We start from the raw sequence: 226,174 nt of genomic DNA, 5'->3' as shown, positions 1-226,174 counted from the left end.
ACCGATTGACGAGCCGGCTCAGTTCAGCTTGATGCCGAAATTCCTGACGATCTCGCCATTGCGCTGGTATTCGGCCTGCAGATCGGTAGACAGCTGCTCCAGCGTGCGCTCCTGCTTGATGGGCTCGAAGCCGGTGGACAAATAACGTGCCTGCACCGCCTGGCTGGCGTTGACCTTTTGCAGCGTGGCATTGATCTTCTCCAGCAACGGCTGCGGCGTCTTTGCCGAGGCAAAGACGCCGGCCCAGTTGCTGAAATCAAGCTCCGGATAGCCGAGCTCGGCCATCGTCGGCACATTGGGAAAATCGGACAAGCGGCTCTTGTAAGCAACGGCCAGCAGCTTGACCTTGCCGCTGGGAACCAGCGGTTTGGTGGTCACGGAGCCGTCGAACATCAGCGGAATCTGATTGCCCATGATTTGTGCCAGTGCCGGTGCAGAACCTGGAAACGGCACATGCTGCATGTCCAGGCCGGCCTTCTGATTCAGGATCGCCCCTGCGTACTGCGATGCCGTCCCCTGGCTGTAGGAGGCAAAGGACAGCTGACCCGGATGGGCCTTGATATAGGCAATAGCCTCCTTGGCATCCTTGGCCGGGAACTGAGGCGAAGCAATGAAGACCATGACGGAGCGTGCCATCTGCGAGACGGGTCTGACATCCTTCATGGCATCAAAGCCCCCCTTGAGCACATGCGGAACCTCGGTCAGGATATTGGTCACCGTCACCAGCAGGGTATTGCCGTCTGAGGGCTGGGACAGCATGTATTTCACCGCCATGGCACCGCCGGCACCGGGGCGGTTTTCCACAATCACAGGCTGTTTGAGCTCATGCGCCAGCTGATCGCTGATGATGCGAGCAAACACATCGATCGTGCCGCCGGGCGGGGCAGGAACAATGAGCTTGACGGGCTTGTCGGTGAAAGCGAAGGCGCTGCCAGTTGGCATAGCTGCAGCCAGAGCAATGGACAGCAGGACTGGAATGCGTTGCATCGTGCGCTCCTTTGACCTCAGGCGACTTTGCGCAGAAAACCCTGCTGAGCACCGTTGCGATTCGGAGCAAAGCCGTTCCTTGCCAGGCTCTCCTCCACCGTGTCGTAGAACACGCCGATCTGGCAGATTTCGCGCGCCTGGGCAGGAGTGGCGATGGGGCGGCTGCATTCCTTGGCAATGCGCACCAACTGCTCGATCTGCTCCACCGTGCCCATTTTTCGGGTTCGAGTCTGATTCCACAGATTGTCTTCGGTGCCGCAGCGCACATGCAGGCCCATGGCAATGCCCATGAGATTGATGGGCAGCACGTTCAGCACCGAGGCTTCTACCGTGAGCACCGCACCGTCGGGCACGGCGCGCACAAAATTGGCCAGGCTGTAAACGCTGGGCTGGTCCATTCCGCCGCCGATGGCCACCCAGTTCAGCACCAGCGGACCTTTGTAGATGCCGCGACGCATCAGCCGCTCCACCGACTCGAAGCTGTTGATGTTGTAGCACTGGAAGGCACTCTGAATGCCGGCCGCACTGAGGCGGCGTATATGTTCTTCGGCCCAGCCCGGCTGCGCTGGCACGGTCATTTCCTTGTAGGCATTGAACACCGCTGGGTCCTCCATCGAAGTGCCCTCGATATCCCGCACATCGAACTGCTCCAGAATGTTCATCTGCGAGGTATTGATGGTCACCGTCACCTGATCGGGCTTGGGGTCCAGCTCGGCCAGCATGTGGCGGGTATCGTCAGACAGCCATTTGGCGGCCGCGCCATCGGTTTCGGGTGCAAAGCTGATCGACCCACCTACCTGGATGATCATGTCCGGGACACGGGCACGCACGCCGGCAATCAGCTCGTTGAACTTGGAAAGCCGCTTGCTGCCGCGGCCGTCGAGCTCGCGTACATGCAAGTGCAGCACCTGGGCGCCGGCGTTGTAGCAGTCCACGGCTTTTTGAATCTGCTCCTCCATCGTGACGGGAATTTCGCCGGGGAAGTCCTCCGGCAGCCACGAAGGTGCATAAGGAGCTGCAGTGATGATGAGAGGCTGCTGATGTTCGGCAACCAGGTGACCGTCGAGGAAATTCATGATGATGTCTCCGTTGTTATATGAATGCCATGCCCGCACTCAGAGCCTTGCGTACAACTGTGCTTCGCACCGCCCGGCCAGGTTCTGCGCCTTGCCACGAACGTCTTTCGATGCTCAGAAAGTCGGTGTGCCGATGATTCCGGCGCGCTCCATCTTTCGATGGCTGGGCGGGTAGTCCATCACCGCGTAATGCTGTGTCGCGCGGTTGTCCCAGATGGCGATGCTGCCGGGCTCCCAGCGCCAGCGGACCTGGTACTCGGGGATCGCGGCCTGGCTGATCAAGAACTGCAGCAGACTGGATGAGCCCTGGGTGAAGTCCTGGCCCACACGCACATTGGCGGGCGTGTGGAAGTTCGTGAAATGAGTGGTGAAGCCGCTGACAAACAGCACTTTTTCACCGGTTTCCGGATGTGTACGAACCACCGGGTGCTCCGCATCCGGAAACTGCGCCTTGAGGGCCAGACGCTTCTGCGCAGGCATGGCGGCGCCAAAGGTGCACTCAATGCTGTGGCGTGCCCGCAGCGGGGCTATCACGTCCTTGATATGCGATGGCAGCATCTCGTAAGCCAGCGCCATATTGGCCCACATGGTGTCGCCGCCGACCGGCGGACATTCGACGCAGCGCAGCACGCAGCCCATGGGCGGCACCTCGCGCCAGGTGGCATCGCAATGCCAGGAGTTTTCATACCGGTCCAGCGGCTTGTCCGGCGTCTTGTAGATCTGCACCAGGCCGGGATGCTCGGGGTCGCTGCCGATCACCGGATGGTCCTCCAGCTCGCCAAAACGCCGGGCAAAACCGACATGCTCGGCGCGACTGATACTCTGGCGGCGCAAGAACAGCACCTTGTGCTTGAGCAAGGCCGTCTTGATCTCTGCGAAAAGCCCATCATCGCGCAGCGCATCCGCCAGTTGCACATCGACCAACTCCGCGCCTATGGCACAGGTCAGAGGGTTTATCTGCATCACTGTCTCCTACACTTTTTTGAACCCAGGCTTGTTGCTAGTCTCTGCCGCCCGGTAAGTCCACTGTAGAAAACCTGTGTCACATAGGTTGTGCATTTCATGCCGCACGCTATGCATCTCATGCCAGAATTTCTCCGAATTTTTGCGTGGAGCAGTCATGGTCACTTTTGTGCGCGCGGCATCTCTGACGAATTTCTCGGAACTCTTCAGCGAACTGGGAGGAGACCCTGATGCGGCATTGCGTCGTGCCGGCCTGCGCCCAGCCGTGGTGCGCGAGCAGGATCAGCTGATCGATGCATTGACGGCCGGACGCCTGCTGGAAGAAGCTGCAAGCATCACGGGTTGCGAAAACTTCGGGCTGCGCATGGCGCAATCACGGCAGGTTTCAAACTTCGGTGTCGTCAGCCTTTTGTTGCTGCACCAGCCCACCTTGCGCAAGGTGCTGAGCACGCTGATCGAGCATGTGCACATGCTCAATGAGTCTCTGGTGATTCATATGGACGACGCCAATGGCGTCGTGGTGCTGCGCGAAGAGTTCACCCTGCCGGATGCATTGCCGCAATCCATGGAACTGGCAATCGGCGTGCTGTTTCGTACCTGCAACCTGCTGCTGCATGAGCAATGGCGCCCGCTGCGGGTCTGCTTCAGCCACCCCGCGCCCGGCGACACCGGCCTGCACAAGCAGATGTTTCGTTGCCGCGTGGAGTTTGATGCGGACTTCAACGGCATTGTGTTTCGCACCGAGGACCTGGATGCTCCCAACCCCTTGGCCGACCCGGTTCTGGTGCGCTATGCCAAGACCATGGTGGACACCACGCAGCAAGGCCGTCAGGCCTCCATCGGCCAGCAGGTGCGCAAGGCCATCTATCTCATGCTGCCCTCGGGCAATGCCACCTGCATCTGCGTGGCCCAGGGTCTGGGGCGCAGCGTACGGACCCTGCAGCGCGAGCTTGATGGTGAAGGCCTGAGCTTTACCGACCTGCTGCAGGAGGTTCGCTCGGATCTTGCCCAGCGCTATGTGCGCAACCCTGACTACCCTGTGGGTCAGATCGCCTCCATGCTGGGCTACAACAGCCACAGTGCCTTCACACGCTGGTTCAGCACGCTCTTTGGCTGCCCGCCCGAGGTCTGGCGTGAAAGAAATCTTCCACCCAGCCCGCAGCGGCGGGGCCAAGCCTTCAGCCGCGCGTAGGCTGGTCCAGCCAGCGCTGGGCCAGCTTGACCCAGAAGGTCGCACCCAGCGGAATCAGCGCATCGTTGAAGTCGTAGCTGGGGTTGTGCAAGGTACAGGGGCCACCGCCATGCCCGAGGGCGCGATGATCACCATCGCCGTTGGCGATAAAGCAGTAGGCACCGGGCTTTTCCAGCAGCATGAAGGCAAAGTCCTCGGCCCCCATGGATGGCTCTTGCGGCACCACACCGGCATCGCCCAGAATCTCGCGCATCACGGCCTGGGCAAATTCGGCCTCGGGGGCCGTGTTGATGGTTGGCGGGTAGTTGCGCACGAACTCGAACGAGCATTGCGTGCCATGCGCCGCACAGACGGCCTCGCTGATCTGCTGCATGCGCTGCTCGATGAGGTCCAGCACCTCCAGCGTAAAGGTACGCACCGTGCCCTGCAGCTCCACGCTGTCCGGCACGACGTTGGTAGCCTCGCCGGCATGGACCATGGTGACCGACACCACGCCCGCCTCAATGGGCTTGACGTTACGGCTGACGATGGTCTGGAAAGCCATGATGAGCTGGGCCGCCACGGGCACCGGGTCCACCACCATATGCGGCATGGCCGCGTGGCCGCCCTTGCCGCGTACCACGATCCTGAATTCGTTGCTGGATGCCATGGCGGGCCCCGCACCCACGGCCATGGTGCCGGCCTTCATGCCCGGCCAGTTGTGCATGCCAAACACAGCCTGCATGGGGAACTGCTCGAACAGTCCGTCGTTGACCATCTCGCGGGCACCGCCACCGCCTTCCTCGGCAGGCTGGAAGATGGTGTAGACCGTGCCCTCGAAGCTGTCGCGATGTGCGGCCAGATATTGCGCCGCCGCCAGCAACATGGCCGTGTGACCGTCGTGACCGCAGGCATGCATCTTGCCCGCATGGCGGCTGGCATGGTCAAAGGTGTTGAACTCCTGCATGGGCAGGGCATCCATATCGGCGCGCAGGCCGATGGCTCGGCCGCTGCTGCCGCCGTCGCGGCCATGGATGACGCCCACCACACCGGTCTTGCCCAGACCGCGATGGATCGCTATGCCCCATTGCTCCAGCTTCGCCGCGACCAGATCCGAGGTCCGTATTTCCTCGAAACACAGCTCGGGGTGGGCGTGGATATCGCGACGCAGCGCGGCAATGTCAGGGGCGCTTGCTTGAAGTTCGGGCAGCAGGGCCATGCGCTCTCTCCTTGGGGTCATCAATGGCAAAGATGCCATGATGGCCCAAAGCGAGAGAGCTTGCGCCCTGCGCGCCTCAAAGCCTCACACCCGGACCTTTCCGTCGCCCGTAAGCATGGACAGCTCGACAAAACGCGGCTTGCCAGCCTGTGGGCGGAAGGCGATGGGAAAGCCCGCAACCTGCTGGCCATTCATGGCCTCCAGTGCCGCCACCAGGCCATCGCGCTGCAGCCGGCCAGCGGCAGCGGCAGATTTCAGCGCTTCGCCCACGACACGGGCAGCCAGATAGCCTTCCATGCTGGAGTAATCGGGCTGCAGCGAAGCACCTCCTTTCTGCAGGGCTGCCTGAAACTCACGCGCCAGGGGGTGCGATGTCTTGAAGGGCGAGGGCACGACCTGGGTGACCACCACCCCCTCGGCCTCCTTGCCAAGGGCCTTTGCCAGTGCCGAAGTGCCCACGAACGACACGTTGTAGAACTGACCGCCATAGCCTGCCTGGCGTGCCGCTCGCACAAAGGCAGCGCTGGCCGCATAGGTGCCGACCTGCACGATGACATCGGCCCCCAGCGGCACCAGAGTCTTGACGGCCTTGGTCACATCCTGGGAGTTGCGCTCCACCGTGGCTGCACCCACGGGTTTGAGGCCATGGCCTTGCAGCGCCTGCATCACCCCCTCGAGACCTGACTGGCCATAGGCATCGTTCTGATGAAACACCGCGATCTTCTTGAGGCTCAAAGAAACCAGTTGCCTAACCATGAGCGCGGTTTCATCGGCATAGGAAGCACGCAGATTGAAGACCGCCTGCGCCAGCTTGGGGTCGCGCAGGCCGGCGCCCCCCGTCAGTGGAGCAATCAGCGGCAGCTTGGCTTTCTGCAGCAAAGGCAGTGCGGCCATGCTGGTGGGCGTGCCCAGATAGCCAAACAAGGCCATCACATCATCGGCAATGAATTTCTGGGTATTGGCCACGCAGCGCTCTGGCTCATAGCCATCGTCCAGCGTGCGCAGCTCCACCTGGCGGCGGCCGATACCGCCCTGGGCATTGAGTTGATCGAAATACAGCTTGGCGCCCTGCACAAACTGCATACCCAGCTGTGCCGAGGGGCCGCTCAGCGCGCAGGACTGCCCAAGCACAATGGGCCCGCTCGAATCCTGGGAATGACTTGCGCCTATCCAGCTCCCGGCTGCCACAGCTGCGCCAGCAGTCATGAATTGACGACGATTCCACTCCACTCGCTTGTACGGCATTGCTCTTGATCTCTCTGTACGGGCTACTCATTGCTACGGGCTGGATCAGCCCGCTCCTGGGGTCTTGCATCTCAGGTTTTTTGACATGGATGCGCGCCGCATAATAGGCCCACAAAACGGTCTTCAGACGCAAACCGATCCAGATTTTCGAGCCCACGACATGCCTCATATCGTTCAAGTACGCGGTGCCTGCCCGCATGACTGCCCGGACACCTGCGCCCTGCTCACCACGGTGGTCGATGGCACGGCCACCAAGGTGCAAGGCAATGCTGAACACGCTCACACGGGCGGCGTGCTCTGCGCCAAGGTCAGCAAGTACACCGAACGCACCTACCACGCCGGGCGAGTGCTGCAGCCTCTCAAACGCAGCGGCCCCAAAGGCAGCGGCCACTTCACCCCCGTGAGCTGGGACGAAGCACTGAGCGATATTGCCCAGCGCCTGCACGGCATCGCCCGGCGCGCGCCCGAAGCCATACTGCCCTACAGCTATGCCGGCACCATGGGACTGGTACAGAGCGAGAGCATGGACCGGCGCTTTTTCCACCAGCTGGGCTCCAGCCTGCTGGATCGCACCATCTGCGCCAGTGCCGGCAGCGAGGCGCTGACCGCCACCTATGGCGGCAAGCTGGGCATGCGTGTGGAGTTCTTTGCCGAAAGCAAGCTGATCCTGATCTGGGGCAGCAACAGCATTGCCAGCAATCTGCATTTCTGGCGCTATGCGCAGGAAGCCAAGCGCCAGGGCGCCAAGCTGATCTGCATAGACCCGCGCAAGAGCGAGACCGCCGACAAATGCCAGGAACACCTGCAACTGCTGCCAGGCACCGATGCGGCACTGGCTCTGGCGCTGATGCACGAGCTGATCGTGCACGACTGGCTGGACCATGACTACATCGCCCAACACACCCAGGGCTGGGACGCACTCAGGGCCAGAGCATTGCAATGGCCACCCGAACGCGCGGCCAGTGTCTGTGGCCTGAGCGTGGAACAGATTCAGTCCCTGGCACGTGATTACGGCACGACCAGACCAGCGGCCATTCGCCTCAATTACGGTATGCAGCGGGCGCGTGGCGGCGGCAATGCCGTGCGCGCCGTGGCCTGTTTGCCGGCTCTTGTCGGCGCCTGGCGCCACCGTGCTGGCGGGCTGCTGCTGTCCGCCTCGGGGGTCTCGCCGTTCAAGCGCGCAGATCTGCAAATGCCCCAGCTGCTGGGTGAGCGTCGCCCACGCACGCTGAACATGAGCCAGATTGGCGATGTGCTGCTGCATGGGGGCGATGCCGGCTTCGGCCCCAAGGTGGAAGCCGTCGTGGTCTATAACAGCAATCCCGTGGCGGTGGCGCCAGAGTCGGCCAAGGTGGCTGCGGGCTTTGCGCGCGAAGATCTGTTCACCGTGGTGCTTGAGCATTTCTTGACCGACACCGCAGACCTTGCCGATTATGTGCTGCCCGCCACCACGCAGCTAGAGCATTGGGACGTCCACGGCAGCTACGGCCATACCGATGTGCTGCTGAATCGCCCCGCGATCGAGCCCCAGGGCCAGGCACGCAGCAACGCGCAGATCTTTCGCGATCTGGCCATGCATATGGCCCGGCTGGACCCCGCTTTTGCTGCGGCATGTTTCTCGGAGTCCGACGAAGCTCTATGCCGTGCAGCAGTTACACATACTGCGATTGATTTCGACGACCTTCTGCAACGGGGCTTTGCCCATATTCCGCTGCCCGATGCGCCATTTGCTGAAGGTGGCTTTGCCACGCCTTCGGGCAAATGCGAATTCGACAACCCAGCCCTGGCGCGGCTGGGCATCAACACCCTGCCCGACTACCTGCCCAATTACGAGCCGCCCACGGCCGCCTACCCGCTGGCCATGATCTCGCCGCCGGCACGCAACTTCCTCAACAGCAGCTTTGCCAATGTGGCCAGTCTGTCCCGCATGGAAGAGCGCCCGCTGCTGGAGATGCACCCCGATGACGCAGCTGCGCGCGGCATTGCCGACGGTGACCGGTTACGCGTCTTCAACCAGCGCGGCGAGCATGTCTGCCACGCCGCCGTCAACGGCCGCGCTCGCGCCGGCGTGGTGGTGGGCCTGGGCATCTGGTGGCGCAAGCAGGGAGCCAACGGAACGAATGTGAACGAGCTGACGCATCAGCAGCTCACCGATATTGGCCGAGCGCCCTGCTTCTACGACTGCGCGGTACAGGTGGAAAAGTTCAAGGAGTTGTCAGCCTGACGCGGCTGCATTGTGGTTGACCATGAGCAGGGCCACGGCGCGAGCAACCATAATGCAGACACTCAATGAATATGCGGCCGGGGTCTGAGCCTGTCAGAGCACACAGGTACAGCGCAGAGCCGCCCTGCTCTCGCGACATCATCTGTGAAGAAATCTCTCCCCTGGCACCGCCGGCTTGCGCCTAACCGGCTTGATTTGCGTCGACTGATCCTGGTCCTGACCATCTGCAGCGCGCTGATCCCGTTTCTCAACACCTTCTATGCCGGCTATCTGGTGCAGCGCCAGCAGCTGATAGACAACACGCTTGAAGGTCACCATGCCTATGCGACCAAGCTGGCGCAGAGCACGGATGATTTTCTGCAGTCCGCCCTGCAGCAGCTGGAATACAGCGCCAATCTGATGGGCGCGCACATGGATGACGTGGACTATCTGGCCAAGGAGGCCACACGTCTGCGCCTGCAAACCAAGAGCTTCAACTCCGTCACCATCATCGACCCAACGGGCTATGTGCTGGCGACATCGCCCGAAACCCTGCAGATCAAGGGCAAGACGCTGCAAAGCGCCGGAGTGACACAGACATTGAGCACTCGCGGGCCCGTCATCAGCCAGCCCTATATGTCCACGGCCGGCAACTACATCGTCTTTGTCTCTCAGCCCATTTTCGACCCTCAGGGCGAATTCCTGGGAGCGGTAGGCGGCAGCATCTACCTCAAGGAAGACAGCATCCTCGACACCCTGCTGGGCTCGCACTTCTACCAGGATGGCACCTATGTCTATGTGGTGGACCAGAACAAGCACATCATCTATCACCCCGACAACCACCGTATCGGCGATCAGGTGATCAACAACGATGTCATCAACGCCGTGATCCGAGGCGAGTCGGGTACGGCGCCAGTCGTCAACAGCAAGGGAGTGGAAATGCTGGCCGGCTATGCCGTCATCCATGCCTCGGGATGGGGCATTGTGGCCCAGCGCCCCAAGGCGGCCACGCTGGCCCCGCTCAACAAGCTGATGCGCTCCGTGCTCTACAAGACCCTGCCCATCGCCCTGCTGATGCTGGTGGTCATCTGGTGGAGCGCGCGCCGCATTGCCAGCCCGCTGCGCCAGCTCGCCAATGGCGCTCACGATATGGACAAGCCCGAGACGGCGCAGAACATCCAGGCCGTCAAGTCCTGGTACTTCGAGTCCTACGAACTCAAGAAAGCCATGCTCAAGGGCCTGGGCCTGCTGCAACGCAATATCACCAAGCTGCGCGAGGACGTGAACACCGATCCGTTGACCGGGCTGGGCAATCGCCGCCATCTGGAGGCAGCCATCAGCGCCTTTCAGACGCAAGCGCTGCCGTTCTCGGTGATTGCCATCGACATCGACCACTTCAAGCATATCAACGACGGTTTTGGCCACGATACAGGCGACGAGGTACTCAGACAGCTCGCACGCACCATGCGCGAGGTCTCGCGTGTCGATGACCTGCCCTGCCGCGTGGGTGGCGAGGAGTTTCTGCTGCTGCTGCCCGGCACGGGGCTGGAGGCCGCCGCCCATGCCGCCGAGCGCCTGCGTCAGCTGGTCGAGAAAATGGAGATACCGCCAGTGGGCCATATCACCATCTCGCTGGGCGTGGCCCACTGGCCCGACAGCGATCCCGATATCAAGGCCGTCTTCCAGCAGGCCGATGCCATGCTCTATGCCGCCAAGCGAGGTGGACGCAATCGTGTCATGGTCAGTAAGGCCTGCGAGCCTCCCAGCGAGCTCTGAGCCCGGCAGCACCGTAGTTCCGCTCCCACACTCAAGGCGTATCCGCTGTCACAGCCGATACGCTTTTTTTGCAGCTTATTGTGTGACTCCGTTGCACCAATTTGGCCATTGACGCTTCAAATTAGTGAGCATGCACCATAAGCGTCAAGAGGATTGAGCGCAAATTGATCTGAATTTCATAACAAGTAACTGATTTCATTGAACTAATGCCTTGAGCCCTCTGACCTGGCACAGCTCTTGCTGAAAACCCTTGCCCCGCAGCCCCGGATGGACAGCGGAATACACAACAGCAAAGGAATTTCAGATGCCAGAGCCAAGCAAGCATGTCAGTCGCAGACAACTGCTCTCGATGATCGGAAAGGTCGCGGGCGGCAGTGCCATGTATCAAGCCATGAGTTCACTGGGCTATGCCGCCGAATCGCATTACAGCGGTCCGGTCAAGCTCGGCAACGCAAAACCCGGCGCATCGGTTCTGGTGCTGGGCGCTGGCCTGGCAGGCATGGTGGCAGCCCACGAGTTGCGTGCGGCCGGCTACAAGGTGCAGTTGCTTGAATACCAGAGCCGCGCCGGAGGCCGATGCTGGACGCTGCGCGGCGGCGATGAGTTCAGCGAACTCGACGGCACGCGCCAGAAAGTGGGCTTTGCCAAGGGCAACTACTTCAACCCCGGCCCCTGGCGCGTGCCCTACCACCACCATGCGATGCTGGACTACTACAGGCGCTTCGGCATCAAGCTCGAAGCCTTCAACCAGGTCAACTACAACGCATATCTGCACAACAGCAAGGCCCTGGCCGGCAAGCCTCAGCGCTTTCGCCATGTGCAGACCGATGTCTACGGCCATGTGGCCGAACTGCTGTCAAAGGCCACCAATCAGGGCGCACTGGACCAGAGCGTCAGCCGGGAAGACAAGGAGCGCCTGCTGGAGAGCCTCAAGGCCTGGGGCGTGCTGGACAAGGAATACCGCTACCGCGCCAGCAATGCGGTCAGCGATTTCCGCGGCTACGACATCGACCCAGGCGGCGGCCTGATGACGCAGGCCAAACCTTCGACGCCCATGGGCCTGCACGAGCTGCTCGAATCCAATTTGTGGCGCCAGATGGGCGTGGGCAATATCTACGAATTCCACAGCGCCATCTTCCAGCCCGAAGGCGGCATGGACATGCTGGCCCAGGCCATGGCGCGCGATCTGGGCTCGGCCATACGCTACAACGCCAAGGTCACCAGGATCGCCCAGAACGACAAGGGCGTGACCGTGGACTATGTGGACGCCCTCAAGCCCGGCGCCACGCTGCAGGCCCGCGCCGACTGGTGCGTGTGCACGATTCCGCTGTCCATCCTGAGCCAGATCGAAGTGCAGGCCGGAAGCGCCATGCAGAACGCGATTGCTGCCGTACCCTACGGCAGCTCCATGAAGGTCGGTCTGGAGTTCAAGCGCCGCTTCTGGGAAGAGGACGAACGCATCTATGGCGGCATCAGCTACACCGATCTACCGATCCAGCAGATCTCCTACCCCTCCACCGGCTATATGGGCAACGGCCCCGCCGTGCTGCTGGGCGCCTATGCCTTCGAGAACTCCAACAGCTACCGCTTCTCCTCGCTCAAGCCGGCCGAGCGCATTCGTCTGGCGCTGGAGTACGGCGCGCAGATCCATCCTCAGTACAAGCAGGAGTTCCTCAACGGTGTGTCAGTAGCCTGGCATCGCATGCCTTGGATCAATGGCTGCTTCGGCAACTGGACAGATGCGCTGCGTGAGCAGCACTACAAGGATCTGGCCCAGATCGATGGCCGCCTGGTGCTGGCGGGCGAGCATGTCTCGTACATCCCCGCCTGGCAGGAAGGTGCCGTGCTGTCTTCGCTGGACGCCATCCAGCGCCTGCACGCCAAGGCCTCCAGCCTCTGATCGCCCATGTCTGCAACAAGGAACTTCACCATGCACACATTGCACCGTCTTTGCTCCGCTTTCGCCCTGGCCCTGGGTCTCTCCGGCGCCGTCCTGGCCCAATCACAGAGCATGAAAGCCCAGGATGTGAAAAACCTGCAAACACTGCAGTCTGCCGCCGTTCTTTCCATCTCGCCCGCCGATACCCAGGCGCTGATGCAGAACTTCTCTGCGGTCCGCCCGCGCTTCAGCCAGAGCGGCGGAGAGACCCTGTACCAGGCCATCTGCCAGGGATGCCACATGGTCAAGGGCGAAGGCGCCAAGGGCGCCGGCTTCTACCCAGCGCTGGCCTCCAACCCCAAGCTGGCAGCCGCTGCCTACCCGGCCTCGGTCGTCATGAACGGCCTGCACGGCATGCCGTCCTTTGCCAGCAAGCTGTCCGATGAGCAGATTGCCGACGTCGTGAACTATGTGCGCAGCAACTTCGGCAATCAGTACCCGGACAAGCTGTCTGCCGCCGACGTCAAACCCTTTCGCGTCACCCCATAAACCCATTCAGGAGATCACATGAACGTTCCATCCATCTTCAAGACCGCCACCACCGCCGCCTTGCTGGGCGCTGCAGTCCTGCTCACCGGCTGCGCTGCCACCACCTCCGGAAGCGGCGATGTGCTGCGCTACAAGACACCGGGCTCGACCTTCCCCATCGCTGCGGCCGTGGAAATTCCCACCGATGCCCGCACTGTCTATCTCTCCGGCAAGGTGCCGCCCGTGGTGGACAAATCCAAGCCCGCTGCTGATCCTGCGGCCTACGGCGGCGATACCGAGGGTCAGACCGTGGCCATCCTCAAAGGCCTGGAAGAGCAGCTCAAAAGCATGAATCTCACCATGAGCGATGTGGTGAAAATGCAGGTCTTTCTGGTGGCCGACCCCGCCAAGGGCAACAAGATGGACTTTGCCGGCTTCATGCGTGGCTACACCCAGTTCTTTGGCACGGCCGCCCAGCCCAACCTGCCCGCACGCTCGGCCTTCCAGATTGCAGCCTTGGCCAACCCGGCCTGGTATGTGGAAATCGAGGTCGTGGCCGTGCGCGCCGCCAAGCCCGTCAAGTAAGTAACGCGCCGGCCTTGCATTCATCGCCGGCCCCGTCAGCGATGAATGCCGATTCCAGCGCCGCTCAGTGAGTGGGGGAACCCGTTTCCTGCTGGGCGCTGCGCGCATCCAGGGCCAGGAAATGGTGAACCACGGGCTTGTCCGGCCCCTGGTGGTAACGCAAAGCGGCGGCCTGCAGATCGGCGTCGGCCTTGGACACGCGACCATGCTGGCGCAGGTGCTCGACCCAGGACTCGACCAGGAACCACTCGATCACCCGGCCCGGCTCGCCGGTGTGCTCGGCCACGCCCCAGGCATAAGCCCCATCTCGACGACGCTCCTGGGCCACTTGCTGCATGGCCTGGAAAAAGGCGCCCAGGTCTTGATGCGCAATCCGGTACTCGACCTGAATCATGACCGGACCACGGTCGTGGGCCACGGGTTCTGCCAGCAGGGGCTCGGGCCAGTGGTTGGACGGTTGCAGATCCGCCTCGCCAGCTGGCAGCTTGACGCGGTGAAAGACCAGGGACACCAGCACCAGACCCAGGGCCCCGATCAGCAGCGTGACCGGCAGGCCCAACTGGCCGGCAATCAGGCCCCAGCCCAGGCTACCCAGGGCCATGGCACCGTTGAATACCATCAGGTAGATGGCAAGACCCCGGCCGCGCACCCAGTTGGGCAGCACCGCCTGGGCCACGCCGTTGAGCGTGGTCAGCGCAACAATCCAGCCCAGGCCCAGCACCAGCATCAGTGCCACGGCAGCCCACTGGGGCGGCACCAGGGTCAGCATGCCCATGACCAAGGCCGTAACCACAGAAGCCAGCAACACCAGACCGTCGGTATCGAGACGCTTGCGCAGCTTGGGCAACAGCACGGCGCCCAGGATGGCACCGGCCCCCACAGCGCCCAGCATCACACCGTAGAAACCGGCCGTGCCGCCCAGCATGCGGCGAGCCACCAGGGGCAGCAAGGCCCAGACCGAACTGGCGAACAGGAAAAATACCGCAGCGCGCAGCAGCACCACATGCAGTTCACGACTGGCACGGGCATAACGCACACCGGCCCGGAAGGCACCGAAGAACTGCTCGTTGAGCGCCGAGGCCTCGGCCTTGGGGCGTTTCCACCATATCAGGGCGGCGATCACGAACACATAGCTGAGCACGTCGAGGCCGTAGGCGGCTGCCGCACCGAAGCTGGCCAGCAGCAGTCCGCCGGCGGCCGGGCCGATGGCACGGGCGATGTTAATGCCCAGGGAGTTCAGGGCCACGGCGCTCTTGAGTTCGCTGCGCGGCACCAGTTCGGGCACGATGGACTGCCAGGTCGGCCCCATGAGGGCGGCGCCAATGCCGCCCACAAAAGTCAGGGCCACCAGGTATTCCACCGTGAGGGTGTTGGTCTGTGCCAGCACCAGCAGCGTGCCGCTCACGGCGCCCAGCAGCACCTGCACGCCGATGAGGAAACGGCGGCGGTCCAGGATGTCGGACAGCACGCCGGCGGGGATGGCCAGCAGGAAGACGGGCAGCGTGGCCGCCGTCTGGATCAGCGCGACGGCCGTGGGACTGGACGAGAGTTCGGTCACCATCCAGGCGCTGGCCACATCGCGCATGAAGCTGCCGATGTTGCCCAGCACCGTGGCGGCCCACAGCACTGCAAAGACGGGAATGGCCAGGGGCGCGAAGCTGCCCGAGGCGGCTTTGGTGTTATCCGGCATGGGAGTCTCCTAGATCGTGCCAGGCGACGAGCAGCATACCGCCGACCAGGCCCCAGTGTTCAAAAAATGCGTTGACAGCACGCTGGCGCTCGGCCTGCGGCGCTGCCCGGAAGCGGTCGGCCAGCAAGGCCGCCAGCACCGTGAAACCTGCGAGGGCCAGCGACTGCACCTGGGGTGCAGTGGCTACGGCATGCAGTGTCTCGCCCATCTCACACCGCCCAGCAGGCGCAGCCCAGCGCGCCCCAGAAGCCCTTGAGATCGGCCACGGGCAGCTTGCTGCTCCAGGCCGTAGCGTGGGCGTGGCCGTGCAGATTGCAGTTGCTGGCGCAGCCGCAGCTGGCAGCGGCGTTGCGCATCACGGACTGCAGCGGCGCGCCTTCCTGCACACCCCAGGCGCCGTAGCCCTTGAAGGTGCGCACGGGGGACCAGTCAGGCATGGCCAGGGGCGGGGCCGATTCGTCGAAGTCGGCGAAGGCGCCGGCGCCATAGACCATCTTGCCGCCCACCACGGTGAGCAGGGCCGAGGTGTTGGCAATGTCGGACTCGGGGCAGGCGAAGAAGTCGCGGTCGGGCACGATGAGGTCGGCCAGCTGGCCCACCTGGATGCGGCCTTTCTTGCCCTGTTCGTTGCTGAACCAGGTCACGTTTTCGGTCCACATGCGCAAGGCCTGGTCGCGGGTCAGGCAGTTGCGCTGGGGCGTGAGCTGCAGGCCGCCCACGGTCTTGCCCGTAATGAGCCAGGACAGCGAGACCCAGGGGTTGTAGCTGGCAACACGGGTGGCGTCGGTGCCGGCTGACACGTTGACGCCCTTTTCCAGCATACGCTTGACCGGGGGCGTGGCCTCGGCCGCGGCCGCGCCATAGCGCTCGACGAAGTATTCGCCCTGATAGGCCATGCGATGCTGCACGGCAACACCGCCGCCCAGAGCCGCAATGCGGTCGATGGACTTTTCGGAAATGGTTTCGGCGTGGTCGAAGAACCAGTTCAGGCCGGCCAGGGGGATGTCTTTATTGACCTTCTCGAACACATTGAGCGCGCGGTCTATGGTCTCATCGTAGGTGGCGTGCATGCGCCAGGGCCAGCGGTTCTGGGCCAGGATGCGCACCACTTCTTCGAGCTCGCCTTCCATGCCGGGCGCCAGCTCGGGCCGGGGCTGGCGGAAGTCCTCGAAGTCGGCGGCCGAGAACACCAGCATCTCGCCTGCGCCGTTGTGGCGGAAGTAGTCCGTGCCCTGCTTGTACTGCGAGCTGGCGGTCCAGCGCAGAAAGTCGTCCTTCTCTTCCTTGGGCTTTTGCGTGAACAGGTTGTAGGCCAAGCGGATGGTGAGCTGGTCGGCATCGGCCAGCTCCTGGATCACGTCGTAGTCGTCGGGGTAGTTCTGCATGCCGCCGCCCGCGTCGATGGCGCCGGTCACGCCCAGGCGGTTGAGTTCACGCATGAAGTGGCGCGTGGAATTGACCTGGTAGTCGCGCGGCAGCTTGGGGCCCTTGGCCAGCGTGGCGTAGAGGATGGACGCATTGGGCTTGGCTAGCAGCAGGCCCGTGGGGTTGCCGGCGCTGTCGCGCAGGATCTGGCCACCGGGCGGCTCGGGCGTGTCCTTGGTGTAGCCCACGGCGCGCAGGGCGGCGGCGTTGAGCAGGGCACGGTCGTACAGATGCAGGATGAAGACCGGAGTGTCGGGTGCCACGACGTTCAGCTCGGCCAGCGTGGGCAGGCGCTTTTCCACGAACTGGTGCTCGGTGAAGCCGCCCACCACACGCACCCATTGGGGGGCGGGTGTCACGTCCACCTGGGCCTTGAGCATGGCCATGGCATCGGCCAGGCTCTTCACGCCGTCCCAGCGCAGCTCCATGTTGAAGTTCAGGCCGCCGCGGATCAGGTGCAGGTGGTTGTCGATGAGCCCGGGCAGCGCACTGCGCCCGCCCAGATCGATGCGCTTGGTCTGCGGGCCGGCCAGGGGCAGGACTTCGCGGTCGCTGCCGACGGCGCTGAAGCGGCCCTGGCTCACGGCCACGGCCGTGGCTGTGGGGTTGCTGCGGTCCAGCGTGGTGAAACGGCCGTTGAACAGGATCAGATCGGGGGTGGAGGGCTGGGTCATGATGTGCCTATGGGGGTCAGCAACGCAAAGAAGGGATGAGAAAGCCGGAGAGGGGGCAAAAAAGGAGGCAGAGGCCGTGGCGAGCGGCCGCAGCCTGGGCCGAGGACCGCAGCCGTACCGACGTACGGCGAGGACCACAGGCGCAGGATACGGCCGCGCAGCAGGCCCCTGCCCCTTTTTTTTAGCCTTCGTGCGCGCCGAACATGGTCTTGGCGTAGGTGATGCCGATGCCGTAGCCGCCACCCAGCTTCTTGGCAATGCCCGTGGTCATGTCATAGGTCTCGGTGCGGGCCCAGTCGCGCTGCATTTCCAGCAGGTATTGCAAGGAAGTGATGGGCTGGGCACCGGCCTGGACCATGCGCTCCATGGCACGGTTATGGGCTTCGGTGGAGATGTCGCCGCAGGCATCGGCGATCACGAAGACCTCAAAACCCTGGTCCAGCGCCGACAGGGCCGGTCCGACGATGCACACGCTGGTCCACAGGCCGGCCAGCACGATGCGGGGCTTGCCGATCTCGTTGACCTTGCGGATCACGGCCTCGTCTTCCCAGGTATTCATCGAGGTGCGGTCCAGCAGGGTCTGGCCGGGGAAAGGCGCAGTCACTTCCTCGAACATGGGTCCCGAGAAACTCTTTTCTGCCACGGTGGTCAGGATGGTCGAGGCTCCGAAGCCGGCGGCAGCCGAAGCGACCAGGGCGGCGTTGGAGCGCAGCTGCACGGGGTCGATGGAGTGCGTGGCAAAGGCCATCTGCGACTGGAAGTCGATCATGATCAGCGTGTGGTCATGGGGGTTGAGCAGCTTGGCACCGGGCTTGGCGACGGCGACGGGACGGGCGATGGAAGCGTTGGCGTTGGTCATGGAGAAACTCCTGGGTAAAAGGTGAGCGAGAGGCTGCAGGGGAAACAAGAAAGCAGGATGAAACCGGGGTGTGAAAACTGTTGCTTACAAGGTGGGCAGTTCGCGGGGACGCAGGTCAAAGACCAGCACCTCGGCCTGCTCGCCCTGATCGAAGCGCATGGCCCCGGCGTTGCGGATGCGGGCGCCGTCGCCTTCGGACAGGTGCGCTCCGTTCACGCTGATGCTGCCGCGGGCCACATGCACATAGACATGGCGCTCGGGCCCCACATCGAGTTCGGCGGACTCTTCACCGTCGAACAGGCCTGCATAGACCCGGGCGTCCTGGCGCACGGCCAGCGTGCCGTCTGTGCCTTCGGGGGCGATGATCAGGCGCAGGCGGCCGCGCTTGTCGGCATCGTCCACATGGACCTGCTGATAGCGTGGAGCGGCGCCACGCTCTGCGGGAACGATCCAGATCTGCAGAAAGTGCACCGGATCCTGGGCCGAGTGGTTGAACTCGCTGTGCTCCACGCCGGTACCGGCGCTCATCATCTGCACGTCGCCGGGACGGATCACCGAGCCCGTGCCCATGGAGTCCTTGTGCTCCAGGGCGCCATCGAGCACATAGGAGAAGATTTCCATGTCGCGGTGGCCGTGGGTGCCGAAGCCCTGACCGGGGGACACATGGTCGTCATTGATGACCAGCAGATCCGAAAAGCCTTGCTGACTGGCGTCACGGTAGTGGCCGAAGGAGAAGGTGTGGCGCGATTGCAGCCAGCCATGGTTGGCGCGACCGCGGTGGTTGGATGGGCGAACTTCAAGCATTTCTCTCTCCTAGACAATCGATGGTGTTCACACTTCCTGCTGCTGGCCCGCTTGCCTTTTTCTTCTGCATTCCGTGTGGCGATGAATGAAGTATCCGCGGCCTGATATGCGGTTATGCTGAAAGAAAATTCCCTCAATCATCGATAATTTCGATGATTGTTTTTTAGGCAAATCCAGTATGCTCAAACTCTCTTTGGAAGCCATCGAACTGGTGGACACCATTGCGCGCTACGGCTCGTTCGCCGGTGCGGCAGAGCGCCTGCACAAAGTACCGTCGACCATCTCCTATGCCGTCTCCAAGCTCGAGGAACAGCTGGGTCTGAACCTGTTTGTGCGCAACGGCCCGCGCGTCAGTCTCACGCCAGCGGGCGAAGAACTGCTCAAGGAAGGGCGATGGCTGTTGGCTGCCGCGCGCCAGCTCGAATCGCGGCTGCGCCAGATCGCCACGGGCTTCGAGACCGAGGTGCGCCTGGTGCATGACTCACTGATCCCCACGAGCGCCTTCGGCTCCGACATTCAGGCCTTCGAGGCGCTGAACAGCGGCACGCGTCTGCGCATCGGCTGCGAGACGCTGACCGGCACCTGGGAAGCCTTGCGCGAAGGCAGGGCCGACCTGATAGTGGCTGCGGGCGAAGGCCCGGCCGGCGGCGGCCACAAGGCCGTGGCCGTGGGCCAGCTCGATTTCGTGTTCTGCGTGACGGCCAGCCACCCGCTGGCGCGCCTGGGCCGGCCATTGGCGCGCAGCGACCTGCTGGAGCACACCGCCGTGGTGGTGGGCGACGGCGCCCGTTCGCTGACCGACCGCACCGTGGGCCTGCTCACCGGCCAGCGACGCATCACCGTGCCGAGCATGCAGGCCAAGATAGCCTGCCAGGCCGCCGGGCTGGGCCACGGCTTTGTGCCGCGCGCATGCGTGCGTGTGGAGCTGGAGACCGGGGTACTGGTGGAACTGGCGGTGGAAGAACCGCGCCCACCCGAAACCTTCTGGCTGGCCTGGCGCAGCGATGCCCGCGGCAGGGCCCAGCAATGGTGGCGCGAACGCCTCAGCCGCCCACTGCTGCCCGGCATACTTCCCTACTGAAAACGGCCCTGCAACTCAAGGTGGCAGGGCCGCTACGATGCGAGCCGACGAGGTCTGCGGCAACGGCTCAAGCCATGCCCAGGACCTCGCGAAGCTCAGGGAAAGGACGATCAGTCCAGCTTCACGCCGGCCGCCTTGATGACCTCACCCCAGCGCTTGGCTTCGGTGCGCGCCAGCTGGTGAAACTGCTCGGGCGTGCCGGGCAGGGCTTCCATGCCGAAGTCGGCCATGCGCTTGACCACGTCGGGGTCCTTGAGAGCTTTTTGCAGGTCTGCATTGAGACGCTGCACGATGGCTGGCGGCAATCCCTTGGGACCCAGAATGCCCTGGAAGGCATAGACCTCGGAATCCTTGAGACCCAGCTCGGCCAGCGTGGGCACATTGGGTAGATTGGGCACGCGCTTGGCCGTGCCTATGGCCAGGGCTCGCACCTTGCCGGACTGAATCACCGGCAGGCCCGATGCCAGATCCAGGAACATGCAAGGCACCTGGCCGCCCATCACATCGGCCAGCGCGGGCGCGGCGCCCTTGTAGGGGATATGGGTCAGGCTGGTGCCGGTGCGGTTCTTGAACAGCTCCATGGCCAGATGATGGGGCGAGCCATTGCCGGGGGAGGCGTAGTTGAGCTTGCCGGGGTTGGCCTTGGCATAGGCCAGGAATTCCTTGAAATCCTTGGCTTCGAACGCGGGGTTGACCACCAGCGCCATGGGGAAACGGCTGATGCCGCCCACATAGGTGAAATCCTTGTCGGGACTGAAGGGCAGCTTGCTGAACAGGTGCTCGTTGAACGCCAGGATGGCGTTGTCGGCCGACATGATGGTGTAGCCATCAGGCTTGGCCGCGGCAACGAGCTGGCCGCCGATATTGGTCGAGGCGCCAGGACGGTTGTCCACCACGATGGTCTGGTTCAGCGTCTTGCGCATGGACTCGGCCACAGTGCGGGCCAGCACATCGGTGCCGCCTCCGGGTGGGTAGGGCACAACCCAGCGCACGGGGTTGGCAGGCCAGTCCTGCGCCATGGCGAAGGGGGATGCGGCAGCAGCCGAGCTGGCTGCCACGGCAGCCAGGAATTGACGACGATCCATCGTTTGTCTCCTTGAGGGTGATGTAGGGGGTTGTGGAATGATTTTTAGACCCCGCCAGGCTGCCTTTTCTATTAATTGATAGCTGCCTGCGCTTGTCTCTATTCGGTTTGAATCGGCTTTGACTCCGACTTCTGTATGGGTGGCGGTTTGAAGCTCACGCGTTCGACCTGATAGCCTTTCTGACGCAGCAGCTCAGGCAGGCCCTTGGGACCGATCATGTGCAGCGCACCCACGGCAGCAAACACCGTCTTGCCCTGCTGGAGCTGACGAACAATGCCATCTGCCATGCCCGGATTGCGTCCATCCATGAGGCGCGCGTACTTGAGCCGATCACGCTCGGTCTTGATGCAGTCGCACCAGTCGGCATAGTTCTCCAGCTGTGTTTCATTGCCGCTGGCCCAGATATTCGCCAGCTGCTGCAGGATTTCCGGAGCCTTGGGGTCATCAAGCTGGTCCAGCCCGTCGCGCACGCTTTCCTGCACCTCCAAGGGATCGTCGGAAAGCAGCTCCTCGAGCTGGGTCTGCGCCGACTCCAGCCCCAGCACGGGCTTGTGCAATGCATGGGCCATGCCTGCCAGCAGCAGATCGGCGCCAAACTCGGCCACCAGCCCCTGCTTGCGGCCCAATTGGCTGACCAGGCCCAGCAGTTGGGCGTCCGGGCGTTGTGTGCTCAGATGCTCGGCACAGGCCTGCTTTCGATGCTGCGCCAGCCGGGCTTCCAGCTCTGCGGGCAGCGCAGGTGCGTCGACACGGGCCTGGAAGCCGTCGATCAACTGCTGCATGACCTGCGGATTCAGCACATCAAGCTCCAGTGCCAGCAGGTCCGCCCCATACATGGAGCGCACGATGGTGCGGCCGGGCAATATCCACTCCCGCTTGCCCACATGCAAAGTGCCGTAAAGCCAGCTGGTGCGCTCGCCGTCCTGCACGCGCCAGAGCAGGCCTCTGTCCTGCATATGGGGGGCCATGGCCTGCACTTCGGCCGGCGTTGGCGGGCTGAACGGCGGCGGGCAACTGGCAGCCGGTTCGGCGGCTGGTTCTGCCGCCATGGCCAGGCCCGTCAACAAAGCGAGCGCCATAGCCGGCACGGCCTTCAGAGGCAAAATCCAGCGCGAGAGATTCAGACTTGGCATGGGCATGGCGACTGCAACGAGGGCTTAGTCTTCAGAGCTATCCAGAGGCTGAGCTTCGGGCAAGTCATCCTTGCTGCCGCCGGGCGGCGCAATGTTCTGGTCGATGGCACCGAAGATGCTCTGGCCGTCCTTGCCCTTCATCTCGATGCGGATGGTGTCGCCGAACTGCATGAACTCGGTCTTGGGCGCGCCGTCCTGAATGGTCTCTATGCAGCGTTTTTCGGCGATGCAGCTATAGCCCTTGGGCCATTCCATGCGCTTGTTCTTGCCGCTGCCGCTCTCCACGCCCTTGTTGCTCACCGTGCCGCTACCCACGATGGAGCCGGCGCGTACATTGCGGGTCTTGGCGATATGGGCGATCAACTGGCCGAAGTGAAAAGTCATCTCCTCGCCCGCATCGCACATGCCGACCTTGCGGCCGTTCCAGGTGCTCTGCAGCGTCAAATGCAGACGGCCGCCCTTCCAGGCATCGCCCAGCTCGTCCAGTGTCACGGCCACAGGGCTGAAAGCCGTGGCGGGCTTGCTCTGGAAGAAGCCGAAGCCCTTGGCCAGTTCGCCGGGAATCAGATTGCGCAGGCTCACGTCATTGGCCAGCATGACGAGACGAACGCCATCCAGCGCATCCTTGGCATCCGTGCCCATGGGCACATCGCCGGTGACGACGGCGATCTCTGCCTCGAAGTCTATGCCCATGGCCGTGCTGGGCACGATCACATCGTCGCAGGGGCCGATGAAATCATCGCTGCCGCCCTGGTACATCAGCGGGTCGGTGTAGAAGTTGGCTGGCACCTCGGCATTGCGCGCCTTGCGCACCAACTCCACATGGTTGATATAGGCCGAGCCATCGGCCCACTGATAAGCTCGCGGCAGCGGTGCCATGCAGCGCTGGGGATCAAAGGGAAACGCGTGGCGGGCCTTGCCGTGATTGAGTTCGTGCGACAGATCCTGCAGCTGGGGGGCCATATAGCTCCAGTCGTCCAGCACCTGCTGCATGCGATTGGCAATGCCGGTGGCATAGCAGGCCTGGCTCAGGTCGCGCGAGACCACGACCAGTTGCCCATCGCGCGAGCCATCCTTGTAGGTTGCCAGTTTCATTCTCTGTCCCTCTGCTCACGGCAGCGGTGCTGGCACAATGCCTGACAACGCTAGCCAAAATTACGATTGGTTAAATTGATTTAACTAAACAAAACACGATTCTATTGCAATGGAAAAGGAACGCGCAGGGATTCAGTCGGTCGAAGTGGGTTTCTCCCTCGTCGAGGCGCTGGCACAGGCCAGCGGACCGCTGATGCTCAAGGATGTCGCCGCCGCCGCCGGCATGAGTGCCGCCAAGGCGCACCGCTATCTGGTGAGCTTTCAGCGCATCGGCCTGGTGGCGCAGGACGAGCGCAATTCGCGCTACGACCTGGGCCCTGCGGCGCTGAAGATCGGCCTGGCCTCGCTGGCCCGCCTCGACCCGGTGCGTCTGGCGCGGGAGCGCATTCCGGCGCTGCTCGAGACTCTCAACCACACGCTGGCCATTGCCGTCTGGGGCAACCATGGCCCGACCATCGTGCATTGGGAGGAATCGGCGCAGTCCGTCACCGCCAATCTGCGCCTGGGCGACGTCATGCCCATGCTGGCCTCGGCCACAGGGCGCTGCTTCGGTGCCTGGCTGCCGCGCGAGGCGACGGCCGCGTTGCTGGAGCCCGAAATCGAGCGCGCGCGCAAAGCCCGGCGCCAGGACCTGCCCCAGACCGAGGAGGCCGTGGCGGCCATGCTGGCCGAGGTGCGCGAGCGCGGCACGGCCCGCGTGGTCGACACCGTGCTGCCGGGCATCGTGGCCTTTTGCGTGCCGGTCTTCGACGCGTCCGGCCATATCGTGCTGGGTCTGATGACCCTGGGCTCGCTGGCGACTTTCGACCCGGACTATGGTGGAGCCATAGACGCGCCGCTTCAGGCGGCCGCCCGCCAGCTTTCCTGCGATCTGGGCTGGCGCGCCGACCCCAATCACTGAAACCCGCAATCTCCGAATCACGCTCATGGGCCGCTCCCCTCAGGCAAGCCAGGCACGCAAGACACTGCTGCCCATCACCGGCTTGGTGCTGGCAGCCCATGGGCTGTTGCTCTGGGGCCTGCCCGAACTGAGCCCGCCGGACAAAGCGGCGGACGACCAGATCGTGATGGAGACGCGCATGCTGCAGGCGCCCCCTCCTCCGCCGCCTGCACCCGCAGCGCCCAAGCCGGCTCCAGCTCCAGCGCCCAAACCCCAGGCCTCACCCCGGGCGCCGGCTCCTGCTCCCGTGCCTGCCCCAGCACCGGACGAACAGGAATCAGAGCCAAATCCGCCTCCAGCCCAGGAACCACAAACGCAAGAAGCGCCTGAAAAAGAAGCACCCACCAATACAGGGCAGCCCGCTGCTGCTGCAGAGCCGGCTCCCGAGCCCATGGCCGAGCCTCCCGAAGCCAATGGTGCCGACACGGCCCGCCCCATCCAGGTCACGCCCGCAGGCGGCGCGCCGCTGCCACCTGACTCTGTGCTGCCCGTCACCCTGCCCAACTCCGCCACACTGGAGTTCAATGCCTCGGGTCAGGTCAAGGGTTTTCAATATTCGGCCGGCGCCCAGCTGCAATGGCAGCATGACGGCCAGTATTACCAGGCCAGACAGTCGATCAGCATGTTCTTGCTCGGCGAGCGCGCCCAGACCAGCGAGGGGCTGATCACGCCCAAGGGCCTGCAACCGCTCAACTTCAGCGACAAGGGGCGCAAAACCCAGTCCGCCGCCTTTGATGTGGCCAGTGGCAAGGCGCACTACAGCGGCGGCCAGACCGATGCGGCCATCGGCGATGGAGTGCAGGACCGCCTCAGCGTGTTTCTGCAGCTCTCGGCCCTGATGGCCGCCGCCCCAGAGAAATACCCGCCAGGCACGCTGATAGAGCTGACCACCAGCAGCGCACGCTCGGCCGTGCGCTGGCAGTTCCGCGTGGGTGCCAGCGAGGCGCTGGAGCTGCCGTTTGGCAGCGTCATGGCGCTGCGCCTGGACAAACTGCCCGGCAAAAGCAGCAGCGACCAGCGCGGCTCGGTCTGGCTGGCTCCGTCCATGCAATACCTGCCCGTGCGCATCAAGCTCACTCAGGGACAGGACGACTTTGTCGACCTGCAGCTCAAGAAATATCTGCCCGCGCCGCAATAGCCTCCATGCTGCCCCCCTGGCGTAAACCCCGGGAGCACCGCACCCCAAGCGCTCACTCACCTCCCAGCCAAGGCCTGCAACCTGCATCGGCTCGGGCTGAACGCTGTCGCGCCATTCAAGGACTTGCCTACTACAGATCGGGAAAGCCGGTTGCCCACAACCATGTCAAATCCATGGAATACTGTGCCCAAGTGCCAAGAGCAGGCATTTCCACCTTGAAATGCGGCACCCTGTCGCCATATCCATGGCAGGCATGCTCATAACGGAAGTGAAAGGAGGAACACCATGCAAATGCTTTACGACTCTGAATCCTTTGCGGTGCTCCATCTGCGTCCCGATATGGAGGCAGACGTTCCGGCAGGCAAAGCCAAGGCCGAGACCGAGCAAGCCCACCAACTGCCGCGCCACGGCTTTGAAATCGTGGACAAGCGCTCGGGCAAGGAGGTGTATCTGGATGGCTCCTGGGCCGAAATGTTCCAGAAGCAGATCCTCGCCTGGCAGCAGGACGCCCCCACCGAGGAAGAGGTGGAGGAAATTCTCGATACCTACACGGGCCTGGCCCAGCAGCCGGTCATCATTCACTGAACACCTTGAAAAAAGCCACTCGAAAGAGTGGCTTTTTTGATGTCTGAAAGCACACTCTAGTGCTTGCCGGAAGAGCGCGAGCCACTATGACTTTCTGCACAACAGCATCAACACGCAGGCACTCAGCATGCAGCCCAAAAAGCCCAGCAGCCCCCCAGCCGCACCCAGCGCAAGCCAGTAGCCCCAGTCAATGCCTTGCTCTGCGCAGTGAATCTCGCACTGGGGGTTGTGCTCCCAGGCCATCCACATCAGAAGTCCGGCCATCGCAAAGCCGGCGCAGGCGCTGATGATCAGGACCGACTTCCAGGGATTTCGCCTGCTGCGGATCATGGCCTCGCCCCCGGCAGCGCTCTGTTCAGCAACCGGTACAGCGGCGCTACCAGCAGCAGCACGGCAATCAGCCGGCAGACCTGGAAGGCCGTGACCACGGGCACGCCCAGTTGCAGGACCTTGGCGGTGATGGCCATCTCGGTAATGCCGCCCGGCGATGTGCCCAGCAGCAAGGTGACCCAGGGCAGGCCGGTGGCCCAGTGCAGCAGCCAGGCAAAGCCGGCGCAGACTGCCATCAGGCCCACGGTACCCAGCGCCACCATGCCCAGCCAGCGCGGAGCCGTGTGCAGGAACTCACGTCGAAAGCGCACCCCCAGGCTTACGCCGATCACCAACTGGGCGGCATTCATCAACCATTGCGGCACGGCGGACAGCTCCAGGCCTGCCATGGTCAAGCCCATGGATACGGCCAGCGCCCCCAGAAACCAGGGATTGGCACGCCTGAGCCTGAGCATCAGCAATGCCCCGGCGCCTGTGGCCAGCACCAGCCAGGCAAAGCCCGGCCATTGCACGGTGCGCACGCTGGGCAGCGTCAGGCCCGGGTCGCCCTGCAGTCCCGACCATTGCAGTGCAAAGGGAATGCTCACCGTCACTATCACCAGCCGCAGGCTGTGCGCCGCCGCCACCAGATCTGTGCGCGCATGCTCGCGCTCGGCCAGCAGCGTCATCTCCGAGGCCGCACCTATCGCCCCCGAGAAATAGGTCGTGGCCCGCAAGCGCTCTTCATCCATGCCCGGTTGCGTCAACATGGAGGGGGCCTGGACGCGATACAGCCAGCGCCCGAAGACCCAGCCCAGCAACAGGGCCCAGGCAATGGCCAGCGCAATCGCCCACCACAGACCGGCGACCAGCTCGGTCACTGCAGGCGTGAAGTACAGGCCCAGCGCGCCGCCTATCGTCCACTGCCCCAGATCGCGCAGCCTGGCCCAGCTTTGGGTGGGCGCCCCGCCAATCGATAGCAGGGAGATGGAAATCAGCGGACCCAGCATCCAGGGCAGCGGCGTATGCAGTACCAGACAGAGCTGGGCTGCCAGCCAGGCCAGCAGCAAAGTAGCGGCCACACGGGCCAGAAACACGGGAGGAAGCAATACGGACATGTGCACGGGAATCCGGCAAGGCACGACAATGGGCGCGCGACAGGGGCAATGCCCCGCAGTATCGCGGCAAAACTCGGTGGGCAAAGCCGGTACGAAATCTACAGCTACGAAGCCATGCCCCGTCTCAGACGAACGCAATCAGCTCATATGTGGACTTTCATTTCTGCGGCGCAGCCGCGCCAGCGTTTCAATCCTTTGGCCTTGACAGCTCTAGCCAGCGCCCTGCTGCTGGGTGGCTGTGCCCATCAAAGAACTCAGTTGACCTCCGACACCGAATGGCAGCAGACACTTGGGCAGTGGGCCGGAACACCGGCCATTCTGCTCGGCGAGCAGCATGACCAGATCGCCCATCATCAGTGGGAAGCCGCTACCGTGCGCCACCTGGCAGCGCAAGGCAGGCTCGCAGCCCTGGTGGTCGAGATGGCCCCCGCAGGCGGCAGCACCCGGAGCCTGCCCGCATCGGCCAGCGATGAGGAGGTGAAAACTGCTCTGCAATGGGCTCAGGGCGGCGGCCCGGGCGGCTGGCCCTGGCAAGACTATGGCCCGGTGGTGATGGCTGCCGTGAAAGCCGGCGTGCCCGTGCTCGGTGGCAATCTGCCACGTGCCCGGATGAAGCAGGCCATGGGCGAGTCCCGCTACGACGGACACCTGCCGGCTGCGGGCTGGCAGTTGCAGCTCGATGCCATCAAGGATGGCCACTGCGGCCTGCTGCCCGAATCGCAGTTCGCGCCCATGGCCCGAATTCAGCTGGCCCGCGATGAATCCATGGCCAGAGTGACTGAAACAGCCGTACGCGAGCTGGGCCAGCCCGGCAAAAGCGTGCTGCTGGTGGCGGGCCGCGGCCATGTGCGCAGCGATATCGGCGTGCCGACCTGGCTGCCCGGCGATTTCAAGCAAAAGGTGGCGATAGCCCAAGCAGACAAGGCTCAGACTGCTATCGCCATGAAGGCAGACAAGCTGCTGACGCTGGAGGGCAACGCCTCCGAAGACCAGTGCAGCCAACTGCGCGAACAGTGGAAGAACAGACCTGCGACCAAGCCTTGACGGGCTGCTGCAGCGCTGGTGACCCTCAGCCCGCGGTCGCGACAGCCACCAGCGGCTGCCCTCACGCGTCTTTTCCAGCAGGCGCGTGAAGTCCTCGGCCGGCAAGGGCCGGCTGCAGAAATAGCCCTGAAAGTAGTCACAGCCTTTTTGCTGCAGGAAGCTCAGCTGCTCCTGGGTTTCCACGCCTTCGGCCAGGACCTTCAGACCCATGGCATGACCCAGGGCAATGACCGAGCTGCTGATGGTCATATCGTCCGCGCTGTGCGGAATGTCGCGGATAAAGCCCTGGTCGATCTTGAGCAGATCGAGCGGAAAACGCTTGAGGTGCGCCAGCGAGGAATAGCCGGTGCCAAAGTCATCGATGGCCAAGCGCAGGCCCAGCTCGCGCAGGCGGTTGAGCACGGCCAACGCCTCTTCGGGCTTTTCGGCCAGTGCGCCTTCGGTGATTTCCAGCTCCAGCAGGCTGGCCGGAAAACCCGATTTGTTGAGCGCTTCGGCCGTCGCCCCGGCAATATCGGTCAGCAAAAACTGATGCAGCGAGACATTGACCGCAATCGCCAGATCGGGCAGTCCGGCGGCGCGCCATTGCTGGCCCTGACGACAGGCCTCACCCAGCACCCACAGGCCCAGCGGGCCGATGACGCCCGAGTTTTCCGCCACGGGAATGAAACGGGCCGGCGAGATCAGGCCTTCCTCTGGGTCCAGCCAGCGCAACAAGGCTTCAGCCCCCACCACGCGCCCCGTCGCCAGATCGATCTGCGGCTGGTAATACAGACGCATATGGCCCAGCTCCAGCGCACGGCGCAGGCGCGCCTCCAGCGCCAGACGCTCGCGGGCGGCCTGGGTCATGTTCTCATGGAAGAAGCACCAGGCATTGGAGCCTCTGGCCTTGGCGCCATACACCGCTGCATGGGCGCCCTGCAGCAGATCGTCGGCTGTCAATGCATGGTCGGGATACAGACAGATGCCTGCGCTGACGCTGACCACCACCGAGAGGCCATCTGGCGTGGTCCAGGGCTGGCCGGCTGCGGCCATCAGGCGCTCGGCCACGTCCACCGCGCTGTCGCGACCGCAAATGGATTGCGCCACCACGCAGATTTCATCGCCCGCCAGGCGGCCAATGATGTCGCCGTGCCGCAAAGCACCCTGCATCTGCACAGACACATGCCTGAGCACCTCGTCGCCGATGGAGTAGCCATAGCTGTCGTTCACGTCCTTGAAGCGGTCGATATTGAACAGCAGCACGGCCATGCGACGGTTGGTGCTCTGACTCAACTCCACCGCCTCGCCCAGCATGCGCGTGAATTGAGAGCGGTTGGGCAGACCGGTCAAGGTGTCGCGATGGGCCAGAAACTCCAGTTGCTGCTCGCGCGCCTTCTCGGCCGAGATATCGGTGAACATGCAGACGTAATGCGTCACCTTGTCGTTGGCATCCTTGACCGCGCTCAGCGACATGCGCTCGGGAAAGACCTCTCCATTCTTGCGCCGATTCCAGATTTCGCCCTGCCAGTGCCCTGTGGCATGCATGCTGGCCCACATGGCGTCGTAGAAAGCCTTGTCATGTCGGCCGGACTTGAACATGCGCGGCGTCTTGCCCAGCATTTCCGCTTCGCTGAAGCCCAGCAGCTTCGTGAACGCGTGGTTGACCGAGAGAATTCGGCTGTGTGCATCGGTCACCACCACGCCCTCGATGGTGTTGTCCACCACCGTGGAAGCCAGGCGGCTGCGCTCATCGGCCTCGCGACTCGCAGTCTGGTCGGAGAGCAGGCCCGAGATCCGTATCAGGCGTCCGCTCTCATCCTTGTAAGCCTGGCCGCGTGCGCGGAACCAGCGATACAGACCGTCAAAGCACAGCAGACGCGCCGTCAGCACCAGCATGCTGCCCTGCTCCAGTGCTTGCTCGGCCTGGGCGCGCGCACCTGCGGCATCTTCGGGGTGCAGGCGCTGATGGAAATCGAACTCGCGGGCCAGATCCTGGCCCTGATAGCGCAGCAAGGCACTCATGCCCGTGGAGAAGTTCAGCCGCTGCTCAAGCGCGTCCCACTCCCACACGCCATTGCCGCTGCCCTCCAGCGCCAGGCGCAGCATGGTCTCGCTGCGCATCATGGCATTGCGCGCACTCACCATCTCGCTGAGATCCTGCAGCACGCAGACCAGGGCCACCGGCCCGTCCACACCCGAAGCCGCCACGCGGCTGGTGGTGCACAGCACGGGCGTAACCTTTCCGGTGCCGGCATTCACGCATTGGCGCAACACCTGGAAGTAATCGGTGCTGCCGTCCAGCAGGCGCTGCAGCTGCAGAGCAACGTCGTCCTGGTCATTCACAGGCACCAGAACACGAAAATCCTGACCGCGCAGCGACTCGACGCTGCAGCCCAGCCAACCCGCCAGCTTGGCATTGGCCCAGACAATCTCTGCACCGCCCACATGCACGCGAGCCATACCGGCCGGTGCGTGGCGCACCACCAGCTCCAGCTCCTGCGCCGTCTCCCGGCCACGCTGGTCGGCGCGCGCCTTGCGCTGCATGAACCAAAGTGCAATCAGCGCTGTCGCCAGCAACCAAACAATGAACAGGCCTATCTGCCAACGCAGAGACTGTCGATTCAGCGATACATCAAAATAGCCGAGCACGCCCGCCTGCGCCCCCAACCAAAGCATCCCCACGCACAAATAGAGGGTGACAATCACCCTGGGTGTGAGCGCAGAATGCCCCTCCTCGCTTTTCATGAATTTCCTTTGTCCGCAGGGTCCTCGCCTTGCTGCGACAATTGCCGAGCTATGACCCAAGCCTATATTTTGACTTTATCCTGCCCAGACCGACTGGGCCTGGTGCATGCCGTTTCCGGATTCTTGCTTGAACAAGGCGGCAATATTGAAGAAGCAGCGCAGTACAACGACCCGGTAACCGGTCTGTTCTTCATGCGCGTGCAGTTTGCCTGCGATGGCAAAGACGCCGCCTCTTTAAAGGCATCCGTTGCCGAATTAGCTGATCAATATCAAATGCAGTGGAGTTTGCACTCCAAGGCCGAGCGCATCAAGACCGTCATCATGGTCAGCAAGGAAGGCCACTGCCTCAACGACCTGCTGTTCCGCTGGAAGTCGGGCCTGCTGCCCATCGAGATCAAGGCCATCATCAGCAACCACCGCGAGTTCTATCAGCTGGCGGCCAGCTACAACATCCCCTTCCATCACATTCCCGTGACTGCCGCGACCAAGGCCCAGGCCGAAGAGCGCCAGTACGAGATCATCGAGGAAGAAGGCGCCGAGCTGGTGGTGTTGGCACGCTACATGCAGGTGCTGTCCAACGACCTGTGCAAAAAGCTGTCCGGCCGCGCCATCAATATCCACCACAGCTTCCTGCCCAGCTTCAAGGGCGCCAAGCCCTACTACCAGGCGCATGACCGCGGCGTGAAGCTGATCGGCGCAACCGCCCACTATGTGACGGCCGACCTCGACGAAGGCCCGATCATCGAGCAGGACGTGGCACGCGCCGACCATACCGACACCGTGGAGGACCTGACGGCCCGCGGCCGCGACACCGAGAGCCAGGTTCTGGCCCGTGCCGTGAAGTGGCATAGCGAGCGCCGCGTCATTCTCAACGGTCACAAGACCGTTGTGTTCCGCTAAATCCCTGGGCTTGGGATTGATTGTATGACCCGCAGCCCCGGCGCCTTGAACAGCATTACGGCCAGGCGGATTCCGCCGATACAGTGCCTGCTCACCTTCGAGGCTCTGGCGCGGCTGCGCTCGGTCACCTTGACGGCGGAGGAGCTGTGCGTAACGCCCAGTGCCGTCAGCCACAGAGTCAAGCAGCTGGAGCAGATTCTGGGGGCTCGCCTGTTCGGCCGAACGGATTTCTCGCTGACCACGGACGGCAGCTCCTATCTGGCCCATGTGCGTGAAGGCCTGGGCGCCTTGCAGCGCTTTCCAGGAGCGTCAGCCTCGCCTGGGCGCAGACGCCTGAAGCTGGCCGTCACCCCCACCTTTGCGCGCGTGATCCTGATCCCGCGCCTGCGCCAGTTCACCGAGGCCTATCCCGAGATAGACATTGCGCTGCAGGTGTCGATTCCGCTGCTGGATGTGATCGGCGAGGATGCCGACCTGATGGTGCGCTTCGGCGCCGGCCACTATGCCGATGTGGAGCACATCGAACTGGCCCGCGACACGGTCACGCCGCTGGCCTCGCCCAGCTTCATCCGCGAACATGGCCCGTTCGAGCGCCCGGACGACCTGGAAGGCATGCCGCTGCTGCGCAGCCCGCTGGAGCCCTGGCGCACCTGGTTCGCAGCGACCGGCCTCGACATGGCCGAACCCAACGAAGGCTCGCAGTTCAACGACATCGGTCTGATGTGCGACGCCGCATCGGCCAGCATGGGCATTGCCCTGGTACGCCACAAGCTCGGCGCCCCCTGGCTGGAAAACGGTACGCTGGTGCGCCTGTTCGATGTCGATGCTCCCAGTCCCCACGCACACTATCTGTGCTGGAAGACCGGCATCATGGACCGCTGGGAATGTGTGGCCTTCGCCGAGTGGCTGCGCAAGGCCATGGGCTGAGCTGCAACCCGGCGGCTTCGCGGCGGCGCAGTTCTTGCTCGCAGTCCCTGGACCGGCGAACAGCCGTTGCACGGATAGCTCGATGGATAACGAAGATGGAGCACCCACTGCATGAACCTGCAGCCCAGGCTGTACCCCGGCCTTGACCAGAACCAGGCCCTCAACAGCGAAGCGTCCTCGCTGCTCATCCGCGCCCTGGCCGGCACGGGCAAGACGACTACGCTGGCCATCAAGGCCACCGACCTGATCTGCACCCAGGGCGCGCGCAACGTGCTGATGCTGGCCTACTCGGAGGCCGGCATCAAGGCCATTCAGGCTCGCCTGGACCGGATCTCCGCCGTGCGACTCGAAGGCCTGCATCTGCTCACTCTGGAGCATTTTTGCGCCCGCCTACTCGAAGAGCAGGGCGACCCTGTCCCCATGCTCTCCTCCAGCCTGGAAAAGAACCTGCTCATCCAGCAGGCGCATGAAGCGCTGTCGCAAGAGGCCGAACGGCATGCCGAGCTCGACATACCCGAGCTGGCGGACTACTTCGCACGGCCTCTGGACATCAGCGCCTTCCTCGCTTTCGAGGCCCTGGCCAAGCAGTGCATGCTGGAACTCGACATCGACGACAGCGGCCTCAGCGCGCTGGCATATTGCCGCGACAACGCTCTGGACTACGGCCTGTACCGGCTGCTGCGCAGCTATGAGCGGCTACGCGCAGGCCCCACCCAGGAGCCGCTGTTCTATGCACCCGGCGACTGCACCTACGCGCTCGCCTGCCAGCTGGCAGCACTGGACTTCGACGCCGGCTTCCCGCTGCTGCAGGGTCGCTTCGAAGCCGTACTGTTCGACGAACTGCAGGACCTTGACGAAGCCGCGCTGCTGGTGCTGCGCCATCTGGCGCGCGGCAACGGACGCTTCATCGGTGTCGGCGACTTCAACCAGCACATACTGCCGGGCGCCTCCTCCATCTTTGGCGACAGCGCCCAGCGCATCCTGCAGGAGCTGCCCGCGGGCACCGGCCAGGCCACGCTCAACACGACCTATCGCTTCGGCCCCCTCATCTGCCAGGAACTGAACCAGCGCTTCGGCGTGGAGTTCGACGCCCATTACCGCAACGCCTCGGCCTGGTTCGAACATCGCCATGGCGATGACGAGGACTGCGCCCGGCAATTGCTGGATATTCATGCCACCGTGGCCCGTCTGCCCCGCAAACCGCAGGACCCGCCAGCCGTGCTGCGAGTCATCCTGCATTCACCCGAAGATTCGGTACTGCTTGAATGGCTGTTCGCCCACGAGGGCGTGCACTATGCCTGCAAAGGCATGCAGCGCTTCTACCAGCGCCGCGAAATCGCCCTGGTGCTGGCCATGCTGTGGGCCATGCAGGGCTGCAGCGGCGGTGCGCTGCTCTCGCAAGGCATTCTGAGCAGCGCTGCCGAAGGTCTGATGCGCTATGTGCGCCATGCCAGCCCGCCCGACCGGGATCTGCTGGCCAACGGCCTGTTCGACATGACTGCACTGGGCGACGCCCCGCCGGAGTCCGACACGCTGCGCATTGCCGCCGAACTCATGGGACAGCAAGCCGCCATGCGCCGCTTCCTCGCCGCCTACATCGCACCAGACTCCCCCTGTGCCCGGTTGCTGGCCTTGCCCGCAGACCAGTGCGCCGATGCGGGGCAGTTGCTTCTGCACCCTCTGTTGCGACAGTTCTTCGCCCAGGCCCCCATCAGCCAGGACGAACTGCGCCAGTGCCTGGCCAGCCTGCAAGCGCTGTCGCGCATCTGCGCCGGGCTTTCCGTCGATGAATTCCTGGGCCGCCTCAGCCTCATGGTCCAGTCGAGCATCGCGCAGCATCAGCGCCATGAAAAGCCCAGCTTGCAACTGCTCACGGTAGAACGCAGCAAAGGCCATGAATACGAGTATGTGGCCGTGCCCTTTGTCAATTCCAGGCACTTCTCGCCCAATGCGAGCGACCCACAGCGCAACATGCTCTACGTCGCCATGACCCGCGCCAGCAAGCGCCTGTGGATACTGGAGAGCAGATGACGACGCAAGGCCATGGGGCGATGCAGATCAAGTCCGTACCTCATAAGCGGGTCAAAACACCATAACGTCGCCCCCAGCCGACATGGCCACAGTTGCCCTCTCCCACCCTTGTTGCAGTCCTCCCACCATGGGCTCACAACAACGAGGAGGAGACCCATGCAAACCCCATCGCGCTGCGCCTGGCTACTGGCCGCCGGCATCACCGCCAGCCTGACCCTGCATGCGCAGGAGAACAAGCTCACCATAGGCGCCAGCTTGCCACTGTCAGGCTCGCAGGCCGAAGCCGGCAAGGAAGGGATGAGCATCATGCAGGCGCAGGTGGAGGCATTCAACAAGCAGGGAGGCCTGGGCGGCAAAGCTTTGACACTCAAGGTGCTGGACGATGGCTACGAGCCGCAGCGCGCCGCCGGCAATGCACGCCAACTGATCCAGGAAGGAGCCCTGGCCCTGCTCAACTGCTGGGGAACGGTCAGTTGCACAGCCATGCAACCCGAGGTACAGCAAGGCCAGACGGCCCTGGTGGGCGTGATTGCCGGAGCCGGCAGCATGCGCCAGCAGCCGGGCCGTTTCATCTATCCGCTGCGCGCCAGCACCCAGGCAGAAGTCGCGGCCATGCTGCAGCAGATGCAGACCATAGGTCTGCGACGGATCGCCATCGTTCACCAGAACGACGGCTTCGGCAAAAACAGCCTGCAGATCGCCCTGAACGCCTTTGCAGCCAATGATCTCAAGGCCGCGGCAACTCTGGCCGTGGAGGCTTCGGGCAGCAACACCCCGGACCTGGCCAGACAGCTGGCCGCCCTGCCCGATCTCCAAGGCGTCATCGTGCTGGCGGGCGCCCCTGCCACCATAGGTCTGATCACCATGGCCAGACAGGCTCATGTCACGGTGCCTTTCTACAACCTGGCCGCCCAGGCCAACCGTGCGGTGGTGCAAGGGCTGGGCCCTTATACACGCGGCATTGCCTTCACCACCCTGGTACCCAGCCCCTGGAAGGGCGCGGTTCCGGCCATCAAGGACTACCAGCAGCTCCTCGACCACGGCGGCATGCCGCCGGCCTCCTATCTGGGCCTGGAAGTCTTTCTCAACACCCGAACCTTGCTGGATGCGCTGCGTAAAGCTGCGCCCACAAGCAATCGGGCGGGCTTGCTGGCCGCCCTCGACGCCATGGGCGAGATTCGCTACGGCGCCATGCATCTGCGCTTCACACCGCCGCGCAGCGGCTCCAGCTATGTGGGGCTGACCATGATTGATGCGAGCGGTCATTTCAGGGAATAAATCAACTCCAAGTCTTATTCATCAATCGTCAATAGCTATTGTTTCAAGAGCAAATATCATCATCGTCGCAAAGCATTTCAAGCAGCTTTGCAATAAAGCTCACACCAATGCGCGGGCGCATCCCCTACATTTGCAGGCATGACGTTCGCCAGCACTTTTACCGATCTCGTCGCCACCTCCAGCGCAGCGGCCAACGCCGCACACCACCCGCCCGAGCAGTCCGAGCGTGCTCGGCGCCAGGCCGAGGTGGTGGAGGCACTGCGCCCCCATGTGCCGGCGCATGCCCTGCTCTATCAGAGCGAAGACACCACGCCCTATGAGTGCGACGGACTGACGGCCTACCGCCAGCGCCCTCTGCTGGTCTGCCTGCCCGAGACTTATGCTCAGGTGCAGGCTGTGCTCCAGGCCTGCCACGCCATAGGAGCGCCCGTCATTGCACGTGGTGCGGGCACCGGGCTTTCGGGTGGCGCCATGCCTCACCCCATGGGCGTGACGCTGTCGCTGGCCAAATTCAACAAAATCCTCAAGGTCGATGCCTACAGCCGTACAGCCCTGGTGCAGTGCGGTGTGCGCAACCTCGCCATCAGCGAAGCCGCTGCCCCCTACGGTCTGTACTATGCGCCCGACCCCAGCAGCCAGATCGCCTGCACCATCGGCGGCAATGTGGCCGAGAACTCGGGCGGCGTGCACTGCCTCAAGTACGGGCTCACGGTGCACAACGTGCTCAAGGTCAAAGGCTTCAGCATCGAAGGCGAGCCCGTCGAGTTCGGCTCGGATGCGCTCGACACCCCCGGCCTGGACCTGCTGGCCGTCATGATAGGCAGCGAAGGCATGCTGGCCGTGGTGACCGAGGTCACGGTCAAACTCGTGCCCAAGCCCCAGCTGGCGCGCTGCATCATGGCCAGCTTCGACGATGTGCGCAAAGCGGGCGACGCAGTGGCTGCGGTGATCGCGGCCGGCATCATTCCCGCCGGACTGGAAATGATGGACAAGCCCATGACGGCCGCCGTGGAGGACTTTGTGCGTGCCGGCTACGACCTCACGGCGCAAGCCATCTTGCTGTGCGAGAGTGACGGCACGCCCGAGGAGGTCGAGGAAGAGATCGCCCGCATGAGCGAAGTTCTGCGCCACGCCGGCGCCACGGCCATCACCGTCAGCGAAGGCGAGGAAGAGCGTCTGCGCTTCTGGAGCGGGCGCAAGAACGCCTTCCCCGCAAGCGGTCGTATCAGCCCCGATTACATGTGCATGGACTCCACCATTCCGCGCAAGCGTCTGGCCGACATCCTGCTGGCGATTCAGGAGATGGAGAAGAAATACCAGTTGCGCTGCGCCAACGTGTTCCATGCAGGAGACGGCAATCTGCACCCCTTGATACTGTTCGATGCCAACAACCCCGACGAACTGCACCGCTGCGAGCTGTTCGGAGCCGACATTCTGGAAACCAGCGTGGCCATGGGCGGCACGGTGACGGGCGAGCATGGTGTGGGCGTGGAAAAGCTCAACAGCATGTGCACCCAGTTCACAACGACCGAGAACGCCCAGATGTTCGCGCTCAAGGCGGCGTTTGATCCGCAATCGCTGCTCAACCCCGGCAAGGTGATTCCCACGCTCAACCGCTGCGCCGAGTACGGCAAGATGCTGGTGCGCGGCGGACAGATTGCCCACCCCGATCTGCCGCGCTTTTAACCTCCTGGAGAACCATGCAGCGCAAATACAGGTTGATTCTGAGACTGTCTGCGCTGCTGCTCATGGTTGCCAGCCCAGGTGCGCATGCACGCGGCTATGCCTCCACCGGCAAATGCGGTATCTATCCACGCCTGGCCATCACCAGTCCCTCGGGCACCTGCGTAGGGCTGATAGCCGACGATGCCCATGGTCTGCGCTTTCCGCGCCGCGTATTGGAGATTGAGCCGGGCCGTATCTGGGTGCTGGACATGGGCAACTGGATGCCCCAGGTGGGCCAGCTGATCGAGCTGCGCCTGCCGCCAGATGCGGCGACTCCCGCCAATGCCAACACCACGGCCAGGGCCGTCGAAGCCAGAGTGTTGCTGAGCAAGCTCAACTACCCTTCGGGCATGGCGCGCGGTCCGGACGGAAAAATCTATATCGGCGAGGCCGACAAGATATGGCGCGCTGCAGTGCCTTCACTCGGACAGACACCTCAGCCCGAGTTGCTGGCCAGCGGCCTGCCGGCCGACGGTGCGCACCTGCTCAAGGAGCTGGCGTTTGCGCCGGACGGCAGCCTCTACGTCAATATGGGATCGGCCACCGATGCCTGCCGGGGTGAAGACCAGAAGCAAGCCGTGCCCTGCCCCGAGCGCAGCGCGGCCATGCCGCGCGCTGCCGTCTGGCGCATGGTGCTGCAGGCCGGCAAGCAGCCCGTCAAGGAATTCAAACCCTTTGCCAGCGGCCTGCGCAACTCCATGGCGCTGGCCGTGATGCCCGACGGCCCTGCGGCAGGCACCGTCTGGCAAGGCGAAAACAATATCGACTACCGCGACCCCAGGCAACCGCCGGAGGAGCTCAACCTGCTGCGCGCGGGTGCCGACTACGGTTGGCCTTACTGCATAGGCGCACGCCAGAACGCACAGGGTTATGAAAAGCGCTTTGACTGCAGCAAGACCGAGGCACCGCATATGCTTTGGCCCGCCCACGTGGCTCCGCTGCAAATGCTGGCCACGCCTATGGGCAGCGCGTTTGGCGGGCAATTGCTGGTGGCCTGGCACGGCCAACGCGCAGACGGTCAACGCCTAGTGGGCTTTGCGCGCGACGACAAGGGCCGGCCCTCTGGCAAACCCATTCAATGGCTGAGCAACTGGGACGCCAGGCCCGGTCTGCGCCCCGGCGGGCGCCCGACGGGCATGGGCCTCGATCATGCGGGCCGCCTGCTGGTAGTGGAGGACTTCAACCGCAGCCTGCTGATGCTGATGAGTGAAGCGGGCACGGCGCCAAGACCCAGGTAACCAGGTAAGGTGCTCAGTTCAGCAGATCGCGTCCACGTGCCAGAAACCTCGCGTACTCCTCGTCGGGGACAAACAGGCCGCCCGTGGTCCAGACAATATGTGTGGCGTTTGCCATGTGCGGCAGCAGCTTCTGGCGCTGCAGATAATCCTGACCCGCAACACTCTCCAAAAGGGCGCGCGGACCGCTAAAGCCCGCTGCGGCCGATGGCTCGATCTGCAGCCCCTCTCTATCCTTCAACAGGCACAGATGGCAAAACAGGGTTTCGTCCTCCACCGTGAAAACTCCGCCGAGAAAACCACGCACCACGTCGGCAGCCAGCTCCGATGCACGCGGCACTGCCAGGCCATCGGCCTCGGTCTGGTTGTTCAGGCCCAGCTCATAGACCGAAGGATGGGCTTCCAGACCAGGCAGCGCTGCAGCACCGGCGAGCATCTCCACCATGAAGCAGGGCGACTGCACGGGCTCGGCAAAAAAACAATGCACATGCGGCCCGAATGCCTGCTGCAGACCCAGCGCCACGCCGCCGGGCGCCCCTCCAACGCCGCAGGGAATATAGACAAACAAAGGATGCGTCTCATCCACGGCAATCCCGTTCTCTGCAAGTTGCGCGACCAGGTGCGGAGCCGCCGCCGCATAGCCAAGCAGCAGCGAAAGCGAATGCTCGTCATCCACAAAGTGACAGTGCGTATCCTGGTCGGCCAGCGCGCGGCCTGCGGCCACGGCCTGGGCATAGTCGCCGGCATGCTCCACCACCTGCACGCCACGGGCTCGCAGGCGCTGCTTTTTCCACTCCTTGGCATCGGCAGACATATGGACCGTTGCCTTGAAGCCAAGGCCCGAAGCCATGACGCCAATCGACAGGCCCAGATTGCCCGTGGAGCCTACCGCCACCTGGTAGCTGGCGAACACCGCACGCGCAGCATCGGAGGCCAGTTGCAGATAGTCGCCATCGGCCAGCAGGCCATGCTGCAAAGCGATCTGCTCCGCATACTCCAGCACCTCATGCACGCCACCGCGTGCCTTGATGGAGCCCGCTACAGGCAGGCTGTGATCGGCCTTGAGCCAGAGCCGACCCAGTTGCTCGGGCAGCTGCAAAGCCTGCTGCATCTGCGGCACGTGCAGCAGCGCCGACTCAATACGTCCGCCAGACGCCTGCAACTCTGGAAACAGCTGCGCCAGCAAGGGTGCAAAACGTTCAAAACGCTGTACAGCCTGCTGAACCTGAGCTGCGTCTATAGAGTGCGTGGACCGAGCCCCCTCGCTGCGCCCGGCCCATAGCGCGGGCCGGGCATGACGCAGGTCTTCAACAAGGTCGCGCAGTGCGGGGAAAGTCATGGCAGGCATCCATCGTCATACAAGACCGCCATATTAGGGCCAATGGTGCATGCCAGACAGGTCAGCAAAGGCGCAGCATGGTCGCTATACCTCGCCCATGGCCGGGTCGCTGATCGTGTGCTGACCGGTTTCCACGCGGCCGGCAAAGCGCCGGTAGTACGCCGGATCGCTGTTGCAGGTTACGGCAAAGTCATACCACTGGCCGCTGGCCTTCAGCTCCCAATGCCTCTCGGCGTTGGCGGCAGCGGCAACGCTAACCGTCCATGGACCGTCGCTCAGGTAGGCCATGGGTGTGATGGTGAACACCGCAGCCTGAGCGCCCTTGTTCATCAGATCCACATAGACATTGCCATTGGCGATGTCGTAGCAGACACGCACCTCGGGGGCTGCCTGTGTACTGCCCAGGCGATTCAGGTCGCCCTTGAAGTGACGGTGAAAACCGTTGGGACCCAGCACCCAGAGATCGTACTTGCCGAAATTGTCGCGCACGGCATCCCAGGTATCGGACAGCGTCTTGCCCGCTTCCACCATATAGCGACGCGGCGTGCGATCCAGCTTGTAGCGGTCATAGACATGGAAGACGGCCGCCTGTGTACCGGTGTTGGCAAACACCAGCTCCACCTGGCTGTTGGCCTGACAGCGCGCACTGGTGTGCAGCTCGTAGGGCAAGGCCCGCGAGGGACGCGTACCGACCGCCTGCAAAGGCAGCTGCATATCGCGCGGCACCGGCACGGCGGGCAGCTTTTGCTGATCGGCACGCAGCTGGTCGGCGACATCACGTGTGGATCGTCCGGCCAGCAGGGGCAGGGTCTCGTTGTTCGGCGTCTTGAAGTTGAAGGTGCTCAGAAGATCTCCACATACCGCACGACGGAACGGGCTGATATTGGGTTCCTTCACGCCAAAACGTGCCTCCAGAAAACGCAGCACCGACGTATGGTCGAATACCTGCGAGTTGACCCAGCCGCCACGACTCCAGGGCGAGATCACATACAGCGGAACGCGCGGCCCGGGACCGTAGACACGGCCATCGGGGGCGGGCTGGCTGCGGCTGCCGACCGGCGCGCCATGCGTGAAGTACTCGGCCTGCAGATCGGCCTCCGGCAGCGTGGTCTTGCCTGCATAGGTCTTGTCGGCGTTCTGCGATGGCGCCGAGGGCGAAGGCATATGGTCGAAGTAGCCGTCGTTCTCGTCGAAGTTGACCAGCAGCACGGTCTTGCTCCAGACCTCGGGATTGGCCGTCAGCGCATCCAGCACCTCCTGCAGAAACCAGGCGCCCTGCACCGGGCTGGATGGGCCGGGGTGTTCGCAATAGATGGACGGTGCATTGACCCAGGACACCTGGGGCAGCTTGCCTTCGCGAATATCGCGCTTGAAGGCGTCCAGGTATTCCTCGGGCTTGTTGCCGGGCAAGGTGTTGGCCACGCCTTTGTACAGCGGGTTGGCAGCGTTGTCGCTGGCCGCATCATAGGCGTGGTAGGGCAAAGCCTGGCCGGTGTTGGTATACGGCGCATTGGGCGCTCCGCCGCTGGAGACAGGAAAGCCGGAGGCCAGATTCGCTCTGCGGAAGTTCTGGAACGCCCCCAGCATGTTGTCGCCCCATTCGTCGGGCATGTTCTGGTAGCTGATCCAGCTCACCCCGGCTTCCTGCAGCCGCTCGGCATAGGTCTTCCATGTATAGCCGGTGTTGGCGTCGCTGGGCACGCCGTTGATGGCATCCCACTCGTTATTCACGAAGGCCACGTTCTGCGGTATGGCACCGTTGGTGCCTGTCATGTGGAATGACCGGTTGGCGTCGGTTCCGGTGTGCATGGCGCAGTGGTAGGCATCGCAGATCGTGAAGGCATTGGCCAGCGCGAACTGGTAGGGCAGCTCCTGCTCCTTGAAATAGCCCATGGAGGTGTCCGTCTTGGCCACGGGCCAGCGCGACATGCGGCCGTTGTCCCAGGCCTGCTGACTGTCCAGCCAGGAATGAGGGGTGCCGGAAACGCGCTGCGCGTTGTTGGCCGTTCCGTCCAGATGGTAGGGCGTGATGACCGTACCGTTGGCACGCTCCTGCTGCCAGACCTTGCGGCCGTTGGGCACGGGAATCGTCATCCGGTCGCCAAAGCCGCGCACCCCCTTGAGTGTGCCGAAGTACTGGTCGAAAGAGCGGTTTTCCTGCATCAGGATCACCACATGCTGCACGTCCATGACCGTGCCCGTGACATTGTTAGCCGGAATGGCCAGCGCACGGCGGATGCTGGGCGGAAAGGCCGCCAGTGCGGCAGCGGAAAAGGCGGCGTTCTTGCCGGCCTGCAGAAGGTTGCGTCGCGAAATCATGGTGAAGCCTTGTCTGTCACCGCGCTCAGGGAGCACAGCGCATCTCCGGCTTGGCCGGCTCGGTGGGGTTCGTGGGGGTCGTGGGATTGGTCGGGTTCGTGGGAGCAGGCGGACTGTCATCGCTGCCGCCACAGGCGGCCAGCGTGGCGGCCGTCAGGCAGACGAGCGCCAGCGCCTTGATCAAACGCTTGTTTTGCATGGAGTCTTTCACTTGGATGTCGACAGGTTTCGACCGGCAAGAATCTAGGAAAAGCTCGTGTCATGCCGATGACGCCCGTGTTTCAATCCGTTTCCTCGCATCGCGCCAGCGCCCGGAATTCGCGGGCCTTGCTCGGCACGAAGCGCCATGCAAAAAGGGCCGATGCATTCGCATCGGCCCTGTGCAGAAGACATTGCAACGCCGTTCAGAGCACTGACGCTTGCACGGTTATTGGTGCTTCTGGTAACCGAGTCTGTACAGCAGTGGCAGCACCAACAGCGTCAGCACCGTGGACGAGAGAATGCCGCCAATCACCACCGTGGCCAGCGGCCTTTGCACCTCGGCCCCCGTTCCCGTGGCAATCGCCATGGGCACAAAGCCCAGCGATGCCACCAGGGCCGTCATCAACACGGGACGCAGACGCGTGAGCGCCCCTTCGGTCACGGCCTGTTCCAGATCCATTCCCTGTTCGCGCAAGCTGCGGATATAGGAGATCATGACCAGGCCGTTGAGCACGGCCACGCCGCAGAGTGCGATAAAGCCGATGGCCGCCGAAATGGACAGCGGAATGCCGCGCAGCCACAGCGCTGCAATTCCGCCCGTCAACGCAAACGGAATGCCGGTGAAGACAATGAGACCGTCGCGCACGTTGCCGAACATGGCAAACAACAGCGTGAACACCAGCGCCAGCGCCACGGGCACCACGATCATCAGACGCTGACGAGCCGACTCCAGGTTCTCGAAGGTTCCGCCCCAGCGTGTCCAGTAACCTGCAGGCAACGCAACGCCTTCGAGTTCCTGCTGAGCCTGTGCCACGAAGGAGCCGATATCGCGCCCGCGCACGTTGGCGCTGACCACGATGCGGCGCTTGCCATCCTCGCGGCTGACCTGGTTGGGCCCCGGTGCCAGCTCCACCGTCGCCACTGATGACAGCGGCACAAAGCCCAGACGCCCGTCGCCGCCGCGCGGCAGCGCAATCGGCAGGCGGCCTATGCTGTCCACATCGCTGCGCATGGCCTCGGGCAGGCGAACCTGGATGGCAAAACGTCGATCCCCCTCGAATACCGTGCCGGCTTCACGCCCGCCAAATGCCGTGCTGATGGCATCTTGCACATCGCCCATGTTCAGGCCGTAACGCGAGGCTTTTTCGCGGTCAATCTGCACCGTGAGCATGGGCAGGCCCGTGGTCTGCTCGACCTTGACCTCGGAGGCACCAGGAATCTTTTGCAGCATGGCGGCTACGGCCTGCGCGGACTTTTCCAGCTGGACCATGTCATCGCCGAAGATCTTGACGGCCACATCGCTGCGCACGCCCGAAATCAGCTCGTTGAAGCGCAGCTGAATCGGCTGCGAGAACTCGTAGTTGCTGCCCGGAATCTTTTCCACGGTCTCTTGTACGGCAGCCAGCAGATCGTCACGCGAGCGCGCCGGATCGGGCCATTGCTCACGCGGCTTGAGCATGATGTAGCCATCCGAAATATTAGGCGGCATGGGGTCGGAGGCGATCTCTGCAGTGCCGGTGCGCGCAAACACACGCTCGATCTCAGGGAACTGCTTTTTGAGCTCGCTCTCGATCTGCATCTGCATCTGCACCGACTGCGTAAGGCTGGTGCCCGGTATGCGCAACGCCTGAATCGCAAAGTCGCCCTCATTGAGATTGGGGGCAAACTCGCTGCCCATGCGCGTGGCCAGCAGCAGGCTCAGGGCAACGATGACGCTGGCCGCCGTCAGCACCACTGCAGGTGCATGCATGACCTTGTCCAGCACCGGCGCATAGGCACGGCGCGCCCACTCCATCAAACGGTTTTCCTTCTCGGCCACCTTGTCGCCCATAAACAGCGCAATCGCGGCAGGGATGAAGGTGATGGACAGCAGCATGGCACCCAGCAGCGCGATCACCACCGTCAGCGCCATGGGGTGGAACATCTTTCCTTCCACACCGGTAAGCGCAAAAATGGGCAGATAGACCACCATGATGATGAGCTGACCGAACAACAATGGACGCCTTGCCTCCCTGGCTGCCGCAAACACTTCCTCGAAACGTTCGCTGCGGGTCAATGATCGGCCTGCTGCTGCCTGGGCATGGGCCAGACGGCGCACGCAGTTCTCCACGATAACCACCGCGCCATCAATGATGATGCCGAAGTCCAGCGCCCCAAGGCTCATCAGATTGGCGCTGACGCGCATCTGCACCATGCCCGTGAAGGTGAACAGCATGGACAGCGGAATGATCAGCGCCGTGATCAGCGCTGCCCGCAGATTGCCCAGAAACAGGAACAGGATCGCCACCACCAGCGCTGCTCCCTCGATCAGGTTCTTCTTGACCGTGGCAATGGCCTTGTCCACCAGATTGGTGCGGTCGTACACCGTCACGGCCTTCACGCCGGGCGGCAGGCTTTTGTTGATCACCTGCATGCGCTCATGCACCGCCTGCGCCACGGCACGGCTGTTCTCGCCAATCAGCATGAACACCGTCCCCAGTACCACTTCGCGTCCGTTGTCCGTGGCAGCTCCCGTGCGCAGCTCGCGGCCCAGGCCCACATCGGCCAGATCGCGCACGCGAATCGGCAGGCCTTGCGCCGAGCCCACGATGACTTCGCGAATATCGGCAATGCCCCCCACCTGTCCCGGTGCGCGGATCAGATACTGCTCGCCCTGGCGCTCGATATAGCCGGCGCCCACATTGGCGTTGTTGCGCTCCAGCGCCGCGACGATATCGGCCAGCGTGAAACCATAGGCCGCCAGCTTTTGCGGCTGCGGTGCCACCAGATATTCCTTGGCGAAGCCGCCGATGGAGTTGATCTCGGTCACTCCCGCCACATTGCGCAGCTGGGGCTTGATGACCCAGTCCTGGATCTCGCGCAGATCCATGGGGGTATAGGGCGAGCCGTCGGGTCTGGTGGCACCCTCATCGGCCTCCACGGTCCACAGATAGATCTCGCCCAGCCCCGTGGAGATAGGTCCCAGCGCAGGCGCGACACCCGCCGGCAGGGCATCGCGCGCCTGCTGCATGCGCTCGTTAACCAACTGGCGTGCAAAGTAGATGTCCGTGCCGTCCTTGAATACCACCGTCACCTGGGACAGGCCGTAGCGCGACAGCGAGCGGGTCTGCTCCAGCCCCGGCAGGCCGGCCATCACGGTCTCTATGGGGAAGGTGACGCGCTGCTCGGTCTCCAGCGGCGAATAGCCTGGAGCCGAGGTATTGATCTGCACCTGCACATTGGTGATGTCGGGCACGGCATCGATGGGCAGACGCTGGTAGTTGTAGATACCCAGGCCCACCAGGGCAAGCGTGGCCAGCATGACCAGCCAGCGCTGGGCAATCGCAAAGCGGATGATGCGCTCAAACATTCAAACTCCAAATATCTTCATCTGCCCTGTCACACTGGCGCAATCCAAACCAGAGACACCGAGCAAGAGCCGCCTCGCGGCGGGGCCACCCAGGCGAGGGTGTCGTCCCCCTTGGGGGCGCCGTGCAACGGGAAGGCGCGCCGCGCCTCAGGGGGTGGCTAATCAGTGCACATGCTCGGCTGTTGCCTTGCCAAGCTCGGACTTCAGGACGAAGCTGCCGTCCTTCACATAGCGCTGGCCTGTACTCAGGCCCTGCAGCACTTCGGTGTTCTGGCCGTCGGTCTTGCCCAGCTTCAGGGCCTGCGCCTTGAAGCCGCCGTCCACCGGCACAAACACCACGGGCTTGTCGCCGTCGATCTTCTGGATGGCCGCACTGGCCACCGTCACCGCCGCCTTCTGGCTGGATGCCGTCAGATCCACATTCACGAAGAGGCCCGGACGCCAGATGCCATCCGGGTTGTCCAGGGTGATGCGTGCCGGTGCCGTGCGGGTTTCCTGCCCTATCAATGCGCCCACATAGGCCACCGTCCCCGTGGCTTTCGATTCAAAGGCCGTCGCATGCACAGTGGCCTTTTCGCCCACGCGCACAAAGGGCAGGTCGCTGGCGGCCACCTTCATTTCAGCCCAGACCGAACGCAGATCGGAGATGGTGAACACGGCCGTGCTGTCCTGCACGGCTTCGCCCACGGCAAGATGCTTTTCCACCACCACCCCATCGAAGGGCGCGCGCAGCTCGAAGCGGTTCAGCGCCCCGGCAGTGCCTGAGCCGGCACCGATTGCAGCCAGCTTCTGTTGCGCATTGGCGGATGCGATCTCGGCCTCGCGCAGTGCCTGCTGGGCCTGCAGATAGTCCTGCTCGGCCGAGATCTTTTCCTGCCACAGCTGCTTTTCGCGCTGGTAGGTGGTGCGCGCCAGTGCGAGACGCTTTTGCGCGGCCATCAGCTCGCTGCGCTGCTCGGATACCGCGGGGCTGGTCAGGGTGGCCAGCAACTGGCCCTTCTTGACCACCTGCCCCAGATTGGCCGCTACGCTCTCCGCCACGCCCGCCACCCGCGGCACCACATGAGCCGTCCTGTCCTCGTTGAAGCGAATCTCGCCCGGCAACTGCAGCATGCTGGCTATCAACGCCGGGCCGGCCTCGGCCAGCGCCACGCCCGCAGCCCTGGCGCGCTCGGCATCGAGTTTGAGCAGGCCTTCATCCTCATCATCGGCATGAGCGGATTCGGGCTTGGCTGCAGGTTTTCCGGCGCTTGCTGCCTGTTCATGCCCAGGCTCGCTGCCATGGTCATGCCCCTCTTTTTCGTCATGCTCATGCCCGTTGTTTTCTTCATGGGCATGACTCTTCTCTGCAGCACCGTGACCGTGGCCTTCAGCGCTGACAGCCGCCGGCTGCGTACCGTAGACAATGGCTGCAGCAGCGGCCGCGCCGAGCGCCAGAATGATGGCGATGGCAATCGCCGTGCGGCGGGGCTTAGGGGATGTGGAATTCATGATATGTGCTTGTTCTTACTCAAGACCGGGCACATCGCCCAGTTGGCGGGTGATGTCGGCAGCCGCCTGATGGGTTGCCACCAGCTGCTCCAGATAGAGGCTTCGTGCCTCGGCCAGCGTGCGCTGGGCATCCAGCACTTCCAGATAGCTGAACTTGCCCAGGGCAAAGCCCTTGGCTGCGACTTCGTAAGCGGACTCGGCTGCCGGCAGGACCTGCTGTGCAAGTTGCTCGGCCTGGGCCCGGCTGGACTGCAGTTGCTCGCGTTGCTGCTGCAACTGTGCGTACATTTGCTGGCGTGTGGCCAGCAGCTCGTCCTCGGCCTTGTCGGCCAGACGCAGCGCCTGCAGCTGATTGCCGCGGTTGCTGTCCAGAATCGGCAGCGGCACCGAGATACCCACCACCAGCTGATTGCGTCCCACTTCCTGTGCACGCTTCATGCCCAGACTCACGCTGGGGTCAGGCAGGCGCTTGGCACGCTCGAGCTCGGCGACGGACCTGGCTTGAAAAACGGCCTGCTGCGCGCGCAGCATCTGCGGTGAATGCTCCAGCTTTTCCAGCATCAGGCCTTCATCGGGCAGCACAGGCAGTTGCGCCAGCTCCCCCACCGCACTGCCAAATGCCGCAGGCTGCGCTCCCCACAGCGCCGCCAGCTGCTGACGTGCCACACGCAGACCGGAGCGCGCTTGCGCCAGCGCCAGCTCGGCACTGCTCTCGGCCACGCGGGCCTTGGTTTCCTCCAGGGGAGCCACCTTGCCTGCCAGCACGCGCTTGGCCGCGGCATCGCGGGCACTGCCGGCAATCTCCAGCGTCCTCTGGTGCAGCTGCACGCGTTGCTGGCCGGCCAGCACATTGGCAAAAGCCGTGCGCACATCGGCACGCAGACCGGCCTGCGCGGCCTCCAGCTCGGCCCTGGCCAGTTCGCGACCATGCCCGGCCGCCTTCATGCGGGCCTCGCGCTTGCCGCCGATCTCTATGGACTGGTTCCATTGCAGAGTCATGGACCTGGTTTCGCGGCGCGTGTCTTCCTGCGAATAGGCCAGCTCGGGATTGGGTCTGGCGCGACTCTGAATCAATGCCCCCTCGCTGGCCGCCAGGGCCTGCGCTGCCGCTCGCAGACCAGGGTTGTGCTCCATGGCCAGCGCCAGTGCGGCCTGCAGGCTGATGGGGGCGGCTGCTGTTGCTGCTGTTGGCGCAGCTTGTTGCGCCCAGGCACAAGGCACGAAAAGGCCCAAACCGCTGCCCAGCAACACAGCGGCCGCCTTGGTGATGAATGTCATGGTGATGCTCCGCCGGCATGCCTGCCCTTCCATTGGCAGTCTTGTGCAAGCGGAGCAAATCTAGCCTCGCGGCCCCCACAGGGTTCTGACCTCAAGATGACAAATTTGTCATCTTCGCAAACGACCGACTTGCTCGACAATCTGCGCATGAAGCTTCTAGTCATCGAGGACGAAACCAAACTCGCCGAATACTTGCAAAAAGGCCTGGGCGAGGAAGGCTTTGTGGTCGATGCCGCGCACAACGGCATTGACGGCCTGCATCTGGCCACCGAGCAGCCCTACGACCTCATCATTCTGGACGGCATGCTGCCCGGCATAGACGGCCTGGCCGTGCTGGCGGCTCTGCGCCAGTCTCGCCAGACACCAGTGCTCATGCTCACGGCCCGCGCCCAGGTGGAGGACCGCGTCAAAGGACTGCAGGCCGGCGCCGATGACTACCTGGTCAAGCCTTTCGCATTTTCGGAACTGGTGGCCCGCATTCATGCACTGCTGCGCCGCGGCCTGCAGGCCCAGGCCACGCCCGAAGCCACGGTGCTGCGCATGGCCGATCTGGAGCTGGATCTGCTGCGTCACCGCGCCACGCGTGCTGGCCAGCGACTGGACCTGACGGCCAAGGAGTTCAATCTGCTGAGTCTGCTGCTGCGGCGCCAGGGCGAAGTGCTGTCGCGCACCGAGCTGGCCTCCCAGGTCTGGGACATGAACTTCGACAGCGAAACCAATGTCGTCGAGGTCGCCGTGCGCCGCCTGCGCCTCAAGCTCGACGCGCCGTTCGAGCTGCCCCTGCTGCACACGGTGCGCGGCATGGGCTATGTGCTGGAGCTTCGCCTTGATGCCTGATGGCCGGTGCTTACCATTCGCGTAGAGCGATCAGTTCCTCCACATCCGCATCTTCAAAACCATAAGCCTTGGCTACGGCCTCGAAGTCAGCCGCAATGCATTCACGTGCCGCCGTCTCTATCTCGCTGCCCTGCTCTTCGAACTCCTGCTGCAGATCGTTGAAACGCTCGGTCGCAGTGTGGGCCAATCGATACAGCTGCTCCAGATTCTGCGGCTTTTGCTGCTCTATCTGCAGGCAGAGTTCTCTCAGAATATCCTCGCCCTTGCGAACCAGTTCTTCAGGGAAATAGCTGTCCTCGTACATCTCCAGCAAGAAGGCGTAGTTGTTCATGATGGCGTTACCAAGACTCATGGTCCGTTCCTTTTCCAGCAAACCGCAAACAATGAATCTTCCAGCATAGCAGCCACTCATGACCGCTGATCACGTCTCTCCAAGCACTCCTCAGATCCCGAACCTGAGCCGCCGGCTGTCGCGCTCGCTGGCCCTGCAGACCATGCTGGGCCTGGGCCTGGTCTGCGTTGCCGTTTACTGGGGCAGCTGGCTCGCACTGGCCCAGCGCCAGCAGGAAAGCCTGGAGCAAAAGCAGGTCACGGTAACGCATCTTCTGCAACAGGCGCGTGCCAACCGCTCCGCGTCCAGCATGCAGCACATGTTGTCCGACTTTCTCACGGGCCACGAGGATATGTCGATCCGCGTCAGCTATGCCAGCGGCGCACTGCTGTTCGAGAAACTGCACCAGCCCCTGGACGATGTTCACAGCGCACGGCGCAGCTTCAGCGTCGTGCTGCCAGCCCATGTGGACCAGCAGGAACAGCAGCTCGTGCAGGTGCTGCTGATGCTGGACCGCCGCCCCGACGATGCCCTGCTGCGCCAGCTGGCCTGGATTCTGGGCCTGGCCGCCGTCAGCGGTGCGCTGCTGGTGTCGCTATTCAGCGCCTGGCTGGTGCGCCGCGGGCTGGCGCCTCTGCATTCGCTGGTGGAGCAGACCCGGCAACTGGGCGCCAAGGATCTCACGCACGACTGGCAGACCAGGCTTGACGACAGCAACCAGCCCCAGGAGCTGCGTCCGCTGATTGCACAGTTCAACGCGCTGCTGGAGCGGCTGGCCGTGGCCTACCGGCAGATGGAGGCCTTCAATGCCGATGTGGCCCATGAGCTCAACACCCCTCTGACCACGCTCATCAGCAGTTGCGAGCTGGCTCTGCGCAAGCCCCGCGATGCCGACGAGCTGCGCGATATCCTGGCTTCCAATCTTGAAGATCTGCAGCGCATGGCCGGCATCGTGGCGGACATGCTTTTTCTCTCTCACGCCGATCGCGGCGAGAGCGCGCACCGCATTCAGGTGGCCAGCCTGGCCAGCCTCGCGCACGAAGTGGTGGAGTATCACGAGGCCGCGCTGCAGGAAGCCGATCTGCAGGTGCGGGTGCAGGGCGATGCACAGGCCCAGGTCGATGCGCGACTGCTGCGCCGGGCGCTGTCCAATCTGCTGGGCAATGCCACGCGCTATGCCACGCCGGGCAGCTGCATAGAGATTCAGATCAGCATGCCGCAGGCCGGCCAGGTCAGGCTGGCGGTGCAGAACCAGGGCCAGGCCATTGCCGCAGAACATCTGCCCAGACTGTTTGACCGTTTCTATCGCTCGGACGCAGCCCGCAGCCAGGCCGATCGCAACCACGGCCTGGGCCTGTCCATCGTGGCCGCGATCGCGCGCATGCATGGCGGACAGGCGTTTGCGCACTCCGACCGCTCTGTCACCTCCATCGGGCTGAGCCTGCCTGCGGGACAGGATGCGCAGGCCCGGGCGCCTGTTTCATCCGGCAACCTGGCGTAAAAGCCGATGAGGCCCACACGCAGCACCGAGCAGGGATGACATGGAGCTGCGCGCTCAGGCCGCAAGATGGCCGGCCGTGTATCGCTGAAAGGAAACACCATGCATTGCTTGAGAAACGCTGCCTGCCTGGTTCTGGCCGCCAGTGCCGGTATCGGCCTGCCCGCTCTGGCTCAGGGCCGGATTCCCGATATGCAGCAGGCCGGCGTGCTGCGCTACAGCTGCGGCGGCATAGGCGAAGATGAATCCACACTCATGCGCGCCGCGATGAAGGACTACCCGCTGTCGCTGCTGTTTGCGCAAAAGGACGGCGCCTATCTGGCCAATGTGGCGGTCGAGGTCAGCTCCGGCAAGGACAGCAGCCGCTTCACGGCTAACGGCCCGGTCTGTCTGATCCAGCTGCCCGCCGGCAGCTACAAGATCACCGCCACCACCAGGGAGGGCGCCAGCCAGACCCAGGCGGCAGAGATCGGCAAGGGCCCGCATCAGCTGGACTTCCGCTACTAGCGGCGAGCCGCCGGCAGGCACCGGCAATGCCCCGGGCCTGTCCAGGGGCGATGCGCGTGGGCGGGTTCGGCCGGGCCCTGCAATGAGGACAATAAGCGCCATGTCCCAAGATCAAGACGCATCCACCTATCAGGCCCATCTGCAGGCCGGCAACGCGCTGGTACAGCAGGCCCAGAAGATTGCCACGCAGGACTTCGAGCAGGCCCGCGCATTCTGGCAGGCCGCCGGCAAGGAGTTCTATCTGGCGCACAAGGCCGATATGAGCGAGCCCGAAGCCGCCTTTCGCCTGGCACAGGCCTGGATGGCCGAGGCCCACGCCTTGCAGAAGGAAGAGAACCGCAACGCGCTGGTCATGTGGGCCAACGCCGCTGCGCAATGCGAGCTGGCCTTCGACCTGGAGCCAGAGAACGGTCGCATCGCCATGACGGCCGCCAGCTGCCACCTGTTTGCCGGCCAGACCGATGCCGCCAAGGCCTGGCAGCTGATTGGCAAACAGCTGCTGCCGCCCGAGCCTTCCGCGCCCGATGCCTGATATTTTTTGATAGCTTGCTGCGTATTAAAACAAAGGGGTTCAGTGCATGAATGCATTGAACCCCTTTGTTTATTGGCGAGAGCAGCTATTAAATTTGCCACCTCCCGCGAAGCCTAGCGCTCGAATGCAGCGCGAATCTGCCGCGCATTGGCCCGCATGGCCTGGGGACCGCTGCTGCCCAGCAAATACCAGAGCTGGGGATCGACGAACACCAGCTGCTGCTTGCGGCCTGCACGGGTGTTCTTGATGGTGTCGTTGTCGAACAGCTCACGCGACGGCACCACCGGCTTGCCGTCCTTGTCCCTGGTGCTGCCCGTGCCCGCATTGCGGTCGATCACGAACAGCCACTCTGGGTCTATCCTGGCAATATCGTCCATCTTCAGCGCAATGCCGCGCGCCTGGACCGGATCTGTGGGCAAGGCAGGCTTGATGCCCAGCACGTCATGCAGCAGACCGAAGCGCGAACCCGGGGTCTGGGCGCTCATGTTTTTGTTGACGGCCAGCACCAGCAGGCCCGGTGCGGCCTTGGCTGCGGCAGCGCGGGTGGCCTGCACATCGCTGCGCACCTGCTGCATGAGCTGCTCGCCCTGCGCCTGCTTGCCCCAGAGGCTGGCCAGTGCGGTCACATTTCGCTGCATATCGCCCAGCAAATCCTTGCCCGAGGTACTCAGATCCAGCGTGGGCGCGATGCGACTCAGCGCTTCGTACTTGCTGGCCGAGCGGCCGGCCACCACGATCAGATCGGGGCGGATGCGGCTCAGCGCCTCGTAGTCGGGCTCGAACAGCGAGCCAGCCACCTGATAGCGGGCATCGGCGTAGCCCGCCAGATAGGCGGGAAAATGGACCTTGGGCACTCCCGTCACCGGCAGCTTGAGCGCCTGCATGATGTCCAGCGAAGCCAGGTCGTACACCACCACACGCCGGGGAGCGAAAGGCAGCTCGGCCACGCCCCTGGCATGCTCGACCTGGATACGGACGGGTTGGGCCGCAGACGGCTGGTCCGCCTGCGTTTGCGCCCAGGCGGTTCCGGCCGTCGTCAGCAGTGCCAGGGTGGCGGCGCGACGGCTGATCAGTTGCTGCATGAAGAACCTTGAAAAGCAAAACAGAAGAAAAGTCAGTAGCCCTTGCCGCGAATCTTGGCAACGGCTGCGATGGCGATAATCAGAACTTGACGTTCATGCCCAGCCAGTAGCGGCGGCCGTCGAGCACAGTGTCGTAATTGACGCCGTCATAGATGACCTGCTTGTCCAGCAGGTTGTAGATGCCCGCATACAGCGTGACGGTCTTGCTGAGCTTGTAGGAGCCGCCCAGGTCCAGCATGGTGTAGCTCTTCTGGGTGAAGCTGCCCGAGGACGCTCCGCCCGTGGGGGCGCTTTCCTCACCGCGGTAGGAAGCCTTGAGCCAGCCGTTGAGCTGGGCCGTGGGGCTCCAGTCCAGCGAGACATTGAACAGATGGCGCGGCAGCTGGTTCAGCGGCAGGCCGGCAAACTGGCCGCTCTTTTGCTCGGACTTGGTGAAGGTGTAGTTGGTCTTCAGGCGCAGCGTCTTGCTCAACTGGGTGCCCAGCGAAGCCTCCACGCCGCGCGTGATGGCGTTGTCCACATTGATGTTCGTGGTGGGCACGCGGCCCGAGCTGTTGAGCGGGCCGCAGCTGGGGCAGGCCACGCGGGTTATCTTGTCCTCGAACTCGTTGTCGAACACCGTCAGCCCCGCCGTGGTGCCGGCGCCGCTGTCGTAGAGCACGCCGATTTCCTTGGTCAGCGAGGTTTCGGGCTTCAGATCGGGGTTGCCGTAGATATTGCCGCCACGGCTGCTCTGGCCCCAGTCACCCACGGTCTGACGCAGCGACGGCGCACGAAAGCCCGTGGAGACACCGCCCTTGACCGTCCACTGCGGGGCCAGATTCCACACGCCATACAGGCGCGGGCTGACCTGGCCGCCAGCCTGGCTGTCATGGTCGTAGCGCAGGCCGCCGGTCAGCGCAAAGTCCTGGTGCAGACGCCATTCGTCCTCGGCAAACACGGCCCACTGGCTGCGGTTGATGCTGGTGCGGCTGGCATTGGGCAAGGTGTTGGTGGTGGTGTCCGTCAGGTCCTGCTCGTTGTAGCTCACACCCGTGGTCAGCAGATGACTGGCCCCCAGCGGCGCCACCCAGCTGCTGTTGAAGACCGTGTTCTTGATGGTCATGTCGCGCGACAGATTGCGCGTCTTCTCCTGCTGCAGATAGGTGTCCGAGGACGCCCAGCCCCAGCGTCCCTTGTGCTGCAGCGAGAAGTTGTCGCGCTCGAACTTGCGGTCGCTGAGTGCGGCCGTGGCCGCCAGTGTCTTGCCCGGCGTCGAGGTGTAGTGCTGCTTGCCCGTGCCCAGCTCGGCAATGATGTCGTGGTCCTTGTTGGGCGTCAGTGCCAGCTTGACGTTGAGCGCGCGGTTGTCGTAGTCGTTGTAGCCGTTGAGGATGTTGTCCTCGCCTCGCTTGTTGTAGTTGCCGTAGATGCTCAGGCCCAGCAGATCGGTCTGTATGGGGCCGGACAGATAGAAATTGCTCTGGTAGATATTGCCCGAGGAAGAGCGCTCCTGCAGCGTGGCCTCGGTGCGGATGGAGCCCATCCACTCTTTGGCCACCTTGCGCGTGATGATGTTGATCACGCCCCCCATGGCGTCCGAGCCGTAGAGCGAGGACATGGGGCCGCGCACCACCTCGATGCGCTCGATCGCCTCCAGCGGCGGCACCCAGCTCTGGTCGGTGCCGGTGGAGCCGTTGGCCTGGGTTTCGCGGGTATTGGTGCGCTTGCCGTCCACCAGGATCAGGGTGTAGTTCACGCCCATGCCGCGCAGGCTGATGTCGTTGGAATTGTTGTCCGAAGGCACCAGATTCACGCCGGGCACATCGCGCAGCGCATCATGCAGATTGTTGTAGCTGCCTTTTTCCAGCTCTTCGCGGGTGATGACGGAAATCGAGGCCGGCGCATCCTTGATCTCCTGCTCGAAGCCCGAGGCCGTCACCACCACGGTCTCCAGCGATTTCTCCTGTGCCGCCGTCAGCCCGTGGGTCAGCAGGCCTGCTGCAGCCAGCGCCATGCCCAGCACAGGACGCAGCGACCGGCGGGTGGTGAACAGAGGACGGAAAGACGAAGACGCGCAGGCCATGGCCAGGCCTGCAGCAGCGGCTGCATGAATTTGCATGATGAGTTTGGAAGAAGATGCACATCGACCAGACACGGCTGCGCCTCATGGCCAAAGCCACGAACAGCAGGTGCAGGTCAGCGAAGCATTCGCGCTGTTGGAGTGATGAAGAAGGCAATCACGATCTGCACATGAGATCGTCCTGGCTAAACCATGCAGCGGGGCATGGCGGCATGCAGTCATTCAATGGGCATGCCTGGCTGAGTCAAAGATTACCGCAAGGTCTTCTTTTTGCGAATAATTCTCATTGTAACCGCAACCAACAGGCCTTCCAAAGAATTTTTACTGTTAAGTACTTTGACAAGGACGCTAACCAGCGCCAACTGGCACCGGCTGCGGCTCATAGAGCTTTATCCCAGCCAGGCCAGCAGGCTGCGCCACAGGGCCGCGGCATGCGAGATCAGAAACAGCAGCAAACCGATGGCGCCGCCCACCAGCGTGCCGTTGATGCGTATGTACTGAAGATCCTTGCCGATATGCGCCTCGATCAGCGTGGCCAGTTGCTCGGCATCCCAGCGCTGCACCGTGTCGGCAATATGTCTGGCGATGAACTGCGAGACATCGGGAGCCAGCGTCGTCGCCCAGCGCTTGAGGCGCTCGTTCATGGAGTTGCGCAGCGCCTCGTCATGCGCCAGTGCCTGGCCCAGCCAGCGCCCCATCACGGCGGCACGCCGTGCCATGGCCGAGTTTTCGTCGGCCAGATCGCGCTCCAGCTTGGTGCGCCAGCCTGCCCATAGCTCGCGCAGATAGACGGCCAGCTTCTCGTCATGCAGCAGATAGTTGCGCAGTTTTTCTACCCTCTCGGCGTAGACCGGGTCGTTCTGCAGACCGTCGATCAGGCGCTGTATGGAGCTGTCGAAGGCCTCGCGCAGACGGTGGCCGGGGTTCTGGGCCACGTCCTGCAGCAGGCTGTCCAGAGCGCTGGCGATCAGACTGGCGCCCTTGTCGCTGAGCCAGTCCGTGGGCAGCATTTTTTCCTTGATCGGGTGCTCGCGCTTGAGCCAGACCACGATGGTCTGCGCAATCAGCACATGGGTCTGCTCCTGGCGCAGCACGCGGCTGATGCGTGCCAGCACATCGTCGAGCACCTCCTGATGGCGCCCGCCCGCCGTCAGCCCCGACAGCAGCGATGCCGCCGCGCGCGACAGATCCACATGCTGCATCACGGCCTTGAGCGACTGGGTCAGAAACTTCTCTACCTGCTTGTCCTGCACCATCTCCAGCGCGGCCAGCGCCAGCCGCGCCACCTGCCTGCCCAGCAGCTGGCTGTTGGCGGGAGCCGTCAGCCAGTCCGCCAGCGCCTGGGCGGGGTTGTTGCGCTCGATCAGCGCCACCAGCGAAGGCACGTCGAGAAACTTGTCGCGCACGAAAGTGGCCAGATTGCGGCCTATGCGATCCTTGTTGCGCGAGATGATGGCCGTGTGCCGCCCCACCAGCGGCAGCGGAATATGGCGGAACAGCGCCGAGACCGCAAACCAGTCGGCCAGCGCCCCCACCATGGCAGCCTCGCAAATGCCGCGCAGACAGACCAGCCATAAAGGCACGGCCTGCCCCTCTATGGCCCAGCGCGAGCCGGCCAGCGCAGTGGCGATGAAACCTGCGGCCACCAGCAGCAGCAGAACCAGCGGCATGCGCTTGGCCTGCTGCAGTGAGCGACGTTGTTCAGACGTGAGCATGCGCTAGAGCATACGGCCTCTCGGCCCGCTCGTCTGCAGCCCAGGGCTGCCGCCAGCATCGGACGGGTCAGCCGACCTTGACGTTTGCCGTGAAATCAGCAAGCCGGTGGTCCTGGCTCCAGGGCCACCAGTTTCTCTCAAAGCGCACATCAATGGGCAGGCGGTTGACGCGGTGCTCGGCAGGCAGGGCCTGTAGCGGACGCAGCTTGACCACCACCGCGGCGCTTTGCGACTCCATCGGGCCCACGCGCTCGGCCGGGATGCGCTGGGTTTCCGAGAAGACCTCATCGACCTCGGCCGGCACCTTCTGCCCATCCAGGAAGACCAACGTGGCCTTCTGGCCCTTGCGCGCGTACCTCAGGTGCTGGGGCGTCAGATAGGCCTGGACCCAGGGCGCCTTGCGCGTCTGCAGCACCATCAGCTCGTCTCCGGCCACCACCCATTCGCCTGCCTTGACGAAGCTGCGCACCACCTGCGAGGGCACGGGCGCCATCAGATCCGCAACCGGCGTGATGTTGCCGGCCTGTGCCAGACCGACAGCCTGGCGCGTGGCCGCAGCATCCTTGGCCGCCTGCAGATACAGGGCGCTCTGCTGCTGGCTGGCAACCAGGATTTCGCGCTGGGCACGGCCAATCTCGGCCTGTGCCTGCAGCATCTGCAGGCGTGCCGCGTCCACTTCCTGGCGCGTGGCCGCGCCCTGGCGGAACAGCTCATCAATCTGCCGCACGCGATCCTGCATCAGGGACATGCGGCCCTGCATGGCCTGCAGACTGGACTGCAAGGCCTTTTGCTGGCCCTGCAGATCCTGGCGCTGCATCGCATAGGTATGGTCCGCGGAACTGGCCACCACGTCGGCTGCCTGCACCGTACCGGCCGCCGGCGTGGGCACCTGCTTTTGCACCACACGCAGCACGCGCGCGCCCTGCTCTGTAGCCTGCCCCTCCGGGGCGACCTGCTCCACCTGGCCCGTGATCGGTGCACGCACCACGACCTGGTCGATGACCACCATGCCGGGCGAAGCGCGCAGCACCGTACTGCTCACGGTTTTGTAGACAAAGTACAAGGGTATCAGCAGCACAATGCCCAGCACCAGATACCAGCGCCAGCGCGGCACCTTGCGCTTGACGTTGTCGTACTTGACGGGAATGCCATTGCTGACTTCCGCCGAAGCCGGCGGAGCATTGAATTGGATCTTCACGGTTGAGCCTCCATATAGTCTTCCCAGGACTGCACGACGACGCCTTTGAAACCGGGCACCGTCCGCAGCGCTTGTGCCACGCCCTGCCAATGAACCAGTGCCTGGCGCCTGCCTATGCGAAACAAGCTCTCTTCCGAGGGCAATTCCTTTTCAATGCTTTGCGCCACGGCCAGGTCCAGCCCCTGAGGCATGGGCGGCAGCTGCTTGATCACGTTCACCGTGCTCTGCGCATTGGCGCTGTAGATCATGGGCACGACTTCCTTGACGCCGGCCTTCTGCAGGGCCTGCAGAAAGCCGGGTTCGCGCAGTTCGCGGTGGTGGGTCGTCAGCGAGATCGGCAGGCGACTTTGAGTCACCGCCTCCTGCAGGCTGTCGAGCACATTGCGGCCCCAGTCCTTTTGCTGTACCTCGGGCAATTGGCTGCGCTCCAGGTCCAGGTGGACCATGCCGAACGGCATGGATTGCACCTTCTGCAGCAGCGCCAGCATGTTGCCGCGCCCCTTGGGCAGCACCCAGGTCGGCTCGCCCAGCAGCAGCTCCAGCCGGATGCCGCGCTGGCGTGCACGCTGCGCCAGCTGCTCCAGTCCCTGGCGAGCCTGCTCGTCGGCCGCCAGGCGCTGCAACTGCTCTTCGGTGAACGACACCAGAAGGCGCTGCGTGCCTTGCGGCAGCTGGTCGATGCGGGCCGGCTGCTGCACCCATTGCCAGCCTTTCCATGCATACCAGCCGGTTCCCGCAGGTGCGGCTGCCGCAGCGGCTGCAGCGGGTTTGGCAACGCCCGCTTCCCCGCTGAGCCTGGTCTGCTGCGCCACTGCTACCAGTCCGTCAGCACCCACTGCGGAAGCTGCGGCACCAGTACGCTGCAGCACCGCAGCCTGCAGGGGGTCGTCGCTACGCACCTGCAAGCTGCAACCACGCGTGTAATACAGCATGTCCATAGCCGCCAGATCCTCTCCTTCGGCGGAGCTGATATAGCGCACCGCCGCTTCGTAGCGGCCGTTGTCGGCCTTGATGGTCTGCACCATGCCGTCACCGCCGAGGCTGGGCGCGCGCAGTTGCGCCACACGCAGCCCTTCGGTGGCCGCTGCATAGCGCTGGGCACTGCTCTTGAGTTCGCCCTGGCTCAACCTGTACTGCTCCAGCACGGTCTGCTGCTCCAGCTACAGCTTGCCCTGGGTCTGCGCGTATTGCTCGGCCGCCTCGTCATACTGGCCCTGCAGTTTGGCCGCCATCGCATCCTTCTGACTGCGCCATTGCAGGGGGATGGACACATCCACCGCCACGGCCGTCGCATGGCCGGGGCTGCCGCCGAAATCCTTGCTCAGGCTCTGGCTCAGTTGCACGCCGCCCGTCACTCCGCCATAGCGCGTGTGCCGGGCCTGCTCCCGCAATCCTTCCATCGCATAGCGTGCAGATTCCAGCGCGGGATGCGTGTTGAGCGCATCCTGCAGCATGGCCGGATTCATGCAGGTCTGCGGCAGGGCCAGAGCCGGCACCGACTGGGCGCGCAGACGGCGGCCGGTCAAAAAACCCATTTGCTGCAAGGCTGCACGCTGCATTTCCTTCTCCTTGGCCACGCGGTTCTGCGCGGCTTCGTAGTAGCCCTGCAGGTCCAGCCCTTCAGAGCGCAGCATGTGGCCGCCAGCCACGCGCTCCTGCAGCCTGCCCTCGATCTGGGAGCGCGTGGACAGATAGGCCCGCGCCACCTGCTCGCGCTGCTGGCTGCGCAGATAGCGCACATACAGCCGTCCCAGCTCCGTCACGGCCTGGGCCTGCAGCAGCTGGGTCTGCGCGGTACTGCTCAGTTGCTCGGTCCTGGCCTCCTGCACATTGCGCCGGCGTGCTTCCTCGGCGCCCAGAAAACTCCAGCGCAGACCAGCCTGACCCGACAGACGGCTGTAGTCGCGGTTCAGGGTATCCGTCACCGGCTCCTTGGCGCGTGCCAGGCCGGCAGCCGCGATAAGCCGTGCACCGTTGTCCGACTCGACCAGCTTGAGGTTGCTGCCGGCCACATGCTCCTTGAGGCGCGCCAGCCGCACGGCTGGCGCCTGCTCCGCGCTCCAGGCCTGCAGGTCGGCCCAGCTCCATGGCTGGCCCGTGTCAGCGGAAGCGACAGGAGCACGCGTCTCAGACGCTGCGGATACGGCAGTGGTAGTCTGCGCGCTCGCGCTTGTTCCCAGCATGGAAGCCAGCAGGCTGACGCCTATCAGGCCGCTCAGGGCACGGACGCGGTGCGGCCCACCCGGCAGGTAGTGAAGGGAAAATGGTTTCATGCGTTGGTTTTTAGAATTTGTTCTTGCGCAGCACCCAATTGGGCGCCATGGACGAGTCCAGGTGCGAATGGGTCAGCGCTTCCACCAGGATGGCGTAGCCGCTGTGCACCCGGGTCACGAAGGCAAAGAGAGGAAACAGCGGCAGGTACGGCAGATAGGACAGGTCCAGCCGGATGCGCTCCGACACCGTGGCCAGGTAGACCAGGTAGTAGGCCAATAACAACAGCAGATAGCCCAGGTAGACGAAAGCCAGCGTGCCCAGCACGATGCCCAGCGGCTGGATGAACAGCAGCATTGCCAGCGATCCCACGATCAGATAGGGCAGCACCAGCTGCATAAGCAGGCCGTTGATAAGGGTGAAAAGAAAGTTCGGCCACCCCAGCAACGAAGGCCGCAGGTTGAAACGGTACTTGCGCACGAACAGGTAGTACATGTCCCCGTCCCAGCGCAAGCGCTGCTTGAAGAACACGCGCCAGGATTCCGGTGCGTCGGTATGCCCCATGGCATGCGGCTCGAACTTGATGCGCATGCCGCTGTAGCGACCGAAGTACTGCTTGATGCGCAGCGTCATGTCCAGGTCCTCCGCCGTCCCCGCGTCCCAACCGCCAAGGTGCCGGACCAGCGAAGTCCGGAACACTCCAAAGGCACCCGAGATGTTGTTGACGATGTTGAACTCGGACAGGCCCGTTTTGCCACCGCTGATGGAGAGCATGTATTCCAGCCCCTGCATCTTGGTCACCAGGTTTCTGCCCTGGTTGCGCACACGCAGATTGCCCGCAACCCCCGCCACCAGTGGGTCGTCGAAGTGGCGTGTGGCGTTCTCCACCATGTCGTTGTCGAACGAGGTATCGCCGTCCAGTGCCATCACCACGTCGCCCGTGGCCAGCGTCAGCCCCGCATTCAGCGAAGACACCCGGCCGCCGCGCTGCCACTTGGGCAGCACGGTGACTTCGCGCCCCTCGGTACCTTCCCAGCGTTTGGCCTCGGACAGTGCCGCATGCAGCGTGTCGCTGTTCTTGATAGCTCCGTCGATGATCGGAATGAGCTGGATGCGCCCCGCATAGCGCTGATTCACCAAGGAGCTGATGGTCTTGCGCACATCATCGCCTTCGGAATAACAGGTGATCAGGCAAGACACGGACGGGTACTGCAGGCGCCGGACCGGAACACGCCAATGGCGCAACCCGTAGCGCAGCATCCCGCCGACGACCAGCACATAGAACGGCAGTTCCAGCAGGACGATGAACGGGAACAGGTTGAATGCCTGATCCCATGCGCCCCGGGTGCTGAAGCTGTGCGCCAGCAGCAAGAAAGATTCCACAAACTGCTGCCACATGGTCAGGCCTCTTGCAGCGTGTCGGCCTGCATCTTCCGCATCAGATTGCTCGCGGATGGTGCTTCGCTGCCGTCGTTCATGGCCTTGACTTCCATGCTGCGCAGGTGCACCGACAGGGCCAGGCGCTTGGCTTCACCCTCTTCCTCGGCCAGCTTTTCCATGGTTTTCTCGATGCGGCTTTGCAGGCCCTGCGGCATCGTGTATGGCAGGATCACCCACAGGCTGTGCTCGTCCACGCGGGTAATCAGATCGGACTCGCGCAGCTGGGCATTCAGGCGCACGGCGAGTTCGTCCAGCAGCTCGGTGATCTGCCAGGGGCTGAGTTGCTGCGCCGGTAGCCCCTTGTGCTCGAGCTCCATGCGCATCAGGTGGAAGCTGAACTGCGGGTTGCGCGCCTGGATGTCGCTGGCCCAGCCCAACATGCGCTTGAAGCCCTGCGGGTCCACATAGTTGCGCGCCTTCAGCGGCGGGTAGGCCTCGCCCACTCCGCCATTGCGCACAGCCTGACGCCCACTGGCGCTCAGCATCAGCGTGGCGACTTCACGCACCTCCAGCTCGTCGGGCGTGCTCGTGCGCGCACAGTCCAGGCAGCGCGCCTGGACCATGGAATCGACCGATGAGCGCTGGCAGCTGCGGCAGTGGTACTGGGCCAGCGGCTTGTCGTAGTCCACGCCGATGTGACGCAAATGCACATGGCATTTGGGGCAGTCCAGCGCACCGCCTTCAACGAACTGCGATTCGGCGCCGACATGGCCGCAGGCAAAGCAGTGCAGCATTGACTCGCGTCGGGTGTCCAGGCTCTGGCAATGCGGGCATACGTCCACGAAATGGATGTGCGCCGAGCCGCAACCCGAGCACAGCCGGGTGCGGTCCACCAGCCCCTCGGAGCGCAGCAGCCCGCGGCGGCGCAGCTCCTCCAGCGCCTGGGACACGCTCTCCTGTGCGCAGGCCAGTTGCTCCGCGACCGGATAGCGGTAGAGCTGGTCGCTGTCGCGGTCGAGCAGCGGCCGAAAGCCCGTCTGCGGCCCGCGTTCGTAGAGGAAGTACAGCAGACGCTCCTCCAGCCCCAGCACATCGCCAGGATCGGGCAGCATCTGGCGGCGCAAGGCCATGCCCTCGGTGACTTCATGTGCCCTCTCCACGCTGCACAGCGCATCCACGTACGGCTGCGCGTCGCGCAGCGCCGGTTCCGCAAAGACCGGCAGGCTCCACCAGTCGCTCTGGCGGGTGCGATTGAGCCATTTGCGCCAGACCTGGTGCGGCACGGCACGCAAATAAATGCCCTGCGGCTGTACACCGGAGTGCATCAGCGCATCCAGATCCTGATAGGAGACAGATCGCTCTGACTCAGGGACGGCTGTAGTGAGTGGCCCCAGAAAAACCAAGCCTGCCTTGGTGCGGATGGCTGTATCCATCAGACTCTCCTGTGTTGCGCGCGCCGGGCTGCACAAGCTCGGGGCGCTGTTTCGGAGAGCTCATTTTTCGGTTTGGAAGTGAAGCTTCGACTACCGTTTTCATAGCTTTTAAACTTTGAAAACCAAGTTGCATTTAGCAAACAAACAAGCTGTACAGCCGTTACGCTACATCCACATACAGAGTTGGACATTCACGCTGTTCCTGCCTTATCAATTCGGGTTTTCATCAACCCGAACTTCCCTTGGGCCTATCGGGGTGACAACACAAACCAACACAAAAAGTCACCGTCGACACACATGAGCAGCGACTCAGCGGAAACTGTATGCAGACATGTAAAACCGAACCGGCCATCTGGCGCACGCACAGGTAACATTTGCGGCAGTCAATAACCCCAGGAATTGACAAAAGTAGTCCAACAGCTTGTTTTCACGCAGGAAGAAAAGCAGGGACTCATGGCAGGAGCTCACCGGACTAGCCAGCAAAGCAGAGGACAATAGGCGTTTTTGGATCCGCACGATATGACCGACATACAACGCCCCGAACTGCCCGACCATCTGTCCGTTGACCCTCGCAGCCCCCACCATGTGGCCGCCGTGTTCGAGCACGACATCGGCATCCGCTTCAACGGCAAGGACCGCTTTGACGTCGAGGAATACTGCGTGAGCGAGGGCTGGGTCAAGGTGCCCGCCGGCAAGACCCTGGACCGCAAGGGCAAGCCCCTGCTGATCAAGCTCAAGGGTACGGTCGAAGCGTATTACCGCTAAACCCAGTCCCCGTGGCCGCACAACGCCTGAACAAGCGCCAGCTCAAGCGTGAGCTGAATGCCGTGCGGCCATACTCTCGCAGCCAGATCGCCGATGGACAAAGGCAAGAGGCCGGGCTGCGACACAGAATCACGGAGGGCGAGCTGGGATGGTTGATGCCCGGGCTTGCGCTGCCTTGGCAAACCTGGGTGCAGCAGGTGCTGCGACCCGAAGCCATCGCTGTACAGCCCGCGCTTTGCAGCAGCTTCGTTTTAGGGATGGACATACCGCTGCTGCAACGCTTTGCCGCAGAAGTGCCAGAGTCCAACAGACTCTATGTACACAGCCTGAGCGATGCTCAAGCGCTGGTCTTCGGCGATGCAGGGCACTGCGTCAAGGCCACCCTGCAGCAGGGGCAAATCAGCGACTGGCAAACCAGTCCCGCGGAAGCCTCCGAGCCTGAAACACGATTGCGCGCAGCAGACGCCACGGCTTTGCATGCTGCATGGCAGTGCTTTGCTCAAGAGATGGATTGCCCCGCCAACCTGAGCCAGTTCCGCGCACAAGTGTTTGATGCTGGTCTGCAGAGCCAGCGTCTGGTTTGCATTTCACCCATCACGCTGGATTGGATGGATCACTACGCCAACATCCACACCGACTGCCGCTGGTTCAATGGTGTCAGCCGCATCCTGGATGGCAGGGAAATCATTCACACCATAGTGCATGGAAGAGACTGAAGGCTTGAGTTCAAGCCTGTTCAGCCTCTCCCCCTTTCACACCAAGCGCATAAAGCTATTTATTCAATAGCATTCAGCTCGCTCAAGCCAGAGCTTCCGCAGGACCGAAGAACTCGTAGTGCACCTGGGCCTCGGGCACGCCCAGCTCGCGCAGCGACTGCTTGACACTGCGCATGAAGCCGCGCGGGCCCAGGAAGTAGACATCGGCATCGCGCGACTCGGGCAGCCACTGGGCCAGTCGGTCAGTGCTCAGCAAGCCCTGGGCATCGACCTCGTCGCCCGCGTCCGCCTGGTCGTAGCAATAGCGGCGCGTGAGCTGCTCGTGGCTGTTAGCCAGCGCATCGATCTTCTCGCGGAAGGCATGCACGCCGCGATCGCGTGCGCAGTGGATGAAGGTGATCTCGCGCCCCGTGGGCAGCGCGGCCTGCAGCATGGGCAGCGTGGGCGTGATGCCCACACCGCCGCTGATCAGCACCAGGGGCTTGGCATTGGCCTGCAAGGTGAAATGGCCGGCAGGCGGGAACAGCTCCAGCGTATCGCCCACATGCAGCTGGTCGTGCAAATGGTTGGAGACCTTGCCGCCGGCCTCGCGCTTGACGCTGATGCGATAGCTCTTGCCGTTGGCAGGCGCCGACAGCGAGTAGTTGCGGCGCTGCTCCAGGCCGTCGACCACCACGCGCAGGCCGATGTACTGGCCTGGCTGATGGGCAATCACCGCGCCGCCGTCCACGGGTTCCAGATAGAAGGACGTGATCTCGGCGCTTTCGGCCTCTTTGCGCACCAGCTTGAAGGCACGCGCACCACGCCAGCCGCCTTCGGCTGCCGCAGTCTGCTCGTACACCGCGCGCTCCGCACCGATCAGGATATCGGCCAGCTGCTGATAGGCGGCGGCCCAGGCGGCAATCACCTCATCCGTGGCGATCTCTGCCCCCAGCACCTCGCGAATGGCGCGCAGCAGGCAGGCACCGACGATGGGGTAATGCTCGGCCTGCACCTGCAGCGCCACATGCTTGTTGATGATTTGCGCAGGCAGATTGCCCAGGTTTTCCAGTCGGTCGATGTTCTTGGCATACATCAGCACGCTATGTGCCAATGCTCGCGGCTGGGCACCGCTTTGCTGGTGCGCCTGGTTGAACAGCGGGCGCACCTCGGGATACTCACCCAGCATGGTCTGGTAGAAATGCGTGATCAGGGCCTCGCCGCCGGTTTCCAGCAGCGGCACGGTGGCCTTGACGATCTCGCGTTGACGTTCGGTAAGCATGCAAATCTCCTGGTTGCTGCCTTGCCAGCTGCAAGGCTTGAGCGGATAAATGCAAACGGCGTGCCAGCAACAAGACCATTGCAGAACAATGGCTTGCAAAAACATGCGTCAATATGACATCCATCAATTGCTGTCTCATTGACACCATCCGATGTCGTTATGACAACATCCCACATTCTCAACGCCGTCAGCCCGCTGATCGCCGATCTGGCCCAGGACCTGTCCGAGCGCGAACGTCTGCGCCGTCTGCTGGCCGCACTGCGCAATCTGTTGCCCGCCGATGCCGTAGCCCTGCTGAAGCTCGAAGGCGAATGGCTGCGCCCCATGGCGATCGACGGCCTGATGCCGGACACGCTGGGCCGGCGCTTTCGCCTGGGCGAGCATCCGCGCTTTGCCCAGTTGCTGGCGGCCGGCCAGGCCATGCGCTTCGAACCCGACAGTCCCCTGCCCGATCCCTATGACGGGCTGGTGGCGCACAAAGGCCAGGCCATCAGCGAGCTGCATGTGCATGACTGCATGGGCTGCGTGCTGCAGCTGGGCGGCCTGCCATGGGGTCTGCTGACGCTGGACGCACTGGAGCCGGGCCGGTTCGCCGACCCCGCGGCGCTGGCCATGCTGCAGGCCTTCAGCAATCTGGCCGCAGCCACCGTGGCCACGGCCGAGCGCGTGCACCAGCTGTCCCAGCTCGCGCGCGGCGCCACCGGCTCGGCCAGAGCGGCCGCGCCGCAGGAGCGCGGACTGCAGGGCGCAAGCCCTGTCATGCGCCAGTTGCAGAAAGACATTGCCCTGGTTGCCGCCAGCGATCTTTGCGTGCTCGTCACCGGCGAAACCGGCACCGGCAAGGAGCTGGTGGCCCAGGCAGTGCATGCGCAGTCGGGCCGTGCCGACAAGCCCATGATCAGCATCAACTGCGCGGCCCTGCCCGACAACCTGGTCGAGAGCGAGCTGTTCGGCCATGTGCGCGGGGCCTTCACGGGAGCACTGAGCGAGCGCAGCGGCAAGTTCGAGCAGGCGCATCAGGGCACGCTGTTCCTGGACGAGGTCGGCGAACTCTCGCTGCCCGTGCAGGCCAAGCTCCTGCGCGTGCTGCAAAGCGGCCAGCTGCAGCGCCTGGGTTCGGACCGGGAGCACCATGTGGATGTGCGCGTGATCGCCGCCACCAACCGCGACCTGGCTGCGGAGGTCCGTGCCGGGCGCATGCGCGCGGACTTCTATCACCGCCTCAATGTCTATCCGCTCACTGTGCCGCCGCTGCGCGAGCGCGACAGCGACGTGCTGCAGCTGGCGGGCTATTTCCTCGAGGAGAACCGTTCGAGGCTCAGGCTCGGCGGCCTGCGCCTGGATGCGGCCGCACAGGCGGCCCTGCTCAATCGCAGCTGGCCCGGCAATGTGCGCGAGCTCGAGCACTGCATCAGCCGCGCCGTGCTCAGGGCCCTGAGCCGCAATGACGGCAGCGCCAGCCGCGCCGGCGCCAGGCTGCGCATCGTGACGCTGGGACTTGCCGATCTCTGGGAGCGGGCCGAGGCACCTGCCGCCGCACAGGCCACAGCATCCATGGACCCGGCCACCGCTGAGGTGGCGCCCGAGGCCGGTCTGCGCGCCGCCGTCAGCGCATATGAACGCCAGCTGGTCAGCTCCAGCCTGGCCCGCCACCGGGGCAGCTGGGCCGCCGCAGCGCGCGAGCTGCAGCTCGATCGAGCCAATCTGCAGCGCCTGGCCAAGCGGCTTGAGATCGACAGGCCTTGATCAGCGGCCCTGGATGCCCAGCAGCTCCACATCGAAGTTCAGCGTGGCATTGGGGGGAACGGCACGGCCTGCACCACGGCTGCCATAGGCTATGCCGGGAGGACATGTCAGCTTGGCCTTGCCACCCACTTTCATCTTCTGCACGCCCTCGGTCCAGCAGGGAATCACGCCATTGAGCGGGAACTCGATGGGCTGCTTGCGTGCATAGGAGCTGTCGAACTCATTGCCGGTATCGGGGAAGTAGCCGCGGTAGTGCACCTTGACGGTGTCCGTCGCCTTGGGACTGGGCCCGCTGCCTTCGACCTGGCTTTCATAGATCAGCCCGCTGGCGGTAGTGACCGGCGCAGCATGAACCACTGCGCCAGCGCCCAGAGCAAATACAAATCCGATCACGGAGATTGCTTTTTTCATATCGGATGTACTGAGTAAACAAAACCCGACTTTATTACGAAGTCGGGTCGAGAAAATGTCACGGCAGCAATGCCGCAAGCCGCACCTATCTCAGATCCGGGCAATGCCGATATCGTCCAGAGCCTTGGACAGATGCGCCACAGAGCGATCCGAGTCATGCCATTTGTCCAGGCCGAACAGGCCGATGCGAAAGGTCTGGAAGTCCGGGCCTTCATCGCATTGCAGCGGAACGCCCGAGGCGGTCTGCAAGCCCACCTTGAGGAAGGCGCGGCCGCTCTGGATTTCCGCGTCAGTGGTGTAGCTGACGACCACGCCAGGCGCCTTGTAGCCCTCGGCGGCGACGCTGGGGAAGCCGCGCGACTGCAGCAACTCGCGCACCTTGCGTCCCAGTTCCATCTGTTCTTCGCGCACCTTGGCAAAGCCGTATTCGCGCGTCTCCAGCATCACGTCACGCAGGCGCAGCAACGCATCCGTGGGCATGGTGGTGTGATAGGCGTGCAGGCCTTTTTCGTAGCCCTCGGCAATCTGCATCCACTTCTTCAGATCGCAGGAGAAGCTGGAGCTCTGCGTATGCTCTATGGCCTCGCGAGCGCGCGCCGAGAGCATGACCATGGCGCAGCAAGGCGAGCTGCTCCAGCCCTTTTGCGGCGCCGAGATCAGCACGTCCACGCCGGTTTTTTCCATATCGACCCACATGGCGCCGGATGCCACGCAGTCCAGCACGAACAGCGCGCCGACCTCGTGCGCGGCATCGGCGACGGTGCGCAGGTATTCATCGGGCAGCATGATGCCGCTGGCCGTCTCCACGTGCGGGGCAAACACCACTTTGGGACGCTCCACGCGAATGGTCTCGGCCACATCCTCCGCCGGACATGGCGCCCAGGGATCCTGGCTGCCCTCGCCCTGCTTGCGCGCCTTGCAGACCACGGAACCGCCGCCCAGGCCCGCATCGGCATCGAAGATCTGCGTCCAGCGGTAGCTGAACCAGCCGTTGCGCACGATCAGCACCCGCTCGCGGTTGGCGAACTGGCGCGCCACGGCTTCCATGCCGAAGGTGCCGCTGCCGGGAATCAGCACGGCCGTGTTGGCGTGATAGACGTCCTTGAGCATGCCCAGGATGTCCTGCATCACGCCCACGAACTTCTTGGACATGTGGTTGAGCGCTCTATCGGTGTAGACCACCGAGAATTCGAGCAGGCCATCGGGATCGATATCGGGCAGAAGTCCGGGCATGGGGGTTATCTCCGCATAGAAAAACAGCTGGGCAGCTTATCACGCAGCGGTACAGCCTCTGGCCCGCCAGGCACGTTGGCTACACCCGCTGCGCCGCTCTTGTGCCAAGCTCACGCTCACGCCGCCGACCGCGACTGCTGAAACACCCGAATGCCTGCGCCTCCAACACCATCTGCCGACGCCTGCGCTTATGCAGCCCTTGAAGGGAAGCTGCAACCGCCCAGGCTTGGCCACGCCTGCGTGCCGCGCAGCAAGCTGCTGGGAATGCTGAAACAAACGCCGGAATGGCGGGTTCTGATGCTGCGCGCCCCGGCTGGCTACGGAAAAACGACGCTGATGAGCCTGCTCTTCGAGCACCTGGGCAGCGCGCCCGCCACCTTTTGCCACTGGTTGACGCTGGACCCATGCGATGAGGACCCCTTGCACCTGCTGACCCATCTGCAGGCCTGCATAGACCGCAGTTGGGGCAGCCGCAGCGCCAGCGGCATCGCGCGCTTTGCCGATCTGGGCACATGGCTACAGGCCGTGGCCCTGCTGCCCGGGCAGCGGGTGCTGTTCCTGGACGAGCTGGAATCGGTGCAGACAAGCGCCTCGGTACGACTGCTGCATCAGCTGCTGCGCTTTGCGCCGGACAATCTGCGTATCGTCGCCAGCGCCCGCCCCCATTCCCCCATTGCGCTCGCGCGCATGAAGGTCGGCGCGGGTCTGCTGGAGTGGAGCGCACGTCAGTTGCGCTTCGATGACGGCGAAACCCGGGCCTTGCTGCAGGTGGGCAATGTCGGCCGCCCCCCGCCACCCCAGCCATGGCTGGAGCTGATCGCCCAACGCTGCGAGGGCTGGCCTGCTGCACTGCGCCTGGGGGCGCTCGCGCTGCATCGTAGCGAAAACGACCCGCGCTTCCTGGACATGCTGCAGGACAACCGCTCCGATCTGGCCGAATACTTGGCCAACGAGGTCTTCGAGCAACAGCCACCGCAATGGCGAGCCTTTCTGCTCGACACCTGCGTGCTGCGCTATCTGCTGCCCTCTCTGTGCGATGCGCTATGCGGACGCAGCGACAGCGCGCCGCTGCTGGAGGAGATGGCGCGGAGCCTGCAATTCATCACGCCGCTGAGCCAGGGGCCGGGGCAGAGCGGCGCCTGGATCTGCCACTCGCTGCTGCAGGATTTCTTGCGCAAGCGCCTGGACGCCCTTCACCCCGGTCGCGCCGCGCTGCTGCACTGCAGGGCAGCAGCCTGGCTGGAAGCCAGAGGCCTGCTGACCGAAGCCGTGGGACACGGTCTCGATTGCGGCAACCCGGATTTCGCTGCCGCGCTGGTGAACCGCGCAGCTCGCCCGCTGGTGCTCAGCGGACACCTGGCGACAGTCCAGCAAGCGATTGCCCGCCTGCCCGCGCATATCGCGGACAGCCATCCAGGCATTGTCTGGGCCTCTGCCCGCGCGCATGCCTATCTGCATCAGGTCGAGGAGGCTCAGGCGCGCTTTCAGCAGCTGCGCGCGCTGTCCGCCCAGCAGGCGTTCGACCGCCCGATGCGGGAGGACTATCTGGCGCTGGAGGCGCTGATCTCCATTGCCTCGGGCGATATGGAGCAGGTGCTTCGTGTCATCCAGCGCAATCTTTCATGGACCGAAGGTGACTATGCGCGAGGCAGCATGCTCAATGTGCAAGCCTATGCCGAGCTTGCGCGCATGAACTTCGATACGGCGCTGGCGCTGCTGGATCAGGCCGACCTCCACAACCGCAAGGCCTTGCACTTGTTCGGCCTGTCAGCTGCACAGGGATTGCGTGCGGCCATCTGGAGTTCACGCGGCGAACTGCGGAAGGCTCTGGCTTGCTACAGCGGCCAGAGCATGGATGAACGCAGCGAGTATGCAGCCCCCGGCCTGGGGCTGCGCTGCGAATTGCTCTACGAAACCGACCAGCTTGATGCGCTGCAAGCATTGCTGGCCCTGCATACACCACATGCTGACGACTCCCAGGCCACTGATCTGGCGATAGGCAGCTATCTGGCTGCGGCACGGCTGGACTTTGCGCGCGGCAACCACGAGGCCGCGCAAGCCATTCTGGACAGGACGCTGGCACGCGCCCTGCAACGGAATTTTCACCGGCTGGTGATGGCTTGCCGCTGGGAGAAGGTGCGCATGGCCACGCTATCGGGCCAGCATGACCTGGCGCAGAAGCTGATGCCCGCAGAACGGCCCGATGCAGGCCGCTTTCACTTCGCCACCGATGCCGAGGCTGGCGACCTGACCTGGCTGCGCCTACTGGTGCGCAGCGGCCAGGCGCGCCAGGCACTGCCAGCCATTGCGCAGCGGCTGGCCCAGGCGCAGTTCATGCAGCGCGGCTGGCGCGCGCTCAAGCTCGGCATTCTGCATGCCTGCGCGCTGGACGCGCTGGGCCAATGCAGCGATGCCGATGCTGCATTGGCCTCAGCACTGGACATGGGTAGCCGACAAGGCTTTGTGCGCAGCTTTGCCGACGAGGGGCCGCCCGTGCTCGACCGCATCGGCGCCTGGTTGACCAGCGCCGCGCCACTGCCTGCACCGCGCGAATATCTCCACCAGGTGCTGGCGGCAGGACGCAGCACGGCTGATGCGCAGAAGAAGCCGCGACACATCGGCACATTCAGCCAGCGCGAACGCGAACTGCTCCAGGCACTGGCACTGGGCGGACGCAACCAGGAAATCGCCCAACGGCTGCAACTGACTGAAAACACGGTCAAGTGGTACCTGAAACGGCTGTACATGAAGCTCGATGCACACAACCGCACGCAGGCCATCGCCCAGGCCCGGCGTCTGCACCTGCTGGACTGAGACACTGTTCACGAACCCACATGTCCGTTTTGATCGCTCATCTTGGACACTCGGGGTTCATCCGCACCTTCCGACAACGCGCCCAGGGCCGTAGCGCGAGACGCCTGGGCGACTGCAAGACCTGGCGACAAACCCTAATACCACCCAAACAGGTGGTGACGCATCTTGCCCCCTGTTCCTAGACTGCCTGCCACACAACGAATGATGGAGGCAGGCAGCATGAGCAATCCACCGCAAGGATTCCCCACATCAGGCGCTCGGCAGCCCGGCGATGCATCGACGGCAGTGACCAATGCCGTCTTTTCCAAGGTCAGCTGGCGCATCCTGCCGCTGCTGCTGATTGCCTACATGGTGGCCTACCTCGATCGCGTCAACGTCGGCTACGCCCAATTACAGATGAAGGAGACCCTGCCCTGGGATGTGGCTGTCTACGGCCTGGGCGCAGGAATTTTCTTCATCGGCTACTTTTTGTTTGAAGTGCCCAGCAACATGCTGCTGGAGCGGATCGGCGTGCGCAAGACGCTGCTGCGCATCATGGTGTGCTGGGGCCTGATCGCCGCAGGCATGATGTTCGTGCAGACGCCGACACAGTTCTACATTGCACGCTTTCTGCTCGGAGCCTTCGAGGCCGGTTTCTTCCCCGGCATGATTCTGTATTTCACCTACTGGTATCCGTCAACGCGCCGAGGGCAAGTGATCGCCACCTTCATGGCAGCCACGACGATCATCGGCGTTCTGGCCGGGCCGTTGAGCGGTGCCACCCTCAAATACCTGAATGGGGTCAACGGCTGGCACGGCTGGCAATGGCTGTTCCTGGTGCAAGGCCTGCCCGCAGCAGTGCTGGGCGTGGTGGCTTTTTTCTGGCTGCAGGACAAGCCCGGCTCGGCCAAATGGCTGACCCACGCCGAAAAGGATGTGATCAACGAGAGCTTCGCCCAAGAGCAGAGCTCCGCCACCGACAAGGCCGCCAACGCCACCCACGGCCAGTTGCTACGCGATCCGAAGACGTGGCTACTCGCGCTGACGTATTTCTGCCTGCTGGGGGCCAGCTACACCATGGTGTTCTGGATGCCGACGCTGATCCAGAGTTGGGGCGTCAAGGACGTGCTGACCGTCGGCCTGCTGGCCGCCATCCCCAATGCCTGCGGCGTGGTGGGCATGATTCTGATTGGCCGCCACTCGGACCGCCATCGCGAGCGCCGTCTGCACTTTGCCGCCTGCACAGGCCTAGCCGCGGTTTGCCTGTACGCGACGACCCTGCTGCAGGGCAATCTGCCGGGCTCGCTGCTCGCTCTGTCGCTTGGGGTCATCGGCCTGGCCTCGGCCACGCCGCTGTTCTTCGCCATGGTCAGCGAGTATCTGCCCGCCAAGGTAGCCGCCATCGGCATCGCCCTCATCAACTGCCTTGGCAACCTGGGCGGCGCCTTCAGCCCCTATGCGAACGCCCTGCTCATCAAGCAGACCGGCAACAACACCTACAGCATGTATCTGGTGATCGCACTGTATGTCTCAGCGGGTCTGCTGCTGCTCTTGACCGTGCGCCCATCCCCACGGCATGCCGTGCCGCAGGTGGCCTGAGTCGCCCCGGATACCTGCACGCAAGCCTCTATCTTCTACCCCCCCAACAATGAGTTCACTTCATGAAGACATCGATACAGGACATCCCCAGCCTCCAGAGCAAGATCAGCGCCGAGGAATGGCGCACGCGCATCGATCTGGCGGCTGCCTACCGCCTAGTCGCGCTGATGGGCTGGGACGATATGGTCTACACCCACATTACCGCCAAGATTCCTGGGCCGGAGCACCACTTTCTCATCAATCCCTACGGCATGATGTTCGACGAGATCACCGCATCCTCGCTGGTGAAAGTCGATCTTGCGGGCAATGTGGTGATGGACTCGCCCTTCCCCATCAATCCGGCAGGCTTCACCATCCACAGCGCCGTCCATGCGGCGCGCGAGGACGCCGGGTGCGTGCTGCACACCCACAGCGTCAACGGCGTGGCCGTGTCGGCGCAGGCGGATGGCGTGCTGCCCATCTCCCAGCAGTCCATCTTCGTGCTCAGCTCGCTCGGCTACCACGACTATGAGGGCGTAGCGCTGCGCGACGATGAAAAGCCTCGCCTGGTGCGCGACCTGAGCAACAACAATTTCTTCATGCTGCGCAACCACGGCCTGCTGACCGTGGGCCAAAGCGTCGCCGACGCCTTCATGGCCATGTATACCTTCGAGTCGGTGTGCATGATCCAAGTACGCGCGCAGTCCGGCGGCGGCAGACTGACCATGATTGACCCGGCCATCATCGCCACCTCGGCGCAGCAGGCGCAGCAGGTCACCAAGGGCATGGGCTCCGGCGCGCTGAACTGGCCGGGGCTGCTACGCAGGCTGGACAGGCGCAGCCCCGGTTACGAACGCTAGCCCTCGGCCCTACCAGGTATCGACAAACCGGGCCGGCTCATCGCGCAGTCGCGCACCGGCCAGGCCGCGCACCAGCCAGGCGCGGGTCTCCGCAGGGTCGATGACGGCATCGACTTCCAGCGTGGCCGCCATGTGCATGGCCTCGCCATGTGCGTATTGCTGGGCCAGCAGCTTCTGGAACAACGCCTCGCGCTGCGCGCCCTCGGGCAGGGCTTCGAGCTCCTTGCGAAAGCCCAGCCGCACAGCCCCTTCCAGGCCCATGGCGCCGAACTCGCCCGTGGGCCAGGCCACATTGAAGATGGGCGCATGAAAGCTGCCCGCCGTCATGCCCATGGCGCCCAAGCCGTAGCCCTTGCGCAGCACCACGCTGAAATACGGGACGCGCAGCTTGGCCGTCATGACGAACAGCCGGCTGACATGGCGCACCTGGGCGGTTTTCTCGATCTCCGGCCCGACCATGAAGCCGGGCGTATCGACCAGGCTGACGATGGCGATGCCGTGGGCATTGCACAGCTGCATGAAACGCGCCGCCTTGTCGGCCGCATCGGCATCGATGGCGCCGCCCAGATGGCCCGGGTTGTTGGCCATCAATCCCACGGGCCGCCCCTCGATGCGCGCCAGCGCCGTGTGGATACCGGCGCCGAAGCCGGTTCTCAGCATCAGCAGGCTGCCCTCGTCCACCAACCCGGCCATGGCTGCGCGCGTATCGTAGGCACGCAGGCGGTTCTCGGGCACGACCTGGCGCAGCAGACGCTGATCGGGCTCGGACCATTGCTCGACCCGCCCCTGGAAGAAGGACAGATAGTGCCTGGCCGCGGCCACGGCCTGGGCCTCGTCGTCGACCAGGATATCGATCACGCCGCTCGCATGCTGCACGCTGGCGGGGCCGACTTCCTCGGGACGGAAGACACCCAGGCCGCCGCCCTCGATCATGGCCGGTCCGCCCATGCCGATATTGCTGCTGCGCGTGGCGATGATCACGTCGCTGCAACCCAGCAGCGCCGCATTGCCCGCAAAGCAGCGGCCATGGGTGATGCCCACCACGGGCACCTGACCCGAGAGCGCCGCATAGGCCGCGAAGGTATGCACATGCAGGCCTGCGACCACGGGCGTGTCGGTATCGCCGGGCCGGCCGCCGCCGCCTTCGGCAAACAGCACCACGGGCAGTTTCTGCTGCAGCGCGATGCCCAGCATGCGGTCGGTCTTGGCGTGATTGCGCGCCCCCTGGGTGCCCGCCAGCACCGTGGCGTCATAGGACATGACCACGGCGCGCGAGCGCTCCGCGCCGAACTGCGCGGCATTGATGGAGCCCATGCCCGTGACCATGCCGTCGGCCGGCGTGTTGGCCACCAGATCGTCGAGGCTGCGCCTGCGTGTCTGCGCGGCAATCGCCAGCGCCCCGTACTCGATGAAGCTGCCTGCATCGCAGAGATCGGCAATGTTCTCGCGCGCGCTGCGGCTGCCCTGGCCATGGCGTCTGGCCATGGCATCGGGCCGCGCTGCATCGAGCGTGAAGCCATGGCGATCCTTGACGCGCTGCAGATCGTCTCGAATGTGGTCGGGATCCTGCCGCTGCGGCACGACCTCGGCATGCGCGGCCTCCCCCTGAACGGGCGCGAGCACCAGCAAGGCCTGGTCCTGCGCCACATAGCTGCCGGCCTCCGCGAGCAGCGCCTGAACCCGGCCCGCCGCCTGCGCGAACAGCACATGCTGCATCTTCATGGCTTCGAGAATGCCCAGCTCGGCGCCCTTGGCCACCGTCTCGCCCACCGCAACAGACCACTGCACGACCCTGGCCGGCATGGGGGCCAGCACTGCATTTTCAGGAGCTTGCTGCGCTTGGGATACATTGTTTTTAGAGTCAAAAATATCTGAATTCCTTGAATGACTTGCGCTTGAAGCTATCTTTTCTGCGGCTTCCACCAGCTGCGGCAGGACCTCTTCCAGCCAGCGCGTGTGCACGGTCTGCTCCAGCATCTCGGGCCGCTGGGCAAGGGCCTGCAGCAGCGGCAGATTGGTGGCCAGGCCCGCGATGCGGCAGTCGGCCAGCGCGCGCCGGGAGCGGCGCAGCACATCCTCGAAATGCGGCGCGTTGCTGTGCACGACGAGCTTGGCCAGCAAGGTGTCGTAATGCGGCGACGGGCTCGCCCCCTGCTGCGCATGACCGTCCAGGCGTATGCCGGGGCCTTGCGGCCACTGCAGCGCGGCAATGCGGCCGCTGCCGGGGCGGGAGTGGCCCTGGGCATCGAGGGTTTCGGCATTGATGCGCCACTGCATGGCATGGCCGCGCGGCCGGGGCGGGGCATTCACATTCAGGCCCAGGTCGGTAAAGTGCTCGCCCGCCGCAATGCGGATCTGGGCCTGCACCAGATCGACGCCAAAGACCTCTTCGGTAATCGTGTGCTCCACCTGCAGGCGCGGGTTGGCCTCGATGAACACATAGGGCAGAGACTCGGACTGCAGATCGACCAGAAACTCGAACGTGCCCAGGCTTTCGTAGCGCAGCCTGGCTGCCATGCGCAGCGCATCCTCGGTGATGCGCTCGCGCAGCGGCTGCGTCAGGCTGGGGCTGGGCGCGATCTCCACCAGCTTCTGAAAGCGCCGCTGCAGCGTGCATTCGCGCTCGCCCAGCGCCATCGGCCATTCGCTGCCGTCGCCCAGCAGCTGGATCTCGATATGGCGCGCGCCGCTCATCAGCCGCTCGACATAGACGCCGTCCACGCCGAAGGCTGCCTGGGCCTCGCTGCGGCAGCGCTGGTAGGCGGCCGCCACTTCGGCAGCCTCGGTGACCGCACGCATGCCGCGACCGCCGCCGCCGCCGATGGCCTTGATCATGATGCCGCTGGCCCCGTCGGCCTGCTGGCGCGCAAAGAACTGCTGTGCCTGCTCCAGCGTCACGGCCTCGGTGCTGCCGGGCATCAGGGGCACGCCGCATTGCTGCGCCAGCGCACGGGCTCTGGCCTTGTCGCCAAGCAGCGCCAGCTGCTCGGGCGTCGGGCCGATAAAGCGCAGCCCGGCTGCCGCACAGGCGCGCGCAAAGTCCGCGTTCTCGCTGAGAAAACCATAGCCCGGGTGCAGCGCGTCGCAACCGTGCTGCTGCGCGATACGCAGCAGATGCACGCCATCGAGATAGGCAGCCGGGCCGCTGGCTCCCAGTGCCTGCGCCTCGTCTGCGGCCTGTACATGCGGGGCCGCCGCATCATCGGCGGCGTACACCGCCAGGCTGGCAATGCCCAGCTCCTGCAGCGCACGGATGATGCGCAGCGCGATTTCACCGCGGTTGGCGATCAGGACTTTCTTGAACATAGGAATCTCGTTTGAATGGTTCGCAACTTGCGCCGATCCGGAGCCGGCAGCGTGTGTCGATCAGGGGATGTCCCTGAGCAGGCGGCGCAATACCTTGCCAGCGCCGGTGGCCGGCAAGGCATCGATGAAACGCACCTCGCGCGGCGCCTTGTAGCTGGCCATGTTTTCCTTGCTCCAGGCCAGCAGGCCTTCCGCCTCCAGGCTCTGCCCGGGCTTGCGCACGATGAAGGCGCGCACGACCTCGCCTTTCTGAGCGTCGGCAACACCGATCACGGCAGCCTGGGCGATGGCCGGATGCTTGATCAGAATCGTCTCCACCTCCTCGGGGAACACGCTGTAGCCCGAGACCTTGATCATTTCCTTGAAGCGGCCGATGAAGGTCAGATAGCCGTCCGCATCGAATTTGCCCATATCGCCGGTATGCACCCAGCCGTCCTTGAGCGTCTTGGCCGTGGCCTCGGGCTTGTTCCAGTAGCCCTTGAAGTTGCCCGGGCCGCGAATGATGATCTCGCCCACCTCGCCTGCAGCCAGCGGTGCGCCGGTCTCCGGATCTATCACCCGGATTTCGTTGCCCGGCGCGGGCTTGCCATGGGTGCCCCAGCGAATGGCATCGCCCGGCATGAAGGTATCCATGGTGTGGGTTTCGGACAGGCCGTAGGCCGCCTCGCTGGAGATGGCATTAGGTGCGAACCTGCGCCATTGCTGGGCCAGATCCTCGGTATAGCTGATGCCGAAGCTGGTGACGGTGTTGCGGCGCAGCGCGCTGAAATCCATCTTCTCCACGCCCGGCACCTGCATCAGCGCCACATTCATGGGCGCGATGCTGTACCACCAGCTGACACGGTAGCGCTCCAGCGCCTGCGCCACGGCCAGCGGATCGAAGCGATGCAGCAGCACGCAGGGCGCCCCCGAATGCACGGGCATGTTCACCCCCATGGACATGCCGGCGATGTGATAGAGCGGCGCCACGGCCAGCAGGACATCCTCGGCGCTGACGCCGGTCACCCGGGACGCGCCGGCCGTCTTGTAGGCGGCCGCGCCAAAACTCAGCATGGCGCCCTTGGGCAGGCCCGTGGTGCCCGAGGTGTAGGTCATCAGCGCCACCTCGTCCATGTCCACCTCGACATGGGAAGGCCTGGCGCCGCTGTGCATGAGATCCCAGAACGACGTCACATTGCCGGGCAGCGGCTGCACGGGGGCCTGCAGTTCGACAGGCAGGGGCAGCGTGACTCTGGCGGGCAGCCAGTCGCCGTAGCGCACGGCCAGCACATGCTGCAGTGCGGTGCTGCCGCGCACCTTGTCGACCACGGGCAGCAGCACATCGGCCGCAATGATGACCCTGGCCTGCAGATCATTGAGCTGATATTCGAGTTCATGCTCCTTGTTAAGCGGCCCGCAGGGACAGACGATGGCCGCGATCTTCTGCACCGCGTAGTGCGCAATGATGTACTGCGGGCAGTTGTTCATGAACAGGGCGACAGGCTCGCCGGGCTTCACGCCCAGTTGCTGCAGATGCGCGGCCACGGCATCGCTGGCCTCATCCACCTGGCGCCAGCTGATGTGCTGTCCGTACCAGATATAGGCATCGCGCTCGGGATGCTGACGCGCATTGCGGCGCAAGGCCTCATGTAGGGGAATGAGGATTTCGGATTCAGCCATGGTTGTCTCCTGGGTGTCTCGTATAGACCGAACAGCGGCGCCACTTGCGAGCTTTCTCAGGGATTGCCTTAGGGCAATCTGCTGCTCGGCGTCTTGTCAATGTATACCTGCCGGTAGAACAATGCTACCCATTGGTATAACGAATGCGACACACGCAAACCCTCATGTCCGCCACGACCAGAAAGACCGAGAAAAAGCCGGCTGCGCCCGTGGCGCCGCGCGGCCGCCAGCGCCTGCCCACAGCCGGCTCCGACGAGAAGCGCGAGCGCATTCTCAAGGCCGCCGAAGCCCTGTTCGACCGCTATGGCTATGCCAACACCACCATAGAGCAGATCGTGCAGGCGCTGGGCGTGACCAAGCCCTTTGTCTACTACTACTTCCGCAACAAGCAGGAGATCTTCGAAACCCTGTGCTGGGCACCGACCGAGGCCTGTTTCACGGTGATGGACTTTGCGGCCGACGACCCGCGCCCCGCGCATGAAAAAGCCATCGACGGTCTTCAGCGACTGATCGCCGCCACCATTGCGCACTACCCGGCGGGCTTCTTCCCCTACCGCGAGCCGCAGGCCTTCAGCCCCGCCTATCTCAAGGCCTCGCGCAATGTGGCCCAGCAGTTCTACAAGCAGTTCTGCGCCCTGCTCGACGAAGGCCGCGCCAGCGGGCATTTCGATTTCCGCGACACCCGCATCACGGCACAGGCGGCCTGCAGTCTGCCCGGCTTTCTCTACAACTGGTATCAGCCTGGCGGCAAGCTGGGCCCAGCCGAGATGGTGGTCGAGCTCACCGAGCTGGCCTCGCGCGTGCTGGGCCTGCGCACTGCTGCGGCCCCTGCGCGCAAACGCGCGGCCAGAGCCGCGCCGGCGCCGGCAGCGCAGAACCCTTCGCCCCCCAGGCGCCGCAAGAGCGCTTCATCCACCACCAACAGCGCCAGCTGAGAGCCTCGAAGGCCAAGGCGCCATTCCAACTCCTGGAGACAAAACCATGTCAGTTCGCTTCTCAGCCCTTGCGCTGGCTGCCAGCCTGTGTGCCGGCACCGTATCCGCCCAGACGGCAGAGCCGTTCAAGATCGCGTTCATCGACCCGCTCTCCGGCCCGTTTGCCAATGTGGGTGAAGTCATGCGCAACCATGTGCTCTACGCCGTCGATGACGTGAATGCCAAGGGCGGCCTCTACAACGGCGCGAAATTCCAGCTGCTGCAGTTCGACAGCAAGCTCTCGGCCCAGGAGAGCCTGAGCGCGCTGCAGGCCGCCATTGACCAGGGCGCACGCGTGGTGGTGACGGGGGGCTCGGGCTCATCGGTGGTCACGGCCCTGGTGCAGGCGGCGGCGCGCTACAACCAGCGCAACCCGGGCAAGGAGGTGCTGATACTCAACCACAGCTCCATCGATCCAGAGCTGACCGGCAAGTCCTGCAGCTTCTGGCATTTCATGTTCGACGCCAACACGGCCATGCGCATGCAGGCCATTGCCAACTACATCAAGACCCAGCCCGAGATCCGCAAGGTCTTTCTGCTCAACCAGGACTACGCCCATGGCAAGCAATGGGCCAGCTTCGGCCGCAGCATGGTAGCCAAGGCAAGGCCGGATGTGCAGTTCGTGGGCGAGACCTTGCACCCCATGGGCCGCATCAAGGACTTTGCGCCCTATGTGGCCAAGATCAAGGAGGTCGGCACCGATTCGGTCATCACCGGCAACTGGGGCCAGGATCTGGCTCTGCTGCTCAAGTCCGCCGGGGACTCGGGCTACAACCTGCGCTACTTCAACCATAGTGCCGGCGGCTTTCCGGGCACCGTGACCTCGATTTCCCAGGCCAGGATCGGCCAGGTGACCTGGGTCGCGGAATGGCATCCCGGCATGGCCGACCGAGCCCAGGCCGACGCCCGGGCCAGGGAGTACAAGGCCAGGATGAACCAGGACTTTCTGGCCCCGCGCATGGATCTTGTGCCGCGCATGCTGGCCGCTGCCATGGCCAAGGCCCAGTCCACCGAGCCCGTGAAAATTGCTAAGGCCATGGAGGACATGTCCATGGACACCGTCTTCGGCCCCGTCAGGATGCGCGGCAAGGACCACCAGCTGCTGCTGCCCCAGGTCGTCAACACCATCGCCCCCGTGGACGGCAAGCTGGTCAAGACCGGCTGGGAAGGCACGAACTACGGCTTCAGAACCGATGCCGTCTATTCCGCCCAGCAGCTTGATCTACCCACGGAGTGCCAGATGAAGCGGCCTTGAGTACAAGCCTAAGAACTGCCGTAGCCTGACAAAGAGACACCGAGGAAGGGCCGCCCCGCGCCGAAGGTGTCGTCCCCCTCCGCGAAGCAGAGAGGGGGAAGGCGCGAAGCGCCTCAGGGGGTGTAGCTCCGCTTTCCAAAGATCCCGCTGCCCACGCGCACCATGGTGCTGCCTGCTGCCACGGCGGCTTCCAGATCGCCGGTCATGCCCATGGACAGCGTGTCGAAATGTTCCAGCCCCGCGAGACCACTGGCCTTGATGGACTCAAAAACGGCTTTGGCCTTTTTGTGGACTACGCATTGCGCCTCGAAATCAGGAGCATCGTCAGGAATGCTCATGATGCCGCGCAGCTGCAGATTGGGCAGTTTCACCATGGCTTGGGCCAGCTCCAGTGCTTGCTCGGCCATGACGCCGGACTTGGTGGCACCGCCATCCACATTGACCTGGATGCAGACATTGAGCCGTGCCATGCCTTGCGGACGCTGGGCCGAAAGGCGCTCGGCGATCTTGAGCCGGTCCACGGTCTGAGCCCAGTCGAAATTCTCGGCCACCAGCCGCGTCTTGTTGCTCTGGATGGGGCCTATGCAATGCCACTGCAGCGCTTGGCCGCCCGCCAGCTGCATAGCGCGCACCGCGGCAATTTTCTCCACGGCCTCCTGGATATAGTTCTCGCCAAAGCTGCGCTGGCCGGCCAGCACCGCCTCGCGCACCGCATCCGCGCCAAAGGTCTTGGAAACGGCCAGCAGTTGCACCGATGTCACGGGCCGGCTTGCACTGGCGCAAGCGGCTGCCATGCGGGCATGAATCTGCCCCAGATTGTTTTCAATCGTCGTCATAATTGGCGCCAGAGTATCAAACCAGAGAGGGATCTCCGTGGATATCACGCAATTGCTGGCATTCAGTGTCAAGAACAAGGCTTCGGACTTGCATTTGTCGGCAGGCCTGCCACCCATGATTCGCGTCCACGGCGATGTGCGCCGCATCAACATCGATCCGCTGGACCACAAGACCGTGCACGCCATGGTCTACGACATCATGAGCGATGCCCAGCGCAAGCAGTACGAAGAGTTTCTGGAAGTGGACTTTTCGTTCGAGATTGAAGGCCTGGCCCGGTTTCGTGTCAATGCCTTCAACCAGAACCGCGGCGCGGCGGCTGTGTTCCGTACCATTCCCAGCAAGATCCTGACGCTGGAGCAGCTCAACGCCCCCAAGATCTTCGCCGACCTGGCCCTGAAGCCACGTGGTCTGGTGCTGGTGACCGGCCCCACGGGCTCGGGCAAGTCCACCACGCTGGCGGCCATGGTCAACTATCTCAACGAGACCGAGTACGGCCACATCCTGACGGTGGAAGATCCCATCGAATTCGTGCACGAGTCCAAGAAATGCCTGATCAACCAGCGCGAAGTCGGCCCCATGACGCTGTCGTTCGCGGCAGCGCTGAAGTCCGCGCTGCGTGAAGACCCGGACGCGATCCTGGTCGGCGAAATGCGGGACCTGGAAACCATCCGTCTGGCCATGACGGCGGCCGAAACCGGGCACCTGGTGTTCGGCACGCTGCACACCTCGTCGGCCGCCAAGACCATCGACCGTATCATCGACGTGTTCCCGGCCGAGGAAAAGGAAATGGTGCGTGCCATGCTGTCCGAGTCGCTGCAGGCCGTGATCTCGCAGACGCTGTGCAAGACCAAGGACGGCCAGGGCCGTGTGGCCGCACACGAGATCATGCTGGGCACGCCCGCCATCCGCAACCTGATCCGCGAAGCCAAGGTGGCACAGATGTACTCCACCATTCAGACCAGCCAGAACATGGGCATGCAGACTCTGGACCAGAACCTGACCGATCTGGTGCGCCGCAACCTCATCAGCCCGGCCGAAGCGCGCAGCAAGGCGAAGATTCCCGAGAATTTTCCTGGATGATGCCTCCCCCCTGAGCGGCTTTGCCGCTTCCCCCCAGGGGGACGACGCCCTCGCCGCGAGGCGGCTCTTGCTCGGCGTCTCTCACTTGGGCTCTGCCAATTTTGACGCTGCCTCAAGGAACGATCATGGAACGCGATCAGGCCAGTAAATTCATCAACGATCTGCTCAAGCTCATGGTCAGCCGCAACGGCAGCGACCTGTTCATCACTGCAGAGTTTCCGCCCGCCATCAAGATTGACGGCAAAGTCACCAAGGTCTCGCCCCAGCCGCTGAACCAGTTGCATACGCTGGCCCTGGCGCGTTCCATCATGAACGACAGGCAGGTGGCGGACTTCGAACACACCAAGGAGTGCAACTTCGCCATCTCGCCTGCCGGTGTGGGGCGCTTCCGTGTCAACGCCTTCATGCAACAGGGCAAGGTCGGCATGGTGCTGCGTACCATTCCCAGCACCCTGCCCACGATTGACGGCCTGGGCGTGCCGCAGGTGCTCAAGGAAGTGACCATGACCAAGCGCGGCCTGTGCATCCTGGTCGGCGCGACGGGCTCGGGCAAGTCCACCACGCTGGCCGCCATGGTGGACTGGCGCAATGAAAACTCCTTCGGCCACATCATCACCGTGGAAGACCCCGTGGAATTCGTGCATCCGCACAAGAACTGCGTGGTCACGCAACGCGAGGTGGGACTGGACACTGAAAGCTGGGAAGCCGCGCTCAAGAACACGCTGCGCCAGGCGCCCGATGTGATTCTGATGGGCGAAATCCGTGACCGAGAAACCATGGAGCACGCGATTGCGTTCTCGGAAACCGGGCATCTATGTCTGGCCACGCTGCACGCCAACAGTGCCAACCAGGCTCTGGACCGTATCGTCAACTTCTTCCCCGAAGAGCGCCGTCCGCAACTGCTGATGGACGTGTCGCTGAATCTGCGGGCCATCATTTCCCAGCGCCTGATCCCCAAGCAGGACAGCAAGGGCCGTGTCGCCGCCATCGAGGTGATGCTCAACTCTCCGCTGATTGCCGACCTGATCTTCAAGGGCGAGGTCGTCGAGATCAAGGAGATCATGAAGAAAAGCCGCAATATCGGCATGCAGACCTTTGACCAGGCGCTGTTCGACCTGTTCGAATCCAATCTCATCACCTATGAAGACGCGCTGCGCAATGCAGACTCGGTCAACGACCTGCGTCTGCAGATCAAGCTCAACAGCCAGCGCGCCCGGACTCTGGACCTGGCAGCCGGCACAGAACATCTGACCATCGTCTAACCCCAAGGCGCCGGCATCTCCTCCCACAGGTGGAGCGCTGGCTTTGCTGTGGGGCGGCAGGGCCGCCCAGGACCCTGCTCTACGCCAAGGCCATGCACTGCGGCGCTACCATGATCGAACTGTTCCGTACCCAGTCTTAGAGGATTTCATGAGCACAGCCACCATCGCCTCCCGCAGCTACGCACCCTGCACTTCCACTCCTGTGGCCTTTCTGGGTCTGGGCGTCATGGGTTCCCCCATGGCCGGGCATCTGGCTGCGGCAGGCCATCAGGTCACGGTCTACAACCGCACGACCACCAAGGCCGAGGCCTGGGTCGAGGAATTTGTCGGCGCCCGCCATGCAGCCACGCCCCGTGAAGCCGTCAAGGGTGCACGCATGGTCTTTTGCTGCGTGGGCAACGACGACGACCTGCGCTCGATTGCGCTGGGAGACGACGGCGCCTTTGCGGGCATGGAGCCTGGGGCCATCTTTGTCGATCACACCACGGCCTCGGCGCAGGTGGCACGCGAGCTGTATGCACAGGCCCTCCAGCGCGGCCTGCACTTCATGGATGCCCCGGTATCGGGTGGTCAGGCCGGTGCGGTCAACGGTCAGCTCACTGTCATGTGCGGTGGCGATCAGGAGGTATTCGACCAGGTGGCACCGGTGGCTGATGCCTTCTCGCGCGCCTTTACCTATATGGGTGCCAGCGGCAGCGGTCAACTGACCAAGATGGTCAATCAGATCTGCATTGCGGGCCTGGTCCAGGGGCTGTCCGAAGCCATTGCCTTTGGCCTGCGCGCCGACCTGGACGTGGAGAAGGTCCTCGACGTGATCGGCAAGGGCGCCGCTCAGAGCTGGCAGATGGACAATCGCGGCAAGACCATGGCCGTGGGGAAGTTCGACTTCGGCTTTGCCGTGGACTGGATGCGCAAGGATCTGGGGCTGGTGCTGGCCGAGGCCCAGCGCAATGGCGCACGCCTTCCCGTCACCGCGCTGGTGGACCAGTTCTATGCCGATGTACAGGCCATGGGCGGCAATCGCTGGGATACCTCCAGCCTGATCCAGCGCTTGCGCTGAGCCGCTGCGCCATGAAAAAAGCCGGACTCGAGTCCGGCTTTTTTGTGACCGTCAGCTCACCTCAGTTCATGCTGGAGCGATCCTCGACCACAGGGGCGGCCTTGGATGTTGCTGCAGCCAGCTCATCTTCGGAGATGACCTCAAACAGGCGCACAACCTTGCTCACATCGTTGACGCCACGAGCGATCTCGGCAGCCCGCTTGGATTCGCGCGGCGTGACTATGCCCATCAGATAGACCACGTTGTTCTCGGTCACGACCTTGATGGCCGAGGATGAAATGTCCTTGGCGTTGACCAGACTGGCCTTGACCTTGGTCGTGATCAGAGAATCCTGGGAGCGCTGACCCAGAGTGGCCGTGAAAGGCGCGACCTCGATCTCGTTATAGACTTGGCGCACGGTGGATTGTTCGCGCACCAGCTTCTCGATGGTTGCCTTGTCCGTCGCATTGCCTGCCTGGCCGGTCAGCAACACCACACGGTTGTAGCTGGTGGCGCTGACGCGGGCCTTGTCGCCCATCACCTCGCTGATGCGATTGCCGGCACGCAGCTCTATGCCCTGGTCCTCAACCTGTGTGCCGGTGGTACGCCTGTCCACTGCCGACATGCCCGCCACAGCAGCACCGCCGCCCACCAGAGCCACGCAACCGCTCAAGGCACCGCCCAGAGCGGCAACAGTCAGGGCCGCACATGCAACACGGGTCCACTTCAACTTCATAAAGGCATCTCCTGGTCACCAAGCAGTTGAGAGTCCACACCATCGGCCAGACAGTGCAGGATCAAGGTATGGGTTTCGCGCACGCGCGCCGCACGGTCGTGGGGCACGCAGATCAGTACATCGGTCTCTCGCACGGCGGTGGCCAGATTTCCGCCGGTGCGGCCTGTCAGCACCACGGCCATCATGTCGCGCTCGTGGGCGGCTTCAAGAGCCTCCAGCACAGCCGTGTCGTTGCCGGTCACCGACATGAGCAGCAGCAGATCGCCGGGCTGCCCCAGCGCCCGCACCTGACGCGCCAGATACTGGCTGGCATTGCCGCCCGAGCCCGTGGCTCCCACGCTGCCCAGCAGGCCGCCATCGGAAGTCAGGGCCACGGCCGCCAGCTCGGGACGATCGCGCTCGAACCCTGTCACGCACAGGGAGGCAAATAACTGGGCATCGCTGGCCGAAACGCCCGTACCGCAGGCCAGCACCTTGCCGCCGCCCGTCACGCAGGCCAGCATGGCCTGTACGGCGGAAGCAATAGGTTGGCTCAGCGCCTGGGCGGCCTGGTACTTCAGGTCGGCACTGTCGATGAAATGCTGTTGAATTCGTTGCTCTAGCATGGAGGCCCGATGATACCCGCCACCTGTTATCTCTTTGGTAGCAAACCGTTATTTGCGCATCAGTGTTGCGCACAACTATGACGCGGCGACTAAAGCGCCTCGAATGCCGCTTGGAGCCATTCGAGGCGCATCTGGTTCCCGGCGCTATCGACCAGCACCACATCAAAGCGGCATGGCGGCGCTGCCGCAAGCCGCATCAGATAGTATCTGGCGGCCAGCACGATGCGCTGCTGCTTGAGACGGCCGATGCTGCCGCCGGCACCGCCGAAGCGCTCGGTGTTGCGGCTGCGGACTTCGACGAACACCAAAGACCCGTCGCGGTCACGCAGGATCAAATCGATTTCGCCGCCACCACGGCCCGGCGTCCGATAATTGCGCTCGACAAGCTTCAGGCCCCGCGTCTGCAAATGCGCCAACGCGGCATCCTCGGCCTGCTGCCCGCGTGCGGTTGTGCTTTGCGCCGGCTTGGGCCGCTTTCCAAGGAAATCCATTGACTACCTCTTTCGCCTCTGCACTGACTGCCGCACATGACGCGGCCGCTTCCCAGCATTATCCGCAGGGAGCCCTGTATGTGGTGGCGACGCCGATTGGCAATCTGGCCGATATCAGCCTGCGCTCGCTGCATGTGCTGCAGATCGTGGACTGCATCGCCTGCGAGGACACGCGCCACACTCAGGGCCTGCTGCGCAGCTACGGGCTGGACCGACCCGGCAGCCAGTTGCTGGCCGTGCACCAGCACAACGAGGCAGAAGCCGCCCAGCAGGTGATCGAGCGCCTGCAGCAAGGCCAGCGCATCGCCTATGTCAGCGATGCAGGCACGCCCGGCGTCAGCGACCCGGGCGCGCGCCTGTGCGCGGCGCTGCAGACCGTGGGTCTGCGCAGCATTCCGCTACCCGGCGCCAGCAGCGTGACATCGGCCATCAGCGTGGCCGGCGCCGTCACTCCGGCACAGGGCGAAAGCGGTTTTGTGTTTGCCGGCTTTCTGCCCACCAAGAATGCCGAACGACTGGCCGCCGTGCAGAAGCTGGCCGACCAGCCGCGTTGCACCGTGCTGCTGGAAGCCCCGCACCGCATCATCGAGCTGGCCCAGGCTCTGGCCCTGCTGGGCGAGCGACGCGTCACGCTGGCGCGCGAGATCACCAAGCAGTTTGAAGACATCGCCAGCATGCCGGCCCACGAGCTGGCAGCCTGGCTGCAGGCCTCGCCGCAACGTGTCAAGGGCGAGTTCGCCATCGTGCTGCACCCCGTGGCGGTGCAGCAGGAGTCGGGCGAGGCCGAGCGCGTGCTCAAGCTGCTGCTGGCCGAGTTGCCGACCAAGACGGCCGTGAAGCTGGCCGCCGAAATCACTGGGGCCAGCCGCAACACGCTCTACGACCGGGCGCTGGAACTCAAGCGGGCCGCCGAAGAGGAATAGGTAGGTCAACCGGGCGCGGTACAAACCGGAGACGCCTGGCAAGGGCTGCCCCGCAGCCCCCGTTTGGGGAAGCCTGGTTGCGACTCAAGCGTAGGCCAGACCGGTTGCCACGCCACCAAACAGGTCGCCTTCGACCTGCGGCACATCGGGGAAAGCGACGCGCAGCGCATCGCGCAGGGTACGTAGGGCCGACGAGCCGCCGGTCAGATAGATGGCGTCTGGCGCTGCCACGCCGGCCTGGCGCACACAGTCCTGCGCACATTCGACGACCTGCAGCAGCAAGGCCTGCAACTGCTCCTGCAGAACCTCCGGGGAGATGGCCGCCGGCAGGTCTTGCTCCAGCCAGTCCAGCGCTATGGCCGAGGCCGCATGGCTTTGCGAAGCCGCAATCTTGGCCTGCTCCACCGCATCGGCCAGCCTATGGCCTTCACGCCAATCCAGCACCTTCATCAGGCGCTGGTGCAGCTGCTGATCGCTGTAATCGCTCTTGAGAGCGCGCGCCGCAGCCAGGGCCTTGGCTGTGTACAGCCACTGGATCAGATGCCAGGTGGAGAGATCGAAGAACACGCTGCTGGGCACCTCGCGCCCACTGGGGCCGATGTGCTTGTAGCCCAGCAGCGGCATGACCTGGGCCACGTTGAGGCGATGGTCGAAATCCGTGCCTCCGATATGCACGCCGGTGGTGGCCAGAATATCCTGAGTACGGTCGGCATGCCCAGCCTGTTGCGGACCGAGACGTACCACCGTGAAGTCCGAGGTGCCGCCGCCGATATCGACCACCAGCACCAGTTGCTCCTCGCTCAGGCGCTGCTCGTAGTCCAGTGCCGCCGCAATCGGCTCCAGCTGAAAGCTGACTTCGCCAAGGCCCGCGACGCGCGCCGCAGCGGCCAGGGCATCCTGCGCCTGCCGGTCTCGCTCCGGATGCTCGTCAACAAAATGCACGGGACGCCCCAGCACCACACGCTCGGGCAGACGGCCGTCCAGCGCCCGGCGCGCCTGATCGGCCACGCGCTTGAGAAAGATCGCGATGATGTCCTGGTAGCTGACGAGCTGCTCGTGCACCGCGGTCTTTTCCAGCAACAGGCTGCTGCCCAGCAGGCTTTTGAGGGAACGCATCAGACGCCCTTCCTCGCCCGCCAGATACTGCTGCATGGCATCGCGGCCGAAATGCGTGCTGTGCTCTTCGGTATTGAAGAACAGTGCCGTGGGCATGCCGGTGGCGGCGCCTTCCAGCGGCAGCAGACTGGCGGTCTTGCCAGGCAGGCGATAGGCGGCAGCAGAGTTAGAGGTTCCGAAATCGATGCCCAGAGTGGCAGGCGTGAGAGCTGTGGTCATGAAAGGCGGCGCTGCACCGCGCCGGCCCGCAAAGGCTGCCGCGGCCGCAACGAAAACGCCCACCGAAGTGGGCATGGGTGTCAGCGGGGGCGCTATTCTAGCGCCCCTGTTATTGGGCCTAGGCGGCGGCGGTTTCCACCTCGCTGCCGGAATGCAGTGCCAGTTCAATGTGCACCCCGTGGGTGGCAACTTCGTCCAGTCCCTCTGCTACCGCCTGCTGCGGCACCGACAGCACGACCGCATAAGGTCCTTCGCCGCGAGTGGCCAGTCTTTGGGCCAGGAGGCCTGCAGCCTGTACGGGTGCCGCCAGCACCAGCTCGGTGGTGCCCAGACCCAGCGATACCTGCTGCGTGCTGCCGTCGGCCGAGACCCGCAGCGCGCCGACATCCACGCCTTCGCCGAGCAAGGCCCGCCAGCGCGCCAGGCTGGCCTGCAGGTCCTGCACCGCAACCTCCAGACGCGCCACGCCGGTCACGCCGTTGGGATGCACGCGGGCTGGACCTTCGGGCACGCGCAACACACGCTCCGTCAGATCGCCGCACAGGAACGGCAGGTCATGGCTTGGAGGGCGTGCATTGCGCCAGCGCAGCTGCGCCCCGTCGGGACGCAGACGTCCGCCCTCATAAGGCGCTTCATAGCTCAGCCCATGCGCCCGGGCCGCTGCAACCACGGCACCGGTCTCGGACGGCAGCAGGGCGAAGTCGACCAGCCCTTCGCCGTGCTGCTGCAGCTGCTGCCACCAGCGCTCATCGGGCGCGGGGGCACGCCAGGCAATGAGTTCGAAATAGGCACCGTCGGCAAAGACCACCAGGGCGTTGTGCGTCGAGCGTCCCGGGTGCTCGCCGCCGCGCAGCACGTTGAAACCCAGGGACTGATAGTCGGCAATCGTGCGTTCCAGATCCTGGACCGCGATGACGATATGGTCGAGAGGCAAGCTCATGGCAAAGGCTTTCTAGAAGGTTCTCAGGCCGCCAGGCGCTCGGACGCGCTGGAGTCGGTATGGCGCACTTCGGCGCGGATGGACTGAGGGTTGCGCAGCAGGTTGAGGATGGGGCAGGTTCTCTCCACGGCCTCGAACAGCGCATCGATCTCGGCACGGCTGGCCGGCGAATCGATATGCACGGTGTAGTCGATATCGTGCGGCCAGATCGGCGTCGCCTCGTGCCCGGGCTTGCCGCCGCGCGGGTCGATGATGCCCGTGACCTCGACCTCGAGGCTCTCCAGCGGCACCTGGCGCTCGGCCGCCTGGATCAGAAAGATATGGGTCACGCAGGTGCCCAGCACGCCCAGCTGCAGCTCGGGAGAACTGGGGCCCAGGTTGTAGCCCGCGAAGTCGGACGGGCTGTCGCTGATGACCTGGTGTTCGCGGATACGCAGACGGCGCACGCCGCTGCGCCCCTCGGCACGCACGCTGGCCTTGAGTCTGGCGGCCTGGGCCGTGCCCGCCTCGATAGCGGCGCTGCGCGCCAGCACGGCGGCGCGTTTTTCGGAAAGATATTCGTTGAGATGGCTCATGAGCTGGCTTTCGATAGAGGAATGCCAGGCCATTGTTCAGAGAGCGGCGCGCCAGGCCAACAAAGGAATTCGTCTGCGCTTATGCGAGTTGCAAATATAGAGGATTCACCTTCTTAGTTGATTTTCGAATAACGATGCTACTCAATATATGAACACGAATATTTGGCGTCGGTAACATGAGAACCATGAGTCCGGTCGGTCGCTGCGGCGATGCGTCCGGAACCTGAGTTTTCAACGCCATGCGGCGACGAGGTATGAACGTGTTTTTCCCTTCGCAGACGGATCCATCGATAAAACAGCCGGTGAACAAGCCGGCCCGACGCCGCGCCCTATGGGCCGCAGTGGCGGTACTGACGGGCAGCATGCTGCTGGCCGGCTGCTCCAGGCAATCCGGCACGGCCCAGGCCGGCGCATCGGCGGAACCGGTCCAGGGCGGCACCCTGGTCTATCTCGAGCAGCAGGCACATACCAATCTCTATCCGCCTGCCGGGGGCTTTTATCCCAACGGCGGCGTGCTCAACCAGATCACGGACAAGCTGACCTACCAGGACCCCGAGACACTGGAGATCCAGCCCTGGATCGCCGAGTCCTGGACCGTGAACGCCGACGCCACCGAGTACAGCTTCAAGCTGCGCTCCGGCGTGAGCTTCTCGGACGGATCGCCGCTGGACGCGGCCGCCGTGGCGCGCAACTTCGACACCTACGGCCTGGGCAACAAGGCGCTCAAGCAGCCGGTTTCCGAGGTCATCAACAATTACGAGCGCAGCGAAGTCGTCGACCCGCTGACCGTGAAGTTCTTCTTCAAAAAGCCCTCGCCGGGCTTTCTCCAGGGCACTTCGGTGATCGGCTCGGGCCTGGTCTCGCCGGCCACGCTGGATCGTCCCTTCGAGGAGCTTGGCGATGCCACGCGCATCATAGGTTCGGGCCCCTTCGTGGTGGCCAGCGAGACCCTGGGCAAGGAGCTGGTGCTCAAGGCACGCCAAGACTACCGCTGGGGCCCGGCCAAGCTGGCCCACCAGGGCCGCGCACGCCTGGATGAAGTCAAGTTCATCGTCACGCCCGAGGACAGCGTGCGCATAGGCGCACTGCTGGCCGGTCAGGCCGGCTTCATCCGCCAGGTCCAGGCCTATGACGAAAAGCGCGTGGAGCAGCAGAAGTTCGCCATCTACGCGCCGTCCACGCGCGGTGTGAACAACAGCATCGCCATCCGTCCCGACAACGCCCTCGTGGCCGACCTCAAGGTGCGCCAGGCCCTGTTGCATGGCACCAATACCAAGGAGATCGTCGAAACCCTGTTCTCGCCGCGCTACCCGCAGGCACGTTCGGTGATCGCCTCCACGGCAGCCGGCTATGTGGACCTGTCGGCCAAGCTGGTCTTTGACGAGGCCAGGGCAAAGCAATTGCTCGACGAAGCCGGCTGGAGCCTGGGCGCCAACGGCCTGCGCCAGAAGAACGGCCAGGACTTCGTGCTCTCGACCTACGAATCCCTGCCCCAGCCACAGAACAAGGAAACCCTGCAGCTCGTGGCCCAGCAATGGGCCAGGCTGGGTATCAAGCTCAATGTGCTGGCCGGAGACTCGGGCAGCCGCACGGTGGACACGCTGGACCCCGACAAGACAGGCGTGCTGCCGGGCATGGTGGGCCGCGCCGATCCTGACGTGATCAAGAGCAATTACTACCCGAGCAACCGCAATGTGCTGCTGCAAAAAGGCGGTGTGAGCCAGAAGGTCAAGTCCTTCGAGGACGGCAAGCTCAACCGCCTGTTCGATGCCATCGCGGCCGAGACCGATGCCAACCGGCGCCTCGCGCTGACCGGCGAGGTGCAGAACTATCTGATCGACCAGGCCTACGTAATCCCGATCTTCGAGGAGCCCCAGGCCTTCGCGGGTGCGACCTGGGTGCGCGAGGTGGGCTTCGAGGCCGTGGGCCGTCCCAGCTTCTACAGCACCTGGCTGGCCAAGCGCTGATTGCGCACCGATCAAGGAGGCGCACCCATGCCACGCCGCTATCTGCTTGGCCGCATCGCACAGGCCGCCCTGGTGCTGTGGGCGGCCTTCACGGCCTCTTTCATCCTGCTGCAGTTGCTGCCGGGCGATGCCGTGCTGATCAAGTTCCTGAACCCCGAGCTGGGCCTGGGCCCGCAGGAAATCGCCGACATCCGCGCCGCCTATGGCGCCGACCAGCCCGTCTGGCAGCAATACCTGCATACGCTGGCTCAGTTCCTCACGGGCCATTTCGGCTACTCGCTGCAGGCCGGCGTGCCCGTGAGCCAGGGCCTGGCCACCAGTCTGCCGCCCACGCTGCGCCTCGCGGCCCTGGGCTTTTCCACGGCGGCGCTGCTGGCCATCGCTCTGGCGGCTGCGGCCAGCCTCGCGCCTCTGGCCTGGCTGCGCAATGCCCTGCAAGCCCTGCCCTCGGTCTTTGTCTCCGTGCCCGTTTTCTGGCTGGGCATCATGCTGATCCAGGTGCTGTCCTTCCGTCTGGGCTGGATTCCCGTCATCAATCCCGGCCCCTGGGAAGGCCTGGTCCTGCCCACGCTGACGCTGGCCGTCCCGATTTCGGCGCCGCTGGCCCAGATCCTGCTGCGCAATATCGACAACGTGCTGGCCCAGCCCTTTGTGGCCGTGGCGCGCGCCAAGGGCGCTTCTCGCGCCTGGGTGCTGCTGCACCATGTGGCGCGCAATGCCTTGCTGCCGACCTTGACGATTGCCGGCGTGCTGTTCGGCGAGCTGCTGGCCGGCGCCGTGGTCACCGAGGCCGTGTTCGGCCTCAACGGCCTGGGCACGCTGACCCAGCAGGCCGTGGGCAACCAGGACACGGCCGTGCTCCAGGCCGTGGTCGTGGTCTCGGCCGCCGCCTTCGTGCTCATCAACCTCGCCGTGGACCTGCTCTACCCGCTGCTCGATCCTCGTTTGCGTCATTCTGTGGAGAACCGGGCATGAACACCGCCGTCTCGACCGCCATTCCCAAGCCACTGGCATCCGGCGTCGCCTCGACCGCAGCGCCCAGGCTGGCGCCCCCGCCGGCACCGGCCGCAAAAAGCCTGCGCCCTATCCTGATCGATCTGCAAAGGCTCAGACGCCTGTCGCCCACGCTGGCCCTGGCCTTGCTGGTGATTGCCACGGCCGCGCTGTGGGCCCTGGTTCCGGGCTGGTTTGCGCATCAGAATCCCGTCGTCGGCCAGGCCGGCCAGCAACTGCTGGAGCCCGGCCTCGCGCACTGGCTGGGCACGGATGCGCTGGGGCGTGATCTCTGGGCCCGCGTGGTGCATGGCTCGGTGCACTCCTTGTCGGGCGCTTTCGTGGCCGTGGCCGTGGGCCTGGTGGCGGGCACGCTGATCGGCCTGCTGGCCGGTGCAGCGGGCGGCCGCGTCGATGACGCGCTGATGCGCCTCATCGACGTGCTTCTGGCCGTGCCCTCGCTGCTGCTGTCGCTGACCATCATCATCTTGCTGGGCTTTGGCACCATCAATGCAGCCATCGCCGTGGGGGTGGCATCCGTGGCCGGCTTCGCGCGCCTGGTGCGCTCCGAGGTGGTACGCGTGCGCCGCTCGGACTATGTGGAGGCTGCCTTCGGCAGCGGCGGACGCTTTGCGGCCGTGCTGTGGCGCCATGTGCTGCCCAATTCGCTGACCTCGGTGGTGGCCCTGGCCGCTCTGCAGTTCGGCTCGGCCATCCTGTCGATTTCCACGCTGGGCTTTCTGGGCTACGGCGCGCCGCCGCCCACGCCCGAATGGGGCCTGCTGATCGCCGAAGGGCGCAACTATATCGCCACCGCCTGGTGGCTGACCACGGCGCCGGGCCTGGTCGTGGTGGCCGTGGTTCTGGCCGCCAACCGCATCGGAGCCTCCTTCGCGCGGAGGCCGGCATGAGCACCCTGTTGCAAGAGCGCCCCACCACGGCAATTCCTGCCACTGCTGCCGCTCCACTGCTCGAAGTCCAGGATCTGGTGATCGCCTACCGCGACCACGGAGGCCAGGAGCAGCGCGTGGTCCACGGCCTGTCGTTCTCAATAGCACCGGGCGAGGTCGTGGCCCTGGTCGGCGAATCGGGCTCGGGCAAGACCACCACGGCCCAGGCCGTGATTGGCCTGCTCGCCGACAACGGGCGCCGCGAGCAAGGCAGCATCCGGCTGCAAGGCACCGAGGTCTCGGACTGGAGCGCCGCGCGCTGGAACAGCATTCGCGGCCGCGTGCTCAGCCTGGTGCCCCAGGACCCGACCACCTCGCTGAACCCCGTGCGCACCGTGGGCGACCAGGTCGGCGAAATCCTGCGCATTCACGGCCTGCGCGACCGCTCCGCCATCGAGGCGCGCGTGATCGACCTGCTGACCCGCGTGGGCCTGTCCCAGCCCGCCCTGCGGGCGCGCCAGTATCCGCACGAGCTGTCGGGCGGCATGCGCCAGCGTGTGCTGATCGCCATCGCCATCGCGCTGCGGCCTGCGCTGATCATCGCCGACGAGCCCACCAGCGCGCTGGATGTCACGGTGCAGCGGCGCATCCTGGATCTGATCGACGAGCTGCGCCGCGAAACCGGCACCGCCGTGCTGCTGGTCACCCACGACCTGGGCGTGGCGGCCGACCGCGCGCATCGCCTCATCGTCATGCAGGGCGGTCGCATCCAGGAACAAGGCCCGACACTGGAGCTTCTGCGCCATCCGCAAAGCGCCTATACGCGCCGCTTGCTGTCGGACGCACCTTCGCTCACGCCCGCCCCCCGTCGCACACCGCCTGAGACGGCGATTGCCACCGAGGACTGGGCCATCGAGGTCGAGGACCTGGTTCACGACTTCCATGCCCCCAGCCAGGGGCGCGGCATTTTCCGCGCCGTGGACGGCGTGTCGCTGCGCCTGCGCCGGGGCTCCACGCATGCCATCGTCGGCGAGTCGGGCTCGGGCAAGACCACGACCATACGCGACATCGTGGGCCTGGCACGCCCTACATCGGGTCGCATCCGCATCGCCGGCGCCGAACTCACGGGCCTGCGCGGCGAGGCCCTGCGCCAGTTGCGGCGCAAGGTCCAGCTGGTCTACCAGAACCCGTTCAGCTCGCTGGACCCGCGCCAGCGTGTCTTCGACATCATCGAGGAGCCGCTGCTCAACTTCGAGCCGCTGCCGCCCCAGGAGCGCCGCCAGCGCGTGCTTGACATGCTCGAGCGCGTGGGCCTGCCTGCCGCCGTGCTCGAACGGCGCCCGCATGCGCTCTCGGGCGGCCAGCGCCAGCGCGTGGCGATTGCACGCGCCCTGGTGCTGCAACCGGAGGTGGTGGTGCTGGACGAGGCCGTTTCGGCCCTGGACGTGACCGTGCAGGCCCAGATCCTCGCCCTGCTCGCGCAGCTGCAGCAGGACCTCGGCCTGAGCTATCTCTTCATCTCGCACGACCTTGCCGTGGTGCGCCAGATCGCCGACACGGTGTCGGTGCTGCGCGCAGGCAAGGTGGTGGACGCGGGCAGCGTCGAGGACGTGTTCCTGCGCCCCACCAGCGACTACACGCGCGAACTCATGGACGCCATTCCCGGCAAAAGGAGCATTGATTTTGTCCCCCACCCCGCCTGACACTCTTGCTCGCGTGCGCCCTGCCCCACGCCTGGGCTTCTTCAGCCGCCTGCTCGATGAGGTACCGGCCGGCGAACGCTACCGCCTGGTCACCGAGCAGATCGCCCATGCCGAAGCCCAGGGCTTCGACTCGGCCTGGATCGCCCAGCATCATTTCCACGAAAGCGAGGGCGGCCTGCCCTCGCCCCTTGTCTTTCTCGCGCATGTGGCGGCACACACGCGGCGCATCCGCCTGGGCACGGGCGTGGTCACGCTGCCGCTGGAAAACGCGCTGCGCGTGGCCGAGGATGCGGCCGTGCTGGACCTGCTCTCGGACGGCCGCCTCGAGGTGGGCCTTGGCACGGGCGGCACGGCGGAGTCCTTCGAGGCCTTCGGCGTCACAGGCAGCGAGCGCGGTACCGTCTTCGCGCACAACTTTGCCGTGCTGAGGGATGCCTGGGCCGGGCGCGAGCTGGCAGGCGGCGTGCGTCTGTACCCCGCAGCCCCGCATCTGCTGGAGCGCGTCTGGCAGGCCACGTTCTCGGTCGAAGGCGGGGCACGCGCCGGTGCCAACAGGGACGGCCTGATGCTCTCGCGCACACAGCCCCGACCCGAAGGCCGCCCCCGGGCCACGCTGTCCGAGATACAGAACCCCATCATCGAAGCCTATCTCGCGGCCCTGCCCGCAGGACGCGCACCGCGCATCCTGGCTTCGCGCACCCTGCTGGTTTCCGACCAGCGCGCCCAGGCACTGGAATGGGCCGAAGCCGGTCTGCGCCGCGCGGCCCAGCGCCATGCGGCCCTGGCCTCAACCTCCTCCACGCAATGGGCAACGCGCGTCGATCCGCAGGCGCCGCTGCAGCAGCTCATTGAAGCCTACGACGTGCATGTGGGCACGCCCGAGGAGGTGATCGCCTCGCTGCGCGCCGACACGGCGCTGGCGCAAGCCAGCGAAATCGTGTTCCAGGTCCACTCCATCGACCCGCCGCACCAGGCCATTCTGCGCTCCATCGAGCTGACGGCAGCCGTCGTGGCGCCGGCTCTGGGCTGGCGCCGCAGCGAGGCCCCCGCCGGCGCTTCACAACCCCCAGTCCGGACCGAACTGCTTCAAGCCGCATGACCATGAGCAACACCGCACAAACCCGCTTTCCCGAAGATGTGATCGACCATCTCGCCGATATCGCTGCCGGCAGCACGCTCGATCAGGTGCGCCGCCACCGTAGCGAGGCACGCACCCAGGCCCAGCAAAGCTTTGCCGCGCTGTTCACCCCCGCCGAGCCGGTTGCAGGAACCGTCTCGCTGCGCGAGCGCCTGACGCTGGCCGCCTTCACGGCAGGCCTACATGGCGAGCCTCGCAGCACGGCCTTCTATACACGCGCCCTGGCGGGCGAGGATGCCGATCTGGCCGATGCCGTGAGCTCGGAAGTGGTGCGCGGGCGCGCTGCCAGCCTGCAGCCCGGCAGCGGCCCGCACGGTCCCTACGGGATCTATCCGGCCGGCCCCTTGAGCCGCGAGGACCAGAGCGGCCCCAACTACGCCGTGGACCCGGCCCATGCGGCTTTGCTGGGCCCGCGCCTGAGCGCCGCGCTGGCCCATGCCCATCTGCTGGCCTACCACCCACGCGATGCGAGTGCCCAGGCCTTGCTGGCGCTGCAGCAGGCCGGCTGGAGCGAGACCGATATCGTCATCCTGTCCCAGCTCGCCTCTTTCCTGTCCTTCCAGATCCGCCTTGTGGCGGGGCTGCGCGTGCTTGGCGCACGAGCTGCAGTCACCACGGCATCTTCCACCCTCGCCCTGCAAGCCCAGCCATGAGCACCACGCACAACACCTCCCCCCAGATCTTCACCCAGGAACAGCTCGACTGGCAGCCATGGATAGCTCCGCTGCAGGAGAGCGAGCTGAGCGAGCGCCACCATGCAGGCCTGGTGGACGCGGCGCGCGCGCGTTCACCCTATTTCCGGCTGCTGGCGCGCGACCCCGACACGCTGGGAGCACGCACGCGCACCGACAAGGACATCTTCTACAACCCCGACGCCGGCCTGCCGCGCGCCGAGCGCGAACTGGCAGCAGCTGCAACCTCACGCACCAATGGCTGCATCTACTGCGCTTCGGTACATGCGCGCTTTGCCACGCGTTTCTCGCAACGCGCCGCCGATGTGCAGCGCCTGCTCGATGAAGGTCCGGGCACCGACCTGGGCCCGCGCTGGAACGCCATCGTCGCCGCCGCCGTGGCCTTGACGCAGACGCCGCCCGCACTGGAGTCCAGTCATATCGATGCGCTGCGCGCCGCCGGCCTGGATGACGCGGCCATCTCCGATGCGCTGCAGGGCACTGCCTTCTTCAACTGGGCCAACCGGCTCATGCTGTCTCTGGGCGAGCCCCTGCGCACGAGCAGCTGACAGCGCGGCTCACCACAGCCCCAGCAACTTCCACCAGGCGCTGCCGACGACAGCGAAGATCAGCAACTCCAGCACGCACATCGCAGCCCCCACGCGCCACCAGACACCTAGAGTCACATAGCCGCTGCCGAAGATGATGGGTGAAGTGCCGGTCGCGTAGTGCGTCAGCGTCATCATGATGGCCGAACCGGCCGTCATCATCAGCATGAAGGGGACGACGTAGTCAGCCGGGATCAGTTGCGCGCCCACGGTCAGAAAGGCCAGCATCATGGCGCTGATATGGGCCGTGGTGCTGGCAAACAGATAGTGCGAGAAGACGAAAACGCCCACCAGAATGGCGGCCACGGGCAGCCAGTCCAGGCCGCTGGCGACGATGGCGCTCTTCAAACCCTCGGCAAACCAGGCGACCACACCGAGCTTGTTGAGCTGCTCGGCCAGCATGACCAAGGCACCGAACCAGATCAGGGTGTCCCAGGCGCTTTTCTCGGACAGCACATCATCCCAATCGATGGTCCCCGTGATGATCAGGGCGAACAAACCGAGAAAAGCCACCACGGTCGGGTCCAGCGTGAACGCCGGGCCGAACAGCATTTGCGGCACATTCGCCCATAGCAACAGCATCACGCCGAAGGTGCCGAGCATCACGCGCTCCTTGCCTGACAGCGGGCCCATGCCTGCCATCTCGGCGCGCGCGTACTCCACGGCATTGGGCGTGGCCTTGAGTTCGGGTGGCGACAGCAGATAGATCGCCAGCGGCATCAACAGCAGACACAGCAGCCCTGGCAGCAGCATGTACAGAGCCCAACTTGTCCAGCTCAGGTGCAGGGACTGACCCGTGGCCTTGGCCACCAGGTCCACGACCAGCGGATTGGGCGCCGTCGCAGTCAGGAACATCGCCGAGGTGATCGGATTGGAATGGTAGTTGACCAGCGCCAGATAGGTCCCGACCTTGCCTTGCGTTCCCTTGGCCGGATCCGATTCAAAGGCATTGGCGATGGACTTCATGATCGGATGCACGATGCCGCCGCCGCGTGCCGTGTTGCTGGGCGTGAACGGGGCCAGTACCAGCTCGCAGATCGCGAGTCCGTAACCTATGCCTATGGTGCGCTTGCCCATCAGCGCAATGAACAGCAATCCGATGCGGTTGCCGAGCCCCGTCTTCTTGAGACCGCGCGATATCAGAACCGCCACCACGATCAGCCAGATCAGAGGATTCGCAAAGCTGCTCAGCGCATCCGTGATCGCACCTTTGGACGAACTGGAGGTGACCTGGGACAGCGACACGATGACAATCGCCATCAATGCCATCACGCCTATGGGCATGACCTTGAGGATGATCGCCACGATGGTCGTCAGAAAAATGGCCACCAGTTGCCAGGCCTTGCTGTCCAGTCCCGCAGGTACCGGCGTCAGCAGCAGACCGGTCAGCACCAGGGTGGAAATCAGTGCAGGCACGACCCGAAACGGAACGGCCGATTTGAAGTAACGGAACATCGAGACGATCTTCTCGAACATAGAAGTCCTTTTCTTTACCTGCAGCGCATCGAGACACCATACCTCAGCTCAGCAAAAGCCAGGAGTCCCCGACGGACATTGGCGCTCGGGTCACAGACTGGCATCATGATGCAGTGCCGCATGGCTTCGACTCCAGGCCGACTTTTACGTTACCAAAGTTTGATCGACGGCAAGACTTGCAGAAGCAAAACCAATGGCAAGACCTCGTACATGTCAGTATTCAAGCATTGGGCACATGCCCATGGATTCAGCAGGAGAGACACTCTAAATGCCAGCGAACCGATTCCTGCCCGATGAATGGGAAAGCCGCCTTGAAGAAATAGATCTAGCGATACTGCATCAGGCTGCTATCTGCAAGATCCGGCTGCTCGACCCCGGTGCCGTCGAACGCGTGCTGGCCAACGATGCCGGCATCTGCGGTGCCGAACATGAGACGGCATTCAGGACCTTGCGCGGCCTGCTATATCTGCACTACACCGAGGTACTTCATATCAGCGAGGTACTGAGCCCGGAAATCGCTCAGGTGATTGCCAGCCGGGTGCGCGAGCATCTGAGCCGGCGCTCGGGCACAGCGTCGGGAGGTATGACGAGCTGATACCAGCGCTGCCGCCCTTCAATGGAAAATGGACAAAAAAAAAGGTCACGACATTGTCGTGACCTTTTCAATTTGGTTGCGCGAGAAGGATTTGAACCTCCGACCTTTGGGTTATGAGCCCAACGAGCTACCAGACTGCTCCATCGCGCGGTATTTCCAAATTATAGCAGGCTTTGCAGCCTGCCCTGGCTTATTCAGCTGCTGCAGCGGCTTCTTCAGCGCGCTCAACCAGTTCCACATAGGCCATGGGAGCGTTGTCGCCCACGCGGAAGCCCATCTTCAGGATACGTGTGTAGCCACCGGGACGCTGAGCGTTGCGGGGACCCAGCACGTTGAACAGCTTGGTCACGCTGTCGCGGTCGCGCAGGCGGTCGAAAGCCAGACGACGGTTAGCCACGGTATCAACCTTGGCCAGAGTGATCATGGGCTCGATGACGCGACGCAGTTCCTTGGCCTTGGGGACCGTGGTCTTGATTGCTTCGTGCTCGATCAGCGAATTCATCATGTTCTGCAGCATTGCCTTGCGGTGTGCAGAAGTGCGGTTCAGTTTGCGGAGGCCGTTGCCGTGACGCATGGTGCTTTTCCTTTGCTCCCCGTTTTTATCCGGAGATCTTTTCTAAATTAAATCAGGCAGCCGTATCAGGTACTGCCCGAGGCACTTGGACTTTGCCGGATCAACTCCAGCAAAGTCCTCTATTGTAGCAATTAACGCTTTTCCAGGCCAGCGGGTGGCCAGTTTTCAAGCTTCATGCCCAGAGTCAGACCGCGGGAAGCCAGAACTTCCTTGATCTCGTTGAGCGACTTGCGACCCAGGTTGGGAGTCTTGAGCAGCTCGTTTTCGGTACGCTGGATGAGGTCACCGATGTAGTAGATGTTCTCTGCCTTGAGGCAGTTGGCAGAACGCACGGTGAGCTCGAGCTCGTCCACAGGACGCAGCAGGATGGGATCGAACGACGTGGCAGCGCCGCGGCCACCGGCAGGAGCGTCGAACACGCTGGCGATATCGCCACCGTCGAGCTGGGCAAACACTGCCAGCTGCTCCACCAGGATCTTGGCGGATGCACGCACTGCGTCTTCAGCGGTGATGGCACCGTTGGTTTCGATTTCCAGAACCAGCTTGTCCAGATCGGTACGCTGTTCCACACGTGCGGATTCGACAGCGTAGCTCACGCGCTTGACGGGCGAGAACGAAGCGTCGAGCACGATACGGCCGATCGACTTGGTCGATTCGTCACCGTAGCGGCGCACGTTGCCGGGCACATAGCCGCGGCCCTTTTCCACCTTGATCTGCATGTCCAGCTTGCCGCCTTGCGACAGATGGGCGATCACATGATCAGGGTTGACGATTTCTACGTCGTGGGGGGTCTGAATGTCACGGGCAGTGACAACACCTTCGCCATCCTTGCGCAGGCTCAGGGTGACTTCGTCACGATTGTGCAGCTTGAACACCACACCCTTGAGGTTCAGCAGGATGTTGGTCACATCTTCCTGGACACCGTCGATGGAGGAGTACTCATGCAGCACCCCAGCAATCGTCACTTCCGTCGCTGCGTAACCCACCATGGAGGAGAGCAGAACACGGCGCAGGGCATTGCCCAGCGTATGACCGTAGCCACGCTCAAACGGCTCCAGAACAACCTTGGCACGGTTGTGACCAAGTTGCTCGACATTGATTGTCTTGGGCTTCAGCAAATTCGTTTGCATGCAGACTTCCTCTCAATACCCTCGGCTCGTTACACCGGTAAGGCTGGTGAAGCACCCACGGCGCGATGCCTCGCGCCGTAGGGACGGTTTACAGAAATGTCGCTGCTAAAGATTAACGCGAGTACAACTCAACGATCAGGGATTCGTTGATGTCAGCTGCGAATTCATCGCGGTCAGGAGACTTCTTGAAAGTACCTTCTGCCTTGTCAGCAGACACTTCAACCCATGCGGGGAAGCCCACTTGAGCAGCCAGTTGCAGAGCCTCGACCACGCGAGCTTGCTTCTTGGACTTTTCACGCAGGGCAACCACGTCGCCTTCCTTCACGGAGAAAGAAGGAATGTTCACGGACTGGCCGTTCACAGTGATAGCCTTGTGCGACACCAGCTGACGTGCTTCAGCGCGAGTGGAGCCGAAGCCCATGCGGTACACGACGTTGTCCAGACGCGATTCCAGCAGCGACAGCAGGTTGGCACCAGTGTTGCCACGCTTGCGGTCAGCAGCTTCGAAGTAGCGGCGGAATTGCTTCTCCAGCACGCCGTACATGCGCTTGACCTTCTGCTTTTCGCGCAGTTGCAGACCGTAGTCGGAAGTGCGCTGACCGGAAGTGCGGCCATGCTGACCAGGCTTGGTGTCGAACTTTGCCTTGTCTGCGATGGAGCGACGTGCGCTCTTCAGGAACAGATCGGTGCCTTCGCGGCGGGAGAGTTTTGCCTTAGGGCCAATATAGCGTGCCACTTGATTTCCTTTGTGTCATCTACCGTGCGCAAACACGGGAGCCGCCCGCGATGCAAATGCACCTGGGCGGCGGTGGGCTTGATAAAAAATTAGATACGACGACGCTTTTGAGGGCGGCAGCCGTTGTGGGGAACCGGAGTCACGTCCGAGATGGAAGTGATACGGATACCCAGAGCACCCAGGGCGCGAACCGAGGATTCACGGCCAGGACCGGGACCCTTGATTTCGACTTCCAGGTTCTTGATGCCCTGTTCGATAGCAGCACGACCGGCCACTTCCGAAGCAACCTGAGCAGCAAAGGGAGTCGACTTACGCGAACCCTTGAAGCCCTGGCCACCCGACGAAGCCCACGACAGAGCGTTGCCTTGACGGTCGGTGATGGTGATGATCGTGTTGTTGAACGAAGCGTGCACGTGCGCGATGCCGTCAGAAATATTCTTACGGACCTTCTTGCGAACGCGAGCAGCTGCGTTGTTTGCGGGAGACTTAGCCATAATGATCTTTCAATCTCTTATTTCTTCAGAGCCGCAGCACCCTTGCGCGGACCCTTGCGAGTACGGGCGTTTGTGCGGGTACGTTGACCGCGCATGGGCAGGCCGCGACGATGACGGAAACCGCGGTAGCAACCGATGTCCATCAAGCGCTTGATGTTCATCGTGGTTTCGCGACGCAGATCACCTTCCAGAGTCATGGGATTCAGGAAGTCACGGATCTTTTCCAGATCAGCGTCCGTCAGGTCCTTGACCTTCTTGGAATACTCGATACCGCATGCTTCGCAGATCTTGCGAGCTGTAGTGCGACCGATGCCATAGATGGCAGTCAGGCCGATTTCAGCATGCTTGTGCGGCGGGATGTTAATGCCAGCAATACGTGCCATATTAGTCCTCTAATGCTTTCAATCAACCTTGGCGCTGCTTGTGGCGCTGGTCAGTGCAGATCACGCGCACAACACCTTTGCGGCGGATGATCTTGCAGTTACGGCAGATTTTCTTGACCGAAGCCGAAACTCTCATTCTTTTCTCCTAAAACTTTCCATCCACTATCGGCCTATCGACCGGGAAACAATGCCCGCGATAGATCGATGGGCGTCTACTAACTTTTGGCAGGCTGCCCCCTTGGGCAGCCTTGTCATCAAATACCAGCCTTAAAGTTCGCTTTTTTCAGGAGCGACTCGTATTGCTGCGACATCACGTAGTTCTGCACTTGCGCCATGAAGTCCATTGTCACGACCACAATGATCAGCAACGATGTACCACCGAAGTAGAACGGAACGTTGTACTTCAGGATCAGGAATTCGGGCAACAAGCACACGAAGGTAATGTAGATCGCGCCAGCCAGGGTCAGGCGAACCAGAATCTTGTCAATGTAGCGGGCTGTCTGTTCGCCAGGACGAATCCCGGGGATGAAAGCGCCACTCTTCTTCAGGTTGTCGGCAGTTTCCCGGCTATTGAAAACCAGGGCCGTATAGAAGAAGCAGAAGAAAATGATCGCGGCAGCATAAAGGATGACATAGATTGGCTGACCAGGGGTCAACGTGCTCGCAATATCCTTCAGCCAGCGCATGGATTCCCCCGCACTGAACCAATTCACCACCGTAGCGGGCAGCAAGATGATCGACGAAGCGAAGATGGGAGGAATCACACCTGCCATGTTCAGCTTCAGTGGCAAGTGCGAAGACTGACCACCGTACACCTTGTTGCCGACTTGCCGGCGTGCGTAATTCACCAAGATCTTGCGTTGACCTCGTTCGACATACACGACGAAATACGTCACGGCTGCCACAACGAGAACAATGAAGATTGCCGCCAGAATGCTCATGGCACCGGTGCGCACCAGTTCCAGCAGACCGCCGATGGAGCTCGGCAGGCCTGCGGCGATACCGCCAAAGATCAGTATCGAGATACCGTTGCCCAGACCACGTTCAGTGATCTGTTCACCGAGCCACATCAGGAACAGGGTACCGGCCGTGAGACTGACCACCGCAGTCATGCGGAAGCCAAAACCAGGGTTCAGAACCAAGCCTGCGGAGCTTTCCAGGGCAACAGCAATTCCCAAGGACTGAAACAGCGCCAGGCCCAGAGTGCCGTAGCGGGTGTACTGGGTAATCTTGCGACGACCCGCTTCACCTTCCTTTTTCATCTGCTCGAATGTCGGGACCACGTAGGTCATGAGCTGCATGATGATCGATGCCGAGATGTACGGCATGATCCCCAGTGCGAACACTGTGAAGCGCGAGAGCGCTCCACCCGAGAACATGTTGAACAGATTGAGAATGCCGCCCTGCTGGCCAGAGAACAGCTGCTGCAGCTGCGCTGGGTCGATGCCCGGAACGGGGATATGCGCCCCGATGCGGTATACGACCAGCGCAAGCAACAGAAAAACCAGACGACGACGCAGGTCGCCAAATTTTCCAGTCTTTGCAATTTGAGCTGCGCTAGTAGCCACGGATGTCTTCTTTCAGAACTTTAATCAGGCGATGCTGCCACCGGCAGCTTCGATGGCAGCCTTGGCACCGGCGGTAGCGCCGATACCATTGAGCTTGACAGCCTTAGTCAGTTCACCGCTCTTGATGATCTTCACGACCTTAGCGATAGAGCCAACCAGACCGGCTTGCTTCAGAGCAGCCAGATCGACTTCGGCCAGGCCGAGCTTATCCAGCTCGGACAGGGTCACTTCTGCATTGAACTTCAGCAGATGCGACTTGAAGCCACGCTTGGGCAGGCGGCGCTGCAGAGGCATTTGACCGCCTTCGAAGCCCACCTTGTGGTAGCCACCCGAACGCGACTTCTGACCCTTGTGACCGCGACCGGCAGTCTTACCCAGACCAGAACCGATACCGCGACCCACGCGACGCTTGGCGTGCTTGGCGCCGTCTGCAGGCTTGATGCTATTGAGTTCCATCATCAATCCTTTCAGAGAACCTTCACCAAGTAGGCGATCTTGTTAATCATGCCGCGCACTTCAGGAGTGTCCTGCAGTTCGCTGACGCTGTTCAGCTTGCGCAGACCCAGGCCACGCACAGTCGCACGGTGCGACTCTTTGGTGCCGATGGGGCTACGAACCAGCTGAATCTTGACAGTTTGTTGTGTTGTCATGTGCTGGACTCCGATCAGGCGGTGAAGATGTCTTCGACCGACTTGCCGCGCTTTGCTGCCACGTTCGCAGGGGTCGTGGAGTTCTTCAAAGCGTCGAAAGTTGCGCGAACCATGTTGTAGGGGTTCGACGAACCGTGGCTCTTGGCCACGATGTCGGTGATACCCACCACTTCAAAAACAGCGCGCATAGGGCCGCCAGCAATAATGCCGGTACCCTTGGGAGCTGGGTGCAGCTCGACCTTGGCAGCGCCGTGATGGCCCTTCACCGAGTGGTGAATGGTGCCGCTCTTGAGTGCAACCTTCATCAGGTTGCGACGGCATTCTTCCATCGCTTTTTGCACGGCAGCAGGCACTTCCTTGGACTTGCCCTTACCCATGCCAACGCGACCGTCACCGTCGCCAACCACGGTCAGTGCAGCGAAGCCGAGAATACGACCGCCCTTCACAACCTTGGTGACGCGGTTGACCGCGATCATTTTTTCGCGCAGACCGTCGTCACGACCTTCGTCTTGCACTTTGGGGGAAAATTTAGCCATTTGTATCCGCTCCGCTTAGAACTGCAGGCCCGCTTCGCGAGCGGCTTCTGCCAAAGCCTTCACGCGGCCGTGGTATGCAAAACCGGCGCGGTCGAAAGCCACTTTCTCAACGCCAGCAGCCTTAGCCTTCTCAGCAATGCGCTTGCCGATCAGCGTGGCGGCGGCCACGTTGCCACCCTTGCCAGCGGCGCCGAGTTGCGAACGCACTTCGACTTCTGCAGTGGAGGCCGAAGCCAGCACGGTAGTGCCGTCTTCCGAAACCACGGAGGCGTAGATATGGAGATTGGTGCGGTTCACGCTCAGACGTGCAACGCCTTGCTGGGCAATGCGGATGCGAGTCTGACGGGCACGGCGCAGACGCTGCTCTTTCTTGTTCAACATCATGCAGCTCCTTACTTCTTCTTGGTCTCTTTGATCACGACCTTCTCATTCGCATAGCGAATGCCCTTGCCCTTGTAAGGCTCGGGAGGACGAACGGCACGGATCTCAGCAGCCAATTGACCGACCACTTGACGGTCAGCACCCTTGATCACGATTTCAGTCGGAGTGGGGGTAGCGACAGTGATGCCGGCAGGCATCTCGAAGTTGACGGGGTGCGAGAAGCCCACAGCCAGGTTCAGCTTGGAACCTTGTGCAGCGGCCTTGTAGCCCACGCCAATCAGCGTCAGCTTCTTCTCGAAGCCTTCAGTCACGCCCTTGACCATGTTGTTGACCAGCTGGCGGATGGTACCGGCCAGAGCGTCAGCTTCACGGGAATCGTTGGCGGGAGCAAAGGACAGCTTGCCGTCGTTGTTGCCGATGGTCACCAAGCCGTTCAGAGCCAGCGACAGATCGCCGCCCTTGCCCTTGACCTTGATGGTTTCAGCGTTGATGGACACATCCACACCTGCGGGGATGGTCACAATAGCTTTTGCTACGCGAGACATTTCAGTATTTCTCCTTAATGTCCGTTAGGCCACATAGCACAGCACTTCACCGCCGATACCGGCAGCACGTGCTTTGCGATCAGTCATCACGCCCTTGGGAGTAGTGACGATGGCCACACCCAGGCCGTTCTGGACCTGAGGAATTGCGTGACGACCCTTGTACACGCGCAGGCCGGGACGGCTCACACGTTCGATACGCTCGATCACAGGGCGACCGGCGTAGTACTTCAGGGTAATTTCGAGTTCGGACTTGCCACCTTCGGACTTCACTTCGAAGCCGTCGATATAGCCTTCTTCCTTCAGCACTTGTGCGATGGCAACCTTCACCTTGGAGGAAGGAGCCGACACAGTGGCCTTGGAGACCAGTTGTGCATTGCGGATGCGGGTCAGCAAGTCAGCGATGGGATCACTCATGCTCATGTTTAATCTCTCCTGCTTGCTTACCAGCTGGCCTTGGTGACACCGGGGATGTCGCCAGCAAAGGCCAATTCACGCACCTTGGCACGACCCAGACCGAATTGGCGGAAGGTACCGCGAGGACGGCCAGTGATCTCGCAACGGTTACGCTGGCGAGTGGGGTTCGAGTTACGGGGCAGCTTCTGCAGACCCAGGCGAGCGGCGTCGCGCTCTTCGTCGGAACGCTTCACGTCGCCGGCGATTGCCTTCAGTTCTGCATACTTGGCAGCATACTTGGCTGCCAGCTTTTCGCGCTTCAGTTCGCGCTGAATCATTGCTACTTTAGCCATGCGCCACCTCAGTTCTTGAAGGGGAATTTGAAAGCGGCGAGCAGTGCCTTGCACTCTTCGTCGTTCTTCGCTGTTGTCGTGATGCTGATGTTCAGACCACGCAGAGCGTCCACCTTGTCGTACTCGATTTCGGGGAAGATGATTTGTTCTTTGACGCCAACGTTGTAGTTGCCGCGACCGTCGAACGAACGACCCGAGATACCACGGAAGTCACGCACGCGGGGCAGAGCCACGGTCACGAAACGGTCCAGGAATTCGTACATCTGAACGCCACGCAGGGTCACCATGCAGCCGATAGCTTGGCCTTCGCGGATCTTGAAACCAGCGATAGCCTTCTTGGCCTTGGTCACCACAGGCTTCTGACCAGCAATCTTGGTCAGGTCAGCCACGGCGTTGTCCATCACCTTCTTGTCGGCCACGGCTTCGCTCACACCCATGTTCAGAGTGATCTTGGTCAGACGGGGCACTTCCATAGCGGAGGTGTAGCCGAACTTTTCCTTCAGTTCAGCCGCGATCTTTTCGCGATAGAGTTTTTGCAGTCGTGCCATGTGTTACTCCTTAGGCGGCGATTTCAGCGCCATTGGACTTGAACACGCGAACACGTGTGCCGTCGGCGTTCACCTTGATGCCCACGCGATCGGCCTTGCCGGTCGCTGCATTGAAGATAGCCACGTTGGATTGGTGGATAGGCATGGCCTTTTCCACGATACCGCCGGTGGTGCCCTTCATGGGGTTAGGCTTGGTGTGCTTCTTGACCAGGTTGACACCGTCCACGATCACGTGGGAGTCATCCTTGCGCAGAGAAACCACGCCACGCTTGCCCTTGTCACGGCCGGTCAGCACGATAACTTCGTCGCCCTTGCGAATCTTGTTCATGGTGCTATTCCTTTAGAGAACTTCAGGGGCCAGCGACACGATCTTCATGAACTTTTCGGTACGCAGTTCACGAGTCACGGGGCCAAAGATGCGGGTGCCGATAGGCTCCAGCTTGGCGTTCAGCAGCACGGCGGCATTGCCGTCGAACTTCACGAGCGAACCGTCTGCACGACGGATGCCCTTGGCGGTGCGCACCACCACAGCACTGTAGATCTCGCCTTTTTTGACGCGACCACGAGGAGCTGCTTCCTTGACGCTCACCTTGATGATGTCGCCAACACTTGCGTAGCGACGATGAGAACCGCCCAGCACCTTAATGCACTGAACAGACTTCGCGCCGGTGTTGTCGGCAACCTCTAACCGAGATTCTGTTTGGATCATTTCAATATTCCCAACTTGCTCCAGCAACGCTCGACAGCCCCAGAGTCTTCTCAAGGGCTGATCAAGCAGCCGGTCAGTCTTGGGCCCGTCGTCCACCTTCCGGACCATTCCGGAAGGCTTCCCGCTGGGCAGAAAGTTCCACGCTTTTAAACGTGAAGCAGGAGATTGTCGCAGGAAATCCTTTGTGCGTCAAGCGTTTAGCCTGCAATACCCGCACTGATTTCACTGGCGCAAAGCCTGGCAGACAGGCCTTTCGCACTTGCAACCAAAACAATAGCGCATAGCGCTCTTAGAGCATTGATTTCAAACAATAATCCATCTGAAATCAACAGATAGAAAGCGCTGACAGCTCACATTTTCGCAAGACCTGCGGACCACAGCCTGTTGCCCGTACGCCACGCCCCGCAGGGCGGCCGCGCGGATCAGCCCTGGGCGGGCAGATATTGGCGGGTCAGGGCCAGGAAGTCGTTGAGCTGCACATCCTGGGCCAGCTCCTCGGTCAGGATGGCCGCCACGCGGGGCGCGATCTCGGCCGCCTTGCGGGCATCGAGGAAAAGCAGGCGACTGCGGCGCGCCAGCATGTCCTCGACGGTGCGCGCGTATTCAAAGCGGGCGGCAAAGCGCACCATGGCCTCGGAAAGACCGTCCATCAGCCAGTTCTGCGCACCAGGCAGCACAGCCACGGCGGCGGCATCCGTGCCGTAGGAGTGCAGCCCCTGGCTCTGGTTCATGCTGTGCGTGACGGCCGCCTCGGCCGGCGCACCGACCAGGGGCAGGTTCACGGTCACCCCGGCAGGACGGCTGGGCAGACGACCGATCTGGAAGCATTCGGCGAGCACATCCTCGGACATGGCCCGGTACGTGGTCCATTTGCCGCCGGTGACGGTCACCAGGCCGGTCTTGCTGGCCATCACCGTGTGCTCGCGGCTGATCTTCTTGGTGTTCTCGCCGTCATCGTCCTGCGGCTTGACCAGGGGGCGCAGGCCCACCCACATGCTGCGCACATCGGCCAGCGTGGGCTGGCGATTCAGATATTTGCCGGCCTCGCCGAGAATGAAGTCCAGCTCTTCGGGGAAAGGCAGAGGTTCGCGCGCCAGATCGTGACGCGGCGTGTCGGTGGTTCCCAAAATGACCTTGCCCAGCCACGGCACGGCAAACAGCACGCGACCATCGGCCGTCTTGGGAATCAGCAGCGCATGATCCGTGGGCAGGAACTCGCGGTCCACCACCACGTGCACGCCCTGGCTGGGCGCCACCATGGGCTTGACGGGCTTGCCCTGGGCCTCGGCATCCTGCTGGCGGAACAGATCCACCCATGGTCCCGTGGCATTGACCACGCACTTGGCGCGCACGGTGAAGTTGCGGCCGGATTCCGCATCGCGGCAGATCAGGCCGGCAATCTGCTGACCCTCGTAGATCAGCTTTTCTGCCGGGCAGTAATTGATCAGCAAAGCGCCCTTGGCCGCTGCGGTACGCGCCAGCGCCAGCGCCAGGCGCGCATCGTCAAACTGACCATCCCAGTACTTGACCCCGCCCTTGAGACCTTTTTGCTGCACGGTCGGCAGGTATTTCACGGTCTTGGCGCTGGAGAGGAATTCGGTAGCCCCCAGGCCGGCCTTGCCGGCCAGCGCGTCGTACATCTTGAGGCCGATGCCGTAGAACGGCGTATCCAGCAGCTTGTACGAGGGCATCACAAAGGCCAGAGGCTGGGCCAGATGCGGTGCGTTGTGCAGCAGGGTCGTGCGCTCGTGCAGTGCTTCGCGCACCAGGGAGATATTGCCCTGCGCCAGATAGCGCACGCCGCCGTGCACCAGCTTGGTGGCACGCGAGGAAGTGCCCTTGGCGAAGTCCAGCGACTCCAGCAGCACGACCTTGAAGCCGCGCGCCGCCGCATCCACCGCCACGCCCAGCCCCGTGGCACCGCCGCCCACGATGGCCAGATCAAAGCTTTCGGTCTGCGTCAGGCGCTCCAGCAGTTGTGCGCGCGTTGTAGCCAAGGGTTGAGTGGACTGGTTCATGGAACGACTTCTGCGGTGATCGCCGCGCCGCCATCATCCAGCGATGAGACGCGCACAGCAAAGAACAAATTTCAGATCGAATATTTTCGCTCTTTTTCGCTTTTAGTGCATTGCAAATCCCAAATATCGATTCGTTTTTGCGCGATTCAAGCCAAAACCACTAGCCCAGCGCCACCCCGGTCAGGCCGCAGCATCGACAATCGGCGCGCTTGCACACTCTCAATGCATGAACTGCATTCTTCTTGCAGCGCCAATTGTTACTGCCGCAACAACTCGCCACGATGACATATAACCGCAGCTTGCTGTCAGACTTCAGACTCGGCGTGGATTCATTTTTGTTTTTTACCGGGCAATTCCATAGAAAATCACCCTATTAGAGGTTCGTTTGGATTCGCTCACAATCCCTGCACTGCCCGCTGCGGCTGGCGCGCTCCCCTATAGAGCTCTTCACCTGCAGCCCGTCCATGCGCCAATAGCACCTATATAACCAGTCATCAGTCATGAACAGCAATCCCCGCCAGTTGCAGCTTGTCGAAGAAGTCCGCGCCCGTCAGTCCACCTCGGTGGAGCAACTGGCAGAAATCCTCGGGGTCACGCTGCAGACCGTGCGCCGAGACATACAGAAGCTGGCCGATGCCGGCTTGCTGGTGCGCTTTCATGGCGGCGTGCGCGTGCCCAGCGCCACCGTGGAGAACCTGGCCCATACCCAGCGCCAGGTATTGCATGCCGAAGGCAAGATGCGCATCGCACGCGCCATTGCCGAAGCCATTCCCAACGGCTGCTCGCTGATTCTCAATATCGGCACCACCACCGAAGCGGTGGCCCAGGCCCTGCTGCAGCACAAGGGGCTGCGCGTCATCACCAACAACCTCAATGTTGCAGCCATCCTCAGCAGCAATGCCGATTGCGAGGTCATCGTCGCCGGCGGCGTGGTGCGCACACGCGACCGCGGCATTGTCGGCGAGGCGGCCGTGGACTTCATGCGGCAGTTCAAGGTGGACATTGCCGTGATCGGCATCTCGGCCATCGAATCGGACGGCAGCCTGCGCGACTTCGACCTGCGCGAGGTCAAGGTGGCCCAGACCATCATCGGCCAGTCGCGCGAAGTCTGGCTGGCAGCCGACCACAGCAAATTCAGCCGCCAGGCCATGGTGGAGCTGGCCCGACTGAATCAGATCGACCGCCTGTTCACCGACGTTGCGCCCTCCGCGCCATTCGATGCCCTGTTGCGCGATGCCGAGGTGCAATGCACCATCGCCCAATGAATGCTGCCCCCTATCTGATCCGCCCCGCGCTGCCCGAGGATGCAGCAGGCATTGCCCAGCTGCTGCACGATATAGGCTGGTTCAAGGCCTATGAAACCCATTCTGCCACCCAGAACACCGAGGCCGTGCAGGCGCTGCTGGACGAGCTGCAGGCCGGTCCGGAGCGCTCTCTGATGCTGGTGGCGCAAGACAGCCAGCAACGCATTCACGGCTACTGCGCCGTGCACTGGCTGCCGGTCGCCGTGCTGCAAGGATGGGAAGCTTATGTGAGCGAGCTGTTTGTCGCCGAGGCAGCGCGCGGTGCAGGCCTGGGCCAGCAGCTGCTGGACGCAGCCACCCAGGCTGCGCGCGAGCGCCATTGCATACGCATCTGGCTGGTCAACAACCGCGAGCGCCCTTCCTATGTGCGCGGCTTTTACTCCCGGCAGGGCTGGAGCGAGCAGGCCGAAATGGCGCGCTTTGTGCTCCCCCTCTGAATCACGGACAACCCATGACAACCTATCTGCTCGCCCTGGACCAGGGCACCTCCAGCTCCCGCTCCATCGTCTTCGACACGCAAGGCCGCATCGTGGCATCGGCCCAGCTGGAGCTGCCGCAGATCTACCCGCAGCCGGGCTGGGTGGAGCATGACCCGCGCGAGATCTGGCGCACCCAGCTGAGCACCGCCAAGGAGGCGCTGGCCAAGGCGGGCCTCAAGGCCGCCGATATCCGCTCGGTGGGCATTACCAACCAGCGCGAGACCACCATCGTCTGGAACCGCAAGACCGGCACGCCCATCCACCACGGCATCGTCTGGCAGGACCGCCGCGCCGAACCCACCTGCGTGCAACTGCGCGAAGCCGGCCACAGCGACACCATTCTGCGCAAGACCGGCCTGCGCATCGATGCCTATTTTTCAGGCACCAAGCTCAAGTGGCTGCTGGACAACGTGCCCGGCGCACGCGCCGCAGCGCAGGCCGGCGAGCTGGCCTTCGGCACGGTGGATTGCTGGCTGATCTGGCAGCTGACGGGCGGCAAGCGCCATGTCACCGATGTGAGCAATGCCAGCCGCACCATGCTCTTCAATGTGCACAGCAACCAGTGGGATGCCGATCTGCTGGCCCTGCTCGACATTCCTGCGGGCCTGATGCCCGAAGTCCTGCCCTCTGCCGCCGATTTCGGCCAGACGGCCGACGAGGTGCTGGGCGGCTCCATCAAGATCGGCGGCGTGGCCGGCGACCAGCAAAGCGCGCTGTTCGGCCAGGCCTGCTTCGACGCCGGCATGGCCAAGAACACCTATGGCACGGGTTGCTTCATGCTCATGCACACGGGCAGCAGCTTCCAGACCTCGAGCAACGGCCTGCTGACCACATCGGCCGCCCAGGCGGGCAGCCAGCCCCAGTTTGCGCTGGAAGGCAGCGTCTTCGTCGGCGGTGCCGTGGTGCAGTGGCTGCGCGACGGCCTGCAGGCCATCGAGCACAGCGGCCAGGTACAGCAACTGGCCGAAAGCGTGCCCGACAGCGGCGGCGTGATGCTGGTGCCGGCCTTTACCGGCCTCGGCGCCCCCTACTGGAAGCCCGATGCGCGCGGCACCATCACCGGGCTGACGCGCGGCACGACGATGGCCCATATCGCTCGCGCGGCCCTGGAATCCATTGCCTACCAGAGTGCGGCCCTGCTCGGCGCCATGAGCCGCGACGCCGTGGCCACGGGCGGCACGCCGGTCAGCGAGCTGCGCGTGGACGGCGGAGCCTGCGTGAACAATCTGCTGATGCAGTTCCAGGCCGACCTGCTGGGTATTCCCGTGGTGCGCCCGGCCTGCGTGGAAACCACGGCCCTGGGTGCGGCCTATCTGGCCGGCCTGTCCAGCGGCGTCTATCAGAGCACCGAGGAGCTGTCGGCTTTGTGGAAGGCCGAGCGCCGCTTCCTGCCCACGCTGAGCAAGGACCGCGCCGACGAGCTGATGCAGCGCTGGGAACAGGCCGTGCGCCAGACCACAGCGCAGTAAAGCCGCTGCACTGGGCGCTGGCCAGGCAAGCGCTCAAGCCATCAAAAAAGGGATGCCAAGGCATCCCTTTTTGCTTGTGCAGCAGCCGCGTTGAACGCTCAGTCTTCGTCACCCAGCAGCGCCTTGTGAATCACGGCACCGATGATGGCGCCCACGATGGGAGCCAGCCAGAACAGCCACAGTTGCTCCAGCGCGATGGCCGGCCCGAACAGCGCCGGGCCGGTACTGCGGGCGGGGTTGACCGAGGTATTGGTCACGGGAATGGAGATCAGGTGAATCAGCGTCAGGCACAGGCCGATGCTCATACCCGCAAAGCCCACGGCAGCCTTCTTGGTGGTGGAGCCCAGGATCACCAGCAGAAACACTGCGGTCAGCACCACTTCGGTCACCAACGCCGCCGCCATATTGAACTTGCCCGGCGAGTGATCCCCGTAGCCGTTGGTGGCCAGATCGGCCACCTGGGCGCCGGCCTTGCCACTGGCAATGAAATACAGCGCGGCGGCCGCCACAATGGCACCCAGCACCTGGGCAATGATGTAGCCGGGCAGCTCGGCAAAGCGAAAACGCCCCGCCACTGCCAGACCGACGGAGACCGCTGGATTGAAGTGACCGCCGGAGACGGGACCGAAGGCGTAAGCGCCTGTCAGCACCGTCAGGCCGAAGGCAAAGGACACACCCAGCAGGCCGATGCCCACTTCGGGAAAGGCCGCTGCCAGCACCGCGCTGCCGCAACCGCCAAATGTCAGCCAGAAAGTACCCAGAAACTCCGCCGACCATTTTTTGACATTGGATGCCATGATTGCTCCCTATTTCCGATGGCGTTGTCCGTGCAGCCCCGCGCGGCACAGAAATGCTGGCATCTTAGAAAGCGATCAGCGAAAAGTACAAGGCACAAATGTGAACAATCCACGACAGCTCTGCCTTTGGGGCCTCTCGTTGATCTGCGCCTGCCTCGCTGCCTGCACGACGGCGTCGCTCGCACCCCACCGCATCTGCAGCACATCCGAGGCTCGGCCCTGGTCCCTGCTTGGGGAAATCCGCTGGCAGCACGACAAGCAGTTTGCCGACACACCAGTGGGCGGCCTGTCCTCGATCGACTACGACGCGGGCAGCAATCTGTACTACCTGGTCAGCGACGACCGCTCCGCCCACGGGCCGGCGCGCTTTTACACGGCGCGCATCGAATACGACGCCAGCGGCCTGCACCAGGTCAGGCTGCAAAATGCCCGACCGCTGCTCAGCCCTGCCCAGGCCCCCTACCCCAGCCACCGCCAGCCCCTGCCCGGCATCGCGACGCCCGACGCGGAAGCCCTGCGCGTGCTGCCGGGAGGACAGTCCCTGCTGTGGAGCAGCGAGGGCGACTTCACACGCGGATTCGGCCCGCAATTGCTGCAATCGAGCAAGGATGGACACTGGCTGCGCGAATGGCCGCTGCCGCCCGAGCTGGACCTGCCGAGCAGCAAGACCCAAGGGCCGCGCAGCAACTTCACGCTTGAAGGTCTGGCGCTGAGCCAGGATGGCCGAACGCTCTGGCTGGCCATGGAGGCAGCGCTCAGACAAGACGGGGCCCTGCCCGCAGCTGACCACTCGGGCGGCCCGGTGCGCATCACCGCCTATGACATGGGCACGCAGCAGCCCGCGCGCCAGCTTGCCTATCTGCCCGATGCCCTGCCTGCCGACCTGTGGCTGCAACACGGTGCCATCAACGGCATCAGCGCCGTGCTGGCCGACGGCCCTGAACACCTGCTGGTGCTGGAGCGCTCCTTTGCGCCACCGCTGCGCTTCGGCGCCCGCATCTACCGCATCAGCACCCGCGCCGACGCCAGCAGTGACACGCTGGGCCAGAGCCGGCTGCAGCCTGGCAGCTACCAGCCCGCCGACAAGAAGTTGCTGCTGGACCTGGCGGATGCAGGCCTGCAATCCGTGGACAACCTGGAGGGCTTGAGCTGGGGACCACCGCTGCCCGATGGCCGACGCGTGCTGCTGCTGGTCAGCGACAACAACTTCAACCCCGCCGAAGTCACCCAGTTCGTCGCATTGAGCGAGGAGCCCGGCCGCTGCGGCACAGGTTTATAGTGCCGTTCTGCACCTGAAATCCGAATACAGGCTTGCCCACTTGCTGCATTGCAAAGCGAATCGAACCATCATGAGCCAGACCGACCACTCGACCTCCGTCTTCCCTCCCATCGCCTTTATCGGCGGCGGCAATATGGCCAGCGCCATCATCGGCGGCCTGATCCGCCAGGGCGTTCCGGCCAGCAGCATCACCGTGGTCGAGCCTTTTGAAGCCACGCGCGCTGCGATCAAGACCAGCTTCGGCATCGACGCCCTGCCCGCCGCCACCGAGGCCCTGCAAAGCGCCCAGCTGGTGGTCTGGGCCGTCAAGCCCCAGAGCTTCAAGGAAGCGGCCGCTCCCGTTGCCGCCCACACCCGCCACGCCCTGCACCTGAGCGTGGCGGCCGGCATCACCACCGACAGCATTGCGGCCTGGACCGGCACCCACCGCATCGTGCGCGCCATGCCCAATACACCGGCCCTGGTGGGCAAGGGCATGACGGGCCTGTTCGCCCGCCCCGAGGTCGATGCCCAGGGCAAGGCCCTGATCGAAACCGTGATCGGCAGCACCGGCGAACTCAGCTGGGTGGACAAGGAAACCCATCTGGATGCCGTGACGGCCATCTCCGGCTCCGGCCCGGCCTATGTATTCCTGTTCCTCGAAGCCATGACCCAGGCGGGTGTCGACATGGGCCTCAGCGCCGAGCAAAGCTACAAGCTGGCCGTGGCCACGTTTGCGGGCGGCTCGGAACTGGCGGCACGCTCCAGCGAAAGCGCCGAAGTGCTGCGCCAGCGCGTGACCAGCAAGGGCGGTACCACCTACGCGGCCATCACTCATATGCAGGAGCAGAAGTTGCCCGAGCATTTCATCGAAGCCATGCGCAAGGCTCAGATCCGCGCACAGGAGCTGGCCGCCGAGTTCGGCAAATAAAGAAAACCGGCCTCGGCCGGTTTTTTTGAGTCATTCAGGCATTCATCGCTTATCAGTCAAGCGCTTTCAGCTATCAAAACAGGACTATTTCAACGCAAACCCTAGCGCCACACCCGCAAAGATTGCGGCGCCAATCCAGTGGCTCTTGCTGAAGGCGACAAAACAGCCTTCGCGCGTGCGGTCCTTGATCAGGCTGAAATGCCAGACGATCTGGGCCGCTGCCACGCCCATGCCCAGCCAGAAGGGCCAGCCCAGTTGATAAGGAGCCAGCACCCAGGCGATCAGCCCCCAGCACAGGACAAAGAACAGCATGATCGCCGCGACATCGAAACGGCCCAGGGTGATGGCCGAGGTCTTCATGCCGATCTTGAGATCGTCATCGCGGTCCACCATGGCGTATTCGGTGTCATAGGCCAGCACCAGAAACATATTGGCCAGCCACAGCGTCCAGGCCGTGGCACTGACCTCGCCCGTCACCGCCGCAAACGCAATCACGATGCCGAAATTGAAGGCAATGCCCAGAAAGGCCTGAGGCATGGCAAAAAAGCGCTTGGTGAAGGGATAGAGAATCGTGAACAGCACGGCAGGCACCGACCAGGCCACGGCCTCCCAGCGTGTGGACAACACCAGGCCGAAGGCCACCAGCGTGAGCACCAGGCCGACCATGGCGGCTTCCCTGACCGAGATCTGGCCGCTGGTGATGGGGCGCTGGGTGGTGCGTTTCACATGCCTGTCGAAGTCGCGGTCGGCAATATCGTTGATGGTGCAGCCCGCGCTGCGCATCAGCACCGTGCCCAGCACAAAGACCACGAGCAGATGCCAGCCCGGAAAGCCCTGGCCGGCCACCCACAGTGCCACCAGTGTGGGCCAGACCAGCACCAGCCAACCCGCAGGGCGGTTGAAGCGGATCAGATCAAGATACAGCGACAGCTTGGAGCGCGGCGAAGCAGGGATGGAGGCGGACATGAGACGGGTTCCGAAAGGCAGGAGATCACGACCGGGCCCCCAGGCCACGATCAGCGCAGCGGCAATTGTGCCTCGGCCTGCGGCGGCCCGATGGCGCCGCCCCCATGCTCGACACGGTCTGTCAACCAGAGCACCAGGGCCGTCCAGCCCAGGCCCAGGCACAGGCCCGCCAGCACATCGCTGGCATGGTGCACGGACAGCAGCACGCGGCTCAAGCCCGTGCTCAGGGCCAGCAGCGTGGCCCCCGCAAAGACCCAAGTCCGCCAGCGCCGCGGCAGGTGACGAGCGGCCAGCCAGGCCAGCATGCCGAAAATCGCTGCCGTGCCCGCGCTATGGCCGCTGGGAAAGCTGAAGCCGGCCTCATGCACCAGCCCGTCCAGCGGACGCGCGCGCTGCATGGTCCCCTTGATGAAACGCACCCACAGTCCGGTGCCGGCCACCGCCACCACCCAGCTCAGCAGCTGCAGACCCTGGCGCCGCCACAGCAGCCACAGGCCCACAACCAGACTCAGCAACCCCATGACGCGCAAATCCCCGAGCAGGGTCCATGCCCGCACCAGAGGCTGCAGCATGGGCGGCAGGGCCGCGCTCACCGCGCGCTGCAGCTTCAGGTCCAGGGCCATCAGCCCCTGAGGCGGCAGCACCGACTGGGACTGGTGCACGCCGACGCTCAGCAGGGCCAGAAGCACAGCGGCCAGTGCCGCCACCGCTAGCAAGCGACCGCCATCCGGCCTGAAGTCCGCGCTGCGGTCCTGCCACAGCCACTCGGCCCGGCCCTGCGCACGGCAACGCAGCATGCAGGCCCCAACCAGCAGTAGCAGCAGCAACACCCAGATGACATGACTGTCCACCCATTGCGCCAGCAGGACCACGGGAGTCGCTGCAGAAAACACAGACATTCCTTTCAAAAGCAAAAGCGAAAAAGCCCTGACGGGCCTCCAGAGGCTAGCCCGTCAGGGCTTGGGGAAGACCGGGACGAGCTGCTGCCGCGGCGCGGCTCACTCCTCGAGCAGGGAGCGCAGCATCCAGGCAGTCTGCTCGTGCACGGCCAGACGCTGGGTCAGCAGATCGGCCGTGGGCTCGTCGCCGGCCTTGTCGGCACGTGGGAACAGCTGGCGAGCCGTGCGCGCCACGGCCTCGTGGCCCTGCACCAGGATGCGCACCATCTCCAGGGCCTTGGGCGGCTGGGCCGGGGCATCGGGCAGGCTGGTGAGCTTGCCGAACTGGGCATAGGAGCCAGGTGCATGGTGGCCCAGTGCGCGGATGCGCTCGGCCACGGGATCGACGGCATTCCACAGCTCGGTGTACTGCGCCATGAACATGGTGTGCAGCGTGTTGAACATGGGCCCCGTGACATTCCAGTGGAAGTTGTGCGTGGTCAGGTACAGCGTATAGGTGTCGGCCAGCAGCGCCGACAGCCCCTTGGCGATGGCGGCGCGGTCCTCGTCGCTGATGCCGATATGGATGCCTGCGGGCACCTGCGGCGCGGCGTCCGACTTTTGTTTCTGCGATTTGTCCTTGCCTTGCTTGGTCATGCACTCACCTTTCAGGTTTAACGAATCCAGGCTCCCGCCCTCTTCGAGCCGCTAAAGCCACGCTTATTACGACAGACGCTGCACCCCCGGCAGCGGGCAGGCGTAGACGGCATTGCGCAGTGCGGCAATCGCCTCATAGCGCGTGAAGCTGCGTCGCCAGGCCAGCACCACACGGCGGGTGGGCGGCGCAATGCCGTCTTCCTCATGAATCGGAAGATAGCGAATATGAGGCTCATCGGCGCGGCGACGGCGCTCAATGGGAGCCAGTGCATCCTCGGGCACGGACAGTCGCGGCACCAGGGTCACGCCCATGCCGGCGGCCACCATATATTTGATGGTTTCGAGAGAGGAGCCTTCGAAGGTGCGGCGAATGCCCTCGGAGTTGCTGGCATAGCGCGCGAATTCGGGGCAGACCTCGAGCACATGGTCGCGGAAGCAGTGACCCGCGCCCAGCAGCAGCATGGTCTCGTTCTTGAGATCCGTGGTGGACAGGCTTTTCTTCTGCGCCAGCGGGTGGGTGCTGGGCACGGCGGCCATGAAGGGCTCGTCGTACAGCGGAGCCAGTGCCAGACCGGTATCGGGGAAGGGCTCGGCCATGATGGCGCAGTCAATCTCGCCCGTGCGCAGCATCTCCAGCAACTTGACGGTGAAGTTCTCCTGCAACATCAGCGGCATCTGCGGCGTCATATTGATGGAGTTGCGCACCAGATCGGGGAGCAGATAGGGGCCTATGGTGTAGATCACGCCCAGGGTCAGAACGCCTGACAGCGGGTCCTTGCCACGCTTGGCAATTTCCTTGATCTCATTGGCCTGCTCGAGCACGCTTTGGGCCTGGCGCACGATCTCCTCGCCCAGCGAGGTCACCGAGACTTCACCGGCACTGCGCTCGAAAATCTTGACATCCAGCTCTTCCTCCAGCTTCTTGATCGCCACGGACAGCGTAGGCTGGGACACATAGCATGCTTCGGCGGCGCGGCCAAAGTGCTTTTCCCGCGCAACGGCCACGATGTACTTCAATTCGGTAAGAGTCATAGAGAGGGGGTCTTTGGGATTCTCATTAACAGCATTGATTCATCCTGTTTTTGCATTCAATCACAAATTGCCAAGGCAAAAGATTACATATATTCCTGCAAAAACGTAACTCTTTACGTCTTCAAACGCAGGTTTGGGTATTTCAGGCCTTTAAATATTCGGCCTTTCCACCCAGCCAGCGGCTGACATGGCGTGCAGCCAGCGCAGGAAACTGCTCAAGCATAAGCGGTGCCAGCTCGCGCGCCCAGTCCAGCAGCATCACGTCCTGCTCGAGATCGGCAAAGCGCAACATGGGTGCGCCCGACTGCCGGGCGCCGAGAAACTCTCCCGGGCCGCGAATCTCCAGATCCCGCCTCGCGATCTCGAAACCGTCATTGGTCTCGGCCATGGCCCGCAGGCGTTCCTTGCCTGTATCGGACAGGCGCCCGTTGTCATTGACCGAATACAGCAGCACACAGGCCGAGGCTGCAGCGCCGCGCCCCACACGGCCGCGCAACTGGTGCAGCTGCGAGAGGCCGAAACGCTCCGAGTGTTCAATGACCATCAACGAGGCATTGGGCACGTCCACACCCACCTCGATCACCGTGGTGGATACCAGCACTCCCATGACGCCGGCAGAAAACAGCTCCATCACGGCCTTTTTCTCGGCCGTGGGCATGCGCGAGTGCAGCAGACCCACCATGACACCAGGCAGCATTTCGCTCAAATATTCATGGGTAGCCGTGGCATTCGACAGATCCAGCGCTTCGCTCTCCTCGATCAACGGGCAGACCCAATAGACCTGACGCCCACTGGCGACCTGGGCGCCGATGCGCTCGATCACCTCGTCCTTGCGGCTGTCCGAGATCAGCTTGGTGACGATAGGCGTGCGCCCTGGCGGCAGCTCGTCGATGGTGGAGACATCGAGGTCGGCGTAATAGCTCATAGCCAAGGTACGGGGAATCGGTGTGGCGCTCATCATCAGCAAATGTGGCTCCATTCCCGTGGCCGCGAGCTTTTGCCGAAGCGCCAGACGCTGGGCCACGCCAAAGCGGTGCTGCTCGTCGATCACGGCCAGGGCCAGATTCTTGAACTGCACCTGCTCCTGAATCACGGCATGGGTACCCACGACCAGCGCCGCCTCGCCGCTTTCCACCAGCGCCAGCATCGCGGCGCGCTCCTTCTTTTTCTGGGCGCCGGCCAGCCAGGCGACCTTTTTGCCCAGCGGCGCCAGAATCGGCTCCAGCCAGCCGACCAGCTTCCCGAAATGCTGCTCGGCCAGGATTTCGGTCGGAGCCATCAACGCGCATTGCCAGCCGGCCTCGATACAGGCCACGGCAGACAGTGCTGCCACCACCGTCTTGCCCGAGCCCACATCGCCCTGCAGCAAACGATGCATGGGAATACGGCGTTCCATATCGGCTCGAATCTCTCCCACCACTCGCTGCTGCGCCCCCGTCAGGCCAAACGGCAGTTGTGCCAGAAACTGCTGGGTCAAATCAGCCATGCCGGCCTGCGGCCTGAGCACGGGCGCGCGCAAGCGGGCGCGCTCGCGCTTGGCCTCGTACTGGGACAGCTGCTGGGCCAGCAACTCTTCCGCCTTGAGTCTTTGCCAGGCCGGGTGGGAATGATCCTCCAGCGTAACCAAGGCCACATCGGGCGTTGGATGGTGCAGAAAAATGAGCGCATTGCGCAAGTCATATGCCGGCTGCAGTCCATTTTGACCATAGAACTGCGCAATGGGAGGCGACTGCCCCGGTGGCAAGGTCTCGGACAGATCGGCACGCAACAGCGCCGAGGCAATGGCCCGGCGCAGATAGGCCTGGGGCAAACTGGCAGTGGCGGGATAGACCGGTGTCAGCGCCGTGGGCAGCTCGCCGCCCGCCACCCGGAATGCAGGGTGCATCATCTGCCGCCCCCAGAAACCGCCCTTGACCTCGCCGCGAATGCGCAGGCGCGCCCCGGGCGCCATGGTCTTTTGCTGTGACGGATAGAAGCTGAAGAAGGTCAGCAGACAGGTGCTGCTGCCATCATCCACGGTGACCTTGAGCATGCGCCTGGGGCGCAGCTGCACCTCGCTGTGCGTGACCGTGGCTTCGATCTGCACCGTCTCGCCATCACGCGCGTTCTTCAGCCGCACGATGCGGGTTTCGTCCTCATAGCGCAGCGGCAGATGCAAAGCCAGATCGATATCGCGCGTCAATCCCATCTTCTGCAAGGCCTGCTGCGCAGGGCTGACGGTCTTTTTGGGAGCTGCATCCTGGTCCATGCCCGCCTTTTTCTCACGAGCGGCAGCGCGCTTGACAGCAGACTTCGGCTCGGTAACAGGCTTTTTTGACACAGACAACTGAGACTCCTTGACTACACTCCCCGCGACAGGGAAAGCAATGTATGTATATACAGCATATTCAGGTTCGCAAACAACTGCCGCCAGCGCAATAACGTCAAAATCGCTACCATTCTCAAATTGTTACTATGTGTTTCCTCGTAAATCCATGTTGAAGCGAGTTGATGTCGAGCACCTGCGCCCGGGGATGTTTGTGCACGAGTTCTGCGGCTCGTGGATGGAGCACCCCTTTTTGCGTACCCGCCTCCTGCTCGATCAGCCCAGGGACCTGGAACGCCTGCTTGCCACCACCATCCGCCAGGTGTGGATAGACACCGGCAAGGGGGCCGACATCGCCCCCGACATCACGCCCGCAGAAGTCTTGGAGTCGCCAGGCGACGAAGCTGTGCCCAGCTCGCCGGTACGGCCCACCAGAACCAGCGTGGAGTTGCAGCAGGCCCATCAGATCATTGGGCAGGCACGTGATGTGCTCAAGACCATGTTCAAGGACGTTCGCCTGGGCCGTCCGCTGGACCTGCCTGCCTCAGGTCTGCTGGTCGACGAGATGGCCGAGTCGATCAAGCGCAACCCCCACGCCCTGATCAGCCTGGCGCGACTGAAGACTGCGGACAACTACTCCTATATGCACAGCATTGCGGTGTGCGCGCTGATGATTGGTCTGGCACACCGCATGGGTCTGGACGAGCACCAGGTGCATCAGGCCGGTATCGCAGGCCTGCTGCACGATATCGGTAAAAGCAGAGTGCCGCCGGATGTTCTCAACAAGCCTGGGCCGCTGGATGCCGAGGAATGGGTCATCATGAAGTCCCACCCTCGCTGGGGCTACGAAATCCTGTTGCCTCAGGGGCTGGACGACGCCGTTACCGACGCCTGCCTGCATCACCACGAAAAAGTCGACGGCACGGGCTATCCCGACGGACTGAAGCAGGACGAGATCAGTCTGATGGCGCGCATGACGGCAGTCTGCGATGTCTATGACGCAATCACCTCGGATCGCCCCTACAAGCAGGGCTGGCACCCGGCCATCGCGCTGCAGCGCATGGCGCAATGGGCGCCCCATCATTTCGACAAGGCCATCTTCGAGCAGTTTGTCCAGACGGTGGGCATCTACCCGCTGGGCTCGCTGGTGCGGCTGCAGTCGCAGCATCTTGCCGTGGTGCTGGATGTCTCGCCGACCTGTTTGCTGACCCCGAAAGTGCGGCGCTTTTACTGCCTCAGCCAACAGCGCCGCATCACACCCGAGATTCTCGATCTGGCTTGCCCCCTGGCCAACGACAGCATAGTCGGGCGCGAAGACCCTGCCGACTGGCCCTTCAGGAATCTCAACGAGCTCTGGAATCCAGCCGCTGCTCAGCCCTGAAGCCGGCAGCCCTAATGGCGATTTGCGACAATCACCCACTTGTTTGATTGAACTTGGAACGGGCCTCGTACGGCCCTCAAGCACCGCATGTCTTCCTGCCCCCGTGAATTCACACTCAGCGATTTCGACTTCGACCTGCCCGAATCCCTGATTGCCCAGCATCCCACCGCCGTTCGCAGCGCCTCGCGCCTGCTTGACGGCCGCAGCCTCCCTGCCACCGACCGCATCTTCCGCGAACTGCCCGATCTGCTGCAGCCCGGCGACCTGCTGGTCTTCAACGACACCAAGGTCATCAAGGCGCGCGTCTTCGGCGAAAAGGCCAGCGGCGGCAAGATCGAGCTGCTGGTCGAGCGCGTGCTGCAGAACAACGAGATCGTGGCCCATATGCGCGTGAGCAAAAAGCCCTTGCCCGGTGCCAAGATCCATCTTTGCGGCGGCCTCAAGAACGGCGGGTTCGAAGCCACCCTGCTGGGCCGCTGGCCGGACGAGAACGGGCCGCTGTTCCATCTTTCCTTCAAGGGCAACCAGGGCGAATCGCCCTATGAATTGCTGGAGCAGTTCGGCCACCTGCCGCTGCCGCCCTATATCGAGCGCCAGCAAAACGCCGAGCACGATCCTGATGAAAAAGAAGACAGCGAGCGCTACCAGACCGTGTTCGCAGCCCACCCTGGTGCCGTAGCCGCACCGACCGCCGCCCTGCATTTCGACGAGACCGTTCTGGCCGCCCTGCAAGCCAAGGGCGTGGAACGCGCCAGCGTCACCCTGCATGTGGGTGCCGGCACCTTCCAGCCCGTCAAGACCGAAAACCTTGCCGATCACACCATGCACAGCGAGTGGTACGACATTCCCCTGCCCACATTGGCCGCCATGGAGCGCTGCCGCCAGCGCGGCGGCCGCATCATTGCCGTGGGCACCACCACGGTGCGCACGCTGGAGTCCTGGGCCAAGTACGGCAATATCAGCGGCGACACCAGCATCTTCATCACACCGGGCTTTCAGTACCAGGTGGTCGACATGCTGATCACCAACTTCCATCTGCCCAAAAGCACGCTGATGATGCTGGTCAGCGCTTTTGCGGGCTATGAGCACATCATGGGCATGTATCAGCATGCGATTGCCCAGCATTACCGCTTCTTCAGCTATGGAGACTCCATGCTGCTGGAGCGCCGGCGCTGATCTGCAACACATTGGAGCCGCTGTGCCGGCTCCTGGCATAAGGAGTTACAGAAACACTGGGTCCAATCTTTTCTTAGTGGTAGATTTCATCGTTTTGTCAAAGTGCTTATTCATTTAGAAAAATCGATGGAAGTTCAAACCCCACAAGATGAAGAGCTGGATCTGCTGGATCTATTGGTCACTCTCGCAGAAAACTGGAAAATTCTGATTTTCGGCCCGCTATTGGCTGGCATTGCGGCTTACGGAATCGGTCTGGCGATCCCCAAGACCTACGAGAGCAGCGCATCGGTTCAGGTGGAGCGTCCCGGCTCCAGCTTTACCGCCCCCATGGCCGCCAGCCTGGCCATGTCTGCTGACGTGCTGCATCAGATTGCCCCTGTTGCGGGCCTGGACGATGGCCTGACCAAGGAAGAAATCTATAAAAAGCTCAGCAAGCGCATCACCGTCAATGTCGGCAAGCAGGACAAGCTGCTGAATATTTCAACGCAGGCCAAATCGCCCGAAGCGGCTCAAAAGCTCAACCAGGCACTGCTGGACACCTTGTTTCCCCTGAGCAAGCCACGCGGTCTGGAAAAAAAGCAGCTGGAGGTGCAGCTGGCCTCCGAGAAGACACGCCTGGAGGAGTCGCTCAAGCTGGAGCATGACACCTCCGCCAATCTCTCCTCCGGCAAAAGTGTCACCGAAGCCACCAGCCGCCTCTATGGCGAACTGCTGACCGCGAACAGCAATCGCCAAAAGGGGATTCTGGACATGGAGCGTCGCCTCGGAGGTCTGGACAACGACGATGTGATCCAGATGCCGACCCTGCCCGAACTTTCCATCAAGCCCAAGAAGTCCATGCTGGCCATTGGTGCGGCTGTGGGCACCGGTTTCCTGCTGCTGCTGTTTGTCTTCATCCGGCAAGCGCTGCGCACCGCCAAGGAGTCTTCGACCGAGCAGGCCGAAAAAATTGCGCGTATTCGTAACGCCATGCCCTGGTAATCCTTCATCACCCCATCCAGTGCCCGCACCTAACAGTGCGGGCATTTTTATGGGCGTCACAACCAAAGCCGACAACTTCGCCCCCTAGAATTCCTCGCTTCTCTTGTCGCAAATCGCTACGGACATGTTCCCCGGCTGGCTCTCTCCCACACTTTCCCCGTCAGCGCAGTCTGCCATCCGCGGCGTTCTGCTCACCATATTCGCCTGTGCGCTGTTTGCCGTTCTGGATAGCGCCACCAAGTTCACGGGAACGCTGCTTCCGGTTCTCATGGTTTTGTGGCTGCGCTTCACGGCCCAGGCTCTGGTCACCAGCGTGCTGGTTTTGCCTCGGCACGGCCTTTCGGCACTGAGAACCCGGAACTTGAGCTTTCAACTTCTGAGAGCGATCTCGGGGCTGTTGACCACGGTCTGCGCCTTTTTCTGCATAAAGAACATGCCTTTGGCCAATTTCACGGCCATCTGGTCAGCAGCGCCGCTGTTTATCGTGGTGGCCTCGGCGCTCTTTTTCAAAGAGCAGGTCAGTCCTGCCCGTTGGTCGCTGCTGGTGATCGGTCTGCTGGCAGTGATTGCCATCGTCCGGCCGGAAAACGATGGACAGCCCTTGGGCCTGGCCGCCCTGTGGCCTGTTGGTCTGCTGGTATCGGGCACCACCTACCAGGTCCTAGGAAGTCGCCTGTCGCGCCTGGATTCACCTCCGACCACCCAGCTTTACTCGACCTGGCTGCCCTTGCTTCTGACCACGCCTCTCATAGGCTTTGTATGGCAACCCGTCGATCACTGGCAGATCTACGCAGCGGCGGCTGTGATGGGCCTTTGCAGCGGCATTGGCCACCTGATGCTGCTGCAGGCTTACACCCACGCCACGCCCGCAACCGTGGCCCCTTTCCTCTACAGCCAGATAGGCTTTGCCATGCTGATGGGCTGGCTGTTTTTCGGGCAGCTTCCCGACAGCACATCGCTGATCGGAATGACGGTAGTAACGCTCAGCGGCCTGATGGGCGTCTGGCTTGGAATCAGGGAAAAGCGCTGAGACAGCCCAATCCGGCCATCTCAATAGCCGTGTCTGAGCTTGAACTCCCTGGCCTTGCCGAAGTGCCCGTTACCGATAAAGGGCACGGGAGGCCTCAGGGCCGATAACGGCGAAGGGTGGTTGCTCATCAGCACCAGATGACCACGATCCTGAGGAATGAACACACGCTTGGACTGGGCGTGCGAGCCCCAGAGCATGAAGACCGTGGGCCGCCCCTGCTCGGCGACATACCGGATGATGGCATCGGTCAGCTCTTCCCAGCCTTTTTTGGCATGGCTTGCGGCCTGCCCTTCTTCCACCGTCAGACTGGTGTTGAGCAGCAGTACACCACGCTGAGCCCAGCTCACCAGACTGCCGCCTGGCTGGGGAAACGCCGGAAACGGCGTGCCCAGTTCGCGCTGCATTTCCTTGAAGATGTTCTGCAACGATGGCGGAACGCGCACCCCGGGTGCTACAGAAAATGCCAGACCCTCGGCCTGCCCACGACCATGATAGGGGTCCTGCCCCAGGATCACGACACGCACCTCCTCGGCGGGCGTCAATTCCAGGGCCCTCAGGGGCTTGGGTGGAAAAATCACGGCCCCTTCATCCAGTCTTTGCTGCAAAAACTGCAGCAAGCCCTGGCCTGTGCTCCCTGCAAAGAAAGAGTCGACAACGGCTTGCCAGTCTGGCGAGACAGGCCAGTCCTGCGGATCTGCACTCATCAACTGGGTAGGCGCAGCGGTGTTGGCACTCATGCTCTGGCTAGTGAAGTTCATGCCTGGATTTTCTCAACTTCCAGAGTCATCTCGAATGATTTCCTCAAGGGTTCTCACCTATTTCTAGGCTCAAAATACCTGATTTCAGTGAGTGACACATTCTGACAATTTGCAAAGAATCGACTCCAACATAGCTGACCACTTGGCGGCTCAGGCTCACAAGGAGTTATTCATGCACACATCTTCTGCCAGTCACTCACAAGCCTCTGCCGTGCAGGCCTTCTTTTCCTGCGCCCGCCCTGCGTTCACCTTGAGTCCCCAGGGCTTCAAGTTTGCCGACTGGGAGTTGAGGCTGCGCTCGCGCAGCCTCATCAGCGCTGCCGGGCATGAGGTGGGACTGACCAAGAGCGAGTTCGCGCTGCTGTTGGCCCTGCTCAAACGTCCCAGGCAAATCATGAGTCGTGAGCAGATCATGGATCTGACGCAGGCCGAAGACGATGTCTTTGACCGTGCCATCGATGTGCAGATGCTGCGCTTGCGCCGCAAGGTCGAAGCATCGAGCCGCGCGCCCACGCTGCTCAAGACCAAGCGTGGTGCCGGCTATTTTCTGGATGCCGATGTGCAGGTTCTGCGCTGAACCCGCACAGCAGCCAATCGCTCACTGAAACAACTGGGCCAGGGCCTCGCCCGGCTCGCGGGCACGCATAAAAGCCTCGCCCACCAGGAAGGCGTCAATGCCGGCGTCACGCATGGTCTTCACATCGTCGCGGCTCAGGATGCCGGACTCGGTCACCAGCAGGCGATCTGCAGGCACATCCTTCTTGAGGGCAATCGTGGTCTGAATATCGACCTCGAATGTGCGTAGATTGCGGTTGTTGATGCCCACCAGCGGCGTCTTGAGCTTGAGAGCACACTGCAACTCCTCGCCGTCATGCACTTCCACCAGCACATCCATGTCCAGGCTGTGCGCAATCTGCTCCATCTCCGCCATCTGCGCATCATCCAGGCAGGCGGCGATCAAGAGCACGCAGTCGGCGCCCATCACCCGAGATTCGTAGATCTGATAGGGGTCGACCATGAAGTCCTTGCGCAGCACCGGCAGCAGCGTGCTCGCGCGGGCCTGCTTGAGATAGTCTGGTTGCCCCTGGAAGAACTGGCGATCGGTCAGCACCGACAGGCAGGCCGCACTGATCTTGCCGTCGCCCACCATATAGCTCTGGGCGATGTCGGCAGGATCGAAGTCGGGACGGATCACGCCCTTGCTGGGACTGGCCTTCTTGACTTCGGCGATCACACCGGCCTGTCCCTTGGCAATCTTGGCACGGATGGCGCCCACGAAATCGCGCGTGGAGACACGGCTTTCCGCATCGCGGCGCATCTCGGCAAACGGCACGGCCTTCTTGGCAGCGGCAACTTCCTGGACCTTGACGTCGCAGATTTTCTTGAGAATGTCAGACATGGTTTTCCTTGTTGGTGGAGGCATCCGCTGGGCCGCGCAAGACCTTCACGATGACGCGGTGCATGCCTATGCCCACCACGATGAACAGCAGGGAGAGGCCCAGCACGATCCAGGTGCCGGCATCGCTCCAGATGGGCGCATCCAGCAGGCTCATGCGGCTGTGCCGAGCTTTTGCGAATAGGCCACCAGCTCCTTGAGCTTGGCCAGTGCCGCGCCGCTATCGATGGCCTTCTGCGCACGCTCCAGGCCCTCTTCGATAGAGCCGGCCACATTGGCGGCATAGAGGGCGGCGCCGGAGTTGAGACAGACGATATCGCGCGCCGGGCCTTGGTCCCCCTGCAGCACGCCCATCAGCATGGCCTTGGACTCCTCGGGATTCTCGACCTTGAGCGAGCGCGTACCCGCCATGCGCAGCCCGAAGTCCTCGGGATGGACTTCATACTCGCGCACCACGCCGTCCTTGAGCTCGCCGACCAGCGTGCCCGCGCCCAGGCTGATTTCATCCAGGCCGTCGCGGCCATAGACGACCAGCGCATGCTCGGCTCCCAGGCGCTGCAGGGCACGCACCTGAATGCCGACCAGGTCTTCGTGGAACACGCCCATCAGGATATTGGGCGCGGATGCCGGGTTGGTGAGCGGACCCAGGATGTTGAAGATGGTGCGCACGCCCAGTTCCTTGCGCACGGGGGCCACGTTCTTCATGGCCGGATGATGGTTGGGCGCAAACATGAAGCCTATGCCCACATCGCGTATGCAATCGGCGATCTGCGCGGCGTTGAGGTTGATGTTGACGCCCAGCGCCTCCATGGCATCGGCACTGCCCGACTTGCTGCTGACGCTGCGCCCGCCATGCTTGCTCACCTTGCCGCCCGCTGCCGCAATCACAAAGGTCGAGCAGGTGGAGATGTTGAAGGTGTTGGCGCCGTCGCCGCCGGTGCCGACGATATCGACCAGATTCCTCTTGTCGTGCACGTTCACCTTGTTGGAGAACTCGCGCATCACCTCGGCCGCAGCCGAGATCTCGCCAATGGTTTCCTTCTTCACGCGCAAGCCGGTGATGATGGAGGCCGTCATCACCGGCGAGAGCTCGCCGCGCATGATCATGCGCATCAGATGCAGCATTTCGTCATGGAAGATTTCACGATGCTCGATGGTTCGCTGCAGCGCTTCCTGGGGAGTGATCATTGCAATATCTCTCTATGTTTTTGGGAGCTGCTTGCGCTTACCTTCACTTGATTTCCCATTGTTTTCATTCTGAAATCAAGCAGTAGCAAACGTTAGCAGCTATCAATAAATCGACAGTTATTTCTGGTCGAGAAAGTTCTTCAGCATGGCATGGCCGTGCTCGGTCAGAATGCTCTCGGGGTGAAACTGCACGCCCTCGATGGCCAGCTCGCGGTGGCGAACCCCCTGGATTTCACCATCTTCGCTGGTCGCCGTGATTTCAAGGCACTCGGGCAGCGTGTTCCGGTCGATGACCAGAGAGTGATAGCGGTTGACCGTGAACTGCCTGGGCAAGTCGGCAAACACGCCCTTCTGGTCGGTGCTGATCACGCTGGTCTTGCCGTGCATCTGCTGGCCCGCCCGGATGATGTCGCCGCCAAAGGCCGCGCCGATGCTCTGGTGACCCAGGCAGACGCCCAGAATCGGCAGCTTGCCCGCGAAATGCTTGATCGCCGCCACCGAGATGCCCGCCTCGTTGGGCGAGCAGGGGCCGGGCGAGATCACCAGCCGCTCGATGCCTTCGCGCGCGATCAGCGCCTCGACTTCGGCCACCGTGGTTTCGTCATTGCGCACCACGGTCACCTCCGCGCCCAGCTCGCCAAAGTACTGGACGATGTTGTAGGTAAAGCTGTCGTAGTTATCGACCATCAGCAGTTTCATGGTCTTACTCCCCTGATTTCTTGGGTTCACGCAGGCGCGCAAATTCCTGGTGTTCGTAGGCGATGCAGGCTTCCATCAGCGCGCGATAGACGGTCTCCATCACATCGGGCTGGCCGCCTTCCTGCGCCGTGCGCTCACGCACGCGGCTGACGATGGCTTCGATGCGCGCCTCATCGCGCACCTGGCCCACGTCCCCCTTGATGCGCGCCGCCTGCTGCATATAGCCGATGCGCGTGACCAGCAGCGGCACCAGTACATCGTCGAGCGCATTCACATTGCGGCGCACATCTTCCATGGTGGTGCAGTGCTGCACCAGATCAATGGCTTGGCTCATTCCAGACCTTCCTCAACCAGTTCTGCGGCGCGCAACAGGGCGCGGGCCTTGTGCTCGGTTTCTCTCCATTCCAGCTCGGGCACGGAGTCGGCCACCACGCCGGCAGCGGCCTGCACATAGAGCACGTTGTCCTTGATGACGCCGGTACGGATCGCAATCGCCAGATCCATGTCGCCGGCAAAGCTCAGATAGCCGCAGGCACCGCCGTAGATGCCGCGCTTGCTGGGCTCGAGCCGGTCGATGACTTCCATGGCATGCACCTTGGGAGCGCCCGTCAGCGTGCCTGCAGGGAAGGTGGCCTTGAAGACGTCCATATTGTCCATGCCGTCCTGCAAGATGCCTTCCACATTGCTCACGATATGCATGACATGGCTGTAGCGTTCCACGGCAAAGGCTTCGGTCACCTTGACGCTGCCGGTCCTGGCAATGCGGCCGATATCGTTGCGCGCCAGATCGATCAGCATCACATGCTCGGCACGCTCCTTGGGATCGGCAATCAGCTCCTGCTCGGTGGTCTTGTCGGCCTCCACCGTATTGCCACGCGGACGGGTGCCGGCCAGGGGCCGAATCGTGACCTTCTGGCCGTCGGGCGTGCGCTCCTGGCGCACCAGAATCTCCGGGCTGGCTCCCACCACATGGAAATCTCCGAAATGGTAGAAGTACATATAGGGGCTAGGGTTGAGCGAGCGCAGCGCGCGGTACAGCGACAGCGGCGAGGCCGTGAAACGCTTATGAATGCGCTGGCCCACCTGCACCTGCATGAAGTCGCCCGCCGCGATCAGCTCCTTGGCCTTTTGCACGGCGTCCAGATAGTCCTGCTTGTCGAAGCTGCGCTCTGCGGGATAGCTCTCGCCGGCACGGATCTGCGGCGCGCTGACGGAATAGCGCAGCTGGTCCTTGAGCTGGCGCAGACGCTTCTTGGCGCGGGTATAGGCTTCGGCCTCACCGGGGTTGGCGTAGACGATGAGGTAGAGCTTGCCCGATAGGTTGTCGATGACGGCCACCTCTTCACACTGCAGCAGCATGATGTCGGGCGTGCCCAGACTGTCGGGCGGGCAGCTGCTCTCCAGCTTTTTCTCGATGTAGCGCACGGCGTCATAGCCGAAATAGCCGGCCAGACCGCCGCAAAAGCGCGGCATGCCGGGCGTGACGGCAACCTTGAAGCGCTGTTGATAGGCCGCAATGAAGTCCAGCGGATTGCCGCCGGCTGTCTCCACCACCTTGCCGTCGGTCACGACCTCGGTCCTGGCCTGGTCACCGAAGCCCGAGGCGCGCACAAAGCTGCGTGCCGGCAGGCCGATGAAGCTGTAGCGACCGAAGCGCTCGCCGCCGACGACGGATTCCAGCAAGAAGCTGTACTTGCCGTCGCCATTGGCATGGGCCAGCTTGAGATAGAGGGACAGCGGGGTTTCGAGGTCGGCAAAGGCCTCGATCAGCAGGGGGATGCGGTTATAGCCTTGGGCCGCAAGTGATTTGAATTCCAGTTCCGTGATCACGGGAGAAGCTCCGGGAGTCATGGCGCATGGTGCATCTGCACGGATTGATTACGGGCAGATGACGCGTTTGAAGAAAGGATGCGCCGGTTCATTCCAATTGGCCCGAAGTATGCAAAGCATGGGGCCGCGGGGTGCACGCCGGGCTCGTGCCGGGTGCTTCAGCAGTTCGGATGTGCAGGCTTACGCCAGGGCCAGGCTCCCCGGTCTCCACAACCTGCATTGAACGTGCGATGAATGAACATGATGCGGACAGTGTAGCGCATAGCGCCGCCGCGCAAACAATGACGCTCCATGCCATGCAATGACTTCCATGCTGGGGACAGACCTGATTGCGGCAATCACGGGCAAAAACAAACATACCGCTTTCACCGGAACGCGGGCCCACAGCGCGCAAAGCGAAGCGGTCACCAGAACTGCTCGGCCGGAAATCACGAGGAGACAGCCATGCCCAGTGCCCGTTTGATGCCAGCCCTGCTGCTGGCAGCCGCTCTTGCCTGCCCGGCCGCTCAGGCACAAGGCATGCCCTCCGAGCCCGTGAAACTTCATGGTGTGATCTATGCCCCCAGCTTGCAATCCCAAGGCAGGACGCTGGAACTCAATGGCGCAGGCACCCGCTACAAGGCCGTTTTCAAGGTCTATACCGCCGGCCTGTATCTGGAAAAACCGGCACGCAGCCTGCAGGAAATCGCCGCCCTGCCCGGGCCCAAGCGCATCAGCGTGACCATGCTGCGCGATATCGATTCGGCCGAGCTGGGCAAGCTGTTCTCACGCGGCATGGAAGACAATATGGAGCGGGCCGCCTTCTCCAAGGTGATTCCGGGGGTGATGCGCATGAGCGAGATCTTCACCCAGCACAAAAAACTGCTTGCGGGCGAGAGCTTCATGGTGGACTGGCTGCCCGGCCAGGGCGCCATCGTGACCGTCAAGGGCCAGCCTCAGGGCGAGGCTTTCAAGGAGCCCGAGTTCTTCAATGCCCTGTTGGGCATCTGGCTGGGCCCCAAGCCCGCCGATCAGCAGCTCAAGAAAGCGCTGCTGGGCGAGGCTGGCTGACTCACTTGAGCAGCTCGCGGTAATAGTTGGGCAGCGCAAACAGCGCGCCGTGCACCTGCTCGTTGTAGTACTGCAGATCCCGCACCCTGCGCTGCCTGAGGCGCTCGGCCACTTGCTGCGCCTTCAGCTCCAGCGGATCCAGCTCATCGGAGGCCACGGCCAGCCCCCAGTAAGCGCCGTAAAGCGGAATATAGAGGCCGTAGCAGCGCACCACGGCAAACTGCTGGCGCAGGCTGCGCACCAGCTCGGCCACCTGCGGACCGTGGAAGACAGGGCTGCCCAGATGCAGCACCAGCGCGCCGCCCGGCGCCAGCACGCGCTTCATGCGTGCCAGCGAATCAAGCGCGTACAAGGCGCTGGCTGGCGTGTCGGGGTCGGTCAGATCCATCAGTGCCAGATCAAAGCGCTCATCGGTTGCCTCCATCAGGGCCAGACCGTCGCCTATGCAGACTTCAACACGGGCATCATCGAGCGCACCGCGATGTACGGCCTGCAGATGCTGGCGCGAGAACTGCACCACGGCCTCGTCCAACTCGGCCAGCACCACGCGCTCGATGCTCGGATGCTTGAGCAACTCCTCGGCAGCACCACCATCGCCCCCACCCAGAATCAAGGCCTTGCGCGGCGCGGGGTGGGCCATGGCGGCCGGGTGCACCAGGGCCTCATGATAGAAAAACTCCTCGCCCTCGGAGGTCATGAAGCAATCATCCAGACGCAGCACCTTGCCGAACTGCGGCGTCTGCAGCAACTCCAGCTTCTGGTACGAGGTCTGCAGCGTCTGCAACGCCGTCGCACGATAGCCAAAGCGTGCATGGGGCGTGAGCTGCTCCAGGGCCCATCCGGATTCTGGCTCGGGTGCAGGGTCCACGTCATGGTCTGCCGGCTGCGCCATGCCGATGTCGCCGCGCATCAATTGCTGGCGCAACACCTTTTTCGGCGCAAAAGCGTCGATCACGCCTTCCATCAGCCTGCGGGCCTTGCCCGAGTTGTCGGCCGAAAAATTGCACACGTAGACGTCAATGGTGACACTGCCCGTCTCAGGCCAGGTATGTATGGCCAGATGGGACTCCGCCAGCAGCACCGTACCCGTCACCCCGCCGGGCTGGCCTTCATAGGGCGGGAACTTCACCCAGGTGTCATCCACCAGGGTCAGCCCCGAGGCCGCAGTCTGTTCGCGGCAAAGCCCGGCGATGGCGTCGGCATCGAGCATGTAGCGCTCATGGCCTGCGCATTGGTAAAGGTCGGCAGTCAGGTGCAATCCGTGCATGTGGCGTGAGTCCCCCTTCGTTCTCTGCCGGCTGCAAGGCGATGCACGAGCCGACATGGGTTCAAACAAAGCAAATGACTCTAGCAAATATGCTTATCCGCACTCTTTCTTGCCAGATATGCGGACCAACAGACGGCATCACACCACAAGCTGCTCCAGCGAATCCAGATGGGCCCTGGCCTCGACCGCCGTGATGGGCTGGCCGTGGTTGTAGCCGTAGGTCATCAGCACCACGGGGCAGCCGGCGGCATGGGCGGCCTGGGCATCGTTGCTGGAGTCGCCCACCATCAGCGTGCGAGCGGGTTCGCTGCCCAAGGCCTTGCAGGTTTCGACCAGCGGCATGGGGTCGGGCTTTTTGCGCGGGAAGGAGTCGCCACCGAACACGCAGTCGAAAAAGCCGTCCAGCCCCTTGGCGGCCAGCAGGGGCTGGGCAAAGGACAGGGGCTTGTTGGTCAGACAGGCCATGCGCAAGCCCAGGGACTGGAGTGCCTGCAGACCTTCGGCCACGCCCGGATAGACATCGGCAAACTGGCCGTTGATGGCCAAGTAATGGTGCTCATAACGCTGCCAGGCGCGGGGATACAGGGCATCGATGTCCGGCGCCTCCACATGCGCCAGCACGGAGCGGATCAGATGCTCGCTGCCCTTGCCCACCATGTTCTCGATGATCTGCGGCTTGATGGCCGGCAATTGCAGATCGGCCAGCATGCGGTTGAGCGCTTCGGCAAAGTCGCCCAGCGTATTCACCATGGTGCCATCGAGGTCGACCATGACGGCATCCAGTTCCAGGGCGGCGGCGGGAGCAGGCAGATTCAGCTTCATACAACTATCAATTCAATAGCTGCATGCGCTTTTCAATATTGGGCTTGCAGCCAAAAACACTAAAACTTTCATACCCCGACTCCAATAGCCGCGCTCTTGCATCGAGCGCAGCCGAAGTCAGGGCAGGAAACCAGGCCTGGGCGGCCTCGCCACCTCGGTGCGAAGGAGCTGCGGGGCGCAGCACCTTAAGCGGGAGTCAGGCCAGATTCTTGCGCATGGTGTCGATGACAGCCTTGTAATCCGGCTTGCCGAAGATGGCGCTGCCAGCCACAAAGGTGTCGGCACCGGCATCAGCCACGGCGCGGATATTGGCTTCCTTGATGCCGCCGTCCACTTCCAGGCGAATGTCTTTGCCAGAAGCATCGATCAACTTGCGGGCCCTTTCGATCTTGCGCAGCGTGCTATCAATAAAGCTTTGACCGCCGAAGCCGGGGTTCACGCTCATCAAGAGGATCAGGTCGATGTCTTCGATCATCCAGTCCAGCACCTCCAACGACGCGGCGGGATTGAACACCAGACCGGCCTTGCAACCGTGTGCCTTGATGTTCTGAACGCTGCGGTGCACATGCTGCGATGCATCGGGGTGAAAGCTGATGTAGTCCGCTCCTGCCTTGGCAAAGGCCGTGGCGAGATCGTCCACGGGCTGCACCATCAGATGCACGTCGATGGGCACGGGCTTGCCATCAGGTGTGACCGAATGGGGCTTCAAAGCCTGACAGATCATGGGGCCGAAGGTCAGATTCGGCACGTAATGGTTGTCCATCACGTCAAAGTGGATCCAGTCGGCGCCGGCCGCAATGACATTACGCACTTCTTCACCCAGACGGGCGAAGTCGGCTGACAGGATGGAGGGGGCAATACGGTAGGTGGGGCTCATGGATTGCAATTGTCGCAGTTACCATTAGCTCATGCCGATGAATGAGTTTCTGGTCCAAGTCCAGCCCGCCTACCTGCCCGAGCAATCCGCTCCGGCCGCCGGCGTCTATGTGTTTTCCTACACCATTACCGTCACCAACACGGGTGAGGTGCCCGCGCAGCTGATTGCGCGGCACTGGATCATCACCAACGAGCTGGGCCATGTCGAAGAGGTCAAAGGCCTGGGCGTGGTGGGCCGACAGCCGCTGCTGCAGCCCGGTGAATCCTTCGAGTACAGCAGCGGCTGCCAGCTGCGCACGCCCACGGGTACCATGCGCGGCAGCTATCTCTGCGTGAATCACGAGGGCGAGACCTTCGAGTGCGAGATTCCGCTCTTCGTATTGCAGATGAATGACTCCGGCGACCCCATGCCCATGCCCGAGAAGCGCGTTCTGCACTGAGGCAAGCACTCACATTTGCATGAAGAAAAGCACTCTTGACCTGCCCGGCCTGCTGGCGTCCCTGGACCCCGATGCAGGCCTTGCGCAACGCCATCTGTGGCTGATCCATCTGGCCGAATGGATACGCGCAGCCGAACCCTCTGTCGAAGGCGCCGTGCAGCGCGTGAAACAGATCGTCGAGGCCTTCGAGGCCGACCCCGAAGCCCTGGCCCGGCTACGCCGCTGGAGCCAGACGCTGATGGAGACGGTGGACATCACCGCCCTGCTGGCCGATTTCGGCTTCGCCCCGCGCACCGCCATGGCCAGCGAAGTGGCCGAGCGCCTGCGCTACAAGCTGCTGCCCAGCACGCCCGAGACCGAGGATGCCTCCGAGCTGTTCATGCTGGTCTTTCCCGACCGTTTCGACGCTCGCTGGCTGCATGCGCTGGACAGCCAGCTCATGGCCCGCATCACCACCTTGCTGACCCCGCAACAGCTCGAAGAAGGCGTGAGCTTCTGGGAGCGCAACCTGCTTGACGCCATCACCTATTGCGCGGGCCAGATTCTCTCCACGGGGTTTGCCCCAGAGCTGCGTCTGCGCATGAGCGAGCAGGCACGCGAGGAAAAGCCGTTTCATGCGCTGATCCACGATGTGGAAAACCTGCGCGTGGAGGTTATGCTGCCGCTGCGCACCACCGACAGGCGCGACGCCGCAGCCGCCCAGCTGCGCGAACGGCTCGAGGCCTGCCGCGCCGCCGTATCCTCGGTGTACTCCTATGTCGAGGCCGAAGGCATTTCCGTCGGCCTGATCTTCCGCCTGCGCCAGGTGCGTGCGCGCATTCTGCGCATTCGCCGCCTGCTCGATTGCCTGCTGGCAGAAGACCGTGCCTACGAGACGTCCGAGCTGCTCTCCAACCTCGTGGCCGTGGGCATAGAGCGCCGAAGCGTGCGCGCGCTGATGTCCACCAACTCATCGCTGTTGGCCGCCAAGGTAGCCGAGCGCAGCGCCGAAACCGGCGAGCACTACATCACCCGCGACGGCAGCGAATATCGCAAGATGGTCGCCAAGGCCGCGGGCGGCGGCTTTGTGATGGCCTTCACCACGCTGGCCAAGTTTGCACTGTATGCGTTGGGCCTGTCCGTCTTCTGGTCGGGGCTGGCTGCGGGCTTCAACTACGCCATCAGCTTTGTGCTGATCCAGATGCTGCACTTCACGGTGGCCACCAAGCAGCCGGCCATGACGGCGCCGGCCATGGCGGCCAAACTCAAGGACATTCAAAGCGATGACTCCATCCAGGAGTTCGTCGATGAAGTCGCCCATCTGGTGCGCTCCCAGGTCGCCGCTATCCTGGGCAACGTGCTCATCGTCTTCCCCGGGGCGCTGCTGCTGTCGCTGGGCTATGCCTATCTGGTCGGTCATCAGGCGCTCAGCACCCCGCATGCGCGCCAGGTACTGGACTCGCTGAGTCTGCTGGGGCCGTCGGTGCTCTTCGCCGCCTTTACCGGCGTGCTGCTGTTTGTCAGCAGCCTGATTGCCGGCGGTGCGGAAAACTGGTTTGTGCTGCGCAACATCGATTCGGTGATTCGCTACAACCCGCGCATCACACGTTTTCTGGGCACGGGCCGCGCGGATCGCTGGGCAAGCTTCTTGCGCAAGAATGTCTCCAGCTTGGCATCCAATATCTCGCTGGGTTTCATGCTGGGCCTGGTGCCTGCATTTGCGGCCTTCTTCGGCCTGGGACTGGAAGTACGCCACGTCACCCTGTCCACGGGCCAGATCGGCGTCGCCGTGGCATCGCTGGGCCGGGAGGTGCTGCATGACGATCTGCTGTGGTGGGCAGTGGCCATGCTGCCCTTCAATGCGGCGCTGAATGTGGGGGTGAGCTTCTATCTGGCTTTCCGTGTCGCCCTGCGTGCCCACAACGTCAGCGGCGTGGACCGCTCGCGCATCTACAAGGCGATACGCCAGCGCTTCTGGCGCAGGCCGCTGAGTTTTTTCTGGCCTTGACCTTTAACCGCCGCCGACCAGCGGCCACCAGGCCGCAGCATCGCGAGCGGCCAGAGACCTTATGGGTGAATTCGATCTGATCCGCCGCTATTTCCAGCGCCCCGTACGTCGCGCCGCCCTAGGCGTGGGCGACGATTGCGCGCTGCTGGCCCCGGCCCCCGGCATGCAGCTGGCCATCTCCAGCGACATGCTGGTCGAGGGCCGCCATTTCTTTGCCGACGTGAACCCGCGCCTGCTGGGTCACAAGGCTCTGGCCGTCAATCTCAGCGATCTGGCCGCCAGCGGCGCCAGGCCTCTGGCGTTCACGCTGGCCCTGTCTCTGCCCCGTGCCGACGAAGACTGGATCAGCGAATTTGCAACCGGCCTGCTGACCCTGGCCGATGCCCATGACTGCGAACTCATCGGCGGCGACACCACGGGCGGCCCGCTCAATATCTGCATTACCGTGTTCGGCGAAGTACCTGCCGGCCAGGCCTTGCTACGCAGCGGCGCCAGGGCCGGCGATGAGATCTGGGTCAGCGGCACTCTGGGCGATGCACGCCTGGCACTGGAGGCGATGCTAGGCCGCGTGCAATTGCCTGCCGAGCTGCTGCAGCAGACCCGCCAGCGGCTGGAAGCCCCCACGCCGCGCGTGGCCCTGGGCCTAGCGCTGCGCGGCATTGCCAGCAGCGCGCTGGATGTCAGCGACGGCCTGCTCGGCGATCTCGGCCATATTCTGGAACTGTCCAGCGTCGGGGCCACGGTAGACAGCCGCTGCACCACGCCCTTGATGGCCGCAGCCGCCTATCCGCACAGCGATGCATGGCAATCCGATTCAAAGCTGCAACAGCAATGCACACTGGCAGGCGGCGATGACTACGAGCTGTGTTTTACCGCCCCCGTAGCCCGGCATGCCGACGTGCTGGCAGCAGGCGCTGCCAGCGGCACGACTGTGCATCGCATAGGCCGCATCGATGCCGAGCCGGGCCTGCGCGTGATCGAGGCAAATGGAGCCCTGCTGCAAAACCGCTGGAAATCCTTCGACCACTTCGGCAGCTGAGCGCCGAGCACGCGGGCAGGAGGCGGCCGGCACCTGGCAAGCGGCGCGCCAAGAGCCCTGGGTTAAGCTCAAGCCCTCGCTATCCACAAGAGCTGCCCAATGCGTTCAAGCCGTCTTCTGCCCGTATCCATGGTCTGTGTCGCAGCTGCTTTGCCCGGGCTCGCCCTGGCCGACGCCAGCAGCCTCAGTGTCTCGGGCAATCGCGCGCCCATCACCGAAGTCACGCTCTATCCCGGCATCGCCGCCGTACAGCGCGAGGCACGCATCGAAGCCCAGACCCGCCTGCTCAGCTTTGAATGCCTGCCCGCCAGCGTGGATACGCAAAGCCTGCAGATCAGCGGAGACGAAGGCGTGCGCGTGGGTGAGATCAAGACCCTGATGCAATCCAGGCAGATGGCTGCCAAGGAGTGCACCAGTCCGCTGGACCAGCAGATTCGCGCCCTCGAAGATCAGCTCGCGAACATCGAGGCCGAGGAAGGAGCAGCCAGGCTGGTGGGCGATTTTCTGCAGGGCATGAGCAAGCCCGGCGACGAAGCCCGAATCAGCCCCGCGCAGATCGCCGGCACCAGCCAGGCCCTGCGCCAGACCAGCCGTGACAACAGCCTGCGTGCCCACCAGATTCAGCGCCAGAAGCAGGACCTGCTGGCGCAGTTGCAGCCTCTGCGCCAGGAGCGTGACCGCACGGGCTCCGAGCAGTCTCAGGTCATGAAAGTCAGCGTGCAGCTGGCCAGCGCACGCGCTGCCAATGTGCGCCTGAGCTATCACGTGCGCGGCCCCAGCTGGCAGCCCAGCTACCGCGCTCAGTTGAACACCACCAAGCAGCAGGTGCAGCTGGAGCGCCAGGCCCTGGTCGTGCAGGCCAGTGGCGAGGACTGGAGCAATGTGCGCCTGCGCCTGTCCACCGGCCAACCCAGCCGCAGCACCCAGGGTGTCATGCCGCGCCCCTGGACGGTGGATATCGCCCAGCCACTGCCCCCCGCCGCTCCGGCACCAGCCCCCATCGCCATGATGGCGCGCGGCGGAGCCAGGGCAATGCGCGAAGAGGCAGCAGCACCGGACTTGCCGGTGCTCGATGTCTCCAGCATCAACACGGCCTACAGCACGCAATTCATCGTGCCGTACAAGATCAGCGTGCCCTCCAGCGCCGAGCGCATCACGCTGTCGCTAGGCCAGGAAAATCTCGCCACCAGCCTGCTGACCCGCACCGCGCCGGCCATGGAAGAAGCGGCCTATCTGATTGCCACGCTGCAGGCTCCGCCAGGCATCTGGCCGGCGGGCCCGGTAGCACTGTTCCGTGACGAGGCGCTGGTTGGCAATGGCAGACTGGACTTTGGCAACGCCCAGGCGCTGGCGCAAGGGCTGTCTTTTGGCCGCGATGACAACGTCGTGGTACGCCGCCTGCCAGCGCAAAGTCATACCGGCAGCGGCAGCTGGGTCAGCAGCAAGACCGAGCGCAGCATCGTGCGCAACTACGCCGTCGAAAACCGTCACAACCAGCCCATCGCGCTGCAGGTGCTGGACTCGGCCCCTGTTTCGCGCAATGAGCAGATCAAGGTCCAGTCGCAATACAGCCCGCAGCCTGCCACCACCAGCTGGAATGCGGAAAACGGCATGGTTGCCTGGGAGCAGAATCTGGCCGCCCGCAGCACGGCCCAGTTCCAGGCCACGCACCAGATCCGCTTCCCCGAAAACCAGCCCATTACCGGCCTGCAATAAGGCAGCGCGTATCATCACGCCATGACGGATGACTCATCAAACAGCGCTGCAGCACCTGCCGATATTGCGCAAGCAGCTATCAATAACAAAGCACGCCCCAGCATGAGTGCGGCGGGAATCGCCCACCCCAGCGTGAAGTTCATGCTGCAACACCCGGCCCATCTGATTGCTCTGGGCTTTGGCTCCGGCCTGCCCCGCGTCGCCCCCGGCACGGTGGGCAGCCTGTGGGCCTGGCTGGCCTATCTGGTGCTGGCACTGTGGCTGAGCCCGGCACAGATCGGCTGGCTGATTGCCGCCAGCATTCCCGTAGGCTGGTGGGCCTGCACCGTCACCGCAAAACATATGCGCGTGGCCGACCCCGGCCATATCGTCTGGGACGAAGTGGTCGCCATGTGGATCGTTCTGTGGCTGTGCATGCCCATGGGCTTCTGGGGTCAGCTGGCCTGCTTTGCACTGTTCCGCTTTTTTGATGCCGTCAAGCCCCAGCCCGTCAAATGGGCCGACCGCCTGTTCAAAGGCTTCGGCCCGCGCGGCGGCTGGGGAATCATGTGGGATGACCTGGTAGCCGCCTTCTGCACCCTGCTGGTCGTGGCCCTCTGGCGGCATTTCTTCTGACCGCGTGATTCCTGGAGGAGACGATGAGCAAGCAAGAAGCCAATATCGAAGAACTGGTTCAGCAGTTGGCGGCCAGACTGACCGAAAAAGGCTGGATGCTGGTCACTGCCGAAAGCTGCACCGGCGGCATGATTGCCGCAGCCTGCACCGATCTCGCAGGCTCCAGCCAGTGGTTCGAGCGTGGTTTCGTGACCTACTCCAACGAGGCCAAGACCGAGATGCTGGGCGTGCCTGCCGAGCTGATCGCAAGGCACGGCGCCGTCAGCGAGGAAGTCGTGCGCGCCATGGCTGAAGGCGCCATCCGTCATTCACGCGCCCAGGTCAGCATTGCCGTGACGGGGGTTGCAGGCCCGAGCGGAGGCTCTGCCGAAAAGCCTGTGGGGACGGTGTGGGTGGGCTGGGGTCTGGGCCAATCGATCTACAGCATGCGACTGAATCTGCAGGGATCACGGGCCCGGATTCGTCTGGAAACGATGTCGCACATCTTGAAGACGGTTCTTGAGAACCTGCGTTGATTGCCACTAATAGACCAGCGCAACCGTTCCGCAGTCCATGCGCCCCTCCAACTCGGCCTGCGCCAGATCGATCCCGAGAAGTCCCAGGAGCTGATTCAATACGGGGTCCAGCAGAGGTGCCAGGATTTGCGCAATCACTGTGGACAATGTTTTGAGAATTTCCGCAACCAGCTTGGTAACAAGATCCAGCAGCCCGGCCAAGATATCGCTGCCGGACGGAGGCTGAATGACTTCGATCTTGTTGTTGCCAAACAGTCCCTGCAAGCTGGCTATCAAACCCTTCATGCTGAATTTCTGAAATGCTTCATTGTTGCTGTTCAAGGAAAGCAGGCTGTCGGGCGCACTCAAATCGAATATCTTGGAATCTTTCAAGGCCTCAGAGGAGTCAATCTTCAATCCTATTCCCCCGTAATAGCCGGCCTCTCTGGAAAGTAAAATCTGGCGGCCTATATCGATAATCTTGAAGGGCTGCAGATAGCTCGATGGGTTCTTGCTGAAGGCATTCGTGAATGCCTCATCAGCAGAGTTGCCGAACCGCCCGAACCGGATCTTGGCCACCGAGGTTTCGGCATGGACCCTCATCCTCCTGGTGGGCAAGCATTGACCATTCTCAACCCAAGCTTGCGCCCCAACCCCTTCGACCTGCACATCGAACCGGGTGGGCAGCGTTGTCAGCTGAGGCGAGACACTGGTCAGCAAGCCAATCAAACCGCCCAGTGCATTGACGAGCCCGGACAAGCCGTCCAGCACCTTTAGATCTACCGATATCAGTGCTTGAATCTGGGCGGTCTTCACCGCTACTGCAGCATTGGCATAAGAGGATACACTGGTGGTGGGCAAGGCGGCAATCACCGATGCCTGAGGCGGCTCGATCACCTTCAGGTTGAGCTTCACGCCAGCCACTCCTGGAATATCCAGTGCATTTCCCTTGACGGCCACTCCATTCTTCTGTCCTGAAACCTGAGCCAGCAGCTGGATGATGTTCAAGGCGTTCAGTTGCGTCTGCAATGCAGCTTCCGGCAAGCCTGAACTGACATTCAATATTTTTCTAAGCGTGATCTGCACATTGGATATGTTGGCTGCAATCACGGCATTCAGTGCGGTAATCGCCGCATTGACTGCGGAGGCAGAGTCTCCATTGGAAATCGGCCTTTGGAAAAGCGTCAGCATAACGTTGACCACATCCAGAGCCGAAATGGGTGCATCCAATATCTTCTCGTAATCAATAACGGTCGCATTGATATCTATGAGTCCTTTTTTCCCACCCAATTCCTTGAAGAAATCGAGCAGGGAAACATGGGCATTGGCCAGACCGTTCCAGCCCACTGCCTGAATATTCAAATTCCCCCCCAACAAACCGCCAATGATCGGATTCAAAATGGCCGATTTCTTATCGTCGATGACGAGCAAGGTGCTTCTGATTCTCAGCTGTGCCAACGGCCTGCTTCGCGCCGCAGTTGCAACGGCTTTGACCTGACGGCCATTCGCGGCAGTTACTGAAAACAGGAACAAATACGGCACCGTTCGCGCAACGGTCACACAGGAAGCATTCAAGGGGCTGGCCCCATTCACAAAATACGTCCTGGTATCGGCCACCCCGGGACTTGGGGTCCAGTTCCCGCATTCAACCTGCGGCACACCCGTCATCCCGTTCAATGTCGCGATACGAGCCGCATTCGCTTGGCAGGCTGCTGGGGTTTCGCCCTGGGCCCCCGCCAGGGCAGCCAGATCCGCAATCTTCTGCAGCTCACGCTTCTGCCAGAACACATTGCCGATATCGATGGTTGCCAGGCAGATCACGGCAATCATCAGCCACAACGCCCCCAGCGTCGCCACAGAGCCCGATTGGCGACGAATGCGAGTACGGCTCAGGCCTGTTGCAAATGACTGCATGCAAGAACCTCTTTGGCCACCTAACGGCTGCCGCCGGCTTTACTGCTCACCTGTGTTTCCGTGCTTTCCGGGATCTTGTGGGTAAAGCTCTCCAGATAGCGCTGATAGCTGCGCTGGGCCACATCGCTTGTCACGGGATAGGCATTGCGCGATGCGTACTGGCCACTGGCCTGCAGCGCCAGCAGATAGCTGGTGGCATCGCCCACCCGATTGCTTGCAGGCTGTGTCAGAGAGGCATTGCCTGGAGCCGGTGTCTGCGTCACTGCAGCCTGCGCAGATGCTGCAGGCATCGCTGCCGCACTTCGGGGCGCACTCATATTGGTCACGCCCGTGCCGATGCCGGTATTGCTGCTGGCCTGCGCCAAGGCGGCCGAGGCCATGCCGAGAGCCATCAACGCCAGGGTGAATGCGCGGGCCCGTTGGGTGAATGCTGTCTGCGTATTCATGGGGACTCCTTGAAGGTTCAGGGCCAGGCACGCTCGGGCGCGCTCTTCTTGGCAGAAGCTGCAGGCTTGCTGCCGGCATCTTCATCAGGTGTCTCGAAAAACAAGCCACTCGCCGCCGTTCGCTGGGGCAGCAGGGCTTGCACGGCCTGTTTGCTACCGAATTCACCGGCTTGGCGAACGGCGGCAGGATGTGCCGCAGCCATCACCACCGCAGCCTCCGGCGCCGATCTTGTCGGGCGCGAGATCACGGGCTGCGGTGCAGGCTCGGCGCGCGGAGCCGGTACCGCCTGCGTCTGCTGCAGTTTTACGGGCATCGCCTCGGTAAGTAGAGGCTGTGCAGACTTGGGCGTCTCCTGCTTCGCGGACTGAGAAGCCGTCGCCACGGCCACCTCCAGGGGTGGCGCCATTTTTGCCATCAATACAGGAGCTTGTTGCGCTTTAATTATGGCCGCTTCAGACTTCTTCGACTCTGAAACCCTTTCCAATGGCGCGGCAGCCGCTACATCGACAGGAGCAGCTATTGTCTGCACAGGCACAGGCGGCACGTAGGCATAGGTTTGCGGAGCTGCCGGCATCAATTGGCTCGCCCCCTGACCAGGGTGACGCGGCCGTCCTGCATCAAAGCTGCCGCCAGAGACCATCCACTGACCACCGCTGGGCCCCCGCTCCACATTCCGCACCATCATGGGCGCAGCCGCGGGCAGCGGCAGCGGGGACTGGGACGTTTGAGCAGGAGGCTGCACAGACTCCGCTGCCTTGACTACCACCACCGGAGCCTTTGCGGCTTCAGGCTCCGGTGCGGGCTTTTTTGCAGTGGGCGCCTCCTGCACTGCAGCGGGCTCCGGCACTTCGGCGGATTTCCCGGAGCTGGCCACGGCCTCGGGCGCGGTCTTCACTTCCGGACGGGAGAGGTTGACGACCTTGCCGGTCGCAGCTGCGGCAGGCTTTGCCGCGGCCAGGCTTGCAGTCCTCAACCACTCCCCGGCCTGCTCCTTGACCAGTTGCTGGGTCTGTGCATCCAGCTTGCGCTGGCGCATGAACTCCTCGGCCTGTGCGCCCTGGCCGCTGACCATCATGAACAGACTCAGATTGACACTGGCCTGAGCGTCCTCGGGGTTGAGCTGCGCCGCCTGCATCAGGGGGATGCGCGCTGCATTCAGATCACGCGCACGCAGATAGGCATAGCCCAGATCGGTCAACAGGCGCGAGTCCACGGGATTGCTCATGCGCGCCTGCTCCATCTGCAGAGCGGCACTGCGAAAGTCGCCCTGCTCTGCGGCCACACGGCCCAGGCCGTAGCGTGCGGCTCCGTCCTTGGCGCTGCCCAGCAGGCCCTGGTAAATGGGGATGGCCGCACTGAGCTGCCCCACCTGACGCAATGCATCGGCGCGCAACAGCCGCGAATCGCTGGAAGCTCCCCACTGCTTGTCCAGCGCATCCAGGTGCGCAATGGAGGCATACCAGAGCGACTTGGACTGCATCTGCTTGACCAGCGCGAGGTAGGTGTCCTGCGTGTCGACCACCGCCTCCTTCTCCAGCGGCCTGTCTGCTGCGGCCTTGGCTGCGGGCGACAACACGGGCTGGTTCTGCCCCAGCAGATTACCCATGCTGGAGCAGCCCGACAGCAGGGCCATGGTTGCAGCGGCCAATGGCAGCATCAGATATCGGCTTTCTTTTTTCATTTCGTCATCCCTCCCAGCGCCCGGATCACGGCAAGGAACCCCGGTCCGGCGGTAATGATGATCAAGGCCGGAAGCAACGTGACCACCATGACGGCAGTCATCTTGACCGAGATCTTTCCTATCAACTCCTTCATCTTGGCCTTGCGCTGCTCGCGCAGACGTTCGCCAAAAATGCGCAGCGGCTCCTGCACGGCTCCGCCGTATCTGTCGATCTGAATCATCAGTGATGTCAGATTGGCCAGGTTGTCGTTCTGATAGACCTCGCTCATGCGCCCAAAGGAACGCTCACGCGTGCTGCCCCGGCTGTACTGCTGGTTGGCCAGTTTTATCTCTCGCGAAAGCACGGGCATGACGTTGCCAAAGTCAGAGCCTATGACCTGCAGAGTCTGGTCCAGACTCATGCCCGTGCCTTGCAGCAAGCCCAGCAAATCGACGAGCAAAGGCAGCTCGCGGGCGACGCTGGCCCTGCGGCGGCCAGCCACGCTGCGCAGCACCCATTTGGGAAGCAGAAAACCTATGGCGAACGCAGCAAACAGGTAGAGCAGAAATTGCTTGCTGCCCGAGAAAACAAAGGCAGCAAGCAGTACAAGCAATACAGAGACCACGCAACGCGCTATCAGGTATTGCAGCTGCGCGCGAGTCGACCCCCAGCCGCATTTGCCCAGCAAAATGCGGTCTTCCTGAGCAACCAACGCCTTGCCAAGCGAGGTATTGAGCCAGTGCGCAGGCAGCTCGCCATCGCCATTGAGCGAGCGCAGCAGATCTGCGGGCCTGGCAGGCGTAGCAGCCTCATTCGCCGCAGCCGCGCCGCTGCGGCTCAGTGCATCCTGCACCACCTGACTGCTGCGCTCACGGCGCTGATGTGCATAGGCAATCAAAGCCGCTCCGATCAACGCCGCCAAGGCCAGAAATGCCACGCTCAGCATCAGCAAAAGACGGGATGTCTCCATCAATCTGCCCCCTCATCGAGCTTGGCCATGCGGTAGAGCAGCAGCACACCAAAGACCTGCAAAGCAACTGCTGCCCATATGATGTTGCGGCCACTGGCGTCATTCCACATATTCAAAAAGTAGCTCGCGTTAAAGGAAATGATCAGACAGCCCACGGCCACCGGCAGCAGGCTCAACACCCAGGCAGACAATCGCGTTTCGGCCGTCATGGCAGAGAGATCCTGCTCGGCCTGTTCGCGGTCGCGCATGAAATTGGCCACACGTTCCAGCAGCAGATCGACCCGCCCCCCATAACGCACGCTGATGCGCAGAATAGCTGCCAGCAAGTGCAACTCGTCCAGCCTGGTCTGCCTCGCTACATGGGTCACCGCATTTTCCAGATCCATGCCCGCGCGGGCCAGACTGGCGGCTTTTTCCATGACCGACTGCAACGGGTCTTTGGTGCTGGCTGCAGCCATCTGGAAGGCTGCCTGAACGGAGTTGCCAATGGTCACCAGGCGCACCGTGTTGTCGAGAAAGCCGGGCAACTGCTGCGTGAGCCTGGTGCGGTACTTCTGTGCCCGCGTGAAAAGCAAAAAGAAAAAGCCAATTCCCAGCACCACCAGCGCTGCACTACCAGCCAGCCAGCCAACAGCAAAGCCAACGATCAGAAACGCCGCGACAATCAAGGCCAGACTGCCATAGAAAATTCCGGCACCGACCGTCCCCAACAAAATGGCGGGAACCGGCCAGCCTGTTCTTTTCTCGTTGCCCAGTAAGGCATCCGCCGCCGAGCCATCAAAAGCCGATGCCGCTGCATCCTTTGTAGCAAACCCGGCCGCAGCGGCTGCGCTTTTTTCCAGGCTCTGCTCCAGATGCCTGGTCATACGGCGCGTCTTCTGCTGCCGGCTGGCAAGCATCCACAGCGCAATCGCGGCAGCCGCAATCAGCAGCGCCAGACTCAGGAGCAAAAACGCATTGCTAGCCATGGCGCAGTCCCGCATGGTTTGCGCCGTTGCCTCCGGCGTGCTGCAGCACCGCGCGATAGCGCGTCAGCTTGGGCGTATGCGGCACCATGCCCAGCGTGGTCCAACGCTCCAGATCCTCTCCATCATTCTGGGGCAGCAGCTCGTGACGATAGAGCTCCTGGGTGGCAATCACGCTATCGATGATGCCCGTGACTTCGGTGATCGATGTGATGCGCCGCTTGCCATTGGGCAGGCGGCTGATCTGCACGATGAAATCGAGCGCATTGGCAATCTGGCGGCGCAGGCTGACCTCGCTGCCCTGAAAGCCCGCAAAGCCCGCAAGCATCTCCATGCGGTGCAGACACTCCCGAGGAGAGCTGGCGTGGATCGTGGCCATGGAGCCGTCGTGACCGGTATTCATGGCCTGCAACATCTCGAGCACTTCCGCACCGCGCACCTCGCCCACCACAATGCGATCCGGGCGCATGCGCAAGCTGTTGCGCAGTAGATCCCGTATGGAAACCACTCCGGCGCCTTCAAAACCACCGGGGCGGCTTTCCATGCGCACCACATGCGGATGAGGCAGCGTCAGCTCGGCTGTATCCTCAATCGTCACCACCCGCTCATTGCCGGGGATGAAGCCTGCAATCGCATTGAGCATGGAGGTCTTGCCGCAACTGGTGCCGCCGCTTATGAGAATATTGCAGCGCTCGCGCACCGCCAGCTCCAGCAGGCGGGCCATGCCTTCGTCCATGGTGCCGAAATCGACCAGATCCTGAACCCGCAGCGGATCATTGCGAAACTTGCGTATCGAAACTGCCGGCCCGTCCAGCGACAGCGGCTCTATCACCACATTGATACGCCCGCCGTCCGGCAAACGCGCATCGACCATGGGCGTGGATTCATCAAGGCGGCGGCCCAGCGGGGAAATGATGCGGCGCACGATGCGCAGCACATGAGCGTTGTCGGTGAAGTGCAGGGCCTCCTGCTGCAAAATGCCCTTTCGCGAGACAAAGACGCGCTGATAGCCGTTGATCAGAATGTCCTCAACTTCCGGGTCAGCCATCAGGTCATCAAGCGGCCCCAGCCCCGACAGCTCCTTGTTCAGAGCCTGCGCAATCCATTGCACCTCCTCGTCATTGACGGGAAACCGCTGCTGACGCACAAACTGCTCCAGTTCCTGGTGTACAAACTGGCGCACACGACTGGTTGACCATTTGGCAAACACCGCGCCCAGCTCCTCCACACGCGTCAGCAAATGCTCGTGTGCAACGTTCTTGATCAGCAGCAGTTGCTTCGAGTCCGAAAAATGACTGCCTTTTTCGGCGAAAACAATATCCATGCTCATTCGCCTCTCCTCAATCGCTTGGCCCATTGCCCCAGAACGCCCGATGCTGGCGCCGCGACCTTGTTGGCCGCAACCGTTCCGCTGAGCAATGCTCTGGCCATGCTTCTGACACAGGTCACATAGGGATCACCGCGCAGCGACTGCGACAACAACTGGCCACAGCTGGCGGCATTCAGCAAAACCGTGGATCGATCCGGCACCACGTGCAGCAATTCCAGGCCAAGGCGCTGTGCGACCTCTTTGGCGGGCAGGCCGGCTTGCGCATTGAATCGGTTAAGCACCAGTTTGAGCGTGCTGCGACTCACGCCCTTGGCATCAAGCTCCTTGAGCATCTGTGCCGTAGACACAATGCCTCCCAGCGACTGGTCACAAACCACCCAGCCCTGTCCGCTCTCGCGCAGCAAAGGCGCCAGAAAATCAGCCTGCACCATGCCGCCCAGATCGATCACCTGCACCCCAAGCAAGCTCTTGAGCGTGTTGACTACGCCCGCTGCAGCCGCAGGGCTGACTTCGCGCAGCATGCCCAGATCGGAAGGCCAGGCCAGAGTCACTGTGCCCGTGGCGTGCTTGGCAAAGGCCGATTCGATCAATGTCGCGTCCAGGCGGCGCGTATTCTGAACCGCATCCACAAAACTGAAGTCACCCGCGATGCCCAGATACAGCAAGCCATCGCGTGCAGGCAAGCCCAGATCCAGCAACGCCGCATGTGCAGACTCATCCAGCGGCAACTGACTTGCGCCAAAAGGCCTGGCAATCTGCTTTCTGTTCTTGCTACCTCGCATGTCATAGGCATGCATCTCCTGGAACATCACGGCGAGATGTGTTGCCAGCGTAGTCACCCCCATCCCTACACGTGCCCCCAGCAAAGGCAGGGAGAAACCTTTGGTTTCCGGCTCCGGCTCCGGCTCCAGCGCCACAGCCGCAGGCAGCTGACGGCGTGCATGCATCTGATGCCTGATGGCCGCATTGGCCTCGCCTTCGGACGCATCCCAGTCAATGAATTCAGCCACCCCACAGCGCAGGGCAGCACGCATGGAAGCGGGCTCGACAGCAGAGCCGGACCCCATGATCACCACACCTGGAAAGCTGGCGCGCAGATCGCCGACCAGGACGATGGCAGCCTCCGTCATGGGAGCCGAGAAATCCACGATCACCACGCCAAGCCCAGGCGCCGAAATTGCAGTGTGAAGCGCAGCCAGATCGCCTGCCACCGGTATCACTTCAGCATCGCTACCCAGAACACTCGCCAGCCAGAAAGCGTGCGATGGCGACTGGGTCACCAGCACCACGCGCGCATTGCCGCTCACCGCCCCTGGCTGTGCGGTATTGAGTTGGGATGAGTCCATGCGCATATTCATGCCTCTACCCAGACACTCAGCGCGAGAAGCCTGGCGCCACGCTGGACGACAGGCCACCCGCCACCCATGGACCCCACACCGCAGGATCACGCTGCTCGGTGCGCCCAGGCAGCAGCGGCTCCACATTCACATCGCGCGCCAGCGGTTTGACAAGGCGCGGCGTCACCACGATCGCCAGCTCGCTCTCCTTTTGCTGAAACTCCTGACGCTTGAACAGCACGCCCAGAATCGGAATATCGCCCAGCAAAGGAACCTTGTCGGTACCTGATGTGGTGTTGCGACTGACCAGTCCGCCAATCACAAAACTCTCGCCGTCACCCAGCTCCACCGTCGTATCGGCACGGCGGGTGGTAATGGACGGAACAGTCGCGCTGTTCAGAACAATGGTGTTGGCATAGTCCAGCTCGCTGGCCTCGGGCGCCACCTTGAGCACGATGCGATCGTTGGACAGCACCGTGGGTGAGACCGTCAAGCCAATGCCGTAAGGCTTGTACTGAATGGCCACCATACCCGTACCCGCAGGTACGGGAACCGGCACTTCCCCGCCCGACAAGAAATTAGCACTCTGACCCGACAGAGCCACCAGCGTTGGAGCCGCCAGCACTCGCGCCAAATTGTTGCCTTCAAGCATGCCGATGTTGACGCCAATTCCGGCCTTATCGAACTGCATCAGCAAGTTGAAGGCCTGGGTCAAAGGGTTTGCTGCCGCGCCTGTGGTGGAACTTCCGCCGCCAGTGCCATAGGACCCGCGTCCAAAAATACCAAAGCTGAAGCCCGAGCTGTTGGGCGCCGTGCTGAACAGGTTGAGGCCCACCTTCTTCATCTGGGTCTTGTTGAACTCGACCACCTTGACATCGACCTGCACCACATTGCTTTTGAGCTGAACGCTGGAGAGATCGACAGTCTTGGCCTTGTCGGCCAACTGCGCATTCGCCAGCTCGCCGGCAAATTGCTGTTCTATCAGGCTGGAGGCCTTGGCCGTGCGCAATTCCACTCGCTGCTGCACATTGAGCATATAGGTCTGCGCCTGTGCTTCACCGCGCGGCCAGACCATGAACGATGTACTGCCAGGCTTGAGCGGGCTCAGCAGAATCTTGGCGGCAGCACCCTTGCCCGCGCGCTTGATATGCACCGCCGCAATCGTGTCGTCGCCGATTGCGATGCGTTCCACACCGCCAGGCAGGTTCAATTCATGCTGAGCGCCCATGACCAGCTTGATTTCCCTGGCTGCTGTCGCTTGCTGCGCTCTGCTTTCGCCCGCATTGGGCACTTGCTGCGCAAGGGCCGGGACAGTGACAACACTCAAGGACAGGCTGCAGAGCAGATACAGCGACTTCAGCGAAAAGGTGCGGGATGCGATTGAAACAGTCTTGTTGTTCATAGATCAATACCGCACGGTTTGGGAGTTGGCGCCACGCACGAATTCAACGGGCAGGGAAGAGTCTGTGGAAGCGGTACGTGTGCGCGGCACTGCTGGCTTGGCAACCCCGGCTGTCATGGGCTTGGCCGCATTCATGCGCGCAGCCGAAGTGCCTGCAGAACCGGCCAGGCTGCTCATGGCCACACCAGCCTGCGCTGCGTCAGCACCTTCCAGCGGAACGGCAACAGACCCCTTGGCCATGGCGACGGCCAATATGCCAGGCAGTGGAGCAAACTTCTCGCTATCCGGCTCTGTCATATCCATGGGATTGCGCAACGCCAGCAGCAGACTGCCATTGGAGCCCCCCAGCAGCAACTGATTAACCTCGGCCACCGGCACCGCAAGCACCGCAGTTCGGGCATTGTCGGGGCCATTGGCCTGCTTGCCCTCTGTTTTCTCCGCCGAACTCAGAGCGTCCACCGATGCCGCACCATAGGCCAGCACACGCTTGCGCGAGAGCAGCAAACGCGCCTGGCTTTGGTCGATTTCATTGCCATCACGACGCAGCGCAAAGAACACATCGACAAAGTCCCCAGGGCGTATGCGATTGCCAGCACCAATGCTTTCGTCGACCTTGACCGCGACCGCACGCTCCCCCTCCGACAACTTGAGCGCCAGGCCGGTCACCATCTGTCCTTGGAGTACGGGTGCGCCCTTGGGAACATCCACCGCAGGAACGGAGCCAACAGCTGCCTGAATCTCGCCATAAGCGCCGTCGGGTTTGGCAGGCAACTGCGTGAGCTGCAAATCCTCGGTCTTGAGTGCCTGACCCGCCGGAATGGCCTGTGCAGCCACCACCACGCTCATGCCGGCATTGGATTTGCTGTCGCTGGCGGAAGCTGAAGCCTGAGGGTCCGCTGCCTGAGGAGCCCTGGCGAGCATCCATCCATAAACGCCCAGAGCCAATGCCACTGCCAGCAAAACCCCGACCGCGATCTTTGCGACATTTACCATAGATTTCCCTCTTCTTACTTTGCCTGAAAGAGCAAGGCTTTATCGTTTTCAGTCAATCAAGCTAATCTGTGCGACCGCCTTTCCCCGCAACAAATTGGGAGTGGGCAGACTCAACAAAGGCCCCAGCAACCTTGGGATCAGCGGTGCAGAGGCGTAGTTGTAGTTCACCTGCATGGTCACGCAGTTCACCAGGCTGGCATCGTTGGAAGCAGTGAACGATGCAGACCCCGTGCCACATAGACCAGAGGTGGCGTACAGCCCCGCAGCATCGCTGACACCTGCGCTACATCCTGTAGAGCCAAAGCCAGCACCAATTTTGGAAAGCCAATCCGTCGCCAATGCCGCAGTGGCACAGGCTGCAGCAAGACGATCCAGCAACTGCTTCTCCTTAGTCGCCGAACTGCCAGAGGACGGTGCTGGATAGCGCACTGCGGCTCTTGCTCCTTCGGCGGCAGCCAAAGTCAGAGTCTGCTGTGCAGCAAAGATCAGGCCATAAGTAATGATGGCGTAGAAGATCAGAAAGAAGATGGGAAAGAGAATAGCAAATTCAATTGCTGCCGCACCTTGCTGTCTTTTGAATTGCATAATCCCCTCCTTTCTTATTGCTATTTATTCAGCATCAGAACAATTACCGTTGCCATGGAGAGATAAGTCACATAAGGGATGAATCTTCTATTTTTTTTCTGAGTGCCATCGCCCCAATTCAATGCAGGAGCATAAAAATACTTGAGATGACTCCGAACAACTAAGCCGTGAGCCATCGCGAAGATGCAACTCAAGCCCCATATCGGAAGCAGCAATTTCCATCCAACCCAAAGACCCAGTACCAACGCATATTTAACATCGCCTGCCCCCATCATTTTCATTCTATAAAAAACAAGAAGTACAAGAAACGCAGCCACAGCCCCGAAAAAGGAGTCTAAATAACCAATACTTATAGGATGTGAATCAGGGAACATTAGTAGAGAAAGCCCTGCAATTAATGCCCCCGATATCACAATCCAATTAAAGCATTTCCTGCTTAAAGCATCATTCACTGCAGCTACAAGCAGCCAAATTAAAAATATCAAACCCATTAATTTCAATTTAATTTACGATGTAGCTTGAGGTAGCGCATCTTTAATCTTCTCGAAAAGTGTCTTCAGCGCACCTCCTAAATCTGTGAAGGTAATAACCAAACCCGCAGCAATCAGCCCCGCAATCAACCCATACTCAATCGCCGTTGCACCTTCTTCATCACGCCAGAATTTGATGATTTGGTCTTTCATGACTAGCTCCTTCAACAATCAGGTTTGTAGATCGCTGTGGCTGTTTTCGACCACCGCGGAACCAATCTTACGAAGCCAGAAACATCTTGAAATATTTGAAATAGCTATCAACAACTATGCAGCATAGTTCCCGGCAATTTCAATCAATGTGCAAGCGAGTACTCCCACAGAAAAACCCCAATAAAAACAAAGACTTCACAAAACACCGAGACGCATCTGCAATTTTCTTGACTCTTCCCTCACATATGTCTTCCGGTTCAATCTACGCAATCTTCATTTATTTCCTACAGATTAATAGATTTCATCCTACATTCAATAATCGGGTTAACCCTTGTTTTTAAATGAAAAAACAAAAAGGCCTGCAGATAGCAGGCCTTTCTGAAACAAAAGAGATTGCTCAATAAAGTGATTCGGAAATCACTGCAGAGCTTTAATCAATTTGAGAGCAATGTCCTGCAGCGGTGGCTGCAGTTTTCTATAGGAGTCGAGCAAGCGCTGCTCATCGCTGGGTAGCGATGCGGTCTCGGAATGCAGGCCTGCCATCAATTCCAGCGCCGTGGTCTGCAGCGCGACGGCCAGTCTTGCCAGCGTGTCATTCTTGAGAGTGCGAATGGCTCCCGACTCGATCTGCGAGATGGCGGATGCAGTGACATCCGCCATCTGCGCCAGGCGTCCCTGACTCAAACCCAGCGCCTGTCGCCGGGCGCGTATGCGTTCACCTAAATGCGTCATCTATCCCACTAACTCACACTGCACGCAAATGCCTGCGCAAATATCGCGCGACTTTTTGAGCTCCCCAACAACCGAGACGCTTTTATAGAAGGCCTTTGCAACCCTAACTCGGTGGCAGCAAGCAAAGACCGCCCTGCGCCCCTTGGGGGAAAGCGCAAAGCGCCTCAGGCGATGGCTCTGGTCAGGCTCCGTGGCACTTCTTGAACTTCTTGCCGCTACCGCAGGGGCAAGGGTCGTTACGGCCGGGCTGCTCGCCCTTGACGATGGTTTCCTGGCGTGGGCCCATGCTCTTCCACAGACGGTACAGGTCATACACGGCCCAGATGGCTTCGCCAAAGGCATCCACACGTTCCTGGCTGGTCGAGGCAGGACCGGCTTCGTCGTACAGATTCAGAGCCGGCTCGTCCGTGTCGTCCTCGGTCAGGTTGACGATGAACTCCATGGCCGCGTCCAGCAACTGGGCTGCTTCCTTGTCGCGTGGCGCGGCCCATTCGTCGGCCCAGTTCTCCACCACGAACATGAAACCCAGCGCCCAGACCTGAGAGAACGACGGCACTTCTTCGCCGGCCAGCTCGGCCTGTTCGGCTTCGGGCAGGATGGCGATGGCACCACGCGTGTCCAGCGCTTCGGGCTGGAAGGCCGCGTCGTCGGCCAGGGACTTGATGTCGGCGTCCAGTTGCTCGCGCACTTCGGCCAGGCGCAGCTCGAACAGCTCCATGAAACGTGCCTGCTGGGCCTCGTCCTTGAAGGCTTCCAGCTTGGGCAGAGGCTGGCCTTCGGCCACTTGCAGGGCTTCGCCATCGCCCAGCAACATGGGCATGTATTCGGCAGCGGCGATGGGACGGCGCGTGCAGACCAGAGCGGTCAGGAAACCGTCACAGAATTCCCACTGGGGAATTTCGTCGCCGCGGGTGCGCAACTCGTCGAGCAGCGCGTCCAGCTCTTCGAGCTGATCATTGCTCAGCGCGCCCTCGGGCATGTCGGCGAGAGCCGCGTCTTCTGCGGCGGAGTTAGGTGCTTGTTCTTGCATAGGGAAAGGCTTTTATGATGGCCCGAACCATTTCATCACTATCGAAGTGCAGGGCCGGGCGATGGATCAAGGGGACAAAGCATCCAGGACGGATGCCCCCGTACAGGCTGAATTTTAGCGGGCCGCCATCAACACACCCTGCCATGGGAGTATCTGCAGTGCATCGCTTCTTCAATAGTCTGCCCCTGCGCTATGGCGCCCTCTTCATTTCCGCGCTCGTGCTGGGCATTTCGCTCTACACGCTGACCACGGCAGGCAAGGGGCTTGGGTGGTTGATTGCGTCTTTGCTGCTGGTGCTTCTCGGCATCTGGGATCTGCTGCAAAAGCAGCACGCCATACTGCGCAACTATCCCGTCATGGGGCATATGCGCTTCATCTTCGAGTTCATACGCCCCGAGATTCGTCAGTACTTCATCGAAGGCGATACCGAGGCCCAGCCGTTCTCGCGCGCCCAGCGCTCGCTGGTCTATCAGCGTGCCAAGGGTCAGGTCGACAATCGGCCGTTCGGCACCCAGCTCGACGTGAGTCAGCAGGGCTATGAGTGGGTCAACCACTCCCTGCAACCCACCAAGCTCAGCTCTCATGACTTTCGCCTCTGGATTGGCGGCACGCAGGAGCAACCGGCCGAAGGGGTGGATCCCTGCACCCGCCCCTATCACGCCAGCGTCTTCAATATCTCGGCCATGAGCTTTGGCGCGCTGTCGGGCAACGCTATCCAGGCGCTGAACCAGGGCGCGAAGATGGGCGGCTTCATCCACGATACGGGCGAAGGCTCGATCAGCCAGTACCACCGCATGCATGGCGGCGATCTGATCTGGGAAGTGGCTTCGGGCTATTTCGGCTGCCGCAATGCGGACGGCACGTTCAGCGAAGAAAGATTCGTCGCCAACGCCACCGATCCGCAGGTCAAGATGATAGAGATCAAGCTCAGCCAGGGTGCCAAACCCGGCCATGGCGGCATGCTTCCCGGAGCCAAGGTCACTCCCGAAATTGCAGCAGCACGCGGCATACCGATTGGCGTGGACTGCATTTCGCCCTCCAGCCACAGCGCTTTCTCCACCCCTGTGGAGCTGATGCAGTTCATCGCCAGGCTGCGCCGTCTTTCAGGCGGCAAGCCCACGGGCTTCAAGTTCTGCGTCGGTCACCCCTGGGAATGGTTTGCCATGGTCAAGGCCATGCTGGAAACCAATATCACGCCCGACTTCATAGTCGTAGACGGCGCCGAAGGTGGCACGGGCGCAGCGCCTGTGGAGTTTGTCGACCATGTGGGTGTGCCGCTGCAGGAAGGCCTGCTGCTGGTGCACAACACCCTGCTGGGCGTGAACCTGCGCCAGCGCATCAAGATCGGTGCGGCAGGCAAGGTCATCACGGCCTTTGACATTGCCCGCATGATGGCCCTGGGTGCCGACTGGTGCAATTCGGGGCGCGGCTTCATGATGGCGCTGGGCTGCATCCAGGCCCAGAGCTGCCACACCGGCACCTGCCCCACGGGCGTCACGACGCAAGACACCGTGCGCCAGCAGGCGCTGGTCGTGCCGGACAAGGCCACGCGCGTCGCCAACTTCCACCGCAACACCCTGCATGCGCTGCAGGAGCTGGTTCAAGCCGCCGGCCTCAGGCATCCCAACGAGATCACGGCCCACCATATCGTGCGCCGGCTGGACGACACCCAGGTCAGTCTGCTGTCCAACCTGATACTGCGCGTGGAACCAGGCTGCCTGCTCCAGAACCTGGAGCGCCAGCACAAGGTCTTCCAGAACTACTGGCCGCTGGCCACGGCACAGAGCTTTCAGCCCCTGCATGAGCCTGTGTTGCGCCCGTCAGCTGCGGGCGGCGCCGACAACACGGCACAATCGCAAGCTTTTCCCCAGCGCAACGGTATCTGGACCTGAGAAGCCAGAGCCACGCGCCCGACAGATCCCACGCCGTGCCATCTCAGGATATTTCCGCCCAAGAGCAGATGCCCTCTGCGCAGAACGCCATCGATTACCAGGCATTTCTGCGCGAGCATCTGGACCAGCCTCACAGCATCATGCGCTATGAACTGGCGCATGAAACCCTTTGGGTCAAGCGCGCCAACCAAGGCAACCCGGCCCTCAACTACTGGCTGCTGAGCGCGCTGGCCAAGCTGTTCAGGGCCGCCGTGCTGCAGCCCGTGCCCAACCCCGGAGGGACCGAGTCCCTGCAAACCGAGGTGCGCCGCCTGCGCAGTTTCAAGGCCAAGGGGCTGCGCGTGCCGCAAGTGCTGGCCACGGACGACCAGGCCTTTGTGATGCGCCATCTGGGCCGCCCGGGCGAAGAAGCTCCATCGCTGAGCAATGCCATCGAAGAAGCGATTGCCCGGGGCGCGCAGCCCACGCTGGAGCTCTGGCGAAAAGGCCTGGAGGCCATACAGCAGGCACATGCCCGCGGCGAGGTGCTGAGTCAGGCCGTGGCGCGCAATATGGTGGTCTGCGCCGACGGGGTCATAGGCTTCATCGACTTTGAAGACGACCCTGCAGCCCATTTACCGCAAGCCGTCTGCATGGCGCGCGATGCGCTCAACTACGCCCAGTCCACAGCGCTGTTTCTGCAGCAGGCTGGTGCGCTGGAGCAGGCCCGGGAGACCTGGCAGCAGTTTGTGCAGCAGCTTCCCGCCGAGGCCCGGCAGGTGCTGGAGCGCACCGTCAACAAACTGAGCTGGGTGCGCTTTCTGCCCCGCAGCAATAGCCTGGGGCGCGACACCCTGCGTGTGCTGGCGGCGCATGACTTGCTGACGACGACCTCACACTCCGCCTGAATGCAATCAAATCAATAGCTATCAGCGCCTTCCCCGGCTGGGCTTAAAGCCTGAAATCCATGAAAAAGCCCCGACCATCAGATCGGGGCTTTTTGGATTGAGGCCTGTGCGTGCTCAAGCGTGAGCGGACACCGCCTCGTTCTCTTCCTTGCCTGCCAGAGCAGCATCCAGCTTTTCGTAGTCCAGCGCGTTTTCCCACTTGGAGACCACCACGGTGGCGACGGCGTTACCGATGAAGTTGGTCAGCGAACGGCATTCGGACATGAAGCGGTCCACACCCAGAATCAGTGCCATGCCGGCCACGGGCACCTCGGGCACAACAGCCAGGGTCGCGGCCAGGGTGATGAAGCCAGCCCCCGTCACGCCCGCCGCGCCCTTGGACGATAGCATGGCAACCAGCAGCAGCGCGATCTGGTGGCCCAGGGTCAGATGGGTATCGGTCGCCTGGGCAATGAACAGCGCAGCCAGCGTCATATAGATATTGGTGCCGTCCAGGTTGAAGGAGTAGCCGGTAGGCACGACCAGACCGACGACGGACTTGCTGCAGCCGGCTTTTTCCATCTTGTGCATCAGCGAAGGCAGGGCCGATTCGGAAGACGATGTACCCAGCACCAGCAGCAACTCGTCCTTGAGGTACTTGATCAGCTTGATCACGGAGAAGCCGCAAAAGCGCGCCACGGCACCCAAAATCACCAGCACGAACAGGGCCGAGGTGATGTAGAAGGTCAGCACCAGCTCTGCCAGGTTGACCAGCGAACCCAGACCGAACTTGCCGATGGTGAAGGCCATGGCGCCAAAGGCACCGATGGGAGCGAACTTCATCACGATGTTGACCAGCTTGAACACGGGCTTGGTCAGGGCTTCAAAGAAGTTCAGCACGGGCTTGCCGGCCTCGCCGACCATGGCCAGGGACACGCCGAACAGCACGGCCACCAGCAGCACCTGCAGGATGTTGTCACCCACGAACGGACTGATCAGCGTCTTGGGGATGATGTCCATCACGAAGCCGGTCAGCGTCATCTCGTGCGACTTGGCCACATAGCCCTTGACGGCAGTCTGGTCCAGATCGGCGGGATTGATATGCATGCCGGCACCGGGCTGCATGACATTGGCCACGATCAGGCCCACGACCAGCGCCAGCGTGGAGAAGGTCAGGAAATACGCCATGGCCTTGCCGAACACACGGCCCACGGCGCTCAGGTGCGTCATGCTGGCAATGCCGGTAACGATGGTCAGGAAGATCACCGGCGCGATGATCATCTTGATGAGCTTGATGAAGGCATCGCCAAAGGGCTTCATGGCTTCGCCATAGGCGGGCTCGAAATGCCCCAGCAGCACGCCCACGATGATGGCGAACACCACCTGGAAGTAGAGCTGACGGTAGAACGGCAAGTGCTCGCGCGGAGCAGATTCTGTGGGCAGAGTGTGCACGCTGCATCTCCAAAATTGCGGGCGCACCACCGTGGTGCGCCGAATTGCTGCCGTTTGTACTCCCGCGCCCTTTTTGTGCCGATAACCCATTGGTATTAGGTCGGGATGCGCTCCTAGGGAGAGCATGCACCAACTTAGGGAAATCCCTAGGCTTCGGAATCCGCACTGAACCTGCTCCAGAGCCACACTGGACTCCTTGATCACCCACTCTCGTCATGCGTCTTGCGCGAAACCTTGCCCGAAACCGACTGTTTCTGACCCTTGTCATCGTGCTCAGCGGCATGCTGCTGAGCATGTGGGCCGCCAGTCGCGTCGCGCTGCAAACCTCTTTGCACGATGAAAGCGAAAGCGTGCAACGCCAGCTCACGCTCTATGCCCAGGCCATGGTGCAGCGCGTGGACCGCTACCGCACCCTGCCCGAGGTGCTGGCGCTCGATGCCGAACTCAAGAGCGCGCTCAGCCACCCGCTCAGCGCCACCGAGGTGGACAGGCTCAACCACAAGCTGGAGCAGGCCAACGGCGCCAGCCGAGCCTCCACGCTGACCCTCATCGACAAAAGCGGCAAGGCCCTGGCCGCCAGCAACTGGCGCGACTCGCACAGCAATGTGGGCGAGGACTACAGCTTTCGCCCCTATGTGACCCAGGCGCTGAGCCAGGGCAGTGGCCGCTTCTACGGCATCGGCATGACCACGGGACTGCCCGGCTACTTTCTCTCCCAGGCCATTCATGATGATGACGGCTCGGTGCTTGGGCTCATCGCCATCAAGATCCTGTTTCAGGAGCTCGAAGGCGAGTGGAGCCAGTCGCCCGACATCGTCTTCGCCTCGGACGAGCATGGCGTGGTCTTTCTCTCCAACCGCGACGAATGGCGCTACCGCCTGCTGGAGCCGCTGTCCAGCAACGACCAGCAGGAGGTGCGGGACACCCATCAATACGCGGGCCAGGCTCTGATTCCGCTCGGCTACCGCACCAGCCGGCAGCCTGCGGGCATCGGCATGCTGGCCCATTTCAGCCAGCCTCCGCTGGTCGACCCCATGCTCTGGCTGCGCATGGAACTCCCCGAAAGCCAATGGCAGCTGCATCTGCTGCACGACATCGTCCACAGCCAGACGGCCAGTCACTGGGCGGCAGTGGCCGCCGGCGGCCTATGGCTGGCCGCCTCGCTGCTGGTGCTCTATATCCGCCAGCGCCAGCGCCTGGCGGCCCTGCGCCAGCGCAGTCGCAAGGAGCTGGAGACCGTGCTGCACCAGCATGCGCAGGAGCTGCGCACGGCCCAGGACGGCATTGTCCAGGCCGCCAAGCAGGCCGACACCGGACTCTCGCGCAGTCTGCAGCATCTGCCGCAAGGCGTGGTGGTGGTGGACCCGCAGCTGCGGCTGGTGGCCTGGAACTCGCGCTATGTGGAGCTGTTCCGCTACCCGCCCGAGCTCATGCATGTGGGCCAGCCCATCGAGGCCCTGATACGCCACAACGCCAGGCGCGGCCTGCTGGGCAAGGGCGATGTGGAGCCTGCGATCCAGCGTCGGCTCCAGCATCTGCGCAGCGGCAGCCCCCATCTGCACGAAAGCGCCAAGGGCGACGGCACGGTGCTGGAGATTCGCGGCAACCCCCTGCCCGATGGCGGCTTTGTCACCAGCTATGCCGACATCACCAGCTACAAGAACACGGCGCGCGAGCTGCGCAATCTCGCCGATACGCTGGAAAAGCGCATTGCCGACCGCACCCGGGACCTGGCCCAGGCCAAGCAGGAGGCCGAGCGCGCCAACCGCTACAAGACCCGCTTTGTCGCCTCGGCCGTGCATGACCTGCTGCAGCCGCTGAATGCGGCGCGCATCTTCACCAGCCTGCTGCCCACCTATCTGCACGATGAGGCCGGCCGCCAACTGGCCCAGCGGGTGGACAAGGCACTGGCCTCTCAGGACGCCATCCTCACCAGCCTGCTCGACATCTCGCGCATGGAATCGGGCCAGCTCGAAGTCCGCGTGCGTGACTTCGCGCTCAACTCTTTGCTGGAAGTGGTGCACAACAATTTTGCGCTGCAGGCCGAGAACGAAGGCCTGAGCCTGCACTGCATGCCCAGCCGGCTGATCGTGCGCAGCGACGAAGCCCTGCTGCGTCGCATACTGCAGAACTTTGTCTCCAACGCCATCCGCTATACGCGCAAGGGCCGTATCGTCGTGGGCTGTCGCCGCCAGGGTGACCAGGTGCGCATCGAGGTGCATGACCAGGGTCCTGGCATTCCCCAGAGCCTGCAAAAGGAAATCTTCGAAGAGTTCCGCCGCCTCGACGAAGGCCATGCCGACGACCGCGGCACCGGCCTGGGCCTGGCCATCGTGGAGCGCCTGGGCAGATTGCTGGACCATGAGATCGGCCTGCGCTCCACCTTGGGCAAGGGCAGCGTCTTCTGGGTCAAGGTTCCACTGGGCCAGGCCGCTGCATTGACGCCGGTATCGCAGCAGCCTTCTCCCAGCGCCCGCGTGGACAGTCCGCTGCAGGGCGGCACCGTCTGGTATGTGGAGGACGATCCCGCCACCCGCGACGCCACCTGCGCCCTGCTCGAGCGCTGGGGCTGCGATGTGCCGCTGGCCGCCAACGCCCCCGAAGCCCTGGCCTATGCAGCGCCCGGCAATGCTCCGCAACTGGTGCTGCTCGATGTGCATCTGGGCCAGCTCTACGGCCCCGATATCTATGCCCAGCTCTGCGAGCGCTGGGGGCAGCAGCCTCCGGTCATCCTGCTGACCGCTGAAGGCGACAGCACCCTGCGCCGCCAGGCTGCCGAACGCGGCTGGGGCTTTCTGGCCAAGCCGGTCAGGCCGCCGGCGCTGCGGGCGCTGATGAGCCAGACCTTTTTGCGCGGACGAGAAGGCGGGAGCGCCTGAAAGCCAAAGTCACTTCCAGCTGCAGTGCCTTCAGTACATTGCGCTACAGCTATGAATTCAGGAGCAAAATCGGTCTGCACGCCATGACTGTACAAGCCGAGTGGCGGATTCTTCGATATGCTGCATCAGCCTCTGCGGCTTTCAGGCACGCGGGCCGTTCAACCCTGACAGAGACAGCATGCACCATCATCCCGTTGAATCCGCCGTTCCGCCCGGCAGCCGCATCGCACAGCGATTGGCCGGGGCCAGCTTTCACGACTCCTGGAGCATCGTCTCGGACGCCACAGGTCTGTCTGCACTGGAGCACTTCATTCTTGCCGCGCGGAAAACGCCGCGCTGGATTGAAATCTGCATGCGTGCGCGCAATCTGGTCGGCGGTCTGGTGGGACTCAAGAACCTGGGCACCTTGTCGGCCCTGAAGCCCGGCAAACCAGCAGCCAGCTACGGCCCCGGCGATAGGGTCGGCATCTTCACGGTGTTCGAAAACACCTTTGATGAAGCCCTTATCGGCGACGACGACAAGCATCTGAAGGTCGTGCTCAGCATTCACCGCAAGAGCGACATCAGCGCCCTGGACACCGTCATCACCGTCACAACCGTCGTGCATGTCAAGAACGCACTGGGGCATCTCTACATGCTGCCCGTCAAACCCATGCACAGGCTGATCGCTCCTGCCGTTCTGTCCTCCCTGGGAGGACGAACCCATGCTGCATGAGGAGACACACCTGTGCATGCCTGCTCTTGCCTAGACGGTTGCCAAAGACATGCGCGACTATGACAGCCTGGCTCATCGACACAGCAGCAAAGACATGTGCGTGGAAAAGCCCATGTCACTCATTGCCAATCTGATCGGCTTTGCGCCTGCAGAGGAAGACTTGCACTATGCGCTGGGCTTTTATGCCGGAGGCAGCGGCATTGACGACCGCCTGGCTGTGCGCTGCCGGATCGATCTCGCTCATTGGCCCGATGTGGTCAGCAGGCTGCGTCTGAAATCCGTGCATGAAGTATCGTGCGACGCCGACTGGCAAGAGGATTTCCTCTGACTGATCGATGCGCAAGATGCCCAAGGCCCGCTCCAAGCCCATTGTCATCGCTTCATCAATGCGGCGAGACAGGTTTTTCAGGACGAGGTCGATCATTGCTGGGAGATCTTTTTCTCCCACGGCAGCGATATCAACGCATGGTGTGCGGTCTGGCGTAGCCAGGAGCATCTGAACTATCTAAGCTTCGATCAAGGCTGACATCTCGATGGCAGCCCGTCTCAACACAAGGGGTCGCCAGATGCTGAAATCCTATCGTGCCAGCTGCCATTGCAGCCGGGTTCAGGTTGAAGTCGGCCTCGATCTGAGCCAGCCCAGCTATCGCTGCAACTGCTCCATCTGCAGGCGCAGCCGGTTCTGGCCCGCCATCGCCAGCCCCGAAAATTTCCGCCTTATTACAGGTGAGAAGGAACTCACCCTCTATGTGTTTGGCTCGCAAAAGAACCAGCATTTCTTCTGCAGGCGCTGCGGCATCCGCGTCTTTGGTGTGGGCCACGACACGCCGATAGGCCAGATGTACGGCATCAATATCGGTTGCCTGGAAGAGCTGTCGGAAGAGGAGCTTTCGCGAATTCCCGTCACGTATGTCGATGGCATGCACGATCGCTGGGATGCAACGCCGGAGTTTTTCGCGCACTTATAGCCATCGAACTGCGACGACAGTTTGCAGCGGCAAGCTGCACAGAAACGAGGTCAGAAAGGCCTCAATCCATGGCCAACAAAGCGCAGCAAGCTATCAAGACAGATGACTCTTGAGGCACCAGGGCAATCAAACCTCGTGATCGTTTTCCAGGCTCTTGACCAGCACTGCCGCCTGGGTGCGTGAATAGCATTCGAGCTTCTTGAGAATCGCCGTCACATGGACCTTGACGGTGTTCTCAGCCAGGCCCAGTTCGTGCGCGATCTGCTTATTGAGCAGCCCGTCGGCAATGCACAGCAGCACGCGAAACTGCTGGGGCGTGAGCTGGGCCAGACGAGCGGCCAGGGCCGCATCGGCCTCCGAGCGCTCGGCCACCATGGAGGGAAAGCTGATATCCCCGCTCAGCACATCGTCAATGGCGGCACTCATATCGTCGGCAGCCGCAGACTTGGAGATAAAGCCTGCCGCCCCGAACTGCTGGGCGCGACGGATGATGCGAGGGTCGTCATTGGACGAGATGATGATCACCGGAACCTGCGCATATTCGCCGCGCAGATGCAGCAGGGACGAGAAGCCGCGCGCGCCGGGCATGGCCAGGTCCAGCAGCACCAGCTCGATTTCAGGATTCTCCTGCATCGCTGCGCCCAAGGTCTGGGCGCTGGCCGCCTCCACAATGCGAAATTGCGGAAAGCGGTCGTGCAGCACCTGGATCAGCGCTGCGCGAAACAGCGGGTGATCGTCGGCAACGAGAAGAGTGGGCTCGGACATGGCCCGGAGTCTGCCACGGCTGGCACGGCGCTGCATCTGCAAAAACGCATATCCCGCAGCGCCCGGGCCTGTCCGTTACCCAGGCTGCGGCCCACTGAGTCCGGCTCTCAATCGAGCTTGATGTTGTTGGCCGTGATCACGCGGCCCCATTTGCTGCGTTCGTTGCTGACGAATTTCTCCATCTGCTCGGAGCTGCCGGGCATGGGCTCTACCCCCATGGCCGCCAGACGGGCCTTGGTGCGCGTGTCGGCCAGCGCAAACTGCAGCGACTGGCTGAACTTCCTGACCACCTCGGCCGAGCTGCCCTTGGGCACGACGATGCCCTGCCAGGCATAACCTTCGAAGCCCTTGAGGCCTTGCTCCTGCAAGGTGGCGACCTTGGGCAGCACATCGATGCGGGCCGGGCTGGCCACGCCTATGGCCTTGAGCTTTTTCTCGCCGAGGAAGGGAATAATGGTGGCGCTATCGGCCCACATGGCAGGTATCTGGCCACCGATCACATCCTGCACTGCGGGCGCAGCACCGCGATAAGGAACATGGGTCATATTGCCCAGACCGGCTTCTTCGCGGAACAGCTCGCCAACCAGATGATGAGGGCTGCCCAGGCCGGCCGAGCCCCAGCTCACGCCGGTCTTCTGCTGCTTGGCCCAGGCGACAAACTCGCTCAGATTGCTGACCGGCACATCGTTGTTGACCACCAGCAACATGGGAAAGCGCACCAGCATGCCCACGGGCTTGAAGTCCTTTTCGGCGTTGTAGTTGAGCTTGCGGAACAGAAACGGATTGGCAGCCAGCGTGGCGAAGTCGGCCGTGAACATCAGGTTGCCGTAGTCATGCGAGCGCGCGCTGTACTCGGCCGCGATATTGGTTCCCGCACCGGGCTTGTTGTTGATGACGATGGGGCGCTCCAGATTGCGGCCCATGGTTTCGGCAATCACGCGGGCCACCACGTCGGAGCCCCCGCCTGCGGCGTAGCCTATGACCCATTCCAGGGGCTTTTCCTGCGCCATGGCGGCCGGCCCTGCAGCCCATGCCAGCGTCGAGCAGGCCAGTGCGGCCAGAAATTTTTTGCGTTGCATCATCCTTGTCTCCTTGATTCATGGCCCCTTGAATAGATTTTGGTGACGGGGCCTTTAGGGGATGGCGCAGCTGCCGCCAGGCCGGCGGCTTGCTGCATCTCAAGCGGCAGCGTGTACCGGGGCAACCGGTGTCACGGCACCGCGCTCGGCCGGGTCCGCACCGGCAGGAGCGAATCCTGCGCTGGCGCGGGCCAGTTCGAGCGCATGCAGCAAGGTCTCTTGATGGCCGATGTGATTGGCCAGCAGCAGCACCAGGCGGGCATTGAGGGCGTGGCTTTGCGCGGTTTCCAGGCCCTGATGCGTGGCGATCAGGGCTTCATAGAAATCGTCGCAGGCCTGCAGATTCGGGTGAGTGGACAGCAGCATGGCAGTCTCCTAAAAAAGGGGGGGAATCCTCAGAGGGTGTTGCACTCCACCAGGGACAGCGAGCAAGGACTTGGGCCGGCCACGCCGCCCCGCAGCGAAGCTGTCGTCGGTTGCCCGCATGCCCCCTCCCGCGTAGCAAGAGAGGACGCCTCAGGGGGAGCCTTCATTTCAACCGCCGGCGCGCTGCAGCGCGGCACGCACGGCAGCCTCGTCGGGACGGCGCCAGCGCGCGCAGACATGCTGATCGGGGCGCAGCAGGTAACTGGTGCCGGGGCGCGCATCCAAGCGCTGCGCGGCCAGACCCTGGGCATCCAGCAGATCGGCTTGCGCGGCCCCGGCATCGCCCTCGGCGGCAATGGAGAGATTGAGCACACCGGTCAGCTCGCGCGCCCAGGCCGGCGTGGGGCCGAAATGCAGCAGCGTGAAGTCCGGGCCCAGGGAGCGCAGCAGCCAGGTGGTCTGGCTGTTGCCGGGACGGCGCATGGGCGCATCGCTGAGCACGGCGCCGGGCAGTTGCGAGCCTGCGAAGACCTCGCTGTCCGGCGTGTTGAGCGAGGAATGATGCAGCGTGGCCGGCACCGACAGACGACCGCTGTTGACGATGCGACGCGCAAACTCATGCTCGCGCGCCAGCTCCAGCGCCGCATCGCGAAACAGGCGGCTGATCTCGCTCTTGGGCGTGATGAAGTCGGTGGCGCGCGTGGAGTTGCGGATGTTCTCGTCGGCCGCGTATTCGCGCTCGGCGCCGTAGCTCGCGATCAGCGCAGAATCGGCCTGACCGCGCAGCACGCGGTCGAGCTTCCAGGCCAGGTTCTCGGCATCCTGCACGCCGCTGTTGGCGCCGCGTGCGCCGAAGGGTGATACGCCATGCGCGCTGTCGCCCGCAAAGACCACGCGGCCGTGGACGAAGCGGTCCATGCGCAGGCAGGCAAAGGTGTAGACGCTGGCCCATTCGAGCTCGAAGTGCGCGTCCTTGCCCAGCAATGCGCGGATGCGCGGCAGGATGTTCTCGGGCTTTTTCTCCTCCTCGGGATCGGCCTCCCAGCCCAGCTGGAAGTCGATGCGCCAGACATCGTCGGGCTGGCGGTGCAGCAGCACGCTCTGGCCCGGATGGAACGGCGGATCGAACCAGAACCAGCGCTCGGTTGGGAAGTCCGCATGCATCTTCACATCGGCAATCAGAAAGCGGTCGCGGAAGATGCGGCCGTGGCTTTCCTGGCCCAGCAGGCCGCGCAAGGGCGAGCGCGATCCGTCGCAGGCCAGCACCCACTGGGCATCGATCCGGTAATCGCCCTCGGGCGTTTCCACTGTCAGTTCCGCCCCATCCTCGCGCGGCGCCAGCGCCGTGACCTTGTTGTGCCAGCGCAGATCGATCAGCGGCAGCTGCAGGGCGCGCTCGACCAGATAGGCTTCGGCGTAGTACTGCTGCAGATTGATGAAGGCCGGGCGCTCGTGGCCGGCTTCGGGCAGCAGGTCGAACTGGTAGAGCGACTGATCCCTGGCAAACACCTTGCCCAAATTCCAGGACACGCCCTTGTCCACCATGGGCTGGCCCACACCCAGGCGGTCCCAGATCTCCAGCGTGCGCTTGGAAAAGCAGATGGCGCGCGAGCCCGTGGACAGCTTGCAGTCGTTGTCGAGCACCACCACCGGCTGGCCGCGCTGGGCCAGATCGATGGCCAGCGACAGGCCCACGGGCCCGGCGCCGACCACCACCACGGGGTGGCGAGCCGGCGCATCGGCATCCTGGTCCGCATGACGCCGATAAGGAATCTGGATGGACTGGATGTCGGCGGCGCTGCCGCGCAGGGCGTCAAGAGAAATGGCGGTGGTGGACATGGCGTTCATCGGTGCGCAAACCTTGAAAAGCGTGGATCTGTTTCTTGGGGCAAAAGCCGCCCCTCCGGCTCTTTGCGACCGGATTCAAACTCTGTTTTTTTGATAGCTGCTACCGCTCTCCAGGCATTGAATTCAATGTTTTTTCTATTTGAATTCATTACAAATCAAGCGCAAGCAGCTCCTGTTTTAGATAGCTTCGCCGTAGACCGCCGCGCCTGCGCAAGAGACTGCCAGCCGGGCGGCCCAGGAGGCGACTAGCCTTCCAGCGCCAGCCACATCTCGCGGTCGCGCTCGGCAGTCCAGATGCGCGGGTCGGCGTGGCCCGATGCCTCGTCATAGGCACGTGTCACGTCAAACGGCATGCAGTGGTTGAAGATCACCCAATGGCCGTATTTGGGCTGCAGCTTGGCAAAGGCTGCCTCGTAGACCTTGCGCAAGTCCTGACGCGCATCGGCGCCGGCCTTGACCTCGGCCCACAGGTCGCTGATGAAGTTGCGCGTGCCCGCCAGGCCGGCCTGCACTTCGGCGGCGTTCTGCAGCGCCGCACCGCGGCCGGGCACCAGCTTTTCGGGCTTGAGGGCGGCAATCGCATCCAGCGTCTGCGGCCAGTCCTGGAAATAGGCGTCGCCGGCATAGGGCGTGGCATCGAACTCGACCAGATCGCCGCTGAACAGCACCTTCTCCTGTGGCAGCCAGACCACGGTATCGCCCTTGGTGTGGCCACGGCCCAGCTGCAGGATCTGCACCTCGAGCTTGCCCAGCCACAGCGTCATCTTGCCGGTGAAGGTCATGGTCGGCCAGGTCATGCCATCGGGCACGCTCTCGACGTTCTGGAACAGGCGCGGAAAGCGGCCGATCTCGCTGGCCTTGTCCTGCTCGCCGCGCTCGACGATGAGGTCGTAGGTGTCCTGGCTGGCAATGATGTGCTCGGCGCCGTAGGCCGAGGCACCCAGCACGCGCACCGCGTGGTAATGCGACAGCGTGACGTATTTGATGGGCTTGTCCGTGACCTCGCGGATGCGGCGGATCACGTCCTCGGCCATGACGGGTGTGGCCTGGGTGTCGATGACCATCACGGCGTCGTCGCCAATGATGATGCCGGTATTGGGGTCGCCCTCGGCCGTGTAGGCATAAGCATGTTCGGAGAGCTTGTCGAAGCTCACCTTCTTGACTTCAAGGTCGGCGGCGGAGGCAAAGGTCTTGGTGCTCATCGTTGCAATCTCTTTGTTTTAAACAAATGCATTCAGCTTTATCGAATTTCTGAATGCTAGATATAAATTCAACATTGCACAATCGATTTGTCATAGTGAAAAACCCTTGAGGCTTTCCAGCCGCTCTTCCACCGTCACAATGCCGTCATGCCTCATGCCAACTCTTCTTCGACCAACGCCCGTTTGATGCTTGAATCCAGTGACGACGAACCCGCGCGCGCACCGCGCGGCATACAGAGCGTGGAAGTCGGCGGCCAGTTGCTCAAGGTGCTGGCGCGCACGGGCCGGCGCATGGCGCTCAAGGATCTGGCACGCGAGGCGGAGATGACAGCAGCCAAGGCCCACCCCTATCTGGTGAGTTTTTGCAAGCTGGGCCTGATGGAGCAGGATCGCGTCAGCGGCCATTACGGCCTGGGGCCGCTGGCCATTCAGATGGGGCTCATCAGCCTGCAGCAGGCAGATCCCGTGCGCATGGCGATTGCCGAGCTGCCCGCCCTGGCGCAAGAGGTGGGCTACACCGTGTCGGTTTCCATGTGGAGCGGCCAGGGGCCGACCATCATCCGCGTCGAAGAAGGCCCGACCCATGTCTATGTGGCCATGCGCCACGGCACGCCGGCCTCCTTGCGCCATACCGCCACGGGCAAGATTTTTGCGGCTTTCGGCGACCCGGCCCGTATCGCACCGCTGCTGCAGGCCGAAGGCCACAGCCTGGACGAACCGACGTTTGCCAAGGAACTGGACGCCATTCGCCGCAACCACCTGAGCGTGGTCGAGAACCAGTTGCTGTCGGGCGTAAGCGCGCTGGCGGTGCCGGTGTTCGACGGCTTCGGCCAGTTGGTGCTGGCGATTGCCGCCATCGGCCCTTCGGTCACGCTGACGCTGGACCCCGCTGGTCTGCCGGCCCAGAAACTGCAGGCCCAGGCCCGTCAGCTATCCCTGCGCCTCGGAGCACCGGCTGTGCTGACCGGGGCCTGAGACCTAGGCTCGGTAGCCCAGCGAAGCACTGATACTGCGCGCCTCTTCGCGTACAGCCTGGGCAATGCGGCCCTGCGGATCGGGGTCGAAGCCGCCGCTGGCCCCGAGCGCGCAGAGCACGGCCACCACATGACCGTTGTAGTCGAGCAAGGGCGCCGCAACGGCGCTGATGCCAGGCAGATTCAGGTCCCGGATCGCCGCACAGCCGGCTGCGCGAATCTCGCTGCGCAGCTGCTCCAGAGGCTTGCTCGCATGCAGCAGACGGCGATGCTCGGGGCTGGCGGCATCCAGCTCACGCGCCAGCAGCGCCTCGACCTCGGGCTGCGGCTCCATGAAGGCAAAGAATGCGCGCCCCGTGGCCGACCACAGCATGGACATGACCGAACCCACACGCACATTGACGGTAATGGGCAGGCTGGGCTCTTCGAAACGCACGATGGTGGGGCCCATATTGCCCATGACCGCGACAAAACTCGTGACCTGCAAGGACTCGCGCAGATGCTGCAGGGCCGGCTCGGACATGCGCACAGGATCGTTCTGGCGCATCGCAGCCAGGCCGATGTGGATGGCCTCGCGTCCGAGCGCGTACTGGGTGCCGCCACGATCCTGCTCCACCAGGCCCTCGGCCATGAGGCTGGCCAGATAGCGATGCACCTTGGCCGGGCTTTCATCGACGGCAGCCCCGATGGCCGTGAGGCTGGCACGACCGCCCAGCCCGGCCAGTGCCTTGAGCACGGCCAGACAAGTCTCCGCTGCCTGCACACGCTGGCGACGTTGATCCGGCTCTTGCCGGGCATTCTGCGACGCCACTCTTGCTGCGGGGCTGGCTGCTTGCCGCTTCGCCATCGCCAAAGTCTTCTTCTCGATTTTCATAGCCGGTTGCGCCTGTCTCGTAAGCCGTTGAAGACATTTTCACGCATGTCTCGTGCTGGCTCTCGGGTAATCCCTTGAAGCATATTTACGCTATGCGTATAAAAATTACGCAAAACAATTTCCGTATTAAAGCGGAATCGCAGGCGGAGTGAAGCTTGGTTAACCCGCAGGCAAACAACACCACAGCCCAGGAGACACCCTCAATGAAAAAACGCCTCTTCACCGCCTCGGTTCTGGCCACCAGCATGCTCTGGCTGGCCGCAACCCCAGGCACCGCCGCGGCCCAGGACAAGTACCCGAGCAAGAGCGTGCGCTGGATCGTTCCCTATGCCGCCGGCGGCGGCTCGGACTTCCTGGCCCGCACCATAGGCCAGGCCTGGGGCGCCCAGGCCCATCAACCCATCGTCGTGGACAACCGCCCGGGCGGCAACACAGCCATCGGCGCCTCGGAGACCGCGCGCGCACCGGCTGACGGCTATACCGTACTGTCGGCCGACAACGGCACGCTGATCTTCAACCCGGTGCTCTACAAGAGCCTGAGCTACAACCCCGGCAAGGATCTGACGCCCGTCACGCTCATGGGCCGCTTTCCCATGATTCTGGTGGCCGGCCCCGCCGAGAAGGCCAAGACCGCCAAGGAGTTCATTGCCGCCGCCAAGGCCAGCGCCGAGGGCGTGAACTACGGCTCCGCCGGTGCGGGCGGCCCCCATCACCTGGCCATGGAGCTGCTGAAGTCCGAGGCCGGCCTCAAGCTCGCCCATGCGCCCTACCGCGGTGCGGCTCCGGCGCTGGCAGATGTGGCAGGCGGTCAGATTCCCGTGATGATGGTGGACCTGGCCGCCGGCGCCGGCTTCATCAAGGGCGGCAAGGTGCGCCCCCTGGCCGTGGCCAATGCAACGCGTCTGCCCCAGCTGCCCGATGTGCCCACCTTCGGCGAACTGGGCCTGCCCGGCGTGCAGGCTGCGGCCCTGGTCGGCATGGTGGCCCCGGCCAAGACACCGGCCAATGTCGTCACGGCGCTGAACAAGCAGGTGGTCGCCGCCATCAACGAGCCTGCGGTCAAGCAAAAGCTCATCGACTTTGGCGTGGAGCCCGTGGGCAACACGCCCGAGCAGTTCCAGACACTGATCCACAGCGAAAGCGCACGCTGGCAAAAGCTGATCAAGGATCTGAACATCACGCTGGACTGATTGCCCCGCTGATCCATGCCGCAGAGGCTGGCGGCAGGCCGCCTCTGCGCTCTCGTCCGATGGCTTATGCCATCTCCTGCCTCTTTGCGTTTGCGAGCGAGCCATGACCGTTTCCCCCCCCAGCCGTTGCCCCATCGATCACAGCCAGTTCGGCAAGCCCACCGGCCAGAGCGGCCCTACGGGCTGCCCCATCAGCCACGGGGCCGCCGGCTTCGATCCCTTTGCCGACGGCTACCAGCAGGACCCGCCCGAGTATGTGCGCTGGGCACGCGAACAGGAGCCCGTGTTCTACAGCCCGCAGCTGGGCTACTGGGTGGTCACGCGCTTCGACGACATCAAGGCCATCTTCCGCGACAACCTGACCTTCAGCCCCTCGATTGCGCTGGAGAAGATCACGCCGACAGGCGATGAAGCCAATGCCGTGCTCGCCAGCTACGGCTTTGCGCTGAACCGCACTCTGGTCAACGAGGACGAGCCCGCCCACATGCCGCGCCGCCGCGCGCTGATGCAGCCCTTCACGCCCGAAGAGCTCAAGCACCACGAGCCCATGGTGCGCCGGCTGGCCCGCGAATATGTGGACCGCTTCATCGACGACGGCCGCGCCGATCTCGTCGACCAAATGTTGTGGGAAGTGCCGCTGACGGTGGCCATGCATTTCCTGGGCGTGCCCGCAGACGATATGGACACGCTGCGCCAGTACAGCATTGCCCACACCGTCAACACCTGGGGGCGCCCCCGGGCCGAGGAGCAGGTGGCCGTGGCCCATGCCGTGGGCAATTTCTGGCAGCACGCGGGCCGGATTCTCGACAAAATGCGCGCCGACCCCGATGCCGAAGGCTGGATGCAATACGGCATTCGCAAGCAGAAGGAACTGCCCGATGTCGTCACCGACTCCTATCTGCACTCCATGATGATGGCCGGCCTGGTCGCCGCCCACGAGACCACGGCCAACGCCACGGCCAATGCCGTCAAGCTGCTGCTGCAGCACCCCAAGGTCTGGCAGGAGATCTGCGCCGATCCCTCGCTGATCCCCAATGCCGTGGAGGAATGCCTGCGCCACAACGGCTCGGTAGCCGCCTGGCGGCGCCTGGCCACCAAGGATGTGGTGGTCGGCGGCCAGGCCATTCCGGCCGGCAGCAAGCTGCTCATCGTCACCTCTTCGGCCAACCACGACGAGCAGCATTTTGTCGATGCCGACCTGTTCGACATCCACCGCGACAATGCCAGCGATCACCTGACCTTCGGCTACGGCTCCCACCAGTGCATGGGCAAGAATCTGGCGCGCATGGAAATGCAGATCTTCCTTGAAGAGTTCACGCGCCGCCTGCCCCATATGCAGCTGGCAGAGCAACGCTTCACCTATGTGCCCAACACCTCGTTCCGCGGCCCCGAACATCTGTGGGTTCAATGGGATGTAAGCCGCAACCCCGAGCGCGCCAACCCCGCCGTGCTGGCCGAACAACAGCCGGTGCGCATCGGCGAATCCTCGCAGGGCGGCGTCAGCCGCAGCATGCTGGTGGACAGCACCGAGCTGATTGCGCAGGACGTGCTGCGCGTGCGCCTCAAGGCGCCCGACGGACGCGAGCTGCCACGCTGGACCCCGGGCTCGCATATCGACCTGCACTGCGGCGACACCGGCATCTCGCGCCAGTACTCGCTATGCGGTGATCCGCAGCAAGCCGATACCTACGAGATCGCCGTGCTGCGCGAGGAGCACAGCCGTGGCGGTTCGGCCTGGATACATGGGGCACTACAGGCCGGCATGAAGGTGCAGATGCGCGGCCCGCGCAACCACTTCAGGCTCGACGAAGGCGCGCAGCAGCTGATTCTCGTCGCCGGCGGCATAGGTATCACGCCGGTTGCGGCCATGGCGGCTCGCGCCCAGGCTTTGGGCATCCCCTATGAAATCCACTACAGCTGCAGCCAGCGCGAGCGCATGGCGCTCCTGGATGCATTGCAGGCAATGCATGGCGAGCGTCTGCAGATCTATGTGGGCGCGGAAGGCCGGCGTGCCGATTACGCGGCACTGCTGGCCGAGGTCAGGCCCGGCGCACAGATCTATGCCTGCGGTCCGCAGCGCATGCTCGACGGGCTGGCCGAGGCCAGCCAGCACTGGCCCGAGGACAGTCTGCGCGTGGAGCATTTCTCCAGCACCCTGGGAGCGCTGGACCCGGACAAGGAGCACGGCTTTGAAGTCGAGCTGCGCGAATCCGGCATCACGCTGCAGGTGCGCAACGATGAAACCCTGCTCGATGCGCTGCGCAGTGCCAATATCGATATCGAGTGCGACTGCCGCGAAGGCCTGTGCGGCTCCTGCGAGGTGCCGGTGCTCGAAGGCGATATCGATCATCGCGACATGGTGCTGACCCGTGCCGAGCGCACGGCCTGCACCAAGATGATGAGCTGCTGCTCGCGCGCCAGGACGCAGGAGTCCAGAATCGTTCTGGCGCTGTAGCGTCCCCGGCGGGCTGCCCCGGGCGGGTAGCCCCAGGCGAGCTGCTGCAGCCAGGCCATGCATGGCTTCTGCCTAGAATCACTGCCCATATGGGCCTGTTGCAAATACTGCTGATTCTTGTGTGGGCGCCGACTGCAGCGCTCATCGCCTTCATGGCCACCACCTGGCTGAGCCATGGCGCGCAAGCCATCTGGAGCGCCATGACTGGCACTCGCGCTGACGAGCGCTCGACCTGGCCGCTGCTGCTGGGCGGCGTGGCGGCCCTGGCGGGCATGGTGGGGGCCGTCATCACCTTTCCGAACCAGGCCGTCATGCAGCATGCGTTCGGCAAACTGCTGGGCTATGGCTCCACACGTGTGGAGATCACGCTGCGCCAGGACGATGCCGCCACGCGCCAAGCCCTGCTGGAGACGCTACGCCCCTTCATGGAGATGGGCGGGCGCGAGATTCGCTACCGCGTCTCCACCCGGCATGGCAGCTACACCGAAACCGACGAAGTGCCCAGCTATTACCGCTTCGCCGACGGGCGACTGGAGATCGCCACAGGCGGCATCGTCAACAGCGACAGACTGTCCGCGATGCGGCATGGATTCAAGGCACTGGCGCAATTTCCCACAGCCAGCGGGCTTGACGCCAGCGTGCCGGCCACAGTGAACCTTGGCAAGGCACGGATAGCAGTGGAGATGCTGCCGCGCACGGCCATGCTGATTCACGGTGACGCCGCCAAGGAATTGCCAAGCGTTCTGCGCCCCGCCGCCCCGGCCCGTTGCCACTTGGAAGTGCAGGCGCTGTTCTCAACGGATGCCTTCAGGCTGCTCATGTTCGCGGGCCGGGCCTCGGGCGAGGTCGAGATCCGCACCGGCCCCGATACCTCCCTGCGCGACACGCAGTACCAACTGGTCGGCATGGGCCTGGTGCCGGGCAGCAACGGGCGCAGCGTCAAGGAGCTGGAGACCGATGCCACCCGCATCTATGGCGTGTTGAGGCTGTTGCCGCCGGGCCTGAATCCCGATGTCATGGACTGCGATATCGCCCTGGGACGCATGAGCGACCCGGCCCTGGTGGCCGCCGCCATGCTGTCCACATTTCCCGGCCTGGAAGGACGCGTGAATGACATAGAGATCACGCCTTCAGCCTCCTTCTCGCCCTGGCACAACCGGGGCTGGACGGCCGTGCCGCCCGGCACACGCTCGCAAGGCGGAACGCGAGCCGAAGCAGGTACGCACGCCTGCACCCTGGAGCAGAACCGCCACACGCGCACCCTGATATCCATGGTCGAGGAGCACTGCACGGAACGCGAGCCGCAAAACGCCGGTGCCGCCTGCCCCCAACTGCGCGAACGCCTGAACTGGACCCAGGCCGAGCTGGCCCGATGCAGAAAACAGTTGGTGCGCTGAAACGGCGCCGAGGCCCGCGCAACAGCGATCACATGGACCAGATTCTCGGCGTGCCGCCCTGCAGGCCCCAGAGTTCTTTTCTCCAAAAACTCCACAAGGTTTTCCACAACATCATCACAGGCTCCACCACAGGTGATGCACAGCGCAGAACCAGCATGTTTTCATTGGGAGCGGTGACACCGCTCAACACCGCCGGAGCGGCCTTGGCAAGCAGCTCCTGCGTGCCTTCCAGCAAGGCTTCGCGCTGATGGCGCGCCATGGCTGAGCCGCTGGCAAAGATCAGACTGCCCAGGCAGCGATGCCCGGCCAGCCCCAGATCGCCGTTGAGCAGCAGTTCGTCCTGTGCATCGATCACGCCGCGCTCCAGAAAACGGCCCGGCCATTCGATGTGCTGCTCGAACCTGCCGCAGGTATAGGGTTGGTCCGCCAGCGGCAGGCCCAGCGCCGTCACATCCCAGGTCAGCAGTTGCGCGTCTTCGGCGAGGTCGAACTCCAGCTGGTTGACGGCATCGCAGGCGTTGTAGGCAATCGCCTCCAGCGGCAGCCACTCCAGCCTCGCACCGGGGTCCAGGCGCAACCGGGTGCGTTGCATGGCCTGCTGCCAGTTGCTTTTGTAAAAGCGCGTGGCACCGGGCGTGGTGACCAGCGCATGCGCACCTTCTGCGACATGGACATCAATGTCCAGCACATCGCCGCCCACCAGCCCGCCCGGTGGGTGCACCAGCACGTTGTGACAGATGGCAGGACCTTCGGGATACAGACTTTTGAGGATGCGCAGCGGACCATCGTGCGTGAAATGCACCGAGGTCTTGCCGGCCTGCAGGGAATAGTTCAGCGCCAGTTGCGCATGCCAGGTCATTGTCTTTCTCGCCTCTTCAAGCAGGCCTGCCGCTCAGGCCGGGATGGCTCAGCTCTTTTGCTTACTAACTCATGAAAATTCATTCGTTGTTGTATCGCAGCAGCGCTTCTACAGTCTCTCGCACGCCAGCTTGTCAAGCATATGGCGATTGATTTCAGGAGCATTCATGTCGGTCGCTACCGTAACGCATTCCCGCCTGCATCGCACTCTGGCCCCGTGGCTGACATCGATGGCGGTGCTGTGCTGCACGCTGGCAACTGGCCCTGCTGCCGCGCAAGCCGGCGGCGCAGCGGCACAGGCCTGGAAGCCCAGCAAGTCCACGGAATTCATTGTCCCCAGCGGAGCCGGCGCGGCGCTGGATCAGGCGGCCCGCAAGCTCACCGAGCTGCTGGCACGCGACGGCCATGCACCGCAGTTCGTGGTCAGCAACAAGTCCGGCGCACATGCTATCGCCGCGCTGGAAAGCCTGCACCGCCACCCTGGCGACGCCCACACGCTGATGACGCTGAGCACCAGCTACGGCAACAGCCTGGCACAGAACGCCCTGCCCGCACACCTGCAGAAAGGCACGCCGCTGGTGACCTTGCTGCGCGAGTTCACCACGGTGGTCGTGCGTGCGGATTCGCCGCTGCGCAATGCCCAGGACCTGATCGCCCAGCTGCGCAAGGACCCCGAGAAATACTCCATCGGCATCGCCACCACGCTGGGCAATCACATCCATCTGGGCGTGGCCCAGCCCTTGCAGCAGGGCGGCGTGAATATCCAGAAGCTGCGCATCGTCCCCTACAAATCCTCTGCCGAATCCATGGTGGCGCTGGCAGGCGGCCATCTCGATGTGGTTTCGGCCACCACGCCGAACCTGCTGCCCTATCTGCAGTCGGGCCGCGTGCGCGTGCTGGCGATTGCCGCCGACAAGCGGCTTGAAGGCGTGTTCGCCCAGTCGCCCACCTGGAAGGAGCAGGGCATCGACTATGTCAGCGATTCGTTTCAGGGCGTGATGACGGCACCCGGTGCCAGCACCGCGCAACAGGCGTATTGGGTGAATGCGCTGCGCAAGGTTTCCGAAACCCGGGAATGGAAGGAGTTTGTGGCGCTGAACCAGTGGGAGCCCATCTTCCTCGGCCCGCAGGACACGGCTCGCGCCCTGAGTGCCCAGGTCGAGCGCAGCCATGCACTTCTCACCGAGCTGGGCCTGCTGCCACCCAGCGCCTCCCGTATTGCCCAGGCGCGTTGAAGCCCCGCTCTCATCAGGAAAAATCCCATGAACATGCCCCTGCCCCACGCTCCGCTGCAGCATCTGGACGAACGCCTGAGCTCCGCAAGCAACATCACTCCGCATATCCGCATCACGCCGCAGTCGGCGCATATCGGCGCGCTGATCAGCGGCGTCAATCTGAAGCAGGCCTTGAGTGCCGCCGAAGTGCACACCATCCGCTCGGCATTGCTGCGCTGGAAGGTGATCTTCTTTCGCGACCAGCACCTCAGCCACGAGCAGCAGATCGCCTTTTCGCACCAGTTTGGCGAGCTGACGCCCGGCCACCCCGTCTTCGGTCATGTCGAAGGCTTTCCCGAGCTGTATTCGATCGCCAAGCACCGCAAGGCCAACCGCCACAGCGGCCAGGCCGAACAGCGCCCCTGGACCGGCTGGCATGCCGATGTGACGGCCGCCCACAACCCGCCTGCCGCATCGATTCTGCGCGGCGTGACGATTCCGCCCTATGGCGGCGACACGCAATGGACCAATCTGGCCGCTGCCTACGAAGCGCTCTCCAAACCGCTGCAAGCCTTTTTGCAGGGCCTGCGTGGCGAGCACCGCTTCAGCGCCCCGCAGGGAGCCACGGCATCGCAGGAATATCTGGATCTGGTGCGCGACAACACCCTGATCAGCGAACACCCGCTGGTCACGATTCATCCCGAGACCGGCGAGAAGGTGCTCTACATCAGCCCCGGCTTTCTCAAGTCCATCGTGGAACTCTCCACCCGCGAATCGCGCGTGCTGCTGGAGCTGCTCTGGGAGCACGCCGTCAGCAGCGAGTTCACCGTGCGCTTCAAGTGGGAACCCGGCTCGCTGGCCTTCTGGGACAACCGCTCCACGGCCCATGTGGCTCCACAGGATATCTTTGCGCTGGAGTTCGATCGCCAGCTCTACCGCACCACGCTGGTGGGCGAAGTCCCCCGGGGCGCGGACGGCCGCGCCAGCACTGCCATACAGGGCAATCCGGTGCTGGCCGCGCACGGCGCAGCGTACTGACGAAATGAGTTGTCCTCCGGGCATGGCCTGAGGCTTTGAGGTGCCGCTTGCGGCACCTTTTTTTCTTCGCCCGATATTCAAATCGCCACCAGCGAGCGCACATTCTTCTCCTGCATCTCGCTGCCCGGGCCCGACGCGATCACCTCGCCGCGCTCCATCACCACATAGTGATCGGCCAGCTCCTCGGCAAAGTCGTAGTACTGCTCGCACAGCAGGATGGCCATGTCGCCGCGATTGGCCAGCATGCGGATCACGCGGCCGATGTCCTTGATGATGCTGGGCTGTATGCCCTCGGTGGGCTCATCCAGGATCAGTATCTTGGGCTGCGGCGCCAGTGCGCGCGCAATGGCCAGCTGCTGCTGCTGCCCACCCGAGAGATCGCCGCCACGGCGGTGCAGCATCTGCCCCAGCACGGGGAACAGCTCGTACAGCTCGCCCGGAATCCGAGTGCCTGCCGAACAATAGGACAGACCCATGCGCAGATTGTCTTCCACCGACAGGCGCGAGAAGATTTCGCGCCCCTGGGGCACATAGCCGATGCCGCTGCGCGCGCGCTCATAGGGCGTCCTGCGCGCGATATCGCGGCCCTGCCATTCAATGCCGCCGCTTCTAATGGGAACCAGCCCCATCAGGCTTTTGAGCAAGGTGGTCTTGCCCACGCCGTTGCGGCCCAGCAGCACCGTGACCTTGCCGATCTCGGCCGTGAAATTCACGTCCCGCAGGATGTGCGAGCCGCCGTAGTACTGATGCAGGTTCTGAACTTTAAGCATTTTCGACCTCTAACGCTTACACAGCTAGCGCAAGCAGCTATCTAATTTGACTATCTGCGGAGCGCATGGCGTTTGAAACTGGCGCTGCCCAATCAAAGAGACAGCGAGGAAGCGCCGCCGCGCACCGAAGCAGTCGTCCCCTTCCCTTAGCGCGAAGCGCGTAGAGAGAGGGGGAAGGCGCGGGGCCGCCCAGGCGAAGCGTCTCAGGGGGTCACCGACCAAGGTACACCTCGATCACGCGCTCGTCGCCCTGGACCTCGGCCAGCGTTCCCTCGGCCAGTACCGAGCCATCGCAAAGCACCGTGACCTTCTCGCTGATAGTGTCGATAAAGCTCATGTCGTGCTCCACCACCATCAGCGAATGCTTGCCCTTGAGCGTCAGAAACAGCTCGGCCGTGCGCACCGTTTCCTCGTCTGTCATGCCGGCCACAGGCTCGTCGAGCAGCAGCAGCTTGGGCTCCTGCACCAGCAGCATGCCGATCTCCAGCCACTGCTTCTGTCCGTGACTGAGCAGCCCGGCTTGGCGCGTTACGCTGCCCGCCAGATGAATGGTGTGCAACACCTCGGCAATACGGTCCTTCTGCGCGCCGTTGAGCTTGAACAGCATGGAGGAGGCAATGCCCTTGTGGGTCTTGAGCGCCAGCTCCAGGTTCTCGAACACGCTGAGCTGCTCGAACACCGTGGGCTTCTGGAACTTGCGGCCAATGCCCATGGCCGCAATCTCGGGTTCCTTGAAGCGCAGCAGATCGATGGTGGAGCCGAAGAACACCGTGCCGCTGTCGGGTCGGGTCTTGCCGGTGATGATGTCCATCATCGTGGTCTTGCCCGCGCCATTGGGGCCGATGATGCAGCGCAGCTCGCCGGGCGCGATATCGAGACTCAGACCGTTGATGGCCTTGAAGCCGTCGAAGCTCACATGCACGTCTTCGAGATAGAGAATTCGGCCGTGGGTCACATCCACTTCGCCGGCAACCACGGGGCGCGCCAGACTGGCGCTGCGACCGCCTGATTCGGTGCGCAGCGCGGCTTCGCGCTGCTGGTAGGAGGCCAGGCGCTGCTCGCCGTCCTGCATCAGATCGGGGGTCATGCGCGCACTCCTTCGATGGCATCGGCAGAAGCCGGTTCGGCAGCGGTTTTGGCAGCTGCGGCTGCAGTCTGGTTCAACGGCGCCTTGACCTGGGCCTTGCGCTTCTCACGCCACTGGCGAAGCTGCTGCGGCAAGCGAATCAGTCCTCCCGGCATGAACAGCGTCACGACGATGAACAGCGCACCCAGCACGTACAACCAGTATTCGGGTGCGGCCACGGTGAGCCAGCTCTTGCCGCCATTGACGGCAAACGCGCCGATGATGGGGCCGACCAGCGAGGCACGTCCGCCCACGGCCGTCCACACCGCCATTTCGATGGAATTGCCCACGCTCATCTCGCTGGGGTTGATGATGCCCACCTGAGGCACATAGAGCGCGCCCGCCAGGCCGCACATCATGACCGAGATGACCCAGATCGACAGCTTGTAGGGCAGCGGGTTGTAGCCGCAGAACATGGTGCGCGATTCGGCATCGCGCACGGCCTGCAGCACGCGCCCGTACTTGCTGCGCATCAGCCAGCGCGAGAACAGAAAGCAGCCCAGCAGCGCCAGACCCGACAGCGCGAACAGCAGCACATGCATGGCTTGCGAGTTGACGGAAAAACCCAGCAGGGTCTTGAAACCCGTGAAGCCGTTGTTGCCGCCAAAGCCGGTCTCGTTGCGGAAGAACAGCAGCATGGCGGCATAGGTCAGGGCCTGGGTGATGATAGAGAAATACACGCCCTTGATGCGCGAGCGAAAGGCGAAGTAGCCGAACAGCCCGCCGATCAGGCCCGGCACCAGAAACACCAGCAGCACGGTGGCGGCAAAGCTGCCCGACAACGCCCAGTGCCAGGGCAGCTCCTTCCAGTCCAGAAAGCCCATGAAGGCGGGCAAGGCATCGGGGCCTGCGGCCTCGCGCATCAGGTACATGCCCATCACATAGCCGCCCAGTGCGAAGAACAGGCCGTGGCCCAGGCTCAGGATGCCGGTATAGCCCCAGATCAGGTCAATCGCCAGCGCGCAAATGGCATAGCACATGAACTTGCCCAGCAGGCCGAGCATGTAGTCGGACAAGTGCAGCGCACTGTCCTCGGGCACCCACAGATTGAGTGCGGGAGCCACGGCGCAGACCATGGTCAGGGCCAGCAGAAATGCCGTCCAGCCCTTGGCGGATAGCAGCGGCGCTGGCTTGGGCAGTTCGATGGATATGGATTGGGTTGTCATGTCAGTTTTCCCTCATGTCGAGCAAGGCACATGGCCTGCGCAACTGGCGCGGCCCAGGTACGAGACACCGAGCAAGGGCCGCCCCGCAGCGAGGGTGTCGTCCTCTGCCCGCAGCGCGCAGCAATGCGAGAGCGGGGGAAGGCACGAAGCGACTCAGGGGGTGTTTCATGTTTCCGCACTGCGGCCCTTCAGGGCAAAGATGCCTTGTGGACGCTTTTGAATGAAGACCACGATGAACAGCAGCACGGCGATCTTGGCCAGCACGGCACCGGTCCAGCCTTCCAGCAGCTTGCTGAGCACGCCCAGGCCCAGAGCCGCATAGACGGTGCCCGCCAGCTGCCCCACACCGCCCAGCACCACCACCAGGAAACTGTCCACGATGTAGTTCTGCCCCAGATCCGGGCCTACATTGCCGATCTGGCTCAGGGCGCAGCCGGCCAGCCCGGCAATGCCCGAGCCCAGCGCAAACGCATAGGTGTCGGTGCGTGCCGTGTTGACGCCCACACAGGAGGCCATGGCGCGGTTCTGCGTCACGCCGCGCACGAACAGGCCCAGCCGCGTTCTGGCGATCATGAAGGCCACACCCGCCAGCACGGCGAACGCAAAGACGATGATGGCGATGCGGTTGTAAGGCAGGGTCAGATTGGGCAACAGCGCAATGCCGCCGCTCATCCAGACGGGGTTCTCCACGCTCACGTTCTGCGCCCCGAAAAGGCTGCGCACGGTTTGCTGCAGCACCAGGCTGATGCCAAAGGTGGCCAGCAGCGTCTCCAGCGGGCGGCCGTAGAGAAAGCGGATCACGCCACGCTCCAGCACTGCGCCCACCAGCGCCGATGCCAGAAAGGCCACAGGAACGGCCACCACCAGATACCAGCCAAACCAGGCCTCGGGCAGCCAGCGCTGGAATGCGACCTGCACCAGATAGGTCGCATAGGCGCCGATCATGATCAGCTCGCCATGCGCCATATTGATGACGCCCATCAGGCCGTAGGTGATAGCCAGACCCAGCGCCGCAAGCAACAGCACGGAACCCAGGCTGATGCCGCTGAAGATCGCCCCCAGCCTGTCGCCCCAGGCCAGGCCTTCGGCAATGCCGGCCAGCGCGGCCTTGATGGCTTTTTGCACGCCGGGGTCGGACTCTTCGGACAGGCGCTGGTTCAACAGCAACTGCGTCTCCGGGGTCTGCTGATGCGACAGCTGCTGCACCGCCTTCAGGCGCTGCCCTGCGTCGTCGCTGCCCAGCAGGCTGCCCGCCAGGCTGCGCTCCAGCAAGGCCTTGACCTGGCCGTCCTTTTCGGTGGCCAGCGCTTTTTCTATCAGCGGCAGGCGCTCGGCATCCGGCTCGGAGGCCAGTTGCTCGGCGGCCTTGCGGCGCGCCTGCACATCACTGCTGCCCAGCGCCAGCGCGGCCTGTGCCGTGTCGATGACGGAGCGCAGATAGTTGTTGCTGACGACCTCCTCGGCATCGGGCGGGAGCTTGACGTCTGCGCCGGTCGCCGCATCGCTGACCGCATCGCCGCTGACCACATAGGCCCGGCCCTGGGACACGCGCACTTCATCGTCGGACAGCGCCTTGAGATAGGCAGCGAGGCGACCGCCGTCGCTCTGCGCATCGGGTGCCAGTACGGCCTGATTGATGGCCTGCACGCGCTGCTCGGAGTCGTCTGCCGCAGCCATGGCATAGGCCTGCTCGGTCGTCAGTGCGTGACTGGCAAAGCTCAGCAAGGAGCCCAGCCCGGCGGCCCATACCAGCCGCCATGACTTGCGCAGTAGTTTCATAAAAAGTCTCGGATATTTAGCGCTGCATCCATTGCCAATAAAGCGCAAGCAGCTATCTTTTCAGGACTGGAGAACCCACCAGACCTCTCCAGTCCTAGGGAGCGAATCAGGAGCTCTTGCCGTTGGGCTCATCCTTCTTCTTGTCGTTGCCTTCGATATACGGGCTCCAGGGCTGGGCCTTGATCGGACCCTTGGTCTTCCAGACCACGCTGAACTGACCGTCTGCCTTGATCTCGCCAACCATCACGGGCTTGTGCAGATGGTGGTTCTTCTCGTCCATCTTCAGGGTGAAGCCGCTGGGTGCGGTAAAGGTCTGGCCGGCCATGGCGGCGATCACCTTGTCGGTATCCGTGCTCTTGGCTTTCTCCACGGCCTGCTTCCACATGTGGATGCCGACCCAGGTGGCTTCCATCGGGTCGTTGGTCAGCGGCTTGTCCTTGTGGCCGGCGATGTTCTTGGCCTTGGCGTAATCGCCCCATTGCTTGATGAAGGCCGTGTTGGTCGGGTTCTTCACGCTCATGAAGTAGTTCCATGCCGCCAGGTGACCGACCAGAGGCTTGGTGTCCACACCGCGCAGCTCTTCCTCACCCACGCTGAAGGCCACGACCGGTACATCCTTGGCCTTGAGGCCGGCATTGCCCAGCTCCTTGTAGAAGGGCACGTTGGAATCGCCGTTGATGGTGGAGATCACGGCGGTCTTGCCACCGGTGGAGAACTTCTTCACATCGGCCACGATGGTCTGGTAGTCGCTGTGGCCGAAGGGAGTGTAGGTTTCCATGATGTCGGAATCCTTCACGCCCTTGGACTTGAGGAAGGCACGCAGAATCTTGTTGGTGGTGCGCGGATACACATAGTCCGTGCCCAGCAGCACAAAGCGCTTGGCACCGCCGCCTTCCTTGCTCATCAGGTACTCGACAGCGGGAATCGCCTGCTGGTTGGGTGCGGCGCCGGTGTAGAAGACGTTCTTGGAGAGTTCCTCGCCCTCGTACTGCACGGGGTAGAACAGCAGGCCGTTGTTCTGCTCGAACACCGGCAGCACGGACTTGCGCGACACGCTGGTCCAGCAACCGAAGACCACGGCTACCTTGTCCTGGGTGATCAGCTGCTTGGCTTTTTCGGCAAACAGCGGCCAGTTGGAGGCGGGGTCCACCACAACGGGCTCGAGCTTTTTGCCCATCACGCCGCCCTTGGCATTGATGTCGTCGATGGCCATCAGCACCGTGTCCTTGAGCACGGTCTCGGAGATGGCCATGGTTCCCGAGAGGCTGTGCAACACACCCACCTTGATGGTGTCTGCAGCCAGCACCTGAGAAGTCAAGCCCAGGCCCAGAGCCATGGATGCAGCCAGTGTTGTGAGGGTTCCGCGACGATTCATTTCAGCACTCCCAGGAGGTTTTGTTCGGTCACATTGACCGCAAAAACTGAAGTGCAATTACCGTGCCAGCACCACCTGCCATGGCTTGCTCACTGCATACGGCGGCGCTGCTGCCGCTTTTTTGCCGAGCACAGGCCGAATGCAACTTTGTGCGATCAGCATCGGCCACATGCAGGCACCATTGCAGTGCCGCATGCACCAGATGCAGACCGCGCAAACCAGCCGGCACTATTGAAGTGCACGACAGCCTGTCGACTCAGACCGGCTGCAGGCATGCCGGCAAGGCCGCGCTGCGCAGCTTGCCAGTCCACGGATCGAGAGCAGTCTTGATCTCAGCCTGCAGCAACGCGGATCGAGTTGTTTGCTGGCCTTGCCGTCCTGCACCGCATAGACATGCAGCTTGCTGATCTGCACGCCAAATCCTCGCCTCGCGGATGCCTTGCAGAATCTGCTCTCCGGTGCGAAGGCCGACGGAGCGCAGCTTCATCAATGCACGGCAAAGCGCAGCAAATACTCGTAGCTGTTCTCGGTTGTCATGGGGTCGCCCTGCACAGGCTGACGCAGTATGGCCTGCAGCGTATTGCTGCCGACAGCAGGCGTCATGGTCGCCAGCCCCTGCGCGTCCGTCATCGTGGGAGAGCCCTTCTCACCCCAGGACAGCCTCACGCCAGACTGCGGCTTGCCATGCAGCAACACCTGCAGCCTGAGCGGCTGACCGGCATGGGGAGACTGCCCCTGAAGCGGAACCACCTCGAACATCTGCCCCAGCGGCCTTTGCATGACGGCGCCCCAGCGCACCACGGTCTTGTGGAACTTGCGCGCATGCACGCCGCGCACCGCACCGGGGTTCTGGTCCATGGGCAAAGGCAGCATGGCGCCCTCGGCACCCGTACTGCTGAAATAGCCGTTATCGAGTTCCACAGCGATCAGCGCAGCACTGGCATCGGGCTTGATGCGGATGCCACCCTGCACATTCTGTATGGCGCTGGGCACTTCACGTCCGCGCAGGTCATAGGCATGCACACGCTGCAGCTTGGCCGGATCGAAGGCTTCTGTCCTGCCTTCATGACCGCCAAACTGCAAGACATAGCCGCCCTGCGCATCGGGCTCCAGCCAGACGTTATGGGCAGAGACCGGATTGGCGCATAGCAGCCAGGCTGCGGCCGTGGTGCACAGAATGCGCGCGATGATGTTTTTACGTGTGCTGCAAACAGACATGGAAGCTCCGGAAATCATAAGGAAAATTGCAGGCCCAGCTGCACGCTGCGCGGCGCGCCGGGGGCGACCAGACGCTGGCCGGCAATCATGGTGGTGGTACTGGCATAGCGGGTGTTGGCGGCGTTGCGCAGCCACAGGCTCAGGCTGGCATTGCGCGCCAGGCTTGCGGGCAATCGGTATTGCAGACCCAGGTCCAGCCAGCGAAAGCTGCCGGCCCATTCGGTATTGCTGGCGTTGATGGGCGCACGCCCCACATGGCGCAGCAATCCATGCACGGTGACATCGCTGCGCGGCATCCAGCGCGCATGCACGGTGCTCGTGTACTCGGGCACGGCCACCACGCGCCGGCCCAGCAGTGCGGCAACCGCGTTCTGCGTGACTTCGGAGCGATTGTGGCCATAAGTCCATTCCACATGCCAGTTGCGGCTGGGCAGCCAGTGCAGCTGCAGCTCGGCGCCCTTGCGCACGGTCGCGCCCAGGTTTTCATACTCACCAGGTGCAGTGCTGCGTATTTCATGGCTGGAGCTGATGCGGTAGAGCGAGGCATCGATCAGCCAATGGCCTGATGGTTTCCACTCCACGCCCAGCTCGCTCTGGCGAAAGACATTGGCGTGCAGATCGCTGTTGCGCAGCGCGTATTTGGCAAAGTCGCTGGGCAGCGCAAAGCCTTGCGACCAACTGGCACGCACGGCTGTGCGGGCATTGAGCTGCGCCAGTGCTCCCAGCTTGGGGCTGGCATGGCTGCGGCCCTGCATGCGATTGCATTCATCGCCACCGGCCTCCGCTCCCAGCATACGGCAGCGGCCGTCAAAACGGTCCCAGCGCAAGGCCGCCGTGGTCTGCAACCAGGCCGTTGGCTGCCAGCCAGCCTGGCCGTAGATCGCCGTGTTGTCGAGCCGCGTATTGCGATCATTCAATGCAGGGCCGGTACGCCGGCGATCCAGCAATCCATCCCAGTAGCCATAGTCGGTGGACTCGCGCACCTGCTCCAGGCCCAGCATCCAGTTCAACTCGCGCGCCGCCAGAAGCGACTTGCCGCTGAGATTCAGGCCCACTCCCAGCACGCTGCGGTCATAGCGCTCCTCGCGCTGCATCCAGGTGGTGCTGCGCGGGCGGGTGAACCAGCGCACAAAATCCTGCTGCGTGCCGTAGACAAAGCCCAGCAGACGGGTATCTGCATCCAGTGCGTACTGCGCATCCAGGCGCAGCGTGCCAAAGTGCTTGTTGGCGCCATCACCCACCACGCGGCTGTCCTTGCCCTGTGGGTCCTGCCGCCACTGCGCTTCGGTCAGATAGCCGGGCGAGTCGCCACGCGCCTCATGCCAGCGACCGGACAGCGAGATATCGAGCTTTTCATGCACATGGTGCTTCCAGGTACCGCTGATGGTGCTTCGCTCATAGCCCGCGCTGGGCCGCGCGCCATCACCGCGTGCATGCTGAGTCGCCAGGTTGAGCTGATCCCCGCCTTCCAGCTCGCGCCCGAGAGCGGCCTGTGCATCGAACATGCCATGCGAGCCGGCGCTGACATCGAACTCCGCATAGCTGCCGTTGCGCCGCGTGCGCAGCTCCAGCAACCCTGCGCGGTTGTAATTGCCCTGCAGCACCGACACGGGACCGCGATAGACATTGACCTTGTCCAGCTCCAGCGGCACCACCACATTGAGATCGAAATAGCCATCGGCATGCGACATGGCTTCGTTGAGCGGGATTCCATCCAGTGTGGCCGCCACATCGCCGCCGTGGCCGCCGCCGCCAAAGCCGCGCAGCACCAGCCCGTTGGCCACACCGCTGAGCTGGTAGTGATTGACATGCATGCCAGGTACCTGGCTCCACAACGATTCCACCTCCTGTCTGGGCTGCTCGCGAATTTCGTCGCGCCTGAACTCGGTGACGGAAAACGCGCGTTGCGCCTCATCCAGTGCCTGTCCCTTGACCATGGCACTCACCCTCACCTCGGGCAATACCTTGTCGCCTTCCTCGGCTGTTTGCGCTTGTACGGCTGAAGCCATCCACAGCGTACCGCCCAAGGCCAGCACTCCGAGTCTTGCCGTGGTACCCAGGCCCTGAGCGAATCCCCTATTCAATGGTCTTTTGTACATGCACCAGAACAGCAAAGTTCGTGCCATGCAATGCACCGCTACGGATCGACAATGCACCACAAAGCACCATCGCTGCCTCACCGATACGCCGTGGTGCACAACTGCGTGCCGACAGCACCAACAAGGTGCAAAACACCTGCGGCGGCTTGCCTGCAGGCTGGCAATAAAGACTGGCCTTTGGCATGGCACTTGCTACATAAAAGGGCATGAAACTGACTCCTCGCGTTCATTCAGCCCTGCCGGATGCGCGTGCCGACTGAGGGATTGAAGAAGATGGAACTGACACCACGCGAAAAAGACAAGCTGTTGATCTTCACTGCGGCCCTGCTGGCCGAGCGGCGCATGGCTCGTGGCCTCAAGCTCAACTACCCCGAGGCCGTGGCGCTGATCAGTGCCTTTGTGATGGAAGGTGCACGCGATGGCAGGACCGTGGCCCAGCTCATGAGCGAAGGCCGCAGCGTGCTGACCCGCGCCGATGTGATGGAGGGCATCCCCGAAATGATTCCCGACATCCAGATCGAAGCCACCTTCCCCGATGGCACCAAGCTGGTCACCGTGCATGAGCCCATCGCCTGAAGCAGCCTCCAGAGGCTTCAAGCCTTTCAGCCATCAAACCCTTATCCATCAAGCGCAGATAGCTATGAAATTCAATAAGCTCCTTGCCACCACAGCCGCCGCGGCGACTGCACTGCCCCTGTCCGCCCTCGCACATATGGGCACCGATGCAGGCGGCCATCACCACTTTCTCGACAGCCTGGGTCATGCCTTTGCCCACCCGTTTACCGGTGCTGACCATCTGGCCGCCATGCTGGCCGTGGGTGCCTGGAGTGCGCTGACCATGCCCGGCCTGCGCACGGCCTGGCGTGCACCTGCGGCCTTTGTGGCCCTTCTGGTGGCGGGGGCCGTGGCCGGCTTTGCCGGCCTGTGGGTGCCGGGCGTGGAGCCCATGATTGCCGCATCGGTGCTGGTGCTGGGCCTGCTGGTGCTGGTTCAGCAAAAAATGCCTTGGGCCGCCGCCGCCTCCCTGGCTGCAGTGTTTGCCTTCTTCCACGGCGCTGCGCACGGCTTTGAGCTGGCCGGAGACAGCGGCCTGGCAGCCGTCGGCGCGCTGGTGGGCATTGCACTGGGCTCGGCCACACTGCATATCGCCGGCATGGTGCTCGGTCATGCCCTCATGCAGCGCCACCAGTGGCTGGCCCGGTTCGGCGGTGCAGCCACTGCCGCGCTCGGCGCTTTCATGCTGACAAAACTGGCCTGATATGAAACACCCTGGCACAACGCAGCACAAGGCCTTTGCGCAAGGAGGCGAAAGATGATCCCCGGCGAACTGATTCTTGACGAGGGCAGCCATGCACTCAACCCCGGCCGCCGCACGCTCACGCTGGTGGTGAAAAATGCCAGCGACCGGCCGATTCAGGTCGGCTCGCACTACCACTTCGCCGAAACCAATGCGGGTCTGGATTTCGACCGCGCCGCCGCCCACGGCATGCGACTGAATATTGCCAGCGGCATGGCCGTGCGCTTCGAGCCGGGCCAGCAGCGCACGGTGGAGCTGGTCGAAATCGGCGGCGATCGCCAGATCTATGGTTTTCGCGGCCTGGTCCAGGGCCCACTGCCCGCAGATTCCAGGGACTGACCTGCCATGCTGATGCTGTTTGCTTCTGCTTTTGTGCTGGGCCTGGTGTTCAACGCAGCGCCCGGAGCGGTGTTTGCAGAGACCGTGCGCCAAGGTGTGCGCGGCGGCTATCGTCCGGCGCTGGCCGTGCAGCTGGGTTCGCTGGTGGGTGATGCAAGCTGGGCCTTGCTGGGCCTGGCCGGCATTGGTCTGGTCATGCAGGTCGACGCCTTGCGCTGGCCGATTGGTCTGGCGGGCGCCGCCTACCTGTTCTGGCTGTCCTGGGACAGCTGGCAGGCCGCGCGTACCGAACACCGGCTCGATGCCCCTGCCACCGCCGCCGCCACGCAGAAACAGGCCCTGCGCCGCGGCATGGCCCTGTCGCTGACCAACCCGCAGAACCTGGCCTACTGGGCCGCCATGGGCAGCGCCCTGGGGGCGGTGGGTGTGGCCCACCCCGGCGCCAGCGATTACGGGCTGTTCTTCGCGGGATTCATGACTTCGTCCCTGCTCTGGTGCTTTGTCTGCGCAGCCTTGGTGGATCGACTTTTCCGCCGCGCTGCTGCGCACTGGAGCCGTTTTACCTACCGCTGCTGTGCTGCACTGCTGCTGGCCCTGGCACTAGGCACATTGCGCGACCTGCTCGGCACAAACCCCGCAGCCCTGCCACCGGCGGCCCAGCAGCAGTCCCTGCGCTGAACACCTGAATCGGAGATTCCTCAATGGCCACCATGGACCGACGAGCCTACGCAGAAACCTTTGGCCCCACCGTGGGCGACCGCCTGCGCCTGGCCGATACCGAACTCATCGTCGAGGTCGAAAAAGACTACACCCTGGCCGCTGGCGGCTATGGTGAGGAAGTGAAGTTCGGCGGCGGAAAAACCATCCGCGACGGCATGGCGCAAAGCCAGCGCACACGCGACGGGACGGGAACCGGCCCTGACGGAGGTGGCACGGTCGATACCGTGCTGACCAACGCACTGATCCTGGACCACTGGGGCATCGTCAAGGCCGACATCGGCCTCAAGAACGGCCGCATCGTGGCCATAGGCAAGGCCGGCAACCCCGACACCCAGCCGGGCGTGAGCATCATCATCGGCCCGGGCACTGAGATCATCTCCTGCGAAGGCAATATCGTCACCGCAGGCGGCATCGACACCCATATCCATTTCATTGCCCCGCAGCAGATCGAGGAAGCGCTGACCAGCGGCGTGACCACCATGATCGGCGGAGGCACCGGCCCGGCCACCGGCACCTTCGCCACCACCTGCACGCCAGGCCCCTGGCATATGGAACGCATGCTGCAGGCCGCCGACGCCTTCCCCATGAATCTGGGCTTTCTGGGCAAGGGCAATGCCAGCCTGCCCGGCGGCCTGCACGAGCAGATCAGTGCCGGTGCCATCGGCCTCAAGCTGCACGAGGACTGGGGCAGCACGCCGGCAGCGATCAGCAACTGTCTCGATGTGGCCGAGGACACCGACACCCAGGTCGCCATCCATACCGACACGCTCAACGAGTCCGGCTTTGTGGAGGACACCGTGGCCGCCTTCAAGGGGCGCACCATTCACACCTTCCACACCGAAGGCGCGGGTGGCGGCCATGCGCCCGACATCCTCAAGGTGGTGGGCGAGGCCAATGTGCTGCCCAGCTCCACCAACCCCACGCGCCCCTACACCATCAACACGCTGGACGAGCATGTGGACATGCTCATGGTCTGCCACCACCTGGACGCCGGCATTGCCGAAGACCTGGCCTTTGCAGAAAGCCGCATCCGCAAGGAAACGATTGCGGCCGAGGACATCCTGCACGACATCGGCGCGATCAGCATGTTCAGCTCCGACAGCCAGGCCATGGGTCGCGTGGGCGAAGTCATTCTGCGCACCTGGCAGACGGCGCACAAGATGAAGCTGCAGCGCGGCGCCCTGAGCGGCGACGGCGCGCGCAACGACAACTTCCGCGTCAAGCGCTATATCGCCAAATACACCATCAATCCCGCGATTGCCCATGGCATCAGCCACGAGGTGGGCAGCATCGAGGTGGGCAAGTGGGCCGATATCGTGATCTGGAAGCCCGCCTTCTTTGGCGTCAAGCCGTTTTGCATACTCAAGGGCGGCAGCATCGCCATGGCGGCCATGGGCGATCCAAACGCCTCCATTCCCACGCCTCAGCCCGTGCATTACCGCCCCATGTTTGCAAGCTTTGGCGGGGCGCTTGCCAGGACCTCGCTGACCTTTGTCTCCCAGGCAGGGCTTGCCGCCGGCATCGGCCAGCGCTTCGGGCTGCAAAAGACCTTGTCGGCGGTGAAGGGCATACGCAATGTGAAGAAGCAGCACATGATCCACAACGATCTGGCGCCACATATGGAGGTGGATGCCCAGACCTATGCCGTGCGCGCCAATGGCGATCTGCTGACCTGCGAGCCTGCGGTCAGCCTGCCCATGGCACAGCGCTATTTTCTGTTCTGAGCGGTGTTGAGCTGAAACTCCGAATCCGGATGCTGCATGCCCTTGCCCTCAAACCAGGCCAGCCAGTCACTGACGGCAAGCTCCGGCGCAGCGCTCACGGTGGCGGGCAAGGCTTCGTAGACCAGCACGGTGATGGACTGCTGACCGCCCTGGGTCAGCATCACGGGCAGGGTCAGAATGCGTTTGGCGTATTCGCCCAGGTCTTCGGGCCACAGGCCTTCGATGCGGTCCATGGCCCGCTCCAGCGCTGCGTCCATGGGGTAGACCTCGGCCAGCACGGCCTGCGAGCCTTGCAGCCTCAGGCCCGGGTACCAGCCAAGGTCATGCAAAGTGCCGGTCAGCTGGGTCCTGCCGACACAGGCAACGCCTGGCTGGAGCCTTGCAATATCGTTGATGCCACCGGCACGCAAAGTGCCATACACCGCCACATAGGCTGCGCCGCAGCCCTGCCAGTCGGCAGGCGCATCATGCAAAGAGGTCGGGGCTGCCATTTCTGTCGAAGTTTCCAAAAGAGTTGTCCATCAAAATCACTGATATGCGCAGGGCATGCAACATGCGCGCCAATCTGGTTCGGGCCTTTTATTTCATTGTGAATTCACCATGCTCACTGCCAACAAACTGCTGCTCCAGGGCCAGGGCCTTTCCACCGTCATCCTCAAACGCGCCGCGTCCGTGGAACTGGACTGGGACGTGCGTCAGAAGAGCCGCTTTGCTGCCACCGACAGCCAGGGTCGCGAGCTGGCCGTCTTCTTGCCACGCGGCCAGGCCGTACGCGGCGGCGATGTACTGGTGGCCGAAGACGGCAGCCTGATCCGCGTGCTGGCCGCACCGCAAAAAGTGCTGCAGATCACGGCCTGCGCCGAGCATGGCACGCCGTTTGACCTGATGCGCGCGGCCTACCACCTGGGCAACCGCCATGTGCCGATAGAGCTGCAGCCCGACCATCTGAAGATCGAACCCGACCACGTTCTGGCCGATATGCTGCGCAGCATGCATATGACGGTGGTCGAAGCCGACCTGCCTTTCGAGCCCGAAGGAGGCGCCTATGGCGGCCATGTGACCAATGATGGCCACAGCCACCATCATCACGGCCATGAACACTCGCATGACCACGCCCACTGAGCCATTGCTGGCTCTGGGCGCGCAGAGCTTTCTGCAGCTGATGTGGCTGGCCTCGCCGGCCCTGCCCATCGGCGGTTTTTCCTACTCGGAAGGGCTTGAAGCGGCCATCAATGCGACGCTGGTCACAACGGAAGCAGAGGCCGCCGGCTGGCTGGTGCAGCAGCTGCATCTGACCCAGTCTCGCGGGGACATGGCCGTGATTGCGCAGGCCATGCCGGCCTGGAAAAGCGAGGATCTGGCGCGCATTGCCCGTCTCAACCAGTGGGTAAGAGTCACGCGCGAAACCAGCGAGCTGCGCCTGCAAACCGAGCAGATGGGCCGCTCGCTGACCGAGTGGCTGAAAAACCGCTACGCCGACGAAGCAGTCCCGCTGGCCGGCGTCCACTGGCTGGCCGCGCAGGATGCCAGCTACCCCATCGCCTTCTCATTGGCGGCCCAATGCACCGGAGCCACGCCGCGCGATGCGCTGCTGGCCTATGCCTTTGGCTGGGCCGAGAACATGGTTCAGGCCGCCATCAAGACCGTGCCCCTGGGCCAGAGCGCCGGCCAGCGCATCCTGGCGCGACTGACTTCCGAGATTCCCGCCGCCGTCGAATACGCGCTGGCATTGCCGGACAACGCAAGACAGGCTTTTTCGCCCATGCTGGCCATTCTCTCGGCCCAGCATGAACACCAGTATTCTCGACTTTTTCGTAGCTGAACCTCCATCTGCCATGTCTGCTCTGTTTGCCGCCACACCCCAGCCACCGTACTACGCCGCCATCTTCACCTCCCTGCGCACCCAGACGGACCAGGGCTATGGCGAGATGGCCGACCGCATGGTGGAGCTGGCCGGCCAGCAGGCAGGCTATCTGGGCGCTGAAAGCACCCGCGATGCCGAAGGCTTCGGCATCACCGTGTCTTACTGGGAAAGCGAGGAAGCCATCCGTCAATGGAAGCACAACGCCGAACACCAGATCGCCCAGGAAAAAGGTCACACCACCTGGTACCAGCATTTCGAGCTGCGCATTGCCAAGGTGGAGCGTGCCTACGGCAAGGCCCGCTGATCGCACCCCTCTCATTCACTAAAGAACTCACCATGTCGACCGCACTGCACCATATCCCCAACCGCACCAAGAAGCTGCCGCCGCTGCGCGTGGGCATAGGCGGGCCCGTGGGCTCGGGCAAGACCACGATTCTGGAGATGCTTTGCAAGGCCATGCGCGGCAAATGGGACCTGGTTGCCATCACCAACGACATCTACACCAAGGAGGATCAGCGCCTGCTGACCATCAGCGGCGCCCTGCCCGCCGAGCGCATCATGGGGGTGGAGACCGGTGGCTGCCCGCACACGGCGATTCGCGAGGATGCCTCCATCAACCTGGAAGCCATCGACCGCATGCTCAAGGACTTCCCCGATGCCGACATCGTCTTCATCGAATCGGGCGGCGACAACCTGGCTGCCACCTTCAGCCCCGAACTGTCCGATCTGACCATCTACGTGATCGACGTGGCAGCAGGCGAGAAGATTCCGCGCAAGGGCGGCCCCGGCATCACCAAGAGCGATCTCTTCGTCATCAACAAGACCGACCTGGCCCCCCATGTGGGCGCCAATCTGGACATCATGCGCAGCGACACCATCAAGCAGCGCACCACGCCCAAGGGTCTCAAGCCCTTTGTGATGACTAACCTCAAGACACTGGAAGGTCTGGACGAGGTGGTGGCCTTCATAGAGAAACAGGGCCTGCTGGCGGCCTGAGCACCTCTTTCAGGACGAAAAAAAGCCGCCTAGAGCGGCGGCTGTTTCTCTAACCAGTGCGTGATTACTGGTTGGCCAGATCCAGATGGAACTCGCGAGCTTCCTGGATGAATTCGATCAGGGAGTTGATAGCTTGGCGCATGATGAACTTTCTATGAAATCAAGAGATGCACTTCAAGCGATGGACAGCACGCATCTCATGTGCTGTCATTCGCGGGTTAAGCCTTAAGGGTTAACCCTTGCGACTAAGTATAAACCACGATCTTTGTTTTTGCAAAGCCCGTCCTGCGCAAAGGGCGTCAGGCTCGTCAGTGCACTGCCTTGAAGTGCTCGCTCACGCGGTTGCGAGGCCTGTGCAGATCAATATTTGCGAGATTCCTGCATCAAAATTGCCGCAGTACGCTGTACTTTTCACCAGTACGTCACCGAATTTGTCCGCCGACTGCTACGCTATGGCCTGTTGACAATATTTGTGGCGGGCTCACAACTCCCGCAGTCGGAAAGTGGAAATGGCGCGAGATTGTGGTTTGCAGCAGATGGACGGGTTTGCGTCCCATCGAGTGAATGCCGACATCCAGCCCGGCCGATATGCAGCGCCCGCCTTCCGCCGCAAGGGAGTGCGCGCATGAGCTCCACACTGGCCGGCCCCGGCACGACCGACTCCTGGCATATCACCACCATGAACCCCGCAGAAGCCCCCTGGCATCTGCTGCTGCTGGCCGACCCCTCACGCGAGCGCGTCAAGCGTTATCTGCCCGGATCCACCTGCTTCGGAGCGCGCCAGACGACCCAGTTCACGCCCAGCGGCCTCGGCGCCCTGATCGGCGTATGCGTGCTGGTCCCCGAGGGCGACGGCCTTCACCGATGGGAGCTGATGAACATGGCCGTGTCCACGGCCTGGCAGAGCAAGGGCATAGGTTCTGCCCTGCTGCAGCGCGCCATCCGTGAGATGCGCGAACGCGGTGTACAACAGCTGGAAGTGGGAACTGGCAGCTTTGGCGACCAGTTGCTGTTCTATCAACGCCTGGGGTTTCGCGTCACCGACATCGAGCGCGACTTCTTTTTGCAGAACTACACCACCCCGCTGTGGGAGCGCGGCGTGCAGCACAAGGACATGCTCAAGCTGACGCTGGAGCTTTGAAGATACGGGCATTCCGCCCGATGTCCAAAAGGACTCTACCCTTGAAAAGAACAGGAGGCGCTGCGGCGCCTCTTGTTCATCCAGCTTCGTGTGCCCGGCCTCAGGCCGCCTTGAGGCGACGTGCGCGCACGGCGGCTGCCAGTTGCTCCAGCACCGGCGTCGTCTGCTCCATGCTGATGCAGGCATCGGTGAGCGAGACACCGTATTGCAGCTCCTGCCCATCGACAATGTCCTGGCGGCCTTCGTGAATATGGCTTTCGATCATCACGCCGGTGATGCGTGTGTCGCCCCCGGCAATCTGCTCGGCCACATCCGCTGATACATCGATCTGGCGGCGATGTTGCTTGCTGCTGTTGGCATGCGAGAAGTCGATCATCACCTGCGGATGCAGGCCCGCTTTTTCCAGCACTTCGCACGCTGCCTGAACATGGGCCGCGTCGTAGTTGGGAGCCTTGCCGCCGCGCAAGATGATGTGGCAGTCCTGATTGCCGCGTGTCTCGAAGATCGCACTCTGGCCCATCTTGGTCATGCCCATGAATGCATGCGAAGACTGGGCAGCCAGAATGGCATCGCTGGCCACCTTCACGCCGCCATCGGTGCCGTTCTTGAAGCCCACGGGGCAGCTCAGACCGCTGGCCAGCTGGCGATGGCTCTGGCTCTCCGTGGTGCGCGCACCAATCGCGCCCCAGCTGACCAGGTCGCTGATGAACTGCGGCGACAGCAGATCCAGGAATTCCGTGCCCGCAGGCAGGCCCAGCGCCAGCACATCGAGCAGCAGGCGGCGCGCCAGCTCCAGCCCTTCATTGACGGCAAAGCTGCCGTCGCGGTACGGGTCGTTGATATAGCCCTTCCAGCCCACGGTGGTGCGCGGTTTCTCGAAGTAGACCCGCATCACGATCAGCAGATCGTCCTTGAGCGCATCGGCCTGGACCTTGAGCTGGCGCGCGTAATCCATGGCCTGATCGTGATCGTGAATGGAGCAGGGTCCGACCACCACCACCAGCCGGTCATCCTGGCCATGCAGCACGCGCGAGATGGCGGCACGGCTGGATTCGACCAGCTGCTGCGCCTCTTCGGTCACGGGTAGCCACTCTTCCAGCAGTGCCGGAGTCAGCAGCGGGCGCACGATCTTGATGCGTGTGTCGTCAATGCGGGTCTTGTCCAGCGTGGTCAGTTTGGGCTGGGCCTTGCGGGCCGAAGCTGCGCTGGGATGCAGGGGCGTCGTGGAGGATGTCATCCCGTTATTGTCGCGCCATGCGCTTCACCCCACGCGTTCGTCCCCCGCAGCCATTCACACCAGGAGATCGAGAGCGAGTTTCGCATGGAACTGCAGCACTGTCCTGGACGAAGCCCGGGCATTCACTCCGCTGACAGCTTCATCAGCACCAGACCGCTGACGATCAGGACGGCCGCTCCCACGCGCATGGCGCTGAGCTGCTCGCCCAGCACCGTGACGCCCACCAGGAATGCACCCACGGCGCCGATTCCGGTCCAGATCGTATACGCCGTGCCCAGGGGCAGCGTGCGCATGGCCACCGACAGCAGACCGAAGCTGGCGATCATGGCCACGATGGTGATGGCGCTGTATTTGAGGTTGGTGAAACCATGGGACTGCTTCATGGTGAAGGCCCAGACCACTTCCAGAACGCCGGCCACCAGCAGATAAACCCAAGCCATAGAAAACCTCTTTGAAGATCGAATGGCCAGGCCGTCCCGGCAGGAATTCAGGCCATGCATCGCATCGCCCGGCAAGGTCGTCCCTGCGGCATGAATCCTAATCCGCATGGGCAAATCCGGGCCAGCCATGGGTGGTTCGGCCGCCACATTCATGGGCCGATTTCTCGTCCGATTCGACGATGTCGCAGCGCCGGCGACACCGCACAGTGACTCGTCCATGGAACGAGGAGAGCTGAACAATGAACCGACTGCAAGACCGCGTAGCCCTGATCACGGGCGCAGGTGCCGGCATTGGCAAAGGCGTGGCACGCCGCTTTGCGGCGGAAGGCGCCAGCCTGTGGCTGGCCGATATCAATGCCGAAACCTGTGCCAGGGCCGCCGCAGAAATCCGCGCCGAATTTGGCGTTCAGGTGGGACACGCCGTGGCCGACGTGAGCGAGCATGTCGCGGTGCAGGGCATGGTCGATGCCGCCCTGGCGCAGTTCGGCCACATCGACATCCTCGTCAACAATGCCTGGGGTCGGCGTCCCGGCAGCCAGCCCGGCTTTGCCAGGGTCGAAACGCTCGGCGATCTCGATTCCGACTGGGCCTGGCGCATAGGTGCGCAATCGGCGCTCTGGGCCATGCAGGCAGTCTTCCCCGGCATGAAGGAGCGGCGCTGGGGCCGGGTCATCAATATGTGCTCGCTCAACGGCGTCAACGCCCACCCTTATTCGGTGGACTACAACATGGCCAAGGAAGCGCTGCGCACGCTCACCCGCTCTGCCGCGCGCGAATGGGCGGCCTTTGGCATCTGCTGCAACGCCCTGTGTCCCGGCGCGGCCACCGAAGCCTATCAAAGATTTGCGGCGAGCCAGCCCGAGAACGCAGCCGACATGCTGCGCCTGAATCCCATGGGCCATATGGGCGATCCCGAGCGGGACATTGGCGGCGCGGCCCTATTCCTGGCCAGCGAAGACTGCCGCTATGTCACGGGCAATACGCTGTTTGTCGATGGCGGCAGCCATATCAACGGCGTGCCCTGGCTGCCCAGAACGAAGTGATGCATGGCAATGGCACACTCCACGCCTTGTGTTGCCCATGCCCACCGCCACCATGCTTGCCGGATTGAATCACCTCACACTTGCCGTAACAGACCTGCAGCGCAGCGTTGACTTCTACGTGCAGGTGCCGGGATTTCGTCCACGCGCGCAGTGGGATATGGGCGCCTATCTGGAACTCGGCGATCTGTGGCTGTGCCTGTCGTCAGACGAACAGCGAAGCCAGGCCCGCAGCTCTGGCTACACCCACTACGCATTCACGATTGCCCAACGGGACTTCGCGCACTTTGTGGAGCATGCCAGATCATGCGGTGTCCAGGAATGGAAGAGCAACCACAGCGAAGGCGATTCCTTCTACTTTCTGGACCCGGACGGCCACCAGCTCGAAGCCCATGTCGGTTCGCTGGAAAGCCGCCTGGCGCAATGCCGCTTGCGGCCTTATGCGGGCATGCGGTTTTTCGACTGAATCGGCGGCCAGGCAACGAAGGCAAGAAAAGGCACAAGAGCCTGTCTGATATAGCAGCGCTCCAAGGAGCGCTGCCAGTCAATACCGGGGTGCACGCCTTGCTTCGCCACACTAGGCGGCCAGCCGCTCCTCTTCCATCACCACCACATTGCCCACCGTCGCGCCATAGTGCGTTGCCACGCGCTTGCGCTGCTTGAGCACGGCCCTGTCCTTGCTAACCAGCAAGGCCTTGTGCTGGCTGGCCAGATCGAGGAAATGCTGGTCGTCGGGATCGGTGCAGGTGAAGCGAATCTTGGGTGCGGCGGACACATATTCGACGGCTGCATCAAAAGCGGCCATCACGCCTTCGGGCGTCTTGCCGTAGTAGCTGACGCGCGGCGCAATCTGGCTGTAGTGCAGCACGCGCCCCAGCTCGATGCGCTGGGCTTCATCGGCAATCCAGCGCACTTCGCCACGGGCGACCAGCTCGCGGATGGCGGGAATATCCGGGTCGTCAAAGATCAGCATGTCCAGCACCACATTGGTGTCCAGAATCATGGGACGCGGCAAAGGGCCGTCGTAGCCGGCGTTGCAGGCCGGCCAGCGCAGGGGAGCAATCTTCATTGAGGCCGGCCTTCCGGCTTGCCGCTCTGAGCAGCATCGTCCGCGGGCTTGCGTGGCTTGACCGCGCCCTTGACCATGTCGAAGCGGAACAGACGGCACTCGATAGGGCCGTTCCACATGGGCGTGCGGCGCGACTCCTTGAGGCGCATCTTGCTGGGCAGCTTGAGGTCGGGCGTCAGCATCCAGGCGCTCCAGCCGCTGTAGTTCTTCTTCCAGTGGCTGGCCAGCTGGTTGAAGAATTCGCCGCCATCCTCGGTCTGCGCGGTTTCACGGCCTGCGCGCTCGACCTGGCCCATGCGCTCGGCCGCATTGCGGCCTGCGCTGCCGGCGGCCGCGATACGCTCGCCGTAGGGCGGGTTCAGCAGCATCATGCCGGGCTGCTCGCTGGGCGGCATGCGCTGCAAGGCATCGCCGCCGCGCAGGCTGACGGTATCGGACACACCCGCACGTTCGGCATTGCGCTGGGCAAAGTCCACCATGCGGAAAGCGATGTCCGAGCCATAAATGCCCACCGGCGATTCGGGCAGGATCTGGCTCTCTGCCTCATCCAGCATGGCTTCCCAGACATGACGCTGAAAGGGCACGAGCTTCTCGAACGCAAAGCGACGCAGAATGCCGGCCGGAATCCTGCGCGCGATCTGCGCGGCCTCGATCACCAGGGTACCGCTGCCGCAGCAGGGGTCGTACAGCGGCTGGGGATTGTCGCCATGCGGGTTCCAGCCCGAGGCAGCAATCATGGCCGCGGCCAGGGTTTCCTTGAGCGGGGCATCGCCCTTGTCCTCGCGCCAGCCGCGCTTGAACAGCGCCTCGCCCGAGGTGTCGATATAGATGGTCGCGCCGTCGGTCGTCAGGTGCAGGTGCACGCGCACATCGGGGTGGTGGGTCTCCACGCTGGGACGCACGCCGTTGCGCTTGGCGCGAAAACGGTCGGCGATCGCGTCCTTGACCTTGAGCGCCGCAAAGTTCAGGCTGGTCAGCGGGCTGTGCTGGGCCGTGACCTCGATCTTGAAGGTTTCCTTGGGCGTGAACCAGATCTCCCAGGCCACCTCGCTGGCGGCACGGTACAGATCGTTCTCGCTGCGGTACATGGTGTGCGACAGCTCGATCAGCACGCGCTGGGCCAGACGGCTGTGCAGATTGAGCAGCATGGCATCGCGCCACATGCCGCGCAGCATGACGCCGCCCCGGCCCACGAGCAGATCCTGCCCGCTGGCGCCGGTGATGGCGTGGACCTCGTCGGCCAGAAAGCCCTCGACGCCGGCGGCGCAGGGCAGAAACAAATGCAGTTGGTTCATAGAAATCAGTGCGCGCCAGCAACGGCGCAGGCGCCGGACGCTCACGGGAGCCTGTTGTGCGCTTTACAGGGCATAAGCATACGCGCTAGGCCTTTTCCGGTGCCCGCGCACGACAAGCGTTGCTCTACAGATGCTCGCAGGACCCAAGGCATGATGCCAGGCCAAGGAGCAATGACGACATGGAAGAAATCAGCTGGAACGACTTTATGAAGGTGGAGCTGCGCGTGGGCCGCGTGCTGCAGGCCGAGGTCTTTGCCGAGGCCCGCAAACCCGCCTACAAGCTGCTGGTGGACCTGGGTCCCGAGCTGGGCCAGCGCAAGTCCAGCGCGCAGATCACCGAGCATTACCAACCCGAGGAGCTGATAGGACGGCTGGTGGTGGCCGTGATCAACTTTCCGAAGAAGCAGATTGGGCCCTTGATGAGCGAATGTCTTGTGACCGGTTTTCACGACGCCACGGGAGCCGTGGCCCTGTGCGTGCCCGACAAGGAGGTGCCGCTGGGCACGCGCCTGCTGTGATCGGCATATTCAGAGGCAAAATGGCCGCCAGCCATTCTCCTGCCTATGGATACTGCTATGAATATCAGCTTCAACCCGCTGGTGCGCGTGCGCACCGTCACCGCCTTTGTCAACCTGAGCGCCGATGAGGCACAGTGGCAGGCCGGCCTGACCCAGGCCAAGCAGCAATGCGATGCCGTGGCCGATGCCATCGAGGCCCGGGGCTATCAGGTGCAGTCCATCCGCATTGTGAGCAACCCGTTCGGCGAATACCTAGACGTCCACGGCATAGACAGCGCCCTCGCCGGCCTGCAGCGCATTGCCGAAACGCTCAAGGCCATCAACACCGGCAAACGCCGCATCCGCTTTGCCGTGGGCGAAGCGCGCAATGCGCAGGAAGTGGCGCTGCTGCCGCAGCTGATTGCCGCCTATGGCGACCTGTGCAATGCCTGCGTGAACATCGATCTGGATGAACATGGCTTTCTGCAGACCGACTTGCTGGCCCACAGCGTGCAGGCGATTCAGCAAATCGCGCGCACCACGCCGCGCGGCGAAGGCAATTTCAACTTCACAGTCAATTTCAACTGCGCGCCCGGCATTCCCTATTTCCCGGCCAGCTACCACCGCGGCAAGCACCACGGCGCCCTGGTGCTGGGCCTGGAAACGCCAGACCTCATGGTGGCTGAACTGCAGGAGCTGCAGCAGCAGCGCCAGCAGCTCGATCACGCGGCGTGGTTCAAGCTCGCATTCGATCGCCTGAGCCAGACCCTGAACGAGCATGCCACTGCCATCCAGCGCTGCGCCGACGGCGTGACGCTGGCCGAGGGCTGGCATATCGCTGGCATGGACACCTCGGCCGCGCCATCCAAGTCCTGCGCCTCCATGGTCGATGTCTACCAACTGCTGGGCGTGCCCTATTTCGGCGCCAGCGGCACGGTGGAAGCCTCGGCCCTGCTGACCCGCGTCTTCAAATCGGTCAACGGCGTGACACAGATCGGCTTCAGCGGCCTGATGCTGGCCGTGACCGAGGACCAAGGCCTGGCCCAGGCCAGTCTGAATGATGAATTCGATATCCGCGCCCTGCTGACCTACAGCAGCGTCTGCGGCATCGGCCTCGATACCGTGCCCGTGCCGGGCGACAGCAGCGCCGAGCAGATCGCCGCCGTCATGCGCGATACGGGCACCATGGCGTTTCGCCTCAACAAGCCGCTGACGGTGCGCCTGTTCCCCGTACCGGGCCTCAAAGCGGGCGACAGAACAGCCTTCGAGAGCGCCGACCTTTGCAACTGCGCCGTGCTGGCCCTGCCTTGAGTATCTGATCCCGACCGGCTGCTGCGCCTGGCCGTCAAGCGCCGGCAGCTATTGCTTTTGATATTCCCCTACCCCGGTTCTGTTTGACCTGCCCCCATGGTGGCCGCCGGGGTGCCCCCGGTAAAATTGGCCCTTATGGCAAAAATAATCGTTCTGGCACTGGTGCTGCTTTTCTTTGGCTGCGGGCTGTACATGCATCTGCGCGGCAAGGTGCGCCACAAGGTGGTCAAGCAATTGTTTGACCACTCCACGTTCACGGCGCCGTTCAACGTCTTCATGCTGATGTTCAGCAAGGTGCCGCGCACGCCCTATCTGCCCACCAGCACCTTCCCCGAGCTGGCGCCGCTGCAGGCCAACTGGCGCGAGATCCGCGAGGAAGCCGTCAATCTGCAAAAGAACATGCAGATCAAGGCCGCCGCCAACAACGACGACGCAGGCTTCAACTCCTTCTTCAAGACCGGCTGGAAGCGCTTCTACCTCAAGTGGTACGGCGACGCCCACCCTTCGGCCATGGAGCTGTGCCCCAAGACCACGGCCCTGGTGAAATCGATTCCCAGCGTCAAGGCCGCCATGTTTGCCGAGCTGCCGCCCGGCGCCAAGCTCAATCTGCACCGCGACCCCTATGCGGGCTCGCTGCGCTATCACCTGGCCGTGCTGGCGCCCAACGACGACCGCTGCATGATCGAGGTCGACGGCCAGCCCTATAGCTGGCGCGAAGGCGAAGGCGTGATCTTCGACGAGACCTTTATGCACTGGGCCGAGAACCGCTCGGAAGGCAACCGCATCGTGCTGTTCTGCGATGTGGAGCGCCCCATGACCAATGGCTTTGCCCAGTGGCTCAATCACTGGCTGGGCAAGAACGTGGTGGCCGCCGCCAGCTCGCCGAACAACGAGGGCGATCCGCGCGGCATGATCAGCAAGCTGTTCAAGATCTCGTTCTATGCGGGCAAGTACCGCCGTGCCTTCCGCGACTGGAATCCGACCTTCTACAAGATCCTCAAGTTCGGCCTGATGATCGGCGTGCTGGTCTGGTTTATCTGGTGGCTGGTACCGAATTAACCCCCTGAGGCGCTTTGCGCCTTCCCCCTTTCTCTTCGGAAGGGGGACGACATCTTCGCTGCAGGGCGGCCTTTGCTTGCTGTCCCTCACTTGGATCTTGCTTCATCAAGACATATGGCTCTAAACAAAAAGCCGCTGTGCGATGCATCAGCGGCTTTCTTGTTTCTACGGCGCCCTACAGCGCCTTGCGCAGCGTGGTCGTCGGTATCTTGAGCTGCTCGCGGTATTTGGCGACGGTGCGGCGCGCGCACTCGATGCCCTGCTCCTTGAGCATGTCGGCCAGCTTGGCGTCCGACAGCGGCTTCTTGGCATCTTCGGCATCGACAAACTGCTTGATCAGCGCACGCACGGCCGTGCTGGAGGCACTGCCGCCGGTTTCCGTACCCAGGCCCGAGCCGAAGAAATACTTGAGCTCGAACGTGCCCTGGGGCGTGGCCATGTACTTGGCGGTGGTCACGCGGCTGATGGTGGATTCATGCAGGCCCAGGGTGTCGGCGATATCGCGCAGCACCAGCGGGCGCATGGCCAGCTCGCCATGCACAAAGAAGTTCTTCTGCCGCTCCACGATGGCTTCGGAAACACGCAAGATGGTGTCGAAGCGCTGCTGGATGTTCTTGATGAACCAGCGCGCCTCCTGCAACTGCTGCTGCAGCGCCGCATGGCCGTCGCTGTTCTTGTGGCGGCGCAGCACGCTGGCATAGATGTCGTGCACGCGCAGACGCGGCATGACCTCGGGGTTGAGCTGCACGGAGAAGTCCACCCGGCCCGAGCCGGCCCGCAGCGGGCGCACGATGACATCGGGCACCACGATATGGCGCTCCACATCGACAAAGCGCCGACCCGGACGCGGCTCCAGCCTGGCGATCAGGGCCATGGCTTCGCGCAGCTGTTCCTCGCGCGCGCCGCACAGGCTGGTGAGCTTGCGCAGATCGCGCCGCGCCAGCAGGTCCATGGGCTGGGCACAGATGGCCTGCGCCAGCAGCAGCCGGCTCATATGCGCCTCGGTCGTGCCCTCGTCCTCGGCCGTGCGGATCAGATCGCGCAGCTGCAGCTGCAGGCACTCGGCCAGATCGCGCGCGCCCACGCCCACGGGCTCCAGACTTTGCAGCAGCTTCAGCGCAATGGCAAAGTGCTGCTCCAGCTCCTCGCGCTCTTCCAGATCGTCGCCGGCCAGGCTCTGCGCCAGCTCCTGCAGGGAATCCTCGAGATAGCCGTCGTCGCTGAGCGACTCGATGAGAAAGCGCAGCGCCGCCATGTCCGCCGCGCCCAGATGCAGGCTCAGCGCCTGACGGTGCAGAAAGTCGGTCAGGCTCTGGTGCTCGCGCGCCAGATCGATGGCATCGGTTTCGTCGTCGCCATCGCGGTTGCGCGTGGAGCTGCTGGCCGAGGGCGTATCCCACTCGCTGCTGGATTCGCCGCCCCATTCCCCGTCCTGGCCGTCCATGCCGTCGGCCTCCCAGTTCAGCGTTTCCGGAGTCTCGGCGCTTGGCGTTTCCGCTATTGTTTCAGCAGCTGTTTGCGTTTGCTTCGCATCATTTTCAGCATGAATACCATCTGAAGTGCTGTATTCACTGGCGCTAGCAGCTACATCTACAGGAGCATCTCCCACAGTTTCGGCCTCATCGCCCGCACGTTCCAGAAAAGGGTTGTCGACCAGCATCTGCTCGACTTCCTGCGCCAGCTCCAGAGTGGAGAGCTGCAGCAGCTGAATGGATTGCTGCAGCTGCGGCGTAAGCGATAAATGCTGCGAAACGCGTAGCGAGAGACCTGGCTTCATCGAGGCGCGGCCCCCAGACAATCATTGCAAACGCGCGCAGTGCTAAGGGTTTGCCGCCGGGCCGCCCCAAGGCAAACCCCGGCGCAGCCGGTCAGAACCCCTTCTGGGGGCAGCGACCACACAAAGTGAGGGAGCGTGGGGGTCATCACATTCTGAAATGTTCGCCCAGATAGACGCGGCGCACATCGGCGTTCTCCACGATCTCCTCGGGCGTGCCTTCGGCCAGCACATGGCCGTCGCTGATGATGAAGGCGTGGTCGCAGATGCCCAGCGTCTCGCGCACGTTATGGTCGGTAATCAGCACACCGATGCCGCGCTCCTTGAGGAAGCCGATGATGCGCTGGATCTCGATCACCGCAATCGGATCGATACCGGCAAACGGCTCGTCAAGCAGGATGAAACGCGGCTGCGTGGCCAGGGCACGGGCAATTTCCACGCGACGGCGCTCACCGCCGGACAGCGCCAGCGCCGGCGACTGGCGCAGATGCTCTACGCGCAGCTCCTGCAGCAGGCCGGTAAGGCGCTTTTCGATCTCGCCCTGCGTCAGCGTCTTGCCCTGCTCGTCCTTTTGCAGCTCCAGCACGGCGCGCACATTGTCTTCCACGCTGAGCTTGCGAAAGATGGAGGCTTCCTGGGGCAGATAGGACAGGCCCAGGCGCGAACGCTGGTGAATCGGCATGCCGCCCACTGGCTGGCCGTCGATGAAGATCTCGCCGCCGTCGCTGCGCACCAGGCCCACGATCATGTAGAACGATGTGGTCTTGCCCGCACCGTTGGGGCCGAGCAAACCGACCACCTCGCCTTTTTGCACGGACAGGGACACATCCTTGACCACCTTGCGGCTGCCGTAGGACTTGGCCAGATGCTTGGCCTCCAGGCGGCTGTCGGACTCGCCGCTGCGGCTGCTGGAGAAAGTCGGCTCGCTCATTTCTTCTCGTCGGCTTTCTCACCGCCCAGCGTCATGCTCTGGCGCAGCTGCGTGGCAGGTGTTGCAGGCTTGGGCTGTGCTCCCGGCGTGCCGTCCTTGGGCGCCATGATGGCGCGCACACGGCCCCCCTGCCCCACGGAGGAACTCGGCAGGCCGCCGCTGGTCTTCTGACCATCGACGGTATAGACGTCGGTGATGTTGTTGTAGACGATGATGGAGCCCGTGACCTGATCGCTGAGCTGACCGCCACGGTAGCGGCGCATCTCGCCACGACGGATGAACTTGACGATATCGGCCTTGCCGTCGTACTCGATGACTTCGCCTTCGCCCTCGATGAACTCCTCGGGCTGACCGGCCACGGTATCGCGCTTCTGACGGAAGAACGCTCGCTTGCCGGCCTCGGCCTTGATCACACCGTACTGATAGCCCTCGGCGTCCTGCCGCACATCGAGCTGAGCACCGCGCAGCACGATGGAGCCCTTGGTCATCACCACATTGCCAGTAAAGACACTGGTCTGCTGCAGCTCGTCATGACGCAACGCATCCGCCTCGATATTCATGGGCTTGGCGCTGTCGGCTTTTTCGGCATGGACAATGCCGGTCGCTGCTGCCAGGGCGCAGGCCAGCGCAAGAGGTAGGAGTGTTTTTTTCATGGAAGGCACGTTTCTTGCATCCATTGTAGTCATTCCCTTTTTGCAACTTGCGTAAAAAACACCCACAAAAAAGCCCGCACGGCGGCGGGCTTGTTGGGCGTCAAACGTCACTGACGTCTGCCGGCTGATCTCAGGCCTTGCGACTGGAGGCGACCAGCGCATTGACCACGCGCAGCACATTGTCCATATTGCCGGCCTTGGTGCCGTCCGTGTAGTAGCGGCCGGCCACACCCATGGCGGGCACGCCTTCCACGTCATATTCGTTTTGCAGCTGAGCGGCCTTGCGCGCCTGGTTGGCCACGGTGAAGGAGTTGTAGACTTCCTTGAACTTGGCCAGATCCACGCCCTGCTTTCCGACCCAGTCAAAGATGGCGTCGTCGGTCTTGAGCAGATTGCGATCCACGTGGATGGTGCGGAACACCTTGGCGTGCAGCTGGGGCAGCAGGTTCATGCCCTCCAGAGCGTAGTACAGCTTTTGCTGAGGCACGAAAGATGCATTGAAGGCCACGGGCACGCGGCGCACCACCACATCGGCAGGCTGGCTCTTGGCCCATGCTTCGAACTGGGGCTCGAAGGCATTGCAATGCGGGCAGCTGTACCAGAAGAACTCGACCACCTCGACCTTGCCGGCCGGCGCGCTCACGCTGGCGGGCTTGCCGAGCTTGATGTAGTCCTTGCCTTCCTTGGGCGCAGCGCCCTGGGCCCAGCTGGAGGAGGCACCCAGACTCAGGGCACCGGCAGCAGCTGCCGAGGCAGCCAGAGAGAATTCGCGACGTTTCATCTAAACAAACTCCTGTATCAGGTCTGCAGTATCAGAGCCAACAGGCCCAAAAAAGTTCAGCTTTGTCAAAACTACCAATGGCACAAGCCAGAGGCCTCAAGCAAGGGCTGCCTCGCACCTAAGGTGCCCCCCCGTTCCGAGGGGAAGGCGCTCCGCGTCTCAGGGCCTTGTTATCTGGCCGCGCGCACCAGAGTCGAGTCCACGCCCGCACCGTCGAGCTTGCCCTTGAGCTGCTCGGCGTCGTCACGCTTGCTGAACGGCCCCACGCGCACGCGGAAAACGGTGATGCCGTTCTGCTCACGCTCGCTGATGCGCGACTCCCAGCCCAGCATGGCCAGCTTGGCACGCTGCGCTTCCGCTTCGTTCTGGCCGCGGAAAGCACCGGCCTGCACAAAGTAGTTGAACGCAGAGTCCGAAGAGGATGCCGTCTGCGCGGCCGCCTTTTCCTTGTCTGCACGCGCCTTGTCTGCCTTGTCGGCTGCGGCGGAGCGCTCCTTGACCAGATCACCCAGCGGATCACCCGATGCAGGCTTGGCAGGCTTCTCCGGCGTAGAGGGCGGCGGCGTGGTGACTCCGCCGGTTGCAGTAGGTTGTACCGCAGGTGTGGGCGGCGACACCGTCACGTCGCTCGGGGGAACTGGTGGTGTCACCGGGGGCGGTGCCGGCTGGCGGCTCTGCAGCGGTGCGTTGGGGTCCCAGTTCTTGTTGCGCTCGGCCTCGGCCGCATCGCGCTGAGTGTTGTTTCCACCCTTGTTGAGGAAGGGCACCGGCACCTTGGTCACATAGATGGCCACGGCCAGGGCCGCAGCCAGACCGATGACCATGCCAAAGATAAGCCCCAGGATGGTTCCACCGCGTTGCTGGTTCTTCATATCAGTCGCTTAACGCTTTCTGCTTCAGTTATTCCATTCTCAGATCCATCGACCCCTGACAGGCAAGGCCGGCAAGGTGATCGATGGACAGGAAACTGGGATTACATGCGCTCGGGTGCGCTCACACCCAGCACCGCCAGACCATTGTGCAACACCTGGGCCGTGGCAGCGACCAGGGCCAGACGTGCGAGCTTGACCTTTTCGTCGTCCACCAGAATGCGCTCTGCGTCGTAGTAGCTGTGATAGCTGGAGGCCAGATCGCGCAGATAGAAGGTCACGTCGTGCGGTGCGTTGCCTTCGGCCGCAGCGGTCAGCATCTCGGGGTACTTGGCCAGCAGCAGCATCAGCGCCTGGGCCTGCGGGCCTTCCAGAGCGGACAGGTCCACATCCTTGAGTGCCGCCAGGCCTGCACCACCGGCCTCCTGCCAGGCACGCAGCACGGACTGGATGCGCGCATGGGCGTACTGCACGTAGTACACGGGGTTGTCGTTGTTCTGGGCCACGGCCAGATCCACGTCGAAGGTGTACTCGGTGTCGGGCTTGCGCGAGAGCAGGAAGAAGCGCACGGCGTCCTTGCTGGTCCACTCGATCAGATCGCGCAGCGTGACGTAGGAGCCGGCGCGCTTGCTGATCTTGACCTCTTCGCCGTTGCGCACCACGCGCACCATGGTGTGCAGCACGTAGTCGGGGTAGCCCTCGGGGATGCCTACATCGGCAGCCTGCAGGCCGGCACGCACGCGGGCAATGGTGCCGTGGTGGTCCGTACCCTGAATGTTCACCACCTTGGTGAAGCCGCGCTTGAACTTCTGGATGTGATAGGCCACATCGGGCACAAAGTAGGTGTAGCCGCCGTCAGTCTTGCGCATCACGCGGTCTTTGTCGTCGCCGTAGTCGGTGGACCTGAGCCACAGCGCGCCGTCCTGCTCATAAGTCTTGCCGTTGGCGATCAGGCGGTTGACCGTCGCTTCGACATGACCGTTTTCATAGAGACTGGACTCGAGGTAGTACTCGTCGAACTTGAGGTTGAAGGCCTGCAGGTCCTTGTCCTGCTCGTTGCGCAGATAGGCCACGGCGAACTGGCGGATGTTGTCGTAATCCTCGACATCGCCGTTGGCGGTGAACTCGCGGTCATCGGCCTTGATGGTTTCCTTGGCCAGGAAAGCCTTGGCGATGTCGGCAATGTAGTCGCCGTTGTAGAAATTCTTGGCCAGCGGGTTTTCGCTGTCGGTGGGCCAGCATTCGTCACCAGGCTTGAAGCCTTTGGCGCGCAGCTGGGTGCTCTTGGTCAGGGTGTCGATCTGCACGCCCGCGTCGTTGTAATAGAACTCGCGGTGAACCTTCCAGCCCTGGGTGGAATAGAGGTTGCTGATGGCGTCGCCAATCGCAGCCTGGCGGCCATGGCCCACATGCAGAGGGCCGGTGGGGTTGGCGGAGACGAACTCGACGAGGATGTTTTCACCGCGATCGGCCTGGTAGCCGAACTTCTGGGCTTGCGCCAGCACTTCGCGCACCACCTCCTGCTTGGCAGCAGGCTTGAGGCGGATATTGAGAAAGCCCGGACCCGCGATCTCGATCGCATCCACCCACTGCTGGAAGGCGGCTGTAGCCTCCAGCGCGGTCTTGAGCTGCTCGCCCAGGGCGCGCGGGTTGGCCTTCAGAGGCTTGGCCAGCTGCATGGCCGCCGTGCAGGCGAAATCGCCATGGGCTGCCACTTTGGGGTTTTCAAACGCAGCGCGTGCGCCGGCGCCGGGCGAGAGTGTTTCGAGCTCAGCAGCCAGGGCTGCGAGCAATTCCTGTTTGACGGAGAGCATCGCGGGATTTTACGTGCCGGATTCAAGTCCTGCCGAATCGCTGGCGCCACACCCTTGTTCCAGGGCCGGTTCACAGGCTGCAGGGCGGTATCCGCATGTTTCGCCGGCCACACCCAGTCATTGCGCAAATGGAAGTCATTCTCGCTTGAACCCCGAATGCAGACCATGCCCACGTTCAGCGGCGAGCTCAGCTGCGGCTGGAACCTGTTTGCCGGCCACACCTTCAACTGCAACACCTGCGAGCGCGACATCAACCACCAGGATCTGGCATCAATACCTACACGCCCAAGCACATATTGCGCCTCTGGACCACCTACCGCAGACATGAAAAAGGCCGCTTTGCAGCGGCCTTTGCCTTTCGAATTGCCTAGCGCAGCCTACATGCCGCGCGCCCAGAAGATGGCAACCACGGCGATCACCGGCACCACATGGCCCTGCCACATCACCCATTTGCGCGTCTGCCTGACCTCCTCGGGCGCCGGCAGCTGACCGCTCGCATCCAACGCCTTCTTCCAGCGGCGGAAGGTCAGCGTGGGCTTGAGCGAGAGCAAAAAGGCGATGACGAACAGCGTCATCTTGAGGTGGAACAGCGGCGAGGCCATATAGGCCCCCATGCCCTTGACGCCCCAGACCAGGCGCGCAATACCGGTCAACAGCAGGATGACGGCGGCAATGCCGTAGATCATGTCCAGCCTGGCCAGGCGCTGCACCACGGCGGCATTCATCCATTCCACACGGCACAGGGCGGCCTGGCTGGTCAGAAACACCACCAGGGTCAGAATCGCCAGCAGATGGGCGCTGGCAAGAACAGCTTCAAAGGTCATGGCTTCACAGTAGAAAAAAGGACGGGTTCAGCGGCCCCGATCAGGCCACGGCGACCGGTCCATTGTCTACCGTTTCAGGCCCGCTCAGAGATCCACGCCGAGACGAAAGAAGTCCGGCTGGTTGTAGTGATGCTTGAGGTAGTCGATCCACATGCGCACGCGCAGCGGCATGTGCTTGCGCTGGGGGAAGACCACGAAGATGCCGTTGGGAGGCGCGGCAAACTCTTCCAGCACGGGCACGAGGCGGCCGGCGGCGATCTCGGCCTCCACCTCCCAGGTGCTGCGCCAGGCAATGCCCCAGCCCCCCAGGCACCAGTCGTGCAGCACCTGACCATCGGAGCAGTCCAGCGGGCCGCCCGGCTTGAAGTGCACGACCTCGCTGGTGCCGCTTTCGGGATGCGGGATGCGGAAGGCCCAGCCCCGCGTCTGCGAGGCGTCGGACGACAGCGTCAGGCAGTCATGCTGGGTCAGCTCGCTAGGATGCTTGGGCGTGCCACGGCGCTCCAGATAGCCGGGCGTGGCCACGCACAGGCGGCGGTTGTCGGCAATGCGCACGCTGACCAGGGCCGAGTCCGGCAGATCCCCCACGCGCACCGCGCAATCGAAGCCCTCGCCCGCCAGATCGACCACGCGGTCGCTGAGGTTCAGCGAGATGGTGACATCGGGATGCAGGTCGCGAAAACGCGGCACCAGCGGCGCCACATGGCGGCGCCCGAAACCGGCAGGCGCCGTGATGCGCAGATGGCCCGTGGCCTTGACACCGCCGGCCGACACGCTGGCCTCGGCATTGCACACATCGGAGAGCAGGCGCTGGCAATCCTCAAGGAAGGCGCTGCCTTCATGGGTCAGCGAGATGCGACGCGTGGTGCGCACCATGAGCTTGACGCCCAGATGCTCTTCCAGAGCGTCCAGACGGCGCCCCATGATGGCGGGCGCCACACCTTCGGCCTTGGCGGCAGCCGTCAAGCTGCCCCTGGTCGCTACCGATACAAAAGACTCAAATGCCTTGAGTTTGTCCATGACCGCTGCTCCTGTCTGGTCCGTGTTGTCTCCTGCTGCGGTAGCGTGCACTATTAATACAAGAGCACATATCGCACAAGCAGTCTTGATTTCTCAAATGTTTTTATCGAAAGTTCTTTAAACAAGAGCGCTGACTGCTATCACTATAAAAGTCATCAATCAGCGCTGCATGCCTGTCCCGCATGCGACTTCATTGCGATATATCTTACTTAGAAGTCACAAGTTGACAGTGAATCTTTGATGTTTATATATGTTTATATCAAAATTTACCGTTTTCCCTGAGGCAGGAATATCGCTTATTCGCCGGCGCCATGAGCTCTTGGGCAGAGCCAGACGTTAAACCTATGATTTGCAAAACACATTTACAAATCCGCTACCGCCCGCCGTCATGAGCTTTTCACCCGTTTCTGCCGCCCATCTGGCCGATCTGCTGGGCCGCTCCGGCCAGGGCTGTGCGCTCTGGAATGCCGAAGGGCTGCTGCTCATGGCCACTCCCGCCTGGTGCCAATGGCTGGATATGCCCGAGGACGCAAGCCCCATCGGCCAGCCGCTGCAGGGTCTGCTGCCTGCAGAGATCTGGCAAGTCCACGGCCCGCGCTTTACCGCCGCCGCCCAGGGCTTGCACCAGGAATATGACGACATACGGCCCGGTGATTCCGGTTCGCAGCAGCACCGCCGCATACAGCTCACGCCCGGCTCAGCCGATGCCCAGGGCCGGCACGAGGTGCTGATGCAGCTCAGCGACATAGGACGCGAATATGCGTGTGGCGAAGTCATTGCACGCCAGCGCGAGCAGCTGCAGGCCTTGCACGAGCAACTGCGCAGCAGCCGCCAGGACGCGGGCGAGCTCGATAGGCTGCGTACCCTGCTGGACTGGCGCACGGCCATGCTGAGCGAACACAACGAGATGCTGCAGCTGCTCTCCCATGAAATCCGCCAGCCGCTGAACAATGCCTCGGCTGCCATGCAGGCCACGCTCAAGGCCATCGAAGACCTGCATCTGGCCGATGCCGCGCCCGCCGCCAGGGCCTTGCTGCGCGCCGAGCATGTGCTGCAGCAGGTGATAGGCACACTGGACAACACCCTGACCGCCGGCACGATTTTGGCCGCGGGCGGCAAGGCCGGAGCCTCCAGCGAAACCGATCTGCCGACCTTGATCAAGCTGGTGCTGCACGATATTGCGGCCGACCTGCGCCCGCGCATCGATGTGCAATGGCTGACCACGGCACGCACCGTACAGCTGCATCCGGCGCTGATGCGACTGACGCTTCGCAATCTGCTCAACAACGCCCTGGCCTATGCGCCTGCAGATACCCGGGTGCAGCTGCGCATCTCCGAGTCCGACGAGCCGCTGGCGCTGATTCTGGAAGTCGTGGACCAGGGCCCCGGCATTTCCGAGGAGCTGCTCCCGCGTCTGTTCGAAAAAGGCTCGCGCGGCAACCACAGCCGCCCCGGGGCCGGCCTGGGCCTGTTCATCGTGCATTCGGTCTTGCAGTTGCACCAAGGTACAGTACAAGCTCTGCCGCACAGCCCGCATGGCACGATCATGCGCCTGGTCATTCCCCAAGGTCTTGCCGAATGAGGTCCGCCGCCCATGCTGCCTGCCACTCTTGCCCTGGTCGACGACGACACCGAGTACTGCGAATTTCTGGCCCAGCATCTGCGCGGCCAGGGCGTGGAGGTCACGGCATACAGCGACAGCAGCGACCTGCTGACCGACGACGCACCCTATCGCTTTGATTTCTATGTACTGGACCTGATGCTGCCCGGGGTGGCTGGCACCGAGCTGCTGCGCATCATCCGCAAGCGCAGCCAGGCCGGCGTGCTGATCGTCTCGGGGCGCCTGGGGCCCGAAGTATTTGCCGAGGTCATCAACGCCGGTGCAGATATGTATCTGACCAAGCCCGTGACCTTCGAGCAGGTGGAACTGGCCGTGCGCGCCGTGCACCGGCGCATCATGACCACGGCCCGAACGGCCACGGCCTGGAAGCTGGACAGTCGCCGCAGTCTGCTGACCGCCCCCGATGGCCAGAGCGTGGAGTTGGGCGCCACCGACCTGATGCTGATGGAGTGCTTTTTGCAGGCCCAGGGCGAAACCGTCAGCCGCGACCATATCCGCAGCCTGCTGGCCCATACCAGCGCAGCCGAGTCCGACAACAACCTGCACGCCACCATCTACCGCCTGCGCCGCCGCATCGAAAAGGCGACGCCCGTGGCCGTGCCGCTGCAGTCCCAGCAGAAAGTGGGCTACCAGTTCCGCGCCCCCTTGATCGCGGCCTGATCAATCCGGCGCGAAAAACAAGAACGGGCCTCCGGGCCCGTTGCGTGTATTCAGTCCGGCTGAATCACATGACGAACTTGGACTCCACATCCGAAACCTTGCGCCTGGCCAGGGCCAGGTTGGCACGGCCGTTGTCCAGCACGTAGTAGATGAAGATGCCGTTGATCTTCTCGGCAGGGCGCAGGATGTGATATTGCTTGCCCAGGGTGATCAGAATGTCTTCGATGCTGTCGTTCAGACCCAGGGACTTCATGGTCTTCATCTTGGCGCGCACCACTTCGGTATTGCCGGCGGCAGCCAGCTCCAGGTCCACGCCGGAACCTATGCTGCCCAGCAGCATGCCGCTGTTGTAATCCACCACTGCCGCGCACATGGCGCCATCCAGGGTCATCAGATCTTGCAGGCTTTCGTTCAGATTCGCCATCAGGAGCTCCTTGGTAAAGATTGGCTGGCCGATATCGGAAGATGCTCAATTTGTTTCAAGATTAACAAATCATTTCTGAGCGCGGATATCGACTTATGACAGACAAAGCCTTGTCATTTGGCAGCATGCACTTACTTCAAAGCAAAGATAAGACGCGTAAAAACACCGTCCAATCTGCCGCCAGCTCAGGCCTGGCAAGCAATTGAAGCTATTGCTTCGGGAGAGAGCTCGCGCAGCCTCCTCCAGTCTCTGCCATCTATTGCTGAGCCCGTCACTGCCGCAGCCGCCGCGCATACCGGTCAGAACTGACGAACTCTGGCGCCCTGGGTACGTAAAACGCATAAATCCCAGCGACTCCATATAAAAACATCATGAGTTCCGAACTATTTAGGCTATTTATGTACTCAAAGAATTCAAATACAGTCTCTACACATGCTGCCCGTGATGGGCAACGACTCCCGAATCCCGAGACATCACAACCAGAGGTTTCCAATGACTGATCGCACCCAAGTCCACGGCCTGCAAGTCGCCACCGAGCTGTACAACTTTGTGAACACGCAAGTGCTGCCTGGCACGGGCGTGGACCAGGACACCTACTGGAAGGGCTTCGACGCCATCGTGGCCGATCTGGCGCCCAAGAACGCAGCCCTGCTGGCCGAGCGCGATCACCTGCAGACGCAGCTCGATACCTGGCACAAGGCCAACCCCGGCCCCATCGCCGACATGGCGGCCTACCGCCAGTTTCTGACCAGCATCGGCTATCTGGTGGAGTCTCCCAAGGACGCCAAGGCCACGACCGAAAACGTCGACGCCGAACTGGCCATCCAGGCCGGCCCCCAGCTGGTGGTGCCCATTCTGAACGCCCGCTACGCGCTGAACGCCGCCAACGCCCGCTGGGGCTCGCTGTACGACGCGCTGTATGGCACGGACGCCATCAGCGAAGAAGGCGGCGCCGAGAAGGGCAAGGGCTACAACCCTGTGCGCGGCGCCAAGGTCATCGCATTCGCACGCAACTTCCTCGATCAGGCCGTGCCCCTGGCTTCCGGCTCGCACCAGGACTCCACCGGCTACGCTGTCGAAGGCGGCAAGCTGGTCGTGTCCCTGAAGGACGGCAGCAAGACCGGCCTGAAGGACGAAGCCAAGTTCATCGGCTACCAGGGCGATGCTGCGGCTCCCAAGTCGGTGCTGCTCAAGAACAACGGCATCCACATCGACATCATCATCAACAAGTCCACCCCCATCGGCAGCACCGATGCTGCCGGCATGGCCGATGTGGTGGTCGAGGCCGCCCTGTCCACCATTCTGGATCTGGAAGACTCCGTGGCCGCCGTGGATGCCGAAGACAAGGTCAATGGCTATGCCAACTGGCTGGGCATTCTCAAGGGCACTCTAACCGAGTCCTTTGAAAAAGGCGGCAAGATCGTGACCCGTGGTCTGAACCCCGACCGCGAATACACCGGCGCCGACGGCAAGAGCGTGAAGCTGCACGGCCGCTCGCTGATGTTCGTGCGCAACGTGGGCCATCTGATGACCAACCCCGCCGTGCTGTGGGGCCCCGAGCAGAAGGAAATCCCCGAAGGCATCATGGACGCGCTGGTGACCACCGCCATCGCCATCCATGACCTCAAGGGCAACGGAGCCAACGGTATCAGGAACAGCCGCACCGGCAGCGTCTACATCGTCAAGCCCAAGATGCACGGCCCCGCCGAAGCCGCTTTTGCCAACGAGCTGTTCGGCCGCGTGGAAAAGGTTCTGGGCCTGCCCGAGAACACCGTCAAGCTCGGCATCATGGACGAAGAGCGTCGCACTTCGACCAATCTGAAGGCCGCGATTGCAGCCGCCCCGGCACGCGTCGCCTTCATCAACACCGGCTTCCTGGACCGCACCGGCGATGAAATGCACACCGCCATGTATGCCGGCCCCATGGTCCGCAAGGCCGACATGAAGACCTGCGCCTGGCTGCCCGCCTATGAAAAGAACAACGTGCTGGTCGGCCTGAACATGGGCCTGCGCGGCCGCGCCCAGATCGGCAAGGGCATGTGGGCCATGCCCGACCTGATGAAGGCCATGCTGGAGCAGAAGATTGCCCAGCCCAAGGCTGGTGCTAACACCGCCTGGGTGCCCTCGCCCACCGGGGCCACGCTGCACGCCCTGCACTATCACCAGATCAATGTGGCCGACGTGCAAAAGGGTCTGGAAAGCCCCAACGCCGACGCCGAATGCGACGAGCTGCTGAACGCCATCCTGCAAGTGCCCGTGTCCACCAACCCCAACTGGAGCGATGCTGAAAAGCAGCAGGAAGTGGACAACAACGTCCAAGGCATCCTCGGCTATGTGGTGCGCTGGATCGACCAGGGCGTGGGCTGCTCCAAGGTGCCCGACATCCACAACGTGGGCCTGATGGAAGACCGCGCCACGCTGCGCATCTCCAGCCAGCACATCGCCAACTGGCTGCAGCACGGCATCGTCACCGAAGCCATGGTGCGCGACAGCTATGCCCGCATGGCCAAGATCGTGGACGAGCAGAATGCCGGCGACGCCGCCTACAAGAGCCTGGTGGCCAACCCCGATGGCGCGGCTTATCAAGCTGCTCTGGATCTGGTGTTCAAGGGCAAGGAACAGCCTTCCGGCTACACCGAACCCCTGCTGCACGCCTGGCGCCTGAAGGTCAAGGCCGGCGCCTGATTGCCGGGCAAGGCCGCTCCTGAACAAGGAGTGGCTCCCGCTTGATACCAATGGACTTGAAAGACATTTCTACCCAAATCCATTGATTCAATTGCGCAATCCGCTATCAAAATGCACTCCATGTCAGTACATCGAGTGCATTTTTCTTGGCCACGGCCCTAGTGGTGCGGTATGGCTTCTACACTGCTGCCATGCCCACCGATCCCCTCATAGACGCCAGCCGCTGCCCTCTGTGCGGCCAGCCCAACCAGTGCGCCATCAGCGCCGGCCTGCCGCCGAACAGCTGCTGGTGCATGCAGGCCCCGGTTTCCTGGGACGCACTGGAGCGGCTGCCCGCAGACGCACGTGGCAAGGCCTGCATCTGCCCCGCCTGTGCACGGCCGGTCGCCGACGATTCCACCCCTGCCTGATCCTGCGCTCACCGCCTTGCAGCTCGGGCATTCAACATCAGCAAGGAGACCTTGATGCCCACCTATCGCATTGAACTGTTTGAAGGCCGCAGCGTTGAACAAAAGCGCAAGCTGGCCGAAGAAATCACCCGCGTGACCACCCAGGTGCTGGGCAGCGCCCCCGAGTCCGTGGACATCATCATCACCGACGTGCCGCGCCACAACTGGGCCACCGGCGGCAAGCTCTGGTCGGAGCAAAGCTGACCGGCCTGAATGCGCGGTCGGAACCGTCCCGGGACGGATCTTGGCCAGCCCGGCCTTATGATGGGCCTCTTTTCCCAACCCAAGCCAGCAAGGAAACCTGCACATGCCCACCTACCATGTCGAAATGATGGAAGGCCGTACCGTCGAACAAAAGCGCAAGCTGGTCGAAGAAATCACCCGCGTCAGCGTTGAAGTGCTGGGCGGCTCGCCCGAATCGGTGGACATCATCATCACCGACATCAAGCGTCACGACTGGGCCACCGGCGGCAAACTCTGGCTGGACCGCGAATAGGCCATCGCCGCCCTCTTGCGCAAAGCAGCTTAGGCTGCTTTTTTCATGCCGGCTGGGCAGCGGTTGACGATCTCTGCCATACAGCACCATCATTGACGAGATCATCCATAGATTCTTGGGCTATAAAGCTTTTTTGCTTGAAAGATATGACGAAGCCATGTGCCAGCTGCTTGGAATGAACTGCAACACGCCTACCGATGTGCGCTTTAGCTTCTCAGGCTTCACGCAGCGCGCAGGCAACACCGGCGACCACACAGACGGCTGGGGCATCGCCTTCTTCGAAGACAAGGGCCTGCGCCACTTCGTCGATCACGAACGCGCCATCGACTCCCAGATTGCCAAGCTCATCCGCGAATACCCGATCAAGAGCACCAACGTCATCGCCCATATCCGCAAGGCCACCCAAGGCGTGGTCAGCCTGCAGAACTGCCATCCCTTTGTGCGCGAGCTCTGGGGACGCAACTGGGTCTTCGCGCACAACGGCGATCTCAAGAACTTCGCCCCCAAGCTGCACGCCCACTTCCAGCCCATTGGCAACACAGACAGCGAGCAGGCCTTCTGCTGGATCATGCAGGAGCTGTGGAAGTCCCATGCGGGCGTGCCCAGCATCGAAGAGCTGACCCACACCCTGCGCGAGCTGGCCGCCAAGATCGCACCGCACGGCACGTTCAACTTCCTGCTCTCCAACGGCGAAGCGCTCTGGGCCCATGCCACGACCCACCTCTGCTATGTCGAGCGCCGCCATCCCTTCACCCAGGCGCAGCTGTCCGACGAAGACCTCAGCGTGGATTTCTCCCGCGAAACCACCCCCCAGGACAAGGTAGCCATCATCGTCACCGCCCCTCTGACACAGAACGAGCAGTGGACCCCCTTCCAGAACGGCGAGCTGCGCGTGTTTGTGCATGGTCAGGCGGCGCCTTATTGAAGTGCGCCAGGCCGGCATTGAGAAATAAAAAGAGAGCGCCAGGCGCTCTCTTTTTATGGGTTTCCGGTATTTTTGCAGCAGTAATGCAGCGACAGCCTGCGGTAGCCGCTCCTCGTTTTGAAGCGCCCAATAAAAAACCCCGTAATC

213 protein-coding genes, 1 tRNA gene and 2 pseudogenes are annotated in these 226,174 nt (G+C 63.0%); 91 read left to right on the top strand and 125 right to left on the bottom strand.

All coding sequences use genetic code 11. The features are described 5' to 3' along the window. Positions 1-18 precede the first annotated feature (18 nt). The 3 genes from EIC84_RS09320 to EIC84_RS09310 all read right to left on the bottom strand — a co-directional run bounded on the left by EIC84_RS09320 (position 19) and on the right by EIC84_RS09310 (position 3,026). On the bottom strand, positions 19-987 hold the full coding sequence (locus EIC84_RS09320) for a tripartite tricarboxylate transporter substrate binding protein (protein ID WP_003068614.1): 969 nt from the start codon (positions 985-987) through the stop codon (positions 19-21). Positions 988-1,004: 17 nt separating this feature from the next. Continuing rightward, positions 1,005-2,063 carry a 3-keto-5-aminohexanoate cleavage protein gene (locus tag EIC84_RS09315; protein WP_003068612.1) on the bottom strand — a complete coding sequence of 353 codons (1,059 nt, stop codon included), beginning with the start codon at positions 2,061-2,063 and terminating at the stop codon, positions 1,005-1,007. Between the two features lie 114 nt (positions 2,064-2,177). Beyond that, on the bottom strand, positions 2,178-3,026 hold the full coding sequence (locus EIC84_RS09310; RefSeq protein WP_003068610.1) for a TauD/TfdA family dioxygenase: 849 nt from the start codon (positions 3,024-3,026) through the stop codon (positions 2,178-2,180). Between the two features lie 157 nt (positions 3,027-3,183). On the opposite strand from EIC84_RS09310, the gene EIC84_RS09305 reads away from it, so the two are divergent. Continuing rightward, on the top strand, positions 3,184-4,218 hold the full coding sequence (locus EIC84_RS09305; RefSeq protein WP_003068608.1) for an AraC family transcriptional regulator: 1,035 nt from the start codon (positions 3,184-3,186) through the stop codon (positions 4,216-4,218). Here EIC84_RS09305 and EIC84_RS09300 read toward each other — a convergent pair. Both EIC84_RS09300 and EIC84_RS09295 read right to left on the bottom strand, forming a co-directional pair. Then, positions 4,205-5,416, bottom strand: a complete 1,212-nt coding sequence (locus EIC84_RS09300) for a M20 aminoacylase family protein (protein WP_003068607.1) — start codon at positions 5,414-5,416, stop codon at positions 4,205-4,207. The genes EIC84_RS09305 and EIC84_RS09300 overlap by 14 nt on opposite strands. A gap of 84 nt (positions 5,417-5,500) precedes the next feature. Further along, positions 5,501-6,661, bottom strand: coding sequence for an ABC transporter substrate-binding protein (locus EIC84_RS09295; RefSeq protein WP_034362862.1), 1,161 nt, complete (start codon positions 6,659-6,661; stop codon positions 5,501-5,503). 160 nt (positions 6,662-6,821) lie between these two features. Here EIC84_RS09295 and EIC84_RS09290 point away from each other — a divergent pair, with 160 nt between their 5' ends. The 5 genes from EIC84_RS09290 to EIC84_RS09270 all read left to right on the top strand — a co-directional run bounded on the left by EIC84_RS09290 (position 6,822) and on the right by EIC84_RS09270 (position 13,632). Further along, positions 6,822-8,885, top strand: coding sequence for a molybdopterin-dependent oxidoreductase (locus EIC84_RS09290; protein ID WP_003068603.1), 2,064 nt, complete (start codon positions 6,822-6,824; stop codon positions 8,883-8,885). A gap of 195 nt (positions 8,886-9,080) precedes the next feature. After that, a complete protein-coding gene (locus EIC84_RS09285; RefSeq protein WP_003068601.1) occupies positions 9,081-10,640 on the top strand; it encodes a sensor domain-containing diguanylate cyclase in 1,560 nt (519 codons plus the stop codon). Positions 10,641-10,944: 304 nt separating this feature from the next. Further along, positions 10,945-12,540, top strand: coding sequence for a flavin monoamine oxidase family protein (locus tag EIC84_RS09280; RefSeq protein ID WP_003068599.1), 1,596 nt, complete (start codon positions 10,945-10,947; stop codon positions 12,538-12,540). 30 nt (positions 12,541-12,570) lie between these two features. Continuing rightward, positions 12,571-13,068 carry a cytochrome c gene (locus EIC84_RS09275; protein WP_003068596.1) on the top strand — a complete coding sequence of 166 codons (498 nt, stop codon included), beginning with the start codon at positions 12,571-12,573 and terminating at the stop codon, positions 13,066-13,068. Positions 13,069-13,086: 18 nt separating this feature from the next. After that, complete coding sequence (locus EIC84_RS09270) at positions 13,087-13,632, top strand: RidA family protein (protein WP_003068595.1); 546 nt, start codon at positions 13,087-13,089, stop codon at positions 13,630-13,632. Positions 13,633-13,696: 64 nt separating this feature from the next. Here EIC84_RS09270 and EIC84_RS09265 read toward each other — a convergent pair whose 3' ends face one another. The 5 genes from EIC84_RS09265 to EIC84_RS09245 form a co-directional block, all read right to left on the bottom strand. Next, the gene (locus tag EIC84_RS09265) at positions 13,697-15,322 is read right to left on the bottom strand and encodes an MFS transporter (RefSeq protein ID WP_003068593.1); all 1,626 of its coding nucleotides are present in this window, start codon (positions 15,320-15,322) and stop codon (positions 13,697-13,699) included. Next, positions 15,312-15,530 (bottom strand): hypothetical protein, encoded by a 219-nt coding sequence (locus EIC84_RS09260; RefSeq protein WP_003068591.1) that lies wholly within the window; start codon positions 15,528-15,530, stop codon positions 15,312-15,314. The genes EIC84_RS09265 and EIC84_RS09260 overlap by 11 nt, the downstream gene beginning before the upstream one ends. Before the next feature lies 1 nt (position 15,531). Then, positions 15,532-17,421 carry an amidohydrolase gene (locus EIC84_RS09255; protein WP_003068588.1) on the bottom strand — a complete coding sequence of 630 codons (1,890 nt, stop codon included), beginning with the start codon at positions 17,419-17,421 and terminating at the stop codon, positions 15,532-15,534. Positions 17,422-17,602: 181 nt separating this feature from the next. Beyond that, positions 17,603-18,280, bottom strand: coding sequence for an isochorismatase family protein (locus EIC84_RS09250; protein ID WP_003068587.1), 678 nt, complete (start codon positions 18,278-18,280; stop codon positions 17,603-17,605). An 84-nt stretch (positions 18,281-18,364) separates the two neighbouring features. Then, positions 18,365-19,084, bottom strand: a complete 720-nt coding sequence (locus tag EIC84_RS09245; RefSeq protein ID WP_003068584.1) for a pirin family protein — start codon at positions 19,082-19,084, stop codon at positions 18,365-18,367. 178 nt (positions 19,085-19,262) lie between these two features. Between EIC84_RS09245 and EIC84_RS09240 the strand changes: the two genes are divergently transcribed. After that, positions 19,263-20,165, top strand: coding sequence for a LysR family transcriptional regulator (locus tag EIC84_RS09240; RefSeq protein WP_003068582.1), 903 nt, complete (start codon positions 19,263-19,265; stop codon positions 20,163-20,165). Between the two features lie 110 nt (positions 20,166-20,275). On the opposite strand, the gene EIC84_RS09235 is transcribed toward EIC84_RS09240, so the two are convergent. From EIC84_RS09235 to EIC84_RS09225, 3 genes are all read right to left on the bottom strand, one after another. After that, positions 20,276-21,250, bottom strand: coding sequence for a tripartite tricarboxylate transporter substrate binding protein (locus EIC84_RS09235; RefSeq protein WP_003068579.1), 975 nt, complete (start codon positions 21,248-21,250; stop codon positions 20,276-20,278). Between the two features lie 98 nt (positions 21,251-21,348). Then, positions 21,349-22,389 (bottom strand): TraB/GumN family protein, encoded by a 1,041-nt coding sequence (locus tag EIC84_RS09230; RefSeq protein ID WP_003068577.1) that lies wholly within the window; start codon positions 22,387-22,389, stop codon positions 21,349-21,351. A gap of 18 nt (positions 22,390-22,407) precedes the next feature. Continuing rightward, on the bottom strand, positions 22,408-23,478 hold the full coding sequence (locus EIC84_RS09225; protein ID WP_003068575.1) for a fumarylacetoacetate hydrolase family protein: 1,071 nt from the start codon (positions 23,476-23,478) through the stop codon (positions 22,408-22,410). Positions 23,479-23,587: 109 nt separating this feature from the next. Here EIC84_RS09225 and EIC84_RS09220 point away from each other — a divergent pair, with 109 nt between their 5' ends. The 3 genes from EIC84_RS09220 (at position 23,588) to EIC84_RS09210 (ending at position 26,141) form a co-directional block, all read left to right on the top strand. Next, positions 23,588-24,379: an IclR family transcriptional regulator gene (locus tag EIC84_RS09220; protein WP_003068573.1), complete on the top strand. Its 792-nt coding sequence runs from the start codon at positions 23,588-23,590 to the stop codon at positions 24,377-24,379. Between the two features lie 25 nt (positions 24,380-24,404). Beyond that, positions 24,405-25,556, top strand: a complete 1,152-nt coding sequence (locus EIC84_RS09215) for a DUF3108 domain-containing protein (protein ID WP_003068571.1) — start codon at positions 24,405-24,407, stop codon at positions 25,554-25,556. 285 nt (positions 25,557-25,841) lie between these two features. Beyond that, positions 25,842-26,141, top strand: a complete 300-nt coding sequence (locus tag EIC84_RS09210; protein WP_003068569.1) for a DUF3567 domain-containing protein — start codon at positions 25,842-25,844, stop codon at positions 26,139-26,141. A gap of 84 nt (positions 26,142-26,225) precedes the next feature. Here EIC84_RS09210 and EIC84_RS09205 read toward each other — a convergent pair whose 3' ends face one another. Next, the gene (locus EIC84_RS09205; protein WP_003068567.1) at positions 26,226-26,471 is read right to left on the bottom strand and encodes a hypothetical protein; all 246 of its coding nucleotides are present in this window, start codon (positions 26,469-26,471) and stop codon (positions 26,226-26,228) included. Beyond that, positions 26,468-27,568 carry an AbrB family transcriptional regulator gene (locus EIC84_RS09200; protein WP_003068565.1) on the bottom strand — a complete coding sequence of 367 codons (1,101 nt, stop codon included), beginning with the start codon at positions 27,566-27,568 and terminating at the stop codon, positions 26,468-26,470. Before EIC84_RS09200 ends, EIC84_RS09205 begins: the two co-directional genes overlap by 4 nt. Before the next feature lie 147 nt (positions 27,569-27,715). Here EIC84_RS09200 and EIC84_RS09195 point away from each other — a divergent pair, with 147 nt between their 5' ends. Beyond that, positions 27,716-28,612 carry a ChaN family lipoprotein gene (locus tag EIC84_RS09195; protein WP_003068562.1) on the top strand — a complete coding sequence of 299 codons (897 nt, stop codon included), beginning with the start codon at positions 27,716-27,718 and terminating at the stop codon, positions 28,610-28,612. Positions 28,613-28,637: 25 nt separating this feature from the next. Here EIC84_RS09195 and EIC84_RS09190 read toward each other — a convergent pair. Continuing rightward, positions 28,638-31,339, bottom strand: a pseudogene (locus EIC84_RS09190) (EAL domain-containing protein). Positions 31,340-31,390: 51 nt separating this feature from the next. Between EIC84_RS09190 and purU the strand changes: the two are divergent. From purU to EIC84_RS09160, 6 genes are all read left to right on the top strand, one after another. After that, a complete protein-coding gene (purU, locus tag EIC84_RS09185) occupies positions 31,391-32,239 on the top strand; it encodes a formyltetrahydrofolate deformylase (protein WP_003068559.1) in 849 nt (282 codons plus the stop codon). A gap of 24 nt (positions 32,240-32,263) precedes the next feature. Beyond that, entirely contained in the window at positions 32,264-33,166 is a 903-nt protein-coding gene (locus tag EIC84_RS09180; protein WP_003068556.1) for a LysR substrate-binding domain-containing protein, read from the top strand. A gap of 111 nt (positions 33,167-33,277) precedes the next feature. Continuing rightward, positions 33,278-35,197 carry a UvrD-helicase domain-containing protein gene (locus EIC84_RS09175; protein ID WP_003068554.1) on the top strand — a complete coding sequence of 640 codons (1,920 nt, stop codon included), beginning with the start codon at positions 33,278-33,280 and terminating at the stop codon, positions 35,195-35,197. Positions 35,198-35,353: 156 nt separating this feature from the next. Continuing rightward, positions 35,354-36,475 carry an ABC transporter substrate-binding protein gene (locus EIC84_RS09170; protein WP_003068552.1) on the top strand — a complete coding sequence of 374 codons (1,122 nt, stop codon included), beginning with the start codon at positions 35,354-35,356 and terminating at the stop codon, positions 36,473-36,475. 138 nt (positions 36,476-36,613) lie between these two features. Further along, positions 36,614-38,161 (top strand): FAD-linked oxidase C-terminal domain-containing protein, encoded by a 1,548-nt coding sequence (locus EIC84_RS09165; protein ID WP_003068550.1) that lies wholly within the window; start codon positions 36,614-36,616, stop codon positions 38,159-38,161. A 14-nt stretch (positions 38,162-38,175) separates the two neighbouring features. Continuing rightward, complete coding sequence (locus EIC84_RS09160; RefSeq protein ID WP_003068547.1) at positions 38,176-39,438, top strand: sorbosone dehydrogenase family protein; 1,263 nt, start codon at positions 38,176-38,178, stop codon at positions 39,436-39,438. A 13-nt stretch (positions 39,439-39,451) separates the two neighbouring features. Here EIC84_RS09160 and EIC84_RS09155 read toward each other — a convergent pair whose 3' ends face one another. From EIC84_RS09155 to EIC84_RS09135, 6 genes are all read right to left on the bottom strand, one after another. Continuing rightward, entirely contained in the window at positions 39,452-40,783 is a 1,332-nt protein-coding gene (locus EIC84_RS09155; RefSeq protein ID WP_080554225.1) for a D-serine ammonia-lyase, read from the bottom strand. 75 nt (positions 40,784-40,858) lie between these two features. Beyond that, positions 40,859-43,093: a phosphocholine-specific phospholipase C gene (locus EIC84_RS09150; protein ID WP_192810461.1), complete on the bottom strand. Its 2,235-nt coding sequence runs from the start codon at positions 43,091-43,093 to the stop codon at positions 40,859-40,861. 25 nt (positions 43,094-43,118) lie between these two features. Then, positions 43,119-43,292 (bottom strand): hypothetical protein, encoded by a 174-nt coding sequence (locus EIC84_RS25955; protein ID WP_003068537.1) that lies wholly within the window; start codon positions 43,290-43,292, stop codon positions 43,119-43,121. A 228-nt stretch (positions 43,293-43,520) separates the two neighbouring features. Beyond that, positions 43,521-46,643 (bottom strand): efflux RND transporter permease subunit, encoded by a 3,123-nt coding sequence (locus tag EIC84_RS09145; RefSeq protein ID WP_003068535.1) that lies wholly within the window; start codon positions 46,641-46,643, stop codon positions 43,521-43,523. 162 nt (positions 46,644-46,805) lie between these two features. Further along, on the bottom strand, positions 46,806-48,134 hold the full coding sequence (locus tag EIC84_RS09140) for an efflux RND transporter periplasmic adaptor subunit (protein ID WP_003068530.1): 1,329 nt from the start codon (positions 48,132-48,134) through the stop codon (positions 46,806-46,808). 15 nt (positions 48,135-48,149) lie between these two features. Then, the gene (locus EIC84_RS09135; RefSeq protein ID WP_034362858.1) at positions 48,150-49,412 is read right to left on the bottom strand and encodes a TolC family protein; all 1,263 of its coding nucleotides are present in this window, start codon (positions 49,410-49,412) and stop codon (positions 48,150-48,152) included. Between the two features lie 147 nt (positions 49,413-49,559). Here EIC84_RS09135 and EIC84_RS09130 point away from each other — a divergent pair, with 147 nt between their 5' ends. Continuing rightward, positions 49,560-50,249 (top strand): heavy metal response regulator transcription factor, encoded by a 690-nt coding sequence (locus tag EIC84_RS09130; protein ID WP_003068520.1) that lies wholly within the window; start codon positions 49,560-49,562, stop codon positions 50,247-50,249. 10 nt (positions 50,250-50,259) lie between these two features. On the opposite strand, the gene EIC84_RS09125 is transcribed toward EIC84_RS09130, so the two are convergent. Then, a complete protein-coding gene (locus tag EIC84_RS09125) occupies positions 50,260-50,601 on the bottom strand; it encodes a DUF5713 family protein (RefSeq protein ID WP_003068517.1) in 342 nt (113 codons plus the stop codon). Positions 50,602-50,659: 58 nt separating this feature from the next. On the opposite strand from EIC84_RS09125, the gene EIC84_RS09120 reads away from it, so the two are divergent. From EIC84_RS09120 to EIC84_RS09110, 3 genes are all read left to right on the top strand, one after another. Beyond that, positions 50,660-52,081 carry a heavy metal sensor histidine kinase gene (locus EIC84_RS09120; protein ID WP_003068514.1) on the top strand — a complete coding sequence of 474 codons (1,422 nt, stop codon included), beginning with the start codon at positions 50,660-50,662 and terminating at the stop codon, positions 52,079-52,081. A 99-nt stretch (positions 52,082-52,180) separates the two neighbouring features. Next, positions 52,181-52,585: a hypothetical protein gene (locus tag EIC84_RS09115; RefSeq protein ID WP_046461706.1), complete on the top strand. Its 405-nt coding sequence runs from the start codon at positions 52,181-52,183 to the stop codon at positions 52,583-52,585. Between the two features lie 100 nt (positions 52,586-52,685). After that, a complete protein-coding gene (locus EIC84_RS09110) occupies positions 52,686-53,117 on the top strand; it encodes a hypothetical protein (RefSeq protein ID WP_003068510.1) in 432 nt (143 codons plus the stop codon). 113 nt (positions 53,118-53,230) lie between these two features. Here EIC84_RS09110 and EIC84_RS09105 read toward each other — a convergent pair whose 3' ends face one another. The 8 genes from EIC84_RS09105 to EIC84_RS09070 form a co-directional block, all read right to left on the bottom strand. After that, a complete protein-coding gene (locus tag EIC84_RS09105) occupies positions 53,231-54,199 on the bottom strand; it encodes a siderophore ABC transporter substrate-binding protein (protein WP_003068508.1) in 969 nt (322 codons plus the stop codon). A 79-nt stretch (positions 54,200-54,278) separates the two neighbouring features. Beyond that, positions 54,279-56,300 carry a ligand-gated channel protein gene (locus EIC84_RS09100; protein WP_003068506.1) on the bottom strand — a complete coding sequence of 674 codons (2,022 nt, stop codon included), beginning with the start codon at positions 56,298-56,300 and terminating at the stop codon, positions 54,279-54,281. A 350-nt stretch (positions 56,301-56,650) separates the two neighbouring features. Next, entirely contained in the window at positions 56,651-57,976 is a 1,326-nt protein-coding gene (locus tag EIC84_RS09095; RefSeq protein ID WP_003068502.1) for a DUF445 domain-containing protein, read from the bottom strand. 67 nt (positions 57,977-58,043) lie between these two features. Then, complete coding sequence (locus EIC84_RS09090; RefSeq protein WP_003068500.1) at positions 58,044-59,174, bottom strand: HlyD family secretion protein; 1,131 nt, start codon at positions 59,172-59,174, stop codon at positions 58,044-58,046. Beyond that, the gene (locus EIC84_RS09085) at positions 59,171-60,319 is read right to left on the bottom strand and encodes a hypothetical protein (protein WP_131361371.1); all 1,149 of its coding nucleotides are present in this window, start codon (positions 60,317-60,319) and stop codon (positions 59,171-59,173) included. Before EIC84_RS09085 ends, EIC84_RS09090 begins: the two co-directional genes overlap by 4 nt. 15 nt (positions 60,320-60,334) lie before the next feature. Further along, the gene (locus EIC84_RS09080) at positions 60,335-61,447 is read right to left on the bottom strand and encodes a TolC family protein (protein WP_034362853.1); all 1,113 of its coding nucleotides are present in this window, start codon (positions 61,445-61,447) and stop codon (positions 60,335-60,337) included. 10 nt (positions 61,448-61,457) lie between these two features. Next, positions 61,458-62,783, bottom strand: a complete 1,326-nt coding sequence (locus EIC84_RS09075) for a glycosyltransferase (RefSeq protein ID WP_003068498.1) — start codon at positions 62,781-62,783, stop codon at positions 61,458-61,460. A gap of 2 nt (positions 62,784-62,785) precedes the next feature. Further along, on the bottom strand, positions 62,786-64,198 hold the full coding sequence (locus EIC84_RS09070; protein ID WP_003068497.1) for a hypothetical protein: 1,413 nt from the start codon (positions 64,196-64,198) through the stop codon (positions 62,786-62,788). Between the two features lie 519 nt (positions 64,199-64,717). Here EIC84_RS09070 and EIC84_RS09065 point away from each other — a divergent pair. Both EIC84_RS09065 and EIC84_RS09060 read left to right on the top strand, forming a co-directional pair. Further along, on the top strand, positions 64,718-64,963 hold the full coding sequence (locus tag EIC84_RS09065) for a DUF3297 family protein (RefSeq protein ID WP_003068494.1): 246 nt from the start codon (positions 64,718-64,720) through the stop codon (positions 64,961-64,963). Between the two features lie 11 nt (positions 64,964-64,974). Continuing rightward, positions 64,975-65,679 (top strand): hypothetical protein, encoded by a 705-nt coding sequence (locus EIC84_RS09060; protein ID WP_003068489.1) that lies wholly within the window; start codon positions 64,975-64,977, stop codon positions 65,677-65,679. 82 nt (positions 65,680-65,761) lie between these two features. Here EIC84_RS09060 and hmpA read toward each other — a convergent pair whose 3' ends face one another. Next, positions 65,762-66,940, bottom strand: coding sequence for an NO-inducible flavohemoprotein (hmpA, locus tag EIC84_RS09055; RefSeq protein ID WP_003068487.1), 1,179 nt, complete (start codon positions 66,938-66,940; stop codon positions 65,762-65,764). Between the two features lie 159 nt (positions 66,941-67,099). Here hmpA and norR point away from each other — a divergent pair, with 159 nt between their 5' ends. Then, the gene (gene norR / locus EIC84_RS09050) at positions 67,100-68,686 is read left to right on the top strand and encodes a nitric oxide reductase transcriptional regulator NorR (RefSeq protein WP_003068486.1); all 1,587 of its coding nucleotides are present in this window, start codon (positions 67,100-67,102) and stop codon (positions 68,684-68,686) included. Here the strand turns inward: norR and EIC84_RS09045 are convergent, their stop codons facing one another. Both EIC84_RS09045 and EIC84_RS09040 read right to left on the bottom strand, forming a co-directional pair. Then, a complete protein-coding gene (locus tag EIC84_RS09045; protein WP_003068484.1) occupies positions 68,687-69,097 on the bottom strand; it encodes an FKBP-type peptidyl-prolyl cis-trans isomerase in 411 nt (136 codons plus the stop codon). Between the two features lie 90 nt (positions 69,098-69,187). Continuing rightward, on the bottom strand, positions 69,188-70,330 hold the full coding sequence (locus EIC84_RS09040) for an aminotransferase class V-fold PLP-dependent enzyme (RefSeq protein ID WP_003068482.1): 1,143 nt from the start codon (positions 70,328-70,330) through the stop codon (positions 69,188-69,190). A gap of 264 nt (positions 70,331-70,594) precedes the next feature. Here EIC84_RS09040 and EIC84_RS09035 point away from each other — a divergent pair, with 264 nt between their 5' ends. From EIC84_RS09035 to EIC84_RS09025, 3 genes are all read left to right on the top strand, one after another. After that, the gene (locus EIC84_RS09035; RefSeq protein ID WP_160162818.1) at positions 70,595-73,144 is read left to right on the top strand and encodes a LuxR C-terminal-related transcriptional regulator; all 2,550 of its coding nucleotides are present in this window, start codon (positions 70,595-70,597) and stop codon (positions 73,142-73,144) included. A gap of 219 nt (positions 73,145-73,363) precedes the next feature. Beyond that, positions 73,364-74,722, top strand: coding sequence for an MFS transporter (locus tag EIC84_RS09030; RefSeq protein WP_034362920.1), 1,359 nt, complete (start codon positions 73,364-73,366; stop codon positions 74,720-74,722). Positions 74,723-74,784: 62 nt separating this feature from the next. After that, positions 74,785-75,561 carry a class II aldolase/adducin family protein gene (locus EIC84_RS09025; protein WP_003068475.1) on the top strand — a complete coding sequence of 259 codons (777 nt, stop codon included), beginning with the start codon at positions 74,785-74,787 and terminating at the stop codon, positions 75,559-75,561. 9 nt (positions 75,562-75,570) lie between these two features. On the opposite strand, the gene EIC84_RS09020 is transcribed toward EIC84_RS09025, so the two are convergent. Together EIC84_RS09020 and EIC84_RS09015 are read right to left on the bottom strand one after the other, a co-directional pair. Then, the gene (locus EIC84_RS09020; protein WP_003068473.1) at positions 75,571-78,867 is read right to left on the bottom strand and encodes a carboxyl transferase domain-containing protein; all 3,297 of its coding nucleotides are present in this window, start codon (positions 78,865-78,867) and stop codon (positions 75,571-75,573) included. A 60-nt stretch (positions 78,868-78,927) separates the two neighbouring features. Continuing rightward, entirely contained in the window at positions 78,928-80,526 is a 1,599-nt protein-coding gene (locus EIC84_RS09015) for an AMP-binding protein (protein WP_003068472.1), read from the bottom strand. Positions 80,527-80,690: 164 nt separating this feature from the next. Here EIC84_RS09015 and EIC84_RS09010 point away from each other — a divergent pair, with 164 nt between their 5' ends. Together EIC84_RS09010 and EIC84_RS09005 are read left to right on the top strand one after the other, a co-directional pair. Further along, the gene (locus EIC84_RS09010) at positions 80,691-81,461 is read left to right on the top strand and encodes a TetR/AcrR family transcriptional regulator (RefSeq protein ID WP_003068470.1); all 771 of its coding nucleotides are present in this window, start codon (positions 80,691-80,693) and stop codon (positions 81,459-81,461) included. A gap of 46 nt (positions 81,462-81,507) precedes the next feature. Next, positions 81,508-82,755 (top strand): branched-chain amino acid ABC transporter substrate-binding protein, encoded by a 1,248-nt coding sequence (locus EIC84_RS09005; RefSeq protein WP_003068468.1) that lies wholly within the window; start codon positions 81,508-81,510, stop codon positions 82,753-82,755. Positions 82,756-82,868: 113 nt separating this feature from the next. On the opposite strand, the gene EIC84_RS09000 is transcribed toward EIC84_RS09005, so the two are convergent. Then, positions 82,869-83,591 carry a YggS family pyridoxal phosphate-dependent enzyme gene (locus tag EIC84_RS09000; protein WP_003068465.1) on the bottom strand — a complete coding sequence of 241 codons (723 nt, stop codon included), beginning with the start codon at positions 83,589-83,591 and terminating at the stop codon, positions 82,869-82,871. Between the two features lie 37 nt (positions 83,592-83,628). Here EIC84_RS09000 and EIC84_RS08995 point away from each other — a divergent pair, with 37 nt between their 5' ends. From EIC84_RS08995 to EIC84_RS08985, 3 genes are all read left to right on the top strand, one after another. Next, positions 83,629-84,672, top strand: coding sequence for a type IV pilus twitching motility protein PilT (locus EIC84_RS08995; RefSeq protein ID WP_003068464.1), 1,044 nt, complete (start codon positions 83,629-83,631; stop codon positions 84,670-84,672). A 125-nt stretch (positions 84,673-84,797) separates the two neighbouring features. Continuing rightward, positions 84,798-85,934 (top strand): PilT/PilU family type 4a pilus ATPase, encoded by a 1,137-nt coding sequence (locus EIC84_RS08990; protein WP_003068462.1) that lies wholly within the window; start codon positions 84,798-84,800, stop codon positions 85,932-85,934. A 148-nt stretch (positions 85,935-86,082) separates the two neighbouring features. Then, entirely contained in the window at positions 86,083-86,994 is a 912-nt protein-coding gene (locus tag EIC84_RS08985) for an NAD(P)-dependent oxidoreductase (protein WP_003068460.1), read from the top strand. 61 nt (positions 86,995-87,055) lie between these two features. Here EIC84_RS08985 and EIC84_RS08980 read toward each other — a convergent pair whose 3' ends face one another. The 3 genes from EIC84_RS08980 to EIC84_RS08970 all read right to left on the bottom strand — a co-directional run bounded on the left by EIC84_RS08980 (position 87,056) and on the right by EIC84_RS08970 (position 88,805). Continuing rightward, complete coding sequence (locus EIC84_RS08980) at positions 87,056-87,709, bottom strand: BON domain-containing protein (protein WP_003068458.1); 654 nt, start codon at positions 87,707-87,709, stop codon at positions 87,056-87,058. Beyond that, positions 87,706-88,314 carry an SIS domain-containing protein gene (locus EIC84_RS08975; protein WP_003068456.1) on the bottom strand — a complete coding sequence of 203 codons (609 nt, stop codon included), beginning with the start codon at positions 88,312-88,314 and terminating at the stop codon, positions 87,706-87,708. Before EIC84_RS08975 ends, EIC84_RS08980 begins: the two co-directional genes overlap by 4 nt. A gap of 89 nt (positions 88,315-88,403) precedes the next feature. Further along, positions 88,404-88,805 (bottom strand): YraN family protein, encoded by a 402-nt coding sequence (locus EIC84_RS08970; RefSeq protein WP_003068453.1) that lies wholly within the window; start codon positions 88,803-88,805, stop codon positions 88,404-88,406. Here EIC84_RS08970 and rsmI point away from each other — a divergent pair. Continuing rightward, a complete protein-coding gene (gene rsmI, locus EIC84_RS08965; protein WP_003068451.1) occupies positions 88,805-89,728 on the top strand; it encodes a 16S rRNA (cytidine(1402)-2'-O)-methyltransferase in 924 nt (307 codons plus the stop codon). The two genes, EIC84_RS08970 and rsmI, sit on opposite strands and share 1 nt — an antisense overlap. An 84-nt stretch (positions 89,729-89,812) precedes the next feature. Here the strand turns inward: rsmI and EIC84_RS08960 are convergent, their stop codons facing one another. The 3 genes from EIC84_RS08960 to EIC84_RS08950 form a co-directional block, all read right to left on the bottom strand. Further along, positions 89,813-91,063 carry an Hsp70 family protein gene (locus tag EIC84_RS08960; RefSeq protein ID WP_034362916.1) on the bottom strand — a complete coding sequence of 417 codons (1,251 nt, stop codon included), beginning with the start codon at positions 91,061-91,063 and terminating at the stop codon, positions 89,813-89,815. Positions 91,064-91,181: 118 nt separating this feature from the next. After that, positions 91,182-92,003: a VOC family protein gene (locus EIC84_RS08955; protein WP_003068447.1), complete on the bottom strand. Its 822-nt coding sequence runs from the start codon at positions 92,001-92,003 to the stop codon at positions 91,182-91,184. A gap of 23 nt (positions 92,004-92,026) precedes the next feature. Then, entirely contained in the window at positions 92,027-92,611 is a 585-nt protein-coding gene (locus EIC84_RS08950; protein WP_003068446.1) for an OsmC family protein, read from the bottom strand. A gap of 221 nt (positions 92,612-92,832) precedes the next feature. Between EIC84_RS08950 and EIC84_RS08945 the strand changes: the two genes are divergently transcribed. The 7 genes from EIC84_RS08945 to EIC84_RS08915 are packed head-to-tail and all read left to right on the top strand — an operon-like array spanning position 92,833 to position 100,509. Continuing rightward, positions 92,833-94,545 carry a TIGR04028 family ABC transporter substrate-binding protein gene (locus tag EIC84_RS08945; RefSeq protein WP_003068443.1) on the top strand — a complete coding sequence of 571 codons (1,713 nt, stop codon included), beginning with the start codon at positions 92,833-92,835 and terminating at the stop codon, positions 94,543-94,545. Positions 94,546-94,572: 27 nt separating this feature from the next. Beyond that, positions 94,573-95,520: an ABC transporter permease gene (locus EIC84_RS08940; protein WP_003068441.1), complete on the top strand. Its 948-nt coding sequence runs from the start codon at positions 94,573-94,575 to the stop codon at positions 95,518-95,520. Next, a complete protein-coding gene (locus EIC84_RS08935; protein WP_003068440.1) occupies positions 95,517-96,449 on the top strand; it encodes an ABC transporter permease in 933 nt (310 codons plus the stop codon). The genes EIC84_RS08940 and EIC84_RS08935 overlap by 4 nt, the downstream gene beginning before the upstream one ends. Further along, the gene (locus EIC84_RS08930) at positions 96,446-98,131 is read left to right on the top strand and encodes an ABC transporter ATP-binding protein (RefSeq protein WP_003068438.1); all 1,686 of its coding nucleotides are present in this window, start codon (positions 96,446-96,448) and stop codon (positions 98,129-98,131) included. Before EIC84_RS08935 ends, EIC84_RS08930 begins: the two co-directional genes overlap by 4 nt. Beyond that, the gene (locus EIC84_RS08925; RefSeq protein ID WP_003068436.1) at positions 98,112-99,230 is read left to right on the top strand and encodes a putative FMN-dependent luciferase-like monooxygenase; all 1,119 of its coding nucleotides are present in this window, start codon (positions 98,112-98,114) and stop codon (positions 99,228-99,230) included. Before EIC84_RS08930 ends, EIC84_RS08925 begins: the two co-directional genes overlap by 20 nt. Continuing rightward, on the top strand, positions 99,227-99,922 hold the full coding sequence (locus EIC84_RS08920) for a CMD domain protein (protein ID WP_003068434.1): 696 nt from the start codon (positions 99,227-99,229) through the stop codon (positions 99,920-99,922). Before EIC84_RS08925 ends, EIC84_RS08920 begins: the two co-directional genes overlap by 4 nt. After that, positions 99,919-100,509, top strand: a complete 591-nt coding sequence (locus tag EIC84_RS08915) for an alkylhydroperoxidase domain protein (RefSeq protein ID WP_003068432.1) — start codon at positions 99,919-99,921, stop codon at positions 100,507-100,509. The genes EIC84_RS08920 and EIC84_RS08915 overlap by 4 nt, the downstream gene beginning before the upstream one ends. Positions 100,510-100,518: 9 nt before the next feature. Here EIC84_RS08915 and EIC84_RS08910 read toward each other — a convergent pair whose 3' ends face one another. After that, a complete protein-coding gene (locus EIC84_RS08910; RefSeq protein WP_003068430.1) occupies positions 100,519-102,024 on the bottom strand; it encodes a DASS family sodium-coupled anion symporter in 1,506 nt (501 codons plus the stop codon). A 268-nt stretch (positions 102,025-102,292) separates the two neighbouring features. Here EIC84_RS08910 and EIC84_RS08905 point away from each other — a divergent pair, with 268 nt between their 5' ends. Next, positions 102,293-102,619: a hypothetical protein gene (locus EIC84_RS08905; protein ID WP_003068429.1), complete on the top strand. Its 327-nt coding sequence runs from the start codon at positions 102,293-102,295 to the stop codon at positions 102,617-102,619. Positions 102,620-102,692: 73 nt separating this feature from the next. On the opposite strand, the gene EIC84_RS08900 is transcribed toward EIC84_RS08905, so the two are convergent. From EIC84_RS08900 to EIC84_RS08810, 19 genes are all read right to left on the bottom strand, one after another. Further along, positions 102,693-102,769, bottom strand: a tRNA-Met gene (locus EIC84_RS08900). A 40-nt stretch (positions 102,770-102,809) separates the two neighbouring features. After that, positions 102,810-103,193 carry a 50S ribosomal protein L17 gene (gene rplQ, locus EIC84_RS08895; protein WP_003050544.1) on the bottom strand — a complete coding sequence of 128 codons (384 nt, stop codon included), beginning with the start codon at positions 103,191-103,193 and terminating at the stop codon, positions 102,810-102,812. A 131-nt stretch (positions 103,194-103,324) separates the two neighbouring features. Continuing rightward, a complete protein-coding gene (gene rpoA / locus EIC84_RS08890) occupies positions 103,325-104,323 on the bottom strand; it encodes a DNA-directed RNA polymerase subunit alpha (RefSeq protein ID WP_003050542.1) in 999 nt (332 codons plus the stop codon). Between the two features lie 112 nt (positions 104,324-104,435). Then, a complete protein-coding gene (rpsD, locus tag EIC84_RS08885) occupies positions 104,436-105,059 on the bottom strand; it encodes a 30S ribosomal protein S4 (protein WP_003068426.1) in 624 nt (207 codons plus the stop codon). 89 nt (positions 105,060-105,148) lie between these two features. After that, a complete protein-coding gene (gene rpsK, locus EIC84_RS08880; RefSeq protein ID WP_003050538.1) occupies positions 105,149-105,553 on the bottom strand; it encodes a 30S ribosomal protein S11 in 405 nt (134 codons plus the stop codon). A 17-nt stretch (positions 105,554-105,570) separates the two neighbouring features. After that, a complete protein-coding gene (rpsM, locus tag EIC84_RS08875) occupies positions 105,571-105,936 on the bottom strand; it encodes a 30S ribosomal protein S13 (protein WP_003068424.1) in 366 nt (121 codons plus the stop codon). A gap of 22 nt (positions 105,937-105,958) precedes the next feature. Further along, positions 105,959-106,072 carry a 50S ribosomal protein L36 gene (rpmJ, locus tag EIC84_RS08870; protein ID WP_003050535.1) on the bottom strand — a complete coding sequence of 38 codons (114 nt, stop codon included), beginning with the start codon at positions 106,070-106,072 and terminating at the stop codon, positions 105,959-105,961. A 118-nt stretch (positions 106,073-106,190) separates the two neighbouring features. Next, positions 106,191-107,504: a preprotein translocase subunit SecY gene (secY, locus tag EIC84_RS08865; protein WP_003050520.1), complete on the bottom strand. Its 1,314-nt coding sequence runs from the start codon at positions 107,502-107,504 to the stop codon at positions 106,191-106,193. 24 nt (positions 107,505-107,528) lie between these two features. After that, entirely contained in the window at positions 107,529-107,960 is a 432-nt protein-coding gene (rplO, locus tag EIC84_RS08860) for a 50S ribosomal protein L15 (protein WP_003050519.1), read from the bottom strand. A gap of 11 nt (positions 107,961-107,971) precedes the next feature. Next, on the bottom strand, positions 107,972-108,154 hold the full coding sequence (rpmD, locus tag EIC84_RS08855) for a 50S ribosomal protein L30 (RefSeq protein WP_003050517.1): 183 nt from the start codon (positions 108,152-108,154) through the stop codon (positions 107,972-107,974). Between the two features lie 14 nt (positions 108,155-108,168). Beyond that, positions 108,169-108,690 carry a 30S ribosomal protein S5 gene (gene rpsE / locus EIC84_RS08850; RefSeq protein WP_003050515.1) on the bottom strand — a complete coding sequence of 174 codons (522 nt, stop codon included), beginning with the start codon at positions 108,688-108,690 and terminating at the stop codon, positions 108,169-108,171. 15 nt (positions 108,691-108,705) lie between these two features. After that, positions 108,706-109,071, bottom strand: a complete 366-nt coding sequence (gene rplR, locus EIC84_RS08845; protein ID WP_003050513.1) for a 50S ribosomal protein L18 — start codon at positions 109,069-109,071, stop codon at positions 108,706-108,708. 11 nt (positions 109,072-109,082) lie between these two features. Further along, positions 109,083-109,616 (bottom strand): 50S ribosomal protein L6, encoded by a 534-nt coding sequence (gene rplF, locus EIC84_RS08840; protein ID WP_003068417.1) that lies wholly within the window; start codon positions 109,614-109,616, stop codon positions 109,083-109,085. A gap of 24 nt (positions 109,617-109,640) precedes the next feature. Next, positions 109,641-110,036 (bottom strand): 30S ribosomal protein S8, encoded by a 396-nt coding sequence (gene rpsH, locus EIC84_RS08835; protein WP_003050510.1) that lies wholly within the window; start codon positions 110,034-110,036, stop codon positions 109,641-109,643. 20 nt (positions 110,037-110,056) lie between these two features. After that, a complete protein-coding gene (gene rpsN, locus EIC84_RS08830) occupies positions 110,057-110,362 on the bottom strand; it encodes a 30S ribosomal protein S14 (RefSeq protein ID WP_003050509.1) in 306 nt (101 codons plus the stop codon). A gap of 8 nt (positions 110,363-110,370) precedes the next feature. Next, positions 110,371-110,910, bottom strand: coding sequence for a 50S ribosomal protein L5 (rplE, locus tag EIC84_RS08825; RefSeq protein WP_003050507.1), 540 nt, complete (start codon positions 110,908-110,910; stop codon positions 110,371-110,373). 10 nt (positions 110,911-110,920) lie between these two features. Beyond that, a complete protein-coding gene (gene rplX / locus EIC84_RS08820) occupies positions 110,921-111,238 on the bottom strand; it encodes a 50S ribosomal protein L24 (RefSeq protein WP_003068411.1) in 318 nt (105 codons plus the stop codon). A gap of 12 nt (positions 111,239-111,250) precedes the next feature. Continuing rightward, positions 111,251-111,619: a 50S ribosomal protein L14 gene (rplN, locus tag EIC84_RS08815; RefSeq protein ID WP_003050500.1), complete on the bottom strand. Its 369-nt coding sequence runs from the start codon at positions 111,617-111,619 to the stop codon at positions 111,251-111,253. A gap of 422 nt (positions 111,620-112,041) precedes the next feature. Then, positions 112,042-113,637 carry a glycerol-3-phosphate dehydrogenase/oxidase gene (locus tag EIC84_RS08810; protein ID WP_003068408.1) on the bottom strand — a complete coding sequence of 532 codons (1,596 nt, stop codon included), beginning with the start codon at positions 113,635-113,637 and terminating at the stop codon, positions 112,042-112,044. 500 nt (positions 113,638-114,137) lie between these two features. On the opposite strand from EIC84_RS08810, the gene EIC84_RS08805 reads away from it, so the two are divergent. Genes EIC84_RS08805 through glpK form a run of 3 tightly spaced genes read left to right on the top strand, consistent with a single transcriptional unit; the run spans position 114,138 to position 116,889 of the window. Then, the gene (locus EIC84_RS08805; protein ID WP_003068405.1) at positions 114,138-114,902 is read left to right on the top strand and encodes a DeoR/GlpR family DNA-binding transcription regulator; all 765 of its coding nucleotides are present in this window, start codon (positions 114,138-114,140) and stop codon (positions 114,900-114,902) included. Continuing rightward, the gene (locus EIC84_RS08800) at positions 114,899-115,378 is read left to right on the top strand and encodes a GNAT family N-acetyltransferase (RefSeq protein WP_003068402.1); all 480 of its coding nucleotides are present in this window, start codon (positions 114,899-114,901) and stop codon (positions 115,376-115,378) included. The genes EIC84_RS08805 and EIC84_RS08800 overlap by 4 nt, the downstream gene beginning before the upstream one ends. A gap of 14 nt (positions 115,379-115,392) precedes the next feature. Then, on the top strand, positions 115,393-116,889 hold the full coding sequence (glpK, locus tag EIC84_RS08795; RefSeq protein ID WP_003068397.1) for a glycerol kinase GlpK: 1,497 nt from the start codon (positions 115,393-115,395) through the stop codon (positions 116,887-116,889). 98 nt (positions 116,890-116,987) lie between these two features. Here the strand turns inward: glpK and aqpZ are convergent, their stop codons facing one another. Continuing rightward, on the bottom strand, positions 116,988-117,686 hold the full coding sequence (aqpZ, locus tag EIC84_RS08790; protein ID WP_003068393.1) for an aquaporin Z: 699 nt from the start codon (positions 117,684-117,686) through the stop codon (positions 116,988-116,990). Between the two features lie 100 nt (positions 117,687-117,786). Here aqpZ and EIC84_RS08785 point away from each other — a divergent pair, with 100 nt between their 5' ends. Both EIC84_RS08785 and proC read left to right on the top strand, forming a co-directional pair. Further along, a complete protein-coding gene (locus EIC84_RS08785) occupies positions 117,787-118,965 on the top strand; it encodes an esterase-like activity of phytase family protein (RefSeq protein WP_034362850.1) in 1,179 nt (392 codons plus the stop codon). Between the two features lie 70 nt (positions 118,966-119,035). Continuing rightward, entirely contained in the window at positions 119,036-119,875 is an 840-nt protein-coding gene (proC, locus tag EIC84_RS08780) for a pyrroline-5-carboxylate reductase (protein ID WP_003068387.1), read from the top strand. 84 nt (positions 119,876-119,959) lie between these two features. Here proC and ubiA read toward each other — a convergent pair whose 3' ends face one another. From ubiA to recG, 5 genes are all read right to left on the bottom strand, one after another. Further along, positions 119,960-120,841, bottom strand: a complete 882-nt coding sequence (ubiA, locus tag EIC84_RS08775; RefSeq protein ID WP_003068384.1) for a 4-hydroxybenzoate octaprenyltransferase — start codon at positions 120,839-120,841, stop codon at positions 119,960-119,962. Between the two features lie 50 nt (positions 120,842-120,891). Then, positions 120,892-121,740: a phosphatase PAP2 family protein gene (locus tag EIC84_RS08770; protein ID WP_003068381.1), complete on the bottom strand. Its 849-nt coding sequence runs from the start codon at positions 121,738-121,740 to the stop codon at positions 120,892-120,894. 99 nt (positions 121,741-121,839) lie between these two features. Beyond that, positions 121,840-122,376, bottom strand: a complete 537-nt coding sequence (locus EIC84_RS08765) for a Dps family protein (protein ID WP_003068377.1) — start codon at positions 122,374-122,376, stop codon at positions 121,840-121,842. 66 nt (positions 122,377-122,442) lie between these two features. Further along, positions 122,443-123,408 (bottom strand): LysR substrate-binding domain-containing protein, encoded by a 966-nt coding sequence (locus tag EIC84_RS08760; RefSeq protein WP_003068373.1) that lies wholly within the window; start codon positions 123,406-123,408, stop codon positions 122,443-122,445. 142 nt (positions 123,409-123,550) lie between these two features. After that, a complete protein-coding gene (gene recG, locus EIC84_RS08755) occupies positions 123,551-125,734 on the bottom strand; it encodes an ATP-dependent DNA helicase RecG (RefSeq protein ID WP_034362848.1) in 2,184 nt (727 codons plus the stop codon). A gap of 148 nt (positions 125,735-125,882) precedes the next feature. On the opposite strand from recG, the gene EIC84_RS08750 reads away from it, so the two are divergent. The 4 genes from EIC84_RS08750 to EIC84_RS08735 all read left to right on the top strand — a co-directional run bounded on the left by EIC84_RS08750 (position 125,883) and on the right by EIC84_RS08735 (position 130,281). After that, positions 125,883-127,094, top strand: coding sequence for an HD-GYP domain-containing protein (locus EIC84_RS08750; protein WP_034362846.1), 1,212 nt, complete (start codon positions 125,883-125,885; stop codon positions 127,092-127,094). An 87-nt stretch (positions 127,095-127,181) separates the two neighbouring features. Further along, positions 127,182-128,270, top strand: a complete 1,089-nt coding sequence (gene queA, locus EIC84_RS08745) for a tRNA preQ1(34) S-adenosylmethionine ribosyltransferase-isomerase QueA (protein WP_003068363.1) — start codon at positions 127,182-127,184, stop codon at positions 128,268-128,270. A 126-nt stretch (positions 128,271-128,396) separates the two neighbouring features. Beyond that, positions 128,397-129,251, top strand: a complete 855-nt coding sequence (locus EIC84_RS08740) for a Wzz/FepE/Etk N-terminal domain-containing protein (protein WP_003068360.1) — start codon at positions 128,397-128,399, stop codon at positions 129,249-129,251. Between the two features lie 103 nt (positions 129,252-129,354). Further along, positions 129,355-130,281: a DMT family transporter gene (locus tag EIC84_RS08735; protein WP_237704502.1), complete on the top strand. Its 927-nt coding sequence runs from the start codon at positions 129,355-129,357 to the stop codon at positions 130,279-130,281. A 20-nt stretch (positions 130,282-130,301) separates the two neighbouring features. Here the strand turns inward: EIC84_RS08735 and EIC84_RS08730 are convergent, their stop codons facing one another. Then, positions 130,302-131,039, bottom strand: coding sequence for a uracil-DNA glycosylase (locus EIC84_RS08730; protein WP_003068353.1), 738 nt, complete (start codon positions 131,037-131,039; stop codon positions 130,302-130,304). Between the two features lie 172 nt (positions 131,040-131,211). Between EIC84_RS08730 and EIC84_RS08725 the strand changes: the two genes are divergently transcribed. Continuing rightward, positions 131,212-131,616, top strand: a complete 405-nt coding sequence (locus EIC84_RS08725) for a winged helix-turn-helix domain-containing protein (protein WP_003068351.1) — start codon at positions 131,212-131,214, stop codon at positions 131,614-131,616. A gap of 21 nt (positions 131,617-131,637) precedes the next feature. Here the strand turns inward: EIC84_RS08725 and trpC are convergent, their stop codons facing one another. The 6 genes from trpC to trpE form a co-directional block, all read right to left on the bottom strand. Continuing rightward, positions 131,638-132,438, bottom strand: a complete 801-nt coding sequence (gene trpC / locus EIC84_RS08720) for an indole-3-glycerol phosphate synthase TrpC (protein ID WP_003068349.1) — start codon at positions 132,436-132,438, stop codon at positions 131,638-131,640. Further along, positions 132,431-132,592, bottom strand: coding sequence for a hypothetical protein (locus EIC84_RS25950; protein ID WP_003068347.1), 162 nt, complete (start codon positions 132,590-132,592; stop codon positions 132,431-132,433). The genes trpC and EIC84_RS25950 overlap by 8 nt, the downstream gene beginning before the upstream one ends. Beyond that, positions 132,589-133,629, bottom strand: coding sequence for an anthranilate phosphoribosyltransferase (gene trpD, locus EIC84_RS08715; protein ID WP_085960382.1), 1,041 nt, complete (start codon positions 133,627-133,629; stop codon positions 132,589-132,591). The genes EIC84_RS25950 and trpD overlap by 4 nt, the downstream gene beginning before the upstream one ends. A gap of 111 nt (positions 133,630-133,740) precedes the next feature. Further along, positions 133,741-134,322 carry an aminodeoxychorismate/anthranilate synthase component II gene (locus tag EIC84_RS08710; protein ID WP_003068342.1) on the bottom strand — a complete coding sequence of 194 codons (582 nt, stop codon included), beginning with the start codon at positions 134,320-134,322 and terminating at the stop codon, positions 133,741-133,743. Between the two features lie 4 nt (positions 134,323-134,326). Beyond that, entirely contained in the window at positions 134,327-134,656 is a 330-nt protein-coding gene (locus EIC84_RS08705; RefSeq protein ID WP_003068340.1) for a chorismate mutase, read from the bottom strand. Next, positions 134,653-136,152, bottom strand: a complete 1,500-nt coding sequence (trpE, locus tag EIC84_RS08700) for an anthranilate synthase component I (protein WP_034362907.1) — start codon at positions 136,150-136,152, stop codon at positions 134,653-134,655. The genes EIC84_RS08705 and trpE overlap by 4 nt, the downstream gene beginning before the upstream one ends. 444 nt (positions 136,153-136,596) lie before the next feature. On the opposite strand from trpE, the gene EIC84_RS08695 reads away from it, so the two are divergent. Then, positions 136,597-137,202, top strand: a complete 606-nt coding sequence (locus EIC84_RS08695; RefSeq protein WP_003068335.1) for a chalcone isomerase family protein — start codon at positions 136,597-136,599, stop codon at positions 137,200-137,202. A gap of 1 nt (position 137,203) precedes the next feature. Here EIC84_RS08695 and speE read toward each other — a convergent pair whose 3' ends face one another. The 3 genes from speE to rpe all read right to left on the bottom strand — a co-directional run bounded on the left by speE (position 137,204) and on the right by rpe (position 140,168). Continuing rightward, positions 137,204-138,469: a polyamine aminopropyltransferase gene (speE, locus tag EIC84_RS08690; protein WP_003068334.1), complete on the bottom strand. Its 1,266-nt coding sequence runs from the start codon at positions 138,467-138,469 to the stop codon at positions 137,204-137,206. A 138-nt stretch (positions 138,470-138,607) separates the two neighbouring features. After that, the gene (locus EIC84_RS08685; RefSeq protein WP_003068333.1) at positions 138,608-139,291 is read right to left on the bottom strand and encodes a phosphoglycolate phosphatase; all 684 of its coding nucleotides are present in this window, start codon (positions 139,289-139,291) and stop codon (positions 138,608-138,610) included. A 196-nt stretch (positions 139,292-139,487) separates the two neighbouring features. Beyond that, entirely contained in the window at positions 139,488-140,168 is a 681-nt protein-coding gene (rpe, locus tag EIC84_RS08680; protein ID WP_003068332.1) for a ribulose-phosphate 3-epimerase, read from the bottom strand. 31 nt (positions 140,169-140,199) lie between these two features. Here rpe and apaG point away from each other — a divergent pair, with 31 nt between their 5' ends. The 6 genes from apaG to EIC84_RS08650 all read left to right on the top strand — a co-directional run bounded on the left by apaG (position 140,200) and on the right by EIC84_RS08650 (position 146,479). Then, the gene (gene apaG / locus EIC84_RS08675; protein WP_003068330.1) at positions 140,200-140,607 is read left to right on the top strand and encodes a Co2+/Mg2+ efflux protein ApaG; all 408 of its coding nucleotides are present in this window, start codon (positions 140,200-140,202) and stop codon (positions 140,605-140,607) included. A 19-nt stretch (positions 140,608-140,626) separates the two neighbouring features. Then, positions 140,627-142,594 carry a site-specific recombinase gene (locus EIC84_RS08670; RefSeq protein WP_003068328.1) on the top strand — a complete coding sequence of 656 codons (1,968 nt, stop codon included), beginning with the start codon at positions 140,627-140,629 and terminating at the stop codon, positions 142,592-142,594. A gap of 61 nt (positions 142,595-142,655) precedes the next feature. Next, positions 142,656-143,633 carry a thiamine-phosphate kinase gene (gene thiL, locus EIC84_RS08665; protein ID WP_003068326.1) on the top strand — a complete coding sequence of 326 codons (978 nt, stop codon included), beginning with the start codon at positions 142,656-142,658 and terminating at the stop codon, positions 143,631-143,633. A gap of 99 nt (positions 143,634-143,732) precedes the next feature. After that, positions 143,733-145,349 carry a DUF4139 domain-containing protein gene (locus EIC84_RS08660; protein WP_003068324.1) on the top strand — a complete coding sequence of 539 codons (1,617 nt, stop codon included), beginning with the start codon at positions 143,733-143,735 and terminating at the stop codon, positions 145,347-145,349. Between the two features lie 21 nt (positions 145,350-145,370). Then, positions 145,371-145,964, top strand: a complete 594-nt coding sequence (locus tag EIC84_RS08655) for a phosphatidylglycerophosphatase A (RefSeq protein WP_003068322.1) — start codon at positions 145,371-145,373, stop codon at positions 145,962-145,964. Positions 145,965-145,987: 23 nt separating this feature from the next. Then, positions 145,988-146,479: a CinA family protein gene (locus EIC84_RS08650; protein ID WP_003068320.1), complete on the top strand. Its 492-nt coding sequence runs from the start codon at positions 145,988-145,990 to the stop codon at positions 146,477-146,479. A gap of 6 nt (positions 146,480-146,485) precedes the next feature. Here EIC84_RS08650 and EIC84_RS08645 read toward each other — a convergent pair whose 3' ends face one another. The 14 genes from EIC84_RS08645 to EIC84_RS08580 form a co-directional block, all read right to left on the bottom strand. Beyond that, positions 146,486-148,372: a TadG family pilus assembly protein gene (locus tag EIC84_RS08645; RefSeq protein WP_003068318.1), complete on the bottom strand. Its 1,887-nt coding sequence runs from the start codon at positions 148,370-148,372 to the stop codon at positions 146,486-146,488. A 20-nt stretch (positions 148,373-148,392) separates the two neighbouring features. Then, positions 148,393-148,818 carry a DUF3613 domain-containing protein gene (locus EIC84_RS08640; protein ID WP_003068316.1) on the bottom strand — a complete coding sequence of 142 codons (426 nt, stop codon included), beginning with the start codon at positions 148,816-148,818 and terminating at the stop codon, positions 148,393-148,395. 17 nt (positions 148,819-148,835) lie between these two features. After that, the gene (locus EIC84_RS08635) at positions 148,836-150,500 is read right to left on the bottom strand and encodes a tetratricopeptide repeat protein (protein ID WP_003068314.1); all 1,665 of its coding nucleotides are present in this window, start codon (positions 150,498-150,500) and stop codon (positions 148,836-148,838) included. Further along, positions 150,497-151,450, bottom strand: a complete 954-nt coding sequence (locus tag EIC84_RS08630) for a type II secretion system F family protein (protein WP_034362843.1) — start codon at positions 151,448-151,450, stop codon at positions 150,497-150,499. The genes EIC84_RS08635 and EIC84_RS08630 overlap by 4 nt, the downstream gene beginning before the upstream one ends. Further along, positions 151,450-152,418 (bottom strand): type II secretion system F family protein, encoded by a 969-nt coding sequence (locus EIC84_RS08625; RefSeq protein ID WP_034362901.1) that lies wholly within the window; start codon positions 152,416-152,418, stop codon positions 151,450-151,452. The genes EIC84_RS08630 and EIC84_RS08625 overlap by 1 nt, the downstream gene beginning before the upstream one ends. Further along, positions 152,411-153,745: a CpaF family protein gene (locus tag EIC84_RS08620; protein WP_003068308.1), complete on the bottom strand. Its 1,335-nt coding sequence runs from the start codon at positions 153,743-153,745 to the stop codon at positions 152,411-152,413. The genes EIC84_RS08625 and EIC84_RS08620 overlap by 8 nt, the downstream gene beginning before the upstream one ends. Next, the gene (locus EIC84_RS08615) at positions 153,742-155,091 is read right to left on the bottom strand and encodes a histidine kinase (RefSeq protein ID WP_237704500.1); all 1,350 of its coding nucleotides are present in this window, start codon (positions 155,089-155,091) and stop codon (positions 153,742-153,744) included. Before EIC84_RS08615 ends, EIC84_RS08620 begins: the two co-directional genes overlap by 4 nt. Positions 155,092-155,119: 28 nt before the next feature. After that, on the bottom strand, positions 155,120-156,484 hold the full coding sequence (locus tag EIC84_RS08610; protein ID WP_003068305.1) for a type II and III secretion system protein family protein: 1,365 nt from the start codon (positions 156,482-156,484) through the stop codon (positions 155,120-155,122). Positions 156,485-156,487: 3 nt separating this feature from the next. Further along, on the bottom strand, positions 156,488-157,477 hold the full coding sequence (cpaB, locus tag EIC84_RS08605; RefSeq protein WP_003068303.1) for a Flp pilus assembly protein CpaB: 990 nt from the start codon (positions 157,475-157,477) through the stop codon (positions 156,488-156,490). 48 nt (positions 157,478-157,525) lie between these two features. Further along, the gene (locus EIC84_RS08600) at positions 157,526-158,062 is read right to left on the bottom strand and encodes a TadE/TadG family type IV pilus assembly protein (protein ID WP_003068301.1); all 537 of its coding nucleotides are present in this window, start codon (positions 158,060-158,062) and stop codon (positions 157,526-157,528) included. 20 nt (positions 158,063-158,082) lie between these two features. Beyond that, on the bottom strand, positions 158,083-158,553 hold the full coding sequence (locus EIC84_RS08595) for a prepilin peptidase (protein ID WP_080554222.1): 471 nt from the start codon (positions 158,551-158,553) through the stop codon (positions 158,083-158,085). A gap of 15 nt (positions 158,554-158,568) precedes the next feature. Next, complete coding sequence (locus EIC84_RS08590) at positions 158,569-158,745, bottom strand: Flp family type IVb pilin (protein ID WP_003068300.1); 177 nt, start codon at positions 158,743-158,745, stop codon at positions 158,569-158,571. A 417-nt stretch (positions 158,746-159,162) separates the two neighbouring features. Next, positions 159,163-159,477 carry a helix-turn-helix domain-containing protein gene (locus tag EIC84_RS08585; protein WP_034355129.1) on the bottom strand — a complete coding sequence of 105 codons (315 nt, stop codon included), beginning with the start codon at positions 159,475-159,477 and terminating at the stop codon, positions 159,163-159,165. A 181-nt stretch (positions 159,478-159,658) separates the two neighbouring features. After that, on the bottom strand, positions 159,659-160,456 hold the full coding sequence (locus EIC84_RS08580) for a YecA family protein (RefSeq protein WP_003068296.1): 798 nt from the start codon (positions 160,454-160,456) through the stop codon (positions 159,659-159,661). Between the two features lie 194 nt (positions 160,457-160,650). Between EIC84_RS08580 and EIC84_RS08575 the strand changes: the two genes are divergently transcribed. Beyond that, positions 160,651-162,399, top strand: coding sequence for an FMN-binding glutamate synthase family protein (locus EIC84_RS08575; RefSeq protein WP_034362839.1), 1,749 nt, complete (start codon positions 160,651-160,653; stop codon positions 162,397-162,399). A 68-nt stretch (positions 162,400-162,467) separates the two neighbouring features. Further along, a complete protein-coding gene (locus EIC84_RS08570) occupies positions 162,468-163,286 on the top strand; it encodes an RIO1 family regulatory kinase/ATPase (RefSeq protein ID WP_003068291.1) in 819 nt (272 codons plus the stop codon). A gap of 114 nt (positions 163,287-163,400) precedes the next feature. Here the strand turns inward: EIC84_RS08570 and EIC84_RS08565 are convergent, their stop codons facing one another. Further along, complete coding sequence (locus EIC84_RS08565; RefSeq protein ID WP_003068289.1) at positions 163,401-164,717, bottom strand: dicarboxylate/amino acid:cation symporter; 1,317 nt, start codon at positions 164,715-164,717, stop codon at positions 163,401-163,403. A 215-nt stretch (positions 164,718-164,932) separates the two neighbouring features. On the opposite strand from EIC84_RS08565, the gene EIC84_RS08560 reads away from it, so the two are divergent. Further along, positions 164,933-167,596, top strand: a complete 2,664-nt coding sequence (locus EIC84_RS08560; RefSeq protein WP_003068288.1) for a PAS-domain containing protein — start codon at positions 164,933-164,935, stop codon at positions 167,594-167,596. Between the two features lie 178 nt (positions 167,597-167,774). Next, a complete protein-coding gene (locus EIC84_RS08555) occupies positions 167,775-168,311 on the top strand; it encodes a DUF2867 domain-containing protein (RefSeq protein ID WP_003068286.1) in 537 nt (178 codons plus the stop codon). 115 nt (positions 168,312-168,426) lie between these two features. Here EIC84_RS08555 and EIC84_RS26170 read toward each other — a convergent pair whose 3' ends face one another. Next, positions 168,427-168,735, bottom strand: a complete 309-nt coding sequence (locus tag EIC84_RS26170) for a hypothetical protein (RefSeq protein WP_192810460.1) — start codon at positions 168,733-168,735, stop codon at positions 168,427-168,429. A gap of 109 nt (positions 168,736-168,844) precedes the next feature. On the opposite strand from EIC84_RS26170, the gene EIC84_RS08545 reads away from it, so the two are divergent. After that, entirely contained in the window at positions 168,845-169,279 is a 435-nt protein-coding gene (locus EIC84_RS08545) for a GFA family protein (protein ID WP_237704499.1), read from the top strand. Between the two features lie 126 nt (positions 169,280-169,405). On the opposite strand, the gene EIC84_RS08540 is transcribed toward EIC84_RS08545, so the two are convergent. The 5 genes from EIC84_RS08540 to EIC84_RS08520 form a co-directional block, all read right to left on the bottom strand. After that, positions 169,406-170,044 (bottom strand): response regulator transcription factor, encoded by a 639-nt coding sequence (locus EIC84_RS08540; RefSeq protein WP_003068280.1) that lies wholly within the window; start codon positions 170,042-170,044, stop codon positions 169,406-169,408. A gap of 107 nt (positions 170,045-170,151) precedes the next feature. Then, entirely contained in the window at positions 170,152-171,126 is a 975-nt protein-coding gene (locus EIC84_RS08535; RefSeq protein WP_003068278.1) for a tripartite tricarboxylate transporter substrate binding protein, read from the bottom strand. Positions 171,127-171,222: 96 nt separating this feature from the next. Continuing rightward, complete coding sequence (locus EIC84_RS08530) at positions 171,223-171,489, bottom strand: DUF2783 domain-containing protein (RefSeq protein ID WP_003068276.1); 267 nt, start codon at positions 171,487-171,489, stop codon at positions 171,223-171,225. Positions 171,490-171,657: 168 nt separating this feature from the next. After that, a complete protein-coding gene (locus EIC84_RS08525) occupies positions 171,658-173,328 on the bottom strand; it encodes an FAD-dependent oxidoreductase (RefSeq protein ID WP_034362896.1) in 1,671 nt (556 codons plus the stop codon). Between the two features lie 254 nt (positions 173,329-173,582). Beyond that, positions 173,583-174,539, bottom strand: a complete 957-nt coding sequence (locus EIC84_RS08520) for an MBL fold metallo-hydrolase (protein WP_003068272.1) — start codon at positions 174,537-174,539, stop codon at positions 173,583-173,585. Between the two features lie 147 nt (positions 174,540-174,686). On the opposite strand from EIC84_RS08520, the gene EIC84_RS08515 reads away from it, so the two are divergent. Continuing rightward, positions 174,687-175,514: an IclR family transcriptional regulator gene (locus EIC84_RS08515; RefSeq protein WP_003068270.1), complete on the top strand. Its 828-nt coding sequence runs from the start codon at positions 174,687-174,689 to the stop codon at positions 175,512-175,514. Between the two features lie 3 nt (positions 175,515-175,517). On the opposite strand, the gene EIC84_RS08510 is transcribed toward EIC84_RS08515, so the two are convergent. Beyond that, a complete protein-coding gene (locus tag EIC84_RS08510; protein WP_003068268.1) occupies positions 175,518-176,360 on the bottom strand; it encodes an IclR family transcriptional regulator in 843 nt (280 codons plus the stop codon). 230 nt (positions 176,361-176,590) lie between these two features. Between EIC84_RS08510 and EIC84_RS08505 the strand changes: the two genes are divergently transcribed. The 3 genes from EIC84_RS08505 (at position 176,591) to EIC84_RS08495 (ending at position 181,429) form a co-directional block, all read left to right on the top strand. Further along, positions 176,591-177,577: a tripartite tricarboxylate transporter substrate binding protein gene (locus EIC84_RS08505; protein ID WP_003068266.1), complete on the top strand. Its 987-nt coding sequence runs from the start codon at positions 176,591-176,593 to the stop codon at positions 177,575-177,577. A 103-nt stretch (positions 177,578-177,680) separates the two neighbouring features. Then, the gene (locus tag EIC84_RS08500) at positions 177,681-180,032 is read left to right on the top strand and encodes a cytochrome P450/oxidoreductase (protein WP_134737308.1); all 2,352 of its coding nucleotides are present in this window, start codon (positions 177,681-177,683) and stop codon (positions 180,030-180,032) included. A gap of 89 nt (positions 180,033-180,121) precedes the next feature. Further along, a complete protein-coding gene (locus EIC84_RS08495; protein WP_003068262.1) occupies positions 180,122-181,429 on the top strand; it encodes a hypothetical protein in 1,308 nt (435 codons plus the stop codon). Between the two features lie 28 nt (positions 181,430-181,457). Here the strand turns inward: EIC84_RS08495 and EIC84_RS08490 are convergent, their stop codons facing one another. Beyond that, positions 181,458-182,288 (bottom strand): urease accessory protein UreD, encoded by an 831-nt coding sequence (locus EIC84_RS08490; RefSeq protein ID WP_003068259.1) that lies wholly within the window; start codon positions 182,286-182,288, stop codon positions 181,458-181,460. Positions 182,289-182,454: 166 nt separating this feature from the next. Here EIC84_RS08490 and EIC84_RS08485 point away from each other — a divergent pair, with 166 nt between their 5' ends. Together EIC84_RS08485 and EIC84_RS08480 are read left to right on the top strand one after the other, a co-directional pair. Further along, entirely contained in the window at positions 182,455-183,522 is a 1,068-nt protein-coding gene (locus EIC84_RS08485) for a tripartite tricarboxylate transporter substrate binding protein (RefSeq protein WP_003068257.1), read from the top strand. Positions 183,523-183,549: 27 nt separating this feature from the next. After that, positions 183,550-184,539: a TauD/TfdA family dioxygenase gene (locus tag EIC84_RS08480; protein WP_003068256.1), complete on the top strand. Its 990-nt coding sequence runs from the start codon at positions 183,550-183,552 to the stop codon at positions 184,537-184,539. Between the two features lie 77 nt (positions 184,540-184,616). On the opposite strand, the gene urtE is transcribed toward EIC84_RS08480, so the two are convergent. The 9 genes from urtE to EIC84_RS08435 all read right to left on the bottom strand — a co-directional run bounded on the left by urtE (position 184,617) and on the right by EIC84_RS08435 (position 194,280). After that, a complete protein-coding gene (gene urtE, locus EIC84_RS08475; protein WP_003060654.1) occupies positions 184,617-185,309 on the bottom strand; it encodes an urea ABC transporter ATP-binding subunit UrtE in 693 nt (230 codons plus the stop codon). Positions 185,310-185,520: 211 nt separating this feature from the next. Further along, positions 185,521-186,396, bottom strand: a complete 876-nt coding sequence (gene urtD / locus EIC84_RS08470) for an urea ABC transporter ATP-binding protein UrtD (protein ID WP_003068254.1) — start codon at positions 186,394-186,396, stop codon at positions 185,521-185,523. Beyond that, positions 186,393-187,601 carry an urea ABC transporter permease subunit UrtC gene (urtC, locus tag EIC84_RS08465; protein ID WP_003068252.1) on the bottom strand — a complete coding sequence of 403 codons (1,209 nt, stop codon included), beginning with the start codon at positions 187,599-187,601 and terminating at the stop codon, positions 186,393-186,395. Before urtC ends, urtD begins: the two co-directional genes overlap by 4 nt. A gap of 165 nt (positions 187,602-187,766) precedes the next feature. Then, positions 187,767-189,380, bottom strand: coding sequence for an urea ABC transporter permease subunit UrtB (gene urtB, locus EIC84_RS08460; RefSeq protein ID WP_003068250.1), 1,614 nt, complete (start codon positions 189,378-189,380; stop codon positions 187,767-187,769). Positions 189,381-189,486: 106 nt separating this feature from the next. Beyond that, positions 189,487-190,755 (bottom strand): urea ABC transporter substrate-binding protein, encoded by a 1,269-nt coding sequence (gene urtA, locus EIC84_RS08455; protein WP_003060644.1) that lies wholly within the window; start codon positions 190,753-190,755, stop codon positions 189,487-189,489. A 256-nt stretch (positions 190,756-191,011) separates the two neighbouring features. Beyond that, positions 191,012-191,242 carry a hypothetical protein gene (locus EIC84_RS08450; RefSeq protein ID WP_034362831.1) on the bottom strand — a complete coding sequence of 77 codons (231 nt, stop codon included), beginning with the start codon at positions 191,240-191,242 and terminating at the stop codon, positions 191,012-191,014. Beyond that, positions 191,242-191,973, bottom strand: a complete 732-nt coding sequence (locus EIC84_RS08445; RefSeq protein ID WP_034362890.1) for a DUF4198 domain-containing protein — start codon at positions 191,971-191,973, stop codon at positions 191,242-191,244. The genes EIC84_RS08450 and EIC84_RS08445 overlap by 1 nt, the downstream gene beginning before the upstream one ends. A 14-nt stretch (positions 191,974-191,987) precedes the next feature. Continuing rightward, positions 191,988-194,057, bottom strand: a complete 2,070-nt coding sequence (locus tag EIC84_RS08440) for a TonB-dependent receptor (protein ID WP_237704498.1) — start codon at positions 194,055-194,057, stop codon at positions 191,988-191,990. Further along, positions 194,050-194,280 (bottom strand): hypothetical protein, encoded by a 231-nt coding sequence (locus EIC84_RS08435; protein WP_012840162.1) that lies wholly within the window; start codon positions 194,278-194,280, stop codon positions 194,050-194,052. Before EIC84_RS08435 ends, EIC84_RS08440 begins: the two co-directional genes overlap by 8 nt. A 65-nt stretch (positions 194,281-194,345) precedes the next feature. Here EIC84_RS08435 and EIC84_RS08430 point away from each other — a divergent pair, with 65 nt between their 5' ends. The 5 genes from EIC84_RS08430 to ureC all read left to right on the top strand — a co-directional run bounded on the left by EIC84_RS08430 (position 194,346) and on the right by ureC (position 198,152). After that, positions 194,346-194,648 carry an urease subunit gamma gene (locus EIC84_RS08430; protein ID WP_003068240.1) on the top strand — a complete coding sequence of 101 codons (303 nt, stop codon included), beginning with the start codon at positions 194,346-194,348 and terminating at the stop codon, positions 194,646-194,648. Positions 194,649-194,712: 64 nt separating this feature from the next. After that, positions 194,713-195,330: a HupE/UreJ family protein gene (locus tag EIC84_RS08425; RefSeq protein WP_003068238.1), complete on the top strand. Its 618-nt coding sequence runs from the start codon at positions 194,713-194,715 to the stop codon at positions 195,328-195,330. 54 nt (positions 195,331-195,384) lie between these two features. Continuing rightward, complete coding sequence (locus EIC84_RS08420; RefSeq protein ID WP_003068236.1) at positions 195,385-195,708, top strand: urease subunit beta; 324 nt, start codon at positions 195,385-195,387, stop codon at positions 195,706-195,708. A gap of 6 nt (positions 195,709-195,714) precedes the next feature. Next, entirely contained in the window at positions 195,715-196,386 is a 672-nt protein-coding gene (locus EIC84_RS08415; RefSeq protein WP_003068233.1) for a LysE family transporter, read from the top strand. Between the two features lie 23 nt (positions 196,387-196,409). Further along, positions 196,410-198,152, top strand: coding sequence for an urease subunit alpha (gene ureC, locus EIC84_RS08410; protein WP_003068231.1), 1,743 nt, complete (start codon positions 196,410-196,412; stop codon positions 198,150-198,152). Here the strand turns inward: ureC and EIC84_RS08405 are convergent. After that, positions 198,137-198,643, bottom strand: a complete 507-nt coding sequence (locus EIC84_RS08405; RefSeq protein WP_003068229.1) for a gamma-glutamylcyclotransferase — start codon at positions 198,641-198,643, stop codon at positions 198,137-198,139. The two genes, ureC and EIC84_RS08405, sit on opposite strands and share 16 nt — an antisense overlap. A gap of 109 nt (positions 198,644-198,752) precedes the next feature. On the opposite strand from EIC84_RS08405, the pseudogene ureE reads away from it, so the two are divergent. The 5 genes and pseudogenes from ureE to EIC84_RS08380 form a co-directional block, all read left to right on the top strand. Further along, positions 198,753-199,271, top strand: a pseudogene (gene ureE, locus EIC84_RS08400) (urease accessory protein UreE); the annotation flags it as partial. Beyond that, positions 199,258-199,974 carry an urease accessory protein UreF gene (locus EIC84_RS08395; RefSeq protein ID WP_003068225.1) on the top strand — a complete coding sequence of 239 codons (717 nt, stop codon included), beginning with the start codon at positions 199,258-199,260 and terminating at the stop codon, positions 199,972-199,974. The pseudogene ureE and the gene EIC84_RS08395, both read left to right, overlap by 14 nt. Before the next feature lie 13 nt (positions 199,975-199,987). Further along, complete coding sequence (locus tag EIC84_RS08390) at positions 199,988-200,320, top strand: antibiotic biosynthesis monooxygenase (protein WP_003068222.1); 333 nt, start codon at positions 199,988-199,990, stop codon at positions 200,318-200,320. Between the two features lie 32 nt (positions 200,321-200,352). Next, complete coding sequence (gene ureG / locus EIC84_RS08385) at positions 200,353-201,012, top strand: urease accessory protein UreG (protein WP_003068221.1); 660 nt, start codon at positions 200,353-200,355, stop codon at positions 201,010-201,012. A gap of 625 nt (positions 201,013-201,637) precedes the next feature. Further along, entirely contained in the window at positions 201,638-202,153 is a 516-nt protein-coding gene (locus EIC84_RS08380; RefSeq protein ID WP_003068219.1) for a GNAT family N-acetyltransferase, read from the top strand. Positions 202,154-202,253: 100 nt separating this feature from the next. Here the strand turns inward: EIC84_RS08380 and EIC84_RS08375 are convergent, their stop codons facing one another. Beyond that, positions 202,254-203,390 carry a 3-deoxy-7-phosphoheptulonate synthase gene (locus EIC84_RS08375; protein ID WP_003068217.1) on the bottom strand — a complete coding sequence of 379 codons (1,137 nt, stop codon included), beginning with the start codon at positions 203,388-203,390 and terminating at the stop codon, positions 202,254-202,256. A 122-nt stretch (positions 203,391-203,512) separates the two neighbouring features. Then, positions 203,513-203,830: a multidrug efflux SMR transporter gene (locus tag EIC84_RS08370; RefSeq protein WP_003068215.1), complete on the bottom strand. Its 318-nt coding sequence runs from the start codon at positions 203,828-203,830 to the stop codon at positions 203,513-203,515. 239 nt (positions 203,831-204,069) lie between these two features. On the opposite strand from EIC84_RS08370, the gene EIC84_RS08365 reads away from it, so the two are divergent. Next, positions 204,070-204,873 carry an SDR family NAD(P)-dependent oxidoreductase gene (locus EIC84_RS08365; RefSeq protein ID WP_003068214.1) on the top strand — a complete coding sequence of 268 codons (804 nt, stop codon included), beginning with the start codon at positions 204,070-204,072 and terminating at the stop codon, positions 204,871-204,873. A 52-nt stretch (positions 204,874-204,925) separates the two neighbouring features. Then, complete coding sequence (gene fos / locus EIC84_RS08360; RefSeq protein ID WP_034362886.1) at positions 204,926-205,336, top strand: fosfomycin resistance glutathione transferase; 411 nt, start codon at positions 204,926-204,928, stop codon at positions 205,334-205,336. A 111-nt stretch (positions 205,337-205,447) separates the two neighbouring features. Here the strand turns inward: fos and EIC84_RS08355 are convergent, their stop codons facing one another. Together EIC84_RS08355 and EIC84_RS08350 are read right to left on the bottom strand one after the other, a co-directional pair. After that, positions 205,448-205,939 (bottom strand): putative toxin-antitoxin system toxin component, PIN family, encoded by a 492-nt coding sequence (locus EIC84_RS08355; RefSeq protein ID WP_003068209.1) that lies wholly within the window; start codon positions 205,937-205,939, stop codon positions 205,448-205,450. Beyond that, positions 205,936-207,234: a class I SAM-dependent RNA methyltransferase gene (locus EIC84_RS08350; RefSeq protein WP_003068206.1), complete on the bottom strand. Its 1,299-nt coding sequence runs from the start codon at positions 207,232-207,234 to the stop codon at positions 205,936-205,938. The genes EIC84_RS08355 and EIC84_RS08350 overlap by 4 nt, the downstream gene beginning before the upstream one ends. A gap of 179 nt (positions 207,235-207,413) precedes the next feature. Here EIC84_RS08350 and EIC84_RS08345 point away from each other — a divergent pair, with 179 nt between their 5' ends. From EIC84_RS08345 to EIC84_RS08335, 3 genes are all read left to right on the top strand, one after another. Continuing rightward, complete coding sequence (locus EIC84_RS08345; protein WP_003068205.1) at positions 207,414-207,752, top strand: tRNA-binding protein; 339 nt, start codon at positions 207,414-207,416, stop codon at positions 207,750-207,752. A 57-nt stretch (positions 207,753-207,809) separates the two neighbouring features. Then, positions 207,810-209,042 (top strand): DUF711 family protein, encoded by a 1,233-nt coding sequence (locus EIC84_RS08340; protein ID WP_003068203.1) that lies wholly within the window; start codon positions 207,810-207,812, stop codon positions 209,040-209,042. Positions 209,043-209,177: 135 nt separating this feature from the next. Beyond that, positions 209,178-210,101: an aspartyl/asparaginyl beta-hydroxylase domain-containing protein gene (locus EIC84_RS08335; protein WP_003068201.1), complete on the top strand. Its 924-nt coding sequence runs from the start codon at positions 209,178-209,180 to the stop codon at positions 210,099-210,101. A 175-nt stretch (positions 210,102-210,276) separates the two neighbouring features. Here EIC84_RS08335 and EIC84_RS08330 read toward each other — a convergent pair whose 3' ends face one another. The 8 genes from EIC84_RS08330 to EIC84_RS08295 all read right to left on the bottom strand — a co-directional run bounded on the left by EIC84_RS08330 (position 210,277) and on the right by EIC84_RS08295 (position 218,767). Then, a complete protein-coding gene (locus EIC84_RS08330) occupies positions 210,277-211,878 on the bottom strand; it encodes an RNA polymerase factor sigma-54 (RefSeq protein WP_003068198.1) in 1,602 nt (533 codons plus the stop codon). A 145-nt stretch (positions 211,879-212,023) separates the two neighbouring features. Further along, a complete protein-coding gene (gene lptB, locus EIC84_RS08325) occupies positions 212,024-212,806 on the bottom strand; it encodes an LPS export ABC transporter ATP-binding protein (RefSeq protein WP_003068196.1) in 783 nt (260 codons plus the stop codon). Continuing rightward, positions 212,803-213,459 (bottom strand): lipopolysaccharide transport periplasmic protein LptA, encoded by a 657-nt coding sequence (gene lptA / locus EIC84_RS08320; protein ID WP_003068194.1) that lies wholly within the window; start codon positions 213,457-213,459, stop codon positions 212,803-212,805. The genes lptB and lptA overlap by 4 nt, the downstream gene beginning before the upstream one ends. A 130-nt stretch (positions 213,460-213,589) precedes the next feature. Continuing rightward, positions 213,590-214,240 (bottom strand): thiol:disulfide interchange protein DsbA/DsbL, encoded by a 651-nt coding sequence (locus tag EIC84_RS08315; protein ID WP_003068192.1) that lies wholly within the window; start codon positions 214,238-214,240, stop codon positions 213,590-213,592. A gap of 170 nt (positions 214,241-214,410) precedes the next feature. Further along, the gene (locus EIC84_RS08310) at positions 214,411-215,112 is read right to left on the bottom strand and encodes an SPOR domain-containing protein (RefSeq protein WP_003068190.1); all 702 of its coding nucleotides are present in this window, start codon (positions 215,110-215,112) and stop codon (positions 214,411-214,413) included. A gap of 101 nt (positions 215,113-215,213) precedes the next feature. Continuing rightward, entirely contained in the window at positions 215,214-216,923 is a 1,710-nt protein-coding gene (argS, locus tag EIC84_RS08305) for an arginine--tRNA ligase (protein WP_003068188.1), read from the bottom strand. 377 nt (positions 216,924-217,300) lie between these two features. Further along, positions 217,301-217,747: a DUF2214 family protein gene (locus EIC84_RS08300; RefSeq protein ID WP_003068186.1), complete on the bottom strand. Its 447-nt coding sequence runs from the start codon at positions 217,745-217,747 to the stop codon at positions 217,301-217,303. An 84-nt stretch (positions 217,748-217,831) separates the two neighbouring features. Further along, positions 217,832-218,767 (bottom strand): LysR family transcriptional regulator, encoded by a 936-nt coding sequence (locus EIC84_RS08295; protein WP_003060536.1) that lies wholly within the window; start codon positions 218,765-218,767, stop codon positions 217,832-217,834. Between the two features lie 388 nt (positions 218,768-219,155). On the opposite strand from EIC84_RS08295, the gene EIC84_RS08290 reads away from it, so the two are divergent. Together EIC84_RS08290 and EIC84_RS08285 are read left to right on the top strand one after the other, a co-directional pair. Then, positions 219,156-220,349, top strand: a complete 1,194-nt coding sequence (locus EIC84_RS08290; protein WP_003068184.1) for a sensor histidine kinase KdpD — start codon at positions 219,156-219,158, stop codon at positions 220,347-220,349. A 12-nt stretch (positions 220,350-220,361) separates the two neighbouring features. Continuing rightward, positions 220,362-221,048: a response regulator transcription factor gene (locus tag EIC84_RS08285; RefSeq protein WP_003068182.1), complete on the top strand. Its 687-nt coding sequence runs from the start codon at positions 220,362-220,364 to the stop codon at positions 221,046-221,048. Positions 221,049-221,112: 64 nt separating this feature from the next. Here EIC84_RS08285 and EIC84_RS08280 read toward each other — a convergent pair whose 3' ends face one another. Continuing rightward, positions 221,113-221,472, bottom strand: a complete 360-nt coding sequence (locus EIC84_RS08280; RefSeq protein ID WP_003068180.1) for a hypothetical protein — start codon at positions 221,470-221,472, stop codon at positions 221,113-221,115. A 492-nt stretch (positions 221,473-221,964) separates the two neighbouring features. Between EIC84_RS08280 and EIC84_RS08275 the strand changes: the two genes are divergently transcribed. The 5 genes from EIC84_RS08275 (at position 221,965) to EIC84_RS08255 (ending at position 226,027) form a co-directional block, all read left to right on the top strand. After that, the gene (locus tag EIC84_RS08275) at positions 221,965-224,157 is read left to right on the top strand and encodes a malate synthase G (protein WP_003068177.1); all 2,193 of its coding nucleotides are present in this window, start codon (positions 221,965-221,967) and stop codon (positions 224,155-224,157) included. Between the two features lie 191 nt (positions 224,158-224,348). Continuing rightward, positions 224,349-224,567, top strand: a complete 219-nt coding sequence (locus tag EIC84_RS08270; RefSeq protein ID WP_034362882.1) for a cysteine-rich CWC family protein — start codon at positions 224,349-224,351, stop codon at positions 224,565-224,567. A 54-nt stretch (positions 224,568-224,621) separates the two neighbouring features. Next, positions 224,622-224,810: a 4-oxalocrotonate tautomerase gene (locus EIC84_RS08265; RefSeq protein WP_003068172.1), complete on the top strand. Its 189-nt coding sequence runs from the start codon at positions 224,622-224,624 to the stop codon at positions 224,808-224,810. A gap of 103 nt (positions 224,811-224,913) precedes the next feature. Next, on the top strand, positions 224,914-225,102 hold the full coding sequence (locus EIC84_RS08260) for a 4-oxalocrotonate tautomerase (RefSeq protein WP_003060524.1): 189 nt from the start codon (positions 224,914-224,916) through the stop codon (positions 225,100-225,102). 157 nt (positions 225,103-225,259) lie between these two features. Then, positions 225,260-226,027: a class II glutamine amidotransferase gene (locus tag EIC84_RS08255; protein ID WP_003068169.1), complete on the top strand. Its 768-nt coding sequence runs from the start codon at positions 225,260-225,262 to the stop codon at positions 226,025-226,027. The last annotated feature ends 147 nt before the right edge of the window (positions 226,028-226,174 follow it).

This window comes from Comamonas sp. A23 (assembly GCF_004522605.1).
Classification (GTDB): Bacteria; Pseudomonadota; Gammaproteobacteria; order Burkholderiales; family Burkholderiaceae_C; genus Comamonas; species Comamonas thiooxydans.
Note: the sequence above shows the minus strand (reverse complement) of the source record. Positions and strands in the feature narration are given on the sequence as shown.

Excerpts from the sequence above, each read along its gene's own strand:
- EIC84_RS09080 (WP_034362853.1), bottom strand. The coding sequence starts at position 61,447 with ATGAAACCATTTTCCCTTCACTACCTGCCGGGTGGGCCGCACCGCGTC.
- EIC84_RS08805 (WP_003068405.1), top strand. The coding sequence starts at position 114,138 with ATGAACAGCAATCCCCGCCAGTTGCAGCTTGTCGAAGAAGTCCGCGCC.
- EIC84_RS09195 (WP_003068562.1), top strand. The coding sequence starts at position 27,716 with ATGTGGACTTTCATTTCTGCGGCGCAGCCGCGCCAGCGTTTCAATCCT.
- EIC84_RS09020 (WP_003068473.1), bottom strand. The coding sequence starts at position 78,867 with ATGTTCAAGAAAGTCCTGATCGCCAACCGCGGTGAAATCGCGCTGCGC.
- EIC84_RS09300 (WP_003068607.1), bottom strand. The coding sequence starts at position 5,416 with ATGGCCCTGCTGCCCGAACTTCAAGCAAGCGCCCCTGACATTGCCGCG.
- rpsM (WP_003068424.1), bottom strand. The coding sequence starts at position 105,936 with ATGGCACGTATTGCTGGCATTAACATCCCGCCGCACAAGCATGCTGAA.
- urtD (WP_003068254.1), bottom strand. The coding sequence starts at position 186,396 with ATGACCCCCGATCTGATGCAGGACGGCGAGCAGCGCCTGGCCTCCTAC.
- EIC84_RS09125 (WP_003068517.1), bottom strand. The coding sequence starts at position 50,601 with ATGAGTCTTGGTAACGCCATCATGAACAACTACGCCTTCTTGCTGGAG.
- EIC84_RS09105 (WP_003068508.1), bottom strand. The coding sequence starts at position 54,199 with ATGCAGCAACTGATCAGCCGTCGCGCCGCCACCCTGGCACTGCTGACG.
- EIC84_RS08435 (WP_012840162.1), bottom strand. The coding sequence starts at position 194,280 with ATGCCCTTTTATGTAGCAAGTGCCATGCCAAAGGCCAGTCTTTATTGC.
- EIC84_RS09045 (WP_003068484.1), bottom strand. The coding sequence starts at position 69,097 with ATGAAAAAAGCAATCTCCGTGATCGGATTTGTATTTGCTCTGGGCGCT.
- EIC84_RS08695 (WP_003068335.1), top strand. The coding sequence starts at position 136,597 with ATGCCCAGTGCCCGTTTGATGCCAGCCCTGCTGCTGGCAGCCGCTCTT.
- EIC84_RS08530 (WP_003068276.1), bottom strand. The coding sequence starts at position 171,489 with ATGCTGCTGTCCACTCACCCGAATCTGCAGGCCTGCGACGATTTCTAT.
- EIC84_RS08765 (WP_003068377.1), bottom strand. The coding sequence starts at position 122,376 with ATGACCAAGCAAGGCAAGGACAAATCGCAGAAACAAAAGTCGGACGCC.
- norR (WP_003068486.1), top strand. The coding sequence starts at position 67,100 with ATGACAACATCCCACATTCTCAACGCCGTCAGCCCGCTGATCGCCGAT.
- rplQ (WP_003050544.1), bottom strand. The coding sequence starts at position 103,193 with ATGCGTCACGGCAACGGCCTCCGCAAACTGAACCGCACTTCTGCACAC.
- EIC84_RS08770 (WP_003068381.1), bottom strand. The coding sequence starts at position 121,740 with ATGTCTGTGTTTTCTGCAGCGACTCCCGTGGTCCTGCTGGCGCAATGG.
- EIC84_RS09250 (WP_003068587.1), bottom strand. The coding sequence starts at position 18,280 with ATGACCAACGCCAACGCTTCCATCGCCCGTCCCGTCGCCGTCGCCAAG.
- EIC84_RS08915 (WP_003068432.1), top strand. The coding sequence starts at position 99,919 with ATGAGCACCACGCACAACACCTCCCCCCAGATCTTCACCCAGGAACAG.
- cpaB (WP_003068303.1), bottom strand. The coding sequence starts at position 157,477 with ATGGTAAATGTCGCAAAGATCGCGGTCGGGGTTTTGCTGGCAGTGGCA.
- EIC84_RS08540 (WP_003068280.1), bottom strand. The coding sequence starts at position 170,044 with ATGTCCGAGCCCACTCTTCTCGTTGCCGACGATCACCCGCTGTTTCGC.
- fos (WP_034362886.1), top strand. The coding sequence starts at position 204,926 with ATGCTTGCCGGATTGAATCACCTCACACTTGCCGTAACAGACCTGCAG.
- EIC84_RS09170 (WP_003068552.1), top strand. The coding sequence starts at position 35,354 with ATGCAAACCCCATCGCGCTGCGCCTGGCTACTGGCCGCCGGCATCACC.
- EIC84_RS08345 (WP_003068205.1), top strand. The coding sequence starts at position 207,414 with ATGGAAGAAATCAGCTGGAACGACTTTATGAAGGTGGAGCTGCGCGTG.
- EIC84_RS08935 (WP_003068440.1), top strand. The coding sequence starts at position 95,517 with ATGAACACCGCCGTCTCGACCGCCATTCCCAAGCCACTGGCATCCGGC.
- EIC84_RS09015 (WP_003068472.1), bottom strand. The coding sequence starts at position 80,526 with ATGGCTGAATCCGAAATCCTCATTCCCCTACATGAGGCCTTGCGCCGC.
- EIC84_RS08570 (WP_003068291.1), top strand. The coding sequence starts at position 162,468 with ATGCCCTCTGCGCAGAACGCCATCGATTACCAGGCATTTCTGCGCGAG.
- EIC84_RS08270 (WP_034362882.1), top strand. The coding sequence starts at position 224,349 with ATGCCCACCGATCCCCTCATAGACGCCAGCCGCTGCCCTCTGTGCGGC.
- EIC84_RS08490 (WP_003068259.1), bottom strand. The coding sequence starts at position 182,288 with ATGACCTGGCATGCGCAACTGGCGCTGAACTATTCCCTGCAGGCCGGC.
- EIC84_RS08275 (WP_003068177.1), top strand. The coding sequence starts at position 221,965 with ATGACTGATCGCACCCAAGTCCACGGCCTGCAAGTCGCCACCGAGCTG.
- EIC84_RS08975 (WP_003068456.1), bottom strand. The coding sequence starts at position 88,314 with ATGCTAGAGCAACGAATTCAACAGCATTTCATCGACAGTGCCGACCTG.
- hmpA (WP_003068487.1), bottom strand. The coding sequence starts at position 66,940 with ATGCTTACCGAACGTCAACGCGAGATCGTCAAGGCCACCGTGCCGCTG.
- EIC84_RS08615 (WP_237704500.1), bottom strand. The coding sequence starts at position 155,091 with ATGGACTCATCCCAACTCAATACCGCACAGCCAGGGGCGGTGAGCGGC.
- EIC84_RS08635 (WP_003068314.1), bottom strand. The coding sequence starts at position 150,500 with ATGAAAAAAGAAAGCCGATATCTGATGCTGCCATTGGCCGCTGCAACC.
- rplF (WP_003068417.1), bottom strand. The coding sequence starts at position 109,616 with ATGTCTCGCGTAGCAAAAGCTATTGTGACCATCCCCGCAGGTGTGGAT.
- EIC84_RS08515 (WP_003068270.1), top strand. The coding sequence starts at position 174,687 with ATGCCTCATGCCAACTCTTCTTCGACCAACGCCCGTTTGATGCTTGAA.
- EIC84_RS08485 (WP_003068257.1), top strand. The coding sequence starts at position 182,455 with ATGTCGGTCGCTACCGTAACGCATTCCCGCCTGCATCGCACTCTGGCC.
- EIC84_RS09075 (WP_003068498.1), bottom strand. The coding sequence starts at position 62,783 with ATGTGGCAGCAGTTTGTGGAATCTTTCTTGCTGCTGGCGCACAGCTTC.
- EIC84_RS09200 (WP_003068565.1), bottom strand. The coding sequence starts at position 27,568 with ATGTCCGTATTGCTTCCTCCCGTGTTTCTGGCCCGTGTGGCCGCTACT.
- urtB (WP_003068250.1), bottom strand. The coding sequence starts at position 189,380 with ATGAAACTACTGCGCAAGTCATGGCGGCTGGTATGGGCCGCCGGGCTG.
- EIC84_RS08355 (WP_003068209.1), bottom strand. The coding sequence starts at position 205,939 with ATGAAGATTGCTCCCCTGCGCTGGCCGGCCTGCAACGCCGGCTACGAC.
- EIC84_RS09270 (WP_003068595.1), top strand. The coding sequence starts at position 13,087 with ATGAACGTTCCATCCATCTTCAAGACCGCCACCACCGCCGCCTTGCTG.
- speE (WP_003068334.1), bottom strand. The coding sequence starts at position 138,469 with ATGCACGGATTGCACCTGACTGCCGACCTTTACCAATGCGCAGGCCAT.
- EIC84_RS08365 (WP_003068214.1), top strand. The coding sequence starts at position 204,070 with ATGAACCGACTGCAAGACCGCGTAGCCCTGATCACGGGCGCAGGTGCC.
- EIC84_RS09145 (WP_003068535.1), bottom strand. The coding sequence starts at position 46,643 with ATGTTTGAGCGCATCATCCGCTTTGCGATTGCCCAGCGCTGGCTGGTC.
- rplE (WP_003050507.1), bottom strand. The coding sequence starts at position 110,910 with ATGGCACGACTGCAAAAACTCTATCGCGAAAAGATCGCGGCTGAACTG.
- EIC84_RS09295 (WP_034362862.1), bottom strand. The coding sequence starts at position 6,661 with ATGCCGTACAAGCGAGTGGAGTGGAATCGTCGTCAATTCATGACTGCT.
- EIC84_RS08650 (WP_003068320.1), top strand. The coding sequence starts at position 145,988 with ATGAGCAAGCAAGAAGCCAATATCGAAGAACTGGTTCAGCAGTTGGCG.
- lptA (WP_003068194.1), bottom strand. The coding sequence starts at position 213,459 with ATGAAAAAAACACTCCTACCTCTTGCGCTGGCCTGCGCCCTGGCAGCA.
- urtC (WP_003068252.1), bottom strand. The coding sequence starts at position 187,601 with ATGACAACCCAATCCATATCCATCGAACTGCCCAAGCCAGCGCCGCTG.
- rpsN (WP_003050509.1), bottom strand. The coding sequence starts at position 110,362 with ATGGCTAAAGTAGCAATGATTCAGCGCGAACTGAAGCGCGAAAAGCTG.
- EIC84_RS09035 (WP_160162818.1), top strand. The coding sequence starts at position 70,595 with ATGCTGAAACAAACGCCGGAATGGCGGGTTCTGATGCTGCGCGCCCCG.
- EIC84_RS08390 (WP_003068222.1), top strand. The coding sequence starts at position 199,988 with ATGTCTGCTCTGTTTGCCGCCACACCCCAGCCACCGTACTACGCCGCC.
- EIC84_RS09100 (WP_003068506.1), bottom strand. The coding sequence starts at position 56,300 with ATGCAAATTCATGCAGCCGCTGCTGCAGGCCTGGCCATGGCCTGCGCG.
- purU (WP_003068559.1), top strand. The coding sequence starts at position 31,391 with ATGACCCAAGCCTATATTTTGACTTTATCCTGCCCAGACCGACTGGGC.
- EIC84_RS09245 (WP_003068584.1), bottom strand. The coding sequence starts at position 19,084 with ATGCTTGAAGTTCGCCCATCCAACCACCGCGGTCGCGCCAACCATGGC.
- lptB (WP_003068196.1), bottom strand. The coding sequence starts at position 212,806 with ATGAGCGAGCCGACTTTCTCCAGCAGCCGCAGCGGCGAGTCCGACAGC.
- EIC84_RS08950 (WP_003068446.1), bottom strand. The coding sequence starts at position 92,611 with ATGGCCTGGCATTCCTCTATCGAAAGCCAGCTCATGAGCCATCTCAAC.
- thiL (WP_003068326.1), top strand. The coding sequence starts at position 142,656 with ATGGGTGAATTCGATCTGATCCGCCGCTATTTCCAGCGCCCCGTACGT.
- rpsE (WP_003050515.1), bottom strand. The coding sequence starts at position 108,690 with ATGGCTAAATTTTCCCCCAAAGTGCAAGACGAAGGTCGTGACGACGGT.
- EIC84_RS09120 (WP_003068514.1), top strand. The coding sequence starts at position 50,660 with ATGACCGCTGATCACGTCTCTCCAAGCACTCCTCAGATCCCGAACCTG.
- EIC84_RS08725 (WP_003068351.1), top strand. The coding sequence starts at position 131,212 with ATGCACACATCTTCTGCCAGTCACTCACAAGCCTCTGCCGTGCAGGCC.
- EIC84_RS08420 (WP_003068236.1), top strand. The coding sequence starts at position 195,385 with ATGATCCCCGGCGAACTGATTCTTGACGAGGGCAGCCATGCACTCAAC.
- EIC84_RS08630 (WP_034362843.1), bottom strand. The coding sequence starts at position 151,450 with ATGGAGACATCCCGTCTTTTGCTGATGCTGAGCGTGGCATTTCTGGCC.
- EIC84_RS09320 (WP_003068614.1), bottom strand. The coding sequence starts at position 987 with ATGCAACGCATTCCAGTCCTGCTGTCCATTGCTCTGGCTGCAGCTATG.
- urtE (WP_003060654.1), bottom strand. The coding sequence starts at position 185,309 with ATGCTTAAAGTTCAGAACCTGCATCAGTACTACGGCGGCTCGCACATC.
- EIC84_RS08335 (WP_003068201.1), top strand. The coding sequence starts at position 209,178 with ATGGCAAAAATAATCGTTCTGGCACTGGTGCTGCTTTTCTTTGGCTGC.
- EIC84_RS09135 (WP_034362858.1), bottom strand. The coding sequence starts at position 49,412 with ATGACATTCATCACCAAGGCGGCCGCTGTGTTGCTGGGCAGCGGTTTG.
- EIC84_RS08810 (WP_003068408.1), bottom strand. The coding sequence starts at position 113,637 with ATGAACCAGTCCACTCAACCCTTGGCTACAACGCGCGCACAACTGCTG.
- EIC84_RS09215 (WP_003068571.1), top strand. The coding sequence starts at position 24,405 with ATGGGCCGCTCCCCTCAGGCAAGCCAGGCACGCAAGACACTGCTGCCC.
- proC (WP_003068387.1), top strand. The coding sequence starts at position 119,036 with ATGAGCCAGACCGACCACTCGACCTCCGTCTTCCCTCCCATCGCCTTT.
- EIC84_RS08560 (WP_003068288.1), top strand. The coding sequence starts at position 164,933 with ATGCGTCTTGCGCGAAACCTTGCCCGAAACCGACTGTTTCTGACCCTT.
- EIC84_RS08500 (WP_134737308.1), top strand. The coding sequence starts at position 177,681 with ATGACCGTTTCCCCCCCCAGCCGTTGCCCCATCGATCACAGCCAGTTC.
- EIC84_RS08610 (WP_003068305.1), bottom strand. The coding sequence starts at position 156,484 with ATGAACAACAAGACTGTTTCAATCGCATCCCGCACCTTTTCGCTGAAG.
- EIC84_RS09065 (WP_003068494.1), top strand. The coding sequence starts at position 64,718 with ATGACCGACATACAACGCCCCGAACTGCCCGACCATCTGTCCGTTGAC.
- EIC84_RS08295 (WP_003060536.1), bottom strand. The coding sequence starts at position 218,767 with ATGGACAAACTCAAGGCATTTGAGTCTTTTGTATCGGTAGCGACCAGG.
- EIC84_RS26170 (WP_192810460.1), bottom strand. The coding sequence starts at position 168,735 with ATGATCGACCTCGTCCTGAAAAACCTGTCTCGCCGCATTGATGAAGCG.
- EIC84_RS08375 (WP_003068217.1), bottom strand. The coding sequence starts at position 203,390 with ATGACATCCTCCACGACGCCCCTGCATCCCAGCGCAGCTTCGGCCCGC.
- rplN (WP_003050500.1), bottom strand. The coding sequence starts at position 111,619 with ATGATCCAAACAGAATCTCGGTTAGAGGTTGCCGACAACACCGGCGCG.
- urtA (WP_003060644.1), bottom strand. The coding sequence starts at position 190,755 with ATGAATCGTCGCGGAACCCTCACAACACTGGCTGCATCCATGGCTCTG.
- EIC84_RS08645 (WP_003068318.1), bottom strand. The coding sequence starts at position 148,372 with ATGCAGTCATTTGCAACAGGCCTGAGCCGTACTCGCATTCGTCGCCAA.
- EIC84_RS08580 (WP_003068296.1), bottom strand. The coding sequence starts at position 160,456 with ATGCCCGAGGGCGCGCTGAGCAATGATCAGCTCGAAGAGCTGGACGCG.
- EIC84_RS08280 (WP_003068180.1), bottom strand. The coding sequence starts at position 221,472 with ATGGCGAATCTGAACGAAAGCCTGCAAGATCTGATGACCCTGGATGGC.
- EIC84_RS08750 (WP_034362846.1), top strand. The coding sequence starts at position 125,883 with ATGTTGAAGCGAGTTGATGTCGAGCACCTGCGCCCGGGGATGTTTGTG.
- EIC84_RS09255 (WP_003068588.1), bottom strand. The coding sequence starts at position 17,421 with ATGACCCAGCCCTCCACCCCCGATCTGATCCTGTTCAACGGCCGTTTC.
- EIC84_RS08545 (WP_237704499.1), top strand. The coding sequence starts at position 168,845 with ATGGCAGCCCGTCTCAACACAAGGGGTCGCCAGATGCTGAAATCCTAT.
- EIC84_RS09025 (WP_003068475.1), top strand. The coding sequence starts at position 74,785 with ATGAAGACATCGATACAGGACATCCCCAGCCTCCAGAGCAAGATCAGC.
- EIC84_RS09010 (WP_003068470.1), top strand. The coding sequence starts at position 80,691 with ATGTCCGCCACGACCAGAAAGACCGAGAAAAAGCCGGCTGCGCCCGTG.
- rplX (WP_003068411.1), bottom strand. The coding sequence starts at position 111,238 with ATGAACAAGATTCGCAAGGGCGACGAAGTTATCGTGCTGACCGGCCGT.
- EIC84_RS09275 (WP_003068596.1), top strand. The coding sequence starts at position 12,571 with ATGCACACATTGCACCGTCTTTGCTCCGCTTTCGCCCTGGCCCTGGGT.
- EIC84_RS25955 (WP_003068537.1), bottom strand. The coding sequence starts at position 43,292 with ATGCAAAACAAGCGTTTGATCAAGGCGCTGGCGCTCGTCTGCCTGACG.
- EIC84_RS08340 (WP_003068203.1), top strand. The coding sequence starts at position 207,810 with ATGAATATCAGCTTCAACCCGCTGGTGCGCGTGCGCACCGTCACCGCC.
- EIC84_RS08535 (WP_003068278.1), bottom strand. The coding sequence starts at position 171,126 with ATGATGCAACGCAAAAAATTTCTGGCCGCACTGGCCTGCTCGACGCTG.
- EIC84_RS08495 (WP_003068262.1), top strand. The coding sequence starts at position 180,122 with ATGGGCCTGTTGCAAATACTGCTGATTCTTGTGTGGGCGCCGACTGCA.
- EIC84_RS09265 (WP_003068593.1), bottom strand. The coding sequence starts at position 15,322 with ATGCCGGATAACACCAAAGCCGCCTCGGGCAGCTTCGCGCCCCTGGCC.
- EIC84_RS09155 (WP_080554225.1), bottom strand. The coding sequence starts at position 40,783 with ATGCCTGCCATGACTTTCCCCGCACTGCGCGACCTTGTTGAAGACCTG.
- EIC84_RS08640 (WP_003068316.1), bottom strand. The coding sequence starts at position 148,818 with ATGAATACGCAGACAGCATTCACCCAACGGGCCCGCGCATTCACCCTG.
- EIC84_RS09040 (WP_003068482.1), bottom strand. The coding sequence starts at position 70,330 with ATGCCCGGACTTCTGCCCGATATCGATCCCGATGGCCTGCTCGAATTC.
- EIC84_RS09095 (WP_003068502.1), bottom strand. The coding sequence starts at position 57,976 with ATGCTCACGTCTGAACAACGTCGCTCACTGCAGCAGGCCAAGCGCATG.
- rpsH (WP_003050510.1), bottom strand. The coding sequence starts at position 110,036 with ATGAGCATGAGTGATCCCATCGCTGACTTGCTGACCCGCATCCGCAAT.
- EIC84_RS08510 (WP_003068268.1), bottom strand. The coding sequence starts at position 176,360 with ATGGCGAAGCGGCAAGCAGCCAGCCCCGCAGCAAGAGTGGCGTCGCAG.
- EIC84_RS08310 (WP_003068190.1), bottom strand. The coding sequence starts at position 215,112 with ATGAAGAACCAGCAACGCGGTGGAACCATCCTGGGGCTTATCTTTGGC.
- EIC84_RS09005 (WP_003068468.1), top strand. The coding sequence starts at position 81,508 with ATGTCAGTTCGCTTCTCAGCCCTTGCGCTGGCTGCCAGCCTGTGTGCC.
- EIC84_RS09230 (WP_003068577.1), bottom strand. The coding sequence starts at position 22,389 with ATGCCCATGCCAAGTCTGAATCTCTCGCGCTGGATTTTGCCTCTGAAG.
- EIC84_RS08425 (WP_003068238.1), top strand. The coding sequence starts at position 194,713 with ATGAAATTCAATAAGCTCCTTGCCACCACAGCCGCCGCGGCGACTGCA.
- argS (WP_003068188.1), bottom strand. The coding sequence starts at position 216,923 with ATGCTCTCCGTCAAACAGGAATTGCTCGCAGCCCTGGCTGCTGAGCTC.
- EIC84_RS08395 (WP_003068225.1), top strand. The coding sequence starts at position 199,258 with ATGACCACGCCCACTGAGCCATTGCTGGCTCTGGGCGCGCAGAGCTTT.
- EIC84_RS08505 (WP_003068266.1), top strand. The coding sequence starts at position 176,591 with ATGAAAAAACGCCTCTTCACCGCCTCGGTTCTGGCCACCAGCATGCTC.
- EIC84_RS09030 (WP_034362920.1), top strand. The coding sequence starts at position 73,364 with ATGAGCAATCCACCGCAAGGATTCCCCACATCAGGCGCTCGGCAGCCC.
- EIC84_RS08405 (WP_003068229.1), bottom strand. The coding sequence starts at position 198,643 with ATGGCAGCCCCGACCTCTTTGCATGATGCGCCTGCCGACTGGCAGGGC.
- rpmJ (WP_003050535.1), bottom strand. The coding sequence starts at position 106,072 with ATGAGAGTTTCGGCTTCGGTCAAGAAAATCTGCCGTAACTGCAAGATC.
- EIC84_RS09310 (WP_003068610.1), bottom strand. The coding sequence starts at position 3,026 with ATGCAGATAAACCCTCTGACCTGTGCCATAGGCGCGGAGTTGGTCGAT.
- EIC84_RS09205 (WP_003068567.1), bottom strand. The coding sequence starts at position 26,471 with ATGATCCGCAGCAGGCGAAATCCCTGGAAGTCGGTCCTGATCATCAGC.
- EIC84_RS09240 (WP_003068582.1), top strand. The coding sequence starts at position 19,263 with ATGCTCAAACTCTCTTTGGAAGCCATCGAACTGGTGGACACCATTGCG.
- EIC84_RS08290 (WP_003068184.1), top strand. The coding sequence starts at position 219,156 with ATGAGCTTTTCACCCGTTTCTGCCGCCCATCTGGCCGATCTGCTGGGC.
- EIC84_RS08710 (WP_003068342.1), bottom strand. The coding sequence starts at position 134,322 with ATGAAACTGCTGATGGTCGATAACTACGACAGCTTTACCTACAACATC.
- EIC84_RS09165 (WP_003068550.1), top strand. The coding sequence starts at position 36,614 with ATGACGTTCGCCAGCACTTTTACCGATCTCGTCGCCACCTCCAGCGCA.
- EIC84_RS08705 (WP_003068340.1), bottom strand. The coding sequence starts at position 134,656 with ATGAGCCAAGCCATTGATCTGGTGCAGCACTGCACCACCATGGAAGAT.
- EIC84_RS09115 (WP_046461706.1), top strand. The coding sequence starts at position 52,181 with ATGCATTGCTTGAGAAACGCTGCCTGCCTGGTTCTGGCCGCCAGTGCC.
- EIC84_RS09160 (WP_003068547.1), top strand. The coding sequence starts at position 38,176 with ATGCAGCGCAAATACAGGTTGATTCTGAGACTGTCTGCGCTGCTGCTC.
- EIC84_RS08985 (WP_003068460.1), top strand. The coding sequence starts at position 86,083 with ATGAGCACAGCCACCATCGCCTCCCGCAGCTACGCACCCTGCACTTCC.
- EIC84_RS09260 (WP_003068591.1), bottom strand. The coding sequence starts at position 15,530 with ATGGGCGAGACACTGCATGCCGTAGCCACTGCACCCCAGGTGCAGTCG.
- EIC84_RS09070 (WP_003068497.1), bottom strand. The coding sequence starts at position 64,198 with ATGGATACAGCCATCCGCACCAAGGCAGGCTTGGTTTTTCTGGGGCCA.
- EIC84_RS08575 (WP_034362839.1), top strand. The coding sequence starts at position 160,651 with ATGGGAGTATCTGCAGTGCATCGCTTCTTCAATAGTCTGCCCCTGCGC.
- EIC84_RS08945 (WP_003068443.1), top strand. The coding sequence starts at position 92,833 with ATGAACGTGTTTTTCCCTTCGCAGACGGATCCATCGATAAAACAGCCG.
- rpmD (WP_003050517.1), bottom strand. The coding sequence starts at position 108,154 with ATGACAACACAACAAACTGTCAAGATTCAGCTGGTTCGTAGCCCCATC.
- EIC84_RS09180 (WP_003068556.1), top strand. The coding sequence starts at position 32,264 with ATGACCCGCAGCCCCGGCGCCTTGAACAGCATTACGGCCAGGCGGATT.
- rplO (WP_003050519.1), bottom strand. The coding sequence starts at position 107,960 with ATGGAACTCAATAGCATCAAGCCTGCAGACGGCGCCAAGCACGCCAAG.
- EIC84_RS09150 (WP_192810461.1), bottom strand. The coding sequence starts at position 43,093 with ATGATTTCGCGACGCAACCTTCTGCAGGCCGGCAAGAACGCCGCCTTT.
- EIC84_RS09110 (WP_003068510.1), top strand. The coding sequence starts at position 52,686 with ATGTCCCAAGATCAAGACGCATCCACCTATCAGGCCCATCTGCAGGCC.
- trpC (WP_003068349.1), bottom strand. The coding sequence starts at position 132,438 with ATGTCTGACATTCTCAAGAAAATCTGCGACGTCAAGGTCCAGGAAGTT.
- EIC84_RS09315 (WP_003068612.1), bottom strand. The coding sequence starts at position 2,063 with ATGAATTTCCTCGACGGTCACCTGGTTGCCGAACATCAGCAGCCTCTC.
- apaG (WP_003068330.1), top strand. The coding sequence starts at position 140,200 with ATGCCGATGAATGAGTTTCTGGTCCAAGTCCAGCCCGCCTACCTGCCC.
- EIC84_RS09000 (WP_003068465.1), bottom strand. The coding sequence starts at position 83,591 with ATGACGACGATTGAAAACAATCTGGGGCAGATTCATGCCCGCATGGCA.
- EIC84_RS08940 (WP_003068441.1), top strand. The coding sequence starts at position 94,573 with ATGCCACGCCGCTATCTGCTTGGCCGCATCGCACAGGCCGCCCTGGTG.
- EIC84_RS08315 (WP_003068192.1), bottom strand. The coding sequence starts at position 214,240 with ATGAAACGTCGCGAATTCTCTCTGGCTGCCTCGGCAGCTGCTGCCGGT.
- EIC84_RS08960 (WP_034362916.1), bottom strand. The coding sequence starts at position 91,063 with ATGACCACAGCTCTCACGCCTGCCACTCTGGGCATCGATTTCGGAACC.
- EIC84_RS09175 (WP_003068554.1), top strand. The coding sequence starts at position 33,278 with ATGAACCTGCAGCCCAGGCTGTACCCCGGCCTTGACCAGAACCAGGCC.
- EIC84_RS09220 (WP_003068573.1), top strand. The coding sequence starts at position 23,588 with ATGGAAAAGGAACGCGCAGGGATTCAGTCGGTCGAAGTGGGTTTCTCC.
- EIC84_RS09210 (WP_003068569.1), top strand. The coding sequence starts at position 25,842 with ATGCAAATGCTTTACGACTCTGAATCCTTTGCGGTGCTCCATCTGCGT.
- EIC84_RS08285 (WP_003068182.1), top strand. The coding sequence starts at position 220,362 with ATGCTGCCTGCCACTCTTGCCCTGGTCGACGACGACACCGAGTACTGC.
- EIC84_RS08660 (WP_003068324.1), top strand. The coding sequence starts at position 143,733 with ATGCGTTCAAGCCGTCTTCTGCCCGTATCCATGGTCTGTGTCGCAGCT.
- EIC84_RS08760 (WP_003068373.1), bottom strand. The coding sequence starts at position 123,408 with ATGACTCTTACCGAATTGAAGTACATCGTGGCCGTTGCGCGGGAAAAG.
- EIC84_RS08955 (WP_003068447.1), bottom strand. The coding sequence starts at position 92,003 with ATGAGCTTGCCTCTCGACCATATCGTCATCGCGGTCCAGGATCTGGAA.
- EIC84_RS09290 (WP_003068603.1), top strand. The coding sequence starts at position 6,822 with ATGCCTCATATCGTTCAAGTACGCGGTGCCTGCCCGCATGACTGCCCG.
- ureG (WP_003068221.1), top strand. The coding sequence starts at position 200,353 with ATGTCGACCGCACTGCACCATATCCCCAACCGCACCAAGAAGCTGCCG.
- EIC84_RS08905 (WP_003068429.1), top strand. The coding sequence starts at position 102,293 with ATGCCAGCGAACCGATTCCTGCCCGATGAATGGGAAAGCCGCCTTGAA.
- EIC84_RS08265 (WP_003068172.1), top strand. The coding sequence starts at position 224,622 with ATGCCCACCTATCGCATTGAACTGTTTGAAGGCCGCAGCGTTGAACAA.
- EIC84_RS08380 (WP_003068219.1), top strand. The coding sequence starts at position 201,638 with ATGAGCTCCACACTGGCCGGCCCCGGCACGACCGACTCCTGGCATATC.
- EIC84_RS08595 (WP_080554222.1), bottom strand. The coding sequence starts at position 158,553 with ATGGGTTTGATATTTTTAATTTGGCTGCTTGTAGCTGCAGTGAATGAT.
- EIC84_RS09280 (WP_003068599.1), top strand. The coding sequence starts at position 10,945 with ATGCCAGAGCCAAGCAAGCATGTCAGTCGCAGACAACTGCTCTCGATG.
- aqpZ (WP_003068393.1), bottom strand. The coding sequence starts at position 117,686 with ATGGCATCCAATGTCAAAAAATGGTCGGCGGAGTTTCTGGGTACTTTC.
- EIC84_RS08730 (WP_003068353.1), bottom strand. The coding sequence starts at position 131,039 with ATGAACTTCACTAGCCAGAGCATGAGTGCCAACACCGCTGCGCCTACC.
- queA (WP_003068363.1), top strand. The coding sequence starts at position 127,182 with ATGTCTTCCTGCCCCCGTGAATTCACACTCAGCGATTTCGACTTCGAC.
- EIC84_RS08600 (WP_003068301.1), bottom strand. The coding sequence starts at position 158,062 with ATGCAATTCAAAAGACAGCAAGGTGCGGCAGCAATTGAATTTGCTATT.
- EIC84_RS25950 (WP_003068347.1), bottom strand. The coding sequence starts at position 132,592 with ATGAGCCTGCTGGATGCGCCCATCTGGAGCGATGCCGGCACCTGGATC.
- EIC84_RS08620 (WP_003068308.1), bottom strand. The coding sequence starts at position 153,745 with ATGAGCATGGATATTGTTTTCGCCGAAAAAGGCAGTCATTTTTCGGAC.
- EIC84_RS08350 (WP_003068206.1), bottom strand. The coding sequence starts at position 207,234 with ATGAACCAACTGCATTTGTTTCTGCCCTGCGCCGCCGGCGTCGAGGGC.
- EIC84_RS08685 (WP_003068333.1), bottom strand. The coding sequence starts at position 139,291 with ATGAAGCTGAATCTGCCTGCTCCCGCCGCCGCCCTGGAACTGGATGCC.
- EIC84_RS08480 (WP_003068256.1), top strand. The coding sequence starts at position 183,550 with ATGAACATGCCCCTGCCCCACGCTCCGCTGCAGCATCTGGACGAACGC.
- EIC84_RS09225 (WP_003068575.1), bottom strand. The coding sequence starts at position 23,478 with ATGAAACTGGCAACCTACAAGGATGGCTCGCGCGATGGGCAACTGGTC.
- EIC84_RS08930 (WP_003068438.1), top strand. The coding sequence starts at position 96,446 with ATGAGCACCCTGTTGCAAGAGCGCCCCACCACGGCAATTCCTGCCACT.
- EIC84_RS08370 (WP_003068215.1), bottom strand. The coding sequence starts at position 203,830 with ATGGCTTGGGTTTATCTGCTGGTGGCCGGCGTTCTGGAAGTGGTCTGG.
- rplR (WP_003050513.1), bottom strand. The coding sequence starts at position 109,071 with ATGTTGAACAAGAAAGAGCAGCGTCTGCGCCGTGCCCGTCAGACTCGC.
- EIC84_RS08655 (WP_003068322.1), top strand. The coding sequence starts at position 145,371 with ATGACGGATGACTCATCAAACAGCGCTGCAGCACCTGCCGATATTGCG.
- EIC84_RS08525 (WP_034362896.1), bottom strand. The coding sequence starts at position 173,328 with ATGTCCACCACCGCCATTTCTCTTGACGCCCTGCGCGGCAGCGCCGCC.
- EIC84_RS08625 (WP_034362901.1), bottom strand. The coding sequence starts at position 152,418 with ATGGCTAGCAATGCGTTTTTGCTCCTGAGTCTGGCGCTGCTGATTGCG.
- EIC84_RS09140 (WP_003068530.1), bottom strand. The coding sequence starts at position 48,134 with ATGAATTCCACATCCCCTAAGCCCCGCCGCACGGCGATTGCCATCGCC.
- EIC84_RS08555 (WP_003068286.1), top strand. The coding sequence starts at position 167,775 with ATGCACCATCATCCCGTTGAATCCGCCGTTCCGCCCGGCAGCCGCATC.
- EIC84_RS08800 (WP_003068402.1), top strand. The coding sequence starts at position 114,899 with ATGAATGCTGCCCCCTATCTGATCCGCCCCGCGCTGCCCGAGGATGCA.
- EIC84_RS08910 (WP_003068430.1), bottom strand. The coding sequence starts at position 102,024 with ATGTTCGAGAAGATCGTCTCGATGTTCCGTTACTTCAAATCGGCCGTT.
- EIC84_RS08920 (WP_003068434.1), top strand. The coding sequence starts at position 99,227 with ATGACCATGAGCAACACCGCACAAACCCGCTTTCCCGAAGATGTGATC.
- EIC84_RS08990 (WP_003068462.1), top strand. The coding sequence starts at position 84,798 with ATGGAACGCGATCAGGCCAGTAAATTCATCAACGATCTGCTCAAGCTC.
- EIC84_RS08590 (WP_003068300.1), bottom strand. The coding sequence starts at position 158,745 with ATGAAAGACCAAATCATCAAATTCTGGCGTGATGAAGAAGGTGCAACG.
- EIC84_RS09305 (WP_003068608.1), top strand. The coding sequence starts at position 3,184 with ATGGTCACTTTTGTGCGCGCGGCATCTCTGACGAATTTCTCGGAACTC.
- EIC84_RS08585 (WP_034355129.1), bottom strand. The coding sequence starts at position 159,477 with ATGACGCATTTAGGTGAACGCATACGCGCCCGGCGACAGGCGCTGGGT.
- ureC (WP_003068231.1), top strand. The coding sequence starts at position 196,410 with ATGGCCACCATGGACCGACGAGCCTACGCAGAAACCTTTGGCCCCACC.
- EIC84_RS08430 (WP_003068240.1), top strand. The coding sequence starts at position 194,346 with ATGGAACTGACACCACGCGAAAAAGACAAGCTGTTGATCTTCACTGCG.
- EIC84_RS08450 (WP_034362831.1), bottom strand. The coding sequence starts at position 191,242 with ATGAAGCTGCGCTCCGTCGGCCTTCGCACCGGAGAGCAGATTCTGCAA.
- EIC84_RS09235 (WP_003068579.1), bottom strand. The coding sequence starts at position 21,250 with ATGGATCGTCGTCAATTCCTGGCTGCCGTGGCAGCCAGCTCGGCTGCT.
- EIC84_RS09130 (WP_003068520.1), top strand. The coding sequence starts at position 49,560 with ATGAAGCTTCTAGTCATCGAGGACGAAACCAAACTCGCCGAATACTTG.
- EIC84_RS08445 (WP_034362890.1), bottom strand. The coding sequence starts at position 191,973 with ATGTCTGTTTGCAGCACACGTAAAAACATCATCGCGCGCATTCTGTGC.
- EIC84_RS08300 (WP_003068186.1), bottom strand. The coding sequence starts at position 217,747 with ATGACCTTTGAAGCTGTTCTTGCCAGCGCCCATCTGCTGGCGATTCTG.
- EIC84_RS08520 (WP_003068272.1), bottom strand. The coding sequence starts at position 174,539 with ATGAGCACCAAGACCTTTGCCTCCGCCGCCGACCTTGAAGTCAAGAAG.
- EIC84_RS08415 (WP_003068233.1), top strand. The coding sequence starts at position 195,715 with ATGCTGATGCTGTTTGCTTCTGCTTTTGTGCTGGGCCTGGTGTTCAAC.
- ubiA (WP_003068384.1), bottom strand. The coding sequence starts at position 120,841 with ATGTCCGCCTCCATCCCTGCTTCGCCGCGCTCCAAGCTGTCGCTGTAT.
- EIC84_RS08970 (WP_003068453.1), bottom strand. The coding sequence starts at position 88,805 with ATGGATTTCCTTGGAAAGCGGCCCAAGCCGGCGCAAAGCACAACCGCA.
- rpe (WP_003068332.1), bottom strand. The coding sequence starts at position 140,168 with ATGAGCCCCACCTACCGTATTGCCCCCTCCATCCTGTCAGCCGACTTC.
- rpoA (WP_003050542.1), bottom strand. The coding sequence starts at position 104,323 with ATGCAAACGAATTTGCTGAAGCCCAAGACAATCAATGTCGAGCAACTT.
- EIC84_RS08260 (WP_003060524.1), top strand. The coding sequence starts at position 224,914 with ATGCCCACCTACCATGTCGAAATGATGGAAGGCCGTACCGTCGAACAA.
- EIC84_RS08255 (WP_003068169.1), top strand. The coding sequence starts at position 225,260 with ATGTGCCAGCTGCTTGGAATGAACTGCAACACGCCTACCGATGTGCGC.
- EIC84_RS08740 (WP_003068360.1), top strand. The coding sequence starts at position 128,397 with ATGGAAGTTCAAACCCCACAAGATGAAGAGCTGGATCTGCTGGATCTA.
- EIC84_RS08670 (WP_003068328.1), top strand. The coding sequence starts at position 140,627 with ATGAAGAAAAGCACTCTTGACCTGCCCGGCCTGCTGGCGTCCCTGGAC.
- rpsK (WP_003050538.1), bottom strand. The coding sequence starts at position 105,553 with ATGGCTAAGTCTCCCGCAAACAACGCAGCTGCTCGCGTTCGCAAGAAG.
- EIC84_RS08980 (WP_003068458.1), bottom strand. The coding sequence starts at position 87,709 with ATGAAGTTGAAGTGGACCCGTGTTGCATGTGCGGCCCTGACTGTTGCC.
- EIC84_RS08330 (WP_003068198.1), bottom strand. The coding sequence starts at position 211,878 with ATGAAGCCAGGTCTCTCGCTACGCGTTTCGCAGCATTTATCGCTTACG.
- glpK (WP_003068397.1), top strand. The coding sequence starts at position 115,393 with ATGACAACCTATCTGCTCGCCCTGGACCAGGGCACCTCCAGCTCCCGC.